The organism is Bradyrhizobium sp. PMVTL-01 (genome assembly GCF_051861855.1).
Lineage (GTDB): Bacteria > Pseudomonadota > Alphaproteobacteria > Rhizobiales > Xanthobacteraceae > Bradyrhizobium.
Genome location: NZ_CP193982.1, coordinates 564,757 through 786,514 on the forward strand (window position 1 = coordinate 564,757; position 221,758 = coordinate 786,514).

Below are 221,758 nucleotides of genomic sequence, written 5' to 3' on the forward strand. Positions count from 1 at the left end.
ATCCGTCCGATGTACTGGGCGCAGAGCGGGCTCGGCGGCGGCGTGCTGTTCGATCCTGAGTCCACCAACTGGTGTCTGTGCATCTACGAGGCGCCGATACCGAAACCCGTCGGCAACGCGATCACGCTCTCGCCGTTCCGCAGGCCCACCACCGAATGCGCGCCGGTCGAAGCGAAGGCAGCCTGCCTCTATCCCAACAATTCGCGCGCACTCGCCGAAGCGACCTCACGCGGCTTCCAGAATGCGTTGATGCTCGACATGCTCGGCAATGTCGCCGAGTTCGGCAATTCCAACGTGTTCATGGCCAAGGACGGCGTGGTGTTCACGCCGGTGCCGAACGGCACCTTCCTCAACGGTATCACCCGCCAGCGCGTCATCAGCCTGCTTCGCGGCGATGGCATCACCGTGGTCGAGAAGACGCTGCGCTATGCCGATTTCCTCGCCGCCGACGAGATCTTTTCAACGGGCAATTTCGCCAAGGTCGCGCCGGTGATCCGCATCGACGAGCGCGAGCTGAAGCCGGGCCCGCTCTACACCAAGGCGCGCAAGCTCTATTGGGACTTTGCGCATGCGGTGAAGCTGGCTGCGTAGGTCTCGCTGCTTCCGCGTACAGCGTCATTGCGAGCTTGTGGGAGCATCGACAATCCACAACTCGAGCCGCGCCGCTTTATGAGCCCCGCCTCCGAAACCGGCTGAACTGAAACGCCTGCGTGGAATCCCACGGTGTGCGGTGCGTCTCGCGCCGCGTCTCGACCAGCTCGAACGCCGGCCCGAGCTCAGCCGCGAGGCTCGCGCCGTCATGGCGCTGCACCGGCAGGCCGCTGCATTTCTCCGGCCCGTCGGGTGCGAACGTGGCGATGATGACTTGGCCGCCGGGGCCAACCGCCGACCGCAGGCGCTCGACGTAAGCCGCCCTGTCGTCGGGAGCGGTCAGGAAGTGAAACGCCGCGCGATCGTGCCAGACATCGTAGGTCCTGGTTGGCTGCCATGTCGTGGCATCGGCGACGATCCAGTCGACCGTTGAGGCGGCTTGGCCGATTCGCTTCTTGGCAACGTCGAGCGCGTTGGCGGAGAGGTCCAGCACGGACAGGCGGCGATATCCGTCCTGAAGCAGCGCGTCGACCAGTCGCGACGCACCGCCGCCAATATCGATGATGGCGGCGTCACGATCCGGGTTGGCCGCGCGAATCATCGCGAGCGAGATCGCCGGGCTGTCCTGATACCAGCTGACCTCGGCCTCGCCCTTGGTGGCGTAGACGTTGTCCCAGTGCGTGGTGCGCTCAGACATGGCGTGCTCCGGCCGTGGCCGGGAATCAACTGGCAATTCGCGCGCCCGCCGTATGCGGACGCGCCGGCGCGAACGAACGACCTATTCGTCCTTCTTCGACATCCGCTCGAGGCGCTCCTGCATTTCCTTCATCTGCTGGCGCAAATCGTCGATGTTGCTGTCCTTCGGCGCCTCGGCGTTCGCATCGGGCTCCGGCTCCGGGCTGGCCGCCGGGCGAGGCGCGGCGAACGGCTTGAACATCGAGAAGGTCTGCTGGAACAGCTCCATGTTGCGACGAACCTGCTCCTCCAGCGGCGCAAACGGAGTGCCGGACAGCGTATTGGCAATCTGCTTGCGGAACTTCTCCTGCTCCTGGGTCAGCGTCGCGATGGACTGCTCCAGATATTTCGGCACCACCATCTGCATGCTGTCGCCGTAGAAGCGGATCAGCTGGCGCAGGAAGGTGGTCGGGAGCAGGTTCTGGCCGGCCTTGTTCTCCTGCTCGAAGATGATCTGGGCGAGCACGGAGCGGGTGATGTCGTCGCCGGTCTTGGCGTCGTAGACCAGGAAATCTTCGCCGTCCTTGACCATGGCGGCGAGGTCTTCCAGCGTCACGTAAGTACTCGTTCCGGTGTTATAGAGCCGGCGGTTCGCGTATTTCTTGATCGTGGTGGGTTGGTCTGATTTCGCCATGGGCTCTCACTTGCAAAAACGCTGAGAACGGGAACCCGGCGGCTATGCCGCAGGGCGGGACGAGTACGCAACGCAACAAAATAAGCATTTTCAAAGGGGTCACGCTACCGTTTTGTGCGCCACGGTTAATCCGGCAGCAAAAACGTGCTTGCGAAAGCGTCAAGAACGCTATTTTGAATGCGCTGCGGCAAGGATTCGGCCCCCCCGCCGATTGACATGCCTCAACGACGTTAACAGGATGGCTGACGAGACTGGCGAGCGTTTTTCCAGCCCCGCCTGCCCCTTCACAAGAACCTCAGGAGATGCCCATGTCAGACGATGTCGTCATCGTCAGCGCCGCCCGCACCCCGGTCGGAAGCTTCAACGGAGCCTTCGCGACCCTTCCTGCCCATGACCTCGGCGCCGTCGCCATCAAGGCCGCGCTGGAGCGCGCCGGCATCGAGCCCGGCCGAGTCTCCGAAGTCATCATGGGCCAGATCCTCACCGCCGCCCAGGGCCAGAACCCGGCCCGCCAGGCCTCGATCATGGCTGGCATTCCGGTGGAAAGCCCGGCCTGGGGCGTCAACCAGCTTTGCGGCTCGGGCCTGCGTACGGTCGCGCTCGGCTATCAGGCGCTGCTCAACGGCGATTCCGAGATCGTGGTCGCCGGCGGCCAGGAATCCATGAGCATGGCCCCTCACGCCCAGCACCTGCGCGGCGGCGTCAAGATGGGCGGCCTCGAGCTGGTCGACACCATGATCAAGGACGGCCTCTGGGATGCCTTCAACGGCTACCACATGGGCAACACCGCCGAGAACGTTGCGCGCCAGTGGCAGATCACTCGCGCCCAGCAGGACGAGTTCGCGGTCGCCTCGCAGCAGAAGGCCGAGGCCGCCCAGAAGGCCGGCAAGTTCAACGACGAGATCGTCCCCGTCACCATCAAGACCCGCAAGGGCGACGTGGTCGTCAGCGCCGACGAATATCCGCGCCATGGCGCCACGCTCGACGCGATGGCGAAGCTCAAGCCGGCCTTTGAGAAGGACGGCACGGTCACCGCGGGCTCGGCCTCGGGCATCAATGACGGCGCTGCCGCCGTGGTGCTGATGACCGCCAAGCAGGCCGCCAAGGAAGGCAAGAAGCCGCTCGCGCGCATCGTGTCCTGGGCGCAGGCCGGCGTCGATCCGAAGATCATGGGCTCGGGCCCGATCCCGGCCTCACGCGCTGCACTGAAGAAGGCCGGCTGGAATGTCGGTGATCTCGATCTGATCGAGGCCAACGAGGCCTTTGCGGCGCAGGCCTGCGCCGTCAACAAGGACCTCGGCTGGGATACCTCGAAGGTCAACGTCAATGGCGGCGCGATCGCGATCGGCCACCCCGTCGGTGCCTCCGGCGCGCGCGTGCTCGTGACGCTGCTGCACGAGATGCAGAAGCGCGATTCGAAGAAGGGCCTTGCCACGCTGTGCATCGGCGGCGGCATGGGTATCGCGATGTGTCTGGCGCGCGACTGAAGGTCGCTGACGTGAAACTGACGCGTGCGCCGCACACCTGATTGAGTGCGTTGCACGCGACTAAAAAAGCGGCGGTTGCAAATCAAATATTCTTCGCAACCGCGCAGGCCTCGACTAAAGAGAAACGCCCGGCTCACGCCGGGCGTTTTGTTCTTGATGTCCGTCAAACGTCCCGCATAATCCTTGGCTAATAACGATCACTCAGAAACGTCCGAAGAGTCCAAGGAAGAGTCCAAGGGAAGGAATACGATATGGCACGTGTTGCACTGGTGACGGGTGGTACGCGGGGCATCGGAGCTGCGATCAGCAAGGCGCTGAAGGCGGCCGGCTACAAGGTCGCGGCAAGCTATGCCGGCAACGATGCGGCGGCGGAGAAGTTCAAGGCCGAGACCGGCATTGCCGTCTACAAATGGGACGTCAGCAATTTCGACGCCTGCGCCGAAGGCGTGAAAAAAGTCGAGGCCGAGGTCGGCCCGGTCGACGTGCTCGTCAACAATGCCGGCATCACCAAGGACGGCGCCTTCCACAAGATGAGCCTCGAGCAATGGAACGCCGTGATCGGCACCAATCTCGGGTCGCTGTTCAACATGTCGCGCCAGGTGATCGAAGGCATGCGCGGGCGCAAGTTCGGCCGCATCATCAACATCTCCTCGATCAACGGCCAGAAGGGCCAGTTCGGCCAGGTGAACTATTCCGCGGCCAAGGCCGGCGAGATCGGCTTCACCAAGGCCCTGGCGCTGGAGAACGCCAAGGGCGGCGTCACCGTGAACGCGATATGCCCGGGCTACATCAACACCGAGATGGTGCAGGCGGTGCCGAAGGACGTGCTGGAAAAGTCCATCCTGCCGCTGATCCCGATCGGCCGTCTCGGCGAGCCCGAGGAGATCGCGCGCGCCGTCGTGTTCCTCGCCGCCGATGAGGCCGGCGCAATCACCGGGTCGACGCTGTCGGTCAACGGCGGCCAGTACATGGTGTGATGCGATCGCATCACGTTCGATCATATAGGTGACTTCGTCATGCCCGGGCTTGTCCCGGGCATCATGCCCTGTCATTCCGGGGCTGGCGCTACGCGCCATCCCGGAATGAAGAGGCCTCCATTTCGATGACTCCCCGCACTGCGACGCTGATCGGACTGACGGCGATCCTGATGTGGTCGCTGCTGTCGGTGATGACGGTTGCGACCGGAAAGATTCCGGCGTTCCAGCTCGCCGCGATGACCTTCGCGATCGGCGGTCTCGTCGGCCTGCTGACCTGGATGGGTCGCGGCGATGCCGCCAAAAGCCTGCGCCAGCCGCTGGTGGTGTGGGCCGTCGGCGTCGGCGGCTTGTTCGGCTACCACGCCCTCTATTTCCTCGCGCTGCGCTTTGCGCCGCCGGCCGAAGCCGGCCTGTTGAACTATCTCTGGCCGCTGCTCATCGTGCTGTTCTCGTCGTTCCTGCCGGGCGAGCGCCTCGCCGTGCACCACATCGTCGGCGCCGTGCTTGGCCTCGTCGGCACCGTGCTGCTGTTCGCCGGCAACACCATCGGCTTCGCGCCGGGGGCAGTGCCCGGATTGATCGCGGCCTTCATCGCCGCCTTCGTCTGGGCAACCTATTCGGTGCTGTCGCGCCGGTTGAAAGCGGTGCCGACCGACGCGGTCGCGGGCTTCTGTCTCGCTACATCAGTGCTTGCCGCGCTGATGCATGGCGCGCTGGAGACCACCGTGTGGCCGGAAACCACGCTGCAATGGCTCTCCGTGATCGCGCTCGGCATCGGGCCGGTGGGCGCCGCCTTCTACGCCTGGGACATCGGCATGAAGCGCGGCGATATCCGCGTGCTCGGCGCCGCCTCCTACGCGACGCCGCTGCTCTCGACCGGCTTCCTCATCGCCGCCGGCTTTGCCAAAGCCAGCGCCAACATCGCCATCGCCGCGGTCCTGATTGCCGGCGGCGGCCTGATCGCGGCCAAGGACATGGTGTTGAGGAAGCGATGATTGTCATTCCGGCGCGCGCGACGTGCGAGCCCGGAATTCATCGATCCGCGTCAATGGTGGCGAGATGGATTCTCCGATGCGCAATGGCGCATCATCGTTCGCCGCTTGCGTGGCGCCCCGGAGTGACGCTGTTGGCCTACGGCTCCCAGCCGTTCGGTGCCAGCTCGAACTTCGCGAACTCGAATGCCGGCGCCACGCTGCAGCCGACCAGCGTCCACTCGCCCGTGGTCTCCGCCATCTGCCAGGCATTGGCCGGCACGATTCCCTGCGGCCGCTCGCCGCCGAAGAGATCCGTGCCGAGCCGCACCTCGTGCTGCGAGCAGCCGTCGTGGGCGATGCGCAGCGTCAAGGGGCTGCCGGCATAGTAGTGCCAGGTCTCGACCGCGTCGATGCGATGCCAGTGCGAGCGTTCGCCGCGCGCGAGCAGGAAGTAGATCAGGGTCGAGCGCGAACGCCCGTTGGCGTCGGTGGTCTGATCGCGAAAGGTCTCGCGATAGTGCCCGCCCTCGGGATGCGGGCGAAGTTCGAGGCGCGCGATGATCTCGGCTGCGGTCGGCATCGATCCTCGTCAGGACTTGTTCTTCAGGACTTGTTCTTGCGCTCGCGGAGCTCGCCGAACACCGCGGCGGCATCCGCGCCTTTCATGTGGAGCCTGGCTGCAACCGACGGCTCATCGGCGCGCAGGAACACATTCGCCCGCTTCTCGTCGCCAAGCAGCACGGGAATGGTCGGCTTGTTCTCGGCCCGCAGCTTGGCCACCTCGGCCGCGCGCGCCTGCAGCGCCGCATTGTCGGGGTCGACGGTGAGGGCGAACTTGACGTTGGACGCCGTGTATTCGTGGCCGCAATAGAGCTTGAAGTCGTCGGGCAGCGCGCGCAGCTTCAACAGCGAATCCCACATCATCGGATAGGTGCCCTCGAACACGCGGCCGCAGCCGATCGAGAACAGCGTGTCGGCGGCGAACACCGTCTTCTCATTGTCGAACACGTAGGAGATGTGGTCGAGCGTGTGGCCGGGCGTCTCCACTACGCGCGCCAGCAGATTGCCGATCTTGACCACGTCGGCATTGGCGACACGCAGATCGACGTTGGCGATCTTCGTCGTCTTGTCATGCGGCGCGACGACGCGGCAATTGTATTTCTGCTTGAGTTCGGCGACCCCGCCGACATGATCGCCATGGTGATGGGTGATCAGGATGTCGGTGAGCTGCCAGCCCTCGCGCTCCAGCGCCTGCAGGATCGGGCCGGCCTCCGGCGCGTCGATCGACGCCGTCGCCTTGGTTTCCGGATCGTGGATCAGATAACCGAAATTGTCGTTTAAACAGGTGAAAGTACGAATTTCGGCGGCCATGACCTCTCCATCGCGCTCAGCCCCGACCGACAAATATGGCGTTAACGTTGCCCAGGCAATGCAATATTCCGCGCGCAGGCGTGCCCTCGCGCATGTTACATTGCCGTCATGACAATCGATGTCGTCGACCTCCGCGAGTTCTATTCCCGTCGCCTCGGGATTGTGGCGCGGCAGATGATCAATCGCGGCATCCGGCAGCGCTGGCCGGGCGCCGAGGGCCAGCGCGTGCTCGGCATCGGTTATCCCACCCCCTATCTGGGATTGTTCCGCGAAGACGCCGAGCGCTGCATCGCCTTCATGCCGGCCGCCCAGGGTGTCCTGAAATGGCCGACGGGACGGCCGGCGCTGGCCTCGCTGGTCGACGAGTTCTCGCTGCCGCTTCCCGACGCCGCGGTCGACCGCATCCTGCTGGTCCATGCGCTGGAGATGTCGGACGATCCGGCCGCGCTGCTGCGCGAGGTGTGGCGGGTGCTGTCGGGCTCGGGCCGCGTCATCGCGGTGATCCCGAACCGGCGCGGCGTATGGACCCGCACCGACAGCACGCCGTTCGGTCACGGCCGGCCCTATTCGCGCTCGCAGATCACCGACCTGTTGCGCCAGACCTGGTTCACGCCGACGGCCTGGGGCGAAGCGCTGTTCATGCCGCCCTATGCCGGCGGCTGGGTGCTGAGATCGGCGCAGATGTGGGAGCGTGCCGGGGCGGCGCTGTCGCTGCCCTTTGCCGGCGTGCATATCGTCGAGGCGACCAAGCAGGTCTATCGCGCGATTCCCGCCAAGCGCGAGCGCGCGCGCCTGATTCCCTCGCTGGCCAAGCCCGTGCTGGTGCCATCCTCGACGACGGTGACGCGCAGCTCGTTTTCACCTCTCCCCCGGGAGAGGTGATCCGTGCCTGCGGCTCTCACCGATTCAGCTACCGCATATCTCCAAAAAAAATCGTCCCGGCGTGGCCGGGACGATTCAGGTCAGAAATCAGAAGAGGCTTACTCGCCGGAAGCGACCTCGTCGCTGGGCGCGGCGGGAGCCGCTTCGCGATCGGGACGCGGCCCATGCGGCCGGCGCCGACGGCGCGGATAGCGCTCGCCGCCGCCACCGCCGCCCTCGAAGCCGCCCTGGCCGCCATTCACCTGCGGCTGTGCGCCGGTGATGAAGGATGGCAGGCGGTCGACGCTGCCGGTATCGGCAATGACGGGCTGCGGCTGGTTCGCGGGTTGCGGCTGCGGCTGATATTGCGGCTGCGGACGATGGTCGCGTTCGCGGTGCTCGCGCGGCTGCTGGTTGTCGCGCTGATAGGGCTGCTGATTGTCGCGCTGCTGGTGATCACGCTGGTGATGATCGCGCTGGCCGTCGCGGTCGCGCATGAAGGGCTGCTGCTGCGGCGGCTGCGGCACGAAGCCCGGCTCCTGGCCGAACGCCGAGAAGTTCTCGCCGTCGTCGTCGCTGTCGTCGCCGCTGCTGTTGCTGATCGGCTCGTCGCCACGCGGCTGCTGGTTCTGGCGGAACTGCTCCTGGGCGGCCGCGATCAGGCGGAAATAATGCTCGGCATGCTGGTAGTAGTTCTCGGCCGCAACGGGGTCGCCGGAGGAGCGCGCATCGCGCGCGAGCTGGAGATACTTCTCGGCGATATGCGAGGCCGTGCCGCGGATCTTGATGTCGGGCCCGTTGGACTCGTAGACCCGGGTCATCGGGTTCTGGCCGCGCCGGTTGTTGTTGTTGTTATTGTTGTTGCGGTTGCGCATCCGCTGCTTGTTCTGACCGTTTCTCATGTCCTGCCTTTAATTCCAGCCCTAAAGGTTGCACGCACTACTGATTGCCGAGACTGACCTGGTGACAGCGGTTCACCTCGCTCGTACGCACCGCGCACGAGAGCGGATCGAGCCCTGCCGATGTTCGTCGACCGTCGCGTTCAACAAAGACGCGTTCCCCCCGCCAGCATCCATTGCCAGCGAACCCATTCATATCGCCTGCCGAAACAAGCCCAGCTTTCTTGCGTAAGTCTTCAAGCGCAATAACAGGCTTTCGTTCACGTTGCGGTCGGAGAGCAGCGCAGCTCACTGGCCATCGCGCTCAACCCTGCGGCTTGGAACCTTAATCAGTAAAGCTCTCGCCTGAGAGCCCGGCTTTCGCCCGTAGGTCTACGGGGCCGGCACCGATGTGTTGACCGGAACGTAGTCGTTCCCAAGGGATATTCCAAGAGCTTTTTACAGACCAATCCGGCTTTTATGGGGGCATTTTTCGGGCCGAAACGGCCCGTGGGATACCCGCCAAATCGGCCATGGGCGGCCTGTCCACCACTAACGCGGCAGCGGCCATCAAGGTTTCAATATTCCGGGCCTGGCCCTGCCCGGCCTCGACGATCAAAGCCCCGCCGGGGACGAGGCGCTCGGCCGCCTGCGGGATCAGGGCGCGGTAGGCGTCATATCCGTCATTGCCGCCGTCGAGCGCCAGATGCGGATCGTGCTCTCGCACATCGACGCTCAATTTCGGAATTTCGGCGGAAGGAATATAGGGCGGGTTCGACACGATGAGATCGAACGGACCCGAGAGCGCGGCCAGATAGGAGCAGCCAACGAAGGCAGAACGGTTGCCAAGGCCGAGGGCGGCGGCATTGCCCCGCGCGGTGCCGAGCGCGGTGAGGCTGAGATCGGTGCCGACACCGAAGGCATCGGGAATCTCGTGCAGCAGCGCGAGCAGGATCGCGCCCGAACCGGTGCCGATGTCGACGATGCGGGGGCGGTGAATCTTCTGCTCGCGAAAGAGCTCGAGCGCACGCTCGACCACCGTTTCGGTGTCGGGGCGCGGAACCAGGGTCGCCTCCGACAGGCGAAAGGACAGGCCCCAGAATTCGCGCATCCCGAGGATGCGCGCCACCGGTTCGCCCGCGATCCGTCGCCCCGCATATTGCGCGAGCTGCAACGCTTCGGCGCTCGTCAGGGGCCGGGCGGCCTGTGCAATGAGGCCGGTGAGATCGAGGCCAACCACGGCACCGATCAGGATGCGGGCGTCGAGCTCGGCTTCGTCGAGCTGTGCAGATCGCAGCTGCGCCGCCACCGCGCGCCGTGCGCTCTCGATCGATTGTCCTGTGAAGCCGTTGCTCACGCGCGCGTCACGCCGCCGCGCCTTGCGCGGCGAGCTGTGCGGCCTGGTGTTCGGTCGTGAGTGCGTCGATCAATTCGCCCAGCGCTTCGCCTGCTATCACCTGCGGCAGCTTGTAGAGCGTCAGGTTGATGCGATGGTCGGTGACACGTCCTTGCGGGAAATTATAGGTGCGGATGCGCTCCGAGCGATCGCCTGAGCCGACCTTCTCCTTGCGCTCGGCCGAGCGCGCGGCGTCGACGCGCTGGCGCTCGGCGTCGTAGATGCGCGAGCGCAGGATGTTCATGGCCGAGGCGCGGTTCTTGTGCTGCGAGCGGCTGTCCTGCATCATCACCACGATGCCGGTCGGGATGTGGGTGATGCGGATCGCCGATTCGGTCTTGTTGACGTGCTGGCCGCCGGCGCCTTGCGCGCGCATGGTCTCGATGCGCAGGTCTTCGTTCTTGATGTCGACGTCGACATCCTCGACCTCCGGCAGCACCGCGACGGTGGCGGCGGACGTATGGATGCGCCCTTGCGTCTCGGTATCGGGCACGCGCTGCACGCGGTGCACGCCGGATTCGAATTTCAGCTTCGAGAACGCGCCGCGGCCCTGCACCTGCGCGATGATTTCCTTGTAGCCGCCGACGGTGCCTTCGCTCGCCGAGATCACCTCGACCTTCCAGCCCTGCAGGGCAGCGAAGCGCTCGTACATCCGGAACAGGTCGCCCGCGAACAGCGAGGCCTCGTCGCCGCCGGTGCCGGCGCGGATTTCCAACACCACGTTGCGATCGTCCATGGCGTCCCTGGGCAGCAGCGCGACGCGGATCTTCTGGACCAGCTGCTCAATTTTCGGCGTCAGTTCGTCGCGCTCGGCTTCCGCCATGCCGCGCATCTCGGCATCGGTCGCGGGATCGGCGATGAGGGCCTCGGTATCGGCGAGCTCCTTGACTGCGGACCGATAAGTCTTGACCGCCTCGACCAGCGGGGTGATCTCGGCGAGCTCACGCGTGATCTGCACGTAGCGTTCGGAGGCGAGCTGCCCGAGCGACTCGGCCTCGAGCGAAGCGTGATGCGCGAGCAGGACGTCCAGTTTGGCTTCGGGGAGTGACGACATCGGTTCAGTCTCAAGGGGCGGAAGGAGGCGAGGGCGGCGGGAGCGGGCGACAGGCCCGCTACAACGCAAGGCCCTCGGCCTCGGCAAATTCCGTCAGCTTCTGCCGGATCGAGACGCTGCCCGCGGGCGCATCCAGCAGAGGGTTGAGCATCGCTTCGGCCTTCTTGGCGTCGAGATCGAGCACCATCGCCTTGACCGGGCCGAGCGCGGTCGCCGAGAGCGACAGCGAGCGATAGCCGAGCGCGATCAGCGCCAGTGCGCCGATGGGCTTGGAGGCCATCTCGCCGCAGAGCGAGAGCGACTTCTGCGCGGCTTGCGCCTTGCGCGCGATATCGCGGAGCGCGCGCAGGATCGGCGCCGACATCGTGTCGAAGCGCTCGGAGACCTTGGCATTGCCGCGGTCCACCGCGAACAGGAACTGGAACAGATCGTTGGAGCCGACCGAGATGAAATCGACCTTCTTCAGGAGCTCGTCGAGCTGGTAGAGCAGGGCGGGCACCTCGACCATGGTGCCGATGTCGATTCTTTCAGGCAGCGTGTGGCCGTGCTGGCGTAAGTATGTCAGCTCGCGCTCGACGAGCGCCTTCGCCGAATCAAATTCGGCGACCTCCGAGATCATCGGGAACATGATGCGCAGCGCACGGCCGCCGCCGGCGCGCAAGAGCGCGCGGATCTGACCGCGCAACAGGCCGGGGCGATCGAGCCCGAGCCGGATCGCCCGCCAGCCGAGCGCAGGATTTTCCTCGATCACCGCTTCCATGTAGGGCAGCGCCTTGTCGCCGCCGATATCGAGGGTGCGGAAGGTGACGGGCTTGTCGCCCGCGGCATCCAGCACGGTGCGATAGAGCGCGAGCTGGTCGCTGGTGCGCGGCAGGCTCTGGCCGACCATGAACTGCAGCTCGGTGCGGAACAGGCCGATGCCGGCGCTGCCGGTATCCTCGATATGGGGCAGGTCGATCGCGAGACCTGCGTTGATCATCAGCTCGACCTTCTGGCCATCTTTGGTGACGCAGGGCCGGTCGCGCAGTGCCAGATATTGCGCCTGGCGGCGGGCGCGGAAGCGCACGCGCTCGGCGAAAGCGGCTTCGATCTCCTGCGACGGACGCACATAGATCGAGCCGGACGTGCCGTCGACGATGATGGCATCGCCGGGATCGGCGATGCCGGGCGCGTTCGGCACCTCGCCGACCGCGGGGATGCCGAGCGCCCGCGCCACGATCGAGACGTGGGAGTTGGCGGTGCCCTCCTCCAGCACGATGCCGCGCAGGCGCTTGCGGTCGTAGTCGAGCAGCGCCGCCGGGCCCATCGCGCGCGCGATGACGATGGCATTGTCGGGCAATTGCTCGCGCGACGGCGCATGATCCTGGCCGACCAGCTGCCGCATCAGGCGGTAGCCGAGATCCTCGAGATCGTGCAGGCGGTCGCGCAAATAAGGATCCGTCGAGCGCAGCATGCGCGCGCGGGTGTCGGACTGCACGCGCTCGACGGCGGCTTCCGCGGTGAGGCCGGTGGCGACCGCCTCGTGCAGCTTGTGCGACCAGCCCTGGTCGTTGGCGAACATGCGGTAGGCTTCCAGCACCTCGCGGTGCTCGCCGCCCTCGGCAACGTCGCCGCGCTCCAGCATGCGGTCGAGGTCGGCGCGCAGCTTGGCGAGGGCGGTGTCCAGCCGCTTGATTTCCTTCGGCAGGTCCTCGGCGATGTAATCCTTGATGACGACGCGCGGCTCGTGCAGCACGACGTGGCCGAGCGCGATGCCTTCCGACAGGATGGCGCCGACCTTCTGCGCCGAATGGCGCGCGGCAGGCTCCAGGCCCGGCTGGGCCAGCGCCGACAGCTCGCCGGAGGCGATGAGTTCCGCCAACACCATGGCGGTGGTCTGCAGTGCCTCGAGCTCTTCCTCGACGTAATTGCGCTTGGCGCGGTTCTGCACCACCAGCACGCCGAGCGTGTTGCCGGCGCGCAGGATCGGCACGCCGAGGAAGGAGTGATAGATTTCTTCGCCGGTCTCGGGACGGAACGAGAAGGCCGGATGGCTCTGCGCGTCGCTCAAGTTGAGCGGGGTCGCCTCGCTCGCGACGAGACCAACGAGGCCCTCGTGGGCGCTGAGCACGGTGTGGTGCACAGCCTCGCGGTTGAGACCCTCGGTGGCGTAGAGCTCGAGCGTGTTGTCGACGCGCAGCACGTAGACCGAGCACACCTCGGCCACCATGTTGGCGGCGATCAGCACCACGATCTTGTCCAGCCGCTCCTGGGCCGAGACCTGCTCCGCCATGGTTTCGCGGAGCCGTCTCAACAAGACGCGGGGACCTCCCGACGCGCTCCGCATGTAGCCTCAATCTCCTCCGTCTGCCCGGCCCGGCGGTATCGGCCGGCGGCTGGCCCAAAACTCTAGAAAAACAACCAATTTGTTTGTCCGGTGCAGGCGCAAACTCTCGCCTGCACCGAATCAGCGCCGCCTGAACCGGAACACAGTTTGCGGCAGCCCACCCTCTTCGCCGTATAGCGAACTGGGGCTTGTTTTGCCAAGCAAAACGCCTGCCAAACGCGAAGGTGTGTACACCTTCGCGTTTGCTGCGACCGCTAAGAGAAAATTAGCCCAGTCATGGTCCGGAAAGTGCAAAGTGCTTTTCCGGAGAGACCGTGCTCAAAGACGATATGAAGCGCGACGACGATCGCGCTTCAGGCCTGATCGAGGCCGTAGAGCGTATGCAGGGTGCGCACCGCCAGCTCGGTATAGGCGGCGTCGATCAAAACCGAGAATTTGATCTCTGAGGTTGTAATGGCCCGGATGTTGATATTCCGCCCTGCGAGGGCCGAGAACGCCTGGGCGGCGACGCCGGCGTGGCTGCGCATGCCGCTCCCGATCACCGAGATTTTTGCGACGTCGGTAGCGGTATCAAGCCGGGCATAGCCGATCTTGGCCTTGGCAGCGGTAATCGTGTCCTTGGCGCGGGTGTAGTCGGCGGCCGGGACCGTGAAGGTGAGGTCGGTGGTCTTGCCGTCCTCGGAGACGTTCTGCACGATCATGTCGACGTTGATGTTGGCTTCCGCCAGCGGCCCGAAGATCGAGGCCGCAACGCCCGGCTTGTCTTCGATCTGGCGCACCGAGATCTGGGCCTCGTCCTTCGAAAAGGCGATGCCGGTGACGACGTGGTTTTCCATGATCTCCTCCTCGCCGCAGATCAGCGTGCCGGGCGGCTGGTTGGCATGCGGGTCGATGTCCTCGGGCTTGTCGAAGCTCGAGCGGACGAAGATCGGCATGTTGTGAACCATGCCGAGTTCCACAGAGCGAACCTGGAGCACTTTTGCGCCCTGCGAGGCCAGTTCCAGCATGTCCTCGAACGCGATCTTATCCAGCCTCTTGGCCTTCGCCACGATTCGCGGGTCGGTGGTGTAGACGCCATCGACGTCGGTGTAGATGTCGCAGCGGTCGGCCTTGACGGCTGCGGCGACCGCCACGGCCGAGGTGTCGGAGCCGCCGCGGCCGAGCGTGGTGATCCGGCCGGTTTCGGCGTTGATGCCCTGGAAGCCGGCGATGACGGCGACCTCCTTGCGCTCCTTAAAGCGCTTGATGATCTCGCTGCCGTCGATGTCCTCGATCCGCGCCGAGGCATGGGCGCCGCTGGTTTTGATCGGGATCTGCCAGCCCTGCCACGAGCGGGCCTGGATGCCCATGCTCTGCAGCACGATGGCAAGCAGGCCGGACGTGACCTGCTCGCCTGAGGCGACGACGGCGTCGTATTCGCGCGCGTCGTGCATCGGTGAGGCCTCGGTGCACCAGGCCACCAGCTCGTTGGTCTTGCCCGACATCGCCGAGACCACCACCGCCACTTCATGGCCGGCGTCGACCTCACGCTTCACGTGGCGTGCGACGTTGCGGATGCGTTCGATGTTGGCGACGGATGTGCCGCCGAATTTCATCACGAGGCGGCTCATGACGACGCGTGCATTCCCTCATAAGGATCAGTATGGTGACCCGCACCGGACGGCTGCCTGCGGACACCGACCGCGCGTATACAGAGCGGCGGGGCCGGGGGCAAGCGGGTTCCTGCGGGGGCAGGGTGCGGGGTAGTGGGTTAACCGAGATCATGGCGCGTTATATCGACGAGATCCTGCAGCCCGGCGAGCGAGTGCTGTATTCGACCAATGCGCACTGGATCTTCTATTTCCCGGCGATCGTGGCCTGGATCGTGGCCTTGGTCCTGTTCGTCCTGTCCCGCCAGGCCACCGCCGACGGGCTCGTTTTGCTTTGCCTCGTCGCTTCGGGGCTGGTGGCTCTGGCGGCCCTGTATTGGACCCTTAAGGGCTGGTTCCATCGCTTCACCACCGAGACCGACGTCACCAATTTGCGGGTCGTGCACAAGACCGGGTTCATCAAGCGCCGCACTTTCGAGATGGCGCTGGACAAGGTCGAGAGCGTCGATGTCGACCAGACCATTCTTGGACGTATTCTCAACTACGGCGACGTGACGATTCGCGGCGTCGGTGAGGGGATCGAGACGATCAGGACCATCGCCTCGCCGCTCGCCTTCCGTAGTTCGATCACCACGCGGTAGGACCGCGCGTAACATGAGCATGCAGCAAAATACCTCCCTATCCGCCCAGCCGGGCTCGACCGTCGACGCCGCCGAGATCGCCAAATTCTCGAAACTCTCGGCGGAGTGGTGGGATCCCAAGGGCAAGATGGCGCCGCTGCACCGGATCAACCCGCTGCGGCTCGGCTATATCCGCGACGCCGCCTGCCGCAAGTTCGCGCGCAACGTGCGCAGCCTCAACTGCCTCGGCGGATTGCGCGTGCTGGACATCGGCTGCGGCGCCGGCCTGCTCTGCGAGCCGCTGTCGCGCCTCGGCGCACAGGTCATCGGCATCGATCCCTCGCAGAGCAACATCGCCGCCGCGAAGCTCCACGCCGACAAGAGCCATCTTGCGATCGACTATCGCTGCACCACGGTGGAGGAGATCGATCCGCGCGAGCGCTTCGACATCGTGCTGGCGATGGAGGTGGTCGAGCACGTCACCGACGTCGGCATGTTCCTGAAACGCTGTGCCTCGATGCTGAAGCCGAACGGGCTGATGGTGGTCTCGACGCTGAACCGGAACTGGAAGAGCTTTGCGCTCGCCATCGTCGGCGCCGAATACGTCCTGCGCTGGCTGCCGCGCGGCACGCACGAATGGAACAAATTCGTCACCCCCGACGAGCTGACCAAGTACCTGCTCGACAACCGACTCGTCATCACCGAGCAGACCGGCGTCGTCTACTCACCCTTCGCCGACAAATGGAGCCTCTCGTCGGACATGGACGTGAACTACATGGTGGTCGCGGAAGCGATGGTGTGAGGGGGCAACCCTGCGGACATACAAATAGTGTCGTCCCGGCGAAGTTTGTTGCGTGAGCATCGCACCCATGACATCCGCGTAATTGACCTGCTTCGCCGCCAGCGGCAGGTTGGCTCCAGATCCCTTCCTATCCACCCAACCTATGCTCACCGTCGCCAGCCTCTGGATTCCCTTCACGGTCATCGCTGCGCTCGGCCAGGTCGCGCGCAATGCGATGCAGCGGTCGTTGACCAAGCCGCTGGGGACCTGGGGCGCGACCAATATCCGCTTCCTGTTCGGCTTCCCGTTCTCGCTGCTGTTCCTCGGCGTGGTGCTGGTCGCGACCGGCGATCATATCGGCATGCCGCCGGCCGTGTTCTGGCCGTGGTTGCTGCTCGGGGCGCTCAGCCAGATCGTCGCGACCGGCCTGATGCTGCTTGCGATGAATGACCGATCCTTCGTGGTGACCACGGCCTACCTCAAGACCGAGGCGATCCAGACCGCGATCTTCGGCTTCGTCTTTCTCGGCGATCATCTGACCTGGCTCAAGGTGCTGGCGATCGTGATCGCGACCGTCGGTGTCGTCATCACCGCGCTGCGCCCCGGCGGCGAGAAGAGTTTTGCGGAATTGAAGCCGACCATCACCGGCCTTGTCGCAGCTGCGGCATTCGCGCTGTCGGCGGTCGGTTTTCGCGGCGCGATCATCACGGTGCCGAACGTGTCGTTCGTGACGGCCGCCTCGTTTACGCTGGTGCTCGGCCTGTTCGTGCAGACGCTGGTGCTGACGATCTACCTGCTCTGGCGCGCGCCGGACGTGCTGCGGGGCATCCTCGGACTGTGGCGGCCGTCGATGCTTGCCGGCTTCACGGGCGCCTTCGCCTCGCAGTTCTGGTTTCTGGCCTTCGCGCTGACGGCCGCCGCCAATGTCCGCACGCTCGCCTTGATCGAGGTGCTGTTCGCGCAAGCCGTGGCCTACTACTCGTTCAAGCAGCCGATCGCGCCGCGCGAGATTTTCGGCATCGCACTGATCGTGATCGGCGTGGCGGTGCTGGTGGGAGCCTAATTCCGGTCTTCCGGCAGCGTCGGCAGCGGCGAGACCTCGATGCCTTCGTCGATCAGCGACTTCGCCTCTTCCGGCGACGCCTCGCCGTAGATCGGGCGGTGCTCCTTGTCGCCGTAATGCATCGCGCGCGCTTCGTTCGCAAAGCGCTCGCCGACATTGTCGGCGTTCTTGACGATGTGGTCGCGCAGCTCTTTCAGCTTGGCGCGCAGCTCGCGCTCCTGCGCCATCAGCAGCGAGGTCGGCCCTGACGGCGCAGCCTCGGGCGTGGTTGCAGCCACCGGCTCCGGCGGCGGTGTCGCCCGCCCGCGGCCCTTCTTGCCGACGATGCGCGGCGCCATGATCGCCTTGTCGACCTTGGCCGAGCCGCAGATCGGGCAGGTTACGAGTTTTCGCTTCACCTGCGACTCATAGGCGGACGAACTCTGGAACCAGCTTTCGAAGGCGTGGTTCCGGTCGCAATGGAGCGCGTAGCGGATCATGCCGATCCCCGTACGAGATGCAGATGGTCCGGCCCGGCCTTGGGGTCGGCGACGCCGAAGCGGCGGCCGTGCTGGAGCGACGGGATCGCGCGGCGCGCGGTCTCGACCTTGGCCGGATCGATCTTGGCCATGATGATGCCGGGCTCGACATCGCCCTCGGCGAGGATCTCGCCCCAGGGATCGATGATCAGCGAGTGACCATAGGTCTCGCGCTTGTTCTCGTGGTTGCCGGCCTGCGCCGCGGCGAAGATGAAGCAGCCGGTCTCGATTGCGCGGGCGCGCAGCAGCACGTGCCAATGCGCTTCGCCGGTCTTGCGGGTGAAGGCGGAGGGCACGGTGATGAAGTGGGCGCCGCTCTCGGCCAGCGCGCGGTAGAGCGCGGGGAAGCGCACGTCGTAGCAGATCGTCAAGCCCACCCGGCCCCAGGGCAGGTCGGAGATCACGGCGGTCTCGCCCGGCTGGTAATTGGCGGATTCGCGATAGCTCTCGCCGTCCGGCAGCTCGATGTCGAACATGTGGATCTTGTCGTAGCTCGCGAGCACATTGCCCTCGGGCCCGATCAGGAAGGAGCGGTTGACCGCCTTCTCCGGCGAGAAGCGCAGCGCCAGCGAGCCGACATGGATGTGGATCTTCAGTTCCGCGGCGAGCGCGCGGTAGGCCTTCAGCGAGGTGTCGTCCTCCTCACTCTGCAGATGCTCGAACAGCGCCTTGCGGTTCAGCTGCATCATGTTGCTGACTTCGGGCGTCTGCACGTAGTCGGCGCCGCCCGCCGCAGCCTGCCGGATCAGCCTGGTGGCCTGCGCGAGGCTGGGCTCCGGCAACAGGCCGGTGCGCATCTGCACCATCGCGGCGGTGAAGGTCCTGTTGTCGCTCATGATACCGCCTTCACGCTTTCGAGCAGGCCGTCGAGCTTGCCCTCGCGATCGAGCGCGTAGAGATCGTCGCAGCCGCCGACATGGGTGCCGCCGATCCAGATCTGCGGGAAGGTCGAGCCGTCGCCGGCACGGTCGTACATCTCCTGGCGCCAGGACGGGTTCTTGGCGACATCGAACTCGGTGAAGGTCGCCTTCTTGCGGGTCAGCAGGGACCTCGCGGCGGAACAATAGCCGCAGCCCGGCCTGGTATAGATCTCGACAGCAGCAGTCATCTCGTCCGGCGCTCTCATGTCATGAATTCATTGAATTATATGGGACTTCACCTGACCTCCACAACCCGGGCGAACACGAGCACGTCCACCTGGGCTACCTTGGCGCGGAGCAGGGCGCGCGCGCAGGCATCCAATGTCGCACCTGAGGTCAGGACGTCGTCGACCAGCACGACGCGGCGGCCCTGGACCTCGGCCTGACGGTCCGGAGATACCTGGAATGCGCCCTGCACATTGGTGGCGCGCTGGGCCCGCGACAGGCCGATCTGCTGCTCGGTGGCACGGACTCGCTGCAGCACGTCGCCCCGCACCTTGACGCCGCTCTGCCGCTCGATCACGCGCGCCAGCGCTCCGGACTGGTTGTAACGCCGGCGCCAGGCCCGCCGCCAATGCAAGGGCACCGGCACCAGCATGTCGGCGCCCGTCAGCAGCTCGCCGCCCGCGCGCGCCATCCAGCGGCCCATGGCCGGCGCCAGATCGGTGCGATCCTGATATTTCAACGCATGCACCAGCGTGCGCGCGACGTCGTCATAGCGCACCGCCGCGCGCGCCCGCTGGTAGGCCGGCGGGCTCGCGATCGCCTCCATCGACAGCATGTCGGGGCCGGGGTCGTAAACGAAGGGGATGCCGAGCCGCGGGCAATACGGCCGTTCGATGAACGACAGCCGCGCCCAGCACGAAGCGCAAACGCCCTCGCCGTCGACCGGCTCGCGGCAGGATACGCACAGCGTCGGCAGCGCAATGTCCAGCGCTAGCCGCGCCGCGCGCGACAGCACATGGCGGCCGGCCGTCCATGCGGCACGCAGTGGTGCGGAGATGGAACGGGAAGGGGCGGCGTTGGCTTCCATGAGGGGAGGCTAGCGCTGCACGCAGCGGATTGCCAGAACAGTGGAGATCGGCGTAACCAGCGGCATGGCCCAGAACCCCCAGACTCCGCCCGCTTTGTTCGATCGCGCCTTGCTGCATGCGAGGCAACGGCGCGCGAAAGGGCAGGGCGCCGTGAGCTTCCTGCTCGACCGGGTCGCCGAGGACTTGTCGGACCGATTGGCGGCCGTGATGCGGGAGTTTCACGCCCCGGCCGATCTCTGGACGCCCGGTGACGGTCTCGCCGCGCTGCGCGCGCGCCTGCCTTCCATCGAACGGGTCGCGCTCGATGCGGCCGGCGTGGAAAAACTGCCCTTCGCGCCGGAAAGCCGCGACCTCGTCGTCTCGGCGCTGGCGCTGCAATTCGTCAACGACCTGCCGGGCGTGCTCGCGCAAATCCGTCGGGCGCTGAAGCCGGACGGGCTCTTGCTCGCCGCGATGATCGGCGGCGACAGCTTGACCGAGCTGCGGCAGGCCTTTGCCGCGGCGGAGGCCGAATGCGAGGGCGGCGTGTCGCCGCGTGTCGCGCCGTTCGCTGATTTGCGCGACATCGGTGCGCTGTTGCAGCGGGCGGGCTTTGCGTTGCCGGTAACCGATGTCGATCGCGTCGTGGTGCGTTATGGCAATGCGTTCGCGCTGATGCAGGATCTCCGCCGCATGGGCGCGGCCAATGTTCTGCTCGAGCGCCGGCGTACACCGACGCGCCGCGCGACGCTGCTGCGGATGGCCGAGATCTACGCCGGGCGCTTTGCCGATGCCGATGGCCGCATCCGCGCGACGTTCGACATCATCTGGCTCTCCGGATGGGCGCCGCATGCGAGCCAGCAGCAACCGCTCAAGCCGGGGTCGGCGAAAGCAAGCCTGGCGGAGGCGGTGAAGAAGGCGGGGAAAGAGTGAGTCGTTTGTCGTGAGCCTGCCGGGCTCACATCAGCAAATCGATCAAATGCGGGATCAGCGGGATGTCCGCGGGCGGCATCGGGTAGTCGCGCAGCTTGTTGGCGCGGACCCAGGCGAGGTTCTGGCCCTCGCGTGGGGTGACCATCCCTTCCCAGCGCCGGCAGATGTAGAGCGGCATCAACAGATGAAACGTCTCGTAGCCGTAGCTGGCGAAGGTGAGCGGCGCCAGGCACGGCTCGGCGACGGTAATGCCGAGCTCCTCATGCAGCTCGCGGATCAGGCTCTGCTCCGGCCGTTCGCCCGGCTCGAGCTTGCCGCCGGGGAATTCCCACAGGCCAGCCAGTGCCTTGCCTTCGGGGCGCTGCGCGATCAGGACGCGCTTGTCGGCGTCGACCAGCGCGCAGGCCACTACCAGAGTCAGTTTGAGATCGGCCATGCTTTGGCGCGCCCCGCGATGACGATTGCAACTACGATCGATAGTCTCCGTTGATCGCCACATATTCCTTCGTGAGGTCGCAAGTCAGCACGCGGTCGCGGCCTTTGCCGAGGCCGAGCGAGACCTTGATCGCGATCTCCGGCGCCTTCATCGCCTCCGACACCTGCGCCTCGTCATAGGACGGATCGCGCGCGCCGCTCTTGGCGACGCGGATGCCGTTGAAGGAGATCGAGAGCTTGTCGCGATCGGCCGGCTCGCCGGCCTTGCCGACGGCCATCACCACGCGGCCCCAATTGGCGTCCTCGCCGGCGATCGCGGTCTTGACCAGCGGCGAGTTGGCGATCGACATCGCGATCTTGCGCGCCGAGGCCTTGGTCTTGGCGCCCTCGACGGTGATCTCGACCAGCTTGCGCGCGCCCTCGCCGTCGCGGGCGACCTGCTCGGCGAGGTTGGCGAGCACCTGGTTGAACGCCTTGACGAAGCCCTTCAGCCTGGGATCGCTGGGGCGGCTGATCTTGGGTGCGCCGTGCTCGGCGGCGGCGCCGGTGGCGAACGCCAGCAGGGTGTCCGAGGTCGAGGTGTCGCCGTCGATCGTCACCGCATTGAAGGTGTCCTCGACGCCGGCCTTGAGCAGCGCCTGCAGCGCTGCGGGCGCGATCGGCGCGTCGGTGAAGATGAAGGACAGCATCGTCGCCATGTCTGGTGCGATCATGCCGGCGCCCTTGGCCATGCCGTTGATGGTGACCTTGGCCTTGCCGAGCTTGACGGTCGCGGTCGCGACCTTCGGGAAGGTGTCGGTCGTCATGATGGCCTTGGCCGCGGCGAGATAGTCGCCGGGTTCGGCGGTCTCGGCGAGGCGGCCCAGCACGCCGTCGAACTTGGTCGCATCCAGCGGCTCGCCGATGACGCCGGTCGAGGCCAGGAAGATTTCACCCTCGCTGCAGCCGACCGCCTTGGCCGCAATCTTCGCGGTCAGCGCGGTGGAGGCGCGACCGGTCTTGCCGGTGAAGGCATTGGCATTGCCGGAATTGACGACGAGCGCGCGCGCCTTGCCGCCCTTCAGTCTGGCGCGGCACCACTCCACGGGCGCCGAAGCGCATTTCGACTTGGTGAACACGCCGGCGACCGCCGTGCCCTTGTCCATCACCGCCAGCAGCACGTCGGTACGGTTCTTGTAACGGATACCGGCCTCGGCCGTCGCAAGGCGGATGCCCGCGATCACGGGCATGTCGGGAACGTGTTGCGGGGCGAGCGGGGAGACGGCTGAGGACATCGTGGGGCGCCTTGGTGGGTCTGGACATGCAGATGGCCGGGCCATCAAGTGCAAAGACGTGCTTCGCACTTTAGGCCCGGCCATTGCGACGTTAGATACTATTGGCGTCCGCGAAGTGACAGCGAATTCTTACTTCTTCGCCGGCGGCGCCATCTTGCTGTCGGAGGGCTTGGCCGCGTCGGCGGGCTTGGCGTCCGCCGCCGGCTGATCCAGCCGCTCGACCTTCGCCTCGGCGCGCAGCTTGGCGACGTAGTCGGCCTGAGCCTTGCGGGTGACGTAGTTCTCGATCTGCGCCTTGACCTGCTCGAAGTCCGGCGCCTTGCGGGCGCGCTTTTCCTCGACCTTGATGATGTGCCAGCCGAACTGGGACTTCACGGGGTCGGAGATCTTGCCCGGCTCGAGCGCGAAGGCGACGGCCGAGAATTCCGGCACCATCTGCTCCTTGGTGAAGAAGCCGAGGTCGCCGCCGTCGGCGGAGCCCGGATCCTTGGACTTCTTCTTGGCGAGCTCGGCGAAATCGGCGCCCTTTTCGAGCTCGGCCTTCACCGCCTTGGCCTCGTCCTCGGTCTCGACCAGGATGTGGCGGGCGCGCACCTCCTGCTCGCCGGTGATCTGCTTGGAGGCTTCCTCGTAGACCTTCTTCATGGCGTCCGGCGTGGTGGCGGCCTTGCCCTCGTTGGCGAGGATGCTGTCCATCAGCAGGCGGTTGCGGGCGAACGCCAGACGCTTCTTGAACTCCTCGCTGTCGGCGACTTTCTTGTCCTCGGCCGCCTTGGACACGATTTTCATGTCGATCAGGAACGACAGGACGTTCTCGTCCTTGGTAGCCGGGTCCATCTGGGCGAGGCTCGGCCCGAGTTCCTCCTCTGCCATGGCAACGTCGCTCTTCTTGATTTCAGCTCCATTGACCTTCGCCAGGACCGGATCGTCGGCAGCCCGGCCGGGACCCGCGATCAGCGCCAGCGCAAGGCAGCCCACGAGGGCGGTGGCGAGGCCGAAGCGCAGGCCGGTTTTGGTTACCGGGAACGAGGTGGTCATGGAAAATCCTTTTGTTGAAGCAGGGGGCTGCTCGAGCGGGGCGGACACTCGCCCAATCAGGGGGGCTTGGCAACGCGAAAAGTCTGGCAAAATGATGAATTAGCCGCAACGCGCCCGCCGTTGACAAGGCCATGACCGGGCCATATCTCTGCCCGGTCGCGTCCATGGGGATGGCGTTTATTTTGCTGCGTTTTTGGCCGTTGAACCCAGACTTGCCCAATTCCCACCCATATGGCGGATGACCCCCGCAGTCCGGGCTCTGACGTCATCGGGCGTCACGGTGAGTTGATAGGCCGGCGGGTGACAACTTCTTAGGCCCAACGCGGTTGAATCGCGAACACAGGAACCAGGCATGATCGGCGCGCTCGCCCGCAAGTTTTTCGGCTCCGCCAACGACCGGCGGGTGAAGGGATACCAGTCCCGCGTCAACGCGATCAACGCGCTGGAGCCCGAGGTCTCGAAACTCTCCGACGAGGCGCTCAAGGCCCGCACTACCGAGTTCAGGAAGCAGCTCGCCGAGGGCAAGACCCTGGACGACCTGCTGGTGCCCGCCTTCGCCACGGTGCGCGAGGCCGCCAAGCGCACGCTCGGCCAGCGCCATTTCGACGTCCAGCTGATCGGCGGCATGGTGCTGCACGAGGGCGACATCGCCGAGATGAAGACCGGCGAAGGCAAGACGCTGGTCGCGACCCTCGCGGTCTATCTCAACGCGCTCGCCGGCAAGGGCGTCCACGTCGTCACCGTCAACGATTACCTCGCCCGCCGCGACTCCGGCTGGATGGGCCAGATCTACGCCTTCCTCGGCATGACCACCGGCGTGATCGTGCACGGCCTCGACGATGCCGAGCGCAAGGCCGCCTATGCCTGCGACATCACCTACGGCACCAACAACGAATACGGCTTCGATTACCTGCGCGACAACATGAAGTACCGGCTCGAGGACATGGTCCAGCGGCCGCACTTCTTCGCCATCGTCGACGAGGTCGACTCCATCCTGATCGATGAAGCGCGCACGCCGCTGATCATCTCCGGGCCGCTCGACGACCGCTCCGACTTCTACAACACCATCGACGGCTTCCTGCCCAGGCTCGACAAGTCCGACTACGACGTCGACGAGAAGCAGCGCACGGTGACGCTGACCGAAGCCGGCATGGAGAAGATCGAGACGCTGCTGCGCGATGCCGGTCAGCTCAAGGGCGAGTCGCTGTACGACGTCGAGAACGTCTCCGTCGTGCACCACATCAACCAGGCGCTGCGCGCCCACACGCTGTTCACCCGGGACAAGGACTACATCGTCCGCGACGGCGAGGTCGTCATCATCGACGAGTTCACCGGACGCATGATGCCGGGCCGGCGCTATTCGGAGGGCCTGCACCAGGCGCTGGAGGCCAAGGAGCACGTCCAGGTCCAGCCCGAGAACCAGACGCTGGCCTCGATCACGTTCCAGAACTACTTCCGCATGTATGAGAAGCTCGCGGGCATGACCGGTACCGCCGCGACCGAAGCGGACGAACTGTTCGACATCTACAAGCTCGAGGTCGTGGAGATCCCGACCAATCTGGCGATTGCGCGCCTCGACGAGGACGACGAGGTCTACCGTACCCAGAAGGAAAAATACGCCGCCATCCTGGCCGAGATCGAGCGCGCCAACGCGCGGCTGCAGCCCGTGCTGGTCGGCACGGCCTCGATCGAGAAGTCGGAAGTGCTTGCCGAGTTCCTGAAGCAGAACGGTTACAAGCAGATCGATTTCGGCAAGGAGAACGCGCTCGACAAGCTCTATGCCGCCGCCCGCGCGGGCAAGCCGTCGAAGCTGTTCGCGGTGCTGAACGCGCGCTTCCACGAGCAGGAAGCTTATATCGTCGCCGAAGCCGGGGTTCCCGGTGCGATCACGATCGCAACCAACATGGCCGGCCGCGGTACCGACATCAAGCTCGGCGGCTCGCTGGAGATGCGTATCCAGCAGGAGACTGCCGGGATCACCGACGAGGCCGAGAGGGCCAAGAAGATCGAGCAGATCAAGGCCGACATCGCGCATTTCCGCGACATCGTGCTGAAGGCGGAAGAAACTGTCGAGATCGAGCCGGCGAAGGGCAGCAAGCCCGCCAAGACCGTGAAGAAGCCCGGCGGTCTCTACATCATCGGCTCCGAGCGCCACGAATCCCGCCGCATCGACAACCAGCTGCGCGGCCGTTCCGGCCGTCAGGGCGACCCCGGCCGCTCGAAGTTCTTCCTGTCGCTGGAAGACGATCTGATGCGCATCTTCGGCTCGGATCGCCTCGACAGCATGCTCCAGCGTCTCGGCCTGCAGGAGGGCGAGGCGATCATCCATCCCTGGATCAACAAGGCGCTCGAAAAGGCGCAGCAGAAGGTCGAAGCCCGCAACTTCGACATCCGCAAGAACCTCCTCAAGTTCGACAACGTCCAGAACGACCAGCGCAAGGTGATCTTCGACCAGCGCGTCGAGCTGATGAAGGACGACAGCGTCGCCGAGACCGTCACCGACATGCGTCACGCCTTCATCGACGACCTCGTCGCCAAGCACGTGCCCGAGCACGCCTATGCCGAGCAGTGGGACGTCGCCGGCCTGAAGGAAGAGCTGAGGCGCGTGCTCGATCTCGACCTGCCCGTCGACGAATGGGCCAAGGAAGAGGGCATCGCCGACGAGGAGCTGCTTAACCGCATCGAGACCAAGGCCGACGAGCACATGGCGGCCAAGGTCGCGCAATGGGGTCCCGACGTGATGCGTTACGTCGAGAAGACCATCCTGCTGCAGACGCTCGACCATCTCTGGCGCGAGCACCTGATCATGCTCGACCATCTGCGCCAGGTCATCGGCCTCCGCGGTTACGGCCAGCGCGATCCCTTGCAGGAGTACAAGACCGAGGCCTTCAACCTCTTCCAGGAGATGAGCGCTCACCTACGCGAGGCCGTCACGGCGCAGCTGATGCGGGTCGAGATCGTCCCGCCGGAGCAGGAAGCTCCGGTGCTGCCGGCGATGGAAGCGCACAAGTTCGATCCGAACACCGGCGAGGACGAGATGGCACTCGCCAGCGTCACGCTCGGCGCGCAGGCCACTGACGCGGCGCTGCGCGATCCCAAGAACCCCGCGAGCTGGGGCAAGGTCGGCCGCAACGAGGACTGCCCGTGCGGCTCGGGCAAGAAGTACAAGCACTGCCACGGGCGGTATGCTTGAGGCGAATTACGCCTGAGGCGCGAAGCTCGCGCTTCACGCTTCGCCGTCGTCGCCCGGCTCGACCGGGCGACCCAGTACGCCGCGGCGGGATCGCCCGATTACATCGGGCGATGACGGTCCACTCTGTGGAGCGCAGTTAACTCCGGCGACAATCTCGCCGTCGGCTCGTTCGCGAGCAAGGATATCTCTGCGGTCGACCGCGTGCTGACCATCTTCCCAAAACTCGGCCAGCGCGGGGCCGCGCTCTCCGAAAAACTTTCTCTCTTCAAAGGCTTCGCCGCCCATCAGCCGATTTTGTTTCGAACCGGAACGAATCTGCTGCGCGGCGTTGAATCCGGGATGTGTGCCGTTGCGTTGCGTCCGTCGGGAGTGTCGCGCCTAGCCGGCGTGCGCAAGACTCCGATTCCGTCTTACATCGCGCCGTGCGATCCCACGCTGCGCGAAACGCCGCCGCAAGGCCGCGGCTGGGTCTTCGAGATCAAGGCCGACGGATATCGGGCGCAAACTCACCTGCAAGCCGGCGCGGCCACGGTCTATTCGCGCGCCGGCTACGATTGGACCGAGCAGTTCTCGTCGATTGCGTCCGCCGCGCGCAAGCTCAAAGCCAGGAGTGCGATCATCGATGGAGAGGCCGTGGTCTATGGCAGTGGCGGCTTGCCGGATTTCCAGCAACTGAGGCGCGAACTCGGCGCCAAGCAGAGCCGCCGCGTTCGCTATCATGCCTTCGATCTGTTGTATCTCGACGGCCATGATTTGCGCGGCGTCGCCTTCGTCGAGCGCAAGCAGCTGCTGCAGCGCCTCCTGAAAGATGCGCCCGAGACTTTCATCTATGTCGAGCATGTCGAGGCCGACGGCGAGGAAATCTTTCGCCATGCTTGCAGGCTCGGCCTCGAAGGGCTGCTCGCCAAGCGCGCCGACGCACCCTATCGCTCCGGACGGCAGGAAACCTGGCTCAAGCTGAAATGCAAGAAGAGCGAGACCTTTCCGATTGTCGCCTTCGTCGAGAAGCTGGGCGCGCACCCGCGGAAGGTGGCTTCGCTCTATGTCGGGCGTCACGCGGATGGACGCCTGCTTTATGCCGGCAAGGTGCGCACCGGATACACCGAGGCGACCGCGCGTGAATTGCGTGAACGGCTGGACCCACTGATCCGGCGCAACTCTCCGCTCGACATGCCCGTGAAGAAGCCCAAGGCCACCTGGGTCGAACCGGCGGTGAACGCCGAGGTGGAATATGGCGCTCTGACCGACGATGGCCTGCTGCGCGAAGCCGTGTTCAAGGGCCTGCGCGACGATCTGGCGCCGCGCAAGGTCAGGGCGCCACGGTTGGTGCCTTCATCCGTCGGACGGCCGAAGCTCGGCGTTCCCGGGGAGAATATCCTGCAGCTGCTGCCCGATGCGGTGGTGCCGTCGAAGGATGAGCTCGCGCGTTACTGGACGCGCGTCTGGAAGAAGGCGCTGCCGCATCTGGGGCATCGCCCGCTCAAGCTGGTGCGCCACGTGCACGGCACGACGTTCTATCACAAGGGGCCGCTGCCGAAGGACATCCCGCAAGCGGTCCACCAGCTGCGCATCCAAAAGCGCGAAGGCGGCGAGGGCACGCGGCTGTGGGTGGACAGCCTTGACGGCTTCCTCGGCCTCGTCGAGCTCGGCGCCGTCGAGCTGCACCCCTGGAATTCGAGGGTTGAGGATGTCGAGCACGCCGATCGCATCGTGATCGACCTTGATCCCGGCGACGGTGTCGAATGGGATGTCGTGGCTGAGACCGCCCTGGAGCTTCGCACGCTGATGAGACGTGAGGGGTTTGCGACCTGGCCCAAGCTGACCGGGGGCAAGGGCATTCATTTGATGGCCCCGCTCGACGAGCCAATGCTGCACGATCGGGCGCATCGCGTGGCCCGCGATGTCGTGGCGGATTTCGCATTGCGTCGGCCTGAGCGGTACGTACTCTCGGCCCAGGCCCGGCGGAGCGGCCGCATCTTTCTCGACTATTTGCGTAACGGCCGCGGCACCACCGCGATCGGCACCTTCTCGCCACGGGCGCGCGAAAATTTTCCCATTGCTGCGCAAGTGACGTGGAAGCGGATCGAAAGCGGCATCGTGCCGGATGCGCTCACGATCCAAGGTCCCTACCGTGCGGTGCAGAGAAAACAGCAGTGACGGCGCGCTCGGGCGCCAGCCGTCGCCCGCTTACTTAATCGCCCCAAAGCGGCTGTCGAACGAGTTCGACTGCACCACCGGCGCGGCCCCGGCCATCTGGGTGCCGTCGCTCGCACCATCCGAGGCGGACGGCTTCAGCGCAGGACGCGTCTGGGCAAGCCGCGTGTCAGGCTGCGGCCTCGGCGGCTCTGCTGCCGGCTTGGCGGCGGCCACCGCCGGCTTTGGCGCATCCTTTGTGGCATCCTTGGACTTGTCATGCCCCGGCACGAGCCGGGTCACGGCAGCCGTCAACCTCGACGCTGCGGTCGGCGGCGTCGTGGAGGTCGTAGCCGGCGTCACTGACGCGGTCGCTTGCGGCGGTGGAGGCGTGGTGGTCGCCGTGGTGTCGGCGGTGCCAAGGCCCATCTTGCGGCCGAGGTTGGAGAAGAAGCCGCCGCCTTGCGATTTCTCGGCGGGCTGAGCTGCGGCGACGCGGGTGTTGGTCGCGGGCGCGCTGACGGCGACGACCGGCTCTTCCTGCTGCGCAGGCGCAGGCGCGGTCGCGACTGCGTCGAGATTCGGCTTGGGCGGATTGACGTGTCCGGGGATCGTGCCGGGCGCCTTCGCCATCGCCAGCATCTGCAGCGTGGTGCCCTCGGCGCCTTCCGACAGGCCCGTCGAGCCTTCCGGAATCTTGGCGGCAAAGATCTTGTTCATGCCGCCGTCGATGCCGGTGTTCATGCGCGCCACCGGCGTACCCTTGGCGACGAGCTTGGCGTATTCGGCCTCGTCCTTCGCCTGCTTCTCGCGCACGGCGCTGGCGATGTCCTCGGGGATCACATAGGCCGGGCATTTCGCGGAGGCGTCGAACACCGGATCGCGCTTGGCGTCGGCCGGCTTCGCGGCGTCGAAGACGTACTTCTTCTCGCAGAAATCGACCTTCGGCTCCTGCCGCGTCACCTCGAAATGATCATAGCCTTCCTTGATCATCTTCCAGAAGGCCATGTTCGGATTGTTCCGGTGCTTGGCCATGTTCACCGGCGTCATCTTGAACGGATAGGCCTGCAGCTGGAACGCCTTCTGGCCGCCGAAGAAGGATTCGCGCCCCAACGAATAGATCTCGGCGATCTGCTCGTCGGTCATCGCGTAGCAGCCGCGCGACGAGCAGTCGCCATGCACCATCAGCTGCGAGCCGGTGCGCCCCAGCGCCTTGTCGAACGCGTTCGGATAGCCGGTGTTGAAGGAGAGGTAATAGGCCGACTGCGGATTCATCTGGCTCGGATTGATCGAGTAGAATCCTTCCGGTGCCTGGCGGTCGCCTTCGCGCACCTTGGGGCCGAGATCGCCGGACCAGCGGCAGATCGGATAGGTCTTGAGCAGCGCGAACTGGCCGCTCCGGGTCTGCTTCCAGACCTCGAGCTCGGCCTCTTGCTTGAACAGGCGCACCAGGATCGGCGATTGCAGGTCCATGTCCTTCTCGACCATCGCGGCGAGAAGTTTTGGCGGCACCGGCTGGTTCGCCTTGGCGTTGGTCGCGAGCGAGACCTGGTCGGTGTCGCAGCCGGACAGCAGGACGCCGGCCGTCATCAGCGCAACCGAAGCCAAGAGCGCGCGAGCAAGCGAACGAGAAATCAAGATGGACCCCACACCATGCCGGGCAGAGAGCGCGAACCCCAATTCTTTTGGCGCATGATCAGACCGGACAACCACCCGACGTGACGGGCTCGTTCAGACCACACTCCAGCGCTTATGCCCTGAAGCCATTGATTAAAATTCTAACCTCTGGGTCATGTGGTCGCAACCCGAGCGGGGATCACGAGACCGTTGGCCCAAAGGCGTGGTCAACAGAGAGTTAAATCAGGCCGTAACCTGGAACTGGGCCGGAACTTGGGCCTTGCGGCCAAACTGCCACTGAGATCGCCGATTTGGGCAAAAAAAGGGTTAATGCGGGGTTACCGGGGGGCCACTTCACCTCCCCCGCGGGGGAGGCCGGGAGCGGGCTCGTGCCGCGCTGGGAATGTCGCGAGGGGAGACACCCTCCCCCCAACCCTCTTCGCAGGCGGGGGAGGGAGCAGACCGCCGTCGCGGGCGCTGGAACGGCCCGAATCAGCCCAGTTTCCGGCCGATATCGAGGAATTTTTGCCGCCGCTGCTTGCGGATGGCGTCGCCGTCGAGGCCTTTGAGCTCGTCGAAGGCCTTGGCGATGGCATCGCCGGTGGTGGCGATCATGGCGGCGGGGTCGCGATGGGCGCCGCCGACCGGCTCCTTCAGGATGGCGTCGATCACCCCGAAGCGGAGCATGTCCTGGGCGGTGATCTTCATGTTGTTGGCGGCTTCCTGTGCCTTGGTGCCGTCGCGCCAGAGGATCGAGGAGGCGGCTTCGGGCGAGATCACGCTGTAGATCGCGTGCTCCAGCATCAGCACCTTGTTGGCGGTGGTGATGGCGATGGCACCGCCCGACATGCCCTCTCCGGTGATGATGGCGACGTTCGGCACGGTCAGCGCCAGGCACGCGTCGGTGGAGCGCGCGATGGCTTCCGCCTGGCCGCGCTCCTCGGCGCCGATGCCGGGATAGGCGCCGGCGGAATCGGCGAGCGACAGCACGGGCAGGCCGAACCGCTCGGCCATCTCCATCAGCCGCACGCATTTGCGATAGCCCTCGGGCCGCGCCATGCCGAAATTGTGCCGGATGCGGCTCTCGGTGGAATCGCCCTTTTCCTGGCCCATCACGCAGATCGGCTCGCCGCGGAAGCGGCCGAACCCGGCGACCAGCGCCTCGTCCTCGCCGAACTTGCGGTCGCCAGCGAGCGGGGTGAACTCGGTGATCAGCCCCTTGATGAAGTCGTTGAAATGCGGCCGCTGCGGATGCCGCGCGACCAGCGTCTTCTGCCACGGCGTCAGGTTCGTATAGAGGTCCGCCAGCGCCTGCGCCGCCTTGTCCTCGATCCGGCCGATCTCGTCGCTGATGTCGGTGCCGGAGGCGGCGAGCGCGCGCAATTCGTCGACCTTGGAGTCGAGCTCGGCGACGGGCTTTTCGAAGTCGAGATAGCTGCGCATCTGGTCTTGCATCAACTCAGTATAGGGGGACCGGGCGAAAGAAGCGAAGCGAGGTTGGGGCGCGGAAAGAAGTGTAGTTTCTTCAACGAGTTGGCTTGTGCGCTCGCGGCACTCGGCCAAATCGGTCGTGAGGCCACGGCTCTTTCTGCGGAGATGTGGCCGAAGTCAAGGCGGTTTCCTTCACCTCTCCGCTTGCGGGGGAGGTCGCGCCGAAGGCGCGGGTGAGGGCTTTCTCCCCTCGGGGGCTCTCCGTCCGTGGAAATACCCTCTCTTCCAAGCGCGAGACGGACGCACCTCGCGAGACCTATGTCTCCGCCAGCGGGTGCAGGTCGCGCACCAGGCTCTTCAGCCGTTCCTCGACCACGTGGGTGTAGATCTGGGTGGTCGAGATGTCGGTGTGCCCCAGCAGGGTCTGCACGATGCGCAAGTCCGCGCCGTTGTGCAGCAGATGGCTCGCGAAGGCATGGCGCAGCACGTGCGGGGAGACCAGCCGGGCCTGCAGGCCGGAGGCAACTGCGAGCTCCTTGAGGTCGCGGGCAAAGTGCTGGCGCGTCAGATGTCCGCTCTCGCCGAAGGAGGGGAACAGCCATTTCGAGGCGGCCAGGCTGCCTTTCTTGTTTTCCGTCTTCGCAGCTTCCATTGCCGCGAGATAATCCGCCATTGCCTGCCGCGAGGCCTCGTTGAGCGGCACCAGGCGTTCCTTGTTGCCCTTGCCGCGCACCACGATCATGCGCGCATCGCGCTTGGCCGCTGAGCGCGGCAGCGCCACCAGCTCGGAGACGCGCAGCCCCGTGGCGTAGAGCACCTCCAGCAGGCAGTAGACCCGCAACGCCCGCAGCCGTTTCGACGGCGATACCTCTTCCGCCTCGCTCATTTCCTTGGCGCGGCGGAGCATGCGGTCGACATCCGCGATCGACAGCACCTTTGGCAGGCCGCGGCCGCGCTTGGGGCCCGACAGAATCGCGGCGGGATCGTCGGTGCGGATGCGCTCGTTCAGCAGGAAGCGGTAGAGATGCCGCATCGCCGACAGCCGCCGCGCGACACTGGTGGATTTGAAGCCGCGGCTGTCGAGATCGGCGAGGTAGTCGCGCAGGACCTGCGTCTCCGCATCCGCGAAGCTACGGCCGACGCGGCCGAGAAATTCCGAGAAATCGGTGAGGTCGCGACGATAGGCGTCGAGCGTATTGGGCCCGGCGCCCTGTTCCGCCGCGAGCATGTCGAGGAACAGGCCGGTGAGCTTGCTGTCTGAGGGCTTTGTGCGCATGCCCACGAGCCTAGCTGCTATTTCTTGAGAAACTTATCCGGCGGGATCGTCACCGTCATGTCCCGCGGCTTCGGGTTGACGAAATTCGCCAGCGCGAAGATCACGCCATAGACGATGCCGGCGATCACGGCGACGACCGTCAGGAAGCGGAACAGGCTGGGCATCGGTCTGGGGTCTCTGTCGGGGACGTTGGCAGACAAATTAACTAATGAAATCATCCAACATGTTCGCCGTTTCGTGGCAAGAGTCCTCTGGCGAGGGCCCCTGCGGGGTCGTATAGGTGGCCAAACCATGCCGCCTTTGGCGGCAGATCGAGCGAGATCCATGTCCGACGCCGCGTTGCCGATTCCCGCTTCGCCCGAGGCCGACATCCTGTCGGCCCTGGGCGCGCGCTCGATCGTGCTCGTCGGCATGATGGGGGTGGGCAAATCCACCATCGGCCGCCGCATGGCTGTCAGGCTCAAGCTGCCCTTCGTCGATGCCGACACCGAGATCGAGGCGGCGGCCGGCATGACCATACCGGAGATCTTCGAGCGCCATGGCGAACAGCACTTTCGCGACGGCGAGGCCCGCGTGATCGCGCGCCTGCTCGAGGGCGGCCCGGTGGTGCTGGCGACCGGCGGCGGCGCCTTCATGCGCGAGGAGACGCGGACCCGCATCGCCGCCAAGGCGGTCTCGATCTGGCTTCGGGCAGATCACGACGTCATAATGCGCCGCGTGCGCCGGCGCGCCGATCGCCCGCTGCTCCGGACCGCCGATCCGGAAGGGACGGTGACGCGCCTGCTCACCGAGCGCGAGCCGATCTACCGCAAGGCGGACCTCACCATTGCCTCGCGTGACGTGCCGCACGACAAGATCGTCGAGGAGTGCATCGAGACGCTGCACGCCCATCTCTGCGGCGAACAGTCCGCCCCACCGCCTGCCGACGTTGCGAGTGCCGCACGATGACTGCGCCGTTGAAACATTCCGATCCCATCAACGTCGATGTTGCGCTCGGCGACCGCGCCTATGACATCGTCATCGGCCGCGGCGTGCTGTCTTCGCTCGGCGAACGGATCGCGGCTTTGCGCCCCGGCGTGCGCACGGCCATCGTGACTGACCGCACCGTTGCAAGACACTGGCTTGAGCCGACCGAAGCCTCGCTCGCGGCCGCCGCCATTCCGACCTCGCCCATCGTCGTCGAGGAAGGCGAGAACTCCAAGACCTATGCGGGCCTCGAAAAGGTCAGCGAGGCCCTGATCGCCGCGAAGATCGAGCGCAACGATCTCGTCATCGCGCTCGGCGGCGGCGTGGTCGGCGATCTCGCCGGCTTTGCCGCGGCGATCCTGCGCCGCGGCGTCGATTTCGTGCAGGTGCCGACCTCGCTCTTGGCGCAGGTCGATTCATCCGTCGGCGGCAAGACCGGCATCAACTCGCCGCAGGGCAAGAACCTGCTCGGCGCCTTCCACCAGCCGGTGCTGGTGATTGCCGACACCGCCGTGCTCGACACGCTGTCGCCGCGCCAGTTCCGCGCCGGCTATGCCGAGGTCGCCAAATACGGCGTGCTCGGCGACGAGGCCTTCTTCGCCTGGCTGGAAAAGAACCATTCCGAGATCTTCAGGGGCGGCTCGGCGCGCGAGCATGCGATCGCGACCTCCTGCCGCGCCAAGGCGGGCGTCGTCTCCCGCGACGAGCGCGAGACCGGCGAGCGCGCCCTGCTCAATCTCGGCCACACCTTTGGTCACGCGCTCGAAGCAGCGACCGGTTTCTCCGACCGTCTTTTCCACGGCGAGGGCGTTTCGATCGGCATGACGCTGGCGGCGCAGTTTTCGGCGAAGCTCGGCATGATTGGCGAGGCGGATGCCACGCGCGTCGAGCGGCACCTGATTGAAGTCGGCCTGCCGACGCGCCTGCACGATATCGCGGGCTTCGCGCAGGAAGGGCTCGCCGACGCCGACGCGCTGATGGCGCTGATGGCGCAGGACAAGAAGGTCAGGCGCGGCAAGCTCACCTTCATCCTGCTGGAGGCCGTGGGCCGCGCGGTGATCGCGAAGGATGTCGAGCCGGCGCCGGTGCGCGAGTTCCTGAGAGAGAAGCTCGCGCAGAAGGCCTGATGCGCGGGCTGAGCTTTATTTCGTAAAAGCGTTTTCCGACGAAGTGGATACGGTTCGCGCCCGGAAAACGCGCAAAAGTAACTCGAGTGATGCATGGACTGGCTCGGATTCACCATCGTCGTCCTTTGCCTGCTGGTGTCGGCGTTCTTCGCCGCGAGCGAGACCGCGCTGACCGGCGCCTCGCGCGCCAGCATGCTGCGGCTGTCCAAACAAGGTCACCACGAGGCCGATGTCGTCTCCCAGCTGCTCGACATGCGCGAGCGGCTGATCGGCGCGCTGCTGCTCGGTAACAACATCGCCAACATCGGGGCGTCCGCGCTTGCCACCGGCATCTTCACGTCCTGGTTCGGCGATGTCGGCGTGCTCTATGCGACCGGCGTGATGACCGCGCTGGTCGTGATCTTCGCGGAAGTCCTGCCAAAAACCATCGCCATCAACGCGCCCGACCGCGTCGCACTCGCCGTGGCGCGGCCGATGCGGCTGACGATGTATGTGCTCGGGCCGTTGTTGACGGTGGTCGAAGTCACCGTGCGCCTGCTGATGCGCCTGTTCGGCCTTGCCGGCGAGCACCAGGCGATCCTGTCGCCGACCGAGCGCCTGCGCGGCGCGGTGGACCTCCTGCACCACGAGGGCAAGGTCGAGAAGCAGGACCGCGACATGCTCGGCGGCCTGCTCGATTTGCGCGAGCTCCAGGTCTCCGACGTCATGATCCATCGCACCGAGATGATGATGATCAATGCCGACATGCCGCCGGACGATCTGGTGCGCGAGGTGCTGGCGACCGAATACACCCGCATTCCGCTCTGGCGCGAGAAGCCGGAAAACATCATCGGCGTGCTGCACGCCAAGGATCTGTTGCGCGCGATCCGCGCTTCCGACGGCGACACCTCGCGCATCGACGTCTCCACCATCGCGCTGCCGCCCTGGTTCGTGCCGGAGATGCGGCCGCTCGCCGAGCAGCTCAAGGCGTTCCGCCGCCGCAAGACCCATTTCGCGCTCGTCGTCGACGAGTACGGCGAAGTTGAAGGCCTCGTGACGCTGGAAGACATTCTGGAAGAGATCGTCGGCGACATCTCCGACGAGCACGACGTCGTGGTCGCCGGCGTGCGCGCCCAGCCGGACGGCTCGGTCGTGGTCGACGGCTCGGTGCCGATCCGCGACCTCAACCGCGCCATGGACTGGCATCTGCCCGACGAGGAGGCGACCACGGTCGCCGGCCTCGTCATCCACGAGGCACGCTCGATCCCCGATCGCGGCCAGAGTTTTACGTTCCACGGCTTCCGCTTCCGCGTCCTCCGCCGCGAACGCAACCGCATCACGGCACTCCGTATTTCACCGGTGCCGCGCGAGGCCGAGGTGGAAGAACCCCGGCCGAGAAGGGCCGGGACGTCGTTTTGACTTTCTCTCCCCTCCAGTGGAGGGTGAAAGCTTCACCGTTCCCCAGGCGCCTGTGCGTGGATCGCCAGCGCGTGCACGCTGCCGGAAAGTTCCGCGGCCAGTGCCGAATTTATCATGCGATGGCGCTCGACCCGGGTCTTCCCTTTGAAGGCATCAGACACGATATAAACACGGAAGTGCGACTCGCCGCCCGGCCGATGGCCGGCGTGACCCTCATGCAAATGTGACTCGTCGACGACTTGCAGGCTTTCCGGCGTGAAAGCTTCCTGCAACTTGTTGCTGATAGTATCTTTCATAACCATGAGTGCCATTAAGGGACGCGATCGCACCCCCGTCAACTCCCGGGGTCTTACGCTAATTGCAATGTCAAGACTTGAAGGTTTTTGCGTTGCGTAGTCAAAGTCAGCCATGCCGATCGATTCATCAAAGTTCTTCGACTCCATCCGCGTGAAGCCGCGAGGCAAGCAGCCGGAAGTGAAGCCGCGCGACACCGTCGTCAACTGCGAGTGGGCGGGCTGTGCGAACAAAGGCGCGCACCGTGCGCCGAAGGGCCGCGAGAACCAGCGTGAGTACTGGCACTTCTGCCTCGACCATGTGCGCGAGTACAACCAGAACTACAATTTCTTCTCCGGCATGAATGCCGAAGCGGTCGCACGCTACCAGAAGGACGCGCTGACCGGCCACCGCCCGACCTGGAAGATGGGCGCCAATGGCGGCAAGAAGGGTGCGGAAGAGATCGACATGGCGTCCGATCCTTTCAGCATGTTCTCCGAGATCAACGGCCGCGCCAACTGGCGCAAGGGCCCGGACGCCCAGCCCAAGGCCGAGACGCGCAAGGTGATGAACGCCGAGCGCAAGGCGCTCCAGGTCATGGGCCTCGGTCCCGACGCCACGCTCGCCGACGTCAAGAGCAAGTACAAGGCGCTGGTCAAGCAGCACCACCCCGACGCCAACGGCGGCGACCGCTCCACCGAGGACCGCCTGATCGAGATCATCAAGGCGTATAATTATCTGAAGACGGTGGTGCGGGAGGCGTAGGGCCTCCCTCCTTCTTCCTTCTCCCCTTGTGGGAGAAGGTGACGCGAGCGCCGGATGAGGGGTTGCTTCCGCAAGCGCTGATGCAGATGGGTGTGCGCGGAGAGAACCCCTTACCCGTCTCGCCGCTACGCCATAGCCGATGCAAAGCATCGGCGTTCTTGAGAACGGCGGCCGAAAGGCCGCCTATGCCACCCTCTCCCGCAAGGGGAGAGGGAAAGAACCCAGCGTTCCAACCGATCGTCAGCAAAAGACATCACCCCTCCGGCACCACACCGACATACGACGAACTCGGCCGGATCAACCGCCCCGTCCGCTGCTGCTCTCGGGCGTGCGCGGTCCAGCCTGCGCTGCGTGCCACCGCGAAGATCGGCGTGAACGCCTGCCGTGGGATCGCCAGCGCGTCGAGCAGGATCGCGGTGAAGAACTCGACGTTGGTCTCCAGCGGCCGGTCCGGATTCTTCTTGCGCAGCGCGCTGCGGATGTAGGCCTCGACCTCGCCGGCGAACGGCAGATTGGTGCCGTTGGACGCCAGCGCCTCGACCGCGGTCTTGAGCACGTCGGCGCGCGGATCGCGCACGCGATAGACGCGGTGGCCAAAGCCCATCATCCGCTCGCCCCGCGCCAGCGCCGCATCCACCCACGGCTGGATGCGCTCGCGCGAGCCGATAGCATCCAGCATTTCCAGCACCGGCTCCGGTGCGCCGCCATGCAGCGGGCCCGTGAGCGCGCAGTAACCGGCGGTCACGGCGGCGAACAGGTCAGCCTGCGTCGAAGCCACCACGCGCGCGGTGAAGGTCGAGGCGTTCATGCCGTGGTCGCTGGCGGTGACGAGATAGGCATCGAGCGCGGTGACCTCGCGCGCCGCAGGCGAGCGCCCGTGCAGCATGCGCAGCGTATCGGCGGCATGGCTCACATTCGGATCGGGCGCGACCGGATCCAGCCCTTTTGCACGCCGGACCAGCGCGCCCGCGATCACCGGAAACGCGCCGACGATGGTTGCTTCATGTTCGAGGCCGTGCTCGGCGCGAAGTCCCGCGACCGCCGCGCGAAACCCGTCGACGATCCCCATGCCCCCCGTGGCCGGCAGCAACTCGTCCAGCCGCGCGAAGGCGCGCTCGCGTGCGGCGCCCAGGCTCGCGCGCACATTGGCTTCGCTCAAGGTCGTCCTGCTGGCGCCGTTCCAGAGCCGGGCCGTGACGCCCTCGAAGCTCGATTTGGCGGCAAGCCGGCCGACATGTTCGCCGGCGATGATCAGTTCGCCGCGCTCGCCGTCGACATGGCTCAGCACGGTCTCGGCCGCGGGGACGCCGTCCAGCCCAATCTGGCTTTTGGTGAGGTGGATGTTCATGGCCCAATCTCCCTTCTGCATTTGCACGCTGGGAAAGGTCGGGCCTCTCGACAGATTGATCAATCTTGATTACATAAATCAATATGAAAAATTCCGAGGGCCTCTACCTGTCCGCCCGGGAAGCCGCCGCCGAGCTCGCCATCTCGCCGGCCACCCTCTATGCCTATGTCAGCCGCGGCCTGATCCGCTCCGAGCCGACGCCGGACTCGCGCAAGAACCGCTACCGCGCCGAGGACGTCCGCGCCCTCAAAGAGCGTCGTGTCCCATCCCCGGAGCCGCGCGGCCTGCGCAGCTTCGATGCCGACCTGCCGGTGATGGACACGGAGATCTCGACCATCACCGAGGACGGCGCGATCTATCGCGGCGTCAACTGCGTCGATCTCGCCGAGAACGACACGCTGGAGCACGCCGCGACGCTGCTTTGGGACGTCGCGGGCGTCGATCCCTTCGCGCCGGACAATCAGCCCGTGATGTCCGATGAGATGCGCGCGATCGCGGAAGCCGCCCGCAGGGCGGCGCCGATCGACCGCGCCATCGCCGTGCTGGCGCTAGCTGCGTGCGCCGATCCCCGCGCCTTCACCCGCGCGCCGGACGGCCGCGCCATGGTCGGCGCACGCATCGTCCGCCTGCTGGTCGCGACCATGCTCAACGCCGAGCCGTCGGCCGAGCCGCTGCATCAGCAGGTCGCGCGCGCGTGGGCGCCCGATAACAAGCATGCGCCCGACCTGATCCGCCGCGCGCTGGTTCTGCTCGCCGATCATGAACTGAACGCCTCGACCTTCACCGCGCGCTGTGCGGCCTCGACCGGCCTCAACCTCTATGATTCCGTGATCGCCGGCCTCGCCGCGCTGAAGGGACCGAAGCACGGCGGCGCCGGCGTGCTGGCCTCGCAGCTCGTCAAGACGCTGGTCGATCGCGATGTCGCGCCCGTGGTGCGCGAGCGCGTCGCGCTCGGCGAGCGCTTTGCCGGCTTCGGCCACGGTGTCTACAAGCGCGGCGATCCCCGCGCGCAATCGCTGCTGAACGCACTGTCGCGCGCCGGCGCGCCGCGCAAATTCACCCGGGAGGTCCCCGAGCGGATCGTCGAGGCGACCGGCGAACTGGTCAACATCGACTACGCGCTCGCCGTGCTCGTCCATGCGCTGCGCCTGCCCGCCGGCAGCGAGCTCGCTCTGTTCGCGATGGCCCGCAGCGTCGGCTGGATCGCCCACGCCAGTGAGCAATTGCAGTTCGGCAAGCTGATAAGGCCAAGGGCAAGATACGTAGGGCCGACGCCGGGAAGAAGGGTGGCAGGGTCTTAACGTCTCCCGCTTGCGGGGGAGGGAGCGCACCTCCGTCGCCGCAGCAGCCAAAGCCAATTAGGCCCGCGGCTTGACGGCCGCGACACCACCGCCATTCCGCCGGCGATAGATCCACATCGCCACGCCCACCACGATCGCAACCCCGACCACCGTCAGCATCCAGATGTGCTTGCCGACGTGCCCATGATGATGCAGCCCGGCATATTCGTGCAGCGCCGACACCGCCAGCACACCCGGCAGCACATGCGCGGGCGCCCAGACCAGGATGGCCGGGATATTCACCGTATAGAATCTCGGGGGCGTCATCCCCAGCGCGCCGGCGGTCACCGGTACGAAGGCGCGGATCGGCGGCACGAAGCGGGCGAAGAAGACGGCCCAGGTGCCGAAGCGGTGGAAGAAGGTCTCACTCTCCTCGACCACGCGCGGATAGTTGGTCAGCGGCCAGGTGCTGAGGATCTCGCGCTGCCGCCGGTGCCCGATCCAGTAGGCCGAGCCGTCGCCCAGCATGGCGCCGAGCGCGGCCGCCAGCAGTACCCATGGCAATTTCAGCTCGCCGCCCGGCACCAGGGCGCTCAGTGCCAGGATGATGGTCGAGCCGGGGATCACCGATCCCACCACGGGAACGGCCTCCAGAAGAGCCGCCAGGAACAGGGTCAGGTAGGCCAGCCACGCATGGGCCGAGACGAAGGCGATGAGGGGATCGAGGAAGGACGTCACGTCGACTCTGTAGCAGGCTGGGACTTTTCGGTTCGGACCCTACATATGTAGGGAGAAGCGGCGAAAGTGCCATTTGCGTGGGCAGCCCCATTACCCCGCCCGAAATTCGAGCGTGATTCGCAAGGCAGCCCTCCAAAATCTGCGTTCCTCACCTATCTAAATGAAAAGACAACGGAACTTTGATTGAGGGGCAGGCTTCTGCCGGCACGTTGTCTCTGATAGGTTCGAAAATGCACCCAGCCGCAGCCAACGTGCAATAACTGGTCTCGGGATCGCCCGGGGCCTCGGAGGATTGATGACGACCGCCGCCCTGTCCAAAGTTGAGGAAGTTTCCGGTTTGCCCGACATGAAGGTGTCGGTGCGCCAGGTGTTCGGGATCGACAGCGATCTCGAAGTGCCGGCCTATTCCGAAGTCGATCCTCACGTGCCCGAAGTCGATTCCGATTACCGCTTCGACCGCGCCACCACGCTCGCCATTCTCGCGGGCTTTGCCCGCAACCGCCGCGTGATGGTGACCGGCTATCACGGCACCGGAAAATCCACCCATATCGAGCAGGTTGCCGCCCGCCTGAACTGGCCCTGCGTGCGCGTCAACCTCGACAGCCACATCAGCCGTATCGATCTCGTCGGCAAGGACTCGATTGTGGTCCGCGACGGCAAGCAGGTCACCGAATTCCGTGACGGCATCCTGCCCTGGGCGCTGCAGAACAACGTCGCGCTGGTGTTCGACGAATACGACGCCGGCCGCCCGGACGTGATGTTCGTGATCCAGCGCGTGCTGGAAGTCTCCGGACGCCTGACGCTGCTCGACCAGAACAAGGTGATCAAGCCGCATCCGGCCTTCCGCCTGTTCGCGACCGCCAACACCGTCGGCCTCGGCGACACCTCTGGCCTCTATCACGGCACCCAGCAGATCAACCAGGGCCAGATGGACCGCTGGTCGATCGTCACGACGCTGAACTATCTCAGCCACGACGAGGAAGTCGAGATCGTGCTGGCCAAGGCCAAGCACTATCGCACCCAGGAAGGCCGCGACATCGTCAACAAGATGGTCCGCCTTGCCGATCTCACCCGCAACGCCTTCGCCAATGGCGATCTGTCGACGGTGATGAGCCCGCGCACGGTGATCACCTGGGCGGAAAACTCCGACATCTTCGGCGATATCGGGTTCGCGTTCCGCGTCACCTTCCTCAACAAGTGCGACGAGCTCGAGCGTCCCCTGGTCGCCGAGTTCTACCAGCGCTGCTTCAACGCGGAGCTGCCGGAATCGGCGGTCAACGTGGCGCTCAGCTGAGGTTGGAGATGTCGTCCAGGACAAGCGGACTCCTGACGGTGCGAAGCGCCGTCTGGAGGGAGCGCAGATCCGGGACCCATAACCACAGGCTGTGGTTTTGCGAAGTTCGGAGCCGTCAGTGCTCAATGACTGCTCCCTGTGGTTATGGGTCCTGGCCCCCGTGCGCAATTGCGCACTAGGCTAGGACAACGGTGAGATCGAGATGACGACGTCGAACTCCAAATTCCGTAACAGCAAGGAAGCGCCGACCGAGCCGTTCAAGCGCTCGGTGGCCTCCTGCCTCAAGGCGATCGCGAAATCGCCCGAGCTCGACGTCTCCTTCGCCGCCGAGCGCCCGGGGCTTGCGCCGGGCAAGGCGCGGCTGCCGGAGCCGGCGCGCAAGATGACCAAGCGCGACGCCGCGATCGTGCGCGGCCACGCCGATTCCATCGCGCTCAAGATCGCCTGTCACGATCCCAAGGTTCACCGCAAGCTGATGCCCGGCAATCCGCAGGCGCGCGGCGTGTTCGAGGCGGTGGAGCAGGCGAGGGTCGAGGCGATCGGCGCGCGCCGCATGGCGGGCGTTGCGAAAAACCTCACCGCGATGCTCGACGACCATTTCCATCGCGGCAAGTTCGACGAGATCACCGACCGCGCCGATGCGCCGCTGGCCGATGCGCTGGCGATGCTGGTGCGCGAGCGCCTCACCGGCATGGCGCCGCCGACGGCCGCCAAGAAGATGGTCGATCTCTGGCGTCCCATCCTCGAAGACAAGATCGGCAAGCGGCTCGACCGGCTCGACGGCGTGGTCGAGGACCAGGCCAGGTTCGGCGACGCCGTGCATGACCTGCTCTCGGCGCTCGAGCTCGGCGACGAGCGCAACGCCGACAGCGAGGACGACGAGGACAACGACGAGAACCAGGACGGCGACAACGATCAGTCCGGTGCCGAGGGCTCGCCCGATTCCGATGCCGCCCAGGAGATGAGCGCCGACCAGGCGCAGGCGACCTCGGAGGAGATGAGCGAGAGCGCGATGGAAAGCGCGCAGGCCTCGACCTCCGACACCTTCGACGACGGCGAACTCGGCGACGACGAGACGCCGGGCGAGGCGACGCGCCCGAACGCGCATGGCAGGAACGAGCCGCGCGGTCCGGAATATCACGCCTTCGCGCCCAAGTTCGACGAGGTCATCGCCGCCGAGGATCTCTGCGACCATGACGAGCTGGAGCGGCTGCGCGCCTATCTCGACAAGCAGCTCGCGCACCTGCAGGGCATCGTCGCCCGCCTCGCCAACCGGCTGCAGCGCCGCCTGATGGCGCAGCAGAACCGCGCCTGGGAGTTCGATCTCGAAGAGGGCATCCTCGATCCCGCGCGCCTGTCGCGCGTCGTCACCGATCCCTATCACCCGCTGTCCTTCATGCACGAGAAGGAGGCGACGTTCCGCGACACCGTGGTGACGCTGCTGCTCGACAATTCCGGCTCGATGCGCGGACGCCCGATCACGGTCGCCGCGACCTGCGCCGACATCCTCGCCCGCACGCTGGAGCGTTGCGGCGTCAAGGTCGAGATTTTGGGCTTCACCACGCGCGCCTGGAAGGGCGGGCAATCGCGCGAGGCGTGGCTTGCCGCCGGCAAGCCGGCCAATCCCGGCCGCCTGAATGATCTCCGTCACATCATCTACAAGTCCGCCGACGCCCCGTGGCGCCGTGCGCGGAAAAACCTCGGCCTGATGATGCGCGAGGGTCTGCTGAAGGAGAACATCGACGGCGAGGCGCTGGACTGGGCGCACAAGCGCCTGCTGGCGAGGGCCGAGCAGCGCAAGATCCTGATGATGATCTCGGACGGTGCGCCGGTCGACGATTCCACGCTGTCGGTCAATCCCGGCAATTATCTCGAGCGGCACCTGCGCCACATCATCGAGGAGATCGAGACCCGCTCGCCGGTCGAGCTGATCGCGATCGGCATCGGCCATGACGTGACGCGCTACTACCGCCGCGCGGTTACGATCGTGGACGCCGAAGAACTCGGCGGCGCCATCACCGAAAAGCTCGCTGAACTCTTCAGCGAGACCAACGCCGCGCCCACCCAGCCGGCCGGTCGCCCGCGACGCAAACTGCATTCGTGAGCACGCATCCATCCCGCCGCAGCTTTCTTGGCCACGCGGCGGCGGGATTTTCCTCTCTCGCGTTCTCGCGCCTCGCACAGGCGCAAGCCACGACGGAGCCGCCACCGCGCCCGCTCCAGGTCGAGCACGCCGTTGCTGAGCCCGTCAGCCTCGAGGTCAACGCGCGCCCGATTCCGAACTTCGAGCCGCGCGATCGCTCGCGCACGCGCTTCGGCTCGCTGGACTATCGCAGCGGCCTGGTGCTGACCTCCCCCTTTCGCGGCTTCGGCGGCCTCTCCGGCATCCGGCTCGACGCCAAAGGCGAACGCTTCCTCGCGATCTCCGACCAGGGCGGCTGGTTCACCGGGCGCATCCGTTATTCCGGAACGGCCATGGCCGGGCTCGACGAGGTCGAAGCCGCGCCGCTGCTGGGCGCGGAGGGGCGGCCGATCACCGAAAAGCGCATGTGGTGGGATTCGGAATCGCTGACGCGCGACGGCAACCTGGTCTATGTCGGGCTCGAGCGCGTCAACCAGATCCTGCGCTACGACTTTTCGAAAGGCGGCATCCACGCCCGCGGCGAGCCGATCCCGGTGCCGCCGGCCTTGCGCAAGCTGCCGCACAACAAGGGGCTGGAAGCGCTGGTCCTGGTCCCGAAGGGCCAGCCGCTCGCCGGCAGCCTGATCGCCTTCTCCGAGCGCGGGCTCGACGCCGACGGCAACCTGGTCGCATTTCTGATCGGCGGTCCGACGCCCGGCCAGTTCAGCGTGCGCCGCACCGAGAAGTTCGACATCAGCGACGCGGTGCTGCTGCCCTCCGGCGAGCTGCTGATCCTCGAACGCAAATTCTCCTGGTTCACCGGCATCGACATCCGCATCCGCTCGATCCCTTTCAAATCCATCGCGCCGGGCGCGGTGGTCGACGGCCCCGCGCTGTTCAGGGCCGATCTCGGCCAGGAGGTCGACAACATGGAAGGCATCGACGCCCACGTCACGGCGGAAGGAGAGACCGTGCTGACGCTGGTGTCGGACGACAATTTCTCCATGCTCCAGCGCACCCTGCTGCTGCAGTTCACGCTGGTGGAGTAATTCTCCGCAATCTACTGCTTCCTGGGGTCCTCGCCCCCGTCCGCAATTGCGCAACCAGGCCAGGACGACAGCAGAGAGCGAGGCACGATCCCGTGATGATATGACGCGCGCAATGCATGACCCCACGGGCCGCCATTCCTGCCACGCGGGTGGCAATCCGCGTTTCCGCCACTAAACTTCATGCAATCGCTTTCACCCCCACCCTTCGGAACTCCCCGCATGAGCGCCCTGTTTTCCCCGATCAAGCTGCGCGGCCTGACGTTGAAGAACCGCATCGTGGTGTCGCCGATGTGCCAGTATTCGGCCGACGACGGCGTCGCCACCGACTGGCACTTCACCCACATCAACAATCTCAGCCTGTCGGGCGCGTCGATGTTCTGCATCGAGGCGACCCACGTGGAGGCGATCGGCCGCATCACGCCGGGCTGCCTCGGGCTGTACAGCGATGCCTGCGAGGCCGCGCTGAAGCAGATCCTCGCTTCCGTGCGCAAGCATTCCTCCACCGCGGTCGCGATGCAGCTCGCCCATGCGGGCCGGAAAGCGTCGAGCGCGCGGCCCTGGGACGGCGGCCAGCTGATTCCGGTCGAGCAAGGCGGCTGGCAGACGGTCGCGCCATCGCCGCTGCCGCACAAGGAGGGCGAGGCCGCTCCGCTCGCGCTGGACAGCGCCGGCTTGAAACGCATCCGCGATGCCTTCGTCGACTGCGCCAGGCGCGCCGACCGGCTCGGCATCGACGCCATCGAGCTGCACGGCGCGCACGGCTATCTCATGCACCAGTTCCTGTCGCCGATCTCGAACCGGCGCACCGACGAATATGGCGGCTCGCTCGAGAACCGCATGCGCTTCCCGCTCGAAATCTACGATGCCGTGCGCGCGGTGTTCCCGCACCATAAGCCGATCGGCATGCGGGTGTCGTCGACCGATTGGGTCGAGGGCGGCTGGGATCTGGCGCAGACCATCGAGTTTGCGAAAGCGCTCAAGGCGCGCGGCATCGACTGGATCGACGCCTCCTCCGGCGGCGTCTCGCCGCTGCAGAAGATTCCGCTCGGCCCCGGCTACCAGGTGCAGTTTGCCGAAGCCATCAAGCGCGAGACGGGAGTGACCACCATCGCTGTCGGCCTGATCTCCGAGGCAAAGCACGCCGAGGATATCGTCGCATCGGGCAAGGCCGACATGGTCGCGCTCGCCCGCGGCATGCTCTACGACCCGCGCTGGGGCTGGCACGCCGCAGCCGAGCTCGGCGGCGAAGTCGAAGCCCCGCCGCAATACTGGCGCTCGCAGCCCTCGACGCAGAAGGCGCTGTTCGGCAAGACCACGTTCGGGGCGCGGTGAGGGGGACGCACTGCGCGTGAGGCGCGATCGTCATTGCGAGGAGCCCTTGCGACGAAGCAATCCAGAATTCCTCCGCGGAAAGACTGTGGATTGCTTCCGCCTTCGCCGAGGCTTCGGCGAACAAGTCGCTGCAATGACGACAGGAGACAGCGTGCGCTACACGCTCAAGTCGGATCCCCCTAAGAGTTACCCCTCACGCATCCGTAACTCCCCCAACCTTTCACCTTCGCCGAAACTGGCCTAACCTCTCCGCAGTCACTGCCTCGCGGAGGCCGGCCATGCGGTTTCGTGTTCGTAAAGCTGCCCACGTGTTCGAGCGCGTGGGGCTCGCGATGGCGGGCGCCGCGTGCGGGCTGTTCGTCGGCGCCTATGTCGGATCGGCGATCGCGCCGCTGACGACGCAAGGGTTTCTGCTGCTGATGATGCTGCTCGGCGCAGTCGGCTTCTATCTCGGCATCGACACGCCGCAGATGCCGTTCGACGAGGCGCACAGCAGCATCGACGCCGCGGAATTCCTGAGCTCGGCCGGCACGCTCTGCGCCACGCTGACCGCGCTCGCCTCCGTCGCCGTCATCGTGCTCCGCCTCGACCCGCACATGGCCTGGAGCTGGCTCGTCCTGTTCGGCTGGACCGCCGGCGTCGCCATGCAGATCGTCGCGGGCGCGAAGGCGCGGATGCGGAAGTAGCTCTTTTACCCTCCCCCTCCAGGGCAGGGTCAGCAGGCAGCGCGCGGCTCGCTAAAATACCACGCCCACGCGCGACCCCCGCTTCCACGCAATCCGGCAGCGCTTCTTGGTGTTGACGTGCAAGAGCTCGAAGCGGTCGGGGATCTGCACCTGGCCACCGAGATCGACACAGGCGCCGCCCGGCGAATAATCGATCAGCGTGCAGTTGATCACAGGCGCGCGCGGGTCGGTGATGATCTTGGCCTGGCGCGACACCAGGCCTGAGGGTTTGACGCGGGCATATTTACGCGGATGCATTGGCACATCTCCTCCAACTCCGCGCAGCGGCGGACTCTTTGCAGGATGATGCACAGGAGTTGATGCGATCCAGCTAAGGTTGGCGTGAGAATTTTAATGAAAAGTGGCGGCGACTACGGAAAGTGGCGGTAGTCGGGTGCGGAAAGCCCCGCGACCACACCGGTGATGTTGCACGAGTCTGTCCCCACCACCGTCATTTGAGCGCAGCGAAGCAAATCCAGGCTGCCTCCGCGGAAAGACTCTGGATGCTTCGCTGCGCTCGCCATGACGAGAATGTGGCGCGAGCCCCACCTCACCCCGTCACCTCCTCAGCCTCAACCCCCGCCGCCACATCCACCCCCGGCGGCACCGGCATCGGCACGGTGACGTAATCCTTCGGCATGTTCACCGGCCGGTAGTCCGGCTCCACCGCCATCCGCTTCAGCACGCTCTCATGCACATGCGCGCCCTCGGGGATGAGGCGCGGCTCGCCATCGGGGATATAGAGGCCGAAATAGACCTTCCGCTCCGGCCACTCCCTGTACCTTGCGCGCTTCGGCAGATACTCCAGCACGCGCCAGGCCGCATTCATCGAATCGTGTAATTCGCCCGACTTCCCCGTGTAGGCCGGCGGCACATATTTGAACGGCGAGTTCTTGCGCTGGACGCCCCAGGCGAGCTGGTTCACGGTGCGCGGATTCAACTTCAGCCCCGCCTTCTCGGCCTCCTCGATCATCCACACAAGCGGATATTTCGATTCCCCGCTTTCCGCCTCCGGATAGCCGCCGCCGACGTCGCAATGCACGCCGGCGAACCACACCTGCAGGATGTCCTGCGGCACCTTCTTCTCGTCCGGCACGTAGCGATTGCTCCAATAGTCCTGCGGCTCCCAGTACTTGTTGAGGCGGAACATGCGTCGCCGCTCGTCGATCGCGATCGCCTGCCGGAAGATGTTGACGCTCGGATTGCGCCGCGTGAAGGCGAGCTCCTCGAGGCTGAACACGAAGAAGAAATTGTCGCGCCGCGGCACGATCACGCTCGCCACCGTGTCCCAGACGCCGATGAAGTGGATGGTCGGCCAGCGCGTCGAGGTGATGCGCGCGAACTGCGCGGCCAGGTCGAATTGGTCCTTCGGCAGCGGCCCCTGGTCGTCGACGGCGACGTCCTTGAGGTCCTCGATATCGTTGCCGCGCCCGGTGCCGGAATATTGCTTGTAGGCGACCATGCCGCTTCCTGCGAGGTTCACCTGCTCCGGCGAGATCAGCCCGATCTTGTGAATCAGCCCCGCCAGCACCCGCACCGTGTAAGCCCCGCGCGAAAAACCGAACAAGTAGATCCTGTCGCCGGGCGCATAGTGCTCGACCAGGAAGCAATAGGCGCTGAGCACGTTGGCGTCTAACCCGTAGCCCGTGGCGAGCCCCAGCACCAGGCTGACGTCGGCCTTGATCCGGTGCCACGTCGTCGGCTCCGTCACAGTGCCGACCCCGGGATCGTAGAATACCATCTGCCGCGGCTGCGTCTTGTCGGTCTTGCGCAGGCAGCGATAGAGCTTCAGGACATTGGAGATGTTCTCCGAGATCTCGTTGCCGGTCCCGTCACAGCAGATGACGAGGTTTTTCGGTTCGGTGTTGTGTACGTGCTCCACAGGTCCGCCTCTCCGGGAAATGCTACCCGGGCGAGTATAGCGGAAAAGCGCGACGGAGTGGAGACAGCGGTGGTTGTCCGTCTCCCCTTGCGGGAGAGGGTGGCTCGCCGCTCCAGCGGCGAGACGGGTGAGGGGTCTCTCTCCGCGTGTTCATCTCTCGCGTCAGAATTCCGGGAGAGAGACCTCTCATCCGCCTTGCCTTCGGAAAGGCACCTTCTCCCACAAGGGGAGAAGGGAAGGCCATGCGCGCCTTCTCCGCCCCTACTTCTTCTTCGCCGGCCCGAAATCCGGCTGCCAGGCCGCCTCCTTGCGGCTCGGCGCCGCGGCGATCACCTTGGCCTTGTCCTTTTTCGGTTTCTTGGCTTCGCGGTTGCCGCGTTGCTGTCCCTTGGCCATGTCGCTCTCCTGTGGTTCGAGTTCGCCGAGTTCGTCCGCCTGCAGCACGCGCCCGCGCGGTGTGCAGATGCGCACGTCCATGTAGCCGTCGCGCAGCAGCTTGCGGGCCAGCCGCAGCGCGACGGTGGCGCTGCCGCGGCCGAGATTGGCGCTGCCATATTCGTTCGTTCCGCCGACGAGCCAGGGCACGCGCGTGGTTCTACCCATTGAGCAGAGCCGCCGCGCAGACGAGAAGCAGCAGGAACAGCAGCACGATGTCAGGCGGAACCATCCACTCAGAGGCGCGTAGACGCGGCATCGCATGCTCCAACGGCTGATTTCCCGGCGGGAGCGCACATGACCCTCAGTCACCGGTGATGCCGTAGCGGAAGAGCGGTGATGCAGGCAAGCCTACGCCTGCCGCGCGCCAATAGCGAGGACTAAAAGGCCGCGCGTGCAGCCAAAGCGTTTTCGAGCGAAGTGGCTACCGGTTCGCGTGAAGAAAACGCGTCGAAACAGAAAACCAAAGCGTTTTCGAGCGAAGTGGCTACCGGTTCGCGTGAAGAAAACGCGTCGAAACAAGAACCGGAGCCCGTTCCGATTTGATCGGAACGGAAATGGCTCCTGTGACGATTGTGCTGGCTATTGCTGCGCGACAAGCGCATGGTCGCAATCGCCGGCGTCGGTTTGGGGCCCGCTCTCGCAGCAAGGCAGGCGTGCATGACCATCCGTTCGCGGCGGGAAACCGTCACGTTCAAGCATCCGTTCCGCATCCACGGCATCGAGCGCGTGCTGCCGGCGGGGGCCTATCAGGTGATCGCCGACGAGGAGACGATCGAAGCTGAAACCTTCTCGGCTTGGCGCCGCGTCGGCACGTCGATCATCGTGCCCGTGGAGGGCGTGCTCGGTTCGGTCGAGATGCTGTCGATCCGCGCGATCGACCTTGCGGATGCGATAGCAATCGACGCGAGGGTCGCCAATGACTGACCACCCCGTCGATCTCGACAAGCATCGCGGCATGGCCGCGCAGAAGGCAACCGATTTGCGCCGCGCGCTGGCCGAGGTCGAGAGCAATGTCAGGCAGCTGCGCGAGCGCGAGGCCGATCTCGAAAACCGCCTGATGACGGTGCCCGCGGCCTCCTGGCCCGAGGCCGCGGTGAAGGCGCGCTACCTGCTCAACCTCTATGCCGCGAGTCTCCCCGTCGAGGACACCCGCCACCGCGCGCTGGTTGCCGCGCTGTTCGACGACTTCGCGCGGCTCAACGGGGAGAGCTGAAGGCGGCTGCGGGGACGCCTCTCCCGCTTGCCCGCAAGCGGGAAACGGAGCGCATCGCCGCGGCGGTTCTCGAGAAGCAACCCGCGTGAAGGAGTAACCCCATGACCCTCAGCAGCGGCCGCTACATCGGCCTCGAATACGACCGGATGATCGTGCTGTTCTCCATGCAGGACGGCTCGCGGGAGATCGGTTGCGCGATCTCGACTTCCGCGTTGGACGATCTCGAACGCGGCCCGAAGGTCGCTCCCGAGCACCGCGAAGCCCAGTTCACCCGCCTGCGCGACCGCATCGAGGCCTGCGCCGCCAGCAAGTACCGCGCCTGCGAGTTCGAAGGCACCCCGCCGGGCATCGTGCTGCGGAGCATTGATTTTCGCGGGTAGGGGAGGGCTACCGCGGCCGCGTGATGCTACCGGGGCGAGCGGGCGGAAACGCAAGCCCCATGGCCGCATCCTCTGTTGACGTTAACCGCCTGTTAACCATGCGGTTGCCTAATGTCGAAGATGGGGGGATCACCATGTCGGCCCATGTGACGAGACTGAGGTTGATGCCTGCTTCGGCCGATCCGGCCATCCGGTCGGTGGCGAGGCTGGCGGTTCGCGCCAGGGCCGTCCTACAGGGCAAAGCGCCTGTCCTACGGAGCAAAGCCATGTTCGGAAAGGACGACTTAGTGGACAATCTCAGCCGGGATCTCGATCGCGCGCGCGGAAGACGGGATGCGCTCGCATCCGAAGCCACGACCCTGGCGGCCCAGATCGCCGAAATCGAAGCCCGTCTCTCGGAGGAAAAGAAAAGGCGGGAGCGCGAGCGCGTCCTGAGCGAGGTCGAAGCGATCAAGACGCGAATCAAGCAGGCCGCCGGCGCGTTTGCGCCTGTCGTCGATGGTCTCTCGAGGGCGATCGAGCAGGCTGCGGCGATCGTGCCTGAGGCGCGCGAGCTCAATAGTTTCCTGGTGTCGGTGGCGACCGAGATCGACAGCGTGCTCGGTCCCCTGCTCCGCGAACTGGATCAGCGCGCGGATGCGGTGCGAACCGGACAGGCAGCGCTGGACCTGCCGAGTTCGGCCATTGAAGCGCCGCCCATCGAGCTGCCAAAGGACACCAACGAGCGCCTGCTTCGTTTTCCGGCGTGGCTGTCTCGCGACAAGGAGACGGACAGGAAGGACGCCGCCGAAAGCCCGCGCAGCACGGCGGCGTGAAGCATCGGCGGCTGGTCGTTGCGGCGCATCCTTCGAGACGCCCGCTTGAGGCGGGCCGTCGGGATCAGGACGGGGTGCGCGGCGAGATATCACCTTGATGGTGAGGCGCCCGCCATAGCGGGAGAATGACTGCTTTACACCGCCATTCCCGGGCGCGCCTCTCGGCGCGAGCCCGGAATCTATACTCACGATGATGGTTATGGATCCCGGGCTCGCGACTTCGTCGCGCCCCGGGATGACGAGCTGTTATTGGGCGCGCTGGTTGCCGAGCAGGTAACTCCCCCGCTCGCCGCCGCTCAGTTGGCGGCGCGGCGCAGGAAGGCCGGGATATCGAGAACGGCCTCGTCGGGCGCATTGCGCGCAGGCGCGCGCCCGTAAGGATCGAGCGGCTGAAGCGCCGCCTGCCGCGCATAATCCAGCCCCGGCCTTGCCGGCGGCCCCACGGGGTGGTGCGGCTGCGGGCGCAGCGGCGGGCTTCCCGCTTGCGGCAGCGGGGCACTGCGCTCGATGCGATCAGCGATGCGACGGCCGTCGTTGCGCAGCTTGCCGGCAAGCTGGGTGAGGGCGGTTTCCACCGGCAGCGCCTGCGCCGGATCGAGATTGTCGATTCCGGTCGCAACCACCGAGACGCGGACGATGCCTTCGAGGCTTTCATCGAACGACGCACCGACGATGATGTTGGCGTCCGGGTCGGCTTCGTCGCGAATGCGGGTCGCGGCTTCGTCGACCTCGTACAGCATCAGGTCCTTGCCGCCGGTGATGGAGATGATGAGGCCACTGGCACGCTTGATCGAGGGATTCTCGATCAGCGGATTGGAGATCGCGGCCACGGCGGCGGCGAGCACGCGCTTCTCGCCGGAAGCCTCGCCCCGTCCCATCATGGCCTTGCCCTTCTCCTTCATGACGGAGAGGACGTCGGCAAAATCGAGATTGATCAGGCCTTCCTTGACGATGAGGTCGCTGATGCAGGCCACGCCCGAATAGAGCACCTGGTCGGCAAGGGCGAAGGCATCGGCGAACGTGGTCTTCTCGCTGGCCACCCGGAACAGGTTCTGGTTCGGGATGATCAGGAGGGTGTCGACCGTCTTCAGCAGCTCCTCGATGCCGGCTTCCGCAAAGCGCATGCGGCGCTGGCCCTCGAAGTAGAACGGCTTGGTGACCACGCCGATGGTGAGAATGCCGAGCTCGCGCGCGATTCTGGCGACGATGGGTGCAGCCCCGGTGCCGGTGCCGCCGCCCATGCCGGCCGTCACGAACACCATGTGCGCGCCGGTCAATTGCTCGCGGATCGTGTCGATCGCCTCTTCGGCCGCGGCGCGTCCCAGTTCCGGCTGCGAGCCGGCGCCCAGGCCTGCGGTCACCTTCGTGCCGAGCTGGATGAGGTGCTTCGCCTTCGACATCGCGAGCGCCTGTGCGTCGGTGTTGGCGACCACGAACTCGACCCCTTGAAGCCCGGCCGTGATCATGTTGTTGACGGCATTGCCGCCGGCGCCGCCGACGCCGAACACGACGATGCGAGCCTTCATTTCATGGATATCGGTATTGCCAGTCATTCTTCCCTCGCGATTGCTCCGGCAAGCCGGCAATTAAAGAAAGTCTCGAGTGCTACCTGTGACGATTTACCGATGATCTCATCGCGCATTGGCCGCCCGGTCGGCTTGCACGATGGAAGCGGCCAGATGTCCCAATCGGCGCGCGGCGTATCCCGCGATCGTCCCGACAGGGCGGCGATCGCTCCGCAGCGCCGTCACTTCGTCCTCCAGTCGTGCCGCCCACGCATTGGCGGCCGTCGTTTCGGCGGCCGCCTGCGTCAGCTCGACGGCGAGGCGATCGGCACGCTCGCGCTCGCGCTCGAACACGGCCCTGTAGGCGGCCGCGACGTCTTCGAGCCGCGCGATCTCCGCCTTGAAGGCCCCGATCTTGATGGCCTCGATCCTTGCCATGGAGGCATCGACGGGGTCTGCCCGGCGGCCCTTTCGCGGGCGGGGCGTGTACCGGAGCGCGGCGAGATCGACGCTGACCAGGGCTTTGCCGTCCCCCGAGCGCGAGCGCGGCAGGCGGCGACGTCGCGCCAGCGACCGCGCGGCCTCGCGCGAGATATCGAGGCGGGCACCGAGATCGGCATACGTCAACAACTCAACGCACATCGGCGCTTCTCCTGGAGCGAACCGGGAAGGCATTTCGAGCTAATGATGGCTGGACGATTACCGCAGGCTAGGCTGCGTTGGTTAATGGCCGGTTAACGGGCGAGGGGGATGTTTACGGGGGGCGTCGCCCAGCCGACTCCGGGGTCGTAGAGCACCATCTGCCGCGGCTGCGTCTTGTCCGTCTTGCGCAGGCGGCGATAGAGCTTCAGGACGTTGGAGATGTTCTCCGAGATCTCGTTGCCGGTGCCGTCACGGCAGATGACGAGGTTTTTCGGTGAGGGGTTGCCGCATAGGAGTCTACATGGTCGCAACCAAGTCCCTCGAGCGCAAGAAGCTCAATGCTGCTTAAGATCACATTAGACAAAAACGGCCGGATCTTTCGATCCGGCCGCCACGCAAAACTCTACTGGCTAAGCTTACGCGACGCGACTTAGCCCCCGCCCTAACGGTAAATTGTCTTAGCTGGCCTTCTTCGCCGGCGCGTCGCCGACCTTCTTCTGGATGGCGCGCTTCAGCTCGACTGCGCGCGGCGAGAGGGCGTCGGCGTTGGCCTTGAGCAGGAAGGCGTCGAGGCCGCCATTGTGGTCGACGCTCTTGAGCGCGTTGGTGGAGACGCGCAGGCGCACGTTGCGGCCCAGGGCTTCCGAGATGAACGTCACGTTGACGAGGTTCGGCAGGAAGCGGCGCTTGGTCTTGATGTTGGAGTGGCTGACCTTGTGGCCGACGAGGGGGCCCTTGGCCGTCAGTTCGCAGCGGCGAGACATGTCACAAATCCTTCAGTTCGAGCCCCAAACGAGTTGCGGCCGCCATTCGGGGCGCCACAGGGCAAATTCTCTGTCCTTGCAGGGAGCGGGCGGACGTATAGGGGGGAAGGGGCGGGTAGTCAAGGATTTGGGCGGTCTTTTCGCCTCTCCCCGCGTGCGGGGAGAGGCCGGAATGCGCGCGAATAGCGCGAATTCCGGGCGAGGGGGAGGCTCCGCGGCGGTGGGGGCGGTTGGGTGCTCGACTCTCACCTTCCTCCGGGGAGAGCCCCCTCATCCCGACCTTCTCCCCGCACGCGGGGAGAAGGGGAAGAGGCAGCGGAGGTAGCGGGGAGAGGTGCGCCCCCGCGTCACACCCCGATCACCAAAACGGCAATGATTGAAACGCCTTACCATCACATAAAGGGCGTATTCGCCCCCGAAGAGTCCGGTGGAGTTCCCGGTGTTTTGCACTTGGGGCGGATTGCTTGCCGCGATTTTTGGCTTAACTAGCAAGGCCGGACGGCCCCATTGGATGGCTTCGTGGATATCCTGACCCCTTACCTGCCCCGGCTGCGTGCGGCCGGCCGGCTGGCGTTCGCGGCCTTGTGCGGGCTGGTCCTGTCGTGGGGGGCGAGGCCTGCGGCCGCGCAGGGCAAGCTCGAGGCGCAGTATGAGGCGACGCTGGCGGGCATTCCCGTAGGCAAGGGCGCCTGGAACATCGACATCCAGGACGACGTGTTCGCGGCCGCGGCCTCGGGCGGCACCACGGGGCTGCTGAAATCGTTCGCGGGCGGGTCCGGCACCGGCGCCTCGCAGGGGCGCGTCGTCAACGGCGCGCTGGTTGCGACCGGCTACCAGGCCTCCACCATCACCTCGAAGAAGACGGAAAGCATCCGCATCACCCTCGACAAGGGCAATGTGAAGGAGTTCGGCATCGAGCCGGAGCCGCCGGTCGACCCTGACCGCATCGTCGTCACCGACGCGCATCGCCGCGGCGTCTGGGATCCGATGACGGCCTCGCTCTTGCGCGTGCCCGGCACCGGCGATCCTGTTACGCCCGAGGCCTGCCACAACGCAGCGCCCGTGTTCGACGGCCGCATGCGCTACGATCTCAAGCTCGATTTCAAGCGCATGGAGACGGTGAAGGCGGAGAAGGGATATCGTGGCCCGGTCGTGGTCTGCGCGCTCTATTTCGTGCCGGTCGCCGGCTACATCCCCGACCGCCCCGTGATCAAATACCTCGCCGCCCAGCGCAACATCGAGATCGCCTTCGCCCCGGTCGCGGGCACGCGCATCCTGGTTCCATTCTGGCTGAAAGTGCCGACCCCGCTGGGACCCGCGATGCTGGAAGCGACCAGCTTCATCAGCTCCCCCCAGCCGCCAAGGGTGGCAAAGACGCAGTAGGGTGCGCTTATCCTCCCCTCGGAGGGAGGGGGTAAGAAAGCAAGCCGCTTCAATGCCTTGGGCGTTGTCAGGCCGGATGCGGCCACTCGTCCCTTTCTACTGTGCATGGGGTCGTTTTCGCAGTTTTGTTTTGGCGGCCCCGATCCGGGAATCCATTTGACTCCGACCCGATTCTGATTCGACTCCGCGCCGTCCCCAATTTTAAGAAACGCGCCAGCGAAACGTCGCTTGTACGGCGGGGCAAAACTCCATCTAGTGCGCGCCCAAGACGAGTCCCGCGACATGTTGCGTGAACGGAACAGGATTCAACGGGGAGTCAGCGATTCGGCCGCGATTCGTTCTAGAGTCGTTCCGAAGCTTAAAGAGAACGGAAAAAGCGTCGCAAAGTGAGACAGTTGCGCGGGGTTTGGGGAGGGGCTCCTGCACACTGCGCTGTCATGCCCCGGCTTGACCGGGGCATCCAGTACGCCGCGGCTTCTCGGTCCAGTCACGATCGCCTGGCGGACTGGATCGCCCGGTCGGGCCGGGCGATGACAGCAGTTGGGGTGGCCGCTCCGCGTTCGGAGACATGGCCGACACTCCGCAAGTCGCCTCACCGCCCCAAACAGCACTGACATTCGCCCAAATCGGCACTACCTAATCCCCTAGACATGGCCTTCTCTCCCTCTCCCTTCGCTTCCGAGCGCGCCCTTCACGATCGAGTGCCCGGCGCGGGCGTCACTGCCGTGCTCGGGCCGACCAACACCGGCAAGACCCATCTCGCCATCGAGCGGATGCTGGCGCATCCCTCGGGCATGATCGGGCTGCCGCTGCGCCTGCTCGCGCGCGAGGTCTACAACAAGATCGCCGATCGCGCGGGTGTGGAGAGCGTCGCGCTGGTCACCGGCGAGGAGAAGATCAAGCCGAAGAACCCGCGCTACTGGGTCTCCACCGTCGAGGCGATGCCGCGAGACCTCGACGTCTCCTTCCTCGCCGTCGACGAGGTCCAGATCGCCTCCGATCTCGAGCGCGGCCACGTCTTCACCGACCGCATCCTCAACCGCCGCGGCCGCGACGAGACGCTGCTGCTGGGCGCCGCGACGATGCGCCCCATCATCGAGCGCCTGTTGCCCGGCGTGTCCATGATCACGCGGCCGCGCCTGTCGAGCCTCGAATTCGCGGGCGATCGCAAGATCACGCGCCAGCCGCGCCGCACCGCCATCGTCGCGTTCTCGGCGGATGAAGTCTACGCCATCGCCGAGCTGATCCGCCGCCAGCATGGCGGCGCCGCCGTCGTGCTCGGCTCGCTCTCGCCGCGCACGCGCAATGCGCAAGTGGCGATGTTCCAGAACGGCGATGTCGATTATCTCGTTGCCACCGACGCGGTCGGCATGGGCCTCAATCTCGACGTCGACCACGTCGCGTTTGCCTCCGACCGCAAGTTCGACGGCTACCAGTTCCGCCGCCTGACCCCGTCGGAATTCGCGCAGATCGCAGGCCGCGCCGGCCGCGCCACGCGCAACGGCACCTTCGGCACCACGGGCCGCTGCGCGCCTTTCGAGCCCGAGCTCGTCAACGCGCTGCAGAACCACACCTTCGACGCCGTGAAGATGCTGCAATGGCGCAACGCGAAGCTGGACTTCTCCTCGCTCGGCGCGCTCCAGGTGTCGCTGAACCTGCCGCCCGGGCACGAGGCGCTGACGCGCGCGCCGATCGCCGAGGACATGCGCGTGCTGGATCATGCCGCCCGCGACGTCGAGGTGCGCGATATCGCGCATGGCAAGGCCGCGGTGGAGCGGCTCTGGGAGGCCTGCCAGGTCCCCGATTACCGAAAACTGTCGCCGGCCGCTCACGCCGAGCTGGTGACCACGCTGTACGGCTTCCTGATGCGGAAGGGATGCATTCCCGACGCCTGGTTCGCCGCGCAGGTCGAGCAGGCCGACCGCATCGACGGCGACATCGACACACTGTCGGCCCGGATCGCACAGATCCGCACCTGGACCTTCGTCGCCAACCGCCCGGACTGGCTGAAAGACCCCGAACGCTGGCAGGGGATCACGCGGGAGGTCGAAAATAAATTATCGGATGCGCTCCATGAACGCTTGACTGAGCGTTTCGTTGATCGTCGGACCAGTGTATTGATGCGCCGCCTGCGGGAGAACACGAGCTTGAATACTGAAATCGGCAAGACCGGCGAAGTCATCGTCGAAGGCCATGCCATCGGCCGCCTCGACGGCTTCACCTTTGCACCGGATGCGGCGGAGGCCGGCTCCGATGCGAAAGCCTTGCAGGCTGCAGCGCAAGCGGTGCTCGCCGGCGAGATCAACACGCGCGCCGAAAAACTGGGCAACGCGCCGGACGAGCAGTTCGTGCTGACCTCCGAAGGGATCATCCGCTGGACCGGCGATGCCGTGGCGCGGCTGTCGGCCGCAGAGGACGCGCTGCATCCGCGCATCCGCATCATCTCCGACGAGCGCCTGACCGGCGGCCCGCGTGAGAAGGTGCAGGCGCGGCTCGACCTCTGGGTCAAGACGCATATCGAGAAGCTGCTCGGGCCGATGTTCGAGCTCTCGAAGGCCGAGGACGTCACCGGCATTGCCCGCGGCATCGCCTATCAGCTCGTCGAGGCGCTCGGCGTGCTCGAGCGTCCCAGAATCGCGAACGAGCTGAAGGATCTCGACCAGCCCTCGCGCGCGACGCTGCGCAAGTACGGCGTCCGCTTCGGCGCCTATCACATCTATTTCCCCGGCCTGCTCAAGCCCGCCGCGCGTGCGCTCGCCGCGCTGCTCTGGGCGCTGAAGCAGGACAATGTCGATCTGTCCTCGCTCTCGGGCGCGCAGCATCTCGCATCATCCGGCCGCACCTCGTTCCCGGTCGACAAGGCTCTGCCGCGCGATGCCTATCGCGTGCTCGGCTACAAGCAGGCCGGCGAGCGCGCCGTGCGCGTCGACATCCTGGAGCGTCTTGCCGATCTGATCCGCCCCGCTCTGGCCTGGCGCGAGAACTCGCCCGGCGAAAAGCCCGCCGGCGCGTTCGACGGCCGCAGCTTCGTGGTGACGCAGGCGATGACCTCGCTCACCGGCTCCGCGGGCGAGGATTTCGCCTCCGTGCTGCGCGCCCTCGGCTATCGGATGGAGAAGCGTCCGCCGCTGCCGGTGAAGCCCGCAGCGACCGCTGCCGAGACGGTGGTCGCCGAGACGCCGCCCGCTGAAGGCAGCGCGGAGACGTCAACCGAGACCGCCGCGGAGGCCGTAGCAGGCTTGCCGGAAGAGGCGGCTGTGTCCGCCGAAGCCGTCACCGTCGAAGACGCGCCCGGCATGGAGCAGCACGATGAGCCCGCTCATGAGGAGCCGGCGCTCGAAGCGCCTCCCGAAGCGCCCGTCACGGCAGAAGACGCTCCCGGCATCGCGCCACCGGCTGAAGAGCCCGCAGCACCCGTTGACGCGGCTCCGGCCGAGATTGCGGCCACGGAAGCCGCCGCATCGCCCGATGCCTGCGCGCCTGTCGAAGCCGCAGCCGCGCCCGCGGAGCCCGAGCTGGTCGAGGTCTGGCGTCCCGGTGGCCGTCACGAAGATCGCAAGCCGCGCCACGAGCGCCATCGCCACCAGCGTCACCATCATCAGCCGCGTCCGCAGGCCGGTGCCGAAGCTGGCGCTGCACCCGGTACAGCGAGCGCCCTGCCTGGCGAAGCCGCCGAAGGCGCGAAGCCGGGCCATCGTCATGGCGGACATCGCAAGGACTTCCGCAAGGGCCGCGAAGAGGGCGGCGGCGATCGCCGCGAGCAGCGCAGCGACAATAATCGCCGCTTCGAGGGCAAGGATCGTGATCGCGGCAAGGGCAAGCCCGGCGATCGCGACAGCGGCCGCGAGCACCGCGGTGGCCGCGACCGCGACAAGGGCCGCGATCGTCGCGATCGCGAGTCGGGCCCCTCGCTGCGTCCCTACGCCTCGAGCGCGAACCCGCGCGAGCGCGATCGCCCCATCGATCCGAACTCACCCTTCGCAAAACTCGCCGCCCTGAAGGAGCAGCTCTCGGGGCGCAAGGAGTAGTGCCACGACGACCGAGCGGCAGCGTCTCGACAAATGGCTGTGGCACGCGCGGGTGGTGAAGGCACGCACCTCCGCGGCCGAGCTGGTGGTATCGGGACACGTCCGCATCAACGGCGCGCGCGAGACCTCGCCGGGACACGCGGTCAAGCTAGGCGACGTCCTCACCATCGCCCTCGACCGCACCGTGCGCGTGTTGAAGGTCACCGGCTTCAACGCGCGCCGCGGCGATGCCGCCTCGGCGCGCGTGCTCTACGAGGAGCTGAATGAAGCAAAGCGCAATTAATTGCGCTTCGTATTCATTTCTTGGTCGATCAAACACACAAAGCCGTCATGATCGGGCCTTGCCGACCTTGCGGCGCCGGGCCATCCGCGCTACGCAAGCCGCGACTTTTGAAAGAGCTTTTCGGAGCGTTGGATGACTTACGTCGTCACTGAAAACTGCATCAAGTGCAAGTACACCGACTGCGTCGAGGTCTGCCCTGTCGATTGCTTCTACGAGGGCGACAACATGCTCGTCATCCACCCGGATGAGTGCATCGATTGCGGCGTGTGCGAGCCGGAATGCCCCGCCGACGCCATCAAGCCGGACACGGAACCGGGGCTGGAAAAGTGGCTGCAGGTCAACGCCGATTACGCCAAAAGCTGGCCGAACATCACCCAGAAGAAGGAATCACCTGCCGACGCGAAGGAATTCGACGGTATGGAAGGCAAGTTCGAGAAGTATTTTTCTCCGAACCCGGGCTCGGGGGACTAATTCCCGCCCAAACTTAACCCTAATACCTACGTTAGCGCCGAAAACCAGCTCTCAAGACCCCTAAATCATTGATTTTTGCGGGAAATGTGCTATATTGGGCACATTAAGCCGAACCCCGTCAGCCGCGTTGGCCCCTCTGGGTTCCCGTGAAACCAAATGTCGAACAGGGGCGTGGCAGTTTCCGCGCGCAGGCTGTGTCACAGAAAACGCGTAAAAAGAGTACTTCAGCGAGGGCTTCCCGCAAGGAGGCCAAAAAAGTCGCCGCGGCCAGCCGTAGCGCATCCAAGGGTCGGACCGCGACGAAGGCGCCGGCTGCAAAGTCCTCGAAGAACAAAAGAAGCGCAATGCCTAACAAGACTGCAAAGCCGGCCGCGAAAGCGACCGTTTCCAAGCCTGCTGCTGCCAAGGCTCCCGCTGCCAAGCCCGCGCCGAAGGCCCCTGTTGCTGCTGCTCCTGCCAAAGCTCCCGTTGCTGCCAAGCCGGCCGCAAAGCCCGCTGCTGCTCCGAAGGTTGAGGAAAAGAAGGTCGTGACCCAGCGTCAGGGCTTCAAGGCCAACGAATTCGTCGTCTATCCCGCCCACGGCGTCGGCCAGATCCTGGCCATCGAGGAGCAGGAGATCGCCGGTGCGAAGCTCGAGCTGTTCGTCATCAATTTCATCAAGGACAAGATGACGCTGCGCGTTCCGACCGCCAAGGTCGCCAACGTCGGCATGCGCAAGCTGTCCGAGCCGGCGCTGGTCAAGAAGGCGCTGGAGACCCTCAAGGGCCGCGCCCGCGTCAAGCGCACCATGTGGTCGCGCCGCGCTCAGGAGTACGAAGCGAAGATCAATTCGGGCGACATCGTCGCGATCGCCGAGGTCGTGCGCGACCTCTATCGCTCGGACTCTCAGCCGGAGCAGTCCTACTCTGAACGCCAGCTCTATGAAGCGGCGCTCGATCGTCTGTCCCGGGAGATCGCGGTGGTGCAGCACTCGACCGAGACCGAAGCGGTCAAGGAGATCGAGGCCCAGCTCGCCAAGAGCCCGCGCCGCGCCAACGCCAAGGCGGAAGCCGCCGAGGGCGAGGCTGATAGCGATGTCGAGGGCGGTGATACCGACGATACCGATGGCGACGACACCACCGTCGCCGACGAGGCTGCGTAAGCGTCCCGCGCCGATCGCAAGAGATCAAAAGCCCGGCCGTTCGGCCGGGCTTTTTGTTTGGGGTTCGTAGGGTGATGAGGCGCCGTCCGCGATGACGGCTCGACAAACTCAGTGTCGTCCCGGCCTAGTGCGCAATTGCGCACTAGGCCGGGAAGGCGAGAGACGCGCCTTGCCTCACTTCACCGGCCGCTTCTCCAGCTTCCTTGCCAGCGTCCTGCGATGCATCCCCAATCGTCGCGCCGCTTCAGAAATGTTGAAGTCCGTCTCGATCAGGGTCTGATGGATGCGCTCCCATTCCAGCGTCTTGATCGAGGTCGGCCGCGCGTCGAGCGCGACCTCGGCGTTGCCTTCGGCCTTGTGGAAGGCGGCCTCGATGTCGTCGGTGTTGGAGGGTTTTGCGAGGTAGTGGCAGGCGCCCAGCTTGATCGCTTCGACGGCGGTGGAGATGCTGGCAAAGCCGGTCAGCACCACGATCAGCATGTCCTCGGCGTGCGTGTGCAGCAGCTCGACGCAGGCGAGCCCCGAGGCGCCGCCGAGCTTGAGGTCGACCACGGCATGGCCGAAGGAGCGTTCCTCCAGCACCTTGCGCACCTCCTCGATCGAGGCGGCGATCACGACCTCGTAGCCGCGGCGCTCGAACGAGCGCTTCAGCGTGCGCGCAAAGCCTTCGTCGTCCTCGACGACGATGAGCGAACGGTCAGGCGTCAAAGCTGCCTCCGATCGCAAGCGTTGCGAGTGGCAGCGTCAGCCGCACGGTGGCGCCGCGCTTCCTGTGGTTCTCGGCGGTCACGCTGCCGCCCAGCTTGCGCACCACATTCACCACCAGGAACAGGCCGAGTCCGCCGCCGGCGCGGCCCTTGCTCGATTGATAGGGTTTGCCGAGCTGCGCCAGCATCTCCGGCGCGAAGCCCGGGCCGCGGTCGGAGATCGACAGCACGAGATTGTCGCCCTCGCGCTCGGACAGTAACTCGACCCACTCCCGCGAGACTTCGTAGGCGTTGTCGAGCACGTTGAAGATGACCTGCTTCAGCGCGACGTCCGAGACGATCGCGACGTCCTCGCCAAACGTGTTGACGAAATAGAGCGTGCGCGCCGAACGGGCGTTGCGCCATTCGTCGACCAGCGCGGTGACGAACGCCGTCACCGTCGTCGGCGAGGAGCCTTCGCCGCGGGCTTCGCCGGCCGATACCAGGATGCCCGTCACGATCGACTTGCAGCGCTGCAGCGAGGTTTCCATTTCCGCGAGATCCTCGGCGAGCTCCTGCTTGGCGGCAAGGTCGGGCATGCGGCGCCAGTCGCTGAGGATGACCGAGAGCGAGGCCAGCGGCGTGCCGAGCTCGTGGGCCGCGCCGGAGGCCAGGAGGCCCATGCGGACGATGTGATCCTGCTCGGCCGCATGCTGGCGCAGTGCCGCCAGATGCGCGTCACGGTCGCGCAAATTCCTGTTGATGCGGGTCACGAACACCACTAGCAGCACGGCGTTGAGCGCGAAGCCAAGCAGCATGCCGGCGACGGTGAGCGTATAGGTTTCGCTGAGCGGATTCGGCGGCAGGTCGAGGGGCCGGTAGGCCAAGGTAAGCCAGACGAAGCATGCGCAGGTCAGCGCCACCAGCGACCAGGTCGATCGGGCGTCGAGCAGCACGGCAGCCAGCGTCACCTGCAGCAGGAACAGCGAGGTGAAGGGATTGGTGGCGCCGCCGCTGAGGTAAAGCTGCGCGGTCAGCGCGGCGACATCGAGCATCAAGGCGACCAGCAGCTCGTTGCTGGAGATCGCGGCCCTATGGCGCACCCAGACCAGGCTCGAGACATTGAGCAGCACCAGCGCGCCGATCACCGCGCCCATCCGCTCCAGCGGCAGCGGGATGCCGAGCCAGAAATGCACGCTGCCGATGGTCACGATCTGGCCGACCACTGCGGTCCAGCGCAGCTGGATCAGCAGCGCCATGTTCTTGCGGTTGGTCTCGTCGTCCGTCGGCGCATTGCCGATCAGCTCGCTGCGCGTATCCGCGTGCGCTTGCAGTGTGACGGCCAGTCCGCCAGTTTGGGCGAGCGACTGCCTTACTCCGTCGTCAGGCCTGTTCGACGATCGTTCCAGCATCTGATCCCGTCCTGCGGGCGGCGGCATCGGGGCCGCCGGCCGGTTCGTGGACGAAGCGCCTGCGGCGGAACAGCCCGCCGCCGAATGTGACGAAAAGTTTACCCGCCAGCATGAAGGCCAGGGCAAACCACGTCAGCGCATAGATCAGGTGGTTATTGGGAAAGCGGATCACGGTCAATCCGCCGATGGGGCCGCCGGCGGTTTGTGATCCGGCGTCGGCATCGACGAAAAAGGGTGCGACCTCGTGGAGGTCGCGCGCCGCCGCGATCGCAGCGACATCCCGCGAGTACCAGCGATTGTGCTGGGGGACGTTGTCGCGGAGGAAACCGCCCTTCGGCTCCGTGATGCGCAGGAGGCCGGTGATCGCGACCTGGCCCTCGGGATTGCCGGCCTGGCGCGTCGATGCGTCGCGCCGCTCGGTCGGCACGAAGCCGCGGTTGACCAGGACCAGGGTGCCGTCGCCGCGCCGAAGCGGCGTCAGCACCCAATAGCCGGGGCCTTCCTCGGTGACGGCCTGAACCAGCGTCTCGCGGTCATGGAGGAAGCGGCCGGTGACGCTGACATGCCTGTATTCGTCGCTCGCGGCGGTGATTGAGGGCCACGCCGCGGGCGCGGGGATCGGCTGGGCCGGGGCATGGACGCGCTGCTCGACGCGATCGATCAGCGCCAGCTTCCAGGCGCGACGCTCGATCTGCCAGACGCCGAGCGCGACCAGAACTGCAAAGGCCGTGAGCGAGAGGACCGTGAGCCACAGGCGCGGACGCGCAGTTTTGCCGCGCGTCCGGTCTGCCTTGCTCGTCACGGTCCCAGTCTTGCTCACGTCAGGCTGTCGCTCACTTCATCCCGCTCATCTGGTGGATGGGCATCATGTTGCTATTGAGGTGGCTCATCACCCACAGCGAACCGGACAGCGCAATCACCACCATGACGATGGTGAAGATCAGCGCCATCATGCTCCAGCCGTTCTCCGACGTCGTGTTCATGTGCAGGAAGTAGATCATGTGCACGACGATCTGCACGACCGCGAAGGCCATGATGACGAGCGCGGTGATCTGCTTGCTCGGAAGCACGCCGCTGATCACCAGCCAGAACGGGACCGCGGTCAGCACGACCGAAAGCACGAAGCCGAGCATGTAGCCCGAGAACGTGCTGTGGGCGTGGCTGTCGCCGTGGTGATGGTCGTGCGCGCCGGCAGCGTGAGTATCGGTGTTCATCGCAGAACTCCCAGGAGATAGACGAAGGTGAAGACGCCGATCCAGACCACGTCGAGGAAGTGCCAGAACATCGACAGGCACATCAGGCGGCGGCGGTTGGCCTCGATCAGGCCGAATTTCCCGACCTGCACCATCAGGGTCACCAGCCAGATCAGGCCGCAGCTGACGTGCAGGCCGTGGGTGCCGACCAGGGTGAAGAAGGCGGACAGGAAGGCGCTGCGCTGAGGGGTAGCGCCTTCGTGGATCATGTGGGCGAACTCGGTGAGCTCGATGCCGATGAACGCGGCGCCGAACAGGCCGGTGATCGCCAGCCAGATCTGCGTCTGCGCGATCTTGTTCTGCTGCATCGTCAGCATGGCAAAACCGTACGTGATCGACGACAGCAGCAGCATCGAGGTGTTCACCGCGACCAGGTTCAGGTCGAACAGGTCCTTCGGCGCGGGTCCGGCGGCGTAATTGCCGCCGAGCACGCCGAAGGTGGCGAACAGGATCGCGAAGATGAGGCAGTCGCTCATCAGGTAGATCCAGAAGCCGAGCGAGGTGCTGTAGCCTTCCGGATGCGGATGTTCGTCGGCGAGATAGAACAGCGGCTCGCCGGCTTGCGCGGGATTGACAGCGATGGTCATTTACTTGGCTCCGGCGAGCAGTTTGGTGCGCGCGTCCTCGGTCCGGATGACGTCTTCAGCCGGAATGTCGAAGTCGCGGTGATAGTTGAAGGTGTGACCGATACCGACGGCGAGCATCGCGACAAAGCTCGCGGCCGCCAGCCACCACATGTACCAGATCAGGCCGAAACCCATCGCGGTGGCGAGGCCGGCGAGGATGACGCCGGTGCCGGTGCTGCTCGGCATGTGGATCGGCTTGAACCCGGTGAGCGGGCGCTGGTAGCCGCGCTTCTTCATGTCCCACCACGCGTCATTGTCGTGAACGACGGGGGTGAAGGCGAAGTTGTAGTCCGGCGGTGGCGAGGAGGTCGCCCATTCCAGCGTGCGCGCGTCCCAGGGATCGCCGGTGACGTCCTTGAGTTGCTCGCGCTTGAGCAGGCTCACCGCGAACTGCATCAGCATCGAGAGGATGCCGATGAAGACGAACAGGGCACCGATCGCGGCGACGACGAACCAGATCTGCAGGGACGGATCGTCGAACACGCGCAGGCGGCGGGTCACGCCCATCAGGCCGAGCACATAGAGCGGCATGAAGGCCAGGTAGAACCCGGTGACCCAGAACCAGAACGACATCTTGCCCCAGAACGGATCGAGCTTGAAGCCGAACGCCTTCGGGAACCAGTAGTTGATGCCGGCGAAGGCGCCGAACACCACGCCGCCGATGATCACGTTGTGGAAGTGCGCGATCAGGAACAGGCTGTTGTGCAGCACGAAGTCGGCCGGCGGCACCGCGAGCAGCACGCCGGTCATGCCGCCGATCACGAAGGTCAGCATGAAGGCGATCGTCCACATCATCGGCAGCTCGTAGCGGATGCGGCCGCGATACATCGTGAACAGCCAGTTGAACATCTTCGCGCCCGTCGGGATCGAGATGATCATCGTGGTGATGCCGAAGAACGAGTTGACGCTGGCGCCCGAGCCCATCGTGAAGAAGTGGTGCAGCCAGACCAGGTACGACAGGATGGTGATGACGACGGTGGCGTAGACCATCGAGGTGTAGCCGAACAAGCGCTTGCCGGAGAAGGTCGAGGTGACTTCCGAGAAGATGCCGAAGGCCGGGAGAACCAGGATGTAGACTTCGGGGTGGCCCCAGATCCAGATCAGGTTCACGTACATCATCGGGCTGCCGCCGAAATCGTTGGTGAAGAAGTTGGTGCCGACGTAGCGGTCGAGCGAGAGCAGCGCGAGCACGACGGTCAGGACCGGGAAAGAGGCGACGATCAGGATGTTGGTGCAGAGCGAGGTCCAGGTGAACACCGGCATCTTCATCATGGTCATGCCCGGGCAGCGCAGCTTGACGATGGTGCAGATCAAGTTGATGCCGGATAAGGTCGTTCCGACGCCGGCGACCTGCAGCGCCCAGATGTAATAATCGACGCCGACGTCAGGACTGTAGCCGATGTTGGACAGCGGCGGATAAGCCAGCCAGCCGGTGCGGGCGAACTCGCCGATGAACAGCGAGGCCATCACCAGCACCGCGCCGCCGACCGTCATCCAGAAGCTGAAATTGTTCAGGAACGGGAACGACACGTCGCGGGCGCCGATCTGCAGCGGCACCACGTAGTTCATCAGGCCCGTGACGAGCGGCATCGCCACGAAGAAGATCATGATCACGCCGTGGGCGGTGAAGACCTGGTCGTAGTGATGGGCGTTGAGATAGCCTTCGGAGCCGCCAAAGGCCAGCATCTGCTGGCCGCGCATCATCAACGCGTCGGCGAAGCCGCGCAGCAGCATCACGATGCCGAGGATCATGTACATGATGCCGATGCGCTTGTGGTCCACCGTGGTGAACCATTCGCGCCAGAGGTAGCCCCAGAGGCGGAAATAGGTGAGGCCGCCGAGCAGCGCGGCGCCGCCGAGCGCGACCACCACGAAGGTGCCGACGACGATCGGCTCGTGCAGCGGCAGCGATTCGAGGCCGAGCCGGCCGAAGATGAGCTTGAGAAGATCAGGAGACATGCGCGTTCTCTTTAGGAGTCTGACTTCGGACGCTGTCCGAGGAAGAAGGACGAGGACTTCAGCGGCGTGAAGGTGGGCCGCTTCAGGCCGGCGCCGGTGAGCGGCGCGATGTCGGTCGGAGCCTTGATCGATGCCGTGGTCTGGCCCTGGGGCGCATCCGGCGTGCAGGTGCCGGCGACGAAGGTCGGCTCGGGCCCGAGCGGGGTGCCGCGGCGGGCGTACTTGTCGTAAGTGAGCGGCAGGGTGTTGTTCAGACCCTCATGGCCGCGACCGCCCGTGGCGTCGATCGCCATCATCTCGCTCTGGCACATCTTGCCGGTCTCGACGCACATGTTGAGGATCAGGCGGTAGAGATCGGAATCGACCGTGCCCCAGCGCCGCACCGGCTCGTTCTGGGTGGGCTTTTCGAGCTGGAGATATTCCGCCCGGCCAAGCGAGCCGCCGGCGGACTTGGCCTGCGCTATCCAGGCGTCAAAGCCCTTGTCATCGAGGCCCTGGAAGTTGAAGTGCATGCCGGAGAAGCCGGCGCCGCTGTAGTTGGCGGAGAAGCCCTTGTAGGTGCCGGCGTGGTTCACGACCGCGTGGAGCTTGGTCTCCATGCCCGGCATCGCGTAGATCTGGCCGGCGAGCGCGGGGATGTAGAACGAGTTCATCACCGAGGACGCCGTGATGCGGAAGTTGATCGGACGATCGACGGGAGCGGCGAGGTCGTTGACGGTGGCGATGCCGTAGTCCGGATAGATGAAGAGCCACTTCCAGTCGAGCGCGACGACATCGACCTCGAGCGGGGCCCTGGACCGGTCCACGGCCTGCTCCGCCTTGATGCGGCCGAGGGTGCGATAGGGGTCGAGCAGATGCGTGCCCATCCAGGTCAGCGCGCCCAAGCAGACGATGATCAGCAGCGGCGCCGACCAGATCACCAGCTCGAGCTTGGTCGAGTGATCCCATTCCGGCTCGTAGCGTGCCGAGGTGTTGGACTGGCGGTAGCGCCAGGCGAACAGCACCGTCAGCGCCATCACGGGGATGACGATCAGGAGCATTAGGACGGTGGAGATGATGACGAGGTCGCGCTGCTGCGCAGCGATGTCGCCGGCGGGTGCCAGCACGATGTAGTTGCAGCCACTGAGCGCAACCGCCAAGGGTAGTAGCGCCAGGATCTTGAGACGAGACACGGGCCGAGCCTTTGAGAATGAGTTTCCTTTGCGGGGCCAACGGGTAGCTGCGACGCAGCAATCAGGACATTGGACAATTTGTCCAATGTTGCAGTGCGGAAGGTTGGGCCAGACAGGGTCGGATTGCCCGGCTCCCCGCCGGGCCGTCGGTTTTGGTTTTCAGGACGTTAAGGGCGCACGAATGGCGACGGCACAAACCCCCGCAATGGCAGACCTCCACTCGGGCGAGCACGGCCACGACCAAGCCAGTCCCGGCGAGATCGCCATCGGCGTCATCATCGGGCGCACCTCGGAATTCTTCGACTTCTTCGTGTTCGCGATCGCCTCGGTGATCGTGTTCCCGCGCCTGGTGTTCCCGTTCACGAGCGAGCTGACCGGCACCCTCTATTCCTTCATGATCTTCGCGCTGGCGTTCCTGGCCCGTCCGATCGGCACCGTCATCTTCATGACGATCGACCGGGAGTACGGCAAGACGGCCAAGCTGGTCTCGGCGCTGTTCCTGCTCGGCACCGCCACCGTCGCGCTCGCCTTCCTGCCCGGCTATCACGACATCGGCGTTGCCGCGATCTGGCTGCTGGCGCTGGCGCGCATCGCGCAGGGTCTGGCCTGGGGCGGCGCCTGGGACGGCATGGCTTCGCTGCTGGCGCTGAACGCGCCGGCGTCCCAGCGCGGCTGGTACGCGATGGTGCCGCAGCTCGGCGCTCCGCTCGGGCTGATCGTGGCGAGCGCGCTGTTCGCCTATTTCGCCGGCAACCTCTCGGCCGACGATTTCTTCGACTGGGGCTGGCGCTATCCCTTCTTCGTTGCGTTTGCCATCAACGTCGTGGCGCTGTTCGCGCGCCTGCGCATGGTGACGACGGAAGAATATGCCTCGCTGTTCGAGACCCGCGAATTGCAGCCCTCGCGCATCTCCGACACTGTCGCGCGCGAAGGCCACAACATCATGCTGGGCGCATTCGCGCCGCTGGCGAGCTTCGCGCTGTTCCACATGGTCACCGTGTTTCCGCTGTCCTGGGTGTTCCTCTTCACCCGCGAGAGCCCGGTGCGCTTCCTGATCATCGAGATCGTCGCCGCCGTGTTCGGCGTCGCCGCGATCGTGGCCTCCGGCATCATCGCCGACCGCGTCGGCCGCAAGTCGCTGCTGATGGGATCGGCGATCGCGATCGCGATCTACAGCGGCTTCGCCCCGCAGTTGCTCGATGCCGGCGCTTTCGGCGAGACCATCTACATGGTGATCGGCTTCATCCTGCTGGGCCTCTCCTTCGGCCAGTCCTCGGGTGCGATCGCCTCGAACTTCAAGCAGGCGTATCGCTACACGGCATCGGCGCTGACCTCTGACATGGCCTGGCTGTTCGGCGCCGGCTTCGCTCCGCTCGTCGCGCTGCTGCTCGCCACCAATCTCGGCGTGATCGCTTCGGGTGCGTATCTGCTCTCCGGCGCGTTCTGGACCCTGCTCGCGCTCTGGCTCAGCGGCCAGCGCGAGGCGGGCGATATGGACGCGGGCGGTTAAAGCTCAGACAATCTCGGTGTCGTCCTGGCGAAAGCCGGGAGGGCCCGCTACCCCGACTGTTCATTGTCGACGCGCGCTGGGGCTACCAGCGTGCCCGCCAGGGTCCTGCGGCTATGGGGCCCGGATCGGCGCGCGATTTCCGCGCGCTTGTCCCCCGGGATGACGGCGGAATTTGCGAAGCTAGCGCAGCCTCAATCCGCCACGATCTTCACGCGATCCCGCACCTTCACCTGGGCGGTGCGATCGAGGCCGTTGAGCACGCGGAAGCGTTCGGCGGGGTGATCGACGCCGGCCATGCGGTGGGAAAGCGATTCCACGGTGTCGCCGGGCTGCACGGTGATGACCTTGATGCGCAGCGGACGCGCGGCCTGGATCTCCTCGAGCGTCAGGCGGCGGAATGAGTTGACGGTCTCGCGGGCGTTGCGTTCGCTCTCGGTCGACTTCTGTCGCGTCGCGAAGATGAAGCGGTAGACGTCGCTGCCGAAGCGCAGCGCATAGACCTTGAACTGCCACTGGTCGCCCTTGGCGGTGGCGGACGCGGCCGGGAAGCCGTTGATGGTGATATCCTCGGTCGAGGCCTTCTCGACGCCTTCCATCCAGCCGGAATTGAGGTAATCACCGAGCGACTGCTCGCCCGGCACGCGCACGACGTCGAACCGCATCGCCTGCGAGCCGCCGTCGCGCACGCCGATCACGGCCTGCGCGGTGTTGTCGAGCGTGAAATTTTCAGGCGCCTGGAAGGTGAAGCCGAGTTTCGGATGCAGGAATCTCCGGCCCCGGACAAAGCCTTCGCTGGGGTCTTCGCCATAGACGAGGTTGTCGATCGCGGCGAGATAGCTCTCGCGGTCGCGCTCGGCGCCCTCGGGCGCGGCGTATTGCCGTGCGATGTTCTGCGCATTCTGCACGCGCTCCGGCGTTGCCGGATGCGATGAGGTGAAATCCTGCGCGCGCGGATCGAGCGAGCTCTTGCCGGCCTTGAGCTCGGCATTGCGCTCCATCGCCGAGAGGAAGCGCGCTGCACCATAGGGATCGAAATGCGCTTTGGCGGAGATGCCGACGCCGACGCCGTCTGCCTCGAACTCCTGGTTGCGCGAAAAACTCGCCATGGTGAGCTTGGTCTTGGCGAGCGCGAGCGCGGTGAGGTCGGGATCGTTGCTCATGTCGGTGACGACACGGGTGACGATGGCGGCCTGGCGCGCCTGGTCCTCGCGCATCGCGGCGTGCTTCGACAGTACATGCGCCATCTCGTGGCTGAGCACGGAGGACAATTCCGAGGTGTCGCTCGCCAGCGCAAGAAGACCGCGCGTGACGTAGAGCTGGCCGTTGGGGAGCGCGAAGGCGTTGACCGCGCCGGAATTGAGAATGGTGACCTTGTAGCCCTGGTCGGGGCGGTCGGATGCTGCGACGAGCCGGTCGACGGTCTTGCTGACGAGGGATTCGAGCCTGGGGTCGTCATAGGCGCCGCCATAGCTCGCCAGGATGCGCTCGTGCTCCTTCTCGGTGGCGGGGGTCTGCGCGACCGCAGGCTTCGGCTTGGGTATCGCCACGGTGGGCGGGGCGGCGGCGGTCTGGAACCGGCTCATGTCACCGCAGCCGGCGAGAAGCCCGCCCAGCGCAAGGCAAAGCGCGGCCGGCGCGGCCCGCAGGCGGCGGCAATCACCAAGTCCGTGCCGTTCTAGCACCCCATTCACGTCGCTTAACCCGTGCCCAGCCGTTAAGGCCTTACCCCAGTAGGCTCATTTGCGCCCAGCAATTCAACCTGTCCCAAGAGACGCACATCGATCCGCGGCCCTGTCGTCCCCTCAACCCAGCCCCTGACCCGAATACGTCGATACTCCAGGGACTTAAGGGCAATCCCGGCGCTTTCGAACACCGGTAGCGCGCGCTTTGAAATAGTCACGGCAAAGCCGCGTGTCCAGTTTCGTCCGAAGTTGAGGTAGGTCATTGCCCCAGCCTGCCGGACCGACAGGACTTTGCCCTCGACCACCATGAAGCGCCCGATCCCTGCCAAAATATCCGCGTTTTTTATGGCCAATGGGTCAGCCCAATTGCCCATTTTTTGGCGCCTGGCCTGCGCCTCCGACGTCATCAGCGCGGCCGCGCAGTCCTTGTCGCCGATCTCGGCGGAGACGATGGCCTCGCCCTGGGCCAGCAGCGTGGCCTGGACCGAGCTGTCGCTTTCGCCGATGAAGATCAGCGCGCCCTGGCGGCCGTAGCGGTCGGGTGAGTCGTCGCCGCTTCGCAGCGTCACGTCACGGCGGGCGAGCAGTGACGTCAGCGTCTGCTTCATCGTCGCGGTCGGCTCGATTCCGGCGAGGCGGATCTCGCGACCGTCGTCGAGGCGCACGCTGCGTCCATCGACGATGGCGGCGACGCGGCCCTCTCCCATGGATTCGAATTGGCACGGCGTGGCGAGCGCGGTGTGATCCGCGAGGAGAAGAAATGCTGCGATGAGGTGGAGGCGTCGCGTCACGTGACCCGTAAAGGTTGCATTGCGTGCTACTCATAGCTCATACGTAGTGAGGCGAAAAGAGGCTTCGTCATGCTCCGTCATTGCGAGCGCGGCGAGGCAATCCAGACTGCCTCTGCGGAAAGACTCTGGATTGCTCCGCGCGGAGCCTGTCATCGGACCGCGCTTTCGCGCGGACCCGTTGGCTCGCAATAACGGAGCGGAAACGTCTTGCCCTACGCCACCATTCCGTTTTGCGGAAAACATGCGCGCCAATCCTACGCTGCAGCAGCGCCATGCTTGCTGCCCTCCCGCGCATGCGGCATGATCGTGGCAACAGCAATAACCAAGCCGCCATCAGAGCACGGCGCGATAAGGGAGGTCTCTTTCGATGAAGCATGTTTTGTCCGGCATTTTTGCCGCCGCTTTTGCCCTGAGTGCGAGCGCCGCGCAGGCCCAGGACAAGCCGCCACTCAAGATCGGCGGCATCCTCGACATGTCGAGCCTGTATGCCGACATCACCGGTCCCGGCAGCGAGACCGCGGCGAAGATGGCCGTTGAGGATTTCGGCGGCGAGGTGCTGGGACGCAAGATCCAGGTGCTGGCGGCCGACCATCTCAACAAGGCCGATCTCTCCGGCAACATCGCCCGCGACATGCTCGACAATCAGGGCGTCGAGATGATCTACGACGTCGCGGCGTCCGCGACCGCGCTCGCGGCCGGCGAGATCGCGAAAGCTCGCAACAAGATCATCATGTTCAACGGACCGGGCTCGATCCGTCTCTCCAACGAGGCCTGCGGCCCCTATACCGTGCACTACGTGTTCGACACGTTCGGTCAGGCCAACGTCACCGGCCTTGCCGCCGTGAAATCCGGGCTCGACACCTGGTTCTTCCTCACCGCCGATTACGCCTTCGGCCAGGATCTGGAGAAGGACACCAGCAACGTCGTGAGCAAGACGGGAGGCAAGGTGCTCGGCAGCGTGCGCCATCCGCTCAACACGTCGGATTTTTCGTCATTCCTGCTCCAGGCTCAGTCCTCCAAAGCCAAGGTGATCGGGCTGGCGAACGCCGGTGGTGACACCGTCAACGCCATCAAGCAGGCGGCCGAGTTCGGCATCACCAAGGGTGGCCAGAAGGTCTCGCCGCTGCTCGCCTTCGTCACCGACATCGACTCGATCGGGCTGGAGACCGCGCAGGGCCTGCTGCTGGCGGAAGCGTTCTACTGGGACATGAACGACGAGACGCGTGCGTTCTCGAAGCGCTTCATGGAGCGGGTCAAGCGGCCGCCGACCTCGGCGCAGGCCGGTGTGTATTCTTCCGTGACCCATTACCTCAAGGCCGTGAAGGCGGCCGGCACGACCGATGCCGCCGCGGTCATGAAGGTGATGAAGGAGACGCCGATCAACGACTTCTTCGCCAAGAACGGCAAGATCCGCGAGGACGGCCGCATGATCCACGACATGTACCTGTTCGAGGTGAAGAAGCCGTCGGAATCCAAGGGCCGCTGGGACGACTACAAGCTGCTCGCCACCGTGCCCGGCGGCGAGGCGTTCCAGTCGCTGGAGCAGTCGCGCTGCCCGCTGGTGAAGAAGTGACGGCATGACGTAAGTCACGACGTCATTGCGAGGAGCTCTTGCGACGAAGCAATCCAGACTGCATCCGCGGAAAGACTCTGGATTGCTTCACTCCGCTCGCAATGACGGTGCGCTGAGAGCTTGGTCAAATAACGAGAGGAAGGCGTCCCATGAACGAGATGGTTCTACAGAGGCTCGAAGGCGGGCTGCTCACCATCACCATGAACCGGCCCGAGCGGAAGAACGCGCTCAACCCCGACATGGTGCGCGGGCTGGTGGACGCGGCGCGCCGCGCCGCCGACGATCCTGATGTGCGCGCGGTGCTGTTCAAGGGCGCCGGCGGCTCGTTCTGCGTCGGCGGTGACGTCAAGTCGATGGCGGAGGGCCGCGCGCCGCTGCCGTTCGAGCAGAAGCTTGCGAATCTGCGCCGCGGCATGGAGGTCTCGCGCATCCTGCACCAGATGCCGAAACCTGTGGTGGCGCAGCTCGACGGCGCGGCGGCCGGCGCGGGCCTGTCGATGGCGCTGTCCTGCGACCTCCGCATCGCCTCTGAATCCTGCAAGATCACGACCGCCTTTGCAAAAGTCGGTTTCTCCGGCGACTATGGCGGTACCTATTTCCTCACCCAGCTGCTCGGTAGCGCGCGGGCGCGCGAGCTGTATCTGATGTCGCCTGTGCTGACCGCGAAGGAGGCGCAGGCCATCGGCATGGTGACGAAGGTCGTCCCCGACGCCGAGATCGATGCGGCCGCGCGCGAGGTCGCGCTGTCGCTGGCGCAAGGACCGTCGATAGCGCTCGGCTACATCAAGCGCAACATCAACAATGCCGAGCATCTGGCGCTGGAGGACTGCTTCGACGGCGAGGCGATCCACCACACCCGCTGCGGCGATACCGCCGATCACAAGGAGGCCGCAAAAGCCTTCGTTGAGAAGCGCAATCCCGCCTTCAGGGGCGAGTGACGATGGCGTCCTATATGCGCTTGCGGCAGATCTGCCTGGTCGCACCGCAGCTCGAGCCCGTGATCTCCGACATCGCCCGGATCATGGGCCTCGCCGTCTGCTATCGCGACGGCAATGTCGCCAAATACGGCCTGGAGAACGCGCTGCTCCCGGTTGACACGATTCTGCTGGAGGTGGTGGCGCCGTTCAAGGACGGCACCACGGCCGGCCGCTTCATCGAGAAGACCGGCGGCCGCGGCGGCTACATGGCGATCTTCTGCTGCGATGATCCCGACGCGTGCGGGCGCAATGCCAATGCGCTCGGCGTGCGCACCGCCAACGTCATCGACCACGCGCCCTATCACGGCGTGCAGCTCCACCCGCGGGACTGCCGTGCCGCCTTCATCGAGTTCAATCACACCGACGGCAGCGATGATGTCCTCGGGCCGTATCCGCCGGCGGGGCCGGACTGGCAGAAGTTCATCCGCACGGACGTGACGCGGGCGTTGACGGCGGTGGAGATGCAGAGCCCGGATCCGCAGGGGCTGGCGGAGCACTGGGGCAAGATCATCGGGATTGCGCCGAACCCCCAAGCCGAACTGGAGCTGCCCAATGCAACCTTCCGCTTCGTGAAGGGCGGCAGCGAAATCATGAGCGCGCTGGAGTTTCGCGTGGCTGACGTAGCGCAGGTGCTGCATACCGCCAAAGCCAAGGGGCTCGCGGTGGCGGGCAATGAGTTTCTGCTCGGCGGGGTGACGTTTCGCGTGAGTTGATCTGCTTCTTTGTTATCCGTCACCCTGAGGTGCTCGCCTCTTCGGCGAGCCTCGAAGGGCGACGGCCACCGGCGGGGGCCGTTCATCCTTCGAGGCTCTCCGCACGCTGCGGCGCACCGTGCAGATCGCACCTCAGGATGACGGGTGGACGTGCGGCGGTTCAAGGAAGAAGGGAGTCACCTCCCCTTGAAATTCGCCGCGCGCCGCTCTTCCGTGGCCTTGACGCCCTCCTTGAAATCTTCCGTCGCGCGCAGGCGGGTCTGCTCGGCGAGTTCGTGATTGGTCGCGGCCATGACGCGGTCGGCGAGGCCGTTGCGCAACGTGGCGCGGGTCGAGAGCAGGCCGAGCGGGGAGCATTCGGCGATCTCGCCGGCGAGCTTCATCGCGGCCGACTTCACCTGGTCCTGCGGCACCAGCTCGTTGGCGAGGCCCCACTTGTAGGCCTCTTCGCCGGTGACGCGGCGGCTGGTGTAGAACATCAGCTCGGCGTTGTTCTTGCCGATCAGCTCGGGCAGCGTCACGGTCAGGCCGAAGCCGGGATGGAATCCGAGCTTGGTGAAATTCGCGGAGAAGCGCGCTTCCGGGCAGGTGACTCGGAAGTCGGCCGACACTGCGAGCCCCAGGCCGCCGCCAATGGCGGCGCCCTGCACGGCCGCAACGATCGGCTTCTTGGCCCGGAAGATGCGCACGGCCTGGATGTAGAGATGGCTGATCGGCCCGAGATTGTCGGCCGGATCGCCTTTCCTGGCCTGCTCGGCCTCGCGTGCTTCCTGCGCCTGCCGCGCCGGGTCGCCGAAATTGGCGCCGGCGCAGAACGCCTTGCCCTGCGCCGACAGGACGGAGGCGCGGATCTCTATGTCGCGGTCGAATTCGTCGAGCGCGTCCGCGATCTGGTTGATCAGCGCGATGTCGAAGAAGTTCAGCGGCGGCCTTCGGATCTCGATGGTGCCGACATGCCCGACCTTCTCGACGCCGATGTCTTTATACGTGCTCATTTGGCCTCCTGTATCTCGATCTGTCAGTAAGCGAAGAACCACCTCTCCCTACGGGAGAGGTGGACGGAGTACGCGGCCGGCGTCTCGGTCGCATCTAGCGCAGACCAAGTCCACGCGCGATGATGCCGCGCAGCACCTCGGTGGTGCCGCCCTGGATGGTGAGCTTCGGTGCGGTCTTGATCGCGAAGTCGAGCTGCCGCTCCAAGGTCTCGCGATTGGTCGCGGTCTCCTCGACGAAGGCGGCGAGGTCGCGCACACGGTGCGGCAGCTGCTGCTCCCAGACCGTGCCGATGTCCTTGACGATGGACGCTTCGACCACCGGCTCCTTGCCGGCCTGCAGCATGCCGGCCACCGACACCGACATGCGCCGCATGGTGTGGAGCTGCGCAACGAGCCGGCCGATGCCTTCGGCGCTGCGCGTGTCCGGATTGGGACCGACTGCGCGCACCAGCTCGGTCAGCACGTAGTAGGTCTCGAGGAAGCGCTCGGGGCCCGAGCGCTCATAGGCCAGCTCGCTCGTCGCCTGCTTCCAGGCGCCGTCGACTTCGCCGAGCACGTGATCGTCCGGGATGAAGTGATCGGTGAAGACGACCTCGTTGAACTCGTATTGCCCTGTGATCTGGCTGATCGGATTCACCTTGATGCCGGGCTGCTTCATCTTGACCAGGAACTGGGTGAGGCCGTGACGGCGGTTCTCCCTGGTCGGCGGCGAGGTCCGGAAGATCGCGATCATGTAGTCGGCGATGTGTGCCGACGAGGTCCAGATCTTGGTGCCGTTGATGAGATAGCCGCCGTCGGTCTTGGTCGCGCGCGTCTTTGCGGCGAACAGGTCGGACCCGGAGTTCGGCTCGCTCATGCCGATGGCAAAGCAGATCTCGCCGCGGCAGATCCGCGGCAAGATCTCCATCTTGATGTGCTCGGGTGCGTATTTCAGCAGCACCGGCCCGCTCTGGCGATCGGCGACGAAGAAGCGCCGCGTCGGCGCATTGGCGACGCGCATCTCCTCGGTCACCACGTAGCGTTCAAGGAATGAGCGCTCCTGGCCGCCATATTTTTTGGGCCAGGTCATGCCGAGCCAGCCTTTGGCGCCGACCCGGCGGGAAAATTCCGGCGCGTCGGTGTCTTCGCGGTTGGGCTTGTTCGGATCGAAGGTGCCGGCGGCGATCTCTTCGGCGAGAAAGGCGCGCACTTCCTTGCGCAGCTGCTCGCACTTTTCGGGCAGGCGGATCGGATCGAAACGGAGGGCAGCGGTCATTGTTGTCTCGTCTCCTGATCAGCGCGACGCCACGAGCGGCCACAATTCATCGGCGCCTCTCGTGGCAACGAGCTTGCCGAGCTCGACGGCCCAATGGCTTTCCGAGCCGAAATCGTCACGCCAGGCCAGCGCGCGCAGTGAGTAGCGATGCAGGATGTGCTCCATGGTGAAGCCGATCGCGCCATGCACCTGATGCGCGATGCCGCCGCCTTTTTCGGCGGCTTCCGCGCAGCGGATCTTGGCGGAGGCAGCTTCGAGATAGATCTCGTCGTCGAAAGATTTTGCATTCGCGATGGCATCGGCGGCCGAGGTCGCGGCCGCGAGCGCCGCCGCAGACTCGCCGGCAAGACGCGCGAGGTTGTGCTGCACCGCCTGGAATTTCGAGATCTTTTTCTCGAAGGCGACGCGCTCGTTGGAGTAGCGCACCGAGATGTCGAGCATCGATTCCAGCGCGCCGGCGATCTGAAGGCTGCGCGCGACGCCGCCCATCAGCATCAGATTGGTCTGGTCGAAGCTCTTGGGCGCCGGCCCCGTCGAGAGGGGCTGCACCTTGTCGAGCGTCACGGTGTCGCTGTGGTCGTAGCCGACATTGAGCCCGGCTTCGATCCGCGTCTTGGTCGCGTCGACCAGCGCGATGACCGCGCCATCCTTGCCGTGCGCCAGCACAGCAAAATGCTTCGCCGCTTTGGCAAAGGGCACGCCGCGGGCGCGGCCGGAGAGCGCGCCATCGGCATCGAGGATGATGCGATCCTTCGGGCTCGCCGGCACGACGGTCATCTCGCCCTCGGGCGAAGCGATCTTCGCCTGTGCGAGCAGCCAGCCGGCGAGCATGGTCTCGGCGAGGGGAACCGCGACCGCGAAGCGGCCGGCAGCGTTCAGCAGCGCAAAGCCGTCGGCGAGGCTCGCGCCGGAGCCGCCGAGATCGTCGGGCACCCACGCCAGCGGCAGGCCGGCCTCGCTCAGCGCCTGCCACAGCGGCGCCTGCCAGGAATTATTCTTGTCGTTGTTGATGGTTTGCGGATCGGCGAGATCGGCGAAGATTTTCTCCGCGGTCTCGACGACGATATTGTCACTCTCCGCCACAGCGTTCCCCGTGTTTTGCCGTTGGCGCGTCGGGCCTGATGAGCCGGCGCGCAGGTTCTTCTTGCGCCCGATGATCGGAAAAAGCCATGGCCCTGACAAGCGTTGATCGCAGGCCCATCTGCGGCGCCGGCATGGGGCAAGAGCCGGCTGGACTAATTCCGCTTAGCGGAGTTTGCTCGATTTGCAGGGCGCCGCAAACTCGCTAAACAGGGCGCCACACCAGATACAGGGAAGGAAATCCGGGATGGCAAAAGACGGCTTGTGCGCAATCGTGACGGGGTCCGCATCCGGACTTGGCGCGGCGACCGCGGAAATTCTCGCCCGGAGCGGAGCGCGGCTCGTCATCAACTATTCGTCGAGCCAGAAGGAGGCCGAAGCCACCGCGGAAGTCTGCCGCAAGGCGGGCGCTGCGGAGGTGCTGGTTGCGCAGGGCGACGTCTCGAAGGATGAGGATTGCCGCAAGATCGTCGCTGCAGCCAGCGGCTGGGGCCGGCTGGACATCCTCGTCAACAATGCCGGCACCACCAAGCATGTGGCGCATGCCGATCTCGACGGCTTGTCGGCTGAAGATTTTCAGCGGCTCTACGGCGTCAACACCATCGGCCCGTTCCAGATGGTGCGCGCCGCGCGTAGCCTGCTCGAAGCCGGCGCGAACGCTTCGGGGCGGCCGTCGGCGGTCGTGAACGTGTCGTCGGTTGCCGGCATCAGCGGCGTCGGCTCGTCGATCGCCTATGCCGCGAGCAAGGGCGCGCTCAACACCATGACCTTGTCGCTGTCGCGCGCGCTGGCGCCGCTGATCCGCGTCAACACGGTCTGCCCCGGCTATATCGACACGCCCTGGTTCACCAAGGGCCGCGGCGAGGCCGGCGCCAAGCAGGTGCGCGACAGCGTCGTGGCGAAGGTGCCGCTCAAGGTCGCATCATCCGCAGATGACATCGCGCAGCTCGTCTGTTTCCTGGCGATGCCGGCCTCCAGCAACATGACCGGCGAGGTCGTGCGCATGGATGCGGGCATGCATCTGGTTACCTAATTCGTCGTTGCGAGCGAAACGAAGCAATCCAGAGCGGTGACAGTCTGGATTGCCTCGTCGCAAGAGCTCCTCGCAATGACGATGTGGAGGCAGTGTGCCTTCCACCGACCCTTGGCGGGCTACCCTTTTATTACGCCGCTGGCCACCAGCCGGTGCCAGATGAACAGCACCACCACTGCGCCGACCGTGGCCATGATGAAGCCGGCGCCCTGGTCGGGGCTGTAGTGGCCGATGGCCTGGCCGACGAAGGTCGCCAGAAACGCGCCGGCGATGCCGAGGATGGTGGTGAGGATGAAGCCGCTCGGATTGTGCGGCCCCGGCGCAAGCCAGCGCGCGATGAGGCCGGCGATGAAGCCGACGATGATGATCCACAACAGGCCGCCGAAACTCATGACAGTCCTCCCCTTGCCTGGGATTCGCAGAGCGTGATCCGGAAAAGTGTGCAGCGGTTTTCCGAGCGGATCACGCTCAAACGGAACTGAAGATCTCTCCTAAATCCTGCCGGATAGCTCGTTCTCTGTCGGCAGCCTTCCGTCCGGCGTCAGGTGATCGACCACCTGCGGCAGATACTGGCTGAGACCGGAGAGCAGCTCCTCGCGCGACAGGCCGCTCTGGGCCGACAGGCTCTCGATCTGGTCCGCGCCGAGCGCATTGGCGAGATCGCCAGGTGCGATCGGCTTGTTCTCGCCCTTGCCGACCCAGGAATTCGCGGCCTCGCCGTGGCCGCTCTGCTGGAGCTGGTTGAGGAGGTCGCCGAGCCCGCCGCTCAGCACGGTCCCGGCCGCGCCACCGGCGAGCAGGCCGCCGAGGCCGCCCTTGAGCAGATCGCTGAGGCCGCCGCTGCCGCCGGGCTGCGTGGCGTTGCCCGTGTTGACCGGTGTCGGCGGCGGCAGCGGCGAGCGCTGCTGCGGGGCAGGCGCCGCGCTGGGCTGGCCGGCCGTCAGATGCTTGAATGCCTTCCACCCAAGCAGGGCAATGATCGCCATGGTCATCGGCGACATTCCGCCGGAGGATTGCTCGGAGCTTGCCGTGCTCGGGCCGCGGGGGCCGTTCTGCATGCCGTTGAGGACATCGAGTAGACCCATGTTGCTCTCCTTTGGCGTCTCGTTCGGCGAGCGCTCGCCGCTGACTGCCCCCGGGGCGAAAACATATGGGGCTCTCATGACGGTTACAAGTCGGATGCATCGCAACCAATGGGCAGGCGGCGTCGCCTCTGCTATCGAAGGCGGGACGTTAGGGAGAACGAGGTGCTTACGGATCGACCGATCGTGGTGGCCGGCGCAGGCGCCATCGGCTGTTTTGTCGGAGGCCAGCTGGCAGCGGCCGGCCGCCGCGTCGCGTTCCTGGTGCGGCCGCGGGTGAAGACCGAGATCGAGCAGTTCGGCCTGCGGCTCACCGATTTCGACGGCTCCGACAAGAAGCTCGGCGCCGGCCAGCTCGCGCTCTCGGAAGACCCTTCGATCTTCCACAGCGCCGGCATCGTGCTTGTCACGGTGAAGAGCGCCGATACCGCTGACGTCGCCGACCAGCTCGCGCAGCATGCGCCACAGGACGCCGTCATCGTCTCGCTCCAGAACGGCATCGGCAATGTCGCGGTGCTGCGCGAGCGCCTCGGCGACCGGCGCGTGCTGGCCGGCATGGTGCCGTTCAACGTGGTCGCGATGGGCGAGGGGCGCTTCCACCGCTCGAGCTCCGGCGACATCCATGTCGAAGCAGACGCGGCGAACACCGCCGGGGCGCTTTCAGTGCCCGGCCTTAACGTGCGCGCGAGCGGTGACATCACCGGGGTGCAATGGGGCAAGCTGATCATCAACCTGAACAACGCGCTCAGCGCGCTGTCCGACATGCCGCTCGCCGCGCAATTGGCAAGCCGCGACTGGCGAAGATTGTTCGCCGACCAGATGGCGGAGGGCCTGGCTGCGCTGCAGGCCGCCGGCATCACGCCGGTGTCGTCGACGCCGATCCCGATGAACTGGTCTCCGACCTTGCTGCGGCTGCCCGACCTGATCTTCAATGCGATCCTCGGACGGACCATGAAGATCGATCCCGAGGCGCGCTCCTCGATGTGGCAGGATCTGAAGCAGGGGCGCTGGACCGAGATCGACTATCTCCAGGGCGCCGTGATCGCGCTTGCGGAGCAGAACAACGTGGCCGTGCCGCTGATGCGCCGCATTGTTGCGCTGGTGAAGGAGGCCGAACGCGCCGGCAAGGGCCCGCCCGGGCTGTCGCCGCAGCAGATTCGCGGGACGGCCTGAGTGCAGGGAGGAAAGCGATGAGGCATTGTTTGATGATCGGGCTCGCGCTTGCCGCGCTCTGCGGCGCGTCGACGCTCGCCTATGCGAGGCCGCCGACCGTCATGACCTCGCCCGGCTATGACAGGCGATTGCAGGAGAGCAGGTCGCAATTGGGCGGTTCGGCGGTGGTAACGGCGCCTGCGATCGCGCCAGTGACAAAGCCCAAGCGTACGAAGAAGAAGCACCCCAATTGAGGATGGGGCGGGAAGCTCTATCCATTCGTCATTGCGAGCGCAGCGATGCGATCCAGAATCCCTCCACGGAAAGCCTCTGGATTTGCTTCGCTGCGCTCGCAATGACGGCTGTGGCTCAGCCCTTCTTCGCCGGCTTGCTCGGCGTCGGGCTGAACAGTTTCTTCAAATCGTTCAAGCTTTCCGACAGCCGTGGCCACTCGCAGGAGAACGAGCCCTTGGTGCAGGGCGCGGCCTTCGGCCGCGGGCCCGCCGCCTGGAGCACCTTCGGCCGTTCGACCGGCACCGGCACGCGCTCGGTCTCCGTTCGCAGCGCGATCTGCTGCAACTCCTGAGCCTGTTGCTCCTGCTGCTCGCGCTGCTGGCGCGCGGTGGCCTGGGCCGCTTCATTGCTGCGGCGCTGATGGGCGAGGTAGGCAGTGTAGGTTTCGTCGATCTTTCTCTGCTCCTCCGGCGTCGGGTTGGGGCCGGCGATGTCGAAGGTGCGGTCCTGGAGGAAGTCGTAATAGGTATAGCCGCCGCCCGGCTTGCGGCGGCCGGCGAACTTGGCGTTGCAATCGGCAAGCGCGGATGTCTTCTCGGCCTTGGTTGCGGCCTTCTCGGCGATATCGGCGCATTCCTCGAAGTCGATGGGCGCGCGTTTCCACCATTGCGCCTGGGCATGCGACTGCGTCAGCAGAAAAAATCCTGCTGCAGCAATGACAAGCGCCGCACGACGCGATGCAACGGCAACCGACATTTACGAGAGCATTCCTACACGACTCAACCCGAACCGAGCCGAAACCGGATTTTTGCCTCTTTATCGCCGGCTTGTCACCCATGGAACCCGGGAATTTAATGGCTGTGATGCTGACATTTTTTCTTGACGTGGCGCGGGAGTCACAGCCCCGCGGCACCTGATGCGCTTAGACTTTTATCGATCGGAAACCGAGGGGAATCTCCTGATGAGAGCGCTGGCCCGACTTGCCGCACTCGCCCTGATGCTGACGTGCGGCCATGCCTTCGCACTGGACGAAGAGGCTCCCAACCGCAAGCCGGTGAAGGCCATCGGCGACGCACGGCTCTCGGTCGGCGGGCGGGGCCTGCTGCCACTTTACCTCTCGCGCGACTGGTCGATGCCGCTGCCGGCGGTCCTGCGCGCGGTCATCGTGCTGCATGGACGCCTGCGCAACGCCGACGAATATTACATCTCGGCCAACAACGCGCAGGCCGCCGCGGGCGACGATGGCAAGAGCGCGCTGATGATCGTCCCGCAATTCCTGGCGGAGATCGATGTCGAGGCGCACAAGCTGCCTGCGGACACGCTGCGCTGGTCGCTCGAGGGCTGGGAGGGCGGCGATGCCGCGCTCGTGCCGAATCCGGTGTCGTCGTTCGAGGCGCTCGATGCGATCCTGGCAAAACTCTCGGACCGGCGCGTCTTTCCGAACCTGAAGCAGGTCGTGGTCGCCGGCCATTCCGGCGGCGGCCAGGTCGTGCAGCGCTATGCGATCGCGGGCAAGGGCGAGGCGCCGCTGCTGCGCCAGCACATCGACATCCGCTACGTCGTCGCCAATCCCTCGTCCTATGCCTACTTCAGCGCCGAGCGGCCCCTGCCGGCGGTTGCCGCGTCCTGCCCCGGCTACAACAATTGGAAATACGGCATGGGCGACCGTCCGCCCTATCTTGCGGATGCGACAGCCGCGGCACTCGAGCAGCGCTATGTCGAGCGCGAGGTGATCTACCTGCTCGGCACGCTCGACACCAATCCGAAGCATTCCGCATTGGACAAGAGCTGCATGGCCGAGGCGCAGGGGCCCACGCGCTATGCCCGCGGCCACGCCTATGCCGATGCGATGGCCAAGCGCGACCACGGCACGCCCAATCACCGGGTCTGGGATGTTGCCGGCGTCGGCCATGACGGCGACAGGATGCTGACCTCGAAATGCGGCCTCGCGGCGCTGTTCGATAGTCCCGGCTGTGGCGCCGAGCGCTGACCTTGAAGGCGCAGCTGTCGCTTTTACACTTCGCGTCGTGAGCGCCTCACCCCGAGGCGCCGCCAAGAAGACCCTTGCGCCACGAGCGCGCGGCGTGGATGAAGGAAAGGTGCGCCTTCCGGATCATGCCGACCAGGGCACGGGCGCACGCCGAATAAGAAGGGTTTAAGAATATGACGATCACGATCGCCGCGAACAGCGTGCCCAAGCCGCCGGCCGACATCATCGCGGGCTTCCGGGACGCGCCGACCTCGGTCATCTCGGACAATCTCGCCCGGCTGCCCGGGGCGGTGGGGCTCAAACCCTATCATCGCGGCGGCAAGCTGGTGGGAACGGCCTTCACCGTGCGCACCCGGCCTGGAGACAATCTCGCCATTCACCGCGCGCTCGATCTGGTCGGGCCCGGCGACGTCATCGTGGTCGACGGGGGCGGCGACGAGACGCGGGCGCTGGTCGGCGAGATCATGAAGAACATCGCACAATGGCGCAAAGCCGAAGGCTATGTGATCGACGGCGCGATCCGCGATGTCGCGGCCTTCGCGGCTGATGATTTCCCCTGCTATGCCCGCGCCGTGATCCATCGCGGCCCCTACAAGAACGGCCCCGGCGAGATCAACGTTCCTGTCACGATCGGCGGCAGCGTGATCGCGCCCGGCGATATCGTTGTCGGCGACGAGGACGGCGTGGTGTCGTTTCCAGCCTCTGGTGCCGCGGCTCTGCTGGAAGCGGTGCGTGCCCAGGTCGCACGCGAGGAGGAAACCATGAAGGCGATCCGCGAGGGCCGCTACCAGGGCTCCTACGGCAAAGCCTGATCAGGCGGGGCTTGAGCCATGGCAATGGCTGGACCGTTCGCAAGTCGGACGCGCCGACCGCGATCGAGACCCAGCACATGACGCCGCTGCTCCAGGACGGCCCCGCCTTCAAGACCTTCTTCGACAAGCAGGTCGCCTATTGGGGTAAGGTGGTGAAGGACAACAATATCAGGACGCAAGGCCCCGTCATGCCCGATGCAGGGGGCGCGCAAAACTGAGCTCATGGCCATCGGGGTCGGTGAGATGGAAATAACGTTCGCCCCATTCCGCGTCCCGCGGTGTGGTCGACGGCTGCCATCCGGCGGCGCGCGCCTGCTCAAAGGTCGCGTCGACATCGGCGACATAGAAGATGACGCGGCCCCACCAGGACCAGCACTTGTCGTCCGGCTGCGCCGTCAGGTTGAGATAGCCGGCGCCGGCACGAAAGCTGGTAAATGCCGCGGCTTCGCCACCATACAGGAGTTCGAATCCCAGTGAACGGTAGAAATGCACGGCACGCGCCATGTCATGCGTGCCGAGCGTGATGGCGCTGATGCTTTCGATCATCGGGGCTGCTCCGCCGACAGGGAATCCGGCAGTGATTGTACTGCCGCCTTGTTGAGCTTGCCCATGGATCTCGCCCGCCTTGCGGCTGGCGAACCGTATTCTGCTCTGCTATGAGGGGCCGAACCTGCAAGTTGCGGGTTCCGCGGTCCCGTAGCTCAGCCGGATAGAGCGACGGTTTCCTAAACCGTAGGTCGGAAGTTCGAGTCTTCCCGGGATCGCCATTTCGGTATGGGCCGTCGGCCCTGCTCGACAAGCTCTTCGGCGCAAAAATTGCTAGAAGCAGCGGGCTTCCTTTCGGCTGACTGATGGTCAGCCGCCTCACAGCGATATCCGGAGACCATGATGCCTTTCGACTTGATCCTGCGCGGTGGGCGGGTAATCGACCCGTCCCAGAAGCTCGATGCCGTGACCGACGTCGCCTTTGCCGGCGGCAAGGTCGCCGCGATCGGCGCGGGGCTCAAGGCGGATCCAGGCACCGCTGTGCGCGACGTTTCGAAATACATCGTCACGCCGGGGCTGATCGATCTTCACACCCATGTCTATTGGGGCGGCACCTCGCTCGGTATCGATGCCGAGGAATTCTGCCGCCTCTCCGGTGTCACCACGGCGGTGGACACCGGCAGTGCCGGTCCCGGCAATTTCGCCGGCTTCCGCAAGCATGTGATCGAGCCGAGCCAGGTCCGCATTCTCGCTTATTTGCACGTTTCGCATGCCGGCATCTTCGGCTTCTCGCACCGGATCATGGTCGGCGAGAGCGAGGAACTGCGGCTGATGAATCCGATCGAAGCGGCCGAGGTGGCCGATGCCAACCGCGATCTCATCGTCGGCATCAAGGTGCGCGTGGGCTTGCATTCGTCGGGGTCCTCCGGGCTGGTGCCGCTCGAGATCGCGCTCGAGGTCGCCAACGAGGTCGGCATGCCCCTGATGGCGCATATCGACCATCCGCCGCCGAGCTATGAGGAGGTGCTGGCGCGCCTGCGTCCCGGCGACGTTCTCACCCATGCGTTCCGTCCCTTCCCCAACACGCCGGCGACCGCGCAGGGCACGGTGAAGAAGGTGGTGCTGGAGGCGCGCGAGCGCGGCGTGCTGTTCGACATCGGTCACGGCAAGGGCTCCTTCGCGTTCAAGACCGCACGCGCGATGCTCGCGAACGGCTTCTATCCGGATACCATCTCCTCCGACGTCCATCAGCTCTGCATCGATGGCCCGGCCTTCGACCAGGTCACGACCATGTCGAAGTTTTTGTGCATGGGCATGGAGCTGTCCGACGTTGTCGCGGCCTCGACGGTGAACGCGGCGATGGCGCTGCGCCGTCCGGAACTCGGCAGCCTCAAGCCCGGCAGCATCGGCGACGCCACGCTTGTTTCGGTCAAGCAGGGCCAGTTCGACTATGAGGACGTCGTCGGCGAGCACCTGATCGGCGATCGCAAGATCGTCTCGGAGGGCGTCGTCATCGGCGGCCGCTGGTGGCATCCGAACTTAGACGCCACCAAAGCATGATCCGGAAAGGTGCGCAGCGGTTTTCCGACAAGATCATGCGCAAACAATAAGCTATTAAAGCGCGATGACGACTGATCCTCATCTCATCGTGCTTTAACCCTGCTCGCGATAGAACTGCAGCAGCCGTGCGCCTGCTGGCGAGAGCCAGTCGGGCGCGCCGGCGATGTAGCCCTCGACACGCCCGCCCGTCCCGACGAGATAGGTGATGGGCATTCCGACGATTGAAAACATCTCGGTGGATGCCTCGGCTGCTGCGCCATAGGTATCGACATAGCAGGCGAGGTTCTGCACGGCGAGACCGCCGAGGAACGTGCGGATCCTGCGCAGGTCTTTGGCGTCCGTGCAGATCGCGATGACATCGAGCCGGTCGGGCCGCGAGGCGGCAAGGCTTGCGAGCATCGGCAGATCGAGCTTGCAGGCGGCGCACCAGGTCGCCCAGAAGTTCACCAATGTGATGCGGCCCGCCTTTGCCGCCACGATCGCATCGCGGCCGTGCAAATCCTGAAGCCTGAGCTGTGGCATGAATGCGCGCGGCCGCACCAGTGTGAACTGGTTGCGGCCCGCTTCGAACGCCGGCGGCCAGCTGTCCTGCGTGCCGCTTGCGCGTGGGACTGCGAGCGAGGCCGCCGCGGCCATCAGGATCGATCGCCGCGTCAGCGCCGTGCCGGCCGCAACGGGCTTCTCACGCATGGATATAGGCAAAACCCTTTAGTTGCAGATCCACGACACGCCCGATCCCGAACGGGACGAGGCTCGCGCCTGGGATCGGCGGGATGGAGATCTGCTCCTTGGCTTCAGCGATCGCCTTGGACGAGGCGCACATGCTGAAGGTGAGGTTGGGCACCGACTGCCGCAGCGTCGCGAGCGGCTCGACCAGCGGGCTCTTGTCAGCGCGGAAGACGTCGATACCCTTGCCATTGGCGACGACCTCGATCAGCAGCCGCGCTCCCCTCTCTGCAAAATGCTTGGAGAGGTTGGCCGAGTAGCTGATCGCATGACCCATGACATAGGGCTCGTTGCTGTCGATCAGGATGACGACGCCCTCAGTGAGACGATCCTCCTTGGCCGCGGCAGCGCCGCCGGCGGTGAGGATTGCGGTGCCTGCGAGCAGGCCCCTGCGGGACCATCCGTTGGCTGAGATCATGGCGACGGCGCTCCTGCCGGTCAGAACTGGCGCGGCGCGATCGGAGCCTTGCTGTTGCGTCCCCACAGCACGAACAGGCTGAGCGCCAGCAGGACGACATTGAGCGGCGTTACCGCCGCCTCGCCACGCGAGAGGTGGAAGAAGAGCGCAATCACCTGCAGCACCGCGCAGCCGAGCGCGGCGAGCACCGTCAGCCGCGGCACGATCCGCGTCAGGGCCGGCAGCAGGATGCCGATCCCGCCGGCGAGATCGACCAGCGCGATGGAGCGGACGAACGTTTCGGAATACTGGCCGGCCCACGGCATCATCGCGGCCAGTTGGGGAATTGGCGTGGTCAGCTTGACGAACCCCGCCGAGATGAAGACGACGGCGAGGAGGACCTGGGCAGCCCAGAGGCCGATGCGAATGGCCCGGCCGGGAGCGGGCGTCTCGAAGGTGGTGGTGGACATGATGGTTCTCCAGAATGTGAGGGTTGCCATCATGTGATGATTTCTCCGTTTTTGATCATTATAGGTTCCGGGATAGGTTTCTTTCCTGGATGTTGATGATCTCATGGATTCCTTGGTCAGCATGAGGGTGTTTTGCCTCGTCGCCGAGCTGAAGAGCTTTGCAACCGCGGCGCAGCGCCTGCGCATCTCGCCCGCCATGGCGAGCAAGCACGTGATGCAGCTCGAGAAGCGGCTGGGCACGCGGCTGCTCAACCGGACCAGCCGGCGCGTCAGCCTGAGCGAGAGCGGCGCGATCTATTTCGAGCAGGCGCGGCAGATGTTGGATTCGCTCGACGAGGTCGAGGCCGCCGTCAGCCATGCGACCGTCGTCCCGCGCGGCACGCTGCGGCTGACCGCGCCGGTGTGGATGGCGAACACGATCTTCGTGAGCGTGCTCGCGGACTATCAGGCCCGATATCCGGAGGTGCGCCTCGACATCGATCTCAGCGGGCGCCTCGTCAATCTCGTCGAGGAGGGTTTTGATCTGGCTCTGCGCGCGACGGGCGCACCTGACGAGGCGCTGATCGCACGGCCCATCACCGGCGTTCCGTTCTACATGGTCGCCGCCCCCGCCTTCCTCAAACGCGCGGGCCGCCCGAAGACGCTCGCCGATCTTTCCGGCCAGGCCCTGTTGCACTACGCGCTTTATCCGGGGGAGAGCTTCTCCTTCGAGGGCGAGCAGGGTCCCGAGACCGTCAAGCTCAATCCCGTGCTGCGCAGCGGCAATGAGACGCTGTTGCACATGGCGGCGCTGGAAGGCATGGGCCTCGCCTTCCTGCCGAAATGGCTGGTCACTGCGGACATCGCCGCGGGACGTCTGGAACACGTCATGCCCGGGCACATCGTTTTCGTTGGAAAGCTGTTCGCGGTCTATCCGAGCCGCAAATATCTCTCCGCGAAGGTGCGGACCTTCATCGACTTCGTCGCCGCCGACAAGCGGATGAGGTAGCCGCCGCTACAACGACCGCGCGATCAGCAGCTTCATGATCTCGTTGGTGCCGCCATAGATCTTCTGGATGCGGGAATCGATGAAGATGCGGGAAATCGGGTATTCCTGCATGTAGCCGTAGCCGCCGAACAGCTGGAGGCACTCGTCGGCGGTCTGGACCTGCTTGTCCGAGCACCAGTATTTCGCCATCGATGCCGTCACGGTGTCGAGATCTTTCGCGACCAGGCGCTCGATGCACCAGTCGACGAACACGCGGGCGATCATCGCCTCGGTCTTGCGTTCGGCGAGCGTGAAGGCGGTGTTCTGGAAATCCAGCAGCGGCTTGCCGAACGCCTTCCGCTCCTTGGTGTACTCGGTGGTCAGCTTGACCGCGCGTTCCATCGAGGCGACGGCGCCGACCGCGAGCGCGAGGCGCTCCTGCGGCAATTGCTGCATCAGCTGGACAAAGCCCTGGCCCTCCTCCTTGCCGAGCAGGTTTTCCGGCGGCACGGTCACGTTGTCGAAGAACAGCTCCGACGTGTCGGAGGCGTGCAGGCCGATCTTGTCGAGGTTGCGCCCGCGCTTGTAGCCGTCCGCGCCCGTGGTCTCGACCACGATCAGCGAAATGCCCTTCGCGCCGGCTTCGCCCGTGCGCGCGACCACGATGACGAGATCGGCGGCCTGGCCGTTGGTGATGAACGTCTTCTGGCCGTTGATGACGTAGGAGTTGCCCTGCTTCTTCGCGGTGGTCTTGACGCTTTGCAGGTCCGAGCCGGTGCCGGGCTCGGTCATGGCGATGGCGCCGACCATCTCTCCGCTCGCCATCTTCGGCAGCCAGCGCTTCTTCTGCTCCTCCGAGCCGTAATTGAGGATGTAGTGCGCGACGATGGCGCTGTGCACCGAGACGCCCGTGGTCAGCTCCGGCACCGTGCTCTCGAGATCGTCCAGCACCGCGGCGTCATAGGCGAAGGTCGCGCCGAGGCCGCCATATTCCTCCGGCACGCTCGCCAGCAGCGCGCCCATCTCGCCGAGCCCACGCCAGGCGAACCGGTCGACCATCTTCTGCTCGCGCCATTTCTCGGCATGCGGCGCCAGGTCCCTGGCAAGATATTTCCGGAACTGGTCGCGGAAGACGTCGAGCTCTTCGGTCATCCAGGAGAAGCGGTAGGACATGGCGGCCTCGATCGTTGATGGCGATGTGCCCGCTCAGCCGTGCCACAAGGCCAGATGCGGGCGCAAGCCCGCCGCCTTGCTACGCCTGCCGAGGCTGCCGTGGATTGTGTCTTGAGGCTGCGCCTGGCCGATGCCCTATCCTGCCTGCGCGGTTTTGCCGCCGTCGCCGACGAACTGGCCGCCCGTCGTATAGGAATGATCGTCCGAGGCAAGCACGAGCGCGACCGCCGCGATCTCCTCCGCAGTCGCCCCCCGCAAGCAGGATGCGCGCGAAAAATTCCATGCTCAGGGCCTGGCCTATGTTGAATTCGCGCTGAAGCATCCCGGCCGCCCGTCAGATGATGTTTGCCAGCAAGCGCCTCGTCGCGGACGATCCGCGTCGCAAGCAGGCGAGCAGGGCGGCAGGCCGCGAGTTCGAGGTCATCATCGCCGAGCTTGTCGGAGGGACGCCCAGGCAGGCGAAGACCGCCGCCGCGGCCGCTTGGTGGTTCACGGCTTTGCCAAGCTTGCCCTCGAAGATAAATTCGGTTCAGTGAAGAGCGAAGCCGGCTCCTCAATCACGTGCTGACCTATCTTTGGCCGGCGAGCAGCGTACGCCGCTAGAGCGTTTTCCAGCGAAGTGGATACCTCGCGTGAAGACAACGCACAAAACAAAAGTCTGGATCGAGGATTGAACGCGTCATGATTGCCACGGCGACAGAGCTCAAGCTCGATATCGAACGCGTCGGCACGGTCTCCGCGATCCTGACGCAGCCGGCCCATTCGCGCGCCTGCTACGTCCTCGCGCACGGGGCCGGTGCGGACATGCGGCATGCCTTCATGGAGAAGGCCGCGGCGGGCTTGGCGGATCGCGGCATTGCGACGTTCCGTTTCAATTTCCCCTATATGGAGGCGAAGAAGGGACGTCCCGACCAGCCGGCTGTTGCGCACGCGACGATCCGCGCGGCGGTCGCGGAGGCAGCGCGGCTCTGCCCCGGCGTGAAGCTGATTGCCGGCGGTAAATCATTTGGCGGACGCATGACCTCGCAGGCGCAGTCCAAGGCGCCACTGCCTGGCGTCAAAGGGCTCGCCTTCCTCGGCTTTCCCCTGCATGCGGCCAAGAAGCCGTCGTCCGAGCGCGCCGAGCACCTCGCCGGCATTGCGATCCCCATGCTGTTCCTGCAAGGCACTCGCGATGAGCTTGCCGATCTGAGCTGCCTCAGGCCTGTCGTCGAGAAGCTCGGTGCGAAGGCAACGCTGCATGAGGTCGAGGGAGGGGATCACTCGTTTGCGGTGCTGAAGAAGTCCGGTCGGACGAATGAAGAGGCGCTCAGGGAGGTGCTGGACGCGCTGGTAGCCTGGACCGACGCGATCACCTGAGGCTCAGGCGGAATAAAGCCCCTTGTCGCGCGCCTTCTGGATCGCCAGCGCTGCGATGAGGTCGAGTGTCGGCGTCCACAGGCCGGCGGTGCGCGCGAAGGCCGCCGGTGCCTTCACCAGCACGTCGATCTCAATGGCGCGGCCGAGCTCGTAATCCTGCAGCAGCGACGGCTTGTGGTTGGGGGCGGGGCCGCTGCGGGTGACGCGCTTGACCTCGGGGATGAAATGCTGGGCGATGTCGTTCGCCTCATTCAGCATACGCGGAATCACTTCCGCGAAAGCGGGGTCGTCGCGCACCCCGCGCGCGGTCTGGCCGGTGAGCAGGCAGAGCACCGACAGCGACATGTTGGTCAGCAGCTTTGACCAGATCGCCTCGCGGATCTCGGCCACCGGCGGCGATTCCAGCCGGGCGTCGTTGAGGACGTTGCGGAGCTTGGTGATCCGCTCGCAATTGCGGTCGTCGCATTCGCCGATCAAAAGGCGGTTGCGGTCGGGCGTGAGGTTCTGCACGACGCCGGGCGCGGTCACCTCGTTGGATGAGAAGATGACGCCGCCGATGATCCGCTCCTTCGGAATGCAGGCGCGCAGGCGACCGCCTGGATCGAGGAACGAAATGTCCGGCGGCGTCGGGTGCCGCGGCGGCAGGCCGATCGCGTACCACCAGGGAATGCCGTTCTGCGCGAACACGATGGCGGTGTCGTCTTGCAGCAGCGGCTTGATGCTGGAGACCAGACCGGTCAGCGCGGTCGCTTTCAGCGTGGAGATCACGACGTCCTGCGGGCCGAGCTGGGCCGGATCCCCCGATGCGTTCACCTTGGCGGAAACCTCGGACTCGCCGACCCGCAGCTTGAGGCCGTTCGCGCGTACCGCCTCGAGATGCGCGCCGCGCATCACGCATGAGACCTCATGGCCGGCGCGCGCCAGCCGTACCGCAATGTGGCTGCCGACGGCGCCCGCGCCGAAAATGCAGATGCGCATGTTGATCCCGTCCCTGATCCCGTGAGTGCCGCTCGCGCCAGCATGACACAAGCCGCCATGCGGTGGACGCGGCCGCCCTACGCCGGAAAGATATGGATCAAGGCGCGCGGCCTCGGCCATAGTGCGCGGCAAACAACCGGAGGGATCGCCGATGACTGCCAACCCTGTGCTGTGGAGCCTCGATGAACGCGGGGTTGCGACCGTCACGTTGAACCGGCCGGAGGTGAACAACGCCTATGACGGCGCGCTGATATCAGGCGTGCTGGCGGCCATGGACGACCTTTCCAAGAAGCCGGCCCTGCGGCTCGTCGTTCTCAGGGGCAACGGCAAGCATTTCCAGGCCGGCGCCGACCTCAAATGGATCAACGGCGTGCGGCCGCAATCGGCCGAGGCCAACGAGGCGGCCTCGCGCGCGACCTTTGAGGCCGTGCAGCGCCTCAACACCTTGCCGATCCCGACGGTCGCCCTGGTGCAGGGCGGCTGCTTCGGTGGCGGCACCGGCGTGATCGCGGCCTGCGACGTCGTGATCGCCGCGGATAATGCCCTGTTCTCCATTACCGAGGTGCGCTGGGGCCTGACCGCCGCGATCATCATCCCGCAGCTCTGCGACGCCATTGGCGTCCGGCAAGTCCGGCGCTACGCGCTCACCGGCGAACGCTTCGGTGCCGAGGATGCCCGCCGCATCGGCCTCGTCCACGACGTGGTGCCGCTCGCCGATCTCGAAGCCGCAGGAGCCAAGGTGGTCGAGCAGCTGCTCGCCAACGGGCCGGAGGCGATGGCCGAGACCAAGAAGCTCGCGCTGGAGAGCTCGTTCGGCGGCATGGCGGTGGACGACGCCGCCTACAAGCGGCTCGTGCAGCTGCACTCGCTCAAGCGCCAGAGCACGGAAGCCGCGGAAGGGCTGGCCTCGTTCGCGGAGAAACGGGCGGCGAATTGGGGCGCGGCAAGAGCTGAGGGTTAGCGCTCAGCAGCCGCGGCAGATGTTGTTGATGCTGCGATGGACGGCATCGTCGTCCTGTCGCATCTGGCGCATCGATTCGAGCGTCTTGCTCTCGTCGGTAACGGGTGCCGGCTTGCGCTTTGCTCGCAAGCAAGGAATTTTGGGAAGGGACGCGCCATGCGGGCCACGACGATCGAAGAACCGGCACGGAAGGTGCCGCTCTATGGCGAATATGAAGTCGTCGTGCTCGGCGGCGGTCCGGCTGGCATTGTCGCGGCAGCCTCAGCCGCGCGCGCCGGGAGGAAGACGCTGCTGATCGAGCGCTACGGCTTCCTCGGCGGCATGGGCACCGCCGCCGGCGTCACCAATTTCTGCGGCCTGCACGGCAATGTCTACGGCAAGGCGCACCGGCTGGTGCAGGGCATGGCGTCCGATCTGCTGGCACGGATCGATCGTCTGAACGGCCTCAACACGCCGCACCTGATCCTCGGCAAGGTCTTCGCTCAGGCCTACGACACCGCGGCCTACAAGATCGCGGCCGATCAACTGCTCGCGAGCCACAAGGTGCACATCCTCTTCCATGCGCTCGGCGCCGGCGTGGTGATGGGTGATAACAGCCGCATCGACGCGCTGCTGGTCGAGACCAAGGCCGGTCGGCAGGCGGTGCGCGCGGAGATCTTCATTGATTGCTCCGGCGACGGCGATCTCGCCGTGTGGGCCGGTGCGCCGTTCGAAATCGGCGACGAGAACGGCCATCCGCTCTATCCCTCGATGATGCTGCGTCTCAACGGCATCGATCCGGAGAAAGCGGGCGAGGCCTGGCGCACCATCCCGCAATTGATGGAAAAGGCGCTCGCGGCCGGCACGCACACATTTCCGCGCAAGAGCGCGATCGTGCGGCCGCAAAAGTCCGGCATCGAGTGGCGGGTGAACTTTACGCAAGTGGCGCGCGAGGATGGCCACGCCATCAATGGCGTCGAGCCCGACGATCTCACCCGCGGCGAGATCGAGGGCCGCAAGCAGGCGCTCGCGGCGTTCGAATTCCTGCGCACGGTGCCCGGGTTCGAGAAGTCCTACATCGTCGACCTGCCGCCGCAGCTCGGCATCCGCGAAACCCGCCGCATCAAAGGCGGCTACCAGCTCAGCGGCGAGGACGTGCTCGGCTGCGCCTCGTTCGAGGACTCGGTCGGCGTCAACGGCTGGCCGATCGAGGCCCATGTTCCCGGCGATGTCGTCTTCACTTTCCCGCCGATCCCGGAATCCCGGGGCTACAACGAGCTGCCCTACCGGATGCTGGTGCCCGAGGGCGTCGACAACCTCCTGGTCGCTGGCCGCTGCGCCTCGATGACCCATGAGGGCCAGTCGGCGGCACGGGTCTCCGGTGCCTGTTTTGTGATGGGCGAGGCAGCCGGTTCCGCTGCCGCATTGGCGCTCTCCGGAAACCGGCTTCCACGCGAAATCCCCATTGAAAAATTGCAGGAAACGTTGAAACAACAGGGCGCCTTCATCGGGCGGGATCAGCCCGTGCCGGAAGGTCTGTGACGGTCTGCTGAAGAAGACGACGGAGAAAACGGGATGATCGGAATTGCAAGGCTCGCAGCTGCTGGCCTGTTGGCGATCATGGCGATGGGCTCGGCGCGGGCCGAGGACGCGCTGAAGGTCAAGGTGGGCGTGCTTCGCCTGTCGTCCTCCGCGCCCGTTTTCATCGCGCAGGACAAGGGCTATTTTCACGAGGCCGGTCTCGACGTCGAGCTGAAGTTCTTCGATGCGGCGCAGCCGATCGCGGTCGCGACCACCTCGGGCGACGTCGATTTCGGCGTCACCGCCTTCACCGCCGGTCTCTACAATCTCGCCGGCAAGGGCACGCTGAAGGTGATCGGCGGCATGAGCCGCGAGAAAGCAGGCTATCCCCTGATCGGCTATTTCGCCAGCAACAACGCCTATGCGGCCGGCCTGAAGACGCCAAAGGATCTCGCGGGAAAGCGCGTGGCGATGACGCAGGTCGGATCGAGCTTTCACTATTCGCTCGGCCTGCTCGCCGACAAATACGGCTTCAAGCTTGCTGACGTGAAGATCGTGCCGCTGCAATCGCTGTCGAATGCAGCCGCCGCGCTGAAGGGCGAGACCGTCGATGCGGCGTTACTGCCCATCTCCACCGCGCGAAAACTGATGGACGAGGGCGGCGCGAAGTTTCTGGGCTGGGTCGGCGACGAAACGCCCTGGCAACTGGGCGCGGTGTTCGCCTCGCCGAAGACGCTGACCAACAAGGTGTTGGTGACGAAATTCCTCGGCGTGCTCGCAAAGGCCGACCGCGAGTATCACGACGTGATCCTGGCTTCGATGAAGGACGGCATCGCGCCGATCAACGAGCAGACAAAGCCGCTACTGGAAATCATCGCAAAATACACCAATCTGCCGGTCGAGCAGGTGGTCGGCAATTGCGCCTATATCGATCCCGACGGCAAGCTCGACGTCAAGAACGTCGACAACCAGATCAAATGGCTGCAGGAGCAGGGTTTTGCCGACAAGGGCTTTGACGCCGATGCGATCATCGCCAGCGATTATGTCAAGGCGGATTGATGCTGAGGATGCTGTCTCTCGCGACGGGCGATCTGCCACCCTCCCCTGGAGGGCACGGCAATCGCATATGGCGCGCACGACGTGGCGGCATCGGCGGTAGGCTCCCTCTCCCGCTTGCGGGGGAGGGCTGGGGTGGGGGTGTCTCCGCGGCGGGATTGCCCAGGGTTGCGGACGATATCCCAGCGGGGAGAGAGCCCTCACCCGCCGCGTTCTGCGAGCGCGTCGGCCTCTCCCGCAAGCGGGAGAGGCGGAGCAAGCCCGCGGACGATCCCGGTGAAATCCATATGCGATCGTCCTGCCCTCCGGGGAAGGGTGAAGGACGCGGGCACCGCGCATGGACCTGATCGCCAGCCACATCACCCATCGCTTTGGCGATCTCGCCGTGCTCGACGACGTCTCCTTCACCGTCGGCGCGGGCGAGGTGGTGGCGATCGTGGGGCCCTCGGGTTGCGGCAAGAGCACGCTGCTGTCCATACTGGGTGGCTTGTTGCAGCCGACGTCGGGCGCGCCCGAGCTGCGCGGGGCGCCGCCGGCGGACAGTCTCAACCCGCTCACCTTCGTGTTCCAGGATTTTGCGCTGCTGCCCTGGGCGACGGTGGAGGAGAACGTCGAATTCCCGCTGCTGCACACCCAGCTTTCGGCCGCGCAGCGCCGCGCGCTGGTCGAGGACGCCTTGCGTCGTACCGGGCTGACCGATTTTCGCCAGACCTACCCAAAACAGCTCTCCGGCGGCATGCGCCAGCGCGTCGGCATTTCGCGCGCGCTGGCTGCGAAGCCTGCGATCCTGCTGATGGACGAGCCGCTCTCGGCGCTGGATTCGCAGACACGCGAGCTCCTGATGGAGGATTTCGTTCGCCTGCTCGCCGATGGCGGCATGGGCGCGGTCTACGTCACCCACAACCTCGAAGAGGCTGCGCGGCTTGCCGACCGCATCGTGGTGCTGTCGCGGCGGCCGGGGCGTATCCGCGAGGTCGTCACCGTGCCGACGACGCGCGCGGCGCGCGGTGAAGCCGCCGCGCGCGAAAAGCTGCTCGCGCTGCAGAACCAGATCTGGTCGCTGATCCGCAACGAGGCGATCGATGCCGAGCGCGAGGTCCAGCATGCTTGATCGCGCCGCGAGCGATGTGGCTCCGAAGGACGAGGTAACCCGGCGCGTCCGCTTCCGCGGCGCCGGGTTCGTGCCCGCCTCGAGCCGTTTCGGCGGCTGGATCGCGCTCGCCCTCGTCATCGCGATCTGGCAGGCCGCCGGAAGCACCGGCCTCGTCAATCCGCTGTTCCTGCCGGCGCCGTCGGCGATCGCGCGCGCGATCTACCGGCTCGCGGTGTCGGGCGCGCTGTGGCAGCATCTGTCCGCTTCGGTCTTGCGCATCGGCGTCGGCTGGCTGCTCGGCACCGTGGCCGGGGTCGCCGTCGGCTTCGCCATCGGCCTGTCGCGGCTGGCGCGCAGCGTCGGCATCACCTTCATCTCGGCGCTGTTCCCGATCCCGAAAATCGCGCTGCTGCCGCTGCTCATCCTCTGGCTCGGCATCGGCGAAGAGCCGAAGATCGCGACCATTGCCTTGGGCGTGTTCTTCTCGACTGCGATCTCGGTCTATAGCGGTGTCGATGCGGTGCCGCGCAACCTGATCCGCATGGCGCAGAGCTTCAACGTTCCCTTCGCCACCATCGTGCGCAAGGTGATCTGGCCGGGCGCGCTGCCCGCGATCCTCGCCGGCTTCCGCATCACCGCTTCCGTCGCGCTTTTGCTCGTCGTCAGCGCCGAGATGATCGGCGCGCAATACGGCATCGGCGCCTTCGTGCTCCAGGCCGGCAATCTGATGCAGACCGATCAGCTGCTCGCGGGCGTGGTGATCCTGTCGGTGTTCGGCCTCGCGGTGGGGAGGGTGATCGGCTGGCTGGAGACGCGGTTGCTGCACTGGCGGTGAAGCATACTCCCGTCATTGCGAGCGCGGCGAAGCAATCCAGAATCCCTCCGCGGTGACAGTCTGGATTGCTTCGCTGCGCTGGCAACGACGATGTGGCCGGCACGTCGGCTTCACGCGTTCCCGCGATCCTCCCGGAACAGATCCAGCTTCTGCTGCACCGGCCGATCCGAGAAGCTGAAAAGCACGGCGTCCTCGTCCGCCTCGTGCGTCACCCAGTGCCAGCTCGGCACCACGAACAGATCGCGCGGGGCCCATTCGAACACCGCGTCGCCGATGCGGCTGCGGCCGCGGCCCTCGATCGGGCAGAACACGGTGGCATCGGTCGAACGATAGCACGCGGTCTTGAAACCCTTCGGCAGCAGCTGGATGAAGGTGCCGATGGTCGGCATGGCGAAATCGCCGGTCTCGGGGTTGCTGAATTTCAGCTTCAGCCCGTGACAGGCGTCCCACTCCTGGCGCGTCCTGGCCTTCTCCAGCGCCTCGCGGGTGTAGGCATAGGGATAGCTGAAGATCGGCGAGGTCTTCGAGCTTCGCTTCACGTCCACCGGCAGCAGATTATGGCCGTAGCGGGCGAAGCTGTCGCCGGCAGGCTTGGTGATCTTCTGCTGGTCTTCCTTCGAGCCTTCCGCGAAGGAGCAGTCGAAGAACCGCACCAGCGGGATATCGAGCCCGTCGAGCCAGAACATCGGCTCATCGGTCTCGTTGGAATGATCGTGCCAGGTCATCGACGGTGTGATGATGAAATCGCCGGGCTCCATCGCGGTGCGCTCGCCGTCCACCGCGGTGTGGGCGCCCTTGCCTTCGAGCACGAAGCGCAGCGCCGACTGGCTGTGGCGATGGGCGGGCGCGACGTCGCCAGGCACCACCATCTGCACGCCGGCATAGAGCGAGGTCGTGATCCTGGACTGGCCGCGCAGGCCCGGGTTCTCAAGCACAAGCACGCGCCGCTCGGCTTCCTTGGCGGTGATGAGCTTGCCGGCCTCGGTCATGTAATCGCGGATGACGTCGAACTTCCAGAGATGCGGCCGGCAGGGGCTCCTCGGCTCCGGCGTGATCAAATCGCTCATCACCGTCCATAGCGCGGTGAGATTTTCGCCGTCGATCTTCCTGTAAAACGCCTCGCGTTCCGGCGTCTTGGTCACGGCTTCCATGGCGCGGCTCCCGTCGTCTCTCGCTGAGATTGACAGCATACTGACAATCTTTGTAGCGTCAATGGCGGCTTCGGCTGCTGCAACGAGAAAACCGGGAGGGTTCCGATGAAGCTGCACGGCTATTTCCGCTCCAGCGCCGCCTATCGCGTGCGGATCGCGCTGAACCTCAAGGGCCTCGGCGCCGAGCACTTGCCGCATCATTTGCGCAAGGGCGAGCAATGCGCGCCCGCTTATCTTGCCATCAATCCGCAGGGCCTGGTGCCGGCGCTGGAGGACGATGCGGGTGCGGTGCTGACCCAATCGGTCGCCATCATCGAATGGCTCGATGAGACCCATCCGAATCCGCCGCTGTTGCCCAAGGAGCCGCTGCGCCGCGCCAAGGTACGCGCGTTCGCGCTGGCGATCGCCTGCGACACCCATCCGGTGCAGAATTTGAAGGTGCTGGCGCGGCTGCGTGAGCTCGGCCTGCCCGAGGACAAGGTGCAGGACTGGGCCGCCTGGGTCAATCGCGAGGGCCTGTCGGCCTGCGAGACGCTGATCAAGGGCGAGAAGGGCCCGTTCTGCTTCGGCGATGCGCCGACGCTCGCCGATCTCTGCCTGGTGCCGCAGCTTGCCAATGCGCGCCGCTTCGGCGTCGATGTCTCGGCCTATCCGCGCCTGCTGAAGGCCGAGGCCGCCGCCACGGCGCTGCCCGTCTTCGCCAATGCCGCGCCGGAGAAGCAGCCCGATGCCGAGTAAGCCTTCTGCTCCGATCACGATCGACGCGGTCTATGCCGCGCCGGGCTATCTGTTCCGACGCATGCAGCAGATCGCGGTGTCGATCTTCATGGAGGAGTGCAAGGCGTTCGATCTCACGCCGGTGCAATATGCCGCGCTGATCGCGATCCACACCCATCCCGGTATCGACGCGACGCGACTGTCGGCGGTGATCGCTTTCGACCGCTCCACGCTCGGCAGCGTGATCGAGCGGCTGCAGGCCAAGGACTATATCGAGCGCAAGCCCGCGCCCGAGGACAAGCGGATCAAGCTGCTCTATCTGACGAAATCAGGCGCCGCGATCCTGCGCGAGATCATCCCCGCCGTCGAGCGCGCCCAGGCGCGCATGCTGGAGCCGCTGAAGCCGGCGGACCGCAAGACGCTGATGGCGCTGATGACGCAGCTCGTCGACCTCAACAACGAGGCCTCGCGCGTGCCGCTGCGGGCGGAGGACGCGCTGGAGCATCTGGGCAAGGGCGGGTGAGGGATGTGAGGCTGCGCCGGGACGACACTGCGTGTGTGGCGGCACTACCGCTTCACATCCGCAACAACGCCTGCCGGTCGATCTTCCCCGTCCCCGTCTTCGGCAACTCGTCGATGAAGATCACCTCGCGCGGATATTTGTAGGGCAGCAGCTTGCCCTTCACGTAATCCTGCAGCTTCCGCGCAGCCTCGCTCTGGTCCACCGCGCGGTTGTTCATCACCACCACCGCCTTCAGCGTCATCCGGCGATCCGGCAGCTCGGCTGCGAACACCGCGCATTCGCGGATGTCGGGGTGGTCGGCGAGGCAGAGCTCGACCTCGAGCGGGTAGACCCACTGGCCGGAGATCTTGATGAGATCATCGGCGCGACCGCGGAAGAAGTGGAAGCCGTCGGCATCGCGGATGAAGCGGTCGCCGGTATAGATCCAGCCGCCCTCGCGGATCGTCTCCGCGGATTTGTCCGGCCGGTTCCAGTACAGCGGCGTGTTGGAATCGCCGCGCACCCACAAAATGCCCTCCTCGTTGTCGCCGACGTCGCGCCCGTCCTTGTCGCGCAGCGCGACCTCGTAGCCGGGTACGCGCAAGCCCGCGGCCCCGAGCTTCTTCTGCTCGGGGCGGTTGGAGAGATAGATGTGCAGCACCTCGGTCGAGCCGAGACCTTCGACGATCTCGAGCCCCGTGAGCGTCTTCCAGCCGTTGAAGACCTCTGCCGAGAGCACTTCCGCGGCGGAGAGCGCCATGCGCAGCGACGAGAAATTCGTCTTCTCTGCCCCCTCGGCCTTGGTCAGTGAGGTATAGAGCGTCGGCAGGCCGAAGAAGACCGTCGGCCTGTACTGCTCGATCGCCGCGAAGATCGCCGCCGGTTTCGGCTGGCCCGGCAGCAGCAGCGTCGCCGCGCCCGCCGAGAACGGGAAGGTGACGGAATTGCCAAAACCGTAGGCGAAGAAGATCTTTGGCACCGAGAAGCAGATGTCGTCGGACGTCAGCTTCAGCACATTCTGCGCGAAGGCGAGCTCGCTATAGGCCATGTCGTGCTGGAGATGCACGATGCCCTTGGGCCGGCCGGTGGAGCCGGAGGAATACATCCAGAACGCCATCTCGTTGCGATCGGTGGCAGCTTCGGCGAGCTCGGTCGGGAATTGCGCGAGCCAGCTCGCCGCCGCGATCGCGGCAGGCGAGGCATGCTCGCCGACCGCGCCATTGACGACGATCAGCGTCTGCAGCTTCGTGTCCTTGCACGCCTCGGCATTGAAGCGCGCGCAGAACTCGGCATCGGCGACCGCAACGGCAGCACCGGAATCGACGAGATAGAATTGCAGCAGGTCCGGTGGCGTCAGCGTGTTGATCAGCAGCGGCACGAAGCCGGCGCGCACCGCGCCGAAGAAGGCGGCGGGATAGGCCGTCGTGTCGTCGAGGAACAGCAGCACGCGGTCGCCGCGCGTCAGGCCGAGCGAGGCGAAGCCGTTGCCCCAGCGGCAGGCCTCCGCGCACAGCTCGGCATAGGTCCGCGTGCCCGCCGGCCCGATCAACGCGAGCTTGTCGCTGCGGCCCTGTGCCAGATTGTCGAACAGCACGCGGCTGGCGTTATAGACTTGCGGAACGGCAAAGCCGATCTCGCGCGCGCCCGGGCTGTCGGCGGGCACCTGGTCCCGAATCTCGTTGCTCATGCCGTAACCTCGCCGGCCGCATCCCCGCCGTCGCCTGTGCCATTCTTGGCGGCCTCGTAGCGCGCCATGAAGACCGGCGACATGTGGCGCAGGCGTGCATCGTCGATGCGCCCGGAGCGCGTGATGTAGCTGTAGGCGAAATCCATCAGGTCGAGCTGCATGTGCTGGGCGAAGTGCTCGTACCAGAAAGCGCTGGTGCGGGCCGCGTTGACCAGCTTCTGCACCACCGGCTTGCGCTCTGCCTGGTAGCGCTGCAGCGCGGTGGCCAGATGCGCATCGGATTCAAGCGCCTTGACCAGCGCGATCGCGTCCTCGATCGCAAGGCGCGTACCGGAGCCGATCGAGAAATGCGCCGAGTGCAGGGCGTCGCCGAGCAGCACCATGTTCTTGAACGACCAGTGCTCGTTCCAGACCCAGGGGAAATTGCGCCAGACCGATTTGTTGGAGACGAGGCAATGGCCGCCCAGCGTGTCGGCAAACACCTCCTCGCAGACGCCCTTGGATTGCTCGACGTCCTTGTAGGCGAAGCCATAGGCCTGCCAGGTCGCGTGGTCGCATTCGACCAGGAAGGTGCTCATCGTCGGCGAATAACGGTAGTGATGGGCGTTGAAGACGCCGCGATCGGTCTTCACGAAGGTCTGCGACAGCGTGTCGAATCGCTTCGACGTGCCGTACCAGACGAATTTGTTGGAGGAGTAGGACAGCGAGGTGCCGAAATCGCCCTCATAAGCGCGGCGCACCAGCGAGTTCAGCCCGTCGGCGGCAACGATCAGATCGTGGCCATTGAGCTGGTCGATCGCGTGAATCGGCGTGTCGAAACGCGGGGTGACGCCGGCACCGAGCGCGCGCTGCTGCAGGAACTTCAGGAGCTCGAGCCGCCCGATCGAGGAGAAGCCCACTCCGTCGATGGCGACGCTGTCGCCATGCAGGTTCAGCGTGATGTTCTCCCAGCTCTCCATATGAGGCGCGATCGCGTCGACCGTCTCGGGGTCGTCGGCGCGCAGGAACTCCAGGGCCTGATCGGAGAACACGACGCCAAAGCCCCAAGTCGCGTCGGCCGGGTTCTGTTCGAACAGGTCGACTTGATCCTCGGCGTGACGCTTCTTCCAGAGATAGGCGAAGTAGAGCCCGCCGGGCCCCCCGCCAATCACGGCGATCCGCAACGTCTGCCTCCCTAATTGACAGTATACTTACTATCTAGGGGTAGACTAATGTGCTCCGACGTCCGGCGCCAGAGGAATTATCGACAAGGCCGGCACGCCGAAACTCGCTTTCGGACCCGCGCTTTGCGCGTGTCCAAAATCCTCGGGCACGAACCATAGCCAAACCGCGCCGCATTGGCCACCCGGGGTCAGACGCAGCGCTTCACGTAGACGCCGTTCACCCAGCACCCTGGTAGGACCACCGGAACCGGCTTGCGGACGACGACGTCCGCGTTCGGCCCGGCGCAACCGGCGCGATAGACGCCGCGCGTGCACACCACCGCGTCGGCGTCGGTGGCCTCGAAGGTCCGCACGAAAATTCATTCGCGCGATGACTTCGTTATGGCCGCGCGCTTTGGCACGGCATCGTGCCTCGCCTCACCGGGCAGCGAACGGGGCGAGCACGTCCTTGCACGCCGGCGACAGCGAGGCGGCGTTGTTGGAGATGCACTGGATGATGCGGCCGCCGCCGGGCGCGAGGCCGGCGCACAGCGTACGGATGTCGGCGCCGCAGGCCGACCGGACGATGAACAATTCTTCGCGAGGCCGCAATGGGCGCAGCACGATGACGGCCGATGCCGCGGCGGGCGCTGCCGCTGCGGCCGGTGCGGCACCAGAAGTAGGCGCGGCCGCCGGGGCACCGCCGCCGAATGCCGCATTCACGGCCTTGGCGCAGCCCGCCGACACCTTCTCTTTGTTCTTCTCCAGACATTCGAGCGCGGGTGCGCCGCCCGGCGGCACGCCGGCGCAAACCTTGGGATAGTCGCCGCGGCAGGCGCTCTTGATCGCGGAGACCTGCGCGCTGCTCGGCTGCTTTGGTGCTGCCGCTTTCGGGGCGGCTGCCGCTGCCGGTTTGGCCGCGGGCTCGGCGGCGGGCGCAGCTTCCGCCTTTGCAGGCTCGGATTTGGCAGGCTCGGATTTGGCAGGCTCGGATTTGGCGGGCGCCGCTTCGGTCTTCGGCGCGGCCGCCGGCTCGACCGCGCGAACCGCGGACTGGCATCCCGATGACAGGCTGGACATGTTCTTGGCGAGGCATTGATACGCCTCGACGCCGCCGGGCGTCACGCTCGCGCAATGCGCGATGAAGTCCGAGCGGCATGCGGAGCGGATCGCACTCTTCTGGGCCTCGGTCGGCGCCTGCGCGACCGCGTCTGTTGCAGTTGCGAAGAGAGTTGCGGCAAGCAACGCGGTGCGCGTCGATGCAAGTTTCAACATGTTGAACATTTGAATGAATCCCTGCGGGTCGGTCCGCCGACAATCTTCAAAAGGTATGCAAACGCAATCGTCGCGAGTAATGCTTCGCGAGCCGCATCTTTGGCGCCTTTGGCCTCTACCGCAAGTAGATAGTGTCCGGGCGACCGTGGGTAACTATGTCGTAAGCTTCACCATGCGCTTGCCGCGGTTCTCGCCTGCGAGCAGTCCGATCAGCGCTTTCGGTGTGTTCTCGAGGCCATCGATGATGTCCTCCTGCACCTTCAGTTTGCCGGATTTCACCCAGGCCTGGAGATCGGCGAGCGCGCGCTGGCTGTCCTTCATGTAGTCCATCACGATGAAGCCCTGCATCACCAACCGCTTCACCACGATCAGCCCGGGCACGCCGCGCGGGCCGTGTGCGGCGGGCGCGCCATCATATTGCGAGATCGCGCCGCAGCAGGCGATGCGACCGTAATTGTTCATTTGCGGCAGGCAGGCTTCCAGAATGTCGCCGCCGACATTGTCGAAATAGACGTCGATGCCCTTGGGCGCTGCCGCGCGAAGCGCCCTGAACACGGCGCCGTCCTTGTAGTCGACGGCGGCATCGAAGCCGAGCTCGGAGGTCAGCCAGTGGCACTTATCAGTGCCGCCGGCGATGCCGATGACACGGCACCCCTTGATCTTGGCGATCTGTCCGACGATCGAGCCGACCGATCCCGCGGCCGCCGAGACCACGACCGTCTCGCCCTCCTTGGGCTTGCCGACCTCCAGCAGGCCGAAATAGGCGGTGAGGCCGGCGATGCCGAACACGCTGAGCAGATGCGTCATCGGCTCGAGCTTCGGCATCCTGGTCAGATGCTTCGCCGGCACCGCGGCAAACTCCTGCCAGCCGGTGTCGCCGAACACGATGTCACCGGGTGCAAGCCCCTCGGCCTTTGAGCTGACGACCTCGGCGATGGCGCCGCCGGCCATCACGCTGTTGGCCTCGACGGCCGAACGATACGTCGCGCCGTGCATCCAGGCGCGGTTGGCCGCGTCGAGCGAGATGTATCGCACGCGCAGCAAAGCCTCGCCGTCCTTCGGCTCCGGCATCGCGCCGTCGATCATCTCGAAATGTTCGGGACCGAGCTTGCCGCTGGGCTTTTCCACCAGCAGGATCTGGCGATTGGTGTTGCCGCTCATGGCGTTTCCCTCTTCATTCGCTTGACGATTATTGGTGCAGCCGTCGCAAAGAAAGCGTGCAGGCCGCATTCGTTGTGCGCTGCATGAAGGCTAGATCGTGAAGGGTCATTTCACAACGGGAACATCCGGCCAACGCGATCGCCCGCCAAGCGTGTTGCGTCATCCTCATATCTGCGACATCATGAAGCGGCCGGTGTAGTGGGGGTCTTTCGATGTCGAACAGGTTTACGCAATACATCTTGGCCGCGATGGTGCTGGGCATCGTCATGGGGGCGGCGATCTTCAACTTCCTGCCCGACACCCGAGCCGAGTGGGCCTCCTCCATCAACCTGATCGCCATGATGTTCCTGCGCCTGATCAAGATGATCATCGCGCCGTTGGTGTTCGCGACCCTGGTCGGCGGCATCGCCCATATGGGAAGTGGTGCGCGGCTCGGGCGCATCTTCGCCAAGACCATGGGCTGGTTCGTCAGCGCCTCCTTCGTCTCGCTGCTGCTCGGCCTCGTCATGGTCAACCTGCTCCAGCCGGGCGCGAACTTCCCCGGCACGCTGCCGCAGGCGGGACAATCGACCGGCTTGCCCGTCTCGGCCTTCTCGATCGAGAAATTCCTGACCCATCTGATCCCGACCTCGATCGCGGATGCGATGGCACAGAACGAGATCCTCCAGATCGTGATCTTCGCCGTGTTCTTCTCGGTGGCAATGGGCTCGATGCCCGAGCGGTCGAAGCCGATCCTGGCGATGATCGACGACGTCGCCCACATCATGCTCAAGGTGACGAGCTATGTGATGCTGTTCGCGCCGCTCGCGGTGTGGGCCGCCATCACCGCCACCGTCGCCAAGAACGGCCTCGGCGTGCTGTGGAAGCTCGTCGTCTTCATGGGCGGTTTCTATCTCGCGCTCGGGATCCTGTGGGTCATCCTGATGATCGTCGGCTTCATGGTGATCGGGCCGCGCTACAGCCACCTCTTGAAGCTGATCCGCGAGCCGCTGATGATCGCGTTCTCGACCGCGAGCTCGGAGGCGGCCTATCCGAAGACGCTGGAAGGCTTGACCAAGTTCGGCGCCTCGTCGCGGATCTCGAGCTTCGTGCTGCCGCTCGGCTACTCCTTCAACCTCGACGGCACGATGATGTACTGCACCTTCGCCAGCATCTTCATCGCACAGACCTACCACATCGAGATGTCGCTCGCGACGCAGCTGGCGATGCTCGCGACCCTGATGATCACCTCGAAGGGCGTCGCCGGCGTGCCGCGCGCCTCCCTCGTCGTGATCGCCTCGACGCTGTCGCAGTTCGGTATTCCCGAGGCGGGCCTGTTGATGATCATGGGCATCGACACCTTCCTCGACATGGGACGCAGCGCCACCAACGTGATCGGCAACTCGCTGGCGACCGCGGTGGTCGCGAAATGGGAAGGCGAGCTCGGGCCGGAGCACGAGCTCGGACCGGGCGAGGTGGCGACCCCGGACATGGTGCCTGGCGAATTGCCTGCGATGGCCGGCCATTGACGGAGGGTGCATCATGCGCCGCTCATTGGCGATATCGGGCAGCCTGTTGCTGGCAGCGTGTCTGCTGGCGACCGGGGCCTTGGCGCAAACCGGCGGCAGCGAAGGGCTTAGCCCGACGCTGTCGGCGATCAAGAAGGCGCATACCGTGCGGCTGGGCTATCGCGAGAGCTCGCCGCCGTTCTCCTTCCTCGACCAGTCGGGTCGTCCGATCGGCTACAGCCTCGAATTGTGCGAGGCCATCGTCGAGGAAATCGGCGTCGAGGTCGACGATCCCAATCTCAGAATCGACTACGTCAAGGTCACCTCGGACGACCGCATCGACGCCGTGCTCCAGAGCAAGATCGACCTGGAATGCGGCTCGACCACGGCAAATGCCGAGCGTGGCAAGCGCGTCGCCTTCTCGCCGCTGATGTTCGTCGCCGGCACCAAGCTGATGGTGCCGAAGGCGTCGAACGTCCAGTCGCTGACCGATCTTAAGGGCAAGACCATCGTGGTGACGAAAGGCACCACCAACGAGCAGGCGATCCAGGCGGCCGACAAGAAGTTCTCGCTCGGCCTCAACATCGTCACCTCGCCGGACCACGAGCAGTCCTACCAGACGCTCGTCGACGGCAAGGCCGATGCGTTCGCGACCGACGACATCCTGCTGTTCGGCCTGATTGCGCGCCACAAGGCGCAGGACAAGTTCCGCGTCACCGGCGACTATCTGTCGTACGATCCCTACGGCATCATGTTCAAGAAAGGGGAGCCGCAGCTCTCCGCGGTGGTCGAGCGCGCCTTCCGCAAGCTGGGCTCCAACCGCGACCTCGTCCCGCTCTACAACAAATGGTTCGTGTCGCGGCTACCGACCGGCGAGCGGCTCAACGTGCCGATCTCGCTGCAGCTGGAGGAAGCCTTCAAGGCCATGGACGATTCCGCCAGCGCGAATAATTAGCGCTTACCTCCCTTCTCCCCGTGTGGGAGAAGGTGGCGCGAAGCGCCGGATGAGGGGTCTCTATCCACGCGTTAAACCTAAGGAGAGAGACCCTTCACCCGTCTCACCGCTACGTGGTGAGCCACCCTCTCCCACGAGGGGAGAGGGTGCAGCGCGTTTGCGGCTAATTTTTATCAAACACGCGATCCAACGCCGCGTCATACGCCGCCTGCACCAGCCCCGGATGCAGCTTCGCCAGCGCTTCCATCATTACGCCGGAGTTGATCTCCAGCACGCGCCAGGAGCCGTCGACACGGACCACGTCGATCGAAGCGAACACGATGCCGATGGCGCGCGCAGCATCGATCGCGAGCTTCACGCAAGCCGCGCGGACCTCGCCGTCCTCCATCAGCACCGGCTTTGCGCCGGCATCGAGATTGTGCCGCCAGTCCGAGCCGCGCTGCTTGCTGTAGACGACCAGGGGCACGTCATCGAGCAGCACCACGCGGACCTCTTCCTCGATCGCGACATAGGGCGAGATCACGAGCCCTGCGCTCATCGCGAAGACCTCGCCGACCGCGTGGTCGAGTTCCGCCTCCGTCATCACCTTGAACACCGCGCGGCCCGACGTGCCCTCGTTCGGCTTGACCACCACGCCTTGCGGATTCTGCGCATGCAGCGCCAGCATCGCTTCACGCCAGCCAGGGCCGGCGACTTGCACGCCCAGCCTCGGGTTGAGGAAGAGGTGATGAGGAATGCAGGGCAGGCCTTGTAGCGTCAGCGCCTCGGCGGTTGCCGATTTGTCGTTGGCGAGACGGTGCGCGATCGCGCTGTTGAGGCCGATGTCGTAGCCGAAGGCGAAGCGGCGCGTCTGATCCCGGTGCATCGCTATCAGCCAGCCACCGGGGCGGACATCGACCGCGATGCCATGACGGGCGCAATAGCGCCTGATCGCCTGGACGAAGATCCGCTCGCTGCCAGCCATCTGTCGGTCGCTTGTGTCAATCGTTCTTGTCAGTCGTTCTGGCGCCAAAAGCCGCAAAAATGCGGGAATCGGCGCCATGCCGGGTGAAAATCAGAGCTATTCTTAATGAAATTCTCGCGAGCGCGGCTGAAATTAACTGCTGCAGTCGAGGCCTGGAGGGAAAAGAAATTGCCCTTCGCGCGCCCCCGGCAGCAGGTTCATTAACGATGTGCCCAGCTCTGCCGCAAATGCCGGTTTGATCGGCATCGATTGCATCCGAAACGAGGTTGATTATTGGTCTGAATGGCGTAGATCACGCACGCGAAATCCTCCGCCATGGCAGTGGTGACCGCCCCGATTTCAGGGCCGGGCAACGCTTTTGCCCTAAAACCGCAAATATTCGGAATATCGAAAATCATGAGCGCGTTTTACCGAGAGAAGGTTCTTTCCGTCCACCACTGGACCGACACGCTGTTCAGCTTCCGCGCCACGCGCGATACCGGCTTTCGTTTCCAGAACGGCCAGTTCGCCATGATCGGCCTCGAGGTCGACGGCCGTCCGCTGCTGCGCGCCTACAGCATGGCGAGCGCCAACCACGAGGAAGAGCTCGAGTTCTTCTCGATCAAGGTGCAGGACGGCCCGCTCACCTCGCGTCTGCAGAAGATCAAGGAAGGCGACACCATCCTGGTCGGCCGCAAGGCGACCGGCACGCTGATTACCGACAACCTGCTTCCCGGCAAGCGGCTGATGCTGCTCTCGACCGGCACCGGCCTTGCGCCCTTCGCCAGCCTGATCAAGGACCCCGACGTCTACGACCAGTTCGAGTTCATCGTGCTGGTGCATGGCTGCCGCCAGGTCTCCGAGCTCGCCTATGGCGAGAAGCTGGTCGCGACCCTGCGCGAGGACGAGCTGTTCGGCGAGCTGCTCGCCGACAAGCTCATCTACTACCCGACCGTGACCCGCGAGCCCTTCAAGAACCGCGGCCGCATCACCGACCTCATCAACTCCGAGCAGATCTTCGACGACATCGGGCAGTCGCCCCTCGACATCGCGACCGACCGCATCATGATGTGCGGCAGCCCGGCGATGCTGGAAGAGCTCAAGGCGATGTTCGAGAGCCGTGACTTCATCGAAGGCAGCGGCAACAAGCCCGGTCATTTCGTGATCGAGAAGGCCTTCGTCGAGCGGTAAGTGCGGCGGCTTGTTATTTCGGTGTCGTCCTGGAAATCCAGGACCCATACCCACCGAGTCAGGTTTGGCGAAGGCTGTCAGTCTTCGCACAACCCCGTTTAGGGGCGGTGGGCAAAGCGTGCTGGCCTCCGAATCCCCTTTCTGCTGCAGCGCAACAATCCGACCTCCCGGCGGATTGATCTGCGCCAGCTCATTTCGCTAGCCTGAAACAAGGGCCGCGTCATATCCGTATGACAGGGGCGGGCGTATCGTACCGCCTCATGCCGGCGAGAGGATGGGATCGTGGCCGACGACAACAAGCAGGAATCGCCCAAACGTCTGGCACTGGCGGAGGAGGGGGTCATGGAGACCCTGCTGCTGCCGTTCTCGCCGCGCTTTATCGTGCTGACGATCTGCGCGGTCGTCACTGCGCTCCTGATCGGCATCGGCATCGCCGACCGCAAGATCTCGGACATCCTGCTGATCCCGATCCTGATCTTCGGCGCCCTCACGCTGCTCGGCGTCCGCGACCTCCTGCAAAAGAGCCACGCGGTGCTGCGCAATTATCCGATCTCGGCGCATATCCGCTTTGTCCTCGAAGAGATACGCCCCGAGATGCGGCAGTATTTCTTCGAGAGCGAGAAGGACGGCATGCCGTTCTCGCGCGACACCCGGTCGTTGGTCTATCAGCGCGCCAAGATGGAGCTCGACAAGCGTCCGTTCGGCACCCAGGAGGACGTCTACCGCGAAGGCTATGAGTGGATGCATCACTCGGTCTCGCCGAAGGCGCATGCCGAGGAGAAATTCCGCATCACCATCGGCGGCCCCGACTGCAAGAAGCCCTACTCGGCCTCGGTGTTCAACGTCTCCGCGATGAGCTTTGGCGCGCTCAGCCCGAACGCGGTGCGGGCACTGAACGCCGGCGCGAAAAAGGGCGGCTTCGCGCACGACACCGGCGAGGGCGGCTTCAGCCCCTATCACGCAGAGATGGGCGGCGACATCATCTGGGAGATCGGCTCCGGCTATTTCGGCTGCCGCCATCTCGACGGCTCCTTCGACCCCGAAGCGTTCGCGCGCGTCGCCGGCCAGGACCAGATCAAGATGGTCGAGCTCAAGATCAGCCAGGGCGCCAAGCCCGGCCATGGCGGTGTGCTGCCGGCGGCGAAGGTCTCGGAGGAGATCTCAAAAATCCGTGGCGTCGCCATGGGCGAGGACTGCATCTCGCCCGCCTCGCACCGGGCGTTCTCGACGCCTGTGGGAATGATGCAGTTCATCGCGGAGATGCGCCGTCTGTCCGGCGGCAAGCCGGCCGGCTTCAAGCTGTGCATCGGCCATTCCTGGGAATTTCTGGCGATCTGCAAGGCGATGCTGGAGACCGGCATCTATCCCGACTTCATCGTCGTCGACGGCAATGAGGGCGGCACCGGCGCGGCGCCGCTGGAGTTCATGGACCATCTCGGCATGCCGATGCGCGAGGGTGTCAATTTCGTTCACAACGCGCTGGTCGGCATCAATGCGCGCGACCGCATCAAGATCGGCGCCTCCGGCAAGATCGCCACCGCCTTCGACATGGCGCGCGCGATGGCGATCGGCGCCGACTGGTGCAATTCAGCGCGCGGCTTCATGTTCTCGCTCGGCTGCATCCAGTCGCTGAGCTGCCACACCGACCGCTGCCCGACCGGCGTCGCGACGCAGGACCCGACCCGTGCGCGCGCGCTCTACGTGCCGCTCAAGATCGACCGCGTGGCCAACTATCACCATGCCACGCTGCACTCGCTGACCGAGCTGATCGCCGCGGCCGGCCTCGAGCATCCGCAGCAGCTCCGTCCGATCCATTTCAACCAGCGGACGTCGACGACCCAGGTCAAGTCCTTCGCACAGCTCTATCCGGCGCTGCGCCCCGGCGAGCTGCTCGAAGGCACCGAAGACCCGCGGTTCGCCGGCGCCTGGCGGATGGCACGGGCGGACACGTTCCAGCCGGCGCTATGAGCCCGCCGAGACGACGAGTGGAGATTGGCGCAGCAGCATGCGCTACTTCAACGAGCGCTCACCTCACGCCGCCGCCTGCTCATCTCGCCGACTCGCCAGGATCTTGTCGATCCGCCTGCCGTCGAGATCGACCACCTCGATATGCCAGCCGCCGAGGTCGAAGGCGTCGCCGACATTGGGCAGCACGTTGAATTGCTGCAGCACGAGGCCTGCCACCGTGTTGAAGCGATGCGGCGGCAGCTCGATGCCGAGCAGCTCGCCGAATTCGTCGACCGGCATCCAGCCGGCCACCAGCAGCGATTCATCCGCACGCTTGACGTAAGCCGGCTCCGGCGGGCCTTCCTCGGAATGGAACGCGCCGACGATGGACTCCAGAATGTCGGCCGCGGTGACCACGCCTTCGAAGGCGCCGTACTCGTCGTAGACGAAGCCGACATGAACCGGAGCGGCCTTCAGGATCGTGAGCACATCGCGGGCATCCGCTGACGCCGGAATGCTCGGCGCTTCGCGGACCAGCGCTCGCAGGTCGGGGGTGCGTTCGTTCATGTAGGCGACCAGCAGGTCCTTGGCCTGGAGCACGCCGACGGGCTTGTCGCGATCACCGTCGGACGCCGGAAAGCGCGAATGCGGGCTCTTTTTGATGATCTCCTGAATGGCCTCCGGTGGGTCGTTCAAATCGATCTCGTCGACCTCGGTGCGCGGCGTCATGACGGCGCCGACCGGCCGGTCGCCGAGCCGCATCACGCCGGCGATCATCTCCTTCTCGCCCGGCTCGAGCACGCCCGCGCTCTCGGCTTCGCTGACGAGGTGATGGATCTCGTCCTCCGAGACCTTCTCCTCGGCCTTGCCGCCGCGGCCGAGCAGCGTGAGGATCAGCTTGCCAGAGACGTCGAGCAGGAACACGAGCGGCAGCGATATCTTCGCGAGCAGGTGCATCGCGGGTGCGACCCTGACCGCAATGCTTTCGGGATCGCGCAGCGCCACCTGCTTCGGCACCAGCTCGCCGACGATCAGGGTGGCGTAGGTGATGAGCGTGACGACGAGGCCGACGCCGACGATGTCGGCGATGCCGGAGGACAGGCCGAGCTCGATCAGCCATTGCGTCAGCCGCTGCCCGAGCGTCGCGCCGGAAAAGGCGCCCGAGAGCACGCCGACCAGCGTGATGCCGATCTGCACCGTGGAGAGGAATTTTCCGGGATCGGACGCCAGCGTCAGCGCCCGCTCGGCGCCGCGCACGCCCTTGGCGGCGAGCAGCGACAAGCGGGCCGGACGGGACGAGACCACGGCCAGCTCCGACATGGACAAGAGGCCGTTGATGACGATCAGGACGACGACGATGACGAGTTCGACGGAGAGCATTGATGTTCCGAGGTAAGTAAGTATGGCAGGCGGCTGCCGGCACACGCATTGATATAGGTACTCGGTGCGGAATTGCTGGCGCTTCTGTCGCATCCGTTGCCGCGAGGGAACCGCGAGGTGGGCGGTGTTCCCTGCGGTTTGCGACGACGTGACACCCGCGGAACTACGGGCACGTGCTTAACGGGCTCTTAGTGGCCGCCAACTAGATTCTCCGCATTTGTAAATGCACTTGGGGGGACTGAGGATGCGGATCGGGAAGCTTTTCGCGCTGTCGATGCTGACGGTGACGGTGTTTGCAGTCATCCTCGGCGCCGAGGTGCTCATACCCCAGACGCGCATCTTCGCGAACCGTTCCGACGCGATCAGGACGGTCGACGCCTTTGGCGCGACCTTGATGATCAGCCAGCAGGTCGCCAGCCTTCGTGCCCCCTACATCGGACCGATCTTCCAGGAAGGTGCTGCGACGCAGGCCCAGATCGACGCTGCCGCCAAGGCTGCAAAGGCGGCCGATGCGGCATTCGAGCGGGCAAGGCCCAGTTTCCTGGCGCTGGATGACGCCGGACCAATGATCGAAAAGCTCGACCGAAACGCGCGGCGGCTCAAGGAGGTCACCACGGCCGCAGATCGCGCGATGAGCGTTCCCCTGGCGCAGCGCGACAATGCCGTGATCAAGGGCTTCCTGCCCGGGATTGCCGAGGTCATCGGCAACATCGAGCCGATCATGAATCGGCTCGAAGGACAGGTCGTCAACGCCGATTCCTCGCTTGCGGCGCTACTGAGCCTGGCACGGACGGCGCAGGATCTGCGCGTCTCGGCCGGCAGCCGCGCCGCCACGCTGTCGCCGGCGCTGAGCGCGCGCCGGCCGCTTACGGCGGCCGAGATCTCGCTGATGGATCGCATGCAGGGACGTGTCGAAGCCGATCGCGAACGCATCGAGGCCGGCATCGACCAGCTTGGAAGCCCGCCCCGCATCGCCGCGGCGCAGAAGGTGGCGACCGAATCCTATTTTGGAAAAGCCGCGCTAGTCGTGGACAAGGAGATGCCGGCGGCGAGGGGCGACGGCAAGTACGGCGTCAACGCCGACGAGCTGGCGAGCGTGATCGTGCCGGCCATCCAGATGTTCTACGGCGTGCGGGACGCCGCGCTGGCGGAAGCCGCCGAGCGCGCCACGGCTGCGCGCGACGGTGCATTGGCGATGCTCGCGCTTGCGGGCGTCGCGGTGCTGGCGCTGCTCGGCACGCTCGTCGGCGTGACGATGATGCTGCGCAGCCGCGTGGTGACGCCGCTCAGCCGGCTCGCCGAGGTGATCGGGACGCTCGCCGCCGGTCGGCATGAGGTCGAGATCCCCGCGACGGGTCGCAATGACGAGATCGGCGAGGTCGTCGGCTCGCTCCAGCACTTCAAGGCTTCGCTGCTCGCCCAGAAGGCCGCCGACGAGGCGGCCGCGGTCGAGGCCGAGGCGAAGCTCGAGCGCAGCCAGCGCATGGACCAGATCGCGCGCGACTTCGAGGCCATGATCGGCGACGTCATCAACACCGTCGCGTCGGCCTCCGCGGAGCTCGAAGTGTCGGCGGGGACGCTGACCAGCACGGCCGAGCAGTCCGAGCAGGTCACTGCGACCGTCGCGGCCGCCTCCGAACAGGCCTCCGCCAACGTGCAGACCGTTGCGGCGGCGGCGGAGGAAATGGCCTCGTCGGTCAACGAGATCGGCCGGCAGGTCCAGGATTCCGCGCGCGTCGCCGGCGAAGCCGTGCAACAGGCCGAGCGGACCAACGATCATGTCGGCGAGCTCGCCAAGGCCGCGGGGCGGATCGGCGACGTCGTCGAGCTCATCAGCCAGATTGCGGGCCAGACCAATCTTCTGGCGCTGAACGCCACCATCGAGGCGGCGCGGGCCGGCGAGGCCGGACGCGGCTTCGCCGTCGTCGCCTCCGAGGTCAAGGCGCTGGCCGAGCAGACCGCCAAGGCCACGGGCGAAATCAGCCAGCAGATCTCGGAGATCCAGGCGGCGACGGAAGATTCCGTCGGCGCCATCAAGGCGATCGGCGACACCATCACCCGCATGTCCGAGATCGCATCCGCGATCGCCTCGGCCGTCGAGGAGCAGGGCGCGGCGACGCGCGAGATTTCCCGCAACGTGCAGCAGGCGGCGCGCGGTACCCAGCAGGTCTCCGTCAGCATCGTCGACGTGCAGCACGGCGCGAGCCAGACCGGATCGGCCTCCGCCAACGTGCTCGCGGCGGCCAGATCGCTGTCCGGCGAGAGCACCCGTCTCAAGACCGAGGTCGGAAAATTCCTGGACGCGATCCGCGCCGCGTAGGACCCGAACGCCTGTTTCCGCTGGGCCGCGATAGCATGTGAAGAGAAGCGTCCCCGGGGCGCATCCTTCGAGACGCCCGCCTATGGCGGGCCCTCAGGATGAGGGCGGAGTGCGCAGCAACAATCGCAACGGAGACCGATGCTGCTTAGCCTCATCCTTTAGGAGCCCGCGAAGCGGGCGTCTCGAAGGACGAGGCGTGCGCATTCATCGCGCCTGAGCCGTGGGCTCAGAACTCGCCGTGCAGCCGCCCGGAGAATACCGACACCGGGCCGCGATCCGCGTTGTAGGCGGGGTTGACGATGAGCTGGTAGTCGGCGGTGAGGGTGACATTCTTGTTCAGCGCGTAGGCGTAATAGGTTTCGAGGATGCGCTCCTTGCGGTAATTGAGCGCGCCGTCGCCGACGAGAACGCCAAGGCCGCCGGCGGCGAGGAAGTCTCGATAGTCATTCGAGATGGCGTTGACGGCGCCGCCGATGCCGACGACGTCGTCGGGCCGGCTCCATTTCGTGCCCTTGATCGACAGGCCGGCGGACAGGCTGCGGTTGATGTCGGTGAACGCCAGCGTTTCGCTCTTGCCGTCGTTCCAGCTCCAGCGGCCGAACAGTCCGAGATCCTCGGTGATCGCCTGCTCGAGGTTGACGACATAGCCGACCTTGAGACGGCCGCGCCGCGTCTGCGCGATGTCGAGATTGAGCGCGGGATTGTCCAGCGTCTCGCGGAAGCTGCCCATGTTGGCGCTGTCGACCCAGCCCATGGTGCGGAGCTTGCCGGGCTGGCCGAGCAGCGAGTAGCGCGTCTCGAGCTCCAGCACGTACTGGCCGCGTTCGCCGACCCTGGTGTCGAAATGATTTGAATTGGACTCCGCGACCATCAGGAAATAGCCGCCGCGCAGCGCCCATTGCTTCTGGTTGAGCTCGGCCGTGACGCCGTAGGTGAGCCCGACCTTGTCGGCGGAATAGTCGAAGGCGCCGGGCGCCCAGATCGACCAGTTCATGAAATCCTTGCGGGTGTCCTTGGCATAGGCGTTGCCGTCGAACACGTCGACCACCGCGAACTTGCCGGCCTGCACGGTGAGACGGGACACGTCGACCTTCTGTCCCAGCTGCAACTGGCCGCTCGCGAGCTCTTCCTGCTCGCCGCCGAAGCCGAAGGTCTGGCGCACGAACAGGCGCGAGGTGTTGTAGTGCGGGTAGGGGAAGTTCGACTTCTGCGCCTCGCCGTTGGGGAAGCCGGCCGCACCGACCGTGTCGTTCAATCCAAAACCCTGGAGCAGCTCGGGATTGTAATAGACCTCGCCGCCGTCCCACAGCCGCGCGTTCAGGAACAGGCTGTTGCTCCAGGTCGCCTTGGCCTGCCGCGACGGCGAGAGCGAGTTCGGTCCGCTGTAGAGCGCGGGGAACGATGGATAGCCCTGCGGTAGATAGGTGCCCTGGCCGTGGATCTCCCAGCGATCGGATTCCGTGTCGATCAGCGAGCTGTTCGGGTTGTAGCCCGGCACGCCCGGCCAATCGACCTTACGGTTGAGGCCGAGCCTGATGGTCTGGAACTCGATCGCCGAGGAGGTGTATTGGGCGCCCGTCGAGAACGCGACGTTGGCAGTATCGAAGCGGCTGTAGAGATATTCGAGTCGCGCGCTCCAATGCGGTGCGAAGCCGTATTCGATGCCGGCGCCCGCAATCCAGCCCGGCCGCGTGGTCAGGATCTTCGGGACGGCTTCGCCGGAGGCTGGCCCGTCGAAATAGCGTTCGCCCATCCAGGCAAAGCCGCCGGTGGCATAGACGAGCCACGGACCGCTGGTGTAGCCGACGCGGCCGCGCAGGCTGGCGGTGTAGTCCCATTGCTGCGTGACCGTGTTGGCCGGTGTCGCCAGGAAGGAGACGATCGAATTCGAGGTGATGTAGTTGGGAAACGAGAAATCGCCTTCGAGGCCGACCAGCCAGCCGGAGTTGAGCCGGTAATTGTAGCCCGCCTGCACGCCGCCGATCGTGCCGCTGAAGACGCCGCTATCGCCGATCGCAGTGCCGTCGTTCAGCGCAAAGCGCGACGAACCGCGGCTGTAGCCGGCATGCGCGCCGATATAGAGGCCGGTCCAGTCATAGACCGCTCTCAGCGCCGGCGCCTTCAGCGGCAGATCGGCGGCGCGGCTGGCGGCAGGAAAAACCATCACGCCCGAGGCGATTGCCGCGGCCGTCCGCAAATACCGGTAACGGTGACCTCTCAACGTCAAAACGAAACGCCCCCAAACGCGAATGTGTCCCACTCGCCGCGATATCCCTGCCGATTCGCAGCGCCCCTGTCATCAGGCCCGGTTGTCCGCGCCATCGACCGAAATGATTCCGGTTCGACGCGTTTTCTCCCAAGTCCCTGCATGTGCAGCGAACCTTATTGCGATTAATTCGCAATAGCAATTAGTGCGGATTGCCGCAGGTGATCGTTCGTGCCCTTGTGTGATGGAGCTGCAACAAATTCCGAGGCCCAAACAAAGCTCCCCAAGCAGGTGACCCGCCCGGTGGGGACAGCCGGGCGGGTCGGGGGCACGACACGGGGTGGATGAGGCGCCCGTGTCGGACGCAGGATCCACGTGGGAGATCGGCCTCAGGTACTCAGATCAGTAGCAGGTACGAACGCGGCCGACGTACTGGCCGAAGGCGTTGTACTGGGCGACCCAGCCGCAGCGGTGATAGCCGTAGGAATAGGGATCGTTGCTGGCGGCGATCACGGAGCCGACGACGACGGCGGTGGCGATGCCGGCACCGACACCCCAGACCCAGCCGGGCTGCTTGGCTTCGGCCGAAGTGGTGGTCGACGCGATGCTGCCGGTGACGGCGAGGGCAGCGAGCGCTGCGGCGGCAATCCTGATCTTGATCGACATGTTAAAACTCCATCCGGTGTTGAGGCGGTCCGTTGTGGTCCGCGTGCCCGATTGGACGGAGGCACGGCGAAACCGGTTCGAAAGCGCCTCGGGCACCTCCGGAATCCGGATGTTTTCCGAGCGAATTCATAAGGATGCGGGCTAGCCGAGGGGCCCTTTGGCGAGCCTGTTCACGTCGAAGTTATCGACCTCGGCCAGCAGCTCGCAAAAGGCGCGCGCGCCCTGGTCGATCAGCTGCTCGCCCTTCTCGGCGACGGCCAGCGTTGCATCGCCGACTGCACCGCTGAGGTTGAGATCCTGCGCCTGCCAGGCGAAGGGCGCGGGGCGCTGCGTCGACAGCCAGCGATACTGCTTCTCCATCGCGATGCTGCTCGCGGGAAAATCCGCGATCGCATCCTTGCGCACCTGACCCGGATAGCGCGCCAGCATGATCGAGGTCTCGACCGCCCCGCCGTGAATGCCGTGGCGCACCTCCTCGGCGGGAAACAGCCCGTCAGCGCCCGACAGCCGCGACCACGACGTCGTCACCACAAAGAGCTTGTGATGCGCGCGCAGATCCTGCGCGACCAGCATCATGGCCGCGCTGTTGCCGCCGTGGCTGGTGACGATGACGAGCTTTCGCAAGCCGCGCCGCGCGATGTCCTCGCCGATTCCCGTCCATCTCTTCAGCGCCGCGTCAGTCGCCAGCGTCTGCGTGCCCGGATAATCGATATGCTCGGTGGAAATGCCGATCGGCTCAACAGGAAGAAAGCTGGCCGGAACGGACGTGGGTAGCAACTCGCGCACGCGCGCCAGATAAGCGTCCGCGATCAGCACGTCGGTTGTGAGCGGCAGATGCGGGCCATGCTGCTCGGTCGCCGCCAGCGGCAGCACCGCGATCCAGCGCGACACATCTGCACGGGTCGCATCGGCCCAGCGGATCTCGGTCCAGGCGCGGGATGGCGTCATCAAGGTTTCTTTGCCCGAATTTGTCACGTAATTTGGGGTATGAGGGGACGCGGGCCCGACCGGCTCGTGTCCCCAATGTCATGCGGTTCTATCGCGTTGGCTTGGCATGGGCCAGAAGCGATTGGGCTGGAAGCGATTGACGGAGTGCACTCATGACCCCCTCTCATCTGCGGCAAGCGTTAATGGCGGGCTTGGTGGCCGCTTTGGTCTCGGTCCTGCCGGCACGTGCCGAGACGCTCGACAAGGTCACCTTTGGCACCAACTGGGTCGCCGAGGCCGAGCATGGCGGCTTTTTCCAGGCGGTGGCCGACGGCACCTACAAGAAGTACGGGCTGGACGTCACCATCATCCCCGGCGGCCCCAACGAGAACAACCGCATGCTGCTGATCGCCGGCAAGATCGATTTCTTCATGGCCGCGAACACGCTGATGTCGTTCGACGCGGTCGCGAACAACGTTCCCGTCGTCACCATCGCGGCGGTGTTCCAGAAGGATCCGCAGGTGATGCTGACGCAGCCCGATGCCAAGGTTGCCAAGATCGAGGACCTCAAGCCGCTGACGTTGTTCGTCTCCAAGGAGGGCATGACCAGCTACTTCCAGTGGTTGAAGTCCGAATATGGTTTCAACGAGAAGAACGTCCGACCCTATAATTTCAATCCGCAGCCCTTCATCGCCAACCCCAGGAGCGCGATGCAGGGCTACGTCACCTCCGAGCCCTTCGCCGTCGAGAAGGCCGCCGGCTTCAAGCCCAACGTGCTGCTGCTTGCCGATTACGGCTTCAACACCTATTCGACCCTGATCGAGACCCGTATCGACATCGTCGAGAAGAAACCGGATCTCGTGCAGCGCTTCGTCGATGCCTCCATGATCGGCTGGTACAATTACATCTACCGCGACAATTCCGCCGGAAACGCCCTGATCAAGCAGCTCAACCCGGAGATGACGGACGACCTGCTCGCCTATTCCGTCGCCAAGATGAAGGAATACGGCATCGTCGATTCCGGGGACAGCCTGAAGAACGGCATCGGCGCGATGAGCGACGAGCGCTACACCTCCTTCTTCAACAAGATGGTGAAGGCGGGTGTCGTGAAGGCGGATCTCGATTTCCGCAAATCCTACACGCTGCGGTTCGTCAACAAGGGCGTCGGCGTCGAGCTGCGTCCGAACAGGCCGTAACGGATGTCGCGATTGGACCGAGACGCAGCCGCATCGTTCACCTCTCCCGAAGGGAGAGGTCGCATCGCATCGCAAGATGCGGTGCGGGTGAGGGGTTACGCTCTCTCGTGGGAACGCCGCCCTCTCACCCGGCGCCGCGCGCCGACCTCTCCCCGTTGGGGAGAGGTGAGAGACGCGGCCCGACCGAGCCCCACAACAGCCTGCGATCAATGGTAGAGCGCAAAACCTCGTCCTCCGTCGAGGCCAGCCTGACGGCGCTTGCCGTCAGCCTGCGCGGGGTGACGAAGACGTATGACAACGGCGTCACGGCGCTGGGGCCGCTCGACCTAACGGTGCGCAAGGGCGAGTTCATCTCGCTGCTTGGTCCGTCCGGTTGCGGCAAGTCGACCGCGCTGCGGCTGATCGCGGGGCTCGGTGCGCCCTCGTCCGGCACCGTGCGGGTGGCGCATCACGAGGGCCCCGCACAGCCCGGCCATGGTATCGGCTTCGTGTTCCAGGAGCCGACCCTGATGCCCTGGACCAGCGTGCGCGAGAATGTGCGGCTGCCGCTGCAGCTCGGCGGCGTCGCGAAGGCGGAAGGGCGTGCGCGCGCCGACGAAGCGCTGGCCAGCGTCGGGCTTGCCGATTTCGCCGACGCATTCCCACGCGAACTCTCCGGCGGCATGAAGATGCGGGTGTCGCTGGCGCGCGCGCTCGTCACCGATCCCGACATCCTCCTGATGGACGAGCCGTTCGCCGCGCTCGACGAGATCACGCGCTTCCGTCTCAACAACGACCTGCTCGCGCTGTGGCGTGCCCTGGGCAAGACCGTCATCTTCGTCACCCATTCGGTGTTCGAATCCGTTTACCTGTCACAGCGCGTCGTGGTGATGACGGCGCGGCCGGGCCGCATCCAGGCCGACATCCGCATCGAGACGGTCGAGCCGCGGGGCGAGGAGTTTCGCACCTCCACGGCCTATTCCGATTATTGCCGGCGCGTGTCGGCCGCGTTGGCGCCGTCCTATTCGGGGCAGTCGACGCTATGAACGCGCGAGCGACCGTCACCGCAAAACCATCCGGCGCGCAACGCGCGATGCGCTTCGCTGCGCCCCTCGTCGTGTTCGCGGCCGGGCTCCTCGCCTGGGAACTCGTGGTCCGCATCAAGGACGTCCCGCCTTACGTGCTGCCTGCCCCGTCGGTCATCGTCCTGACACTGATCAAGGACTGGGCGGTGCTGTCACAATCGCTCGCGACCACGCTGCTGACCACGCTCGAAGGTTTCGTCGCCGCCAGCATCGGCGGCATTGCGCTGGCGCTGCTGTTCAACCAGTCGAAATGGGTTGAGTATTCGCTGTTCCCCTATGCAATCGTGCTCCAGGTGACGCCGGTGATCGCGATTGCGCCGTTGCTCCTGATCTATCTGGAGCAGCAGACCGCGGTCGTCGTCTGCGCCTTCATCGTCGCCTTTTTCCCGGTGCTGTCGAACACCACGCTGGGATTGAATTCGGTCGATCGCAATCTGGCCGGACTGTTCCAGCTCTATGGCGCCTCAAAGCCTCAGACCCTGCGCTTCCTGAAGCTGCCTGCGGCGCTGCCCTATATCCTCGGCGGCTTGCGCATTGCCGGCGGCCTGTCGCTGATCGGCGCGGTTGTGGCCGAGATCGCGGCCGGAACGGCCGGTGCCGGCTCCGGGCTCGCCTACCGGATCGCCGAGTCCGGTTACCGGTTGAACATACCCCGCATGTTCGCCGCGCTGCTTTTGTTGTCGCTGGCCGGGATTGTCATCTATGGGGTGCTGGCGCTAGTTTCCCACCTCGTTTTACGGCGCTGGCACGAAAGCGCGCTTGGAAAGGAAAGCTGATGTCTACCGGTTCGATTTCGTCCGAAAAGATCGATCTTTTGATTTATGGACCGGTGCGGCCGATCCTCGAGAGCGGGTTTTCCGATCATTTCGTCGTGCACAAGGCCGAGACGCGTGGTGACCTCGAACGGCTGACGCCGGCGATCCGCGAGAAGATCCGGGGCGTGGCGGTGACCTATCACACGGTCCGCGCCGACAAGGAATCGCTGTCGCAATTGCCCAAGATCGAGATGGTGGCGAGCTTCGGCGTCGGCTACGACCACATCGACGCCAAATACGCGGCCGAGAACAACATCATCGTCACCAACACGCCCGACGTGCTGACCGAGGAGGTCGCCGACGTCGCAATGGGCCTTCTGATCTCGACCCTGCGCGAGTTCATCAAGGCCGACCGCTATGTCCGTTCCGGACTCTGGCAGACGCAGAACTATCCGCTCAGCGTCGGCTCGCTGCGCGACCGCAAGGTCGGCATCGTCGGCATGGGCCGGATCGGCCAGGCCATCGCGCGCCGGCTCGACGCCTCGCTGGTGCCGGTGGTCTATCACTCGCGCAACCCGTCCAAGGACGTCTCCTACAAGCACTATCCTGATCTGATCGAGATGGCGAAGGCGGTGGACACCTTGATGGTGATCGTGCCCGGCGGCGCTTCGACCAACAAGATGATCAATGCCGAGGTGCTGAAGGCGCTCGGCCCGCGCGGCGTGCTGATCAACGTCGCGCGCGGCTCCGTGGTCGACGAGCAGGCTTTGATCGAGGCGCTGAAGTCAGGCACCATCCTCGCCGCCGGCCTCGACGTGTTCGCGGCCGAGCCGAACGTGCCGGACGAGCTCAAGGCCATGCAGAACGTCGTGCTGCTGCCGCATATCGGCTCGGCCTCGGTGGTGACGCGCAATGCGATGGACCAGCTCGTCGTCGACAATCTCAGGTCGTGGTTCTCGGGCAAGGCGCCGCTGACGCCGGTTGCGGAAACGCCGTTCAGGGGGCGCTGATGAGAATTCTTCGGGTTCTCGCATTCGCCATCGCGGCATGTCTTACCGCGACGAGCCCTGCATTGGCGCAGGATGCGACGAGCCTGAAGAAATCGATGCCCGGTCAGTGGGAGCTTTCCACCACCGAGCGCAGCAAGACCTGCGTCGTCACGCTCAAGGCTGATGCCGCAGGTCAGGGTTACAAGCTGGAGCTGGAGCCGGCCTGCAAGACCGCGCTGCCTTTCACCAAGGCCATCGTCGCCTGGAGCGTGAAGGGCCTCGACATCGTCCGCTTGCAGGATGCGGCGGGTGAAGCCGTGATCGACTTCACCGAGGTCGAGGCGGGCATCTTCGAGGGCCTGCGGCAGGGCGAGGGCGTCTACATCCTGCAGGACCTCGCCGCCGCCCGCTCGATGGCCAAGTCGATGGACCAGATGATCGGCGACTGGTCGATGGTGCGCGGCAACGGCCAGCCGGTCTGCGGGCTGACGCTGACCAACACGGAAGCAAGCCAGGACAATTTCCAGGTCTTCCTCAAGCCGAAATGCGATCCGGCGATCGCACAGTTCAACCCGACGCAATGGCGCCTCGAGCGCGGCCAGATCATCCTGATGTCGAAATCGGGCGATGCCTGGCAGTTCGAGGCCGACGACAACGCGCAGTGGCGGCGCGTCCCCGATACCGTCGATCCCCTGATCATGCTGCGTCAGTAGGCGCCGCCAGCCGCGAGGTCGATAACCTCTCCGCTTGCGGGAGAGGTCGCGCCGAAGGCGCGGATGAGGGCTTTCTCGTCTTGGGGGTTCTCCATTGTGGAGACACCCTCTGCCCAACCCTCTCCCGCGAGCGGGAGAGGGAGTGCGCCTGTTCTGTGGCGAAACGCTCCGCCTTCATCCAACGCAACTACGCCGTCACCTTCGGTGGCGGCGCGGTGCCTTGCGCCCATTTCTCCAGCTTGCCGAGCACGCCCCACGCGGTGAGCGCAAGCGAGATCGGCATCGCGAACTGGCCGAGGCCGGGCACCGCCGAGACGATCGTGCCCAGCAATCCGGCGATGCCGCCTGCATCCGGGTGCGCCGTCACCGAGGAGAGCAGCGCGGTGATGAGCGAGCCGCCGATGCCGAGCGCGGTCTTCTTTCCGTCGAGCAGCTTGCCGATGGTCTCGCCGAGCGCGCCGTTGACCTGGCCCAGCACCGGCTTGCCGTTCTGGTTGAGCAGCGTGCTGAGCAGGTCGACGACCTGCTTCAGCTGATCGACAGGGGCGGGGTTGTTCGGGGTCACTGGTCCTGGCATGGGGGTCGTCTTGTTGTTGATGAGGGAGAAGAGCCGCTCGAACAGGCTGATCGGATCGCTGGTGGCTGGCAGCGTGTTGCCTGGGGTCGTCGTTGTCGGAAGCGTTCCGCCTGCCTGTGGCCGCAGCACCTGCGCGAGGTCTTCCAGCCGCTTCAGCACCTGGGACAGGTCACCGCTCTGCATGACCCCTCCCGGCTGCGTCGCGCGCGTGATGGCGGCGACCGTGGCGGCATCGAGCAGGCCGGTATCCCTCAGCCCCTTCTGCTGCTGAAACTGCGAGACCGCGGTCCGGGTCTTCGGACCGCTGATGCCGTCCTCGGCGAGCGGCGGATCGGCGCCGAGGCGGTTGAGCGCCTGCTGCATCAGCACGACCGTCGAGGCCGCGTCGTCCTCGGGCTCGACGCGGCCTGCGAATTGCGGGCCGACGTCGAGTGTGATCGAGGAATCCAGCGCCAGCATGGCATGCAGGATCACGGCCGTGCCGAGCTGGGAATCGACGTGGTTCGGGTCGAACACGTGATCGCGGACGAATTTGCCGGCCCTTGCCTCGGGCGGGCCGTACAGGTTCGAGCCGCCGTAGAGATAGGGCGAATTGACGCCCTTGGCGTGGTAGCCGAAGCCGTTGAACGCCTCGAGCCGGAACAGCATCCGCGCGATGCTCCAGTCCTGCGCGCCGATGAAATTCTCGATCCTGAACGCATCCACGGCGCCGTCCACGAAGGTGGTAAACGGGCCGCGCCCCTTCGGCACGATGGTTGTCGTGCGATGCAGCGACTCGCCGTTGCCGAGATAGGTGTCGAAATCGAAATTGGATTCACGGTAATGGCAGAGCGCCGTGAAATACCAGGGAACGCCGGTCAACCGCTCGATCTGCTGATAGGTCGCCTTGCCGTTGAGCGCCTTGCGTGCGACCCCGTTCGCGTCGGCGAGGCGTCCGGGCCGGATCTCCAAACTGGACCAATTCCGCTCGTATTCACTCTTCAAACTCTCGAAGGACACCATTTTCCACTCCCGCAAAATTAATGAATTAACGAATCTCCATGCACGTCAAAATGAGCCGCCCGTCGTGATCGTCGCGTGAGACCAGCGTGATTGCTGCGAATCTGGCAGGTTGTCGGCGCTGCGCATGTGAAATGGGTTACAGCCCTTGCGGGAAAATTGGCGGCACAATGCGGATCGTCCGATGGGGGAACCCGCCGGGCCGTCGGCCCGTTAGCAGCGACACGGTCCGGCAAGGAGGCCTATATGGCCAAGCGCGTCCTCGCGATCGGCGTCGAACCCGGCGTTGCGGATTACAGTGCATTCCCGCAGCTCACGCCGGAGCTCGTGCGCGACTATATCGAGGCGCAGCTGTTGCGCCTGCGCGATCGCGGCTTCGAGGTCACGAGCTGCCTGATCGATCTGGACGCGGCGGCCGAAGCCGCCGTGACCGCGGCGCTGCGCGAGCAGCGCTTCGACTGCATCGTGATCGGCGCCGGCCTGCGCGAGCCGAAGGAGCGCCTGCTGCTGTTCGAGAAGGTGCTCAATCTCGTCCATCGCCTCGCCCCGGAGGCCGCGATCTGCTTCAACACCACGCCGGCCGACACGGCCGAAGCCGTGCGACGCTGGATCGATCCAGGATGACCGGCTCGCGGCCGCTTTTTAAGCCGGCGGGCCTCGCTTGGGCGGGCTATCGCATATGAACAAGCGTGGTGAATAGCTCGCCCGCAGCCGATCCTTCGAGACGCCCGCCGAGGGCGGGCCCTCAGGATGAGGGCGGAGCGCGCGGCGGCAATTTCAACTGGCCAATGCTGCTTAGCCTCATCCTGAGGAGACCGCTGGAAGCGGTCGTCTCGAAGGACGAGGCGCTTGCTCTGGCCGTTACCAGCCTGCTCCGAAATCTTCGCCAAGTTTTGGAATCGCGGCCTGTCTGACCTTGCGATGGCAATGCCGGTCCAGGCCCGAGCGCTCGTGCTCTAGCTTTTTGCGACCTCCGGCACGATCTGCAGCAGCGGCTCCGGCTGGATCGAGATCTGGCCGGCGAACGGCCTGTCATGCGCGGCGATGAGCAGGACGGAGGTGGCGACCCCGGTCGCGAACAGGCCCATCGCGACCGCCGATCCGAGGCGGTTGTCGCAATGGACGAGGCCGATCACCAGCAGTGCGCAGGCGGCCTGGAGGTACAGGCACCACCATTTGACCGGGTTCACCGCGGCGAGGCTGACGATGATCCGCTGCCGCCGTGCGTCCAGCGCCTGCTCCAGCGCGGCGATCAGCTCGCGCTGCACATTGACCTTGCCATTGCCTTGCGGCGTCATCGTGATGACGAGCTGCAGCGCATCGGCGAGCGCAGGCGGCGTCACCTTCAGCGAAGCTTCCTGATGCGCCATCATCGGCCATTCCACCGCGACGGCCTGACCGACATAGTCGCGGACGAGGCCACGCAGCTTCGCATCCTGCTCCGCCGGCAGGCCGGCGGCCAGCAGCACGACGCTGCGCAATGCGCTCGCCTCGCGGCTCACCGCAGCGCTGGCGCGATCGCTGTCGCCCCAGACCTGCGCCCCGGTGAAGGCGACGAACAGGCCGAAGATGATGCCGAGCACCGGCAGCATGCCCGGCGAGATCGCCTTGAGCGATTTCGCGCGCTCCTCCGTTGCGACCAGCGCAATACCTGCGAAGATGGCCGCCGCCAGCAGATAGGTGAAGCCGAAGATCACCAGCGCCATCAGGGGCACCGGCAGATTGTGCAGCCAGTCGCTCATGCCGTTGTTGTCGCCTGATTTGGGCCCTAGATCAACCGCATCCCGCGCAAACTCGCATGCCCACTCCTGCCGACGATGATGTGGTCGTGCACGGCAATTCCGAGCGGCTTTGCGATGTCGATGATCGCCTTCGTCATCTGGATGTCGGCCTGCGAGGGCGAGGGATCGCCGCTAGGATGGTTGTGCACCAGGATCAGCGCGGTCGCCGACAGCTCCAGCGCGCGCTTGATCACCTCGCGCGGATAGACCGGAGTATGATCGACGGTGCCGGTCTGCTGCACCTCGTCGGCGATGAGCTGGTTGCGCTTGTCGAGGAAGAGCAGGCGAAACTGCTCCTTGTCTGAAAACGCCATGCTGGTGCGGCAATAGTCGATCACCTCGTTCCAGGACGACAGCGCGTTGCGGCTGTTGACCTCGCCCTTGGCAACGCGGTGCGCCGCGGCGGCGATCAGCTTGAGCTGGTTGATGGCGGATTCGCCGATGCCGTCGATCTCGCGCAGGCGCGCCACCGGCGCGTGCACGACCTCGGCGAACGAGCCGAACGACTTGATCAGCGCCTTCGCCAACGGCTTGGTATCGCGCCGCGGCAACGCCGGAAACAGCGCCATCTCCAAGAGCTCGTAGTCAGTGAGCGCGTCCGCGCCCGCGCTGTAGAAGCGCTCGCGCAGCCGCTCGCGATGGCCGAGATAGTGCGGCGCATCCTCCGGCTTGCTCTCGTCGTGGTCTGGCTTCGCGGGCATCGGCCGCCAGCATTGCCGGGGACTCGCGTTTTTGCAACCGCCAATTGTGGCGGCGAGTCCGCTTTATGTCGGGCTCGCGGCCCCGACGGTCACCCGATCTGCTTCTCGCCGTGCCGCTCCGACAGCGTGAAGATCTCGACACCCGTCGCTGTCACGCCGACGGAGTGCTCGAACTGGGCCGAGAGCGAGCGGTCACGGGTCACCGCGGTCCAGCCATCGGAGAGGATCTTCACGTGCGGCTTGCCGAGATTGATCATCGGCTCGATGGTGAAGAACATGCCGGGCTTGAGCTGCACGCCTTCGCCGGGCCGGCCGATATGGATGATGTTCGGCTCGTCGTGGAACATGCGCCCGAGGCCATGGCCGCAGAAATCGCGGACCACGCTCATGCCCTGCGGCTCGACGAAGCTCTGGATGGCGTGGCCGATGTCGCCGGTGGTGGCGCCGGGCTTCACGGCGGCGATGCCGCGCATCATTGCTTCATACGTCACCTCGATCAGCCGCTCGGCCTTGCGCGCGATCGGACCGACCGCATACATCCGGCTGGAATCGCCATACCAGCCGTCGACGATGAAGGTGACGTCGATATTGACGATGTCGCCTTCCTTCAGCGGACGGTCGCCGGGCATGCCGTGGCAGACCACGTGGTTGAGCGAGGTGCAGGTCGAGTAGCGATAGCCGCGATACATCAGCGTCGCCGGATAGGCGCCATGGCTGAAAGCGAAGTCGCGGACGAATTCGTCGATCTTCGAGGTCGGCACGCCCGGCCCGACGATGTCGGTGAGTTCGTCGAGGCACTTGGCCACCAGAGCGCCGGCCTTGCGCATGCCGGCAAAGGCGGCGGGCCCATGCAGCTTGATCTGTCCGGTCTTGCGCAGGGAGGTCTCGGTGGCTTCGACGTAGCTCATGCTTGGGCGGTCTTCCGGGCTGATCTCGATGTCGGTGGAAAGGCTTGATTTCAGGCCCCAATTTAATGATTGCCGGCCTTCGTGCAAGCCAAGGCAGAGCGCTTTCGAGCGAAGTGGCTACCGGTTCGCGTGAAGAAAACGCGCCAGAACAAGAATCTTACCGGTCCTTGCGCCCGAAAGCGGGCCTAATTCGGGACTTCTACGGTGGTTTCCACCGGCAGGGCGCCGCCGCGGATGCGGATTTCGCGGACGGGGTAGGGAACCCGGATGCCCTCGCGCTTGAAGGCGTCCCACAGCGCCAGCATCACGTCGCTCTTGACGTTGTCCATGCCGTCGGGGTCCGCGATCCAGAAGGTCAGCGAGAACTTCATGCCGGCTTCCGCGAACTCGGTCAAAATGCTGTTCGGCGCCTTGCCCTTGGTGGCGCGCGGATGGGCGGCGGCGGTCTCGGCGGCGAGCTTGGTGACGACTCGGGGGTCGGCGTCGTAATTGGTGCCGAAGGCGATCTTCACCAGCGTGTTCTTGTCGGTATAGGTCCAGTTGACGACCTTTTGCGTCACCAGATCCTCGTTCGGCACCAGGAATTCGCGCCCGTCGCCGGCCGCGACGGAGATATAGCGGGTCTTCATCGCGCTGATCCGCCCGGTATTGTCGCCGATGGTGACCAGGTCGCCGGGCTTCACCGATTTGTCGGCGAGCAGGATGATGCCCGAGATGAAATTGGCCACGATCTTCTGCAGGCCGATACCGATGCCGACGCCGACCGCGCCGGAGAACACCGCGAGCGCGGAGAGATCGATCCCGACGGCGCCGAGCGCGATCACGATCGCAACCGCAAGCAGGCCGATGCGGATGATCTTGACCAGCAGCACCTGTACCGATGGCGTCAGGTCGGTGGTCGAGTTGATCCGGCTCTCGGCGAAATTGCTGGCGATGTTGGTGGCCCACAGCGCGATCAGCAGCAGCGCCCCGGCCTTGATCACCAGCAGCGGCGTCAGCCTGAGGCCGCCGAGCACGATGGCGAAGGAGTCGAGCAGATCGACCGTCGTGTCGAGCTGGCCGATGATGGAGAGCGCCGCGACGAACCAGGCCGTGATCGACACCAGCTTGACGATGAAGGCGTTGCGCAGCACCGAGGTCACCAGGCGGATCACGAGCCAGGCCAGCCCCATCTTGGCGGCGACCATCAGGAGATAGGAGCGACTCGGCCAGGTCGCGTGGTACATCACGAGGCGCGAGATGATCACGAGCATGGTGAATACCGCCGTCGAGGCGCTCGACATCATCACCCGCGAGAAGTGCCGGAGCGGCAACGGCCAGCCCATCGCGAGCGATGTCATGTCGACGCGATTGCGAATGCCGGCCTCCGCGGCATAGGCGACGCCCGCTGCCGCGAGAATGAGACCAAATTGCAGGTAGAACCAGGGTGAGGAAATCTCCGCCCCGACGCTGCGTGCGGTCGTCTGCACGAACTCCATGAAGTCTTTGAGGTCCATGTCCATCGGTCTCGTCGGAATGCGCGGAGGAATTGATTCGAAGGCGCCGCAGAATCCCACAAAGGGTGCGGCCCGGCCATCGATACACCGTGAAGTGAAGCGCGTTAAGGCCGCAAAATACGGGCAGATTGCCGCGAGCAGCGAAAATGGGTTGGCGCGGGGGAGTGCCGACGATAAGGATGAAAATCCAGCGATTTTTACCCGGAAGGTGGATGGCCTCCCTCGACTCCTTCAGCCTCACCATACTGCTCGGCGCCGTCCTCGTCATGGCCGGTATCCTGTCGAGCCTGCTTGCGCTGCGCTTCGGCGCGCCTTTGCTGCTCGTGTTCCTTGCCATCGGCATGCTCGCGGGAGATTCCGGTCCCGGGCAGATCCAGTTCAACGACGTCGGCACGACCTATCTGGTCGGCTCGGTGGCGCTGGCCCTGATCCTGTTCGACGGCGGCTTGCGGACGCGCTTTGCCAGCATCCGCACGGTGCTTGCGCCGTCCTTGGTGCTCGCCACCGTCGGCGTGCTCCTGACCGCGGTGGTCACCGCGCCGTTCGCCAAATACGCGCTGGACCTCAACTGGGCGGAGTCGCTGCTGGTCGGCGCGGTGGTGGCCTCGACCGATGCCGCGGCCGTGTTCCTGCTGGTCCACACCCAGGGCCTGCGCCTGCGTCCGCGCGTGGGTGCGACGCTGGAGGCGGAGTCCGGCACCAACGATCCCTTTGCCATCTTCCTCACCTTGATGCTGGTCGAATACATCTCGCTCGGCTCGAGCTCGCCCGGCCATGTGCTGATGGAGTTCGTGCTGGAGGCGGCGCTGGGCGCCGTTGTCGGCGTGTTCGGCGGCCGCCTCGTCGTCATCGCCCTGAACAAGGTGGCGCTGCCGCAGGGCCTGCATGCGCCGTTCGTCACGACCGCGGCGCTCGTGATCTTCGGCGGCTCGCAGATCATGCACGCCTCGGGCTTCCTCGCGGTCTATCTCGCCGGCATCATCATCGGCAACCGGCCGACGCGGGCGCATAATTCGGTGGTGACCTTCCTGGATGCGGCGACCTGGCTGGCGCAAATCGTGATGTTCGTGCTGCTCGGCCTTTTGGTCTCGCCGAGCCGGCTCGGGGCCAGCGCGCTGCCGGCGGTCGGCGTTGCGCTCGTGCTGATGCTGGTGGCGCGGCCGCTTGCGGTATTGGTGTGCCTGGCGCCGTTCCGCTTCAACTGGCGCGAAAAGATCTTCATCGCCTGGACCGGCCTGCGCGGTGCGGTCGCGATCTTCCTGGCGTCGATCCCGATGCTGGTCGGCCTGTCCAAGGCCTATCTCTATTTCGACGTCGCCTTCGTCGTCGTCATCATCTCGCTGTTGCTGCAAGGTTGGACGCTGGCGCCCGCCGCGCGCAAGCTGCACGTCGCGCTGCCGCGCGCCGAGCGCGGCCCCCGCCGCGTCGAGCTCGATCTGCCCGGCCAGCTCGAGCAGCAGCTGGTCGGCTATCCGGTACGCCCCAAGAGCCTGTATTTCCGCCGCGGCCTGATCCCGTCCTGGTCGAAGCCGACGCTGGTGATCCGCAATCAGAACATCCTGACGCCCACGGAAGCCGATCCGGTCGCGCCCGGCGACTACATCTACCTGCTGGCGCCGCCGGAAAAGGCCGAGTCGCTCGACCGCTTCTTCGTCGACATGCAGCCGAGCTCGGCGCCCGACCCGCATCTGCTCGGCGACTTCATGGTGTCAGGCGAGCACACGCTCGCTGAGCTTGCCGGGATCTACGGCGTCAAGGTGAGCGAGGACGAGGGCAAGCTGACGCTCGCCGACTATTTCGACGTCCACCTCGATCGCGCCCCGAAGGAGGGCGCCGAACTCGCGCTGGACGAGATCGTCCTCGTCGCACGCAGCATCTCCGGCGGCCGCGTCAATGTCGTCGGCCTGCGCCTGCCGGAAGAGGACGAGAAACCGCCGCCGCTGACGCGCCGGCAGGCGCTGCGGAAGAAGCTTGCCGATTTGTGGACCTCGGTGGCGGGGGTCTGATGCAGCCTACGAAGTCTGGTGCTTTGGCAGGACAAAGCTAGCCAGGAACTCGTCATTGCGGGGAGCCTTGCGACGAAGCCAGCCAAAGGCTCGTCATTGCGAGCGCAGCGAAGCAATCCAGAATCTTTCTGTAGGGACGGCCTGGATTGCCTCGCTGCTCGCAACGGCGGTGAGGCGGGATCGTCGCTGTCCATCCGGCGACAAGCGCCTTCACGTCAGCACCTTCACCCCGCCGAACGACGTCACGCGGCCCTGCTTCAGCATCACGATCTGGGTCGCGAGCTGACGCAGCTCGGCGATGTCGTGGCTGACATAAACCATTGGCACGTTGGCCTCGTCGCGCAGTCGCACCAGATAGGGCAGGATCTCGAGCTTGCGGCCTTCGTCGAGCGCGCCGAGCGGCTCGTCGAGCAGCAACAGGCGCGGCTTCGACAGCAGCGCGCGGCCGAGCGCGACGCGCTGCCGCTCGCCGCCGGAGAGCTTTCCGGGACGGCGGTCCAGCAAGGCGCCAATGTCGAGCAGGTCGATGATGCGCTTGTGCTCCGCCGGATCGGGCGCGAGCCCGTTCATCCTCCGTCCGTAGTCGAGGTTCTGCGCGACGCTCAGATGCGGAAACAGCCGCGCGTCCTGGAACACATAGCCGATGCGGCGGCGCCAAGTGGGCACGTGAATGCCGGCCGCGGTGTCGTCGACAATTTCGCCATCGATCACGATGGTGCCGCGGTCGGGCCGCAACAGCCCGGCGATCATGTTGACCAGCGAGGTCTTGCCGGCGCCGGAGGCGCCGAACAGGCCGATCACGCGGCCCTCGCCGGTGAAGGATGCGGACAGCGCGAACTCGCCGAGCTGTTTTTCGATGTCGACCCGCAGCATGGTCAATTCCCGTGCAGGCGCTGGGTGGCGCGGCGGGCGAACCATTCGGCCGCGATCAGCGCGCCGATCGCGAGCACGATCGAGACGATCACGAGCCGGCCCGCCGCGGCGTCGCCGTCGGGCGTCTGGATCAGCGAATAGATCGCGGAGGAGATCGTCTGGGTCTCGCCGGGGATGTTGGAGACGAAGGTGATGGTGGCGCCGAACTCGCCGATCGCCTTGGCAAAGCCCAGCACCATGCCGGCGAGCACGCCCGGCAGCGCCAGCGGCAGCGTCACCGTGAAGAATACTTTCCACGGGGCGGCGCCGAGGGTTTCGGCGGCCTGCTCGAGCCGACGGTCGATGGCCTCGATCGACAGCCGCATCGGGCGGACCAGCAGCGGAAACGCCATCACGCCACAGGCGAGCGCAGCGCCGGTCCAGCGGAACGCGAAGACGATGCCGAGATGGTCGGCGAGAAAGCCTCCGACGAGGCCGCGGCGGCCCAAGGTGAGCAGCAGCAGATAGCCGGTGACGACAGGCGGCAGCACCAGGGGCAGGTGCACGATGGCGTCGAGCACCGACTTGCCCCAGAAGTCACGACGCGCGAGCAGCCATGCCAGTGCGATGCCGAACGGGGTCGCGACCAGCGTGGCGATCACTGCGACCCTGAGCGAGAGCAGGATCGCCGTCCATTCGGCGGGGGAGATCTCGAACATCAAGTCGTAATATCAGGTCGCAAAAATCAGGTTGCAAAGATCAGGTTGCAAAGATCAGGTTGTGGGACTGATCAGGAATTTGAAGCCGTATCTTTCCAGAATGGTCTTGGCGGCCGTCGAGCGCAGGAAGGCGAGATAGTCGTTCGTTTCCGGCTTTTCGGTCCTGGTGGCCGCGACCGGATAGATGATCGCGGGGTGTGAATCCGCCGGGAAGACGCCGACGATCTTGACGCCGGGCTCGACCTTGGCGTCGGTCGAATAGACAATGCCGAGATTGGCCTCGCCGCGGGCGACCAGCGTCAGCGCGGCGCGCACACTGTCGGCCATCGCGAATTTCGGCTCCGCGGCCTGCCAGGCCCCGAGCTTCTCCAGCGCGGCCTTGGCATATTTGCCTGCTGGCACCGACTTGACGTCGCCGGTCGCGATCTTGCCGTCGCCGGCGAGCCTGGCGAGGTCGAAGCCTTTCGAGATCGCGACGTTGTCGATCTTGGAATCCTTCGGCGCGATCAGCACGATGCTGTTGCCGAGCAGGTTGACTCTGGAAGGCTCGTTGATGGTCTTCTTGGAAACCGCGTAGTCCATCCAGTCGGTATCGGCGGAGACGAACACGTCGGCGGGGGCGCCCTGCTCGATCTGCTTGGCCAGCACCGAGCTCGCGGCGTAGCTGACGCTGAGCTTGACGCCGGTCTTGGCGGTGTAGGCGGCGTCGATCTCGTCCAGCGCGTTCTTCATCGAGGCCGCGGCGAACACGGTGATGGTCTTGTCGTCCGCCACGGCCGGCGAGAGGCTCGCGCCCGCAAGAAGGAGGAAAGCGGCGAAAAGTCCGGCGATACGAATCATGGATGCGCTCCGTGCGAGCTCGCGCGCCAATGCACGCGCAATCTGGCGTTGCTGGGTCCGGCTTGCGATGGGCGGACGCGCTGTTCCACGGGGCCTTGCGACGGCTTACGGCCGGCAGGGATATCGCGGTGCAAACATAGCAGGCCGGCGCCTCAGGTCAAAGGCGGCCGTTTGACCAACCGCAAGACCTGCGCGTCCCGGGACGACAGCGGTGGGCGAAGCGACAGCGTACCCTACGGCTTCGCATCGCCCGCATGCAGCACCGCCTTGCAGGCCGCCGGCATCTGCGCCAGCGTCATCGGCGGTTTCGGCTTCGGCGGCTCCGGCGGCGGCTTGGGATGCAGCACGGCGTCCGAGAACCAATAGGCGAGATCGGAATCCTTGCAGCCTTCGTCCTCCGACTGCGATGGCTGCCCCTCGCACTCGCCGGCGCCCGCCGGGCAGCGCATGCGGATGTGGAAGTGATAGTCGTGGCCCCACCACGGCCGGATTTTCGACAGCCAGGAGCGGTCGCCCTTGGCCTCGCGGCACAGCGCCTTCTTGATCGCGGCATTGACGAAGATGCGTTGCACCGCCGGCTCCTGCGCCGCGTCGCGCAGCACCAGCACATGGCCTGGCGTGAATACCTTCGGATCGATGTCGAGCCGGTCCTGCCGCACCATCATCACCGCCGACATCTCTTCGCGCTCTTCGCGCGAGAGGCGGCGGTCCGGCATCGGCGTCAGCCAGATGTCGGCATCGAGGCCGATCTGGTGGCTGGCATGGCCCGACAGCGCCGGCCCGCCGCGCGGCTGGGCGATGTCGCCGACCAGGATGCCCGGCCAGCCGGCGTCCTTGTTTGCCCTGGCCGCAAGCCGCTTGATCAGCGCGATCATGTCGGGATGACCAAAGTTGCGGTTACGCGACAGCCGCATGACCTGCCAATTGTCGCCGTTGAGCGGCATCTGCGCGGCGCCGCCGATGCAGCCCTTGGTGTAGGAGCCGACCACATGCGCCGGCCCCTTCGAGGGCAGCAGTTTTCGCGCGAAGAGTTCCTTGGCAGCGAGATGCGGATCGTTGGGGTTGGCGAGCGGCGGCAGCGGCTTCGGATTGACGCTGCCCTTGTCCTGGGCCCGCGCGCCGCCGGCTGCCAGGAGCGTCACGACAAGCAGGAGAGGGGCGATGCGGCGGGGACTCATGCCCGGTCATTATAACCCAACGCGGCGCCGGGGTTAAGAATTAGGCTTGTCGCGAGGGCGCCACCTCACGGCGTCTTTACAGCCACGGGCCGCTGGCGACATCATGGCCTCGGGGCAAATGGCCCTTTATCATGACATTGGTTTTTGGCGCGGCTCGCGAGGGAGTGCGCCGGCTGGCCGCATTTTTAACGGCGCGATAACCGTATCCTGGATTGACCAAAATTCGTGCGAGGAATGAGGGAACGCCTCGCTCCGCATGCAATCGCGCGCGATTTCGGAAATGATTCAAGCGCGCGCGTAATTTTGCGGCAGCACACGTTCCGATCGCGACATGTCAAGGGGGTTTGATGCGTCGGCCGGCCGCATTTTGCGCCTCGCAAACAGGCACAAGCGCCGTTGGTCCCGGAGCGAGGCCGGCGAAGATTACTTTTTTTTCAGACACTTGCCCCAAACCTTGCGGCCGCAGGGCGCGACTGGGACATGTGACGTTGAGTTTGGGGTCTCGAAGACAAAAAAGGCGAAAGCGTAACGTGCTTGGTACGGCGGGCAGCCGGCTGCGCAAGCCGCGATTCGCGCGCGCGCCGCATTCGCCCGTCGTGCAGGCCGAGCTCGTGCAGAGCCGCGCGGAGGCGGAGGCCGCGATCGCGGAGGCGCGCAAGGCCCATGAGCGGCTGCGCCAGGCCATCGACATCCTGCCGCAGGGCATCGTGTTCCTCGATGCCGAGGGCCGCTATGTCCTCTGGAACAAGAAATATTCCGAGATCTACAGCAAGACCGCCGACCTCTTCGCCGAAGGCGCGCGCCTCGAGGACACGCTGCGCGTCGGCGTCGCGCGCGGCGACTATCCCGAGGCTGCAGGCCACGAGGACGAGTGGATCGCCGAGCGGCTGCAAAAGCTCTACCAGCCCGGCGCACGCCATGAGCAGAAGCTGGCGGACGGCCGCGTCATCCTGATCGACGAGCGGCTGACCGACGACGGCGGTGTGGTCGGCCTGCGCGTCGACATCACCGAGCTGAAGCAGCGCGAGGCCTCGTTCCGCCTGCTGTTCGAGGGCAATCCGGTTCCGATGATCATCTGCGCGCTCGACGACGAGCGCATCCTCGGCGTCAACGACGCCGCGATCGCCCATTATGGCTATGGTCGCACCGAATTCGAGAAGCTGACGATCCGCTCCTTGCAGGCCTTCGACAGCGAGCCGCCCTGGAGAACCGACGTAACCGGCGAGGACCAGGCCGGCCGCACCTGGAAGCACGTCAAGGCCGACGGCGCGCTGATCGACCTTGCGATCTATTCGCGCGAACTGACTTATGCGGAGCGGCCTGCGGTGCTGCTCGCGCTGATGGACATCACCGAGCGCAAGCGGGCCGAGGCGCGGCTCGCCTTCATGGCCCAGCATGACGGGCTCACCGGCCTGCCGAACCGCAACCTCCTGCGCCAGCAGGTCGATGAGATGTTGCTGCACACGCGCCGCAGCACCGAGAAGGTCGCGGTGCTGATGCTCGGGCTGGACAATTTCAAGGCGATCAACGACACGCTCGGACACGCGATCGGCGACAAGCTGCTACGCGGCGTCGCCAAGCGGCTGCGCTCCACCTTGCGCGATGAGGACGCGCTGGCGCGCCTCAACTCCGACGAGTTCGCGATCGTGCAGAGCGGTTTGATCCGGCCGGAGGATGCGGTGGGACTGGCAAAACGCCTGCTCGAGGCCATTTCCGATCCCTATCTGCTCGATGGCCATTCCGTGGTGATCGGTGCCTCCATCGGCATCGCGATGGCGCCGGGCGACGGCGATGATGCCGAGAAGCTGCTGAAGAGCGCCGACATGGCGCTGACGCGGGCCAAGGCTGACGCGCGCGGCAGCTTCGCGTTCTTCGAGGCCGCGCTCGATGCCAGGGCGCAGAGCCGCCGCAAGATCGAGGTCGAGCTGCGCGATGCGATCCAGAACGACGTGCTGCGGCCGTACTATCAGCCGCTGATCGACCTGCAGAGCGGTCGCATCACCGGCTTCGAGGCGCTGGTGCGCTGGCCCCATGCCGAGCGCGGCATGGTCTCGCCCGCCGAGTTCATCCCGGTCGCCGAGGACACCGGCCTGATCAATCCGCTCGGCGGCCTGATGCTGCGCCGCGCGTGCCTGGATGCCGCGACCTGGCCGGACGACGTCCGCGTCGCCGTCAATCTGTCGCCACTGCAGTTCCGCAGCGGCAACCTGCTCTCGATGGTGACGGACGCGCTGAAGCATTCCGGCCTGCCGCCGCGCCGGCTCGAGCTCGAAATCACCGAGACGCTGCTGCTCGAGAAGAGCGCCCAGGTGCTGGCGACGCTGCATGCGCTGCGCGCGCTCGGGGTGCGCATCTCGATGGACGATTTCGGCACCGGCTATTCCAGCCTCAGCTATTTGCGCAGCTTCCCGTTCGACAAGATCAAGATCGACCAGTCCTTCGTCCGCGATCTCGGGGCCAATCGCGAGGCGCAGGCGATCATCCGCTCCATCGTCAGCCTCGGCAAAGGTCTTGGCGTCACCATCACCGCCGAAGGCGTCGAGACGGAAGCCGAGCTGAGCTGCCTGCGCGCCGAAGGCTGCGACGAGGGCCAGGGTTTTCTGTTCAGCAAGGCCCGGCCCAATCTCGATATCATCAGCCTGCTGCAGGCGCAGCGCGGCATCGACGGCGGCGATGACGACACTGCGCTGGTGGCGTGAGCTGCCGCGCTTTACCTCTCCCCGCTTGCGGCAGGGCAATCGCATTTGAAAACTTTTCCCGCGGCCATCCTTCGAGACGCCCGCTTCAGGCGGCCTCCTCAGGATGAGGACGGAGTGCGCGGCAGCAGTTTCAACGGGCACCGACGCTGATTAGCCTCATCCTGAGGGGCGCATAAGCGCCGTCTCGAAGGACGAGGCGTGCGCGCAGGCCGCCGCAGCGAGTCAAATGCGATAGCCCTGCCGCTTGCGGGGAGAGGTCGGAATGCGCGCGTAGCGCGGACTCCGGGTGAGGGGGTACAGGTCTCTCGACCATCCCGTGTGTGGAGAAGAGGCGCCTCACCCGAACCCTCTCGGCGCGAGCGAAGCTCGTCGCGGCCCCTGTAAGAACGGGGCGAGGGAGCGCACCGTCATCGCGGTCGCCCTTCGACCTCCCACCAAAATCGCCGTCCCCACATCCTCGTAATGCGTATCCCGCACAGGCTGACACCGCCTACCCCCGGTGATAGCATGCCTCTCGTCAATGCACGCACACGCAAGCTCGTGTGAGGAGGCAAGTCCAATGGATCGGGGAGCGCTCTGCAGGTCACGCGGCTGCCGCACGCATTTCTTGCCTGTCATTCTTGCCGCCGCGCTGTGGGCGCCCGCCTGCGCACAGGACGTCCGCAGCACTCCGGGCGAGCCGGGACCGGTCTTTTCCGATCGCGGCCCCGATGCCGAGCTCTACGGCGCGGCGTCCGGCTATCCTGTCGGCACGCGGGGGGTCACCCCCCAGCTCGACAAGCTCGTCGGAGTCTACAGCCATTTCGGCGAGATCTATCCGTCCCGCCCGATCGCTCGCGCGACGGCCCCGTGGCACTTCAAACGCGCGCCGGAGCCATCGATCGCCTACAGCTTCGGCACGGAGCGGCTGAGCATAGGCGACTACCTCAAGCGCAACCCGGTGACGGGACTCCTGATCGCCAGGGACGACACCATCCTCTACGAGCACTATCAATATGCGCGGACCGACCAGGACCGTTTTCTCTCGCAGTCCATGGCCAAGACGCTGGTGGGCATGCTGGTCGGGATCGCGGTCTCCGAGGGACGGATCAAGTCGATCGACGATCTCGTCTCGACCTACGTCCCTGGCCTTGCAGGAACGGAATACGGAAACACATCGATCCGCGCCTTGCTGAACATGTCTTCGGGCGTTGAATTCTCGGAAGTCTATGACGGGAACGATGACATCGCCCGGCTTGGGCGAGCCCTGTTCGTCGGAGAGGCAAAAGATCCCGTCGCCGTCGTCGCGCAATTCAATACAAGAGCCGCGCCGCCGGGCACCCGATGGCACTATGCGAGCGTGGAAACCGAGATCCTGGGCCTCGTGCTGCGCGCCGCCACGGGCACGCCGGTCGCCGACTATCTCCACGACCGGATCTGGGACGCCATCGGCGCCGAAGCGGATGCCTCATGGGCGATCGACGGCAGCGGGCAGGAGATTGCGTTCTGCTGCTTCAACGCAACCTTGCGTGATTATGCGCGCCTGGGCCGGTTGCTCGCACATGACGGCGCCTGGGAGGGGCGTCAGTTGATCCCCCGGCAGTGGCTGCTGGATGCCACGACCGTCAGACCAGAGGATGGCCATCTCGCTCCGCGCGTGGCCACACCTTATTTCGGCTAATTTCGGCTACGGCTACCAGGTGTGGCTCCTCCCCGGTGAGCAGCGCAGATTTGCCCTGAGCGGCATCCGCGGTCAGCTCATCCTGGTCGATCCGGCCTCGAAGCTCGTCATGGTGCATACGGCCGTTCGCCAGAAGCCGTCCGAGCCGGGCGCCCTCAGGGAGCCGCTGGCATTGTGGTCCGCCGTGCTTCAGCAGCTCGGACAATGATGATGTTACGGTGCCGCGGCCGCATTGAACCTGTCCGGCTTCCGGGCGCACCAACGGCGCGTAAGTCCCGATGCGTCGCGTGACGCCGAGCGGCTGTTCAAGCGGTCCGCGGCCATGTTCGAGAAAACCGTCGGTCCGGGGGAAGGGCGCTGCGCCCCGATATGCTCGACGCTCCGCGTCCAACGCGCAAAACGTCGTCGCGGAAGCCGGTCCGCCAGGGGCTGACAGTCGCCGGTACACATGCTGACGACATCTTTCTAACTTTTTGGCGCATTGACGGCCCGACCATGTCGGCATGGACCGGTCTCGATCGTCCTTGGGTGGACACGTCCCGGACGTGCTGGTGATGGACCGGCACACGTGACGTGACTTCGTCAATTCGAGCCGTCAAAGTCGCAACTGGAGCAATGCCCATGAGGATCACCGTCGAAACCAGCGTCGCCGCCCCCATCGATCAGGTCTGGCGTGCCTATACGACGCCTGCCGACATCGTGAAGTGGAACGCCGCGTCCGCGGACTGGCACACGACCAAGGCGACGGTCGACCTGCGCGAGGGCGGCGAATTCTCCTCGCGCATGGAGGCCAAGGACGGCAGCATGGGCTTTGACTTCGCCGGCACCTACACGACGATCGTCGAGCACAAGCTGATCGAATATGCCTTCGGCGATCGCAAGGCCGAAGTCGAGTTCGTCCCTGGTCCGAAGGGCGTCATCGTTCGCGTCGTCTTCGACAGCGAACCGACCCACTCGGTCGAGCAGCAGCAAGGCGGCTGGCAGGCGATCCTCGACAATTTCGCACGATACGTCGCGGCGAAGCAGAAGACGTCGTGAGGCGTGCAGGGCGCGGAGCCTTGGCGGGCTTCCGCGTCTTCGTCTACGATCCGATCGCGCAATTCGTCCGGAGACGCAGGGATGCGAACCATTGACCTGATTTGCGCCAGCACGGCTGTCATAGAGTGGGCAAAGGTGCGCAGCACCGCGCCCACCATTCTTCCCGACTGCACACAAATTTGTGACACGCTTCGCTTTGCCAACCTACGACTGATCGCAAGATGCGCCTTTCGGCAATAGCGTTGGAACAAGGAAAACGTTGGGAAGTTCGCGTGTTCAGGGAGCAGGTCGTGGAGAAGAAGCATGCGAACAGCAATTCTTGCGTTGATTGTGGTTGCCGGAAGCGCAATTGCCTTCCAGGCAACGGCCCAGCAGCAAAAGGCCGCGCCCAGTGAGCAAACCAGGGAGGAGATGCGCCGTGATGTAGACCAAGGGCTCAAGCCTGACGAGCCCAGCGAGCAGATGCAGCGTGATGCGGACAAAGGGATCAAGACTCGCAACTCCGGAGAGTCCGGATACGTGGCCGATCAAGACAAGCCAGGTGCTTCTGCGCATCCTCCGGGTCGACCTGGAAGTGAGCAGACCACGGGTTCGGGTGGCCAGACCAGCGCTCCGAAATAGAACCCTTGGCTCGAAGCTCGACGGGTCGCGCGCCTTGTCAACCGTAGCTCCAAGAGCGAAGGCGGAAGCGAAACCCATGACCTTGATGGTCGCAGATCGGATCCCAACGAGGACTCCGGGATACAGCGTCGGCTGGTCGGATCGCGATACACGATGGCAAGCTTGTGCTGGTCGCGCATGGCCTGGCGCACGATGCGGAGATCGACGGCCTCAACACGTATCGTGCCAATGATTGGCGGTCGTTTCCGCCGAGGGCGGGCGGCACGGCTTCGGGAAGCCGCGCCGCTTGATGACCTGGACGGTCTTGTTAAAGCATGATCCGGACAAGTGCGAAGCGGTTTTCCGGAACGATCATGCGCAAACAACGAACCTCAAGCGCGATGACGATTCATCCCAATCTCGTCGCGCTTTGGCGCGGTTGGACCGTCGCCGCGCAGGCTGCGAACGGGGCCGCATCATAGATCACTTGGGTCGAGGCGATCCTGCCATTCCTCACCGTGAGGAGCTCCGCGCAGATGGCGTTGGCAACCGGATGGGTATCGGCATTGTAAACGACGACAGCCTGCTCATCGTCGCCATGGATGGCGAGAATCGTGACCTTTCGGAGCATGCGGGCGAATCCGCCGTGGAACTCGCGAAACGTCTGGGTCCCGACGATCCGCCCGCGCGGTGTCGTGCAAACGACGTCGTCCGCCGCGACAGAGATGATCGTATCGACGTCTTTGCGGGCGATGGCCTTGACATAGGTCTTGGCGATCTGCACTGCGTTGCCGCTGCTTTGGGTATTCATGATCTTCCTTTCAGTGATTGGTGCAAAGGAAGATCTAGCGCAGCGCAGTGACAGATTCTGGCAGTAGGAGATCGGCGCGACCGGGACCGCTCACCCCGACCTGCTGTCGACCTCATCTGCCCGGCAGTTGTATCGCGCATCGTTCTCTGGTGGGACCAGGCCAGGTCGGCAACGCGTCTAAATCCAATCGCTTCCCAAAACTGCGCCGCGGCCTGATTGCCTGCATGTACAGTCATGGTCGAAACCTTCCCTGCCGCGTCCTGCAACAGCGCCATGGCAATGGAAAAGGCAACTTGGCGCCGCCTGAATTCGCGATGCACGTAGAACCGTCGCATTCTCCACGTCGGCTGCGCTGTCGGTGCAGGTTCGTCGGTCATCGCGCCGATGCCCGCGAGTCTGCCGCCAAGACAGCAGGCGTATGCTGCATGAAAGAAGGCGGGGGTCTCCGTCAATTCAGCGGCCAGGCAAGTCATCTGCCGATGGCCATCCGCCGTTGCATCCGCCTCGAGGTCAGCGAAGCCAGCCGGTAGTTCGTCGACTATTGGTTCGAGTTTGAGGTCCATCACTTCCGCGGGCCCAACCCATCCTGGGAGTTCGGGCTACCAATCACATCGGCTGAGATGATGCCAATATACCGCTGTTTTGCCCGAGGAGTCAAAACCTGTTTCGGTAAATCAAAAAAACTATGCCTGCCAAGGGGCGGCTACTGTGCATGGGGTTGTTTTCGCGCTTTTTGTTTGCCGCCGCGGAAACCGGGCCGGCCCATCCCGAGCGTCGCCTCAGCTGTCCACCTTCAGCGCGGCGATGAAGGCTTCCTGCGGGATGTCGACCTTGCCGAACTGCCGCATCTTCTTCTTGCCTTCCTTCTGCTTCTCCAGAAGCTTGCGCTTGCGCGTGATGTCGCCGCCATAGCACTTGGCGGTGACGTCCTTGCGCAGCGCGCGCACCGTCTCGCGGGCGATCACCTTGCCGCCGATCGCCGCCTGGATCGGGATCTGGAACATGTGCGGCGGGATCAGCTCCTTCATCTTCTCGACCATGGCGCGGCCGCGCCCTTCCGCGCGGGTGCGGTGGACCAGCATCGAGAGCGCGTCGACCGGCTCGGCGTTGACCAGGATCTGCATCTTGACGAGATCGGCCGGCTTGTAGTCGGTGAGATGATAGTCGAACGAGGCGTAGCCCTTGGAGACCGACTTCAGGCGGTCGTAGAAATCGAACACCACCTCGTTGAGCGGCAGGTCGTATTTCACCATGGCGCGGGAGCCGACATAGGTGAGCTCCTTCTGCGCGCCGCGGCGGTCCTGGCACAGCTTCAAGACGCTGCCGAGATATTCGTCGGGCGTGAGGATCGTGGCCTCGATCCAGGGCTCGTCGATCTCGGCGATCTTGACCACGTCGGGCATGTCGACGGGATTGTGGATCTCGATCTCCTGGCCGTCGGTGAGCTTCATCTTGTAGATGACGCTCGGCGCCGTCGCGATCAGGTTGAGATCGAATTCGCGCGACAGCCGCTCCTGGATGATCTCGAGATGCAGGAGGCCGAGGAAGCCGCAGCGGAAGCCGAAGCCGAGCGCGGCGGAGGTTTCCATCTCGAAGGAGAAGCTGGCGTCGTTGAGGCGCAGCTTGCCCATCGCGGCGCGCAGCGTCTCGAAGTCGTCGGCGTCGACCGGGAACAGGCCGCAGAACACCACGGGGATCGCCGGCTTGAAGCCCGGCAGCATCTCGGCGACCGGCTTCCTGTCGTCGGTGATGGTGTCGCCGACGCGGGTGTCTGCGACTTCCTTGATCGCGGCGGTGATGAAGCCGATCTCGCCGGGGCCGAGCTCGTCGACCTGCTGCATCTTCGGCGTGAAGAAGCCGACGCGCTCGACGTCGTAGGCCGCGCCCGTGCCCATCATGCGCACGCGCTGGCCCTTCTTCATCGTGCCGTCGACGATGCGCACCAGCACGACGACGCCGAGATAGACGTCGTACCAGCTGTCGACCAGCAGCGCCTTCAAGGTCGCGTCGCGGTCGCCCTTGGGCGGCGGCAGGCGGGTGACGATGGCTTCGAGCACATCGGGAATGCCAAGGCCGGTCTTGGCCGAGATCATCACCGCGTCGGACGCGTCGATGCCGATGACGTCCTCGATCTGCTGCTTGACCTTCTCGGGCTCGGCCGCGGGAAGGTCGACCTTGTTCAGGACCGGAACGATCTCGTGATTGTTGTCGAGCGCCTGGTAGACGTTGGCGAGCGTTTGCGCTTCGACACCCTGGCTGGCGTCGACCACGAGCAGGGAACCCTCGCAGGCCGCGAGCGACCGCGAGACCTCGTAGGCGAAGTCGACGTGGCCGGGCGTGTCCATCAGGTTGAAGATGTAGTCCTTGCCGTCCTTGGCGCGGTAAGCGAGGCGCACCGTCTGCGCCTTGATGGTGATGCCGCGCTCGCGCTCGATGTCCATGGAATCGAGCACCTGCTCCTTGCCCGCCATCTCGCGGTCGGAGAGGCCGCCGGTCATCTGGATCAGGCGGTCGGCCAGCGTCGATTTGCCATGGTCGATATGGGCGACGATGGAGAAATTGCGGATGTTGGAGATGGGGACGGTCGTCATGGGCGCGGGATACCACTCACATCCCCGTGCGGCAACCATTCACTTGGTCTTCCCGCGACCGCACGGGGGTGCGTCCGGGACGGGGGTAGCCAGCCCGCTCAGCCGGTCCGGGAGGGGCGACGTCGAACCGTCTTGCCGCCGCAATCTCGGCCTCCCCCGCCATCGATTTCAGGGGCCGGCTCTGCTAGCTTTCGGGCTTTCTGTCACGGAAATAGGCAATGTGTTGGAAGCGTCTTTTCGCCTTGTTTTTTGCAGCGTGTTTCGCCTTCCCGGCCGCGGCTGAAAAGCGCGTCGCCCTCGTCATCGGCAATTCCGCGTACCAGAGCGTGCCGCGGCTGGAAAATCCCCGGAACGACGCGCTGCTGGTGGCCGACACGTTGCAGAAGCTTGGCTTCACGCTGGTCGGCGGCGGCGCCCAGGTCGAGCTGGACAAGGCGAGCTTCGACGCGGCGGTCCAGCGCTTCGGCAACCAGCTGATCGGTGCCGACGTGGCCCTGTTCTATTATGCCGGTCACGGCATCCAGGTCCGCGGGACCAACTATCTCGTGCCGATCACCGCGAATCCGACGCGCGAGAGCGATGTGGATTTCCAGATGGTCGACGCCGCTTTGGTACTTCGGCAGATGGACGGCGCAGGAACCAAGCTGAACATCGTCATTCTCGATGCGTGCAGGAACAACCCGTTTGGCGGACGGGGCTTGCGCGCCTCCGACGGCGGCCTGGCGCAGATCCGGGCGCCGGAGGGAACGCTGCTCTCCTATGCCACGCAGCCCGGCAACGTCGCGCTCGACGGGTCCGACGGACATAGCCCTTACACGCGGGCGCTGGTCGAGACGATGCAGCGACCCGGTCTCGACGTGCTCCAGACGTTCAATCAGGTGGGGCTCGCCGTCAAGCGCGCAACCGGCAGCAACCAGCAGCCCTGGGTCTCCAGCTCGCCGATCGATGGATCGTTCTACTTTTCAGGCGGGCCAGCAGGGCAGGTCGCGGCGCTCAACGTGCCGGCGCCGGTCACGGCGCCTCCTGCGAACCTGCCGCCGTCCACGGCCCCGGTTACGAGAACCCAATCGGATTTCCTGTTTCCGGATTCCGATAGCCGGCTGCTTGCCGATGGTGATCTGAGGACGCTGAGCAAGGACGATCTGCGCCTTGCGCGCAACGAGATCTTTGCGCGGCGAGGGCGCTACTTCAACTCGCCGGATCTGACCGCGAGGTTCAGCAAGTTCGCCTGGTACGCGCCCCACACCTGGGACCCCCAGTTGAACGCCGTCGAGAAGGCGAATGTCGCCTTGATCGATCGCTATGAAGCCGGCGGGCCGGCGCAAAGCGGCTTCATCTTTCCCGATTCGGATCGGCGGCTGCTGACGGTCGCAGACCTGCGCGGGCTGTCGAACGACGAGCTCCGTATCGCGCGCAACGAGATCTTTGCGCGGCGGGGACGGTATTTCGAAGCGGCCGATCTCAAGGCTCGCTTTGAACGCTTCCCGTGGTATTCGCCGAGCACATGGAATCCAAAACTCAATTCGATCGAGGAGGCAAACGTCGCGCTGCTCGATCAGGCCGGCAGGCGTCGATGACGATTGCGTTGCGGGCGGCGCAAATCCTCGTCGTTCTCGTGGCCGCGTCCGTCCCGGCGGGCGCCCAGACCAGGACGGAGCTTCTTGACCGGCTGGTGCATGCCTATCCCGATTTCCTCTCAGGCCACGACGGCAAGCAAATCTTGTGGCGCGACGGCACCGCGATGCCGGTCGACGATGGCATCGACGACAAATCGTTTGATCAGCGCTTGCGCGATGCCTCGATCCTCGACCAGCTCCGCCTGCCCTATCCCGTCGGCGCCTCCGCGCCGCCCGCGGTGAACGCCGATCCCGGACGATTCCGGAACGAAGCTTTTTTCAAGAAGATGTATGGCGACTGCCGCAATGGAGCGGTACAGCGCAATCTCGTGACCATCACGTGGCTGCCGCGATCATGGGGGAAGGCGGTCCAGGTGACGCGGATCAATGGCGTGGCTGGCCGGCTCGAGGAGGTGTCTGCGGAGATCGACAAGCTCGATCCGGCGCTGAGGGCCGCGGCCTTTCCGATCGCCGGCGTGCTGTCATGCCGGCCTGTCGCGGATACCGGCAAGATGAGCATGCATGGCTATGCCGTCGCGATCGACCTGAACCTGAAATATTCCGACTATTGGCTATGGGCGGGCAGCGGAAAATCCATCCCCTACAAGAACAGGATGCCACAGGAAATCGTCGACATCTTCGAGCGCCACGGCTTCATCTGGGGTGGCAAATGGTATCACTACGACACGATGCATTTTGAATATCGCCCGGAACTGCTGGCCCGGTGATCCCGCATCGTTTCCGTGCGCCAGGCGGTCCTTCATTCACGCCAAGCTGATTTCACTCAGGCGCAAAACGCGCTACGCAAGCGCCCATGTCGACCACCTCGATCCCCTCCGCCAGAGCGCGGCCGAAGACCCGCTTGAGCTACAACCGTTTCCGGGCCTGGTTGGTTGCCTGCGCGACCCGCCCCGAGGCGCGGCTCTGGCTGGTGGTCCAGCTCGCGGCCTTGCATGGCGTGCTCTGGACCTTCATCCTGATCAATCTGAAGGCGGCGCAGGACGTTCACATGGACGTCGCAGAAGCCTGGGGCTGGGGCCAGAAATTCATCTGGGGCTATGGCAAGCATCCGCCGCTGTCGGGCTGGGTCGCCGGCCTCTGGTTCAAGCTGTTCCCCGCGACCGACTGGGCGACCTATGCGCTCGCGATGGCGACGGTCGGCGTCGGCATGGTGATCTGCTGGCTGGTTGCCTTGCGCGTCGTGGATGCCCGGCGCGCGTTCCTGGTCGTGGTGATGGTCGCGCTCTATCCGATCTTCAATTTCAAGGGTTTCAAGTACAACCCCGACCTGCTCCAGCTCGTCACGCTGCCGCTGCTGGTGCTCGCCTATCTCAATGCCTTCGAGAAGCGGACATGGCTATCCGGCATCTGGCTCGGCCTTGCCGGCGCGCTGGCGCTGATGACCAAATACTGGGTGCTGACCATGATCGGCGCGATCGGCCTTGCCGCGCTGATCCATCCGGAGCGGCTGAAATTCCTCTCGTCGCCCGCGCCATGGGTGGCGATCGCGACGATGGTCGTGGCGATGATCCCGCACATCGTCTGGCTGGCGGAGGCGCATTTCGCGCCGCTGACCTATGCCGGCGACACCTACAGCCTCGATGATTCGCGTCTCGTGCACCAGCTCGTGGCCGGCTATGCCCTGCACAATGTCGCGCTGCTGACGCTGCCGGTGGCGCTGGCTGCGCTGGCGATGGCCTGCGTGCCGCCGTTCAAGCTGCTCTTGCGCGCACCATCACGCATCGTCACGCGCGCCTGGGCGCGCGGTGCCAATCCGGGCGTCAATGTTGCGCAGGCGCTGAATATCTGGATCGTCCAGATCATCGTCGCGGTCGGCCCGCCGCTCGGCGCACTCGGCTTCAGCATCTACATGAAGACCGACTGGGGCATCTCGCTGTTCTTCCTGGTGCCCTTGGCGCTGGTCGCGATTCCCGTGCTCCGGGTGCAGAGCGCTGTGCTGTTCAACATCGCCTCAATCTGGCTCGTGCTGAGCGTCGCGACGCTCGCCGCCTCGCCCTGGATCGCCGCGCGCGAGATGGCGGCCAATGGCGGCAACGCACAGATCTATGGCGCGCGCTCGGAGCTCGCGCACGAATTGACCCAGGCCTGGCACACCCGGTTCGGCTCGCGCTGGGCCGTCGTTGCCGGAACGATGGAACAGATCCAGCCGCTGGTGTTCTACAGCCCGGATCATCCGTCCGCGCTGCTGCCGCTCGAGGCCTGGGATTCCGGGCTGACCTCGCGCGGCGATGTGAAGACGTACGGCTTCATCGGCGTGTTCGATCCAACCGACGGCCGCCTGCCGGCGTTCGAGAAATGGGTGTCGGAGACGGCGCCCAACGCCGAGCGCATCGTGATGACGACGCGCCGCTTCATCCACGGCAGGGCCGGCCCGGCGATGAGCTGGAATATCTACATCGCTCCGCCGGGGAAGTGATCTCTTCACCTCTCCCCGTAAGAACGGGGCGAGGCAGCGCAGCGGCGAGAGGGCCCTAAACCCCTTCCTCGTTGAACTTGCTCTCAACGAGCTCCGCGATCGCCGCGAGCGCAGCTTCCGCATCATCACCTGCCGCTGCGACGGTGATCGTCGTGCCGGGCCCCGCGGCGAGCATCATCAGGCCCATGATCGAGGTGCCGCCGACGGTCTCGCCGCCGCGCGTCACCCACACTTGCGCGTTGAAGCGCTCGACCGCCTGGACGAATTTCGCCGAGGCGCGCGCATGCAGGCCGCGCTTGTTGATGATCAGGAGCTCCTTGGAGATCGCGCCCGCGGGCACGCCCGTTCCGGCTTGGGGCGCGTCGTCGCTCATTTGCCGGCGAGCACGCGGCTGGCGATGGTGACGTATTTGCGGCCAGCTTCCTGAGCCATCGCGATCGCGTCCGGCAGCGGACGCTCCTCGCGTACCTTGGCGAGCTTCACCAGCATGGGCAGGTTGATGCCCGCGAGCACCTCGACCTTGGGCCGGCTCATGCAGGAGATTGCTAGGTTCGACGGGGTGCCGCCGAACATGTCGGTGAGGATCGCAACGCCGTCGCCGGAATCGACGCGGTTAACCGCCTCGATGATGTCGCTTCGGCAGAGATCGGAATCATCTTCGGCGCCGATCGTGATCGCTTCGATTTGCTTTTGTGGGCCCATGACATGTTCAAGCGCTGCCTTGAATTCGTCGGCAAGGCGCCCGTGGGTCACGAGTACTAGACCAATCATCGGAAAACTCCTCGCGGGCGCTCTTGGTGCACCGCACGAACGCGCCACTTTGACCATCCAGAGCCCCCGCGCAAGAGGGGATGTTGCGTATCTCCCTGAATCTAGACGGATGGATGAGGGGAGCTGCGCCGGTCTACTCGGTCGCGATAGTGGGCTCCATATGGTTACCATTTCCCTTCAAACAATCGCCTGAGGACTTAGCAGAAGGTTAACTTTTGGTAGTGGTCAAGGCCGCGACAACCAAAGAGAGCGGCCAATAGTCGCGGCTGGCCGGGATTCGCGGTATTTCCACACCGAAAATGCTCGTTTTCAGAGCTTCTGCCGCAGGCAGCCGTTCCGCGTCTTCCGCATCCAGATCGACCACGAGGCCGACGGTCGCATGCTCCACGAAGTCGCAGCGGCGGATTCCGAGGCCTCGGATCTCGATCAGGCCGGCCAGCGAAGCAGCGGGGCGGACCTCAATTTCGTTGCCGACTGTCGCCAGATGGACACGGTCATCACCGACCAGAACGGCCGCTTCGAGCACGCCTGACCGCCCCGCGATGATCAAATCAAAGGCAAGGCGCGATTTGCCGGAGCCCGAGGGACCGCGGATCAGCACTGCGGTCTGTCCGACCTTGACGGCGGAGGCGTGCACGCTGGGGCCGCCCTCGTTCAAGCTGCCTTGGCTCATAGCGCCGGCAGCCTCACCACGAAGCGCGCACCGGCAATCGTCGGCACGCCGTCCTCGTCCGCAGGGCCTGCGCGATTCTCCGCCCAGATACGTCCGCCATGGGCGTCGACGATCTGCTTGGAGATCGCGAGCCCGAGGCCGGAGTTCTGGCCAAAGCCCTGGTGCGGACGATCGGTGTAGAAGCGCTCGAAGATGCGCTCGAGCGCTTCGTCGCGGATGCCGGGGCCGTCATCGTCGACCACGATCTCGATCTCTGTGCGAATGCGGCGGCAGGTGAGGCGCACCTTGCTGCCGGCTTCAGAGAAGGACTGCGCGTTGGAGAGCAGGTTGGAGACCACCTGTCCCAGTCGCGAGTCGTGGCCGGTCACCGCGAACGTGTCGGTCGGCCCGCGGCCTTCGAAGCGTGCCTCGACCGCGACGTCGTGGCCGAGCTTGGTTTCGTTGGCGACGGAGATCAGCGTGCCGAGCAGGCGCCTGAGGTCGACGGCGATCGCATCCTGCCGCTGCAACTCGGCATCGAGGCGGCTGGCGTCGGAGATGTCGGAGATCAGTCGGTCGAGCCGCTTGACGTCGTGCTCGATCACCTCGAGCAGGCGCGCGCGGCTGTTCTCGTTGCGCGCCAGCGGCAGCGTCTCGACCGCGGAGCGCAGCGAGGTCAGCGGGTTCTTCAGTTCATGCGCGACGTCGGCGGCGAACATCTCGATCGCCTCGATGCGGCTGTATAGCGCGTTGGTCATGTCGCGCAACGCGCCCGAGAGATGGCCGATCTCGTCGCGGCGGCGGGTGAAGTCGGGAATCTCGACGCGGGTCTTGATGCGGCGGCGGACGCGCTCGGCGCTGTCGGCCAGCCGGCGCACGGGACCGGCGATCGTGCTGGCGAGCAGCAGCGACAGCATGATCATGACCGCGGCCGCGACGCCGCCGACCTTCAGGATGGCGAGGCGCTCGGCGGTGACCATCTGGTCGATGTCGTCGCCCTGGGTGGACAGCATCAGCGCGCCGTGGATGGCGCGCGAGCGCAGCACCGGCACGGCCACCGAGACGATCACCTCGCCACGCGCATTGACCCGCACCATCGAGCGCTTCTGGCCCCGCAGTGCATCGCCCACTTCCGCATAGCCATTGCCGTTCTCGGGTCCGAGCTCGCGATAGAGCGGCAGGTCGCCGCGGTTCAGCCAGGTGCGCACCGCGACCATGCCGCGCTCGACCACACCGGGCTTCTCGGCGGAAAGCGGCGGCAGCGGGAAGCGCAGCACGTTTTCGAGGTTGCGGCTGTCGAGCAGCAGGCTGCCGTTCGGATCGTAGATGCGGGCGCGCGTCTTGGTCGGCGAGATCAGCGTGCGCAGCACCGGCGCGACGCGCTCCGGATTGATCGGGAAATCCAGCGGCGAATAGTCGTCCGAGGCGCCATAGGTCTCCCCTGGCTTGAGGTCGAGCAGCCGGTCGGGATCGATGGTGATGGCGTTGGTCTGCACGGTCGCGGAGGCCGCAATGGCGCCGGCGATGATCTCGGCCTGCACCAGGAGGCTCTGCGCGCGCGCGTCGATCAGGCCGGCGCGGAATTGCGACAGATAGAGGATGCTGGCCACCAGCGCGACGAGGCCGGCGAGGTTGAGCGAGACGATGCGGCGGGTCAGGCTCGAGAAGGACAGCGCGAAGAAGAACTGGCCGGCGCGCTTGAGCCAGTTCAGCGGCCGCCAACCCTGCGGCTTGTCTTCGACGGCGTGCTCCGGAGCGCCGTCGGATGCGATATCCCCGGCGCTCTGGTTCGTGTCAGGCTGCGTTCGGTCCAGCAATGCTTATGCCCGCGTTAGGACAGCTCGTGGCAATGGCCCCCCCTAGAGCCATCCCCGTCGCGATGGAACGAGGACCGGCGATGCTCTCAGCCCTTCGTGAAGGCGCCTGCCGCCCTCAGGCTTCCTTGAAACGGTAGCCGACGCCGTAAAGCGTCTCTATCATCTCGAACTCGTTGTCGACCACCTTGAACTTCTTGCGCAGCCGCTTGATGTGGCTGTCGATGGTGCGGTCGTCGACATAGACCTGATCGTCATAGGCGGCGTCCATCAGCGCATTGCGGCTCTTCACCACGCCGGGCCGGGTCGCGAGTGCCTGCAGGATCAGGAATTCGGTGACGGTCAGCGTCACCGGCTCGTTCTTCCAGGTGCAGGTATGCCGCTCCGGATCCATGCGCAGCAGGCCACGGTCGAGCGCCTTGGCGTCGTTCTCCTTCGGCGCGACGGTCGGGTCCTTCGGCGCCGAGCGGCGCAGCACGGCCTTGACGCGCTCGACCAGCAGGCGCTGCGAGAACGGTTTGCGGATGAAGTCGTCGGCGCCCATCTTGAGGCCGAACAGCTCGTCGATCTCTTCGTCCTTGGAGGTGAGGAAGATCACCGGCAGGTCGGACTTCTGGCGCAGGCGGCGCAGCGTCTCCATGCCGTCCATCCGCGGCATCTTGATGTCGAGGATGGCGAGATCGGGCTGGGTGGTGCGGAAACCGTCAAGCGCGGAAGCGCCGTCGGTGTAGGTCATGATGCGGTAGCCTTCGGCTTCCAGCGCGATCGAGACGGATGTGAGAATGTTGCGGTCGTCGTCGACCAAAGCGATTGTGGGCATGAGCCTCTGCTTTCTGCTTTCCGTTTGGGTCGTGGCTTGAAAACGGCGAGCAATCAGTGATGCGCCGCATACATGGGTGCCGAAGATGGCGTTCGAAACCTTGTCACCGAGCAATGCAAGCTGGGCTGAAGTGTGACCAAGTTCCACGAAACACGGCAGATTCGCCGCATCTCGACCCATAACCGGATCCCCGTTTAGCCGAAAAAAGACCCTCCTTGCAACCACCTGAGCCGAGAAAGCCCATGCAACCGACCCCGGATTTCGACCCCGCAAAACTCGCCAAATCGCTGCTGAGGCGGTCGCGGCAGGGTGCTCTTGCAACGTTGATGGTGGGCTCCGGCGATCCCTATTGTTCCCTGGTCAATCTGGCGAGCCATCCGGATGGCTCGCCCATCCTGCTGATCTCGGGGCTCGCCGTGCACACCAGGAACATCTTCGCCGATCCCAGGGTGTCCCTGATGCTGGACGAGCGTGTGGCCGGCGATCCCCTGGAGGGGGCCCGAATCATGCTGTCCGGGCGGGCGGAACCGGCCGGGGACGAGAAGCAATTGCTCCAACGGCGGTATTTGGCTGCCCATCCGTCGGCGGAAGCCTTTGTTTCGTTTAAGGACTTTTCGTTCTACCGGATTCGTCCCACAGGCACCCATCTGGTCGCCGGATTCGGCCGGATCGTCGACCTCAAGCCCGAGCAATTCCTCACCGACCTCAGCGGCGCCGAGGACCTGCTGGCGGCCGAGGAGGGCGCCGTGGAACACATGAATGCCGACCACCGCGAGGCCATGAACCTCTATGCGACCAGGCTGCTCGGCGCGCCCGCCGGCGACTGGCGCTGCACCGGCTGCGACCCCGAGGGTCTCGACATGCAGGACGGCCAGACCGCGCTGCGGCTAGACTTCCCGGAGCGGGTCACCGACGGCACGGCACTGCGCAAGATGCTGGTCCGCCTTGCTGGCGACGCGCGCAAGAGGATGGACCAGAGCGAAAGCCTTTGAACGCTGCCGCTCGTCGCCGCGACCCAAGACCGTCATGGTTTTCGGGCTCGCAGCGAGAGGGCCGCGCTCAACAATCTCGGTCAGGTGTATGCCGGCCAGGGCCGCGACGATCTGGCCGAGCCCGTCTACAAGCGCGCCATTGTGTTGATGGAGAAGGCGCTCGGCCTCCACACCGCCTCGAGCTGAGTAATCTCGCCGCGCTGTATCAGCGGCAGGGCCGCTTCACCGAAGCCGAACCGCTGTTCAAGCGCGCGGTGGCCGTCAGTGAAAAGAGCCTGTCGCGCGAGCATCCCGATGTCGGCCGCGCCCTCAGCAATCTCGCCACGCTCTACGTGAAGCAGGAGCACTTTGCCGAGGCCGAGCCGCTGTTCCAGCGTGCGCTCGCGATCTATTAGAGGACCGCGGGTCCCGAGCATCCCGCGGTCGCCACCGTCCTCAACAACATCGGCCAGGTCGACCGTGACCTCAATCGCGATGCGGAAGCCGAGGCGCCGATCAAGCGCTCGCTCGCGATCCGCGAGCGTGCGCTCGGGCCGAACCATCCGGACACTCTGAGTTCGACCGGCAATCTCGCTTATTTCCTCCACGTCTCCGGCCGCACTGCCGATGCCCTGCCGTTGCCGGAACGAACGCTTGCCGGCGATCGCGCGCAATTGCGTACCGTGCTGCCGATCCTGTTCTCCGCGCGGCAGCAGCATCTCGCGCGACCCACGGCCTCGTTGCCGGCGACGTCAAGGGACTGGGCGAGCCATCGCTTGCGCTCTCCATTCCCGATCAGCCCACCGACATCGACGACGGTCTGTTGACCGCAAGCGAAGTCGCGCAGCTCAAGCTCAATGCGGATTGGGTTGTGCTGGCGCCCTGCAACACCATCGCCGGCGACAAGCCCGGCGCAGCGGCGTTGTCCGGATTGGCGCGCTCGTTCTTCTATGCCGGCGCGCGCGCTGCTGGTCTCGCATTGGGCAGTGGATTCGGAAGCTGCCACCCGCTTGACCACGTCGACTTTCGCCTTGCTGAAAAACGAACCTAAAATCGTCGTGCCGAAGCCTTGCGCCGCGCCATGTTGACGTATGTTGACGACACCTCGTCACCGCGTATCGCCTATCCTGCGATGTGGGGCCGTTCGCGCTGATCGGCGAGGGTGAGGTAAGATAGAACGCCCCAACGGATTGTGCGTCGCAATAACCTGCGCCGAAACACAAATTTGGTTGCGCGATCATTTGCGATTTTTTGGTGCGCCTGCTCAGAGCAGACATGCGCGACGTTTGGCGCGGTCCTTGAATAAACCAATTCCTGCTGGATCAGCTTGGCAACGCCAGCGTTCATCAGTATTAGGTCGTCCAGCCGAGGCTGGATGGCCTGCTATTCACGGTGACCGCGATGGTGCCAAACTTGGTCGCGCTGGGTGTCGCGGGTTCTAGGAGGATTTTTTCGTGCAAGAGACGGGCGTGCGCAACGGTGCCTTCGGCGCCGACAAATTCGGTTTAAAGAAGCTCGAGCAGGTTCACTGGAATTTGGGTGCGCCGCAACTCTATCAATACTCGCTCTCCGCGGGCGAGGCGGTGCTGTCCGCTGACGGCGCACTCTGCGCCGACACGGGCGAGTTCACGGGCCGCAGCCCCAAGGACAAGTTCACGGTGCGCGACGCCACCACCGACAAGAAGATGTGGTGGGCCGGTAACCAGTCGATCACCGCGGAGCAGTTCGAGGCGCTGTACCAGGACTTCCTCAAGCACGCCGAAGGCAAGACCCTGTTCGCGCAGGACCTCTACGGGGGCGCCGATCCGGCCTACCGGATCAAGACGCGCGTTTTCACCGAGCTCGCCTGGCACTCGCTGTTCATCCGCACGCTCCTGATCCGTCCCGAGGCGGTCGAGCTGCCGAGCTTCACGCCGGAGCTCACCATCATCGACATGCCGAGCTTCCGCGCCGATCCGAAGCGCCACGGCTGCAAGTCCGAGAACGTCGTCGCGATCGACTTCGCCCGCAAGATCGTGCTGATCGGCGGCTCCTACTATGCCGGCGAGATGAAGAAGTCGGTCTTCACCACGCTGAACTACTATCTGCCCGAGCGCGGCGTGATGCCGATGCACTGCTCGGCCAATGTCGGCGCAGCCGGCGACACCGCGATCTTCTTCGGCCTCTCCGGCACCGGCAAGACCACGCTGTCTGCCGATCCGAACCGCACGCTGATCGGCGACGACGAGCACGGTTGGGGTCCGAACGGCGTCTTCAACTTCGAAGGCGGCTGCTATGCCAAGTGCATCAAGCTGTCGAAGGAAGCCGAGCCCGAGATCTACGCGGCCTCGACCCGCTTCGGCGCGGTGCTCGAGAACTGCGTGCTCGACGAGCATACCCGGGTCGTCGACTTCGATGACGGCTCCAAGACCGAGAACACGCGTTCGGCGTATCCGCTCGAGTTCATCCCCAACGCCTCGCGCACCGGCCGCGCGCCGCAGCCGAAGAACGTGGTGATGCTGGCCGCCGACGCCTTCGGCGTGCTGCCGCCGATCGCCAAGCTCTCGCCGGCGCAGGCGATGTACCACTTCCTGTCCGGCTACACCGCCAAGGTCGCCGGCACCGAGCGCGGGCTCGGCAACGAGCCGCAGCCGGAATTCTCGACCTGCTTCGGCTCGCCCTTCCTGCCGCTCGACCCATCCGTCTACGGCAACATGCTGCGCGACCTCATCGCCCAGCACAATGTCGATTGCTGGCTGGTCAACACCGGCTGGACCGGCGGCAAGTACGGCACAGGTTCCCGTATGCCGATCAAGGTGACCCGCGCGCTGCTCACGGCCGCACTCGACGGCTCGCTTCGCAACGTCGAATTCCGCACCGACAAGTATTTCGGCTTTGCGGTCCCGACCGCGCTGCCGGGCGTGCCGACCGAGATCCTCAACCCGGTCAACACCTGGAAGGACAAGGACGAGTTCGACAAGACCGCCCGCGCACTGGTCGGCATGTTCCAGAAGAACTTCGCCAAGTTCGAAGCCCAGGTCGACGCCGAGGTCCGTGCGGCGGCTCCTGACGTGAAGATGGCGGCGGAGTAAGTTCGCAGCGTTTGAAATACGAAAGGGCGGCCGCAAGGCCGCCCTTTTTGTTTGTTGCACGATCTCTCCACTCGTCATTGCGAGCGCAGCGAAGCAATCCAGACGACCTCTGCGGGGGGATTCTGGATTGCTTGTGCGCCAGGCAAGCTGGCGTGGTCCAACCGGTGGAAGTCCGGTCCGGGTAAGCGGTAGCGAGCGCCCGGTAGTGAGTGTTGCGTGGCCGTCGGCAACGGCGGCTGCGAAGCGTACACAACGATGCTGTGGGGTGGGCTATTGAGCCGCGAAAGACAGAAACTCGCAGAGGCCGAGCCGGTAAGCAACGTCGAAGGCAACATGTGCGGCGCCGTTATGCGAGGCGCTGACGCTCTGCCGTGGTCGAAGACCCCATCACGCAGCAAAGGACCGCGTCGGAACCTGGGAGGTCCCGCATCTGACCGATGGCAACATGCCCCCAAGGTCCGCATCGGGAAGGCGAGGAGCCAAAGCCGATGACGAACGGATGCGGGAAGTCGGACGCGGCCGTAGTAGCGTCGAAGCCTGCGAACGAAGCGGAGCGATCCGCGGAGGAGTTGGTGGAGCGAAGGGCCGCGACCAAGGGGAATGCGGACCAGCAAAGCACGCCCCGGACGCCGAGCCGGACAAGCGTGACACAGGCGTTGGAACGCATACGGCGAACTGCAAGGGAAAGGAAGAAGGAGAGGTTCACTGCGCTGCTTCACCACATCACGCCTGAACTGCTCGAGGCGGAGTTCTTCGCGCTGAAGAAGCATGCCGCGCCGGGTGTGGACGGAATGATGTGGCGGGACTACGAGCAAGACCTCAAGGCCAATCTTGAGGACCTGCATGCTCGTGTTCACCGGGGAGCGTACCGGCCGCAGCCGTCGCGGCGGGTCCATATCCCGAAGCAGGATGGGCGGCAGCGACCGCTGGCGATTGCGTCCCTCGAGGACAAGATCGTTCAGCGGGCAACCGCTACGGTGCTCAACGCGATCTACGAGGAGGACTTCCTCGGGTTCTCGTATGGGTTCCGGCCCGGGCGCAGCGCGCACGATGCGATGGATGCGCTGCTGGTCGGAATCGAGAGCCGGCGGGTGAACTTCATTGTTGACGCCGATATCCGCTCGTTCTTCGACATGGTGGACCAGGAATGGCTCATCCGCTTCGTCGAACATCGGACCGGCGACCAGCGTATCATCCGTCTGATCCGCAAATGGCTCAAGGCGGGTGTTCTCGAAGAAGGAACGGTCAGGGTCAGCGAACAGGGGACGGCACAAGGGGCGGTGATCTCGCCGCTGCTTGCCAACATCTACCTGCACTATGCCCTCGATCTGTGGGCCGAACGCTTCAGACGGCGCGAGGCCGCGGGTGACATGATCATCGTGCGCTACGCTGACGACTTCATCGTCGGCTTCGAGCATGAGAATGAGGCCCGGCACTTCCTCGAAGAATTGCGCAAACGGCTGCAGGAGTTCGCGCTGTCACTGCACCCTGAGAAAACCCGGCTGATCGAGTTCGGACGTCATGCGGAGGACAACCGCAGGCGGCGCGGGCTCGGCAAGCCGGAGACCTTCAACTTCCTCGGCTTCACCTTCATCTGCAGCCGATCCAAGCAAGGCAAGTTCCAGATCAGGCGCAAGTCTCGCAAAGACCGCATGCGGGCGAAACTGCAAGCCGTGAAGCAGGGAATGCGACGGCGTATGCACCAGTCGGTGCTCGAACAGGGCAAATGGCTGCGGCAGGTCGTTACCGGGTACTTCAACTACCACGCGGTACCGACCAACAGCCGAGCGCTCAGCGCCTTCCGCTACTTCGTCACCGAACAATGGAGGCGGATGCTTCGGCGCCGCAGCCAGATTGACGGGACCACGTGGCAGCGGGTCGCGCGGCTTGCCTCCGACTTGCTCCCCAAGCCACAAATCCTCCATCCTTGGCCCCGAACACGCTTCACCGCTACTCACCCGAGGTGGGAGCCGTATGCGGGAAAGCCGCACGTACGGATCTGTGCGGGGGGCGCCCAGCAATGAGCGTCCCTACCGCGACCGTCGCTACGCTCCTCGCAATGACGTGGAAGCAGCTCAGGCCTTGAAATACGCGATCTGCGTGGTCGTGGCGAGCAGCCGGCCGTTCGGCGACCACAGCTCGGCGTTCTGGTCGGCGTAGCTCTTGTGCATGACCTTCGAATCCACGGTCGCGAGCACGCGCGTGATGTCCTCGGCTGCGAGCTCTTCGCTGTCGGTGTGGAAGTAGGTGGTCAGCGACACCGTGCCGAACGGCACCAGCTCGCGCCGCGCGTGGAAGATACGGCCAAAGAAGGCATCCGACATAGACATCAGCGACAGCATGTCGAGCTGGCGCGGTGTGCGGTCGCTGATCCAGATCTTCGAGTAGGTGCTGGCGGGCTCGGCCTGCGGCGGGCCGATGCGCATCTCGCCCTCGACGAAACGGAATTCATACTGGTTGGCCCAGGGCGCCGAGATCTTCGGGAACGGCAGCGTCTGTTCGAACGGTTTTGCGTCCGGGGCCTTCGCTACCCTGTGCTCCCAGGACGGCCGGCGCTCGGCGAACACCGCGGTGGCGAGCGTTGCGACCTCGCCGCCGCCTTGCGACAGTTCGACGCTCCAGTGTTGGCTGGAGCGGTTGGCCTTCACCAGGCGCACGTCGAGATCGAACGGGCCTTTCGCGATCGGCGCGCAGTAATTGACGGTGAGCGCCAGCGGATCGCCGGCGCGTTCGGGATGGTCGATCAGCGCGCGCAGGATGGTTGCGGCCGTGGCGCCGCCGAACGGGCCGACAAAGGCCCAGTAATCGTCGCTGGTATGCCCCTGCCAGCTGCTGTCACCCGGGGTGATGCGGGTCGCGTCGTCGAACGGGTGCGGGAGCTTGGCGTGCATTGTTGGTCCTCGATGCCTCCCCAGCCGTCATTGTGAGCGCAGTGAAGCATCCAGACTGTCTCTGCGAAGGGACTCCGGATTGCGTCGCTGCGCTCGCAATGACGGTGTCTGAGGTCGTGGCGTCTGTCTCACAGGCGCCGGCTGGGAATGATGGTAATCATATCATCATCCCCACCCAGCAAATCAATAACCTCGCAGGTAACGCCGATTTCACGCCGCGGAAAATCAGCCCGCGACGTCGCGCAAATTCGGCAGCAACGGGGTGGTCGGATTGACCGGCACGTTCCAGATCTCCTCGGCATATTCGCGGATGGTGCGGTCGGAGGAGAACCACGCCATGCGCGCGACATTGAGGATGGAAGCGCGCGTCCAGGCCGGCGCGACCTGCCAGCGCGCGTCCACCGCGCGCTGCGCCTCGTAGTAGGAATCGAAATCGGCGCTGACCATGTAATGGTCGAGATAGCGCAGCGCATGGGCGATGGATTCGAAGCGGCCCGGATCGCCGGGCGAGAACTCGCCGGCGGCGATCGCATTGATGGCGCGCTGCAGTTTCGGCGACTTGCGGACCACGTCGGAAGCATCCAGACCCTGCTTGCGGCGGATCATCACGTCGCCGGCTTCCATGCCGAAGATCGCGATGTTTTCGGCCCCGACATGGTCGCGAATCTCGATGTTGGCGCCATCGAGCGTGCCGATGGTGATGGCGCCGTTGAGCGCCAGCTTCATGTTGCCCGTGCCGGAGGCCTCCATGCCGGCGGTCGAGATCTGCTCGGAGAGATCCGCCGCAGGAATGATCACTTCCGCAAGGCTGACATTGTAGTCGGGCAGGAAGGCGACCTTCAGCTTGCCGCCGATCGCGGGATCGTTGTTGACGACTTCCGCGACGTCGTTGATCAGCTTGATGATCAATTTCGCGTAGCGATAGCTCGCCGCCGCCTTGCCGGCGAAGATCTTCACTCGCGGCACCCAATTGCCGTTGGGCTCGTCCTTGATCGACTGGTAGAGCGCGACCGTCTCGATGACGTTGAGGAGCTGGCGCTTGTATTCGTGGATGCGCTTGATCTGCACGTCGAACAGCGCGCTCGGGTCGACCTTGATGCCGAGCCGCTCGCCGATCAGGCGCGCCAGTGCCGCCTTGTTGTGAAGCTTGACGCTGCGGAATTTCTTCTGGAATTCGACGTCGCTGGCGCGGGTCTCGATCAGGCTGAGCTGAGTGGGGTCGTCGAGCACGGCCTCGCCGCAGGTGTCGCGCAAAAGGTCGGTCAGCTTCGGGTTCGCCAGCATCAGCCAGCGGCGGAAGGTGATGCCGTTGGTCTTGTTGGTGATGCGGCCGGGATAGAGATGGTTGAGGTCGTGGAACACGGTCTCGCGCATCAGGTCCGAATGCATCGCCGAGACGCCGTTGATGCGATGCGAGCCGACGAAGGCGAGCTGGCCCATGCGGACGCGGCGGCCGCTCTTCTCGTCGATCAGCGAGACCGAGGCGCGGAAGTCGATGTCGCCGGGCGCGCGCGCTTCGGCCAGCGCCAGATGCTGCACGTTGATGCGGTAGATGATCTCGAGATGGCGCGGCAGCAGGCGCTCGAACAGCTCGACCGGCCAGGTCTCGAGCGCCTCCGGCAGCAGCGTATGGTTGGTGTAGGAGAGCGTCGCGACCGTGATCTTCCAGGCCTCGTCCCAGCGGAAATTGTGGAGGTCGACGAGGATCCGCATCAGCTCGGTGACGGCAAGCGACGGATGCGTGTCGTTGAGCTGCACCGCGACCTTCATCGCGAGGCTGCGCAGCTGGCCGTCGGAGGTGAGGTGACGCTTGACGAGGTCCTGGAGCGACGCCGAAACGAAGAAATATTCCTGACGCAGGCGCAGCTCGCGGCCCGCCGGGCTCTCGTCGTTCGGATAGAGGAATTTGCAGATTGCTTCGGCGCGCGCCTGCTCGGACGAGGCGCTGACATAGTCGCCGGAGTTGAAGACGTCGAGCTTCAAGGGATCGGGCGAGCGCGCCGACCACAGCCGCAGCGCATTGACGTGCTGGCCGCGCCAACCGACGATCGGCGTGTCATAGGCAATCGCCTGCACCGTCTCGCCGGGATGCCAGATCGCGCGGTCGCGGCCCTTGTCGTCGACATGCTCGACGCCGCCGCCGAAATGGACGTGATAGATTACTTCGGGCCGCTGCAATTCCCAGGGATTGCCGAAGCTCAGCCATTCATCGGGATATTCCTGCTGCCAGCCCTGATTGATGATCTGGCGGAACAGACCGTAATCATAGCGGATGCCGTAGCCGATCGCGGGGATCGACAGCGTCGCCATGCTTTCCATGAAGCAGGCGGCAAGCCGCCCCAAGCCGCCATTGCCGAGCGCGGCGTCCGGCTCGCATTTGCGCAGCTCCGGCAGCGACACGCCGAGATCGCCGAGCGCGACCTCGAAGATCTTCAACAGGCCCATGTTGTTCAGCGCATCGGTGAACAGGCGGCCGATCAGGAATTCGAGCGAGAGATAATAGACGCGCTTGCGCCCGGCGTCGTAGCTGCGCTTCTCGGCGCTGAGCCAGCGATGCACGATGCGATCGCGCAGCGCGAGCGCGGCGGCCTGGTACCAGTCGTGCTTCGTTGCCATGCCGGCGTCCTTGCCGATGGCAAGGCGCAGCTTCGCCAGGATCGCGCCCTTGATCTCGGACAGCGCGAGCTCGTCGATGGGCTGGCCGGGGGCCGGAAAATTTGGCTGGAACGATTGATCTTGCAAGGCCGTCACTTCCTGGTCGAAACAACACCACTGAACCTACGCGTTCTGCCCCTGCACCGGAACCATCGCTGGCGCGGCCGTGCACTGCGCTGGCGTAAATTTATGCAAGGAATGGGCCGTTTGGGAACCCGGAGGAGCACGGAAAGACGCGGATTTCCTGCTAGAATGCCCGGCAATTCAGCCATCGGTGTGGAGGAGACGCCATGCGACTGTTGATCGAAATCGCCGCCGCCACCTTCCTCGTCGTCTGCATCACCGCCTCCAGCGCGGCATTCGCCGCCGGCAAGATCGGCCGCAGCGCCGACGGCCTCAGCTGCGGCTTTGCCATCCCGCCAGATGCCTCACCCGCCTCCCGCTGCGCCGCCATCAAGCGCCAATGCGGCGGCAAGTTTTATGCGAATGCGTGCGGGGACAGGCTCGTGTCGGCGGCGAATTGAAGCTGTTAACGCGAAGCGCAGCTGCTTGCGCATCGTCGTTCGGGTGAAACTTATGGTAGGCCACTTTCGACGAGATTTATTCCGGCGTCACTCAACGCCTGCATGACCGCTTCGATGTCTTCAGGGTTGATGGTCGCCGATGGCAACAAATCGTTCACCCGATCGAACGTAATGACGCCCGTTGGGCGACATGGTTCGCGTGCCATTCGGATCCCATCGTGCCGGTTCACGTGAAAAGTCTCTACCCAATGCGAAGAGGCGCGATCGTTACGGTCAGTGATCTGGAACAAATTAAGAACACTTTAGCAAGTCTCTGATATATCATTGTGATTCGGCGCGTTGCCGACACAATATCTAGCGTTTGCCCGACTTCGCGAGGACTACATGTCCACCATTGCCTTCGACCAGTTTGCCCTCACCCGAATCGCCGATTTCGCGCGCTCGCTGTCGCGGCTGCATCAGGCGGCGCGGCGGCAGAGGATCGATGATGACCAGTTCGATCGCGAGTTCAATGCGGTGTGCCAGTCGATCTGGGGCTACACCATCGACGACATCAGCGACGATCTGTTCTCGACGGAGGATCATCTGTTTCTCGACACGCTGGACGAAGCGCATGCACGCATCTTCGCAGCCGAGCAGGGTTATGACCTCATAGGCGAGACGGGCATGCTCACCGACTGGTGGGGCTTCTGCTGGATGATCCTGGCCGAGAAGCGCGGTTTGCTCACGGCAGAAAACCGAGCTGCCGCGCGCGCGGCGATCGAGGAGAAATATCTGGCGGCGCCAAACGTGATCGGGGTGATCATCGGGAGGTGACGCGACAATCTCCGTCATTGCGAGCGAAGCGAAGCAATCCGGAATCTTGCTTCTTGCGCTCGCAATGACCGTTTGGGGAGAGTTGGGACTACTCCAGCCCCGCCCGCTTCGCCGGGTTCTGCGCCGTCGTCTTCGGCACCGTCACCTCGGGCAGCGTCTCGCGCACGATGTCGGCCGGGGCCGGCGCATCGGCCGACACCGTCTCCCCGCGCACCGGCGCCACCTTCATCTCGCCGAGGCGGGCGCGAACCTGCGCGGTGAGGCCGGGATAGGAGGCAACCGGGGTGAAGTCCGCAGCCTGGTCGTTGCCGACGCGGATGCCGGTATAGGCGACGAGGCCGTCGCTGGTCGCAATGACGTCGCCCGCCTTCAGCGAGGAGTCGAGCGCAAGATCGACCGGAGCAAGGCCGGCCGGCTCGCGGCCGTTGCAAGTGCAATCCGAACGCAGCGCCTTGCGATAGGCGAACGCGTTTTCGCTATCGGCGTAGCGCTCGCCGGTCTGGGAATAGGCGCCGTCGATGGAGGAGCCGAAATAGACCTTGGTCGCGCTGGCGGGACAGAATGCCTGACACATCTGCGCGGGCGAGGCGAGGCCGCGCATCAGCGGAAAATATTTGCCGTCACAGCTGCGCACGCAGAAGGCAGGTCCCGAACCGCCGGCCGCGGCCGAGCGTGTCGGCGGCACATATTGCGGGCTCGCATTTTGCTGGCCGGTGAAGGGGTCGTACGAGCTCGACTGCTGCGGCACTTCGCGCTGCGGCCGCTGCATGCCGCCGAACAGGAAGTCGAACAGGCCCTCGGCCGAAACCGGGGCAGGAGCCGCGAGCATCGGAGCTGCAAGCACGGCGGCCACAAGCATCGCGCGACGCCGCCGGCGCGCATGGGACATGATTGTACGCAATGCTTACTCCACCCGACGCTACTGAACCGGCTGGGACCATCAGGTCTCAGCACATGATTCACCATAAAGCGGGATGGTAAATGAGCAGTTGCGCGGAGGCGGTTTCAAGACGAGGCGGTGGCCTCTTTAAGGCCGGGCGCAGCTTCCGACGGATCGTTGCTTCCGGGGTACACCGAGGCATGGCGGCGAAGCAGGTCTCGACGCGTCAAGCTTTCAGGAACTCCGACGCCTTGTACAGCGCGCGGAACGGCAGGCCGGCCGCACCGAAGGTGTCGGTGGCGCCTTCCTCGCGGTCGACCATGGTCAGCACCAGCACCACATCGGCACCGCTCTCGCGCACGGATTCCACCGCCTTCATGGCCGACCCGCCGGTCGTCGTAACGTCCTCGACGATCACGACACGCTTGCCGGCCAGCGTCTCGCCCTTGGGCAGCCCCTCGATCGCGAGCTTGGCGCCGTGCTCTTTTGGCTTCTTGCGCACGAAGAAGGCGGCGATCGGATGGCCCTTGATCCAGGAGATCTGCGCCAGCGCGCCGGCGAGCGGCACGGCGCCCATCTCGAGCCCGCCGATGAAATCGAGCTGGTCGTCCTTCAGCGCCTCGTAGGTCAGCTCGGCGAGCAGGGTCGCCCCTTCGGGGTCGAGCATGGTCGGCTTCAGGTTGAAGTAGAAATCGCTCTTGCGGCCCGACGCGAGCGTCACCTCGCCACGGCCGAATGAGCGCCGGCGGATGATCTCGAACAGGCGGGCGCGGGAAGCGGATTTCGACACGGCGGTCCCTCGAACGGCGTTTTTGGAGGAGGCGGAATTTATCCGCGACGGCCGCGACATTCCAGTGGGAGCAGGCCCCGCAAAACCACCGTCAACAGGGCATCGCCCGCGGCGACGGGACAGCGACCATGTCCGACCGCTGGTTGAAAGGCTGCAATGTCCTGGGCTAGTGGGATGCCAGCAATGCGGGAAGGACCAGCCACATGACCATCGAGCTCCACACCTGGAATACCCCGAACGGCCGGAAAATCTCGGTCGCGCTGGAGGAAATGGGGCTGCCCTACAAGGTGATCCCGGTGAACATCAGCAAGGGCGAGCAGATGGCGCCGGAGTTCCTCAAGCTCTCGCCGAACAACAAGATTCCCGCGATCGTCGACCCCAAGGGTCCCGACGGCAAGCCTGTCGGCATCTTCGAGTCCGGCGCGATCCTGCTCTATCTCGGTGAAAAGACCGGCAAATTCCTGCCGAAATCGCTTGGCGGACGCATCCCGGTCTATGAATGGCTGATGTGGCAGATGGGCGGCTTCGGCCCGATGCCGGGCCAGGTGCATCATTTCATTGCACTCGAGAACGAGCAGGACCGCGCCTATGGCCTGAAGCGCTACATGGCCGAGACCCGCCGGCTCTACGGCGTACTCGACCGCCGGCTTGAGGGGCGCGACTTCGTTGCCGGCGACCTCTCGGTTGCCGATTTCGCCATTTTGGGCTGGGCCTGGCGCCACCCTCGCCACAAGGTTGAGCTGGCCGACTTCCCCAACGTCAAGCGTTGGTACGAGGCCCTGATGGCCCGGCCGGGAGTGAAGCGCGGCATGGAGGCGAAGCTGGATTGAGGTTTTTTTTCTCCCTCTCCCCGCTCTTACGGAACCTTACGAGGAGAGGGGTGGGGTGACGGGGCCTCTCTCCGCGGCTGAGATGGCCGCGAGACCTGTACCTCTCACCCGAATTCGATCTGCGATCGAATTCGACCTCTCCCCGCAAGCGGGGAGAGGTGAGGAGACCTTCACACCCTCTTCGCTTCCACCGCCATCCGCACTGCGAGTCCGGCCAGCACGGTGCCCATCAGCCAGCGCTGCACCAGCATCCAGCTCGGCCGGCTCGAAAGGAACAGCGCGATCGATCCCGCCGCAAGCGCGATCATCGCATTGACGCTGACGCTGATCGCGATCTGGATCGCGCCCAGCACCACCGACTGCGTCAGCACGCTGCCGGCGGCGGGGTCGATGAACTGCGGCAGCAGTGCCAGGTACAGCATCGCGATCTTCGGGTTGAGCAGATTGGTGACGAAGCCCATCGCGAACAATTTACGCGGGCTGTCGATCGCGAGCTTCCTGACCTGGAACGGCGAGCGTCCGCCCGGCTTCACCGCCTGCCAGGCGAGCCACAACAGATATCCGGCGCCGGCAAAGCGCAGCGCGTCATAGGCAAAGGGAATGGCGAGCAGCAGCGCCGTGATGCCGAATGCCGCGCACAGCATGTAGAACACGAAGCCCAGTCCCACGCCGCCGAGCGACACGATGCCCGCGGCCGGCCCCTGCGTGATCGAGCGCGAGATCAAATAGATCATGTTCGGCCCGGGCGTGAGCACCAGACCGAGGCAGACGAGGGCGAAGCCGAGCAGGGCGGAGGTGTGAGGCATGAGCGAACCCGTGCGGGAGATGCAGAGGTTCTAATATGCGATCGGCAGCGGGGCCATCGCGCAATTGCTCGGAGGACAATTGAGTTCTGCTCTCGCCCCGTTCTTACGGGAGAGGGTTGGGGTGAGGGGCCTCTCTCCCTACGGGCGGTCGTCGATAGACCTGTACCCCCTCACCCGGATCGCAAGGGCGATCCGACCTCTCCGCGCAAGCGGGGAGAGGTGAAGGACAGCGTCAATGCGCCTCGTCCCAATTATTCGCCGCACGCGCGTCGACGTGCAGCGGCACCGAGAGCAGCACGGCCGGGAACGGCGCGTCCTGCATCACCTTCTGCACGACGGGAAGCGTCGCCTCGACCTCGGCGTCCGGCACCTCGAAGATCAGTTCGTCATGCACCTGGAGCAGCATCTGCGCCGAGAGTTTCCGCTCGGCGAGCGCGTCCTCCACCCGCGTCATGGCGCGGCGGATGATGTCGGCGGCAGTGCCTTGCAGCCGCGCGTTGATTGCCGCGCGCTCGTTGAAGGCGCGCACCGAGGCATTCGAGGCCTTGATATCCGGGTAGTGGCACTTGCGGCCGAACAGCGTGGTGACGTAGCCGTGGTTCCGGCAGAAATCGCGCGTCTCGTCCATGTAGGCGCGGATGCCGGGGAAGCGCTCGAAATATTTCTTGATATAGGCGGAGGCTTCTTCGCGCGCGATGCCGAGCTGGTTGGCGAGGCCGAACGCGGAGATGCCGTAGATGATGCCGAAATTGATCGCCTTCGCGCGGCGGCGGATCTCGCTCGGCATGCCCTTGATCGGCACGCCGAACATCTCGGAGGCGGTCATCGCGTGAATGTCGAGCCCGTCGCGAAAGGCCTGCTTCAGCACGGGAATGTCGGCGATCTCGGCGAGCAGCCTGAGCTCGATCTGCGAATAGTCGGCGGACACCAGCTTGTGTCCGGGCGTCGCGATGAAGGCGCGGCGGATCTTGCGGCCGTCCTCGGTGCGCACCGGAATGTTCTGCAGGTTCGGCTCGTTCGACGAGAGCCGACCCGTCGTCGTCGCCGCCAGCGCGTAGGTCGTATGCACGCGATGGGTCAGCGGATTGACGTAGGTCGGCAGCGCGTCGGTGTAGGTCGATTTCAGTTTTGAAACCTGCCGCCACTCCAAAATCTTCCGCGGAAAATCGTGGCCCTGCTCGGCGAGATCATCCAGCACCTGCGCGGTGGTCGACCACGCGCCGGTCTTGGTCTTGGTGCCGCCGGGCAATCCCATCTTGCCGAACAGGATGTCGCCGATCTGTTTTGGGCTGCCGACATTGACGGGCTCGCCCGCGATCTCCTGGATCTCGGCTTCGACACGAGCCGCAGTCTGCGCGAAGTCGCCGGAAAGCCGCGACAGCACCTGGCGGTCGATCGAGATGCCGCGCCGCTCCATGCGTGCGAGCACCGACACCAGCGGGCGCTCCAGCGTCTCGTAGACCGTAGCCATGTGCTCGGCGACGAGCCGCGGCTTCAGCACGCGCCAGACCCGCATGGCCAGGTCGGCGCCTTCGGCCGACAGCGGTGCGGCCTTCTCGATCGGCACCTGGTCGAAGGTGATCTTGCCCTTGCCGCTGCCGAGCAGCTCGCTCTCCTTCAGCATGGCGTGGCCGAACCAGCGCTCGGACAGCTGCTCCAGCGCATGCGAGCCGCGGCCGGCGTCGAGCACGTAGGAGATCAGCAGCGCATCGTCGATGTTCCGCAGGGTGATGCCGTGCTGTGCCAGCATGACGGCGGTGAACTTGACGTCGAAGCCGATCTTGAGAATGCCTGCCGATTCCAGCACCGGCCGCAGCGCTTCGATCGCTTCGGTATGCTTGACCTGGTCGGGCGCAAGACCGGCGTCGAACAGGCCGGCGCCGCCGCCGGACTGCTTGTGCGCGAGCGGAACATAGCAGGCCTCGTTCGGCGCCAGCGCGAGCGCGATGCCGCAGAGATCGGCCTGCATCGGATCGATCGAGTTTCCTCGAAGTTCGATCGCGACATGGCCGGTGCCATGGATGCGCGCAATGAAGGCGTTCAGCTCCTTCAGCGACTTGATCGTCTGGTACTTGGCTCGGTCAACCGGCAGCTTGCGCAGCGCCTCTTCGCGCGCAGCAGCGAGCGAGATCGGCCCGCCCTTCGGGCTCGCGGCCTTGTCCTCCTTGCTCGCGGATTTGTTGGGCTCGTTCGACCGTGCCTGTGGCGCCGTGCCGCTGCCCGGCGCGGGCACGACGTCTGAGGGCGGCAGCGGCGAGAAGACGCTGGCGCCGCTGGCATAGCCGGGGTCGGCGTCCACGCTGGAGGGGTCGATCTGCGAATACTCGGCGACGCGGCGCGTCAGCGTGGTGAATTCCATCGCCTTCAGGAAGGCGATCAGCTTGCGCGCGTCCGGCTCGTGGACCGCGAGGTCGTCGAGCGGCACCTCCAGATTGACCTTGTCGTCGAGCAGCACTAGCTGCCGCGAGATGCGCGCCTTCTCGGCGTTCTCGAGCAAAGCCTCGCGCCGCTTCGGCTGCTTGATCTCGGTGGCGCGGAACAGGAGCTGTTCGAGGTCGCCATATTCGGTGATCAGCTGCGCCGCGGTCTTGATGCCGATCCCGGGCACGCCGGGCACGTTGTCGGTGGAATCGCCGGCGAGCGCCTGCACCTCGACCACCTTCTCCGGCGGCACGCCGAACTTCTCGATCACTTCGGGGATGCCGATGCGGCGGTCCTTCATGGTGTCGTACATGGTGACGCAATCGGTGACGAGCTGCATCAGGTCCTTGTCGGACGACACGATGGTCGCGGTCGCGCCGCGCTCGCAGGCCTGCCGCACATAGGTCGCGATCAGATCGTCGGCTTCGAAGCCCACCTGTTCCAGGCAGGGCAGGTCGAAGGCGCGCACCGCTTCGCGGATCAGCGCGAATTGCGGGATCAGGTCATCCGGCGCCGGCGGACGGTGTGCCTTGTAGTCGGGATAGATCTTGTTGCGGAAGGTGATTTCCGACTTGTCGAAGATGATCGCCAGATGCGTCGGCCGGTCGGCCTCGGGCATGTCGCGCAGCAGCTTCCACAGCATGTTGCAGAAGCCGAGCACCGCATTGACTTGCAAGCCGTCGGACTTGCGGTTCAGCGGCGGCAGCGCGTGATAGGCGCGGAAGATGTAGGAGGAACCGTCGACCAGGAACACGTGATCGCCCTTGCCGGCCGCCTTCGCCGCGACCGGTTTGGCAGCAGCTGTCGCAGCAGCGGGCTTGGTGGCAGCGGCCTTTGGCGCGGCCTTGGTGTCAGCTCTGGCGGAGGTCTTCGGCGATGTTTTGGGCATGGCCGCAATGTATGAATTTTTGCGGGATTTGACAGCCTTGGGAGGGGTATTTTTGGCTCACGGGCGTCGCTATCCCCACTGTCGTTTCCCGCATCCCCGCTGTCATTCCCCGCGCAAGCGGGGAATCCAGTACGCCGCGGCTTGTCGGCTCGATCACTGACGTCTCGGCGTACTGGGTCGCCAGGTCCCGGCTCAGCCAAGGCCACGCCGAGGCCCACACGATCGCTCGGCACGCCGAAGCATCGGCGAAGGCGGCAAGCCGGGCGATGACACTGTGGCTACTCCGCGGCCTGCAGCACCGGCCCTGCCTTCTTCGGCGCAATCCAGAACGCATCGGGTCGTTCGAATAGGAAATTGAAGCCGAGCCGCAGTGCGGCCTGCCAGATCACAAGCGAGCCGATCACGCCGGCGATGGTGACGATCAGCGACACGGTGCCGATATCGGGGATGATGCCGGTGCGGAGCAGCAGGGTCCGCGTCGCCGCCATCGGCAGGAAGAAGGCGAGATAGATCACGATCGAATGCTCGCCGCAGAACCGGAACAAGTTCAGCCAACGCGCGCGCGCGAGCAGCGTGCCGGCCGTGATGATGGCACAGGCGCCGGCGAAGCCGAGCACGAGCGACACGAACTTCCATTCGCTGGCGCCGATTGCAACGAGGCCGGCATTGACCAGCGCCCAGGCCGCGAGCGCGGCGAGCGCCAGCGCGGGATGGCTGCGCGCGCGGTCCGACAGTGCGAACACGTAAGGGGCGAACAGATAGCCCGAACAGAAATAGACGAAGCGCGCGCAGAACTCGTCAATCGCGGTCCAGCCCGTCGTGACGCGCGCCGTCTCCAGCGCGGCGGCGATGAGCCAGATCGCGAGCGGCGGAATCTTGCGTGTCAATTTTGTGACGACGAAGAAGACCGGTAGCAGATAGATGAACCAGAGCGTGCCGAACGGCTCGATGAAGGATTCGAGATAGAGGAAGCCGACCTCGCGCCAGCTCGTCTCCGCGGCAAACGCGGGCGCCTTGAAGCCGAACTGGATTGTCACCCAGACGACATAGAAATAGGCGAAATGCATCACCTTGCGGTCGAGATAGGTACGCCAGTCGCGGTCGATCACGAGCGGCAGGAACAGGCCCGAAATCAGGAAGAAATCCGGCATCCGGAACGGCTTTGCGAAGGCCACGGCGACATGCATGAACCCGGGCTCGCCGGCGGCGAGCTCGACCCCCAGCACCGAATGCATCATCACGACCATGACGATGCAGATGCCCTTGGCATAGTCGACCCAGTCGACACGCGCGGCAGCCGGGGCCTTGGAAAGCCCATCTGCTGCGATTGTGCCTGATGAAGCCATGGTGTTCCTTTTCGGGGCGTCTTCCGCCCGGCCCTGTACGGCCGCGGGGCAGTTTGGGCCGTTGCGATTTCGGACTTCTTTACCGGTTCAATTCGCGTGCCGGTTTTTGTTCGCAGACGGTTCCCTTCGATCGGGAAAGTGCTAAACCGCCCCGCATGGGGTTTCGTTAACCAAGCCAAAACAGGGTTTTTCATGCGAATCGCGATGATCGGGACGGGCTATGTGGGACTGGTGTCCGGAGCCTGCTTTGCGGATTTCGGTCACGACGTCACCTGCGTCGACAAGGACGAGCGGAAGATCGCGGCCCTGCACCGCGGCGAGATCCCGATCTACGAGCCCGGCCTCGACGAGCTGGTTGCAACCAACGTCAAGGCCAAGCGGCTCGACTTCACCACTGACCTGTCGAAGCCGGTTGCGGATGCCGATGCGGTGTTCATCGCGGTCGGCACGCCCTCGCGCCGCGGCGACGGCCACGCCGATCTGTCCTACGTCTACGCCGCCGCGAAGGAGATCGCGCAGTCGCTTCAAGGCTTCACCGTGGTCGTGACCAAATCGACCGTGCCGGTCGGCACCGGCGACGAGGTCGAGCGCATCATCCGCGAGACCAATCCGAAGGCGGACGTCGTGGTCGCCTCCAACCCCGAATTCCTGCGCGAGGGCGCGGCGATCCGCGACTTCAAGTTCCCCGACCGCGTCGTGGTCGGCACCTCCGACGAGCGCGGCCGCAAGGTGATGGGCGACATCTACCGCCCGCTGTCGCTGAACCAGGCGCCGCTGATGTTCACCGCGCGTCGCACCGCGGAGATGATCAAATACGCCGCCAACGCGTTCCTCGCGACCAAGATCACCTTCATCAACGAGATCGCCGATCTCTCGGAAAAGGTCGGCGCCAACGTCCAGGAGGTCGCGCGCGGCATTGGCCTCGACAACCGCATCGGCACCAAGTTCCTGCATGCCGGTCCCGGCTTCGGCGGCTCGTGCTTCCCGAAGGATACCAAGGCGCTGATCAAGATCGCGCAGGACTACGACGTGAATCTGCGCATCGTCGAATCCGTGCTGGCGGTCAACGAGAACCGCAAGCGCGCGATGGCGCGCAAAGTGAGCCAGGCGCTCGGCGGGAGCTTGCGCGGCAAGACCATCGCCGTGCTCGGCCTCACCTTCAAGCCCGATACCGACGACATGCGCGATGCGCCCTCGATCCCGCTGGTGACGGGCCTGCTCGACATGGGCGCGAAGGTCAAGGCCTTCGATCCCGTCGGCATGGAGCAGGCGAAGGGTGAGCTGCCCAACATCACCTATTGCGAAGACCCCTATTCCTGCGCGCAAGGCGCCGACGCCCTGGTCATCGTCACCGAATGGGTGCAGTTCCGCGCGCTCGATCTCGACCGGCTGAAGGCAACCATGGCGCAGCCCGTCGTCGTCGACCTCCGCAATATCTACCGCCCCGAAGACATGGCGGCCGCCGGCTTCACCTACGAGAGCGTCGGGCGCTCGTCGGCGCAGGGTTAATCGCGACACACGATTGTCATACCCCGCGAAGGCGGGGTATCCAGTACCCACGGATCTTCGGAATCGCCGGGGTCTGAATAGACTGGATCGTCCACCCCTCCGCGCAGTTGCGCGAGGTGGACGATGACGGACAGAGACTATTGCCCCGCAGTTTCGACACGCCTCTCCCGATCGATGCCGTGCTCGACGACCTCTCGCGCACGCTGGATCGGCATAACGCGGCCGTGCTGGTGGCGCCCCCGGGCGCCGGCAAGACCACGCGCGTGCCGCTGGCGCTGCTCGATGCGCCCTGGGCCAAAGGCAAAAAGATCATCGTGCTGGAGCCGCGGCGCATCGCGGCGCGCGCCAGCGCCGACCGCATGGCGAGGTCGCTTGGCGAGCGCGCCGGCGAGACCGTCGGCTACCGTGTCCGCTTCGGCTCGAAGATCTCGCGCGCGACGCGCATTGAGGTCGTGACCGAAGGCATTTTCACCCGCCAGATCCTCGACGACCCCGAACTGTCAGGCGTTGCCGCCATCCTGTTCGACGAATTCCACGAGCGCTCGCTCGATGCCGACATGGGCCTGGCGCTGGCGCGCGATGCGCAAACCGGCCTGCGTGAGGACCTGCGCATCCTCGTGATGTCGGCCACGCTCGACGGCGCCCGTGTGGCAAAGCTGCTCGGCGATGCCCCCGTCGTCGAGAGCGAGGGCCGCGCCTTTCCGGTCGAGACGCGCTATCTCGGCCGCAAGGCGGATGCGCCGATCGAACGGCAGATGGCCGATGCGATTGCCTCTGCGCTCCGCGCCGACAGCGGCTCGGTGCTGGCATTCCTGCCGGGCGCCCCCGAGATTCGCCGCACCCAGAATTTCCTCAGCGAACGCGTGCAGGATGCCTCGATCGAGATCGTGCCGCTGTTCGGCGCACTCGACGCCGCCGTGCAGGACCGCGCCATTGCGCCCGCGCCGAAGGGCACGCGAAAGGTGGTGCTGGCGACGTCGATCGCAGAGACGTCGCTGACCATCGAGGGCGTGCGCATCGTGGTCGATTCCGGTCTCGCCCGCGTGCCGCGCTACGAGCCCGACATCGGGCTGACGCGGCTCGAAACCGTGCGCGCCGCGCGCGCAGCGGTGGACCAGCGCCGTGGCCGCGCCGGCCGCACCGAGCCCGGCGTCTGCTATCGGCTCTGGGACGAGCCGCAGACGGCCGCGCTCGCGCCCTATACCCAGCCGGAAATTCTGAGCGCCGATCTGTCCTCGCTCGTGCTCGATCTCGCGCAATGGGGCGTCACTGACCCGGCTGCGCTGTCGTTCCTCGATCTGCCGCCGCAGCCGGCGTGGAAGGAAGCCAAGAGCCTGCTCTCCGAGCTGAACGCGCTCGATGCCGACGGCCGTATCACCGCCGAGGGCAAGAGCCTGCGCGCACTGGCGCTGCCGCCGCGTCTGGCACGCATGATCGTGGATTCGCATCGCGCAGGTGAGGGCGAAGACGCGGCCGAGATCGCGGCGATCATCACCGAGCGCGGGCTCGGCGGAGACAGCGTCGATCTGGAGCACCGGCGCGACCAGTTCCGCCGCGATCGATCGCCGCGCGCCGCGAGCGCACGCGATCTGGCGCGGCGCTGGGCCTCGCAGGTGGCAGCATCCGAGAAGGCGGGGCAGCAGGACGATCTCTCCACCGGCCTGATGCTGGCTTACGCCTTCCCGGACCGTATCGCGCGCAATCGCGGCAATGGCAGCTTCGTGCTCGCCAATGGTCGGGGTGCGGCTGTGGAGCAGACCTCATCGCTCGCACGCGCGCCCTATATCGCGGTCGGCGAGATGACGGGAACGGCCGCCAGCGGCCGCATCCTGCTCGCGGCGCAAATCACCCAGGACGAGATCGAGCGTCATTTCGCCGAGCATATCGAGAACGTCGACGAGATCTCCTTCGACCGCGGCGCGATGGCGCTGCGCGCGCGGCGCAAGCGTGTGCTGCATGCGATCACGCTCTCTGAGGCGACGCTCGCCGTGTCGCCCTCGGGGGACACCGCGCGCATTTTCGCAGATGGGTTGATCGCCGCTGGCCTCGACCGGCTGCCCTGGTCGAAGGCCGCAAAACAGTGGCGCGACCGCGTGATGTTCCTGCGCAAGGCCGAGGGCGACAGCTGGCCGGATCTGTCCGATGACGGTCTGATCGCGCGGTGCGATGATTGGCTGGTGCCGGCGCTCTATGACAAGATCGCGCTCAAGGACATTTCTCCCGGCGATCTCTCCGATGCTTTGATGGCACTGCTGCCCTGGGAGATGCGCGCGCGGCTCGACCGCGAGGCGCCGACGCATTTCGAGGCGCCGACGGGAAGCGTGCTCGCGATCGACTACGAGGCCGAGCAGGGGCCGACCATCGCGGTGCGTCTGCAGGAATTGTTCGGCCTCAACACCCATCCTTCGATCGCGGCCGGCAAGGTGCCCCTGGTGCTGGAATTGCTGTCGCCGGCCCAGCGCCCGGTGCAGGTGACACGCGATCTTCCCGGTTTTTGGCGCGGCAGCTACGCCGCCGTCCGCTCCGATCTGCGCGGGCGCTATCCGCGCCATCCATGGCCGGACGATCCCGCGAGCGCACTGCCGACCCGGCGGGCAAAGCCGCGCGGGACGTGAGTTTTTTAGGCCGCATTAACCGTCCGCTCATCCTTTTCACCAAAATGGCGAGGTTCTGGCCGCGTCTCCGCTCGCGGGAGAACGGGTTGCGTGGTGAAATCGAGCGTTCCGGCTCGGAAGTGGTGTGATGCGTAACATTATGATTTTCGCGGCCCTCATGATCGGCCTCGGCACCTTCATGGCGCAGATGGCCGACAGGATGAGCTCGGCGTCCGCCACGTCAGTGCCGCGCACGACGGTCGCTGTCGCAACCCCGGCGCCGTCCGGGAGTCGCAGCCTCGCCATTTCCCGCGACGGCCGCGGGCACTTCCAGACCGATGGCCGGATCGACGGGCAGCGCATCGGGTTCATGGTCGATACGGGCGCCTCCGTGGTCGCGCTGAACGAGACCTCGGCTGCCCGCTTCGGCCTGCGTCCTTCGCGCAGCGAGTACAACGCCATCGTCTCCACCGCCAACGGCACCATCAAGGCCGCCCGCACCCGCATCGCGATGCTTGATGTCGGCGGCCTCATCGTGCGCGATGTCGATGCCATGGTGCTGCCGGACGAGGCCTTGTCGGAGAATCTCCTCGGCCTGTCCTTCCTGTCCCGCCTCAAGCGCTTCGAATACGCCAACGGGCAGATGGTGCTGGAGCAGTAAGCCGCATCGCACGGCTCCGTAGCGCGCCGACGAACGGCCATTCGCGCGAATTTTGCACGGAACGAGCGGAAGTCGCACGCGAGAGCGCGCTTCCCGTTACCAAACTGCCGTAATTATCGGCCATGAGCCCTCATTCCCGCCTTCCGCTGCAGCCCGGCATTCGCTAAGGCTGCATCAATTCCTGCTTTTTTCACGAGACTGTCTCAATGTTTCCCAAGCCGAAACCCGTCCTGCTGCCCAACACCTACGCCTTCGAATCCGAGCCGATGGTGAAGCCCACCGGATTTCGTGAATACGACGCGCGCTGGTTGTTCCAGAAGGAAATCAACCTGATGGGCGTGCAGGCGCTCGGCATGGGCCTTGGCGCGCTGATCGCCGAGCTCGGCGTCAGCCAGGAGATCGTCACCGGTCATGATTTCCGCGGCTATTCGGCCTCGATCAAATATGCGCTGATCTCCGGCCTGATGGCGGCAGGCTGCAAGGTGCACGACATCGGGCTCGCGGTGACGCCTATGGCCTATTTCGCGCAGTTCGATCTCGACGTGCCCTGCGTCGCCATGGTCACGGCCTCGCACAACGACAATGGCTGGACCGGCGTGAAGATGGGCGCCAACCGTCCGCTCACCTTCGGTCCCGACGAGATGACGCGGCTGAAGGAGATCGTGCTCAATGCCGAGTTCAAGAACAAGGCGGGCGGGGCCTACCAGTTCCACGAGAACTATGCGGCGCGCTACACCGCCGATCTCACCAATCGTCCGAAGCTCAAGCGCAAGCTCAAGGTCGTCGCCGCCTGCGGCAACGGCACCGCCGGCGCGTTCGCGCCGCAAGTGCTTGAAGCGATCGGTTGCGAGGTGATCCCGCTTGACACCGAGCTCGATCACACCTTCCCGAAATACAATCCGAATCCGGAAGACATGGAGATGCTGCACGCGATCCGCGACGCGGTGCTGCATCACAAGGCCGATGTCGGCCTCGGCTTCGACGGTGACGGCGACCGTTGCGGCGTCGTCGACAACACCGGCGAGGAGATCTTCGCCGACAAGGTCGGCGTGATGCTGGCGCGCGACATGTCGGCGATCCACAAGGACGCGCAGTTCATCGTCGACGTGAAGTCCACCGGCCTCTTCATCACCGATCCCGTCTTGCAGAAGCAGGGTGCGAAGACCGCCTATTGGAAGACCGGCCATTCCTACATGAAGCGCCGCACCAACGAGACCGGAGCGCTTGCCGGCTTCGAGAAGTCCGGCCACTTCTTCTTCAACCAGCCCTATGGTCGCGGCTATGACGATGGCCTCGTCTCGGCGATCGCGATCTGCGACATGCTCGATCGCGCCCCCGGCAAGTCGATGGCAGACCTGAAGAACGCGCTGCCGAAGACGTGGTCGTCGCCGACCATGTCGCCGCATTGCGCCGACGAGGTGAAGTACGGTGTCATCGACAAGGTGGTGAAGCATTTTGAGGGCTTGCAGGCCAAGGGCGCCAAGATCGGCGGCCAGTCCATCCGCGATCTCGTCACCGTCAACGGCGTCCGCGTCACCGTCGAGGACGGTAGCTGGGGCCTGGTGCGCGCCTCCTCCAACAAGCCTGAGCTCGTCGTCGTGGTCGAGAGCCCGGTATCCGAGCAGCGGATGCACGATATGTTCGAGATGGTGAACAGCGTGCTGCGCACGCATCCCGAAGTCGGCGAGTACAATCAGACGATTTGAGGCGAGCCCTCGCCGCGGCAGTGCGCCCCCTCGCCCCGTTCTTACGGGGCCGCGACGAGCTTCGCTCGCGCCGAGAGGGTTGGGGGTGAGGGGGTCACACGCGAGATCGCCCTGGGACCTGTACCCCCTCACCCGGATTGCATCTGCCGATGCAATCCGATCTCTCCCCGCAGGCGGGGAGAGGTGAAGGAAGGTCTCGTGAAGATTAAGCCGCCACCACCGCCGGGATCGGGAGCGCGGTCACCGACTTGATCTTCTCCATCGCAAAGCGCGAGGTGACGTTCTTCAGCGGCACGGCGCTGATCAGCTTCTTGTAGAAGATGTCATAGGCCTGCATGTCCGCGACCACCACGCGCAGCATGTAATCGACGTCGCCGGCCATGCGATAAAACTCCATCACCTCCGGCATGGCGCTGACGGCCTCGGCGAACCGCTTCAACCAGGCGTCGGAGTGATCGGAGCTCTCGACCGACACGAACACGGAGATGCCGAGCCCGATCTTGTTCTGGTCGACCAGGGCGACGCGCTTCAGGATCACGCCATCGGCCTCCAGGCGCTGGATGCGTTTCCAGCAGGGGGTCGAGGACAGTCCGACACGGTCGCCGATCTCGGCAACGGAGAGGGAGGCATCTTCCTGCAGTACCATCAGGATCTTGCGGTCGATGGCGTCGAGGCGGCGGCTGGTCTCGGGGATCTGGACAGCGGCATCAGTCATTTGAAGAACTTTGTTCCATTTCAAGGGCTGATTTCCCTGATATAGAGAAAATCCTTCCACAGCAAGCCTATAATCTCGGCGCATCCATGGAATCGCTTTAGGCCTCCCCGCGCAAAAGCTCCTCAACTTCAATACGTTGCGGGGCGGCCAGGCCGCCGCCGTGGCGGGTGCATTTCAGCGCTGCGGCGGCCGCGGCGAAACGCAGCGCCTCCCGCACGCCCTTACCCTCGGCGATGCAAAGCGCGAATGCGCCGTGGAAGACGTCGCCGGCGCCAAGCGTATCGACCGCCTCGACCGCGAAGGCCGGGGTCTCCTCAAGCGCGCCTCCCTCGTCCAGCCAGATCGTGCCATCCGGACCGCGGGTGGCGGCAAGGAAGGCCGGCGTCAGCCTTGCAAGCCGCTTCAAGGCCTCGCCATCATCGGCGACGCCGGCCGTCTTCTGAACCTGCTCGCTGGCGAACAGCAGGTGCGAGGCAGCGGTGAGCAGCCCGTCCTGCAACGACATCGCGCGATCGACGCCGACGACGACGGAAATGCCGCGCCGGCGGGCCTCAGTGCAGAGATCAATGCAGAACGGGCCGCAGCGGCTCTCGATCAGGACGGCCCGACAATCGGCGAGCAGATCGTCAGCGTCGGGCAGCTTCACACGCCACAGCCCGGGATCGCGGTAGATGGTGAGCGTCCGTTCGCCGGAGGCCTCGATCATGATGGCGGACACCGGCGTGGTCAGGCCCGGCATGCGCACGATATGCGCAGTGTCGATGCCTTCCTGCGCCATCTGCGCGAGAATGAAATCGCTCGACGTTTCCCGCGCATCGCCCATGGGACCTGCGAACACGATACGGCCGCCAAGTCGCGCCGTAGCGATCGCGGCGTTGAGCGCATTGCCGCCGCAGATCTCGGCGAGATGGCTCGCGTTCGCCTTGCTGCCCCGCGCGGGCACGGCCTCGACACGAAAGGTGAGATCGCGCACGGGAATGCCGATGCAGAGGATGCGTGGCGCGATCACGGCTGGCGCCATCGGCGATCAGCTCTTGTCGTACACCCAGCGGCCGAGCAGGTGATGCGCGATCGCGAACGGATGCGGGCCCGCGAGCCCGTCCGGATGCGTCCGCGTCAGCATCTTGGCCGCCTCCTCGCGCGAGAACCAGCGTGCGTCTTCCAGCTCGGAACGATCGACGACGATGTCCTCGCTCACGGCCCGCGCGCTGCAGCCGATCATCAGCGACGACGGATAGGGCCAGGGCTGGGTCATGTAATACTGCACGTCGGTGCAACGGATGCCGGATTCTTCGAGAATTTCTCGGCGCACCGCGTCCTCGATGGTTTCGGCCGCCTCGACGAAGCCGGCGAGGCAGGAATACATGCCGGGCGGGAAGTGCTTCTGACGGCCGAGCAGGCATTTGTCGCCGGAGGCGACGTGCATGATCACGACCGGATCGGTGCGCGGAAAATGCTCGGCTTTGCAGGCAGGACAATCCCGCTTCCAGCCGCCTTCCTTCATCGCGCTGCGTGCGCCGCAATTGGCGCAATAGCCATGGCGCTGATGCCAGCCCACCATCGACTTCGCCATCGCGATCGCCGAGAGCTCTTCGGGGGGGATCGCGCCCTGCATCGCCATGCCGCGCAGCTCGGTCACGGTGTAATCCTCACGGCCGATCAGCTTCTCGGCGGCAGCCTGCGACATGCCCATACCGAACATCGCCGCGCCATCGCGCAGGCCCAAAAAGATCGTGCCGGGATTGGCGCCGCATTTCAGCGCCTCGTCGATCGAGAGCAGCGCGCGCACCTTGTCGCCCTCGCGCTTCACCAGCAACGAGTCGCGATAGACGACATAGGCGCGCGAGGACGGTTTCTGCTCGAGCGCGAACAGCTTTTCATCGTCGCGGCGCAGATGCGCGGCTCGGTCGAGCACGTTGGTGACGAAGGCCGGCTGCCCCAGCGGAAATGCGTCGAATGCTGACATTCTTGTTCTTTCAACCCAACCAGATCTTGCGGCGAAGCGCGCTGATGAAATTCTGAACCTCCGCGGCATCGTGTGCCAGAGGCGGCATCACGCCCCACACCGGCCGCGGCCAGGCCGCGTCACTGGTGCGACGCGCGATGATGTGGACGTGAAGCTGCGGCACGAGATTGCCGAGCGCCGCGACATTGAGCTTGTCGCATTTGGTGATCTCCTTCAGCGCGCGCGAGACGCGAGAGATCTCGGTCATCAGCTGCGCCTGCTGCACCTCGTCGAGATCGATGATCTCGACCGCATCGACCCGTCGCGGCACCAGCAGCAGCCAGGGATAATGCGCATCCTTGATGACCAGCACCTTGGACAGCGGCAGATCGCCGATGTCGATGGTGTCCTCTTTCAGGCGGGAGTGCAGCGACCAGGCGGGATCAGACATATGCGTTTCCGGATGGCCCGATCGGGAACGGGCTTGTTGGGCCGGACCATACGACAGCGATTCCGATTGGGGAAGGACAGCGACTGCATACACGGTCGTCGCTTTCTTCTCCCTCTCCGCGTTCTTACGGGGAGAGGCCCGGGGTGAGGGGCTCTCTTCACGCGTGGGATCGCCGGGAGACCTGTACCCCCTCACCCGGAATTCAAACTTCGTTTGAATTCCGACCTCTCCCCGCACGCGGCCCGCAAGCGGGGAGAGGTGAAGTTCAGCTCGCAATCCTTACGCCTCCGCCAGCACCCGCGCATTGGCGCGGACCGAGGCCTCGCTGACGCGGATGCCGAGGCCGGGACCGTCGGGCACCACGACATGGCCGGCGCGGTTGGCGACGCGCTCTTCCAGCACGTCCTCGGTCAGCACGTGGTGCGGCATATAGAACTCGCAGCCGAGCGAGATGCCTGGCGTCGCCGCGATCAGCTGCGTGCCTGCGGCAAGGCCAATGCCGCCCTCCCACAGCGTGCCGCCATAGCCGGGCAGGCCGGCGATGTCGGCGATCGCCATGATGGCCTGCGCCTCGAACAGGCCGCCGGCCTTCATCAGCTTGATCGAGACGGCGTCCGCCGCCTCGCGGCGCACCACCTCCATCATGTCGCGGCGGTCGAAACAGCTCTCGTCCGCGAGCAAGGGCGTTTCCAGTGCTGCCGTGAGCTGCGCCATCACATCGAGATATTTGCGCGGCACCGGCTGCTCGATGAAGGTCGGCGCGAACTCTTCGACGTCGCGCAGGACCTTGATGGCGCCGAACGGCGCCAGCGCCTGGTTGTAGTCGACGCGCAGATCGACCTTGTCGCCGAACTCTTTGCGGATTGCCTCGAGATGCTCGAGATCCTCGCGATGCGGCTTCACGCCTGTCTTGACCTTGTAGATGACATTGCCGTCCGGAACCATCTTTCGCATGCGCTCGAGATCGGCGGCGAAATCGGGATCGGCGATCGAGAAGGAAAGGGGGATGGTGTCGCGCACGCGGCCGCCGAGCAGGTCGGCGACCGAGAGTCCCGACGACTTGCCGACGATGTCGAGCAGCGCCATCTCGATTCCAACCTTGGCCTCGGCATGTCCGACCAGCGCGCGATCGAGCTCGGCCATCAGCGCGCGGATGCGGCGCACGGGTTTGCCGAGCACGATCGGGCGCAGATAAAGGTCGAGCGCGGAGAAGGCTGCCTCCGGTGTTCCCGTGAACACCTCCCACGGCGCCGCCTCGCCCCAGCCGACGACGCCGGCGCTCGAGGTGAGCTCGATCAGCACGCGCTTGATCGTGCCCTTGACGTTGCCGACGCCCTGCAGGCGCGCCATCTTGATCGGGCTTTCGATCAGGAACAGCCTGATGCGTTCGACCATTGCTTCGGTCATGTCAGGCCTCCATTGACGTGCCAGACCTGGCCGGTGACGTAGGACGCCTTCGGTGATGCCAGGAAGGCGATGATTTCGGCGACCTCCTCCGGCCGCCCGCGGCGTCGCATCGGGATCAGTGCTTCGGTTGCGGCGATCTGCTCGGGCGACAACCGGCTTTCGCTGGGCTTGTCCTTGACGATGAGGCCGGGGGAGACCGCGTTGACGGTGATGCCGTCTTTCGCAAGCTCCATTGCGGTGAGCCGCACCAGTGCTTCGAGCGCGGAGCGGCTCGCGGCGGTCGCCGCGAAGGGCGCGAATTCCGGGCGGATCGCATGCGCGACGAACGACGACACCGCGACGATGCGCGCCTCGCGCCCGGCACGCAGCAGCGGCAGCGCGGCGTCAACGAGCCGCGTGAAAGCCAGCGCGGATTCGTCCATCGCTTGTCGGAATTGATCGGCGGGCGTGCCGATGGCGCTGCCGCGGCGGGCATGGCCGCCGACGAGAACCAGTCCGTCGAGACGGCCGAAGGCGGCTTGCGTGGCGGCGATCGCGTCGATGGCAGCAGCCTCTTCGGCGAGATCGCCGAGGCACTTTGCCACAACACCGCCCATCGCTTCGGCCTCCGCCGCAGTGGCTTCGAGACCTTGCGCGTTCGAGCGCGTGTGCAGCAGCAGCGCGGTGCCGGGCGCCGCGAGCAGCTTTGCGGTGGCGCGGCCGATGCCGCTGGCGGCACCGGTGACGAGATAGGCGCGATTGATCCCGGACATCACGATGCCGGTGTGGCCGGCGGCAGGGCGCCGGTGCGGTGGAAATGGCCGAGGAAGGCGCGCGTGGCGGCTTCGTTGGGATTATCGATCACCTGCCGCGCCGGGCCTTCCTCGACCACGACGCCGTCGCGCATGAAGATCAGACGGTCGGCGACCTCGCGGGCAAACGCGATCTCGTGAGTCACGATCACCATGGTCATGCCTTCGGAGGCGAGCCGCTGCATCACGTTGAGCACCTCGCCGACGAGCTCGGGATCGAGCGCCGAGGTGGCCTCGTCGAACAGCATCACGTCCGGCTCCATTGCGAGCGCGCGCGCGATGGCGACGCGCTGCTTCTGGCCGCCGGAGAGCGTCGCCGGATACTGGTCGGCCTTCTCGGCAAGCCCGACCTTGGCGAGCTGGGCCCGCGCGAGCTTCTCGGCGACGGCCTTGGCCATGCGTCGTACCGTGACCGGTCCCTCCATGACGTTCTGGAGCGTCGTCATGTGCGGGAACAGGTTGAAGTGCTGGAACACCATGCCGGTGGTGGCGCGAAATTTTGCCAGCGCCTTCACGTCGGGGAGCCTCGTGCCTTCACCAAATGCAAAACGCGTATCGCCGACGCGGACGCTGCCGCCGTCGGGCACGACCAGCAGGTTGATGCAGCGGAGCAGCGTCGATTTGCCGGAGCCTGATGGCCCGATCAGCGCGACCACGCCGCCCTTGGCGACGTCGAGACTGATGTTCTTCAGGACCTCGTTGCTGCCGAAGCTCTTGCGCAGGCCACGGATCTCGATTTTTGACGTGTCGCTCATTCGCTCACCGCCAGTCGCTTCTCGCCACGCCGGACGATGATGGTGAGCGGGATCAGGATCGCTGCATAGGCGAGGGCAACCGTAGTGTAGGTCTCCAGCGGCCGATAGCTGTCATGGGCCGCGACCTGGCTTTGATAGACGAGGTCAGGCACGGCCAGCACCGAGACCAGCGAGGTGTTCTTGAACTGGATGATCGACTGGTTCATCAGCGCCGGGATCATGCGCTTGATCGCCTGCGGCAGCACGATGCGGCGCATGCTCTGGCTCGGTGTCATGCCGAGCGCGGCACCGGCTTCCGACTGGCCGCTGTCGATCGAGACGATGCCGCCGCGGATGATCTCCGAGTAGAACGAGCCGCCATAGAGCGAGAGCGCCAGCGCCGATGCGGTGATCGGCGTCATCTCGACGCCGGCGAGGATCGGCAGCGCGTAATAGAACCAGATCAGCTGTACCAGGATCGGCGTGCAACGAAACGCCTCGATGAAGGCGAGCGCGGTCAGCCGCAGCGCTTTGAAGCGCGACAGGCTGCCGAATGCGCCGAGCAGGCCGAACAGCAGCCCGCAGACGACGATGACCACGGTGAAGCCGACGGTGACGCCGAGCCCGTTGAGAAAGAGCCAGCGATAGCTCCAGAGGATGCCGAAGTCCCACTGATACATGCGTGCTTTCTTGCTTCACCTCTCCCGCAAGCGGGAGAGGGAGAGGAGCGGTGCGCGCGGCTCTCACTTGCCTCAAACGGATAGCTTACAGCGACACGCCCGGCGGAATGTCCGCCTCGGTCACACCCACGAGCTCCATGTTCGTGATGATCGCGTTGCGGATGAAGCCGAGGCCCTTGTTGAAGTCGATCCAGGTGTTGACGTAGTCGCGGAAGGTCTTGTCGTTCTCGCGGCGGAAGCCGGCATTCGATGTCGTCGCGAAGATCGGCGTCGGCAGCACGAACTGGCCGAGCGAGGGATTCTTCTTCAGCACGGTGAGCGACAGCATGGTGATCAGGCACTGCGCGTCGACGCGGCCGGTCTGCAGCGCGGCGGTGGCGTCGTCCGCGGTCTTCAGGCGCGAGATCTGCGCCTTCGGCGTCAGGCGGCTGACGACCTGGTCGTGCGAGGAGCCCTGGTCGACCGCGATCTTGATGTCGGGGGAGTTCAGCTCGGCCCAGCTCTTCGGCTTGAAGTCCTTCTTGCAGAGGATGCCGAAGGCGTTGTTGAAGACCGGCACCGAGAAGTCGACGACGAGCGCCCGCTTCGGCGTCGGGTTGAGGCCGAAGAAGATGTCGATCTTGTTGGACTGCAGATCGAGCACCGAATTGCCCCAGGTGGTCTCGGTGATCTCGAGTTCGGCCTCCATGTCGTCGGCAAGCCCCTTGGCAATGTCGATGTAGAAGCCCTTCCACTGGCCGGTGGCGAGGTCCTTCATGTAGTAGGGCGCGCCGCCGCCAACGGCGCCGATCCGCATCTTCTTGGTCCGGCGGATGCGGGCGAAGGTCGATTCGTTCGGATCGGCGGTCTGGGCCACGGCTGGCGCGGCCAGCGCTGCCGCGGTCACCGCGCCAAGCCCGACAATCGATGCAACATCACGACGTGTAACCATTGGGATCAATCGCTTTTCTGGTTGGATGGAGTTCCGGCAGCGTTCTAGCAAGGTGGCCCCCGCAGCGAAAGCACAGCCTGTCGGCCGACCAGGACCGCGATTGCCCGGATGCTGGGCAAACCCGATCCGTTCGCGCCGATACCCGCTTGCTTTCCGCTCCCTTTGGCCCCAAATAGGGGTCGGGAGATTGGCGGTGGACGAGCCACTCGCCAACCGGGTCAGGTCCGGAAGGAAGCAGCCCTAACGAGGTCCGGATCGGGTCGCTCGTCAGTCTCCTACCTGTTTTTCCGAGCGAATTGCGCCGGCGGGCTCCCCGCCGGCGCGCTCCTTTCCGCAAAAGCCGGCCGAGAGAGATTTCATTGCGGATCGACCGATGACCGACGCTGGCGCCCCTCCCAATCCTGACAGCGCCGGCCCGGCCGGCAACGCGCCTTACCGGGTGCTGGCGCGCAAATACCGTCCTTCCAGCTTCGACGACCTGATCGGCCAGGAGGCCGTGGTCCGGACCGTTTCCAATGCGTTCGAGACCGGCCGCATCCCGCAGGCCTGGATCCTCACCGGCGTCCGCGGCGTCGGCAAGACGACCACTGCGCGCATCCTGGCCCGTGCGCTCAACTACGAGATGCCGGACGGCTCGGTGCATGGGCCGACCATCCACATGCCGACCTTGGGCGTGCATTGCCAGGCGATCATGGAAAGCCGGCACATGGACGTGCTGGAGATGGACGCGGCCTCCCATACCGGCGTCGACGACGTGCGCCAGATCAATGACAGCGTGCGCTATGCGCCGGCCAGCGCCCGCTACAAGGTCTACATCATCGACGAAGTCCACATGCTGTCGACGGCGGCGTTCAACGCCTTCCTGAAGACGCTGGAGGAGCCGCCGGAGCACGCCAAGTTCGTGTTCGCGACGACCGAGATCCGCAAGGTTCCGGTCACGGTGCTGTCGCGCTGCCAGCGCTTTGACCTGCGCCGCGTCGAGGCCGATGTGCTGATGAAGCATCTCGCCAACATCGCTGCCAAGGAAAGCGTCGAGATCGAGCCCGAGGCCCTCGGCATCATAGCGCGTGCCGCGGAAGGCTCGGTGCGCGACTCTCTGTCGCTGCTCGACCAGGCCATCGCGCATGCGGCGGGGCAGGTGAAGGCCGACGCCGTCCGGCAGATGCTGGGCCTCGCCGACCGCACCCGCGTCATAGATCTGTTTGATTCGCTGGCGCGCGGCGACATCGCCGCCGCCTTCAAGGAGTTCCGCGACCAGTACGACATCGGCGCCGATCCGATCGTCGTGCTCTCCGACCTCGCCGAATTCGTCAACTTCGTCACCCGCGTGAAGATCGTGCCGGCGACCGCCGACAACGTCGCCTATGGCGAGACCGAGCGCGTGCGCGCGAGGGATTTCGCCTCGAAGATCTCGATGCGCGTGCTGTCGCGGATGTGGCAGATGCTGCTGAAGGGCATCACCGAGGTGCAGGCGGCGACACGCCCGGCCGCGGCTGCCGAGATGGTGTTGGTGCGGATCGCCTACGTCGCCGACCTGCCGACGCCGGATGAAGCGATCAGGATGCTCGAGCAGAACGGCGGCGGCTCGCCGGTCGTGAACGGCGGCGGGACTGCGCGCAGCAGCGCGCCGGCTGCGTCTATGGCCTCTGCAGCGCCTGTTGCGTCCGTGGCGCCGGTTCGCATGCCGACATCGTCGCCATCGGCGTTCGGCGGCGCGGTCCGTCCGCAGATGGCGGCGCCCGCGCCCGATCCGCAAGGTGCCGCGCCGCAGCTGCGCATCACCAGCTTCACCCAGCTCGTGGCGCTCGCCGGCCAGAAGCGCGACCTCATGACCAAGGGCGCGCTCGAAGGTGACCTGCGCCTCGTCCGTTTCGAGGAGGGCCGGCTCGAGGTCGCTCTCGAGCCGAACGCCTCCAAGACCATGATCTCGGAGCTCGCGAAAAAATTCGAGCTGTGGACCGGCCGGCGCTGGACCGTGATCGTCTCCAACGAGCAGGGCCAGCCGACCCTGCGCTCGGTGAACCAGGCCGCCAAGCAGGAGCATGCGCGTACCGCCGAGGCCGATCCGCGCGTGCAGGAGGTGCTGTCTCGCTTCCCCGGTGCGAAGGTCATCGAGGTCCGCAGGCTTGCCCCCGAGGCGCCGGAATCCAATATTAATGCGGACTATGGCAGTGACGATCCCGTCGACGGTTCCGACGGCGATGACGATCTCTGAGCCGACCTTTTCAAGGATACGCGACCTATGGCTGATTTTCTCGGCATGATGAAGCAGGCGGCGCAGCTGCAATCCAAGATGCAGGAAATGCAGGAGCAGCTCGCCAACGTGGAGGTTGAAGGCATCTCCGGCGGCGGCCTCGTCGCGGTGCGCATGACCGCCAAGATGGACGTCAAGGGCATCAAGATCGATCCCTCGCTGATGAAGCCGGAGGAGCGCGAAGTCCTGGAGGATCTGCTCGTCACCGCGCTCGGCGATGCCCGCCGCAAGGCGGAAACGGCGGTGCAGGACAAGATGCAGTCGCTCACCGGCGGGCTCGGCCTGCCGCCGGGGCTGTTCGGCCAGTAAGATGGGTGCGGTCGCAGGCCCCGAGATCGAGCGGCTGGTCCAGCTTCTCGCACGGCTGCCGGGCCTCGGTCCGCGCTCGGCGCGGCGCGCCGCGCTGCATCTGATCAAGAAGCGCGAAGCGCTGATGATGCCGCTGTCGTCGGCCCTTCAGGTCGCGCTGGACAAGGTCCAGGTCTGCAAGACCTGCGGCAATATCGATACGCAAAATCCCTGCACGGTCTGCACCGATCCGAAACGTGATCCCGCGATCATCGTCGTCGTCGCCGACGTTGCCGATCTCTGGGCGCTGGAACGGGCCAATGCGACCCAGGGGCGCTATCATGTGCTGGGTGCGACATTGTCGCCGCTCGACGGTGTCGGCCCGCAGGACCTCACGATCGACGCGCTGGTCGCGCGCGCGCATGCTGCCGAGGTGCACGAAATCATCCTGGCGCTGAATGCGACGGTGGACGGCCAGACCACGGCGCACTACATCACCGACCTGCTTCAGGACGCCAACGTCAAAGTAACCCGACTCGCGCATGGTGTGCCGGTCGGTGGCGAGCTTGATTATCTCGATGAAGGTACGCTATCGGCCGCCATGCGGCAGCGGACCCTGTTCTAGCTATCCTGCAGATCTGACGGAACGGACGACATGACGAAACTCTTCGCCACACGGTTGGCTTTGGCCGCGACGATGCTCCTGCTGGTGACCCCGGCGATCTCCGCGCAGCAGGACGATGCGGCGCCGCCGGCCCCCAAGCCCGGCAAGCCGATCAACACCGGTGACGTGCTCTCGGGAGAACTGACCGCATTGAAAGTGCGCGACGTGAAGAACGCGGGCAAGCGGATCGCGACCTACCAGATCACCTCCGAACCGCGCCGGTTGCCGGCGCCGGGCGGGCTGTGCAATCTCGAAACCGGCCCCGAAACCTTCCAGCTCGTCACCGCCAGCGACGCGCAGGCCGCGCAGTTGAAGTCGTTCGTCGGCAAGGAGATCTCGGTCAAGGTCGACGAGGTCGCCTGCGCCAGCGATCCCGGCCAGATGAGCGAGGCCGTGATCACGAAGTGGAGCCTGATCAAGAAGCAGTAGGGGGCGCGCCACTCCCTCGGCCGTCATTGCGAGGAGCCCTTGCGACGAAGCAATCCAGGCCGTTTCCGCCCAGGGCAGTCTGAATTGCTTCGCTTCGCTCGCAATGTCGGTGGTCGGAGCGTCAGCTCACACCCGCACCGGCCCCAGCGCCTCGAAATGCCCGCGCTTCTGCAAGTAGGCCAGCAGCATCAGGCTCGGGATCGCCACCAGCACGCAGATGACGAAGAACAGCGGCCACCCCGTCGTCTCCGCGACATAGCCTGCGCTCGATGACAGATACGTCCGCCCCACCGCCGCGAGCGCGGTGAGCAGCGCATATTGCGTCGCCGTGTGCAGCGGATTCTGGCACAGCGCCGAGAGATAGGCGACGAAGATCACGGTACCGATCGCGCTGGTGAAATTCTCGGCGCAGATGGCGAGCGCCAGCGCCCATTGGTTGGTGCCGACCACGGCGAGCCAGGAGAAGGACAGATTGGCGAGCGCCTGCACCACACCGCCGATCCAGAGCGATGTCGCCAGCGAATAGCGCCGCGCCACGAACCCGCCGGCGAACCCGCCGATCAGGGTTGCGGCGAGGCCCACGCCCTTGACGATCGCCGCATAGTCGTTGCGGGTGAAGCCGAGGTCGATCACGAACGGCGCCGTCATCGTGCCCGAGAAGGCGTCGGTGAACTTGAACAGCACCACGAAAGCGAGTGCCGCGAGCGCGTCCTTGCGCGTCAGGAACTCCGAGAAGGCGCCGATCGCCGCATGCAGCACGCGCGTGAACGCAGTCTCTTCTTGCGTCGCGGCCTCGGCCCGCACTGATTGTTCGGGCTCGGTCGCGACCAGCGCCGTGATCGTCCCGATCAGCACCATCGCCGCCATCACCACATAGCCCCACATCCACGCCGATGGTCGCGGGATGCCGTTGCCCTCGAAACCCGAGACGATGAACAGCGCACCCGCGGTCGAGACCAGCATGCCGATGCGATAGGCTGCGACGTAAGCCGCCATGCCGGCGGCTTGCTCGCTCTCCGGCAGGCTCTCGACGCGGAAGGCATCGACAACGATGTCCTGCGTCGAGGACGTCGTCGCTACCAGCAGCGCGCCCAGTGCAACATAGAATGGCGAGCGAGCGGGGTCGGTCATCGCCAGCAGCACGATCGCGACGATCAGCAGCAGCTGCGAGAACACCAGCCAGCCGCGCCGCCGCCCGAACGCGCGGGTGAACAGCGGCACATGCAGCGCATCCACCAGCGGCGCCCACAGGAACTTCAGCGTGTAGGGCGTGCCGACCAGCGCGAACAGCCCGATGGTCTTGAGGTCGACCCCGGCTTCGCGCATCCACACCAGCAGCGTCGATCCCGACAGCGCCAGCGGCAGGCCGGAGGAGAAGCCGAGGAACAGCACGATCAGCACCCGCGGTTGCAGGTACACGGCCAGGCTCTCCCGCCAGGAGGGCGCAGGGGCGGCAGTCGCGGCGGAGGAGGTCGCGTCGGGAGCGGTCATGGGGGGGTGTTAGCAGATTCTGGCCCTACAGGTGAGCTGTCGTCACCCGGTCGAGCCGGGCGACGACAGTGTGCCTTAAATTCACTCCCCCGCCTGGAGCTTCCTTGGAAACAGTTCCGGCGCGGCCGTCGCCACCAGCCTCGGCCCTTCCGCCGCGTCGGTCTTGCTGAAATCGAGCTCCTCGATTCTCCCTGCGCGCTTTTCGATCTTGTCGGCGGAGATCAGGATCTGGCGGACGTCCTCGTTCGCGTCGGAAAAATGCTTCTGCAGTTTGACCACGCGATCGCGCAGGCGGCCGAGATCGTCGCCGAGCTTGATCACCTCGGTCTGGATCTGGTCGGCGGCATCGCGCATGCGCGCGTCCTTCATGATCTGCTGCATCACCTGGATCGCGAGCATCAGCAGCGAGGGCGACACCAGCACCACGCGGGCGCGATAGGCCTTCTGGATCACGTCGTCGAAGCCGTCGTGAATCTCCGCGTAGACGGATTCCGACGGCACGAACATCAGCGCCATCTCCTGGGTCTCGCCGGTGACGAGGTATTTTTCGGCGATGTCGCTGACATGCTTCATCACGTCGCCGCGCAGCCGCTGCGTGGCCACGCGCCGCTCCTCGTCGGTGCGGGCATCGTGCAGCGCCGTCATGGCCTCCAGCGGGAATTTGGCGTCGATGCAGAGCGGGCGCTGGTCGGGGAGGAACACGACGCAGTCGGGCCTTTTTCCGGTCGAGAGCGTGAACTGGAACTCGTAGGAGCCCTTGGGAAGGCCGTCCTGGACGATCGCCTCCATCCGGGCCTGGCCGAAGGCGCCGCGCGACTGCTTGTTGGCGAGCACGTCGCGCAGGGTCGTCACCTGCGTGGTGAGGTCGGTGAGGTTCTTGTGCGCGTTGTCGATGATGCCGAGCCGCTCATGCAGGGCGCGCAGGCTCTCCATGGTGTTGCGGGTCGAATGTTCCATGGACTGGCCGACGCGGTGGGTCACCGAATCCAGCCGCTCGTTGACGGCCCGAGCCATCTCGGCCTGCCGGCCAGCCAGCGCCTGGGTCATGGCGTCGACCCGGCCCGAGGCCTCGCTCTGGGCGCGCAGCACCTGGGCGAGGCGTTCCTCGAGCTCGTCGGCCCGGATCGCGTGCGCCATGGCGAGTTCCGCGCCGCGCCGTCCCGAGCGTGCGATCACGACCGCGATCACAACCAGCAGGATGAGGACGAGCGCGCCGAAACCGATCAGCACATCGATGGTGCGCACCGGCAAGTCGCCGAGCATGACAATGATCTCATTCATGCCTGCTGTTCTAACCGATTCGCGGTGAGGTGCGAACGAAGGGGGAACGTCGTCGGTTAATGGTCCCTGAATTCTTATGGTTAACGAAACCTGAAGTTTTATGGTTAGCGGAGGGTTAACGGGGTTCCTCGCCGCATTGACCGCATCCGGCGCGCGGCTTAAATCGCGGCCATGGCCCTACGAGAAATCATCATCCTGCCCGACAAGCAGCTGCGCCTGGTCTCCAAGCCGATCGAGAAGGTCACCTCGGAGATCCGCAAGCTCGCCGACGACATGTTCGAGACCATGTATGACGCGCCCGGCATTGGCCTTGCGGCGATCCAGGTCGCGCAGCCGCTGCGGCTGATCACCATGGATCTCGCCAAGCGCGATGAGAACGGCGAGACCAAGCACGAGCCGCGCGTCTTCATCAATCCGGAGATCCTGGCTTCCTCGGAGGAGCTGTCGGTCTACGAGGAGGGCTGCCTGTCGATTCCCGAATATTACGAGGAGGTCGAGCGTCCCGCGAAGGTGCGCGTGCGCTTCACCGATCTCGACGGCAAGGTGCACGAGGAGGACGCCGAGGGCCTCTACGCCACCTGCATCCAGCACGAGATCGACCACCTCAACGGCGTCTTGTTCGTCGACTATCTGTCGAAGCTCAAGCGCGACCGTGTGATGAAGAAGTTCGAGAAAGCCGCCAAGCGCGCGGGCGAGTGAATTGCAGCCGATCGGTTCTGCCACATGCCCTACTCTGCTCCCTCCCCCTTGTGGGGGAGGGCAGGGGAGGGGGGCAGCCCAGCAAATGGTTTAACTGGGGCGAAGAACCGATCCGCGCTCAAATCGTGAGAGCGCGTCGTGTGGCACCCCCCTCCCTAACCCTCCCCCACAAGGGGGGAGGGAATGCACCTGGGTCCTTGTCATGCCCCTCCGCCTCATCTTCATGGGCACGCCCGATTTTTCCGTGCCGACGCTGCTCGAGCTGGTCGCGCATGGCCACGAGATCGTGGCGGTCTACACCCGTGCGCCGAAGCCCGGCGGGCGGCGCGGCCTGCAATTGCAGCCTACCCCGGTTGAAGAAGCCGCGCGAAAACTCGGTATTGCCGTGTTGACGCCGAAGACGCTGAAGACTCCGGAAGCGCTAGAGGAGTTTCGCGCTTTCGACGCCGACGCGGGCGTGGTCGTCGCCTATGGCATGATCCTGCCGCAGGCGATCCTCGATGCGCCGAAGCTCGGCTGCTACAATCTGCACGCGTCGCTGTTGCCGCGCTGGCGCGGCGCCGCCCCCGTCAATCGCGCGATCATGGCAGGCGATGCCGAGAGCGGCGTCATGGTGATGAAGATGGATGTCGGCCTCGACACCGGCGATGTCGCCATGGCCGAGCGCCTTCCGATCACCGACACCATGACCGCGCGCGACCTGCATGACCGTCTCTCGCGCCTCGGCGCCGACCTGATGGTCCGCGCCATGGCCGCGCTCGAACGCGGCGGGCTCCAGCTGAAACAGCAGAGCGAGGACGGCGTCACCTACGCCGCCAAGATCGACAAGGCCGAGGCGCGGATCGACTGGAGCAAGCCCGCGCATGCGGTGCTGCGCCACATCCACGGTCTGTCGCCGTTCCCCGGGGCCTGGGCCGAGCTCGAAAATGCACGCGTCAAGATCCTGCGCTGCGAGCTGGCGGAGGGATCGGGCGAGCCGGGAGAAGTGCTGGACGATCAGCTCACGATCGCCTGCGGTGAGGGCGCGATCCGCATTCTCGAGCTTCAGCGCGAGGGCAAGGGCCGGATGCAGGCCGCGGACTTCCTGCGCGGCGTACCTGTGAAGCCGCCGATGCGGCTGGCCTGATGCCGCGCTACAAGCTCACCATCGAATATGACGGCGCGCCGTTCTTCGGCTGGCAGGTGCAGGACACGCTGCCGTCGGTGCAGGGTGCGCTGGAAGCGGCGGTGAAGGCGATGACCGGCGCGGATCTGCGGGTGCATGGCGCTGGCCGCACCGATGCCGGCGTGCATGCGCGCGGCCAGGTCGCGCATGTCGACGTCGAGAAGCAGTTTCCGCCCGGCCGCTTTCGCGACGGGCTCAATGCGCATCTGCGTCCGCATCCGATTGGGGTGATCGAGGCCGAGATCGTGCCCGATACGTTCGAGGCGCGCTTTTCGGCAGTCAAGCGCCACTACCGCTACCGCATCGTCAACACCCGCGCCAATCTCGCGCTCGACGCCGGCCATGCCTGGCGCGTGCCGCGCAAGCTCGATGCCGAGGCCATGCACGCGGCGGCGCAGCGGCTGCTCGGCAAGCACGATTTCACCACCTTCCGCGACACCGAGTGCCAGGCCAAATCGCCGGAGAAGACGCTCGACCAGCTCGATGTGATTCGCGACGGCCGCGAGATCATCGTCATCACCTCGGCGCGCTCGTTCCTGCACAGCCAGGTGCGCTCGATGGTGGGATCGCTGGTCTGGGTGGGCGAGGGCCGCTGGACCGCGGACGATCTCTCTGCAGCCCTCGCCGCCCGCAACCGCACCGCCTGCGGCATCGTCGCGCCGCCGGACGGGCTGTATCTGATGAAGGTGGACTACGAGTGAGGCGGGTTGCGGGAGGACTATCGGACAAAAAAAAGCCGGCGCTCGCGCGCCGGCTTTTTTGATTGATGAAGGCAAGGGCCTCAGTTCAGCTTCTGCCTGACTTCGTTGATGCCCTTGGCGAGCAGGTCGTCGGCGGCCTGGCCCTTGACCGATTGCGACAGGATCGTGGAAGCGGCCTGGACGGCGGCCTCCGCGGCTGCGGCGCGGACATCGGCCAGCGCCTGGGCCTCGGCGAGCGCGATCTTGCTCTCCGCGGTCTTGGTGCGGCGGGCGACGAAATCTTCCATCTTCGCCTTGGCGTCGGCCGCGATGCGATCGGCTTCGGCCTTGGCGTTGGCGATGATGTCGGCAGCCTCGCGCTCGGCCGTGGCGCTGCGCGCCTTGTAGTCGGCGAGCACCTTGGCCGCTTCCTGCTTGAGACGCGCCGCGTCGTCGAGCTCGGCCTTGATGCGCTCAGCGCGATGATCGAGCGCGGTCATCGCCGACTTGAACACCCCGAGATAGCCGAACACGACCATCAGGATCACGAAGGCGATGGCGACCCAGGTTTCAGGATCGAAGAACATCTGTGGCTAACCCTTCAAGGACGCATCAACGGCGGCATTGACCGACGCCGCATCCGGAACGACTCCGGTGAGCTGCTGCACGATCTGGCCTGCCGCATCGGCCGCGATGCCGCGGACGTTGCTCATGGCGGTCGTGCGGGTCGAGGCGATGGTCTTCTCCGCCTCGGCGAGCTTGGCCGCCAGCTGCTCTTCCAGCACCTTGCGCTCGGCATCCGCCTGCGCATTCGCCTTGTCGCGGGATTCGCTGGCGATCGCCTGCGCGCGCGAACGCGCCGCAGCGAGCTCGCCCTCATAGGCCTTCAGCGCCGCCTCGGACTGGTCCTTCAGCTTCTGCGCTTCGGCGAGGTCACCCTCGATCTTGTTCTGGCGCGCCTCGATCGCACCGCCGACCTTCGGCAGAGCGAGCTTGGACACGATCACGTAGAGCAATACGAAGAAGATCGCGAGCGACACCAGCTGCGAAGCAAAAGTGCTGCTCTCGAACGGCGGAAAACCGCCGCCGTGATGACCGCCATCGGCTTCGGTGTGAGCGCCCGCCGCCGGACTTTTTGCCCCGCCATGACTCTCGGCCATGGAGTACTCCTGTTGCTGTCACGCGCCGCTTCGGATGAAGCGGCGCGAAAGAAGTCGTCCTTAGAAAACGAACAGCAAAAGCAGCGCGATCAGCAGCGAGAAGATGCCGAGCGCTTCGGTCACGGCGAAGCCGAAGATCAGGTTGCCGAACTGGCCCTGAGCGGCCGACGGATTGCGGACCGCTGCGGCGAGGTAGTTGCCGAAGATCACGCCCACGCCGACGCCCGCACCGCCCATGCCGATGCACGCGATGCCCGCGCCGATAAGTTTTGCTGCTGCCGGATCCATTTTAGACTCCTTGGAAGAAAGATTGAGTTGTGGGTGGAAATTCCCCGGACCGCTCAGTGTCCCGGATGAATGGCGTCGTTGAGGTAGATGCAGGTCAGGATCGCAAACACATAGGCTTGCAGGAACGCGACCAGAATCTCGAGCGCGTACAGCGCGATCGTGAGCGCCAGCGGCAGCACGCCGCCGACCCAGCCGATGGCGCCGAGCGAGAAGCCCAGCATGGCGACGAAGCCCGCGAACACCTTCAGCGCGATGTGGCCGGCCAGCATGTTGGCGAATAGGCGAATGCTGTGCGAGACCGGCCGCAGGAAGAACGACAGGATCTCGATGAACATGACCAGCGGCAGGATGTAGCCGGGGACGCCGTGAGGAACGAAAATCGAGAAGAATTTCAGGCCGTTCTTGGCGACGCCGTAGATCAGCACGGTGAAGAACACCAGCAGCGCCAGTCCGACGGTGACGATCAGGTGGCTCGACACCGTGAAGGTGTACGGGATGATGCCGACCAGGTTCGAGACGCAGATGAACATGAACAGCGAGAAGATCAGCGGGAAGAACTTCATGCCTTCCGCGCCGGCCGTCGAACGGATGGTCGAGGCGACGAACTCGTAGGAGATTTCGGCGACCGACTGCAGGCGCCCGGGAATGAGCTGCGAGCCGCTGGCGAGCATCAGGAGCGAGATGATCGCAACTGCCACCAGCATGTAGAGCGATGAATTGGTGAAGGCGATCGTCTGATTGCCGATATGGCCGATCGTGAAGAGAGGCTCGATGTTGAACTGGTGGATCGGATCGATTTTCATCGGCGCGGCATCTCTTGGTCTGCCGGGCAATGCCGGCGGGTCTCGGTCTGCCGGCCGGGCCGGCCCGTACCGGCAAGGCCGGCACGATCATTCCTCTCCTGTGCGGATCGCCTTACGAGCCACCGCGCCTGTTTTGACCCGCGCCTGCCGATCTCACCACATTCACCACGCCGGCCACGAAGCCCAGCAGCAGGAACACGATGAATCCGAAAGGCGACGTCGACAGCAAGCGGTCGAACCCCCAGCCAATCCCCGCCCCGACAGCGACACCGGCGACCAACTCCGAGGATAACCGGAAACCAAGCGCCATCGCCGAGGCTCTGGCCGCTCTGTCCTCACCGTCACCTGCGGGTTGCTCGGTCTTGGGGCGGCGGTCGCGAAGTTCGGACAACCGCTGATCAAGATTTCCGAGCCGTTCGGAAAGCGCAGCTTCCTCGGGCGATCTATCGCGATCTCCATTCCCGCCGTGTCCCGTGCCCTGTGTCATGCAACGAAGACCCGAAACGCACCGGCTGAATGGAAATTACGCCCGCCACCCTCAAAAGCCGCGCGGACCATACTGATGGCCCATAATCAAGTCAAGCCAAGTCACGATTGCGTCGCTTTCTGTTATGTATCTGATTTACTTGACGATATCGCCGCGCGCGGCAGCGCTGCGCACAGCGTGACGCCGCACCGCAGCAGGTCTCCTCTTGATCGGTGGACGTCGTCGCCATTTCGCCGCGCTGCCGGGATCAAACGGGCTGGCGCGATTGTTGATTTCGGGCGGGTGTTTTTGGCGGCAGATCGCCGCGCCGCGGTGTAGAATTGCGGAGGTGCCACCCGCGCGTGGTAGCGGAGAGCGCGATGAGACCAGTGAGGTCATCCACAGCATCATGGCTCGCGGCGTCGTTCGCCGCCGTGATGGTCAGCGGCAGCCTTGTGGCCGCGCAATCGGCGCCCGACGGTGAAAACGGCCGCTACACAATGACGCCGATCCCCGAGGGGGTGCTGCGGCTCGACACCCGCACGGGAACGATGTCGACCTGCACCAGGAATGGGACCGGCTGGGCCTGCTACGCGGTGCCCGACGAGCGCGCCGCGTTCGATGCCGAGATCGGCCGGCTCCAGGCTGAGGTCGAGAAGTTGAAGGGCCAGCTCGCGGCCGGGCCGACCGTGTCGGGCAAGATCGAGGAGCCACTGCCGAAATCCGATCCGCTGAAAAAGGCAGAGCCCAAGGCCGCCGAAGGCGAGCGCAAGATCGAGATCCCGCTGCCCAGCGATCAGGACCTTGATCGCGTGATGTCGTTCCTGGAAAAGGCGTGGCGCCGGCTGATCGACATGGCCAACCGGGTGCAAAAGGACGTGTCGGGGAAGATTTGAATTGTCGTCCCGGCGACAAGCCAGGAGCCATACGCCGCGGCCCGTCGGTTCCTTCTCGATGCGCGTTGCCACCTTTCGCCGTCACGCGCATTCGGGGTAATGGGCCCGGGCTCCCGTACGCAATTGGGCACTAGGCCGGGACGACGTTATGAGGCCCTCTATGACATCAGCCAAATCCGTAACCCGCTCGGCGCCATCGACGGTGCAAGCCACCACTATCTCGTCGTCGCTGCTCACCGTACAGACCCCGGGCCGCGGCTTCACCGACCTCACCAGCGAAGCCGCAAAATTCGTCGCCGAGGTGCGCGCAGGCGAGGGCTCGTTGACACTGTTCATCCGTCACACCTCGGCGTCGCTGACCATCCAGGAGAATGCCGATCCCTCGGTGCTGGTCGATCTCACCACCGCGCTGTCCCGGCTGGCGCCGGAGGATGCGGGTTGGACGCACGATACCGAGGGACCGGACGACATGCCCGCGCACATCAAGACCATGCTGACGCAGACCTCGCTGCAGGTCCCGGTCCTGAACGGCAGGCTTGCGCTCGGTACCTGGCAGGCGATCTATCTGGTCGAGCACCGCGCCCGCCCGCACCGGCGCGAGGTGGTGCTGCAATTCATCGGCAGCAACCGGTAGGGCGTATTCGAGCGAAGCGGATACCGCTCGCGTGAAGAAGACGCGCCGCGACATCCAAAACAAAACCGGCCGCGGAGAGCGCGGCCGGTTGGTCTCGTTGGGGTTCGCTGGCTTCGATCAGGTCGCCTTGATGTCGACGTCCTTGGTCTCCGGCACGAAGAGGAAGCCGATGACCACGGTGATCGCAGCGAAAATGATCGGGTACCAGAGGCCGGCATAGATGTCGCCGGTCGAGGCCACGATGGCGAAGGCGGTGGCGGGCAGGAGGCCGCCGAACCAGCCATTGCCGATGTGGTAGGGCAGCGACATCGAGGTGTAGCGGATGCGGGTCGGAAACAATTCGACCAGCATCGCCGCGATCGGTCCGTAGACCATGGTGACGAAGATCACCAGGATGAACAGCAGGCCGATGATGGCTGCGACCTGCGGGCGGAAGATGTCGAACGGATGCGCCATCTTCACGATGCCCGCATCGCCGGCCTTGGGATAACCAGCCCCCTGCACCGCGGCGAGAACGGCGGGGTTGCTGTCCTTGGCGTTCGTGTACGGAACTTCCTTGCCGTTGACCACCACCTTCACGGCGGAGCCGGCCGGGGCCGGAGTGGTCGTGTACTTGACCGACGACTGCGACAGGAAGGCGCGTGCGGTGTCGCAAGGCGCGGTGAAGACGCGGGTGCCGACCGGGTTGAACAGGTCGCCGCAGCCTGCGGGATCCGCCACCACCTCGACCTTGACCGACTCGATCGCCTTTTCCAGCGCCGGGTTGGCGTTGGTGGTGATCATCTTGAAGATCGGGAAGAAGGTCAGCGCCGCGATCAGGCAGCCGCCGAGGATGATCGGCTTGCGGCCGATCTTGTCGGACAGGACACCGAACACGATGAAGAAGCCGGTGCCGAACAACAGCGACCAGGCGATCAGCAGGTTGGCGGTATAGCCGTCGACCTTCAGGATCGATTGCAGGAAGAACAGCGCGTAGAACTGCCCTGTGTACCAGACCACGCCCTGGCCCATGGTGCCGCCGAGCAGGGCGAGCAGCACGAGCTTGCCGTTCTGCCAGTTGCCGAAGGCTTCCGTCAGCGGCGCCTTCGAGCTCTTTCCCTCTTCCTTCATCTTCTGGAAGATCGGCGATTCATTGAGGCGCAGCCGGATCCAGACCGAGATGCCGAGCAGCAGGACCGACACAAGGAACGGGATTCGCCAGCCCCACTTGGCGAACTCGGCTTCGCCGGTCGCGGTGCGGGTGAACAGGATCACCAGCAGCGACAGGAACAGACCCAGCGTTGCGGTGGTCTGGATGAAGGAGGTGTAGTAGCCGCGCTTGCCGTTCGGCGCGTGCTCCGCGACATAGGTCGCCGCACCGCCATACTCGCCGCCGAGCGCCAGGCCCTGGGCGAGGCGCAGCGCGATCAGGATGATCGGGGCCGCGATGCCGATGGTCGCCGCGTTGGGCAGCAGGCCGACGATGAAGGTCGAAAGACCCATGATCAGGATGGTGACGAGGAAGGTGTATTTGCGGCCGACGATGTCGCCGATACGGCCGAACACGATCGCGCCGAACGGACGCACCAGGAAGCCCGCCGCGAATGCCAGCAGCGCGAAGATGTCGCGGGTGGCCGGCGGATAATCCGAGAAGAACTGCACGCCGATGATCGAGGCGAGCGAACCGTAGAGGTAAAAGTCGTACCACTCGAACACGGTACCGAGCGAGGAGGCGAGAATGACGAACCGTTCGTCCTTCGTCATCCCTCCTGCGCCGGCCTGAGACACAGCCATTGTCGACATATTGGGTCGCTCCCCGAAATGCGTTTCCTCGCGCCCCGGGCGTCCGGACATGCCGGATCGACCCAGGTCTTGCCCGCAAGGTAACATCGGCGTGAAACCCGCCCCAATACGACTTTCGGCCTTGCGCACTGACGCGCCCCTCGACTGCACGGGATCGGGCGCGGGCACGGCAACGAAGGCTTGCGGATTAACCCTTTGCAGCAAAGGGATAATGGGCACTTGCATGCCACGGCCGGGCAGGGAAGAATTGACCTGCCGCGGCAGCGACTCGCCGGCCGGTCGCGAACGACAGCAAGAGAACGATGAACGCTCCCTCGACCCATCTCGTCATTGCCGATGACCATCCCCTGTTCCGTGATGCGCTCCGGCAGGCAGTGGCGAGCGTCCTGACCTCGGCCAGGATCGACGAGGCCGGATCGTTCGAGGACCTGACCAAGCTCCTGGAACAGACCTCCGATGTCGACCTGATTCTGCTCGACCTCTCGATGCCCGGAATCTCGGGCTTCTCCGGCCTGATCTATCTGCGTGCGCAATATCCGGCGGTCCCGGTGGTGATCGTATCGGCCTCCGACGACAGCGCCACGATCCGACGCTCGCTCGATTTCGGCGCCTCCGGCTTCATTCCCAAGCGGTTCGGCGTCGAGACGCTGCGCGACGCCATTCTCAAGGTGATGGAAGGCGACGTCTGGGTTCCCGCCGACACCGACCTGTCGGCCGCCGCCGATCCGGACATGACGCGCCTGCGCGACCGCCTGGTGACGCTGACCCCGCAGCAGGTGCGGGTCCTGATGATGCTGTCCGAGGGACTGCTCAACAAGCAGATCGCCTACGAGCTCGGCGTCTCCGAAGCCACCATCAAGGCGCATGTCTCGGCGATCCTGCAAAAGCTCGGCGTCGAGAGCCGGACGCAAGCCGTGATCGCCGCCGCGAAGATCGCCGGCGGCCAGTGGAAGCAGGGCACGCCGACGGGGTAGAGCGTCTACTCATCGGCTCGCCCATATCCAAGCTCCGCGCCGACCGCCGAGCTTGTCGCGTCAACCGGCGCGGTGCCGGCGAATTTCGTTGGGGCGAAGGGAGGCCAGAAGGAACTCGGCTCCCGGGAGAGCACGGCATAAGCCGTCCAACCCCTGCGCAGGGGAAGGCCGTGTGTTCGGCTTCACCTGTATGCCGCTGTGCAGTTCTTTTGCGCTACATGCGCACAGCGGACCGTGGGTGCCAGCCGGCACCCGGCCTTCCCTGCGCCCTTTTCAAGAGCGCGTGAAGCGACAGCAAGCCTCCGGCGGAAAACGTCGCGAGAAGTCGAAGGTGCGTCCGCTGTTCGAGATGTGCACTGGAGGGCGATCCTTCGTACCTTGCTCAACGAGTTCCATGCAGGCCTCACAACTTCTCACAAGTCCAAACGAGCCTTGCGTGGCAGGCGTTGATAGTCAGTTGCGCGACGGCAAGGAGGACTTTCGTGACCCGGACGGCAACCATCAACGAGGTAGCAACATGAAGCAGCTCATCGACCAGCACCGCCGCAAGTTCCTTGGCGTCGCCGCCGGAACGGTCGCCGTCGGTCTCGGCGTCCTTGAACTTGCCCGCGCCGAAACGGAAGCGCCAAGCGCCTCCGCATCGAATGCGTCCTTTGGCGCGATCAAGCAGATCGAGGCCGGCGTCCTCAATGTCGGCTATGCGGAGGCTGGCCCGTCGAACGGGCCGGTCGCGATCCTGCTGCACGGCTGGCCCTACGACATTCACGCCTTCGCCGACGTTGCGCCGATCCTGGCGAAGGCCGGCTATCGCGTGATCATCCCTTATCTCCGCGGCTACGGCTCGACGCAGTTCCTCTCCAGCGAGACGCTTCGCAACGGCGAGCCTGCTGCATTGGCGGTCGATGTCATCGCGCTGATGGACAAGCTCGACATCAAGAAGGCCGTCATCGCCGGCTTCGACTGGGGCGCTCGCACCGCCGACATCATCGCCGCGCTGTGGCCGGATCGCTGCCGCGCGCTGGTGTCGGCCAGCGGCTACCTGATCTCCAGCCAGGCCGCCGGCAGCGCGCCGCTGCCGCCGTCGGCCGAGCTGCAATGGTGGTACCAGTTCTATTTCGCGACCGAGCGCGGTCGCGCCGGCTACGAGAAATACACGCACGATTTTGCCAAGCTGATCTGGAAGCTGGCCTCGCCGCAATGGAAGTTCGAGGACGCCACCTTCAACCGCAGCGCGGTTGCGCTCGACAACAAGGATCACGTCGCGATCACGATCCACAATTACCGCTGGCGGCTTGGGCTTGCCCAGGGCGAGACGAAGTATGAGGAGCTCGAAAAGAAGCTGGCGGCAGCTCCCGTCATCGACGTGCCGACGATCACGATGGAAGGCGACGCCAACGGCGCGCCGCATCCCGACCCCAGCACCTATGCCAAGAAGTTCTCCGGCCGCTACGAGTTTCGGCTGATCACGGGCGGCATCGGCCACAATTTGCCGCAGGAAGCACCGCAGGCCTTTGCCAAGGCAGTCATCGAGGCCGACGGTGCCTGAGCACTCATTCGATGCCCCCCGAGCTGGTTTGCCGTTGCGTCCGGTCGAGCCTGCAACAATAGCGCCGCGAGACCGGCGATGTGGGGTGTCGCCATCGAGGTCCCATCCATCGTCTCGTAGCGGTTGCCGGGAACGCAAGAGGTGACAGCCACCCCGGGCGCGGCGAGGGCGGGGCACAACGGATTGATCGGGCGATTGAAGCGCTGACTGCTGGAGAAGTCCGGCACCTTGTTGTGGACGTCCATCGCACCGATGGACAGGACATTGGCGTAGTTGCCGGGTGATCGGCTGGTCTGCGGACCTTCATTGCCGCACGCTATCACCGGCAAGACGTTGGCGGCCCGCAACGAGTCGATCACGGCCTGGAACGCCGGTGTGAAGCCGCGCAGCCGAACTCCGCGTGCGACGCATTTGCACGCGGATCAGCTGTTCGCAGTGAGGCGCAACACCGCGACAAGGGTAGATTTGGTCGCAGAACCTGACATATGCGCGGCTCTCTCGCCGCTATTCCGCCGCGACCATCTGCTGCGTGCGCCACTGGCCGAGCAGGGCGCGGAGCGAGGCCGGCTTCACGGGCTTGTTGAGCACGGCGATCTTTTCCTCGCGCGCGGCCTGTTGCACGGCGGGGCTGCGGTCGGCGGTGATCAGGATCGCTGGAATGGCGTCGCCGAAACGGCGGCGGATATCGCGGATCGCGGCGATGCCGTTGCCGCGGTCGAGGTGATAGTCGACGAGCAGGCCGGTGACGCGCTTGCGGGCAGCCTCGATCGCGACGATCGCGGCTTCGGGATCGGCGACCGCGATCACCTCGGCGTCCCAGGCCTTCAGGAGCGTACGCATGCCGTCGAGGATCGCGGCATCGTTCTCGATGCAGACGATCAGCGCACCCGCGATCGGCGTGCGCGCCAGCGGCGTGGCGCTGGTCACGGCGGCGGTGAGCGTGATCGCTTTTGCGGTCGGCACTGTCACCGAGAAGACCGAGCCGCCGCCGATGGCGGAGTCGATGGCGATGCCGTGGTTGAGCACGCGCGCCAGCCGTTCGACGATCGACAGGCCGAGGCCGAGGCCGCGCGCGATCCGCGCGCCTTGCTCCAGGCGGTGGAATTCCTTGAAGATCTCGCCGCGCTTGACCGGCGGGATGCCGACGCCGGTGTCGTAGACGCAGATCTTGAGCGAGGCGCCCTGGCGTCGGCAGCCGACCAGCACGCGGCCGCGCGGGGTGTACTTGATCGCGTTGGAAATCAGGTTCTGGAGCAGGCGCCGCAGCAGCAGCCGATCCGACTGCACCGGCAGCGAGCAGGGCACGAAGGCGAGATCGAGGCCCTTGGCCCGCGCGATCGGCGCGAACTCGATCTCCAGCGAGCGCATCAGATCGGCCATCTTGAAGCTGGAGATCGAGGTCGCCATCGCGCCAGCATCCAGCCGGGAGATGTCCAGCAGCGCGCCGAGGATCTCCTCGATGGCCTGGAGCGATTCGTCGATGTTCTCGACCAGCCGCGTCTCCTCGCCATTGTGCTGGCGCTCGACCAGGCTCGTGACATAGAGCCGGGCGGCGTTCAGCGGCTGCAGAATGTCGTGGCTGGCGGCGGCGAGGAAGCGCGTCTTGGAGATGCTGGCATCTTCCGCCGTGCTCTTGGCAAGCGCGAGTTCCGAGTTCAGCCGGGTCAGCTCCTCGGTGCGGTCGCGCACGCGCTTCTCCAGCGTCGCGTTGGCGCGCTCCAGCGCTTCCGCCGCCTCGAAGGTCGGTGTGACGTCGGTGAAGGTGATGACGAAGCCGCCGCCGGGCATGCGGTTGGTGAGCACCTCGATCACCATGTGGCGTTCCGGCAGGCGCTCGAGATAGGGCTCGCCGTCGGTGGTGTAGGCCACGAGCCGCTGCTCGATCATCGCCTCCCGCTCCGCCTCATTGTCGGGATCGCTTACGCCCATGAATTCCAGGATTTCACGCAAGGGCGTGCCGAACTGGATGAAATGCGGGGGGACGTTGAGGAGATCGCCGAACTGCCGGTTGGAGCAGATCAGTTGCAGATCGGCGTCGAACACCGCAATGCCCTGGCGCACATGATTGAGCGCGGTCTGGAGGATCTCGCGGTTGAAATGCAGCGCCGCATGGGAATCGTCGAGCAGTTTCAGCGCGGCCTTGGCCGAGACGGTGCGTTTGCGCAGCAGCAGCGACATCACGAGGCGCGAGGACGCAGCGCCAATCGACGAAGCGATCAGGTGCTCGGCGTGCTGCAACAGCTCGAAATCGGCGGGTGCTCCGGGCTCGAGCCGCACATTGCGCCGCGCCGAGAAGGCTTCGAAAGAATGCCGGGCGCGGTCGGGCCCGAGATATTGCGCCACCGTGGTCTGGATGTCCTGCACCGTGACGGTGGTGCGCCAGCGGCGGAAATTCGGGGCGATCGGGGCGAGCGTGTTAGGCACGAACAGATCGGCCTGCACCAGCTCGATCGACGACGGCCGCCGGGCCAGCGAGAGCAGCACGTAGGTGAGGATGTTGAGGGACAGCGACCAGATCACGCCGTGCATCAGCGGCGGCAGGTCGGCGCCGAACAGCGCCTGCGGCCGCAGCGCCTCGATTCCGAACGGGCCGTGCTGGAGCCACAGGATGCCCGTCGTGGAGGAATCCATGAAGCTCGGCATGAACAGCGTGTAGAGCCACACCGCAAAGCCGACCAGCATGCCGCCGATCGCGCCGCGCGCGGTCGCGCGCCGCCACAACAGCCCACCGAAGAAGCTCGGCGCGAGCTGGGCGATGGCGGCAAAGGAGAGCAGGCCGATCGCCGCGAGCTGGGTGTTGCCGAGCGCGCGATAGTAGAAATAGGCCATCACCATGATGGTGAAGATCGCCAGGCGCCGCGAGCGCAGCAGGAAGTCGCTGAAATCGGCGCCGCCGGTGCGTCCCTCCGGCCGCCGCTGCAGCACCAGGGGCACCACGAGGTCGTTCGAGACCATGATGGAGAGCGCGACGCACTCGACGATCACCATCGCGGTCGCCGCCGACAGGCCGCCGACGAAGACGGCAACGCTGAGCAGATCCGCGCCGCCCTCCATCGGCAGCGCCAGCACGTACATGTCAGGGTCGGCCGCGCCGAATGGGAAGGTGACGAGGCCGGCGAGCGCGATCGGGATCACGAACAGATTGATGGCGACGAGGTAGAGCGGGAACAGCCAGCGTGCGCGACCGACCTCGGCATCACTGGAATTCTCCACCACGCTGACGTGGAACTGGCGCGGCAGCAGCATGACCGCGCACAGCGACAGCAGCGTCATGGTCAGGAAGTTGCCGATCGACGGCGAATAGTTGATCGTGCGCACCGCCTCCGGCGTCCTCATCGCGCGCTCGATCAGTTCATGCGGCGAGAACATCCAGAAGGTGACGAAGATGCCGGCGGCAAGGAAGGCGACCAGCTTGACGATCGATTCGGTCGCCACCGCCAGCATCAATCCGTGCTGGTGCTCGGTCGCATCGGTCTGCCGCGTGCCGAACAGCACCGCGAAGGCCGCCATCGCCAGCGTTACCATCAACGCCATGTCACCGAGGATCGGGATGTGGGAAAAGGCCTGGTCCTCGCTCAGGATCGTCTCCAGCGAGGAGGCCACCGCCTTGAGCTGGAGCGCGATGTAGGGCACCGAGCCTATGATCGCGATCAGGGCCACGGTCGCCGCCACCGCCTGGCTCTTGCCGTAGCGCGCGCCGATGAAGTCGGCGATCGACGTGATGTTGTGGGTTTTCGCGAGCTGGATCACGCGGCGCAGCACGCCTGTGCCGAGCCCGATCATCAGGATCGGCCCGACATAGATCGCGAGGAAGTCGGTCGAGGTGCGCGTGGCGAAGCCGACCGAGCCGAAGAAGGTCCAGGAGGTGCAGTAGATCGCCAGCGACAGCGGATAGATCAGCCCGGACGCACGACCGCGCCCGGCCGGCGAGCGGCGGTCGCCATGGCTCGCCACCAGGAACAGGAAGCCGATATAGCCGAAGGCGGCGGCGATCACGCCCCAGTCGTGCAGCATGGCGAGCGCGCTTCTCCCTGGACGCCAACGCGCCCGGTATCATTTTCCCTTGCAAATCTAGCGCGTTGCAGGGACGCAAGCGACAGCGAAATGACCTGCGAGGCCGGGAACCGGGGTTGTCGTTAAGGCGTGGGATGGGCTGCCTGCTCTCCTCGCCCCGCTTGCGGGGAGGAGGGTCGGGTGAGGGGGGCTCTCCGCGGGGACGGTGACAGTTGAAATCGCCGAGACTCCCCCTCACCCGGATCGCATCTGGCGATGCAATCCGGCCTCTCCCCGCAAGCGGGGAGAGGCAAGAGAGAACCCTACTCCGCAGCCAGCGACTTCTGCTTGAGCGGCAGGCCGAGGCGGTCCCACACCTGCAACAGCGCTTCGGCGAGCTGATCGATCAGGCCGTCATCGTGATAGGGCGAGGGCGTGATGCGCAGGCGTTCGCTGCCCTTGGGCACGGTCGGGTAGTTGATCGGCTGGATGTAGATGCCGTGCTCTTCGAGCAGCAGGTCGGAGGCCTGCTTGCACTTCTCGGGATCGCCGACGAACAGCGGCACGATGTGGGTGTCGGTCGACATGACAGGCAGGCCGGCGGCGCTGAGGATCGCCTTGACGCGCGCAGCGCGGTCCTGATGGCGTTCGCGCTCCCAGTTCGAGGTCTTCAGATGCTTGATCGCGGCGGTCGCGGCCGAGCAGATTGCCGGCGGCAGCGCGGTGGTGAAGATGAACCCCGGCGCATAGGAACGCACGGCATCGATGATCTGGCCGTTGGCGGCGATGTAGCCGCCGAGGCAGCCGAATGCCTTGGCCAGCGTGCCTTCGAGGATGTCGATGCGATGCATGACGCCGTCACGCTCGGCGATGCCGCCGCCGCGCGGGCCGTACATGCCGACCGCGTGAACCTCGTCGACATACGTCATCGCGCCGTATTTCTCGGCGAAATCGCAGATCTTCGCGAGCGGCGCGACGTCGCCGTCCATGGAATAGAGGCTCTCGCAGGCGATCAGCTTCGGCCGGCTCGGGCCCGCAGCCTTCAACTGCGCTTCGAGATCGGCGAGGTCGTTATGGCGGAACACGACGCGTTCGCAGCCGGACTGGCGGATGCCTTCGATCATCGAATTGTGGTTGAGCTCGTCCGACAGGATCAGGCAGTTCGGAATGAGCTTTGCGATGGTCGCGATGCCGGTCTGGTTCGAGACATAGCCCGAGGTGAACAGCAGCGCGGCTTCCTTGCCGTGGAGGTCGGCGAGCTCGGCCTCGAGCTGCACCAGCGGATGATGCGTGCCGGCGATGTTACGGGTGCCGCCGGCGCCGGTGCCGACCCGGGTAGCGGTCTCGACCATGGCCCCCACGACCTTCGGGTGCTGGCCCATGCCGAGGTAGTCGTTGGAGCACCAGATCACGACGTCGCGCTTGCCCTTGGGAGAATGCCAGACCGCATGTGGGAACCGGCCGGCCGTGCGCTCGAGATCGGCGAACACGCGATAGCGCCGCTCGAAGTGGAGACGGTCCAGGGCGGAATTGAAGAACTGGTTGTAATCCATCGGCAAAACCTAAGACGGAACCTGACCAAGGGGGAGCATCTTCTTAGAGCCTTTCCAACTCCAATGTCTATGCGCTATCCCACATCTGGGCCCGCAGGGCGTTTGGGCAAAATGCCCTATCGTGCGATTTGAAAGTTGATCCCGATCAAGTTCGCGCGAGAGGTAATGTTGCTTTGCAGCATCAGCCGGGATGCGGCCTCGCCTGCCCGGGCCTTCCCTCTCGGCCTGGCACACGCTTTGCTAGATCGCGGCCGCCGGCTCTACCCAATCCGATTCTCGCAGCGCATGCGCCATTGGCCCGGAGAGCATGCTCGACCTGGCCTTCGAAAGGACGTTTTCCATGAAGCGCGTTATGATCCTCAACGGTCCCAACCTCAACATGCTCGGCATCCGCGAGCCGCACATCTACGGCACGACGACGCTCGCAGAGGTCAATGCGAGCTGCGAGGATGCCGCCGCCAAGCTCGGCCTCAAACTCGCCTTCCACCAGTCCAACCACGAAGGCGTGCTGGTCGATCTGATCCAGTCGGCGCGGCAGGATGCCGATGCCATCATCATCAATCCGGCGGGCCTGTCCTTCACCTCGGTCTCGATCATGGACGCGATCAAGACGTTCGAGGGGCCGGTGCTGGAGGTGCACATCTCCAACATCCACGCCCGCGACGAATATCATCGCCACTCCAAGATCTCGTTCGTGGCAACGGGCGTGATCTGCGGGCTCGGGCCGTTCGGCTACATCGCGGCGCTGCACGCGATCGTGAATATGAAGTGAGCTGTTAGCTGCGCCCGAGATCTGCTCCCTCGCCCCGCCAGCGGGGCGAGGTGAAGCACCACTCACGTCGTCCGGAACTGCAGCACGCCGTCCTTCGTCTCGGCGGTCAGACGGCCCTCGACGATCATGTAGTTGACGTGGGCGACCAGCTCGCCGGCGGCAAAGCCCATCTGGTGTTCGTCCAGCACATGCTTGTTGAACACCACGGGCACCAGCTCCCGGGATGTCTTCGGCTGCTCGCGGCAGGCGTCCGCGATCAGGCGGCAGCGCTCCTCGTGGTGGTCGGCGAGCTGCTTGATGCGGGTCTTGAGGCCGTAGAACGGCACGCCGTGCCCGGGCAGCACCAAGAGGTCATAGGGCAGGGTGGTGGTGAGGCTGGCGAGCGAGGCCAGATATTCGCCGAGCGAGTTCTGGTCGGGCTCGACCGCCCACACGCTGACATTCGGCGAGATCTTGCTCAGCACCTGGTCGGCGGAGAGGAACAGCTTGTCGTCGGCGCAATACAGCATCACCTGGTCGAGCGCGTGCCCGCCGCCGGTGATCACCTTGAAGCGGCGCGCGCCGATCACGACCTCGTCGCCATGCGAGATGCGGCGGTAGGATGGCGGCAGCACCGAGACACGCTTGAGATAGTCCTGGCCGCGGCCGAGCAGCTTTTCGGTCAGCGACTCGTCCATGCCGTGGCGGCGGAAGAACAGCCGTTGTGCCTCCTTCCGCTCCTCGGTGCCGCGGTTCTGGTGATAGACCGATTGCAGATATTCGACCTGCGACATCAGCAGCGGGCAGTTGAACCGCTCCACGATCCAGCCCGCGAGCCCGACATGATCGGGATGCGAATGGGTGACGATCAGGCGCGTGATGTTGACGCCGTTCAGCGGACCGTCGAACAGCTTCGTCCAGGCTTCGATCGTCTCCTCGTTGCCGAAGCCCGCGTCGACCATGGCATAGCCGTCGCCGTCGGCCAGCAGATAGATGTTCACGTGGTTGAGGCGGAACGGCAGTTTCAGCCGCGCCCACAACACGCCCGGCCGGATCTCCACGACCTCTTCGGGGCCGGGATGCTGGTCCCAGGGATAGCGCAGGGCCTCAGCCGAGGACTGCACGGTGTCGTTTTTCGAATGCATGCCCTATCGGTACCCGCACATGGGGCGGGACGCCAGCCGAAAAAGGACGTGGGGCGGCTGTCGCATGGCCGTCATACCGGGCGGTGTTTTTTCGTCATGTGGGACGCTCGTGCTCCGAACCCGGTCACCTCTCCCGCTTGCAGGGGGTCGGCGCGGAGCGCCGGGTGCGGGCTCTGGCCCTGCAGGGACAATCTCGACGTGCTTGAAACACTGCCAATGCGGAGACACCCCCAGCCCTCCCCCGCAGGCGGGAGAGGGAGTGAAGACCCCGTGTTGTTGCGGCTTATGCCGCCCGCATGTTGTTGAGGAACGCGTCGATCTCCCCGCGCAGCATGTCGGCCTCGCGGCGGAGCGCATCGGAGGCGCCCAGCACTTCGTTCGCCGCCGCGCCGGCCTCGGCCGAGGCGGTGGAGACGCCGACGATGTTGCTGGAGACCTCGCTGGTGCCGCCGGCCGCGTGCTGGATGTTGCGGGCGATCTCGCGGGTGGCCGCGCCCTGTTCCTCGACCGCGGCCGCGATCGTGGTGGTGACATCGTTGATCTCGCCGATGATCCGGCCGATGCCCTGGATCGCGCCGACCGCAGAGGTCGTGACCTGTTGCATGCTGGCGATCTGGGTGCGGATCTCTTCCGTTGCCTTGGCAGTCTGGCTCGCGAGGCTCTTCACCTCGGAGGCGACCACCGCGAAGCCGCGGCCGGCTTCGCCCGCGCGTGCCGCCTCGATGGTGGCGTTCAGCGCGAGCAAATTGGTCTGCGAGGCAATGGTCTGGATCAGGTCGACGACGACGCTGATGCGGCTTGCGCCGTCGGCGAGGCTCTGCACCGTGGTGTCGGTGGCGCCGGCCTCATCGACCGCCTTCTTGGCGATCGCGGCCGAGGTGACCACCTGCTTGCTGATCTCCTCGATCGAGGACGAGAGCTGCTCGGTACCCGACGATACCGTCTGCACGTTGACCGAAGTCTCCTCCGCGGCGGAGGCGACCGCGTTCACCAGCGCGTTGGACTGGTCGGCGGTCGTCGACATGCTCTGCGCGGTCGATTGCATCGAATTGGCCGATTGCGCCAGATTGTCGAGCGCGGTGCGCACCGTGCCCTCGAACTCGGCGATCCTGGCTTCCATGCGGGCGGCCCGCTCGGCCTTGGCCGCGCGGTCCTTCTCCTGCTCGCCGGCGAGCGCGCGGGCTTCGATCATGCTGTCGCGAAAGACGGTCAGCGTTTCCTTCATCACGCCGATCTCGTCATGCTGGCGGGAGCGGACGATCTCGGTGTCGAGGTCGCCGGCCGAAAGCAGCTGCATGGCGCGCTGAAGCTCGCGGATGCGGCGCAGGACGTTGCGGCCGACATAGAGCCAGACGAACAGGGCCGAGCCGACCAGCATCAGCGCGCCCAGCGCGAGCATGACCGAGGTTGCGAGCGAAATTTCCTGCCGTGCCTGGAAGGTCGACGCGTTGGTCTCCTTCTGCACGCCGTCGACGAGCTGCTGCACGCTGATGCCGAGGCCGACATTGAGCTTGCGCGTCTCGTCCAGGATGGTCTGGCCGTAGTCGATGGAGTCGAGCTCCTTCTCACGCAGATTGAACACGCCGGTCTTGCCGGTGCCGAGCGCGAGCAGCTTTTCCGCCGTCGCGCGCAGCATCTTGTTGCCCTCGTTGTCGGGCAACAGATCGAGGTTCGACCGCAGGCGTCCCTGCGCCGTCTTGAATTCCTTCTGAATGTCGTCGAGCTTGTCGCTCGTGCTCGCCGACAGCGCCGCGCTCATGTCGGCGGCCGCGAGATTGCCGCTGGCAACGACGTTGCCGAGCTGGCCGACGGTCTGCGCGGCTTCGGTGGCATCTTCGGCCGACAGGTTGGCCGACCCGAGAATGGCGTTGACCCGGGTCTGCGCGTCCAGCATCGCCGGACTGGCCGCGCCCACGAACGCGCCCTGCGCGGTGCGCAGCGCGTCATATTGCTTGTCGTGGAGGGCGGCGATGTCCAGTCGTTCGCGGGCGGCCTTGGCCAGGCTCTGGGCCGCCTCGTTGATGCTCTTCATGGTCTCGCTGAGTCCGGAGACCACGGCCTTGTCCCCGCCGAGCTCGATGATCTCGTTGAGCTTCTGCTGCGTCTGCTCCTGCAATTCCTTGAGCTTCTTGGTGCGCTCGTTCAGGGCTTCCTCGCTTTGAGCCGCAAGCAGGGCCGGTCCCTGTGCCGCAAGGCTGGCGCTCAGGGCCGACAATTGCAGGCTGGCGGCAAGGCGCGGAATGTCCCGCCCGCTCAGTTCGATCATGCGTCCGCCGAGATTCTGCAGCGCGAGGCCAGCGCCGGCTGCGATCACGAGGCCCATGCCCGCGATCACCGCGAAGGCCGTGAACAGGCTCCCGCGCACGCCCCATTGTGGCTTCTTGAAACGAGGCTTGAATCGACCGAGCCAACGGCCAGCGCCCAGACGGATCGCCATCTAAATTCCCCCACGCTCTTGCTTCTGTTTTGTGGCGGGCAGTATGGGCCGGGCCGGTTAAAAAATCGCAATCGGTGCAATTGCTTGCATTGGGCCCGCGATTCCGCACAGCGAAAAAAGAAGGGCCGGCGAGATCACCGGCCCTTCCACAAGACAGGATCTTGCTAACCGATCAGTAGCTCGCGACGGCCGGGCTCGCCCAGTTGAAGCGGTAGTTGAGGCCGGCCTTGACCGTATGGTCGTCGGTGGTGAAGCTGCCGGTGCCCGCCAGGGGACCGCCGGTGAAGCTCGCGTCGCCGAAATTATAGTACTGGTACTCGGCCTTGGCCGACCAGTTCGGGGCGAACATGTATTCGATACCGGCGCCGACGGTGTAGCCGTTGCGGTGATCGCCGGTGATGACGAAAGCGGTCGGCACGCCGGCGACGGTGACTTTCTCGTTGTTGTCGGAATAGGCGTAGCCGCCCTTCACGTAGACGAGGCCCGGACCCCAGGTGTAGCCCACGCGGCCGGTGATCGAGCCGAGGCCGCGCTGGTCATTGGTGTAGGCGACGCCGCCCGGGAACACCGCGCCGACGCTGCCGGACAGCCATGAATACTGGCCTTCGACGCCGACGACGAAGTTCGGGTTGAACTGCCAGTCCGCACCGACCTGCACGCCGCCGAGGAAACGGCCATTGCCGTTGTTGCCGGTGGAGAGGCCGTTGAAATTGTTGTCGCTGGAGAAGGCGCCGCCGAGATGGCCGCCGATGTAGAAACCGGTCCAGTTGTAGATCGGCGCGACGTAGGCCGGCGCCGGCGTCCTGTAGTAGGTGCGGTTACCGAGGTCGGCGCCGACGGCCGGCGCGGCAGCGCCCGCCACCAGCAGCGTCACGGTCGCAAACAGAATCTTCTTCATCGTCTTGAACTCCAACACTTATGTCCCCGGCTGGCGCGCTTCTTCGCGCCGTCGCTGGTTTTGCAGATAGCTCGCTTTTGATGAAAATGCTGTCACAACCGTGGCACCGCGGCAGCCAACCTAACTTGTTGGGCTGCAGTTGATTTTCGTGCTTAATGCCAGCTTAAGAAATGCTGAACGAAGGCTTAATTGGGTGCAAGCCGGTGAGCCTGCGCGCGGCTTTCGTTAGCCAAGACGCCGCAGCACCTCGTCGCGCATCTGCGCGCGGAACGCTGCGCGCTTGGCCGGCCGATCCTCCTCGCGCACGTCGTGGCGATCGAAGATGTCGAACTTCTCCAGGATCGGATAGCGCTCGCTCGCCATCGCGAGCACGCGCAGCACCTTGGTCGCCGACGGCGTCGGGCCGCTCACCTCCCAGCGCCGGATGGTGTCGGCCCCGCCCTTCTCCGGCAACCCGCAGAGTCTCGCCATATCGGCTGCCGTCAGCTGGCGCCCGATGACGTCGGAAAGGTCGCTGCGAAGCTGCTTCAGTTCGGGGCCGGTCATGTCCACTCGCGTCCAGGAAGTCCTTCAGGCCATCCAGTAGCGCTGATTCGGGTCCATCCGAAGGCGGCGCGCTCGATTGCGGCACCTTCGCTTACGCACGGAGTTATGAACGAGAGGCCTATGGAAATTGTCCGACGGATGATGAGATGATCGAAGGGGCGCCCCAACAAGGAGGATCAGCCATGGCAAGCATGAAGCTGGCCGTTGCCGCACTCATTACTGCCGGACTGCTGGCTGCGCCCTTCGCGGCCGAAGCCAAGAAGGCCCGCTCGAGCAGGCAATATTCCAACACAACTGTGGTGGGCCCAACCTATGGCGGTGCCGGCGCGCCAATTGCGCAGCCCAGGGCGGCTTACGGCTCGTCGGGACAGACGGTCGGCACGGTGACGGCGCCGTCGATCGGAACGTATAATTGGCCGTCGGTCGGCGTGACCAACTCGGTTCCGACCTGGAGCAACACCACGAGATAAGCGCGCCCGTGCGGGTCAGCGCGTCCCGGTCGCGAGACCGGAGAGCAGGTACAGCGCGACCAGCAATGTCGCGACCGACAGCACCGTCGTGACCGAGACCGTGGCCGCGACCAGCTTCTCCTCGACCTTGTGCTCGTGCGCCAGCACGTACACTGTCTTCGCCGTCGGCACGGCGGCGCATATCACGGCGGCGACGGTGTCGAGCGCGTTGAGGCCGATGATCACACAAAGTCCGTAGACGATCAGCGGCATGATCACGAGCTTCACGGCCGCGAGCGCGAACGACGCCTTCAGGCTGGACCGCAGGCCTGCGACCGACAGGCCGAGCCCGATGGCAAACAACGCGCAGGGCGTCAGCGCGGCGGCGATCATGTTGAGATAGGCTGCGACCGGGGCCGCAATCGGCAGGCCCGTGATCGCCCAGACGAGACCGACAAGGGTCGACAGCACCATCGGATTGAGCAGGATCTGCCTGGCGAGGCCCGCCGACTGCCCAGCCGACCCGCGCGCGTCCCTCTCCAGAAGGATGACCGTGATCGGAAACATCACGGCGGCCACGAATACCGTCGCCACCGCAGCAGGCAGCACGGCGGGCTGGCCGTAGATCGCGTGCAGGATCGGCAGCGCCACGAAGCCGGTATTGGTCATCGCCGCGGCCATGCCATGGATCGTGCTGCTGGCGAGATCATGCTTTCCGCCGGCGCGGACCGCTACGAAGACCAGCGCGAAGCAGACGAGCGAGCCGCCGCCGAAGGCGAGCAGAAAACGCCATTCCAGCAGATTGCGCGCCGGCTCCTGCGCGATCGTGACGATCAGCAGCGCCGGCATCGCCACGTTGTAGGCGAAGTGCACCAGCGCGTCGGCCAGTGTGCGGGAGAGATAGCCAAGCTCGCCGGCGAGCCACCCGGTGACGATGATCGCGAAAACGGGAAGAACGAGGCTCGCGACTTCCATCCGGCTCCCCCTTGCTGCCAATGGCCGCCACGAGAGGTTACTCCGGCGATGAACTGTCGTCACTGCCTTGCGTGATGGAGGTCGCGGGCCGCCGGCCCTAGATGCCCCGTCCGGTCTGCTGGCCGATCACGCAGCGCCAGGCCGCCAGGCGCTCGGCCGGATGCTGGTTCATCCATTCGGCGAGCTGCGGCGCGCCCATCAGGCAGGACTGCACCGAGACCTGGGCAAAGTCCGAGGTGGTGACGATCTGCTCGTGGCAGCTGGTGGGAGAGGCGAGGCTGCAGAGCACGGCAATGATCTTGATCACGACAAATTACCCCCGTCGCGGCCGATGAACGCGCGCCCTGTCGCGGCCTTGTCCTGAGCCTCGTTGGCCGGATCGTCCGGCGGGAAGATGCTGTCGTAGATGGCGCGCGCCTCCGCGATGAGGCGTGCTCGCTCGCGCTCGGACTTTGAGACAAATCGAATAACTTCGCCCATGTTGGCTCCGAATAGTGTGTGTCAGTCCGTCATGATATGACGTAGATCATTCAATTCCCATCTAAGGTGCTGTCTTCGGCGTTGAAGCGGCGCAGCCGGTCACGACGGATAAAAAGCGCGTGACCGCGTCTGACAATGCCCAACGTCCCGTTGTGTCTCATGCGCTGGGTCGTTGATCTGTTCACCACATCACGTTCATCGTGCGGCTTCAGTCCGCGGGCGAACGAATGCTGGTGTCAGTTTACCCCTTGCCGCATCGGCAAGGGCGGTCTCACGAGAGCAAATGCTGCTCGACCGAATATGTTTCTTCTCCTGCAGCGTGCAAGTTTTTGGAACCATCACGAAGGTGATGAACACGACCGGCCGCCTTACGCCGTCGGCGCGCGCTCCTTCCGTCCCGGCACGGCCGCCAGCAGCTCACGCGTATAGGCATGCTCGGGCGCGGCGAAAAGCTGCGCGGTCGGCTTCAGCTCGACGATGGCACCACGCTGCATCACCGCGATGCGATCGCAGATCTGCGCCGCGACGCGTAAGTCGTGGGTGATGAACAGCATCGACAGGCCGAGGCGGGCCTTGAGATCTTCGAGCAGCTTCAAGACCTGGGCCTGCACGGAGACGTCGAGCGCGGAGACGGCTTCATCGGCGACGATGATCTCGGGCTCGAGCGCGAGCGCGCGGGCAATGCCGATGCGCTGGCGCTGGCCGCCGGAGAATTCGTGCGGATAGCGTTCGAGTGCGCCGGCATCCAGGCCCACCATCTTCAGGAGATCGCGGGCGCGCTCGAACGCCACCTTCGGATCGGTACCGGCCGCGATCGGACCGTCGGCGATGATCTGGCCGATCTTGCGCCGCGGATTGAGCGAGGCGAACGGATCCTGGAAGATCATCTGGATGCGATGGCGCTCGGCGCGCAGCGCTTTGCCCGAGAGTGAGGTGAGATCGGTGTCGCCGATCCGCACCGTGCCGCGGTCGGCCTCGATCAGCCGCATCACGAGGCGCGCCACCGACGACTTGCCTGAGCCGGACTCGCCGACAAGGCCGAGCGTCTCGCCCTTGAGGATGTTGAAATTGACCGCGCACGCGGCATCGACGCGGCGGTCCTCGCGGAACCAGCCGCCCGACGTGACGTAGGTCTTGTCCAGCCCGATCACTTCGACGGCCCGGGCCCGGTCGTCGAGCGGCGTGCGCGCCGGCGGGTCCATCGACGGCACGGCGGCGAGCAGCACCTTGGTGTAGTCGTGCTGCGGGTCGCTGAAGACGGTGGCGGCGGAGCCTTCCTCGACGACCTTGCCCTGGCGGAGCACCACGACCTGGTCGGCGATATCGGCGACCACGCCGAAATCGTGGGTGATGAACATCACCGCCATGTTACGGTTGCGCTGCAGGTTGCGGATCAGTTTCAGGATCTGCGCCTGCGTCGTGACGTCGAGCGCGGTGGTCGGCTCGTCCGCGACCAGCACCGCCGGCTCGAGCGCGAGCGCCATCGCGATCATGGCGCGCTGGCGCTGGCCGCCGGAGAGCTGGTGCGGATAGGCGCGCACGATGCGCTCGGGGTCGGGCAGGCCAACCTCGCGCGCCAGCGACAACGCCTTCGCGCGGCGTTCCTTCGGCGTCAGCAGACCGTGCGCCTCGAACATCTCCGCCATCTGGTCGCCGATCCGCATCAACGGATTGAGCGCGGTCATCGGCTCCTGGAAGATCATCGCAAGCCTGCGGCCGCGCAAATCGCGCCAGCCGTCGTCGTCGAGCTTGAGCAGGTCACTTCCCTCGAACTGGATCTCGCCGGAGGCGACCGACACTGTGTCCGGCAACAGGCCCATCAGCGCATGCGCGCACATCGACTTGCCGGAGCCGGATTCGCCGACGACGCAGACGATCTTGCCGGGCCGCAGGTCCAGCGAGACGCCGTCGACGGCGAAGGGACGTTCGGCGCCCTTGGGCAGCGCGATCCGCAAGTTTCTGATCGAGACGGCGGGCGGCGCGGTCATCGTCAGCGGCCCTCGCGCGACAGACGCGGATTGAGCGCATCGTTAAGGCCTTCGCCGATC

At 65.3% G+C, this 221,758-nt stretch carries 214 protein-coding genes, 1 tRNA gene, 1 other RNA gene and 1 pseudogene (2 of these 217 running past the window's edge); 100 read left to right on the top strand and 117 right to left on the bottom strand.

What is annotated here, in order from left to right:
• Positions 1–591 carry the 3' portion of a branched-chain amino acid aminotransferase gene (locus ACRQ5Q_RS02615; RefSeq protein WP_439372547.1) on the top strand. 297 nt of this gene lie to the left of the window's left edge, so 591 of the gene's 888 nt are visible here — the last part of the coding sequence; its start codon lies beyond the left edge, outside the window; it ends in the stop codon at positions 589–591.
• A 76-nt stretch (positions 592–667) separates the two neighbouring features.
• Here ACRQ5Q_RS02615 and ACRQ5Q_RS02620 read toward each other — a convergent pair whose 3' ends face one another.
• A complete protein-coding gene (locus tag ACRQ5Q_RS02620) occupies positions 668–1,288 on the bottom strand; it encodes a class I SAM-dependent methyltransferase (protein ID WP_439372548.1) in 621 nt (206 codons plus the stop codon).
• Between the two features lie 81 nt (positions 1,289–1,369).
• Complete coding sequence (gene phaR, locus ACRQ5Q_RS02625) at positions 1,370–1,960, bottom strand: polyhydroxyalkanoate synthesis repressor PhaR (RefSeq protein ID WP_080140538.1); 591 nt, start codon at positions 1,958–1,960, stop codon at positions 1,370–1,372.
• A 308-nt stretch (positions 1,961–2,268) separates the two neighbouring features.
• Between phaR and ACRQ5Q_RS02630 the strand changes: the two genes are divergently transcribed.
• From ACRQ5Q_RS02630 to yddG, 3 genes are all read left to right on the top strand, one after another.
• Positions 2,269–3,447 carry an acetyl-CoA C-acetyltransferase gene (locus ACRQ5Q_RS02630; protein ID WP_439372549.1) on the top strand — a complete coding sequence of 393 codons (1,179 nt, stop codon included), beginning with the start codon at positions 2,269–2,271 and terminating at the stop codon, positions 3,445–3,447.
• Between the two features lie 251 nt (positions 3,448–3,698).
• On the top strand, positions 3,699–4,424 hold the full coding sequence (gene phbB, locus ACRQ5Q_RS02635) for an acetoacetyl-CoA reductase (RefSeq protein WP_439372550.1): 726 nt from the start codon (positions 3,699–3,701) through the stop codon (positions 4,422–4,424).
• A 125-nt stretch (positions 4,425–4,549) separates the two neighbouring features.
• Positions 4,550–5,419 carry an aromatic amino acid exporter YddG gene (gene yddG / locus ACRQ5Q_RS02640; RefSeq protein WP_439372551.1) on the top strand — a complete coding sequence of 290 codons (870 nt, stop codon included), beginning with the start codon at positions 4,550–4,552 and terminating at the stop codon, positions 5,417–5,419.
• Between the two features lie 136 nt (positions 5,420–5,555).
• On the opposite strand, the gene ACRQ5Q_RS02645 is transcribed toward yddG, so the two are convergent.
• Both ACRQ5Q_RS02645 and gloB read right to left on the bottom strand, forming a co-directional pair.
• A complete protein-coding gene (locus tag ACRQ5Q_RS02645; RefSeq protein ID WP_439372552.1) occupies positions 5,556–5,978 on the bottom strand; it encodes a cupin domain-containing protein in 423 nt (140 codons plus the stop codon).
• A 23-nt stretch (positions 5,979–6,001) separates the two neighbouring features.
• Entirely contained in the window at positions 6,002–6,769 is a 768-nt protein-coding gene (gene gloB / locus ACRQ5Q_RS02650) for a hydroxyacylglutathione hydrolase (RefSeq protein ID WP_439372553.1), read from the bottom strand.
• Positions 6,770–6,877: 108 nt separating this feature from the next.
• Here gloB and ACRQ5Q_RS02655 point away from each other — a divergent pair, with 108 nt between their 5' ends.
• Positions 6,878–7,651: a methyltransferase domain-containing protein gene (locus tag ACRQ5Q_RS02655; RefSeq protein ID WP_439372554.1), complete on the top strand. Its 774-nt coding sequence runs from the start codon at positions 6,878–6,880 to the stop codon at positions 7,649–7,651.
• Between the two features lie 98 nt (positions 7,652–7,749).
• Here ACRQ5Q_RS02655 and ACRQ5Q_RS02660 read toward each other — a convergent pair whose 3' ends face one another.
• The 5 genes from ACRQ5Q_RS02660 to ACRQ5Q_RS02680 all read right to left on the bottom strand — a co-directional run bounded on the left by ACRQ5Q_RS02660 (position 7,750) and on the right by ACRQ5Q_RS02680 (position 14,894).
• On the bottom strand, positions 7,750–8,532 hold the full coding sequence (locus ACRQ5Q_RS02660) for a DUF4167 domain-containing protein (protein WP_439372555.1): 783 nt from the start codon (positions 8,530–8,532) through the stop codon (positions 7,750–7,752).
• A 454-nt stretch (positions 8,533–8,986) separates the two neighbouring features.
• A complete protein-coding gene (gene prmC / locus ACRQ5Q_RS02665; RefSeq protein ID WP_439395893.1) occupies positions 8,987–9,865 on the bottom strand; it encodes a peptide chain release factor N(5)-glutamine methyltransferase in 879 nt (292 codons plus the stop codon).
• Positions 9,866–9,872: 7 nt separating this feature from the next.
• Positions 9,873–10,958 carry a peptide chain release factor 1 gene (gene prfA / locus ACRQ5Q_RS02670; RefSeq protein WP_439372556.1) on the bottom strand — a complete coding sequence of 362 codons (1,086 nt, stop codon included), beginning with the start codon at positions 10,956–10,958 and terminating at the stop codon, positions 9,873–9,875.
• A gap of 58 nt (positions 10,959–11,016) precedes the next feature.
• Positions 11,017–13,284, bottom strand: coding sequence for a phosphoenolpyruvate--protein phosphotransferase (ptsP, locus tag ACRQ5Q_RS02675; RefSeq protein ID WP_439372557.1), 2,268 nt, complete (start codon positions 13,282–13,284; stop codon positions 11,017–11,019).
• 353 nt (positions 13,285–13,637) lie between these two features.
• On the bottom strand, positions 13,638–14,894 hold the full coding sequence (locus tag ACRQ5Q_RS02680; RefSeq protein ID WP_439395895.1) for an aspartate kinase: 1,257 nt from the start codon (positions 14,892–14,894) through the stop codon (positions 13,638–13,640).
• Between the two features lie 152 nt (positions 14,895–15,046).
• On the opposite strand from ACRQ5Q_RS02680, the gene ACRQ5Q_RS02685 reads away from it, so the two are divergent.
• The 3 genes from ACRQ5Q_RS02685 to ACRQ5Q_RS02695 all read left to right on the top strand — a co-directional run bounded on the left by ACRQ5Q_RS02685 (position 15,047) and on the right by ACRQ5Q_RS02695 (position 17,337).
• Positions 15,047–15,514, top strand: coding sequence for a PH domain-containing protein (locus ACRQ5Q_RS02685; RefSeq protein ID WP_439372559.1), 468 nt, complete (start codon positions 15,047–15,049; stop codon positions 15,512–15,514).
• Positions 15,515–15,527: 13 nt separating this feature from the next.
• Positions 15,528–16,295 (top strand): bifunctional 2-polyprenyl-6-hydroxyphenol methylase/3-demethylubiquinol 3-O-methyltransferase UbiG, encoded by a 768-nt coding sequence (ubiG, locus tag ACRQ5Q_RS02690; RefSeq protein ID WP_439372560.1) that lies wholly within the window; start codon positions 15,528–15,530, stop codon positions 16,293–16,295.
• Positions 16,296–16,437: 142 nt separating this feature from the next.
• Positions 16,438–17,337 carry an EamA family transporter gene (locus ACRQ5Q_RS02695; RefSeq protein ID WP_439372561.1) on the top strand — a complete coding sequence of 300 codons (900 nt, stop codon included), beginning with the start codon at positions 16,438–16,440 and terminating at the stop codon, positions 17,335–17,337.
• Here the strand turns inward: ACRQ5Q_RS02695 and ACRQ5Q_RS02700 are convergent.
• The 4 genes from ACRQ5Q_RS02700 to ACRQ5Q_RS02715 are packed head-to-tail and all read right to left on the bottom strand — an operon-like array spanning position 17,334 to position 19,808.
• The gene (locus ACRQ5Q_RS02700) at positions 17,334–17,816 is read right to left on the bottom strand and encodes a DUF1178 family protein (protein ID WP_439372562.1); all 483 of its coding nucleotides are present in this window, start codon (positions 17,814–17,816) and stop codon (positions 17,334–17,336) included. The genes ACRQ5Q_RS02695 and ACRQ5Q_RS02700 overlap by 4 nt on opposite strands.
• Positions 17,813–18,691, bottom strand: coding sequence for a carbon-nitrogen hydrolase family protein (locus ACRQ5Q_RS02705; protein WP_439372563.1), 879 nt, complete (start codon positions 18,689–18,691; stop codon positions 17,813–17,815). The genes ACRQ5Q_RS02700 and ACRQ5Q_RS02705 overlap by 4 nt, the downstream gene beginning before the upstream one ends.
• Positions 18,688–18,963 carry a glutaredoxin 3 gene (gene grxC / locus ACRQ5Q_RS02710; RefSeq protein WP_439372564.1) on the bottom strand — a complete coding sequence of 92 codons (276 nt, stop codon included), beginning with the start codon at positions 18,961–18,963 and terminating at the stop codon, positions 18,688–18,690. Before grxC ends, ACRQ5Q_RS02705 begins: the two co-directional genes overlap by 4 nt.
• A gap of 47 nt (positions 18,964–19,010) precedes the next feature.
• Entirely contained in the window at positions 19,011–19,808 is a 798-nt protein-coding gene (locus ACRQ5Q_RS02715) for a ComF family protein (protein ID WP_439395897.1), read from the bottom strand.
• Positions 19,809–19,872: 64 nt separating this feature from the next.
• On the opposite strand from ACRQ5Q_RS02715, the gene ACRQ5Q_RS02720 reads away from it, so the two are divergent.
• A complete protein-coding gene (locus ACRQ5Q_RS02720; protein ID WP_439375781.1) occupies positions 19,873–20,721 on the top strand; it encodes a methyltransferase domain-containing protein in 849 nt (282 codons plus the stop codon).
• A 25-nt stretch (positions 20,722–20,746) separates the two neighbouring features.
• On the opposite strand, the gene ACRQ5Q_RS02725 is transcribed toward ACRQ5Q_RS02720, so the two are convergent.
• The 3 genes from ACRQ5Q_RS02725 to ACRQ5Q_RS02735 all read right to left on the bottom strand — a co-directional run bounded on the left by ACRQ5Q_RS02725 (position 20,747) and on the right by ACRQ5Q_RS02735 (position 23,468).
• Entirely contained in the window at positions 20,747–21,157 is a 411-nt protein-coding gene (locus ACRQ5Q_RS02725; protein WP_439372566.1) for a (deoxy)nucleoside triphosphate pyrophosphohydrolase, read from the bottom strand.
• A gap of 31 nt (positions 21,158–21,188) precedes the next feature.
• Positions 21,189–22,430, bottom strand: coding sequence for a bifunctional glutamate N-acetyltransferase/amino-acid acetyltransferase ArgJ (argJ, locus tag ACRQ5Q_RS02730; RefSeq protein ID WP_439372567.1), 1,242 nt, complete (start codon positions 22,428–22,430; stop codon positions 21,189–21,191).
• A gap of 129 nt (positions 22,431–22,559) precedes the next feature.
• Positions 22,560–23,468 (bottom strand): peptidylprolyl isomerase, encoded by a 909-nt coding sequence (locus ACRQ5Q_RS02735; RefSeq protein ID WP_439372568.1) that lies wholly within the window; start codon positions 23,466–23,468, stop codon positions 22,560–22,562.
• Between the two features lie 352 nt (positions 23,469–23,820).
• Here ACRQ5Q_RS02735 and secA point away from each other — a divergent pair, with 352 nt between their 5' ends.
• Positions 23,821–26,661: a preprotein translocase subunit SecA gene (gene secA / locus ACRQ5Q_RS02740; protein ID WP_439395899.1), complete on the top strand. Its 2,841-nt coding sequence runs from the start codon at positions 23,821–23,823 to the stop codon at positions 26,659–26,661.
• A gap of 339 nt (positions 26,662–27,000) precedes the next feature.
• Positions 27,001–28,818, top strand: a complete 1,818-nt coding sequence (ligD, locus tag ACRQ5Q_RS02745; RefSeq protein WP_439399965.1) for a DNA ligase D — start codon at positions 27,001–27,003, stop codon at positions 28,816–28,818.
• Positions 28,819–28,848: 30 nt separating this feature from the next.
• On the opposite strand, the gene ACRQ5Q_RS02750 is transcribed toward ligD, so the two are convergent.
• The 4 genes from ACRQ5Q_RS02750 to ACRQ5Q_RS02765 all read right to left on the bottom strand — a co-directional run bounded on the left by ACRQ5Q_RS02750 (position 28,849) and on the right by ACRQ5Q_RS02765 (position 33,282).
• Positions 28,849–30,384, bottom strand: coding sequence for a L,D-transpeptidase family protein (locus ACRQ5Q_RS02750; RefSeq protein ID WP_439372572.1), 1,536 nt, complete (start codon positions 30,382–30,384; stop codon positions 28,849–28,851).
• A gap of 519 nt (positions 30,385–30,903) precedes the next feature.
• Entirely contained in the window at positions 30,904–31,866 is a 963-nt protein-coding gene (locus ACRQ5Q_RS02755; RefSeq protein ID WP_439372573.1) for an acetyl-CoA carboxylase carboxyltransferase subunit alpha, read from the bottom strand.
• 292 nt (positions 31,867–32,158) lie between these two features.
• Positions 32,159–33,118 (bottom strand): site-specific tyrosine recombinase XerD, encoded by a 960-nt coding sequence (xerD, locus tag ACRQ5Q_RS02760; protein WP_439395901.1) that lies wholly within the window; start codon positions 33,116–33,118, stop codon positions 32,159–32,161.
• Between the two features lie 17 nt (positions 33,119–33,135).
• A complete protein-coding gene (locus tag ACRQ5Q_RS02765; protein ID WP_283022976.1) occupies positions 33,136–33,282 on the bottom strand; it encodes a histidine kinase in 147 nt (48 codons plus the stop codon).
• Between the two features lie 160 nt (positions 33,283–33,442).
• On the opposite strand from ACRQ5Q_RS02765, the gene ACRQ5Q_RS02770 reads away from it, so the two are divergent.
• From ACRQ5Q_RS02770 to ACRQ5Q_RS02780, 3 genes are all read left to right on the top strand, one after another.
• Complete coding sequence (locus ACRQ5Q_RS02770; protein ID WP_439372575.1) at positions 33,443–34,066, top strand: shikimate kinase; 624 nt, start codon at positions 33,443–33,445, stop codon at positions 34,064–34,066.
• Entirely contained in the window at positions 34,063–35,211 is a 1,149-nt protein-coding gene (gene aroB / locus ACRQ5Q_RS02775) for a 3-dehydroquinate synthase (protein ID WP_439395902.1), read from the top strand. Before ACRQ5Q_RS02770 ends, aroB begins: the two co-directional genes overlap by 4 nt.
• A gap of 93 nt (positions 35,212–35,304) precedes the next feature.
• Positions 35,305–36,609, top strand: coding sequence for an HlyC/CorC family transporter (locus ACRQ5Q_RS02780; RefSeq protein WP_439372577.1), 1,305 nt, complete (start codon positions 35,305–35,307; stop codon positions 36,607–36,609).
• A 32-nt stretch (positions 36,610–36,641) separates the two neighbouring features.
• Here the strand turns inward: ACRQ5Q_RS02780 and ACRQ5Q_RS02785 are convergent, their stop codons facing one another.
• Positions 36,642–36,911 (bottom strand): BolA family protein, encoded by a 270-nt coding sequence (locus ACRQ5Q_RS02785; protein WP_439399966.1) that lies wholly within the window; start codon positions 36,909–36,911, stop codon positions 36,642–36,644.
• Between the two features lie 106 nt (positions 36,912–37,017).
• On the opposite strand from ACRQ5Q_RS02785, the gene ACRQ5Q_RS02790 reads away from it, so the two are divergent.
• Positions 37,018–37,647, top strand: a complete 630-nt coding sequence (locus ACRQ5Q_RS02790; protein ID WP_439372578.1) for a J domain-containing protein — start codon at positions 37,018–37,020, stop codon at positions 37,645–37,647.
• 253 nt (positions 37,648–37,900) lie between these two features.
• On the opposite strand, the gene ACRQ5Q_RS02795 is transcribed toward ACRQ5Q_RS02790, so the two are convergent.
• On the bottom strand, positions 37,901–38,995 hold the full coding sequence (locus ACRQ5Q_RS02795) for a citrate synthase/methylcitrate synthase (protein WP_439395904.1): 1,095 nt from the start codon (positions 38,993–38,995) through the stop codon (positions 37,901–37,903).
• Between the two features lie 83 nt (positions 38,996–39,078).
• On the opposite strand from ACRQ5Q_RS02795, the gene ACRQ5Q_RS02800 reads away from it, so the two are divergent.
• Complete coding sequence (locus ACRQ5Q_RS02800; protein WP_439395906.1) at positions 39,079–40,296, top strand: citrate/2-methylcitrate synthase; 1,218 nt, start codon at positions 39,079–39,081, stop codon at positions 40,294–40,296.
• Positions 40,297–40,353: 57 nt separating this feature from the next.
• Here the strand turns inward: ACRQ5Q_RS02800 and ACRQ5Q_RS02805 are convergent, their stop codons facing one another.
• Positions 40,354–41,013, bottom strand: a complete 660-nt coding sequence (locus tag ACRQ5Q_RS02805) for a DedA family protein (RefSeq protein WP_439372581.1) — start codon at positions 41,011–41,013, stop codon at positions 40,354–40,356.
• A 295-nt stretch (positions 41,014–41,308) separates the two neighbouring features.
• On the opposite strand from ACRQ5Q_RS02805, the gene cobS reads away from it, so the two are divergent.
• From cobS to ACRQ5Q_RS02830, 5 genes are all read left to right on the top strand, one after another.
• The gene (cobS, locus tag ACRQ5Q_RS02810) at positions 41,309–42,307 is read left to right on the top strand and encodes a cobaltochelatase subunit CobS (RefSeq protein ID WP_025032652.1); all 999 of its coding nucleotides are present in this window, start codon (positions 41,309–41,311) and stop codon (positions 42,305–42,307) included.
• A 202-nt stretch (positions 42,308–42,509) separates the two neighbouring features.
• Positions 42,510–44,411, top strand: coding sequence for a cobaltochelatase subunit CobT (gene cobT / locus ACRQ5Q_RS02815; RefSeq protein ID WP_439372582.1), 1,902 nt, complete (start codon positions 42,510–42,512; stop codon positions 44,409–44,411).
• Positions 44,408–45,478, top strand: a complete 1,071-nt coding sequence (locus ACRQ5Q_RS02820) for an esterase-like activity of phytase family protein (protein ID WP_439395908.1) — start codon at positions 44,408–44,410, stop codon at positions 45,476–45,478. The genes cobT and ACRQ5Q_RS02820 overlap by 4 nt, the downstream gene beginning before the upstream one ends.
• A gap of 219 nt (positions 45,479–45,697) precedes the next feature.
• Positions 45,698–46,810, top strand: a complete 1,113-nt coding sequence (locus ACRQ5Q_RS02825; RefSeq protein WP_439372584.1) for an NADH:flavin oxidoreductase/NADH oxidase — start codon at positions 45,698–45,700, stop codon at positions 46,808–46,810.
• 278 nt (positions 46,811–47,088) lie between these two features.
• Entirely contained in the window at positions 47,089–47,496 is a 408-nt protein-coding gene (locus tag ACRQ5Q_RS02830) for a hypothetical protein (protein ID WP_439372585.1), read from the top strand.
• A 51-nt stretch (positions 47,497–47,547) separates the two neighbouring features.
• Here ACRQ5Q_RS02830 and ACRQ5Q_RS02835 read toward each other — a convergent pair whose 3' ends face one another.
• The 3 genes from ACRQ5Q_RS02835 to ACRQ5Q_RS02845 all read right to left on the bottom strand — a co-directional run bounded on the left by ACRQ5Q_RS02835 (position 47,548) and on the right by ACRQ5Q_RS02845 (position 50,020).
• Positions 47,548–47,793: a PilZ domain-containing protein gene (locus tag ACRQ5Q_RS02835; RefSeq protein WP_439372586.1), complete on the bottom strand. Its 246-nt coding sequence runs from the start codon at positions 47,791–47,793 to the stop codon at positions 47,548–47,550.
• 292 nt (positions 47,794–48,085) lie between these two features.
• The gene (locus ACRQ5Q_RS02840) at positions 48,086–49,417 is read right to left on the bottom strand and encodes a DUF2235 domain-containing protein (protein WP_439395910.1); all 1,332 of its coding nucleotides are present in this window, start codon (positions 49,415–49,417) and stop codon (positions 48,086–48,088) included.
• 261 nt (positions 49,418–49,678) lie between these two features.
• Entirely contained in the window at positions 49,679–50,020 is a 342-nt protein-coding gene (locus ACRQ5Q_RS02845; protein ID WP_439372588.1) for a hypothetical protein, read from the bottom strand.
• A gap of 492 nt (positions 50,021–50,512) precedes the next feature.
• On the opposite strand from ACRQ5Q_RS02845, the gene ACRQ5Q_RS02850 reads away from it, so the two are divergent.
• The 4 genes from ACRQ5Q_RS02850 (at position 50,513) to ACRQ5Q_RS02865 (ending at position 52,263) form a co-directional block, all read left to right on the top strand.
• Positions 50,513–50,779: a hypothetical protein gene (locus ACRQ5Q_RS02850; protein ID WP_439372589.1), complete on the top strand. Its 267-nt coding sequence runs from the start codon at positions 50,513–50,515 to the stop codon at positions 50,777–50,779.
• Complete coding sequence (locus ACRQ5Q_RS02855) at positions 50,772–51,068, top strand: hypothetical protein (protein ID WP_439372590.1); 297 nt, start codon at positions 50,772–50,774, stop codon at positions 51,066–51,068. The genes ACRQ5Q_RS02850 and ACRQ5Q_RS02855 overlap by 8 nt, the downstream gene beginning before the upstream one ends.
• A 101-nt stretch (positions 51,069–51,169) precedes the next feature.
• Positions 51,170–51,448: a DUF1488 domain-containing protein gene (locus tag ACRQ5Q_RS02860; protein WP_439372591.1), complete on the top strand. Its 279-nt coding sequence runs from the start codon at positions 51,170–51,172 to the stop codon at positions 51,446–51,448.
• Positions 51,449–51,714: 266 nt separating this feature from the next.
• On the top strand, positions 51,715–52,263 hold the full coding sequence (locus ACRQ5Q_RS02865; RefSeq protein ID WP_439395911.1) for a hypothetical protein: 549 nt from the start codon (positions 51,715–51,717) through the stop codon (positions 52,261–52,263).
• A gap of 296 nt (positions 52,264–52,559) precedes the next feature.
• Here ACRQ5Q_RS02865 and ftsZ read toward each other — a convergent pair whose 3' ends face one another.
• From ftsZ to rpmB, 4 genes and pseudogenes are all read right to left on the bottom strand, one after another.
• Positions 52,560–53,816: a cell division protein FtsZ gene (gene ftsZ / locus ACRQ5Q_RS02870; RefSeq protein ID WP_439395913.1), complete on the bottom strand. Its 1,257-nt coding sequence runs from the start codon at positions 53,814–53,816 to the stop codon at positions 52,560–52,562.
• Positions 53,817–53,894: 78 nt separating this feature from the next.
• The gene (locus tag ACRQ5Q_RS02875) at positions 53,895–54,410 is read right to left on the bottom strand and encodes a hypothetical protein (RefSeq protein ID WP_439395915.1); all 516 of its coding nucleotides are present in this window, start codon (positions 54,408–54,410) and stop codon (positions 53,895–53,897) included.
• A gap of 116 nt (positions 54,411–54,526) precedes the next feature.
• A pseudogene (locus tag ACRQ5Q_RS02880) lies at positions 54,527–54,721 on the bottom strand (T6SS phospholipase effector Tle1-like catalytic domain-containing protein); the annotation flags it as partial.
• A gap of 147 nt (positions 54,722–54,868) precedes the next feature.
• Positions 54,869–55,174, bottom strand: coding sequence for a 50S ribosomal protein L28 (gene rpmB, locus ACRQ5Q_RS02885; protein ID WP_439372599.1), 306 nt, complete (start codon positions 55,172–55,174; stop codon positions 54,869–54,871).
• A 519-nt stretch (positions 55,175–55,693) separates the two neighbouring features.
• Here rpmB and ACRQ5Q_RS02890 point away from each other — a divergent pair.
• From ACRQ5Q_RS02890 to ACRQ5Q_RS02910, 5 genes are all read left to right on the top strand, one after another.
• A complete protein-coding gene (locus ACRQ5Q_RS02890; RefSeq protein ID WP_439395917.1) occupies positions 55,694–56,557 on the top strand; it encodes a DUF3108 domain-containing protein in 864 nt (287 codons plus the stop codon).
• 650 nt (positions 56,558–57,207) lie between these two features.
• Positions 57,208–60,585 (top strand): helicase-related protein, encoded by a 3,378-nt coding sequence (locus ACRQ5Q_RS02895; RefSeq protein ID WP_439395919.1) that lies wholly within the window; start codon positions 57,208–57,210, stop codon positions 60,583–60,585.
• 52 nt (positions 60,586–60,637) lie between these two features.
• Complete coding sequence (locus ACRQ5Q_RS02900; protein ID WP_439372602.1) at positions 60,638–60,868, top strand: S4 domain-containing protein; 231 nt, start codon at positions 60,638–60,640, stop codon at positions 60,866–60,868.
• A gap of 132 nt (positions 60,869–61,000) precedes the next feature.
• Positions 61,001–61,339: a ferredoxin FdxA gene (gene fdxA, locus ACRQ5Q_RS02905; protein WP_018643465.1), complete on the top strand. Its 339-nt coding sequence runs from the start codon at positions 61,001–61,003 to the stop codon at positions 61,337–61,339.
• A 344-nt stretch (positions 61,340–61,683) separates the two neighbouring features.
• Positions 61,684–62,481 (top strand): CarD family transcriptional regulator, encoded by a 798-nt coding sequence (locus ACRQ5Q_RS02910; protein ID WP_439395921.1) that lies wholly within the window; start codon positions 61,684–61,686, stop codon positions 62,479–62,481.
• A gap of 174 nt (positions 62,482–62,655) precedes the next feature.
• Here the strand turns inward: ACRQ5Q_RS02910 and ACRQ5Q_RS02915 are convergent, their stop codons facing one another.
• The 7 genes from ACRQ5Q_RS02915 to cyoA are packed head-to-tail and all read right to left on the bottom strand — an operon-like array spanning position 62,656 to position 69,589.
• Positions 62,656–63,189 (bottom strand): response regulator transcription factor, encoded by a 534-nt coding sequence (locus tag ACRQ5Q_RS02915; protein ID WP_439372604.1) that lies wholly within the window; start codon positions 63,187–63,189, stop codon positions 62,656–62,658.
• Complete coding sequence (locus ACRQ5Q_RS02920; protein WP_439395923.1) at positions 63,179–64,579, bottom strand: ATP-binding protein; 1,401 nt, start codon at positions 64,577–64,579, stop codon at positions 63,179–63,181. Before ACRQ5Q_RS02920 ends, ACRQ5Q_RS02915 begins: the two co-directional genes overlap by 11 nt.
• On the bottom strand, positions 64,551–65,399 hold the full coding sequence (locus tag ACRQ5Q_RS02925; RefSeq protein ID WP_439395925.1) for an SURF1 family protein: 849 nt from the start codon (positions 65,397–65,399) through the stop codon (positions 64,551–64,553). Before ACRQ5Q_RS02925 ends, ACRQ5Q_RS02920 begins: the two co-directional genes overlap by 29 nt.
• Positions 65,400–65,412: 13 nt before the next feature.
• Positions 65,413–65,793 carry a cytochrome o ubiquinol oxidase subunit IV gene (gene cyoD / locus ACRQ5Q_RS02930; RefSeq protein WP_439372607.1) on the bottom strand — a complete coding sequence of 127 codons (381 nt, stop codon included), beginning with the start codon at positions 65,791–65,793 and terminating at the stop codon, positions 65,413–65,415.
• Positions 65,790–66,419: a cytochrome o ubiquinol oxidase subunit III gene (gene cyoC, locus ACRQ5Q_RS02935; protein ID WP_439395926.1), complete on the bottom strand. Its 630-nt coding sequence runs from the start codon at positions 66,417–66,419 to the stop codon at positions 65,790–65,792. Before cyoC ends, cyoD begins: the two co-directional genes overlap by 4 nt.
• A complete protein-coding gene (gene cyoB, locus ACRQ5Q_RS02940) occupies positions 66,420–68,417 on the bottom strand; it encodes a cytochrome o ubiquinol oxidase subunit I (RefSeq protein WP_439372609.1) in 1,998 nt (665 codons plus the stop codon).
• 11 nt (positions 68,418–68,428) lie between these two features.
• Positions 68,429–69,589, bottom strand: coding sequence for a ubiquinol oxidase subunit II (cyoA, locus tag ACRQ5Q_RS02945; protein WP_439372610.1), 1,161 nt, complete (start codon positions 69,587–69,589; stop codon positions 68,429–68,431).
• Between the two features lie 181 nt (positions 69,590–69,770).
• Here cyoA and ACRQ5Q_RS02950 point away from each other — a divergent pair, with 181 nt between their 5' ends.
• On the top strand, positions 69,771–71,099 hold the full coding sequence (locus ACRQ5Q_RS02950; protein ID WP_439372611.1) for an MFS transporter: 1,329 nt from the start codon (positions 69,771–69,773) through the stop codon (positions 71,097–71,099).
• Between the two features lie 191 nt (positions 71,100–71,290).
• Here the strand turns inward: ACRQ5Q_RS02950 and ACRQ5Q_RS02955 are convergent, their stop codons facing one another.
• Positions 71,291–72,682, bottom strand: coding sequence for a M48 family metalloprotease (locus tag ACRQ5Q_RS02955; RefSeq protein WP_439395928.1), 1,392 nt, complete (start codon positions 72,680–72,682; stop codon positions 71,291–71,293).
• Positions 72,683–72,813: 131 nt separating this feature from the next.
• On the bottom strand, positions 72,814–73,572 hold the full coding sequence (locus ACRQ5Q_RS02960) for a thermonuclease family protein (protein ID WP_439395930.1): 759 nt from the start codon (positions 73,570–73,572) through the stop codon (positions 72,814–72,816).
• Positions 73,573–73,939: 367 nt separating this feature from the next.
• Here ACRQ5Q_RS02960 and ACRQ5Q_RS02965 point away from each other — a divergent pair, with 367 nt between their 5' ends.
• The 3 genes from ACRQ5Q_RS02965 (at position 73,940) to ACRQ5Q_RS02975 (ending at position 76,835) form a co-directional block, all read left to right on the top strand.
• Positions 73,940–75,145 (top strand): ABC transporter substrate-binding protein, encoded by a 1,206-nt coding sequence (locus ACRQ5Q_RS02965; RefSeq protein ID WP_439372614.1) that lies wholly within the window; start codon positions 73,940–73,942, stop codon positions 75,143–75,145.
• Positions 75,146–75,294: 149 nt separating this feature from the next.
• Positions 75,295–76,083 carry an enoyl-CoA hydratase gene (locus tag ACRQ5Q_RS02970; protein WP_439395932.1) on the top strand — a complete coding sequence of 263 codons (789 nt, stop codon included), beginning with the start codon at positions 75,295–75,297 and terminating at the stop codon, positions 76,081–76,083.
• A 2-nt stretch (positions 76,084–76,085) separates the two neighbouring features.
• Complete coding sequence (locus tag ACRQ5Q_RS02975) at positions 76,086–76,835, top strand: hypothetical protein (protein ID WP_439395934.1); 750 nt, start codon at positions 76,086–76,088, stop codon at positions 76,833–76,835.
• Positions 76,836–77,011: 176 nt separating this feature from the next.
• Here ACRQ5Q_RS02975 and ACRQ5Q_RS02980 read toward each other — a convergent pair whose 3' ends face one another.
• The 3 genes from ACRQ5Q_RS02980 to ACRQ5Q_RS02990 all read right to left on the bottom strand — a co-directional run bounded on the left by ACRQ5Q_RS02980 (position 77,012) and on the right by ACRQ5Q_RS02990 (position 80,168).
• Entirely contained in the window at positions 77,012–77,830 is an 819-nt protein-coding gene (locus ACRQ5Q_RS02980) for an enoyl-CoA hydratase/isomerase family protein (protein ID WP_439372617.1), read from the bottom strand.
• A 94-nt stretch (positions 77,831–77,924) separates the two neighbouring features.
• Positions 77,925–79,085 carry an acyl-CoA dehydrogenase family protein gene (locus ACRQ5Q_RS02985; RefSeq protein WP_439395936.1) on the bottom strand — a complete coding sequence of 387 codons (1,161 nt, stop codon included), beginning with the start codon at positions 79,083–79,085 and terminating at the stop codon, positions 77,925–77,927.
• A gap of 18 nt (positions 79,086–79,103) precedes the next feature.
• Positions 79,104–80,168, bottom strand: coding sequence for an acyl-CoA dehydrogenase family protein (locus ACRQ5Q_RS02990; RefSeq protein WP_439395938.1), 1,065 nt, complete (start codon positions 80,166–80,168; stop codon positions 79,104–79,106).
• 244 nt (positions 80,169–80,412) lie between these two features.
• On the opposite strand from ACRQ5Q_RS02990, the gene ACRQ5Q_RS02995 reads away from it, so the two are divergent.
• Entirely contained in the window at positions 80,413–81,198 is a 786-nt protein-coding gene (locus tag ACRQ5Q_RS02995; RefSeq protein ID WP_439395939.1) for an SDR family NAD(P)-dependent oxidoreductase, read from the top strand.
• A gap of 119 nt (positions 81,199–81,317) precedes the next feature.
• On the opposite strand, the gene ACRQ5Q_RS03000 is transcribed toward ACRQ5Q_RS02995, so the two are convergent.
• Together ACRQ5Q_RS03000 and ACRQ5Q_RS03005 are read right to left on the bottom strand one after the other, a co-directional pair.
• The gene (locus ACRQ5Q_RS03000; RefSeq protein WP_439372621.1) at positions 81,318–81,590 is read right to left on the bottom strand and encodes a GlsB/YeaQ/YmgE family stress response membrane protein; all 273 of its coding nucleotides are present in this window, start codon (positions 81,588–81,590) and stop codon (positions 81,318–81,320) included.
• A 99-nt stretch (positions 81,591–81,689) separates the two neighbouring features.
• Complete coding sequence (locus ACRQ5Q_RS03005; protein ID WP_439395941.1) at positions 81,690–82,283, bottom strand: YidB family protein; 594 nt, start codon at positions 82,281–82,283, stop codon at positions 81,690–81,692.
• A gap of 162 nt (positions 82,284–82,445) precedes the next feature.
• Between ACRQ5Q_RS03005 and ACRQ5Q_RS03010 the strand changes: the two genes are divergently transcribed.
• Both ACRQ5Q_RS03010 and ACRQ5Q_RS03015 read left to right on the top strand, forming a co-directional pair.
• Positions 82,446–83,453, top strand: a complete 1,008-nt coding sequence (locus tag ACRQ5Q_RS03010) for a 2-dehydropantoate 2-reductase (protein WP_439395943.1) — start codon at positions 82,446–82,448, stop codon at positions 83,451–83,453.
• Positions 83,454–83,470: 17 nt separating this feature from the next.
• Positions 83,471–83,686, top strand: a complete 216-nt coding sequence (locus tag ACRQ5Q_RS03015; RefSeq protein ID WP_439395945.1) for a hypothetical protein — start codon at positions 83,471–83,473, stop codon at positions 83,684–83,686.
• A gap of 115 nt (positions 83,687–83,801) precedes the next feature.
• On the opposite strand, the gene ACRQ5Q_RS03020 is transcribed toward ACRQ5Q_RS03015, so the two are convergent.
• Entirely contained in the window at positions 83,802–84,422 is a 621-nt protein-coding gene (locus tag ACRQ5Q_RS03020) for a hypothetical protein (protein WP_439395947.1), read from the bottom strand.
• Between the two features lie 205 nt (positions 84,423–84,627).
• Between ACRQ5Q_RS03020 and ACRQ5Q_RS03025 the strand changes: the two genes are divergently transcribed.
• The 3 genes from ACRQ5Q_RS03025 (at position 84,628) to ACRQ5Q_RS03035 (ending at position 86,686) form a co-directional block, all read left to right on the top strand.
• Entirely contained in the window at positions 84,628–85,656 is a 1,029-nt protein-coding gene (locus ACRQ5Q_RS03025) for an alpha/beta hydrolase (RefSeq protein ID WP_439395949.1), read from the top strand.
• Between the two features lie 173 nt (positions 85,657–85,829).
• The gene (locus ACRQ5Q_RS03030) at positions 85,830–86,468 is read left to right on the top strand and encodes an RraA family protein (protein ID WP_439372627.1); all 639 of its coding nucleotides are present in this window, start codon (positions 85,830–85,832) and stop codon (positions 86,466–86,468) included.
• A gap of 11 nt (positions 86,469–86,479) precedes the next feature.
• Positions 86,480–86,686 carry a hypothetical protein gene (locus ACRQ5Q_RS03035; protein ID WP_439395950.1) on the top strand — a complete coding sequence of 69 codons (207 nt, stop codon included), beginning with the start codon at positions 86,480–86,482 and terminating at the stop codon, positions 86,684–86,686.
• On the opposite strand, the gene ACRQ5Q_RS03040 is transcribed toward ACRQ5Q_RS03035, so the two are convergent.
• Positions 86,655–87,014, bottom strand: coding sequence for a VOC family protein (locus ACRQ5Q_RS03040; protein WP_439395952.1), 360 nt, complete (start codon positions 87,012–87,014; stop codon positions 86,655–86,657). The genes ACRQ5Q_RS03035 and ACRQ5Q_RS03040 overlap by 32 nt on opposite strands.
• A 144-nt stretch (positions 87,015–87,158) precedes the next feature.
• Here ACRQ5Q_RS03040 and ACRQ5Q_RS03045 point away from each other — a divergent pair.
• Together ACRQ5Q_RS03045 and ACRQ5Q_RS03050 are read left to right on the top strand one after the other, a co-directional pair.
• A tRNA-Arg gene (locus ACRQ5Q_RS03045) sits at positions 87,159–87,235 on the top strand.
• Between the two features lie 121 nt (positions 87,236–87,356).
• Positions 87,357–88,514, top strand: a complete 1,158-nt coding sequence (locus ACRQ5Q_RS03050) for an amidohydrolase/deacetylase family metallohydrolase (protein WP_439399967.1) — start codon at positions 87,357–87,359, stop codon at positions 88,512–88,514.
• A gap of 93 nt (positions 88,515–88,607) precedes the next feature.
• On the opposite strand, the gene ACRQ5Q_RS03055 is transcribed toward ACRQ5Q_RS03050, so the two are convergent.
• From ACRQ5Q_RS03055 to ACRQ5Q_RS03065, 3 genes are read right to left on the bottom strand one after another with little or no spacing between them, the layout of a single operon-like run.
• Positions 88,608–89,204, bottom strand: coding sequence for a thioredoxin domain-containing protein (locus tag ACRQ5Q_RS03055; protein ID WP_439395954.1), 597 nt, complete (start codon positions 89,202–89,204; stop codon positions 88,608–88,610).
• Positions 89,197–89,658 carry a DsrE family protein gene (locus tag ACRQ5Q_RS03060; protein WP_439372697.1) on the bottom strand — a complete coding sequence of 154 codons (462 nt, stop codon included), beginning with the start codon at positions 89,656–89,658 and terminating at the stop codon, positions 89,197–89,199. Before ACRQ5Q_RS03060 ends, ACRQ5Q_RS03055 begins: the two co-directional genes overlap by 8 nt.
• 20 nt (positions 89,659–89,678) lie before the next feature.
• The gene (locus ACRQ5Q_RS03065) at positions 89,679–90,107 is read right to left on the bottom strand and encodes a DoxX family protein (RefSeq protein ID WP_439372698.1); all 429 of its coding nucleotides are present in this window, start codon (positions 90,105–90,107) and stop codon (positions 89,679–89,681) included.
• A 103-nt stretch (positions 90,108–90,210) separates the two neighbouring features.
• Here ACRQ5Q_RS03065 and ACRQ5Q_RS03070 point away from each other — a divergent pair, with 103 nt between their 5' ends.
• On the top strand, positions 90,211–91,095 hold the full coding sequence (locus tag ACRQ5Q_RS03070; protein WP_439395956.1) for a LysR family transcriptional regulator: 885 nt from the start codon (positions 90,211–90,213) through the stop codon (positions 91,093–91,095).
• Positions 91,096–91,101: 6 nt separating this feature from the next.
• Here the strand turns inward: ACRQ5Q_RS03070 and ACRQ5Q_RS03075 are convergent, their stop codons facing one another.
• Together ACRQ5Q_RS03075 and ACRQ5Q_RS03080 are read right to left on the bottom strand one after the other, a co-directional pair.
• Positions 91,102–92,247: an acyl-CoA dehydrogenase family protein gene (locus ACRQ5Q_RS03075; protein ID WP_439395958.1), complete on the bottom strand. Its 1,146-nt coding sequence runs from the start codon at positions 92,245–92,247 to the stop codon at positions 91,102–91,104.
• 135 nt (positions 92,248–92,382) lie between these two features.
• Positions 92,383–92,505 (bottom strand): SDR family oxidoreductase, encoded by a 123-nt coding sequence (locus tag ACRQ5Q_RS03080; protein WP_439395959.1) that lies wholly within the window; start codon positions 92,503–92,505, stop codon positions 92,383–92,385.
• A gap of 423 nt (positions 92,506–92,928) precedes the next feature.
• Here ACRQ5Q_RS03080 and ACRQ5Q_RS03085 point away from each other — a divergent pair, with 423 nt between their 5' ends.
• Entirely contained in the window at positions 92,929–93,606 is a 678-nt protein-coding gene (locus ACRQ5Q_RS03085; protein WP_439395961.1) for an alpha/beta hydrolase family protein, read from the top strand.
• Positions 93,607–93,609: 3 nt separating this feature from the next.
• Here ACRQ5Q_RS03085 and ACRQ5Q_RS03090 read toward each other — a convergent pair whose 3' ends face one another.
• Complete coding sequence (locus ACRQ5Q_RS03090) at positions 93,610–94,584, bottom strand: ketopantoate reductase family protein (protein WP_439395963.1); 975 nt, start codon at positions 94,582–94,584, stop codon at positions 93,610–93,612.
• Positions 94,585–94,735: 151 nt separating this feature from the next.
• On the opposite strand from ACRQ5Q_RS03090, the gene ACRQ5Q_RS03095 reads away from it, so the two are divergent.
• From ACRQ5Q_RS03095 to ACRQ5Q_RS03115, 5 genes are all read left to right on the top strand, one after another.
• Positions 94,736–95,545, top strand: coding sequence for an enoyl-CoA hydratase-related protein (locus ACRQ5Q_RS03095; protein ID WP_439395964.1), 810 nt, complete (start codon positions 94,736–94,738; stop codon positions 95,543–95,545).
• Between the two features lie 156 nt (positions 95,546–95,701).
• Complete coding sequence (locus tag ACRQ5Q_RS03100) at positions 95,702–97,066, top strand: FAD-dependent oxidoreductase (RefSeq protein ID WP_439395965.1); 1,365 nt, start codon at positions 95,702–95,704, stop codon at positions 97,064–97,066.
• Between the two features lie 33 nt (positions 97,067–97,099).
• Positions 97,100–98,104, top strand: coding sequence for an ABC transporter substrate-binding protein (locus tag ACRQ5Q_RS03105; protein ID WP_439372706.1), 1,005 nt, complete (start codon positions 97,100–97,102; stop codon positions 98,102–98,104).
• A gap of 334 nt (positions 98,105–98,438) precedes the next feature.
• Entirely contained in the window at positions 98,439–99,212 is a 774-nt protein-coding gene (locus ACRQ5Q_RS03110; protein ID WP_439395967.1) for an ABC transporter ATP-binding protein, read from the top strand.
• The gene (locus ACRQ5Q_RS03115; protein ID WP_439395969.1) at positions 99,205–100,029 is read left to right on the top strand and encodes an ABC transporter permease; all 825 of its coding nucleotides are present in this window, start codon (positions 99,205–99,207) and stop codon (positions 100,027–100,029) included. The genes ACRQ5Q_RS03110 and ACRQ5Q_RS03115 overlap by 8 nt, the downstream gene beginning before the upstream one ends.
• Before the next feature lie 110 nt (positions 100,030–100,139).
• Here the strand turns inward: ACRQ5Q_RS03115 and gtdA are convergent, their stop codons facing one another.
• On the bottom strand, positions 100,140–101,180 hold the full coding sequence (gene gtdA, locus ACRQ5Q_RS03120) for a gentisate 1,2-dioxygenase (RefSeq protein WP_439395971.1): 1,041 nt from the start codon (positions 101,178–101,180) through the stop codon (positions 100,140–100,142).
• Positions 101,181–101,285: 105 nt separating this feature from the next.
• Here gtdA and maiA point away from each other — a divergent pair, with 105 nt between their 5' ends.
• Both maiA and ACRQ5Q_RS03130 read left to right on the top strand, forming a co-directional pair.
• Positions 101,286–101,918: a maleylacetoacetate isomerase gene (maiA, locus tag ACRQ5Q_RS03125; protein ID WP_439395973.1), complete on the top strand. Its 633-nt coding sequence runs from the start codon at positions 101,286–101,288 to the stop codon at positions 101,916–101,918.
• Complete coding sequence (locus ACRQ5Q_RS03130; RefSeq protein ID WP_439372711.1) at positions 101,908–102,420, top strand: MarR family winged helix-turn-helix transcriptional regulator; 513 nt, start codon at positions 101,908–101,910, stop codon at positions 102,418–102,420. The genes maiA and ACRQ5Q_RS03130 overlap by 11 nt, the downstream gene beginning before the upstream one ends.
• Positions 102,421–102,472: 52 nt before the next feature.
• Here the strand turns inward: ACRQ5Q_RS03130 and ACRQ5Q_RS03135 are convergent, their stop codons facing one another.
• From ACRQ5Q_RS03135 to ACRQ5Q_RS03155, 5 genes are all read right to left on the bottom strand, one after another.
• Complete coding sequence (locus tag ACRQ5Q_RS03135; RefSeq protein ID WP_439395975.1) at positions 102,473–104,086, bottom strand: benzoate-CoA ligase family protein; 1,614 nt, start codon at positions 104,084–104,086, stop codon at positions 102,473–102,475.
• The gene (locus ACRQ5Q_RS03140) at positions 104,083–105,249 is read right to left on the bottom strand and encodes an FAD-dependent monooxygenase (protein WP_439395977.1); all 1,167 of its coding nucleotides are present in this window, start codon (positions 105,247–105,249) and stop codon (positions 104,083–104,085) included. Before ACRQ5Q_RS03140 ends, ACRQ5Q_RS03135 begins: the two co-directional genes overlap by 4 nt.
• 188 nt (positions 105,250–105,437) lie before the next feature.
• Positions 105,438–105,602 carry a hypothetical protein gene (locus ACRQ5Q_RS03145; protein WP_439395979.1) on the bottom strand — a complete coding sequence of 55 codons (165 nt, stop codon included), beginning with the start codon at positions 105,600–105,602 and terminating at the stop codon, positions 105,438–105,440.
• A 64-nt stretch (positions 105,603–105,666) separates the two neighbouring features.
• Entirely contained in the window at positions 105,667–106,512 is an 846-nt protein-coding gene (locus ACRQ5Q_RS03150) for a cysteine rich repeat-containing protein (RefSeq protein ID WP_439395980.1), read from the bottom strand.
• A 144-nt stretch (positions 106,513–106,656) separates the two neighbouring features.
• The gene (locus ACRQ5Q_RS03155; RefSeq protein ID WP_439395982.1) at positions 106,657–107,664 is read right to left on the bottom strand and encodes an NADP-dependent oxidoreductase; all 1,008 of its coding nucleotides are present in this window, start codon (positions 107,662–107,664) and stop codon (positions 106,657–106,659) included.
• 212 nt (positions 107,665–107,876) lie between these two features.
• Between ACRQ5Q_RS03155 and ACRQ5Q_RS03160 the strand changes: the two genes are divergently transcribed.
• Together ACRQ5Q_RS03160 and ACRQ5Q_RS03165 are read left to right on the top strand one after the other, a co-directional pair.
• A complete protein-coding gene (locus ACRQ5Q_RS03160) occupies positions 107,877–109,172 on the top strand; it encodes a dicarboxylate/amino acid:cation symporter (protein WP_439372716.1) in 1,296 nt (431 codons plus the stop codon).
• Positions 109,173–109,185: 13 nt separating this feature from the next.
• Positions 109,186–110,106, top strand: coding sequence for an amino acid ABC transporter substrate-binding protein (locus tag ACRQ5Q_RS03165; RefSeq protein ID WP_439372717.1), 921 nt, complete (start codon positions 109,186–109,188; stop codon positions 110,104–110,106).
• Between the two features lie 163 nt (positions 110,107–110,269).
• Here ACRQ5Q_RS03165 and ACRQ5Q_RS03170 read toward each other — a convergent pair whose 3' ends face one another.
• Positions 110,270–111,070, bottom strand: coding sequence for an ATP-grasp domain-containing protein (locus tag ACRQ5Q_RS03170; protein ID WP_439395984.1), 801 nt, complete (start codon positions 111,068–111,070; stop codon positions 110,270–110,272).
• 396 nt (positions 111,071–111,466) lie between these two features.
• On the opposite strand from ACRQ5Q_RS03170, the gene ACRQ5Q_RS03175 reads away from it, so the two are divergent.
• Both ACRQ5Q_RS03175 and ACRQ5Q_RS03180 read left to right on the top strand, forming a co-directional pair.
• Entirely contained in the window at positions 111,467–112,240 is a 774-nt protein-coding gene (locus ACRQ5Q_RS03175) for a ferredoxin--NADP reductase (protein WP_439395986.1), read from the top strand.
• 342 nt (positions 112,241–112,582) lie between these two features.
• On the top strand, positions 112,583–114,208 hold the full coding sequence (locus ACRQ5Q_RS03180; protein ID WP_439399968.1) for an FMN-binding glutamate synthase family protein: 1,626 nt from the start codon (positions 112,583–112,585) through the stop codon (positions 114,206–114,208).
• A 63-nt stretch (positions 114,209–114,271) separates the two neighbouring features.
• Here the strand turns inward: ACRQ5Q_RS03180 and ACRQ5Q_RS03185 are convergent, their stop codons facing one another.
• Positions 114,272–115,567 carry a hemolysin family protein gene (locus tag ACRQ5Q_RS03185; protein ID WP_439372720.1) on the bottom strand — a complete coding sequence of 432 codons (1,296 nt, stop codon included), beginning with the start codon at positions 115,565–115,567 and terminating at the stop codon, positions 114,272–114,274.
• Positions 115,568–115,811: 244 nt separating this feature from the next.
• Between ACRQ5Q_RS03185 and ACRQ5Q_RS03190 the strand changes: the two genes are divergently transcribed.
• Positions 115,812–117,887 carry a methyl-accepting chemotaxis protein gene (locus ACRQ5Q_RS03190; RefSeq protein ID WP_439395988.1) on the top strand — a complete coding sequence of 692 codons (2,076 nt, stop codon included), beginning with the start codon at positions 115,812–115,814 and terminating at the stop codon, positions 117,885–117,887.
• Positions 117,888–118,113: 226 nt separating this feature from the next.
• Here the strand turns inward: ACRQ5Q_RS03190 and ACRQ5Q_RS03195 are convergent, their stop codons facing one another.
• From ACRQ5Q_RS03195 to ACRQ5Q_RS03205, 3 genes are all read right to left on the bottom strand, one after another.
• Positions 118,114–120,084, bottom strand: a complete 1,971-nt coding sequence (locus ACRQ5Q_RS03195; RefSeq protein WP_439375791.1) for a carbohydrate porin — start codon at positions 120,082–120,084, stop codon at positions 118,114–118,116.
• Between the two features lie 411 nt (positions 120,085–120,495).
• Complete coding sequence (locus tag ACRQ5Q_RS03200) at positions 120,496–120,759, bottom strand: hypothetical protein (protein WP_439372722.1); 264 nt, start codon at positions 120,757–120,759, stop codon at positions 120,496–120,498.
• Between the two features lie 141 nt (positions 120,760–120,900).
• Positions 120,901–121,707, bottom strand: coding sequence for a creatininase family protein (locus ACRQ5Q_RS03205; protein WP_439372723.1), 807 nt, complete (start codon positions 121,705–121,707; stop codon positions 120,901–120,903).
• A gap of 152 nt (positions 121,708–121,859) precedes the next feature.
• Between ACRQ5Q_RS03205 and ACRQ5Q_RS03210 the strand changes: the two genes are divergently transcribed.
• The 5 genes from ACRQ5Q_RS03210 to ACRQ5Q_RS03230 all read left to right on the top strand — a co-directional run bounded on the left by ACRQ5Q_RS03210 (position 121,860) and on the right by ACRQ5Q_RS03230 (position 126,403).
• On the top strand, positions 121,860–122,882 hold the full coding sequence (locus ACRQ5Q_RS03210; RefSeq protein ID WP_439395990.1) for an ABC transporter substrate-binding protein: 1,023 nt from the start codon (positions 121,860–121,862) through the stop codon (positions 122,880–122,882).
• 209 nt (positions 122,883–123,091) lie between these two features.
• The gene (locus ACRQ5Q_RS03215) at positions 123,092–123,907 is read left to right on the top strand and encodes an ABC transporter ATP-binding protein (RefSeq protein ID WP_439395992.1); all 816 of its coding nucleotides are present in this window, start codon (positions 123,092–123,094) and stop codon (positions 123,905–123,907) included.
• Entirely contained in the window at positions 123,904–124,722 is an 819-nt protein-coding gene (locus tag ACRQ5Q_RS03220; RefSeq protein ID WP_439395994.1) for an ABC transporter permease, read from the top strand. The genes ACRQ5Q_RS03215 and ACRQ5Q_RS03220 overlap by 4 nt, the downstream gene beginning before the upstream one ends.
• Complete coding sequence (locus ACRQ5Q_RS03225; RefSeq protein ID WP_439395996.1) at positions 124,722–125,711, top strand: 2-hydroxyacid dehydrogenase; 990 nt, start codon at positions 124,722–124,724, stop codon at positions 125,709–125,711. The genes ACRQ5Q_RS03220 and ACRQ5Q_RS03225 overlap by 1 nt, the downstream gene beginning before the upstream one ends.
• On the top strand, positions 125,711–126,403 hold the full coding sequence (locus ACRQ5Q_RS03230; RefSeq protein ID WP_439372728.1) for an AprI/Inh family metalloprotease inhibitor: 693 nt from the start codon (positions 125,711–125,713) through the stop codon (positions 126,401–126,403). The genes ACRQ5Q_RS03225 and ACRQ5Q_RS03230 overlap by 1 nt, the downstream gene beginning before the upstream one ends.
• A 187-nt stretch (positions 126,404–126,590) precedes the next feature.
• On the opposite strand, the gene ACRQ5Q_RS03235 is transcribed toward ACRQ5Q_RS03230, so the two are convergent.
• Positions 126,591–127,982: a peptidoglycan-binding protein gene (locus tag ACRQ5Q_RS03235; RefSeq protein WP_439395997.1), complete on the bottom strand. Its 1,392-nt coding sequence runs from the start codon at positions 127,980–127,982 to the stop codon at positions 126,591–126,593.
• A gap of 243 nt (positions 127,983–128,225) precedes the next feature.
• Here ACRQ5Q_RS03235 and ACRQ5Q_RS03240 point away from each other — a divergent pair, with 243 nt between their 5' ends.
• Complete coding sequence (locus tag ACRQ5Q_RS03240) at positions 128,226–128,603, top strand: hypothetical protein (protein ID WP_439396000.1); 378 nt, start codon at positions 128,226–128,228, stop codon at positions 128,601–128,603.
• Between the two features lie 332 nt (positions 128,604–128,935).
• Here the strand turns inward: ACRQ5Q_RS03240 and ACRQ5Q_RS03245 are convergent, their stop codons facing one another.
• The 4 genes from ACRQ5Q_RS03245 to ACRQ5Q_RS03260 all read right to left on the bottom strand — a co-directional run bounded on the left by ACRQ5Q_RS03245 (position 128,936) and on the right by ACRQ5Q_RS03260 (position 132,871).
• A complete protein-coding gene (locus ACRQ5Q_RS03245; protein ID WP_439372730.1) occupies positions 128,936–129,721 on the bottom strand; it encodes a DUF4239 domain-containing protein in 786 nt (261 codons plus the stop codon).
• A 26-nt stretch (positions 129,722–129,747) separates the two neighbouring features.
• Positions 129,748–130,461: a RadC family protein gene (gene radC / locus ACRQ5Q_RS03250; RefSeq protein WP_439372731.1), complete on the bottom strand. Its 714-nt coding sequence runs from the start codon at positions 130,459–130,461 to the stop codon at positions 129,748–129,750.
• 89 nt (positions 130,462–130,550) lie between these two features.
• On the bottom strand, positions 130,551–131,369 hold the full coding sequence (map, locus tag ACRQ5Q_RS03255; RefSeq protein ID WP_439372732.1) for a type I methionyl aminopeptidase: 819 nt from the start codon (positions 131,367–131,369) through the stop codon (positions 130,551–130,553).
• Positions 131,370–131,554: 185 nt separating this feature from the next.
• Positions 131,555–132,871 (bottom strand): mechanosensitive ion channel family protein, encoded by a 1,317-nt coding sequence (locus ACRQ5Q_RS03260; RefSeq protein ID WP_439372733.1) that lies wholly within the window; start codon positions 132,869–132,871, stop codon positions 131,555–131,557.
• 206 nt (positions 132,872–133,077) lie between these two features.
• Here ACRQ5Q_RS03260 and ACRQ5Q_RS03265 point away from each other — a divergent pair, with 206 nt between their 5' ends.
• Positions 133,078–134,871: a potassium/proton antiporter gene (locus ACRQ5Q_RS03265; RefSeq protein ID WP_439372734.1), complete on the top strand. Its 1,794-nt coding sequence runs from the start codon at positions 133,078–133,080 to the stop codon at positions 134,869–134,871.
• A 210-nt stretch (positions 134,872–135,081) separates the two neighbouring features.
• Here the strand turns inward: ACRQ5Q_RS03265 and modC are convergent, their stop codons facing one another.
• The 4 genes from modC to mepA all read right to left on the bottom strand — a co-directional run bounded on the left by modC (position 135,082) and on the right by mepA (position 138,460).
• Positions 135,082–135,744, bottom strand: a complete 663-nt coding sequence (gene modC, locus ACRQ5Q_RS03270) for a molybdenum ABC transporter ATP-binding protein (RefSeq protein ID WP_439372735.1) — start codon at positions 135,742–135,744, stop codon at positions 135,082–135,084.
• Positions 135,745–135,746: 2 nt separating this feature from the next.
• On the bottom strand, positions 135,747–136,442 hold the full coding sequence (gene modB, locus ACRQ5Q_RS03275; RefSeq protein ID WP_439396002.1) for a molybdate ABC transporter permease subunit: 696 nt from the start codon (positions 136,440–136,442) through the stop codon (positions 135,747–135,749).
• A 54-nt stretch (positions 136,443–136,496) separates the two neighbouring features.
• A complete protein-coding gene (gene modA, locus ACRQ5Q_RS03280; RefSeq protein ID WP_439396003.1) occupies positions 136,497–137,282 on the bottom strand; it encodes a molybdate ABC transporter substrate-binding protein in 786 nt (261 codons plus the stop codon).
• Positions 137,283–137,515: 233 nt separating this feature from the next.
• The gene (mepA, locus tag ACRQ5Q_RS03285) at positions 137,516–138,460 is read right to left on the bottom strand and encodes a penicillin-insensitive murein endopeptidase (protein WP_439396005.1); all 945 of its coding nucleotides are present in this window, start codon (positions 138,458–138,460) and stop codon (positions 137,516–137,518) included.
• A 530-nt stretch (positions 138,461–138,990) separates the two neighbouring features.
• On the opposite strand from mepA, the gene ACRQ5Q_RS03290 reads away from it, so the two are divergent.
• From ACRQ5Q_RS03290 to ACRQ5Q_RS03310, 5 genes are all read left to right on the top strand, one after another.
• Entirely contained in the window at positions 138,991–141,159 is a 2,169-nt protein-coding gene (locus ACRQ5Q_RS03290) for a putative bifunctional diguanylate cyclase/phosphodiesterase (RefSeq protein ID WP_439396007.1), read from the top strand.
• Between the two features lie 559 nt (positions 141,160–141,718).
• A complete protein-coding gene (locus tag ACRQ5Q_RS03295) occupies positions 141,719–142,819 on the top strand; it encodes a serine hydrolase domain-containing protein (protein WP_439396009.1) in 1,101 nt (366 codons plus the stop codon).
• Positions 142,776–143,027: a hypothetical protein gene (locus tag ACRQ5Q_RS03300; RefSeq protein ID WP_439396011.1), complete on the top strand. Its 252-nt coding sequence runs from the start codon at positions 142,776–142,778 to the stop codon at positions 143,025–143,027. Before ACRQ5Q_RS03295 ends, ACRQ5Q_RS03300 begins: the two co-directional genes overlap by 44 nt.
• Before the next feature lie 413 nt (positions 143,028–143,440).
• On the top strand, positions 143,441–143,857 hold the full coding sequence (locus tag ACRQ5Q_RS03305; protein ID WP_439372741.1) for an SRPBCC family protein: 417 nt from the start codon (positions 143,441–143,443) through the stop codon (positions 143,855–143,857).
• A gap of 303 nt (positions 143,858–144,160) precedes the next feature.
• On the top strand, positions 144,161–144,478 hold the full coding sequence (locus tag ACRQ5Q_RS03310) for a hypothetical protein (protein WP_439396013.1): 318 nt from the start codon (positions 144,161–144,163) through the stop codon (positions 144,476–144,478).
• A 388-nt stretch (positions 144,479–144,866) separates the two neighbouring features.
• On the opposite strand, the gene ACRQ5Q_RS03315 is transcribed toward ACRQ5Q_RS03310, so the two are convergent.
• From ACRQ5Q_RS03315 to lepA, 3 genes are all read right to left on the bottom strand, one after another.
• Positions 144,867–145,241, bottom strand: a complete 375-nt coding sequence (locus tag ACRQ5Q_RS03315) for a nuclear transport factor 2 family protein (RefSeq protein ID WP_439372743.1) — start codon at positions 145,239–145,241, stop codon at positions 144,867–144,869.
• Positions 145,242–145,264: 23 nt separating this feature from the next.
• On the bottom strand, positions 145,265–145,831 hold the full coding sequence (locus tag ACRQ5Q_RS03320; RefSeq protein ID WP_439396015.1) for a GNAT family N-acetyltransferase: 567 nt from the start codon (positions 145,829–145,831) through the stop codon (positions 145,265–145,267).
• A 216-nt stretch (positions 145,832–146,047) separates the two neighbouring features.
• The gene (gene lepA / locus ACRQ5Q_RS03325; protein WP_439372745.1) at positions 146,048–147,859 is read right to left on the bottom strand and encodes a translation elongation factor 4; all 1,812 of its coding nucleotides are present in this window, start codon (positions 147,857–147,859) and stop codon (positions 146,048–146,050) included.
• A 218-nt stretch (positions 147,860–148,077) separates the two neighbouring features.
• Between lepA and ACRQ5Q_RS03330 the strand changes: the two genes are divergently transcribed.
• From ACRQ5Q_RS03330 to ACRQ5Q_RS03340, 3 genes are all read left to right on the top strand, one after another.
• Positions 148,078–149,436, top strand: a complete 1,359-nt coding sequence (locus tag ACRQ5Q_RS03330; RefSeq protein ID WP_439396016.1) for a YARHG domain-containing protein — start codon at positions 148,078–148,080, stop codon at positions 149,434–149,436.
• Positions 149,433–150,203, top strand: a complete 771-nt coding sequence (locus ACRQ5Q_RS03335) for a M15 family metallopeptidase (RefSeq protein WP_439396018.1) — start codon at positions 149,433–149,435, stop codon at positions 150,201–150,203. Before ACRQ5Q_RS03330 ends, ACRQ5Q_RS03335 begins: the two co-directional genes overlap by 4 nt.
• 86 nt (positions 150,204–150,289) lie before the next feature.
• Positions 150,290–151,912 carry a glycosyltransferase family 39 protein gene (locus tag ACRQ5Q_RS03340; RefSeq protein WP_439396020.1) on the top strand — a complete coding sequence of 541 codons (1,623 nt, stop codon included), beginning with the start codon at positions 150,290–150,292 and terminating at the stop codon, positions 151,910–151,912.
• A gap of 55 nt (positions 151,913–151,967) precedes the next feature.
• On the opposite strand, the gene ACRQ5Q_RS03345 is transcribed toward ACRQ5Q_RS03340, so the two are convergent.
• From ACRQ5Q_RS03345 to ACRQ5Q_RS03365, 5 genes are all read right to left on the bottom strand, one after another.
• Positions 151,968–152,285, bottom strand: coding sequence for an HPr family phosphocarrier protein (locus tag ACRQ5Q_RS03345; protein ID WP_439372749.1), 318 nt, complete (start codon positions 152,283–152,285; stop codon positions 151,968–151,970).
• Positions 152,282–152,683, bottom strand: coding sequence for a PTS sugar transporter subunit IIA (locus ACRQ5Q_RS03350; protein WP_007597752.1), 402 nt, complete (start codon positions 152,681–152,683; stop codon positions 152,282–152,284). The genes ACRQ5Q_RS03345 and ACRQ5Q_RS03350 overlap by 4 nt, the downstream gene beginning before the upstream one ends.
• A 208-nt stretch (positions 152,684–152,891) precedes the next feature.
• A complete protein-coding gene (locus ACRQ5Q_RS03355) occupies positions 152,892–153,356 on the bottom strand; it encodes an HPr kinase/phosphorylase (protein WP_439396022.1) in 465 nt (154 codons plus the stop codon).
• Positions 153,353–155,152, bottom strand: coding sequence for a stimulus-sensing domain-containing protein (locus ACRQ5Q_RS03360; protein ID WP_439396024.1), 1,800 nt, complete (start codon positions 155,150–155,152; stop codon positions 153,353–153,355). The genes ACRQ5Q_RS03355 and ACRQ5Q_RS03360 overlap by 4 nt, the downstream gene beginning before the upstream one ends.
• A gap of 115 nt (positions 155,153–155,267) precedes the next feature.
• Positions 155,268–155,969: a response regulator transcription factor gene (locus ACRQ5Q_RS03365; protein ID WP_008542552.1), complete on the bottom strand. Its 702-nt coding sequence runs from the start codon at positions 155,967–155,969 to the stop codon at positions 155,268–155,270.
• 242 nt (positions 155,970–156,211) lie between these two features.
• Between ACRQ5Q_RS03365 and ACRQ5Q_RS03370 the strand changes: the two genes are divergently transcribed.
• The 7 genes from ACRQ5Q_RS03370 (at position 156,212) to ltrA (ending at position 162,035) form a co-directional block, all read left to right on the top strand.
• Entirely contained in the window at positions 156,212–156,961 is a 750-nt protein-coding gene (locus ACRQ5Q_RS03370; protein WP_439396026.1) for a HugZ family protein, read from the top strand.
• A gap of 84 nt (positions 156,962–157,045) precedes the next feature.
• A complete protein-coding gene (locus tag ACRQ5Q_RS03375; RefSeq protein WP_439396028.1) occupies positions 157,046–157,147 on the top strand; it encodes a hypothetical protein in 102 nt (33 codons plus the stop codon).
• Positions 157,148–157,161: 14 nt separating this feature from the next.
• Positions 157,162–157,356: a tetratricopeptide repeat protein gene (locus ACRQ5Q_RS03380; RefSeq protein WP_439399969.1), complete on the top strand. Its 195-nt coding sequence runs from the start codon at positions 157,162–157,164 to the stop codon at positions 157,354–157,356.
• A 48-nt stretch (positions 157,357–157,404) separates the two neighbouring features.
• The gene (locus ACRQ5Q_RS03385) at positions 157,405–157,767 is read left to right on the top strand and encodes a tetratricopeptide repeat protein (RefSeq protein WP_439399970.1); all 363 of its coding nucleotides are present in this window, start codon (positions 157,405–157,407) and stop codon (positions 157,765–157,767) included.
• Complete coding sequence (locus ACRQ5Q_RS03390) at positions 157,701–157,991, top strand: CHAT domain-containing protein (RefSeq protein WP_439399971.1); 291 nt, start codon at positions 157,701–157,703, stop codon at positions 157,989–157,991. Before ACRQ5Q_RS03385 ends, ACRQ5Q_RS03390 begins: the two co-directional genes overlap by 67 nt.
• 403 nt (positions 157,992–158,394) lie before the next feature.
• Positions 158,395–160,011 (top strand): phosphoenolpyruvate carboxykinase, encoded by a 1,617-nt coding sequence (locus ACRQ5Q_RS03395; protein WP_439396030.1) that lies wholly within the window; start codon positions 158,395–158,397, stop codon positions 160,009–160,011.
• 644 nt (positions 160,012–160,655) lie between these two features.
• The gene (gene ltrA / locus ACRQ5Q_RS03400; protein ID WP_439368145.1) at positions 160,656–162,035 is read left to right on the top strand and encodes a group II intron reverse transcriptase/maturase; all 1,380 of its coding nucleotides are present in this window, start codon (positions 160,656–160,658) and stop codon (positions 162,033–162,035) included.
• Between the two features lie 51 nt (positions 162,036–162,086).
• On the opposite strand, the gene ACRQ5Q_RS03405 is transcribed toward ltrA, so the two are convergent.
• Positions 162,087–162,902, bottom strand: coding sequence for an acyl-CoA thioesterase (locus ACRQ5Q_RS03405; protein WP_439396032.1), 816 nt, complete (start codon positions 162,900–162,902; stop codon positions 162,087–162,089).
• 225 nt (positions 162,903–163,127) lie between these two features.
• Positions 163,128–165,644, bottom strand: coding sequence for a glycogen/starch/alpha-glucan phosphorylase (locus tag ACRQ5Q_RS03410; RefSeq protein ID WP_439396033.1), 2,517 nt, complete (start codon positions 165,642–165,644; stop codon positions 163,128–163,130).
• Between the two features lie 203 nt (positions 165,645–165,847).
• On the opposite strand from ACRQ5Q_RS03410, the gene ACRQ5Q_RS03415 reads away from it, so the two are divergent.
• Positions 165,848–166,081: a hypothetical protein gene (locus ACRQ5Q_RS03415; RefSeq protein ID WP_439372756.1), complete on the top strand. Its 234-nt coding sequence runs from the start codon at positions 165,848–165,850 to the stop codon at positions 166,079–166,081.
• Positions 166,082–166,131: 50 nt separating this feature from the next.
• Here ACRQ5Q_RS03415 and ACRQ5Q_RS03420 read toward each other — a convergent pair whose 3' ends face one another.
• Positions 166,132–166,287, bottom strand: coding sequence for an RNA polymerase sigma factor region1.1 domain-containing protein (locus tag ACRQ5Q_RS03420; RefSeq protein ID WP_439372757.1), 156 nt, complete (start codon positions 166,285–166,287; stop codon positions 166,132–166,134).
• 178 nt (positions 166,288–166,465) lie between these two features.
• On the opposite strand from ACRQ5Q_RS03420, the gene ACRQ5Q_RS03425 reads away from it, so the two are divergent.
• Positions 166,466–166,897, top strand: a complete 432-nt coding sequence (locus tag ACRQ5Q_RS03425) for a hypothetical protein (RefSeq protein WP_439372758.1) — start codon at positions 166,466–166,468, stop codon at positions 166,895–166,897.
• An 88-nt stretch (positions 166,898–166,985) separates the two neighbouring features.
• Here ACRQ5Q_RS03425 and ACRQ5Q_RS03430 read toward each other — a convergent pair whose 3' ends face one another.
• Both ACRQ5Q_RS03430 and pyrE read right to left on the bottom strand, forming a co-directional pair.
• Positions 166,986–167,756 (bottom strand): DUF2865 domain-containing protein, encoded by a 771-nt coding sequence (locus ACRQ5Q_RS03430; RefSeq protein WP_439399972.1) that lies wholly within the window; start codon positions 167,754–167,756, stop codon positions 166,986–166,988.
• A gap of 247 nt (positions 167,757–168,003) precedes the next feature.
• On the bottom strand, positions 168,004–168,567 hold the full coding sequence (gene pyrE / locus ACRQ5Q_RS03435) for an orotate phosphoribosyltransferase (protein WP_439372760.1): 564 nt from the start codon (positions 168,565–168,567) through the stop codon (positions 168,004–168,006).
• Positions 168,568–168,770: 203 nt separating this feature from the next.
• Between pyrE and ACRQ5Q_RS03440 the strand changes: the two genes are divergently transcribed.
• Positions 168,771–169,397 carry a glutathione S-transferase family protein gene (locus tag ACRQ5Q_RS03440; protein WP_439372761.1) on the top strand — a complete coding sequence of 209 codons (627 nt, stop codon included), beginning with the start codon at positions 168,771–168,773 and terminating at the stop codon, positions 169,395–169,397.
• A gap of 170 nt (positions 169,398–169,567) precedes the next feature.
• On the opposite strand, the gene ACRQ5Q_RS03445 is transcribed toward ACRQ5Q_RS03440, so the two are convergent.
• The 3 genes from ACRQ5Q_RS03445 to ACRQ5Q_RS03455 all read right to left on the bottom strand — a co-directional run bounded on the left by ACRQ5Q_RS03445 (position 169,568) and on the right by ACRQ5Q_RS03455 (position 174,859).
• Positions 169,568–170,203 (bottom strand): LysE family translocator, encoded by a 636-nt coding sequence (locus ACRQ5Q_RS03445; RefSeq protein ID WP_439396035.1) that lies wholly within the window; start codon positions 170,201–170,203, stop codon positions 169,568–169,570.
• Between the two features lie 232 nt (positions 170,204–170,435).
• The gene (polA, locus tag ACRQ5Q_RS03450; RefSeq protein ID WP_439396037.1) at positions 170,436–173,513 is read right to left on the bottom strand and encodes a DNA polymerase I; all 3,078 of its coding nucleotides are present in this window, start codon (positions 173,511–173,513) and stop codon (positions 170,436–170,438) included.
• A 278-nt stretch (positions 173,514–173,791) separates the two neighbouring features.
• Positions 173,792–174,859 (bottom strand): acyltransferase family protein, encoded by a 1,068-nt coding sequence (locus tag ACRQ5Q_RS03455; RefSeq protein WP_439396039.1) that lies wholly within the window; start codon positions 174,857–174,859, stop codon positions 173,792–173,794.
• 192 nt (positions 174,860–175,051) lie between these two features.
• On the opposite strand from ACRQ5Q_RS03455, the gene ACRQ5Q_RS03460 reads away from it, so the two are divergent.
• From ACRQ5Q_RS03460 to ACRQ5Q_RS03475, 4 genes are all read left to right on the top strand, one after another.
• Positions 175,052–176,368 carry a UDP-glucose dehydrogenase family protein gene (locus ACRQ5Q_RS03460; protein WP_439396041.1) on the top strand — a complete coding sequence of 439 codons (1,317 nt, stop codon included), beginning with the start codon at positions 175,052–175,054 and terminating at the stop codon, positions 176,366–176,368.
• Between the two features lie 140 nt (positions 176,369–176,508).
• Positions 176,509–178,983 (top strand): ATP-dependent helicase HrpB, encoded by a 2,475-nt coding sequence (gene hrpB, locus ACRQ5Q_RS03465; protein WP_439396043.1) that lies wholly within the window; start codon positions 176,509–176,511, stop codon positions 178,981–178,983.
• Positions 178,984–179,110: 127 nt separating this feature from the next.
• Positions 179,111–179,623, top strand: a complete 513-nt coding sequence (locus ACRQ5Q_RS03470; protein ID WP_439372767.1) for a TIGR02281 family clan AA aspartic protease — start codon at positions 179,111–179,113, stop codon at positions 179,621–179,623.
• 206 nt (positions 179,624–179,829) lie between these two features.
• Positions 179,830–181,329 (top strand): phosphomannomutase/phosphoglucomutase, encoded by a 1,500-nt coding sequence (locus ACRQ5Q_RS03475; RefSeq protein WP_439396045.1) that lies wholly within the window; start codon positions 179,830–179,832, stop codon positions 181,327–181,329.
• A gap of 205 nt (positions 181,330–181,534) precedes the next feature.
• Here ACRQ5Q_RS03475 and ACRQ5Q_RS03480 read toward each other — a convergent pair whose 3' ends face one another.
• The 9 genes from ACRQ5Q_RS03480 to ACRQ5Q_RS03520 form a co-directional block, all read right to left on the bottom strand.
• Complete coding sequence (locus ACRQ5Q_RS03480) at positions 181,535–182,044, bottom strand: Lrp/AsnC family transcriptional regulator (protein WP_439372769.1); 510 nt, start codon at positions 182,042–182,044, stop codon at positions 181,535–181,537.
• A 97-nt stretch (positions 182,045–182,141) separates the two neighbouring features.
• On the bottom strand, positions 182,142–183,065 hold the full coding sequence (locus tag ACRQ5Q_RS03485; protein WP_439396047.1) for a sugar kinase: 924 nt from the start codon (positions 183,063–183,065) through the stop codon (positions 182,142–182,144).
• A gap of 6 nt (positions 183,066–183,071) precedes the next feature.
• Positions 183,072–184,010: an NAD(+) diphosphatase gene (gene nudC, locus ACRQ5Q_RS03490; RefSeq protein WP_439396049.1), complete on the bottom strand. Its 939-nt coding sequence runs from the start codon at positions 184,008–184,010 to the stop codon at positions 183,072–183,074.
• 10 nt (positions 184,011–184,020) lie between these two features.
• On the bottom strand, positions 184,021–184,440 hold the full coding sequence (locus ACRQ5Q_RS03495; protein WP_027561570.1) for an HIT domain-containing protein: 420 nt from the start codon (positions 184,438–184,440) through the stop codon (positions 184,021–184,023).
• 279 nt (positions 184,441–184,719) lie between these two features.
• Positions 184,720–185,847: a muconate cycloisomerase family protein gene (locus ACRQ5Q_RS03500; RefSeq protein ID WP_439396051.1), complete on the bottom strand. Its 1,128-nt coding sequence runs from the start codon at positions 185,845–185,847 to the stop codon at positions 184,720–184,722.
• On the bottom strand, positions 185,844–186,599 hold the full coding sequence (locus ACRQ5Q_RS03505; protein ID WP_439396053.1) for an SDR family NAD(P)-dependent oxidoreductase: 756 nt from the start codon (positions 186,597–186,599) through the stop codon (positions 185,844–185,846). The genes ACRQ5Q_RS03500 and ACRQ5Q_RS03505 overlap by 4 nt, the downstream gene beginning before the upstream one ends.
• Positions 186,599–187,393 (bottom strand): amino acid ABC transporter ATP-binding protein, encoded by a 795-nt coding sequence (locus ACRQ5Q_RS03510; protein ID WP_439396055.1) that lies wholly within the window; start codon positions 187,391–187,393, stop codon positions 186,599–186,601. Before ACRQ5Q_RS03510 ends, ACRQ5Q_RS03505 begins: the two co-directional genes overlap by 1 nt.
• Positions 187,390–188,052 (bottom strand): amino acid ABC transporter permease, encoded by a 663-nt coding sequence (locus tag ACRQ5Q_RS03515; RefSeq protein ID WP_439396057.1) that lies wholly within the window; start codon positions 188,050–188,052, stop codon positions 187,390–187,392. Before ACRQ5Q_RS03515 ends, ACRQ5Q_RS03510 begins: the two co-directional genes overlap by 4 nt.
• Before the next feature lie 85 nt (positions 188,053–188,137).
• Positions 188,138–188,983, bottom strand: coding sequence for a transporter substrate-binding domain-containing protein (locus ACRQ5Q_RS03520; protein ID WP_439396059.1), 846 nt, complete (start codon positions 188,981–188,983; stop codon positions 188,138–188,140).
• Between the two features lie 182 nt (positions 188,984–189,165).
• On the opposite strand from ACRQ5Q_RS03520, the gene ffs reads away from it, so the two are divergent.
• From ffs to ACRQ5Q_RS03545, 5 genes are all read left to right on the top strand, one after another.
• Positions 189,166–189,262: signal recognition particle sRNA small type (ffs, locus tag ACRQ5Q_RS03525), an RNA gene on the top strand.
• A gap of 94 nt (positions 189,263–189,356) precedes the next feature.
• Positions 189,357–191,198 carry a DNA polymerase III subunit gamma/tau gene (locus ACRQ5Q_RS03530; protein WP_439396061.1) on the top strand — a complete coding sequence of 614 codons (1,842 nt, stop codon included), beginning with the start codon at positions 189,357–189,359 and terminating at the stop codon, positions 191,196–191,198.
• A gap of 27 nt (positions 191,199–191,225) precedes the next feature.
• Entirely contained in the window at positions 191,226–191,546 is a 321-nt protein-coding gene (locus ACRQ5Q_RS03535; protein WP_211412300.1) for a YbaB/EbfC family nucleoid-associated protein, read from the top strand.
• Position 191,547: 1 nt separating this feature from the next.
• Positions 191,548–192,150: a recombination mediator RecR gene (gene recR, locus ACRQ5Q_RS03540; protein ID WP_027561562.1), complete on the top strand. Its 603-nt coding sequence runs from the start codon at positions 191,548–191,550 to the stop codon at positions 192,148–192,150.
• A 30-nt stretch (positions 192,151–192,180) separates the two neighbouring features.
• Positions 192,181–192,618: a hypothetical protein gene (locus tag ACRQ5Q_RS03545; protein ID WP_439372778.1), complete on the top strand. Its 438-nt coding sequence runs from the start codon at positions 192,181–192,183 to the stop codon at positions 192,616–192,618.
• 126 nt (positions 192,619–192,744) lie between these two features.
• On the opposite strand, the gene ACRQ5Q_RS03550 is transcribed toward ACRQ5Q_RS03545, so the two are convergent.
• Both ACRQ5Q_RS03550 and ACRQ5Q_RS03555 read right to left on the bottom strand, forming a co-directional pair.
• Entirely contained in the window at positions 192,745–194,109 is a 1,365-nt protein-coding gene (locus ACRQ5Q_RS03550) for an AmpG family muropeptide MFS transporter (RefSeq protein ID WP_439396063.1), read from the bottom strand.
• Positions 194,110–194,190: 81 nt separating this feature from the next.
• Positions 194,191–195,390 (bottom strand): DNA recombination protein RmuC, encoded by a 1,200-nt coding sequence (locus tag ACRQ5Q_RS03555; RefSeq protein ID WP_439372780.1) that lies wholly within the window; start codon positions 195,388–195,390, stop codon positions 194,191–194,193.
• A 171-nt stretch (positions 195,391–195,561) separates the two neighbouring features.
• Here ACRQ5Q_RS03555 and def point away from each other — a divergent pair, with 171 nt between their 5' ends.
• From def to truA, 3 genes are all read left to right on the top strand, one after another.
• Positions 195,562–196,089, top strand: coding sequence for a peptide deformylase (def, locus tag ACRQ5Q_RS03560; RefSeq protein WP_439372781.1), 528 nt, complete (start codon positions 195,562–195,564; stop codon positions 196,087–196,089).
• A 202-nt stretch (positions 196,090–196,291) separates the two neighbouring features.
• Complete coding sequence (gene fmt / locus ACRQ5Q_RS03565) at positions 196,292–197,215, top strand: methionyl-tRNA formyltransferase (RefSeq protein ID WP_439396064.1); 924 nt, start codon at positions 196,292–196,294, stop codon at positions 197,213–197,215.
• Positions 197,215–197,955: a tRNA pseudouridine(38-40) synthase TruA gene (gene truA, locus ACRQ5Q_RS03570; protein WP_439396066.1), complete on the top strand. Its 741-nt coding sequence runs from the start codon at positions 197,215–197,217 to the stop codon at positions 197,953–197,955. The genes fmt and truA overlap by 1 nt, the downstream gene beginning before the upstream one ends.
• A gap of 80 nt (positions 197,956–198,035) precedes the next feature.
• Here truA and ACRQ5Q_RS03575 read toward each other — a convergent pair whose 3' ends face one another.
• From ACRQ5Q_RS03575 to ACRQ5Q_RS03595, 5 genes are all read right to left on the bottom strand, one after another.
• Positions 198,036–198,521: a F0F1 ATP synthase subunit B family protein gene (locus tag ACRQ5Q_RS03575; protein ID WP_439372784.1), complete on the bottom strand. Its 486-nt coding sequence runs from the start codon at positions 198,519–198,521 to the stop codon at positions 198,036–198,038.
• A gap of 6 nt (positions 198,522–198,527) precedes the next feature.
• The gene (locus ACRQ5Q_RS03580) at positions 198,528–199,094 is read right to left on the bottom strand and encodes a F0F1 ATP synthase subunit B family protein (protein ID WP_439396068.1); all 567 of its coding nucleotides are present in this window, start codon (positions 199,092–199,094) and stop codon (positions 198,528–198,530) included.
• Between the two features lie 60 nt (positions 199,095–199,154).
• Positions 199,155–199,382, bottom strand: a complete 228-nt coding sequence (locus ACRQ5Q_RS03585) for a F0F1 ATP synthase subunit C (RefSeq protein WP_018643436.1) — start codon at positions 199,380–199,382, stop codon at positions 199,155–199,157.
• A gap of 53 nt (positions 199,383–199,435) precedes the next feature.
• A complete protein-coding gene (locus tag ACRQ5Q_RS03590) occupies positions 199,436–200,185 on the bottom strand; it encodes a F0F1 ATP synthase subunit A (RefSeq protein ID WP_439372786.1) in 750 nt (249 codons plus the stop codon).
• 112 nt (positions 200,186–200,297) lie between these two features.
• The gene (locus ACRQ5Q_RS03595) at positions 200,298–200,672 is read right to left on the bottom strand and encodes an AtpZ/AtpI family protein (RefSeq protein WP_439372787.1); all 375 of its coding nucleotides are present in this window, start codon (positions 200,670–200,672) and stop codon (positions 200,298–200,300) included.
• 75 nt (positions 200,673–200,747) lie between these two features.
• Here ACRQ5Q_RS03595 and ACRQ5Q_RS03600 point away from each other — a divergent pair, with 75 nt between their 5' ends.
• From ACRQ5Q_RS03600 to ACRQ5Q_RS03610, 3 genes are all read left to right on the top strand, one after another.
• Positions 200,748–200,990, top strand: a complete 243-nt coding sequence (locus ACRQ5Q_RS03600; protein WP_439372788.1) for a hypothetical protein — start codon at positions 200,748–200,750, stop codon at positions 200,988–200,990.
• A gap of 41 nt (positions 200,991–201,031) precedes the next feature.
• Complete coding sequence (locus ACRQ5Q_RS03605; RefSeq protein ID WP_439396070.1) at positions 201,032–201,547, top strand: hypothetical protein; 516 nt, start codon at positions 201,032–201,034, stop codon at positions 201,545–201,547.
• Positions 201,548–201,707: 160 nt separating this feature from the next.
• Positions 201,708–202,181: a secondary thiamine-phosphate synthase enzyme YjbQ gene (locus tag ACRQ5Q_RS03610; protein WP_439396072.1), complete on the top strand. Its 474-nt coding sequence runs from the start codon at positions 201,708–201,710 to the stop codon at positions 202,179–202,181.
• Positions 202,182–202,298: 117 nt separating this feature from the next.
• Here ACRQ5Q_RS03610 and ACRQ5Q_RS03615 read toward each other — a convergent pair whose 3' ends face one another.
• Positions 202,299–203,924 (bottom strand): MFS transporter, encoded by a 1,626-nt coding sequence (locus tag ACRQ5Q_RS03615; protein WP_439372791.1) that lies wholly within the window; start codon positions 203,922–203,924, stop codon positions 202,299–202,301.
• 341 nt (positions 203,925–204,265) lie between these two features.
• Here ACRQ5Q_RS03615 and ACRQ5Q_RS03620 point away from each other — a divergent pair, with 341 nt between their 5' ends.
• Complete coding sequence (locus tag ACRQ5Q_RS03620; protein WP_018643430.1) at positions 204,266–204,937, top strand: response regulator; 672 nt, start codon at positions 204,266–204,268, stop codon at positions 204,935–204,937.
• A 517-nt stretch (positions 204,938–205,454) separates the two neighbouring features.
• The gene (locus tag ACRQ5Q_RS03625) at positions 205,455–206,483 is read left to right on the top strand and encodes an alpha/beta fold hydrolase (protein ID WP_439396074.1); all 1,029 of its coding nucleotides are present in this window, start codon (positions 205,455–205,457) and stop codon (positions 206,481–206,483) included.
• Here ACRQ5Q_RS03625 and ACRQ5Q_RS03630 read toward each other — a convergent pair.
• From ACRQ5Q_RS03630 to hemA, 3 genes are all read right to left on the bottom strand, one after another.
• Positions 206,384–206,842, bottom strand: a complete 459-nt coding sequence (locus ACRQ5Q_RS03630) for a S8 family peptidase (protein ID WP_439396076.1) — start codon at positions 206,840–206,842, stop codon at positions 206,384–206,386. The two genes, ACRQ5Q_RS03625 and ACRQ5Q_RS03630, sit on opposite strands and share 100 nt — an antisense overlap.
• 145 nt (positions 206,843–206,987) lie before the next feature.
• Positions 206,988–210,497: a PAS domain-containing hybrid sensor histidine kinase/response regulator gene (locus ACRQ5Q_RS03635; protein WP_439396078.1), complete on the bottom strand. Its 3,510-nt coding sequence runs from the start codon at positions 210,495–210,497 to the stop codon at positions 206,988–206,990.
• A gap of 302 nt (positions 210,498–210,799) precedes the next feature.
• Positions 210,800–212,029 (bottom strand): 5-aminolevulinate synthase, encoded by a 1,230-nt coding sequence (gene hemA, locus ACRQ5Q_RS03640; RefSeq protein WP_439396080.1) that lies wholly within the window; start codon positions 212,027–212,029, stop codon positions 210,800–210,802.
• A 340-nt stretch (positions 212,030–212,369) separates the two neighbouring features.
• On the opposite strand from hemA, the gene aroQ reads away from it, so the two are divergent.
• Positions 212,370–212,801, top strand: a complete 432-nt coding sequence (gene aroQ / locus ACRQ5Q_RS03645; protein ID WP_439372796.1) for a type II 3-dehydroquinate dehydratase — start codon at positions 212,370–212,372, stop codon at positions 212,799–212,801.
• Positions 212,802–212,863: 62 nt separating this feature from the next.
• On the opposite strand, the gene ACRQ5Q_RS03650 is transcribed toward aroQ, so the two are convergent.
• The 4 genes from ACRQ5Q_RS03650 to ACRQ5Q_RS03665 all read right to left on the bottom strand — a co-directional run bounded on the left by ACRQ5Q_RS03650 (position 212,864) and on the right by ACRQ5Q_RS03665 (position 217,806).
• A complete protein-coding gene (locus tag ACRQ5Q_RS03650; RefSeq protein ID WP_439396082.1) occupies positions 212,864–213,925 on the bottom strand; it encodes an MBL fold metallo-hydrolase in 1,062 nt (353 codons plus the stop codon).
• A 283-nt stretch (positions 213,926–214,208) separates the two neighbouring features.
• A complete protein-coding gene (locus ACRQ5Q_RS03655; protein ID WP_439396083.1) occupies positions 214,209–216,362 on the bottom strand; it encodes a methyl-accepting chemotaxis protein in 2,154 nt (717 codons plus the stop codon).
• A 172-nt stretch (positions 216,363–216,534) separates the two neighbouring features.
• Positions 216,535–217,260 carry an outer membrane protein gene (locus ACRQ5Q_RS03660; RefSeq protein ID WP_439396084.1) on the bottom strand — a complete coding sequence of 242 codons (726 nt, stop codon included), beginning with the start codon at positions 217,258–217,260 and terminating at the stop codon, positions 216,535–216,537.
• A 225-nt stretch (positions 217,261–217,485) separates the two neighbouring features.
• A complete protein-coding gene (locus ACRQ5Q_RS03665) occupies positions 217,486–217,806 on the bottom strand; it encodes a hypothetical protein (protein ID WP_439372800.1) in 321 nt (106 codons plus the stop codon).
• A 182-nt stretch (positions 217,807–217,988) separates the two neighbouring features.
• Between ACRQ5Q_RS03665 and ACRQ5Q_RS03670 the strand changes: the two genes are divergently transcribed.
• Positions 217,989–218,276 carry a hypothetical protein gene (locus tag ACRQ5Q_RS03670; RefSeq protein ID WP_439396086.1) on the top strand — a complete coding sequence of 96 codons (288 nt, stop codon included), beginning with the start codon at positions 217,989–217,991 and terminating at the stop codon, positions 218,274–218,276.
• Positions 218,277–218,291: 15 nt separating this feature from the next.
• Here the strand turns inward: ACRQ5Q_RS03670 and ACRQ5Q_RS03675 are convergent, their stop codons facing one another.
• From ACRQ5Q_RS03675 to ACRQ5Q_RS03695, 5 genes are all read right to left on the bottom strand, one after another.
• Entirely contained in the window at positions 218,292–219,230 is a 939-nt protein-coding gene (locus ACRQ5Q_RS03675) for an AEC family transporter (protein WP_439372802.1), read from the bottom strand.
• A gap of 97 nt (positions 219,231–219,327) precedes the next feature.
• A complete protein-coding gene (locus tag ACRQ5Q_RS03680; RefSeq protein WP_439372803.1) occupies positions 219,328–219,537 on the bottom strand; it encodes a hypothetical protein in 210 nt (69 codons plus the stop codon).
• The gene (locus tag ACRQ5Q_RS03685; RefSeq protein ID WP_439372804.1) at positions 219,534–219,710 is read right to left on the bottom strand and encodes a hypothetical protein; all 177 of its coding nucleotides are present in this window, start codon (positions 219,708–219,710) and stop codon (positions 219,534–219,536) included. The genes ACRQ5Q_RS03680 and ACRQ5Q_RS03685 overlap by 4 nt, the downstream gene beginning before the upstream one ends.
• Positions 219,711–220,078: 368 nt before the next feature.
• On the bottom strand, positions 220,079–221,698 hold the full coding sequence (locus tag ACRQ5Q_RS03690; protein WP_439396088.1) for an ABC transporter ATP-binding protein: 1,620 nt from the start codon (positions 221,696–221,698) through the stop codon (positions 220,079–220,081).
• Between the two features lie 2 nt (positions 221,699–221,700).
• Positions 221,701–221,758: the 3' portion of an ABC transporter permease gene (locus ACRQ5Q_RS03695; protein ID WP_439372806.1), read on the bottom strand. Its footprint extends 782 nt past the window's final position; 58 of the gene's 840 nt are visible here — the last part of the coding sequence; its start codon lies beyond the right edge, outside the window; the stop codon is at positions 221,701–221,703.

Bases quoted from the DNA above. Each gene is read 5' to 3' on its own strand.
- ACRQ5Q_RS02620 (WP_439372548.1), bottom strand. From the start codon at position 1,288: ATGTCTGAGCGCACCACGCACTGGGACAACGTCTACGCCACCAAGGGC.
- phaR (WP_080140538.1), bottom strand. From the start codon at position 1,960: ATGGCGAAATCAGACCAACCCACCACGATCAAGAAATACGCGAACCGC.
- ACRQ5Q_RS02630 (WP_439372549.1), top strand. From the start codon at position 2,269: ATGTCAGACGATGTCGTCATCGTCAGCGCCGCCCGCACCCCGGTCGGA.
- phbB (WP_439372550.1), top strand. From the start codon at position 3,699: ATGGCACGTGTTGCACTGGTGACGGGTGGTACGCGGGGCATCGGAGCT.
- yddG (WP_439372551.1), top strand. From the start codon at position 4,550: ATGACTCCCCGCACTGCGACGCTGATCGGACTGACGGCGATCCTGATG.
- ACRQ5Q_RS02645 (WP_439372552.1), bottom strand. From the start codon at position 5,978: ATGCCGACCGCAGCCGAGATCATCGCGCGCCTCGAACTTCGCCCGCAT.
- gloB (WP_439372553.1), bottom strand. From the start codon at position 6,769: ATGGCCGCCGAAATTCGTACTTTCACCTGTTTAAACGACAATTTCGGT.
- ACRQ5Q_RS02655 (WP_439372554.1), top strand. From the start codon at position 6,878: ATGACAATCGATGTCGTCGACCTCCGCGAGTTCTATTCCCGTCGCCTC.
- ACRQ5Q_RS02660 (WP_439372555.1), bottom strand. From the start codon at position 8,532: ATGAGAAACGGTCAGAACAAGCAGCGGATGCGCAACCGCAACAACAAT.
- prfA (WP_439372556.1), bottom strand. From the start codon at position 10,958: ATGTCGTCACTCCCCGAAGCCAAACTGGACGTCCTGCTCGCGCATCAC.
- ptsP (WP_439372557.1), bottom strand. From the start codon at position 13,284: ATGCGGAGCGCGTCGGGAGGTCCCCGCGTCTTGTTGAGACGGCTCCGC.
- ACRQ5Q_RS02680 (WP_439395895.1), bottom strand. From the start codon at position 14,894: ATGAGCCGCCTCGTGATGAAATTCGGCGGCACATCCGTCGCCAACATC.
- ACRQ5Q_RS02685 (WP_439372559.1), top strand. From the start codon at position 15,047: ATGGCGCGTTATATCGACGAGATCCTGCAGCCCGGCGAGCGAGTGCTG.
- ubiG (WP_439372560.1), top strand. From the start codon at position 15,528: ATGAGCATGCAGCAAAATACCTCCCTATCCGCCCAGCCGGGCTCGACC.
- ACRQ5Q_RS02695 (WP_439372561.1), top strand. From the start codon at position 16,438: ATGCTCACCGTCGCCAGCCTCTGGATTCCCTTCACGGTCATCGCTGCG.
- ACRQ5Q_RS02700 (WP_439372562.1), bottom strand. From the start codon at position 17,816: ATGATCCGCTACGCGCTCCATTGCGACCGGAACCACGCCTTCGAAAGC.
- ACRQ5Q_RS02705 (WP_439372563.1), bottom strand. From the start codon at position 18,691: ATGAGCGACAACAGGACCTTCACCGCCGCGATGGTGCAGATGCGCACC.
- grxC (WP_439372564.1), bottom strand. From the start codon at position 18,963: ATGACTGCTGCTGTCGAGATCTATACCAGGCCGGGCTGCGGCTATTGT.
- ACRQ5Q_RS02715 (WP_439395897.1), bottom strand. From the start codon at position 19,808: ATGGAAGCCAACGCCGCCCCTTCCCGTTCCATCTCCGCACCACTGCGT.
- ACRQ5Q_RS02720 (WP_439375781.1), top strand. From the start codon at position 19,873: ATGGCCCAGAACCCCCAGACTCCGCCCGCTTTGTTCGATCGCGCCTTG.
- ACRQ5Q_RS02725 (WP_439372566.1), bottom strand. From the start codon at position 21,157: ATGGCCGATCTCAAACTGACTCTGGTAGTGGCCTGCGCGCTGGTCGAC.
- argJ (WP_439372567.1), bottom strand. From the start codon at position 22,430: ATGTCCTCAGCCGTCTCCCCGCTCGCCCCGCAACACGTTCCCGACATG.
- ACRQ5Q_RS02735 (WP_439372568.1), bottom strand. From the start codon at position 23,468: ATGACCACCTCGTTCCCGGTAACCAAAACCGGCCTGCGCTTCGGCCTC.
- secA (WP_439395899.1), top strand. From the start codon at position 23,821: ATGATCGGCGCGCTCGCCCGCAAGTTTTTCGGCTCCGCCAACGACCGG.
- ligD (WP_439399965.1), top strand. From the start codon at position 27,001: ATGTGTGCCGTTGCGTTGCGTCCGTCGGGAGTGTCGCGCCTAGCCGGC.
- ACRQ5Q_RS02750 (WP_439372572.1), bottom strand. From the start codon at position 30,384: ATGACGGCCGGCGTCCTGCTGTCCGGCTGCGACACCGACCAGGTCTCG.
- ACRQ5Q_RS02755 (WP_439372573.1), bottom strand. From the start codon at position 31,866: ATGCAAGACCAGATGCGCAGCTATCTCGACTTCGAAAAGCCCGTCGCC.
- xerD (WP_439395901.1), bottom strand. From the start codon at position 33,118: ATGCGCACAAAGCCCTCAGACAGCAAGCTCACCGGCCTGTTCCTCGAC.
- ACRQ5Q_RS02765 (WP_283022976.1), bottom strand. From the start codon at position 33,282: ATGCCCAGCCTGTTCCGCTTCCTGACGGTCGTCGCCGTGATCGCCGGC.
- ACRQ5Q_RS02770 (WP_439372575.1), top strand. From the start codon at position 33,443: ATGTCCGACGCCGCGTTGCCGATTCCCGCTTCGCCCGAGGCCGACATC.
- aroB (WP_439395902.1), top strand. From the start codon at position 34,063: ATGACTGCGCCGTTGAAACATTCCGATCCCATCAACGTCGATGTTGCG.
- ACRQ5Q_RS02780 (WP_439372577.1), top strand. From the start codon at position 35,305: ATGGACTGGCTCGGATTCACCATCGTCGTCCTTTGCCTGCTGGTGTCG.
- ACRQ5Q_RS02785 (WP_439399966.1), bottom strand. From the start codon at position 36,911: ATGGTTATGAAAGATACTATCAGCAACAAGTTGCAGGAAGCTTTCACG.
- ACRQ5Q_RS02790 (WP_439372578.1), top strand. From the start codon at position 37,018: ATGCCGATCGATTCATCAAAGTTCTTCGACTCCATCCGCGTGAAGCCG.
- ACRQ5Q_RS02795 (WP_439395904.1), bottom strand. From the start codon at position 38,995: ATGAACATCCACCTCACCAAAAGCCAGATTGGGCTGGACGGCGTCCCC.
- ACRQ5Q_RS02800 (WP_439395906.1), top strand. From the start codon at position 39,079: ATGAAAAATTCCGAGGGCCTCTACCTGTCCGCCCGGGAAGCCGCCGCC.
- cobS (WP_025032652.1), top strand. From the start codon at position 41,309: ATGACGACCGCCGCCCTGTCCAAAGTTGAGGAAGTTTCCGGTTTGCCC.
- cobT (WP_439372582.1), top strand. From the start codon at position 42,510: ATGACGACGTCGAACTCCAAATTCCGTAACAGCAAGGAAGCGCCGACC.
- ACRQ5Q_RS02825 (WP_439372584.1), top strand. From the start codon at position 45,698: ATGAGCGCCCTGTTTTCCCCGATCAAGCTGCGCGGCCTGACGTTGAAG.
- ACRQ5Q_RS02830 (WP_439372585.1), top strand. From the start codon at position 47,089: ATGCGGTTTCGTGTTCGTAAAGCTGCCCACGTGTTCGAGCGCGTGGGG.
- ACRQ5Q_RS02835 (WP_439372586.1), bottom strand. From the start codon at position 47,793: ATGCATCCGCGTAAATATGCCCGCGTCAAACCCTCAGGCCTGGTGTCG.
- ACRQ5Q_RS02845 (WP_439372588.1), bottom strand. From the start codon at position 50,020: ATGGGTAGAACCACGCGCGTGCCCTGGCTCGTCGGCGGAACGAACGAA.
- ACRQ5Q_RS02850 (WP_439372589.1), top strand. From the start codon at position 50,513: ATGACCATCCGTTCGCGGCGGGAAACCGTCACGTTCAAGCATCCGTTC.
- ACRQ5Q_RS02855 (WP_439372590.1), top strand. From the start codon at position 50,772: ATGACTGACCACCCCGTCGATCTCGACAAGCATCGCGGCATGGCCGCG.
- ACRQ5Q_RS02860 (WP_439372591.1), top strand. From the start codon at position 51,170: ATGACCCTCAGCAGCGGCCGCTACATCGGCCTCGAATACGACCGGATG.
- ACRQ5Q_RS02865 (WP_439395911.1), top strand. From the start codon at position 51,715: ATGTTCGGAAAGGACGACTTAGTGGACAATCTCAGCCGGGATCTCGAT.
- ftsZ (WP_439395913.1), bottom strand. From the start codon at position 53,816: ATGACTGGCAATACCGATATCCATGAAATGAAGGCTCGCATCGTCGTG.
- ACRQ5Q_RS02875 (WP_439395915.1), bottom strand. From the start codon at position 54,410: ATGTGCGTTGAGTTGTTGACGTATGCCGATCTCGGTGCCCGCCTCGAT.
- rpmB (WP_439372599.1), bottom strand. From the start codon at position 55,174: ATGTCTCGCCGCTGCGAACTGACGGCCAAGGGCCCCCTCGTCGGCCAC.
- ACRQ5Q_RS02895 (WP_439395919.1), top strand. From the start codon at position 57,208: ATGGCCTTCTCTCCCTCTCCCTTCGCTTCCGAGCGCGCCCTTCACGAT.
- fdxA (WP_018643465.1), top strand. From the start codon at position 61,001: ATGACTTACGTCGTCACTGAAAACTGCATCAAGTGCAAGTACACCGAC.
- ACRQ5Q_RS02910 (WP_439395921.1), top strand. From the start codon at position 61,684: ATGCCTAACAAGACTGCAAAGCCGGCCGCGAAAGCGACCGTTTCCAAG.
- ACRQ5Q_RS02920 (WP_439395923.1), bottom strand. From the start codon at position 64,579: ATGCTGGAACGATCGTCGAACAGGCCTGACGACGGAGTAAGGCAGTCG.
- cyoD (WP_439372607.1), bottom strand. From the start codon at position 65,793: ATGAACACCGATACTCACGCTGCCGGCGCGCACGACCATCACCACGGC.
- cyoC (WP_439395926.1), bottom strand. From the start codon at position 66,419: ATGACCATCGCTGTCAATCCCGCGCAAGCCGGCGAGCCGCTGTTCTAT.
- cyoB (WP_439372609.1), bottom strand. From the start codon at position 68,417: ATGTCTCCTGATCTTCTCAAGCTCATCTTCGGCCGGCTCGGCCTCGAA.
- ACRQ5Q_RS02950 (WP_439372611.1), top strand. From the start codon at position 69,771: ATGGCGACGGCACAAACCCCCGCAATGGCAGACCTCCACTCGGGCGAG.
- ACRQ5Q_RS02955 (WP_439395928.1), bottom strand. From the start codon at position 72,682: ATGAGCCGGTTCCAGACCGCCGCCGCCCCGCCCACCGTGGCGATACCC.
- ACRQ5Q_RS02965 (WP_439372614.1), top strand. From the start codon at position 73,940: ATGAAGCATGTTTTGTCCGGCATTTTTGCCGCCGCTTTTGCCCTGAGT.
- ACRQ5Q_RS02970 (WP_439395932.1), top strand. From the start codon at position 75,295: ATGAACGAGATGGTTCTACAGAGGCTCGAAGGCGGGCTGCTCACCATC.
- ACRQ5Q_RS02975 (WP_439395934.1), top strand. From the start codon at position 76,086: ATGGCGTCCTATATGCGCTTGCGGCAGATCTGCCTGGTCGCACCGCAG.
- ACRQ5Q_RS02980 (WP_439372617.1), bottom strand. From the start codon at position 77,830: ATGAGCACGTATAAAGACATCGGCGTCGAGAAGGTCGGGCATGTCGGC.
- ACRQ5Q_RS02985 (WP_439395936.1), bottom strand. From the start codon at position 79,085: ATGACCGCTGCCCTCCGTTTCGATCCGATCCGCCTGCCCGAAAAGTGC.
- ACRQ5Q_RS02995 (WP_439395939.1), top strand. From the start codon at position 80,413: ATGGCAAAAGACGGCTTGTGCGCAATCGTGACGGGGTCCGCATCCGGA.
- ACRQ5Q_RS03000 (WP_439372621.1), bottom strand. From the start codon at position 81,590: ATGAGTTTCGGCGGCCTGTTGTGGATCATCATCGTCGGCTTCATCGCC.
- ACRQ5Q_RS03005 (WP_439395941.1), bottom strand. From the start codon at position 82,283: ATGGGTCTACTCGATGTCCTCAACGGCATGCAGAACGGCCCCCGCGGC.
- ACRQ5Q_RS03015 (WP_439395945.1), top strand. From the start codon at position 83,471: ATGAGGCATTGTTTGATGATCGGGCTCGCGCTTGCCGCGCTCTGCGGC.
- ACRQ5Q_RS03020 (WP_439395947.1), bottom strand. From the start codon at position 84,422: ATGTCGGTTGCCGTTGCATCGCGTCGTGCGGCGCTTGTCATTGCTGCA.
- ACRQ5Q_RS03025 (WP_439395949.1), top strand. From the start codon at position 84,628: ATGAGAGCGCTGGCCCGACTTGCCGCACTCGCCCTGATGCTGACGTGC.
- ACRQ5Q_RS03030 (WP_439372627.1), top strand. From the start codon at position 85,830: ATGACGATCACGATCGCCGCGAACAGCGTGCCCAAGCCGCCGGCCGAC.
- ACRQ5Q_RS03040 (WP_439395952.1), bottom strand. From the start codon at position 87,014: ATGATCGAAAGCATCAGCGCCATCACGCTCGGCACGCATGACATGGCG.
- ACRQ5Q_RS03050 (WP_439399967.1), top strand. From the start codon at position 87,357: ATGCCTTTCGACTTGATCCTGCGCGGTGGGCGGGTAATCGACCCGTCC.
- ACRQ5Q_RS03055 (WP_439395954.1), bottom strand. From the start codon at position 89,204: ATGCGTGAGAAGCCCGTTGCGGCCGGCACGGCGCTGACGCGGCGATCG.
- ACRQ5Q_RS03060 (WP_439372697.1), bottom strand. From the start codon at position 89,658: ATGATCTCAGCCAACGGATGGTCCCGCAGGGGCCTGCTCGCAGGCACC.
- ACRQ5Q_RS03065 (WP_439372698.1), bottom strand. From the start codon at position 90,107: ATGTCCACCACCACCTTCGAGACGCCCGCTCCCGGCCGGGCCATTCGC.
- ACRQ5Q_RS03070 (WP_439395956.1), top strand. From the start codon at position 90,211: ATGGATTCCTTGGTCAGCATGAGGGTGTTTTGCCTCGTCGCCGAGCTG.
- ACRQ5Q_RS03075 (WP_439395958.1), bottom strand. From the start codon at position 92,247: ATGTCCTACCGCTTCTCCTGGATGACCGAAGAGCTCGACGTCTTCCGC.
- ACRQ5Q_RS03085 (WP_439395961.1), top strand. From the start codon at position 92,929: ATGATTGCCACGGCGACAGAGCTCAAGCTCGATATCGAACGCGTCGGC.
- ACRQ5Q_RS03090 (WP_439395963.1), bottom strand. From the start codon at position 94,584: ATGCGCATCTGCATTTTCGGCGCGGGCGCCGTCGGCAGCCACATTGCG.
- ACRQ5Q_RS03095 (WP_439395964.1), top strand. From the start codon at position 94,736: ATGACTGCCAACCCTGTGCTGTGGAGCCTCGATGAACGCGGGGTTGCG.
- ACRQ5Q_RS03100 (WP_439395965.1), top strand. From the start codon at position 95,702: ATGCGGGCCACGACGATCGAAGAACCGGCACGGAAGGTGCCGCTCTAT.
- ACRQ5Q_RS03105 (WP_439372706.1), top strand. From the start codon at position 97,100: ATGATCGGAATTGCAAGGCTCGCAGCTGCTGGCCTGTTGGCGATCATG.
- ACRQ5Q_RS03110 (WP_439395967.1), top strand. From the start codon at position 98,439: ATGGACCTGATCGCCAGCCACATCACCCATCGCTTTGGCGATCTCGCC.
- ACRQ5Q_RS03115 (WP_439395969.1), top strand. From the start codon at position 99,205: ATGCTTGATCGCGCCGCGAGCGATGTGGCTCCGAAGGACGAGGTAACC.
- gtdA (WP_439395971.1), bottom strand. From the start codon at position 101,180: ATGGAAGCCGTGACCAAGACGCCGGAACGCGAGGCGTTTTACAGGAAG.
- maiA (WP_439395973.1), top strand. From the start codon at position 101,286: ATGAAGCTGCACGGCTATTTCCGCTCCAGCGCCGCCTATCGCGTGCGG.
- ACRQ5Q_RS03130 (WP_439372711.1), top strand. From the start codon at position 101,908: ATGCCGAGTAAGCCTTCTGCTCCGATCACGATCGACGCGGTCTATGCC.
- ACRQ5Q_RS03135 (WP_439395975.1), bottom strand. From the start codon at position 104,086: ATGAGCAACGAGATTCGGGACCAGGTGCCCGCCGACAGCCCGGGCGCG.
- ACRQ5Q_RS03150 (WP_439395980.1), bottom strand. From the start codon at position 106,512: ATGTTCAACATGTTGAAACTTGCATCGACGCGCACCGCGTTGCTTGCC.
- ACRQ5Q_RS03155 (WP_439395982.1), bottom strand. From the start codon at position 107,664: ATGAGCGGCAACACCAATCGCCAGATCCTGCTGGTGGAAAAGCCCAGC.
- ACRQ5Q_RS03160 (WP_439372716.1), top strand. From the start codon at position 107,877: ATGTCGAACAGGTTTACGCAATACATCTTGGCCGCGATGGTGCTGGGC.
- ACRQ5Q_RS03165 (WP_439372717.1), top strand. From the start codon at position 109,186: ATGCGCCGCTCATTGGCGATATCGGGCAGCCTGTTGCTGGCAGCGTGT.
- ACRQ5Q_RS03170 (WP_439395984.1), bottom strand. From the start codon at position 111,070: ATGGCTGGCAGCGAGCGGATCTTCGTCCAGGCGATCAGGCGCTATTGC.
- ACRQ5Q_RS03175 (WP_439395986.1), top strand. From the start codon at position 111,467: ATGAGCGCGTTTTACCGAGAGAAGGTTCTTTCCGTCCACCACTGGACC.
- ACRQ5Q_RS03180 (WP_439399968.1), top strand. From the start codon at position 112,583: ATGGAGACCCTGCTGCTGCCGTTCTCGCCGCGCTTTATCGTGCTGACG.
- ACRQ5Q_RS03185 (WP_439372720.1), bottom strand. From the start codon at position 115,567: ATGCTCTCCGTCGAACTCGTCATCGTCGTCGTCCTGATCGTCATCAAC.
- ACRQ5Q_RS03190 (WP_439395988.1), top strand. From the start codon at position 115,812: ATGCGGATCGGGAAGCTTTTCGCGCTGTCGATGCTGACGGTGACGGTG.
- ACRQ5Q_RS03200 (WP_439372722.1), bottom strand. From the start codon at position 120,759: ATGTCGATCAAGATCAGGATTGCCGCCGCAGCGCTCGCTGCCCTCGCC.
- ACRQ5Q_RS03205 (WP_439372723.1), bottom strand. From the start codon at position 121,707: ATGACGCCATCCCGCGCCTGGACCGAGATCCGCTGGGCCGATGCGACC.
- ACRQ5Q_RS03210 (WP_439395990.1), top strand. From the start codon at position 121,860: ATGACCCCCTCTCATCTGCGGCAAGCGTTAATGGCGGGCTTGGTGGCC.
- ACRQ5Q_RS03215 (WP_439395992.1), top strand. From the start codon at position 123,092: ATGGTAGAGCGCAAAACCTCGTCCTCCGTCGAGGCCAGCCTGACGGCG.
- ACRQ5Q_RS03220 (WP_439395994.1), top strand. From the start codon at position 123,904: ATGAACGCGCGAGCGACCGTCACCGCAAAACCATCCGGCGCGCAACGC.
- ACRQ5Q_RS03225 (WP_439395996.1), top strand. From the start codon at position 124,722: ATGTCTACCGGTTCGATTTCGTCCGAAAAGATCGATCTTTTGATTTAT.
- ACRQ5Q_RS03230 (WP_439372728.1), top strand. From the start codon at position 125,711: ATGAGAATTCTTCGGGTTCTCGCATTCGCCATCGCGGCATGTCTTACC.
- ACRQ5Q_RS03235 (WP_439395997.1), bottom strand. From the start codon at position 127,982: ATGGTGTCCTTCGAGAGTTTGAAGAGTGAATACGAGCGGAATTGGTCC.
- ACRQ5Q_RS03240 (WP_439396000.1), top strand. From the start codon at position 128,226: ATGGCCAAGCGCGTCCTCGCGATCGGCGTCGAACCCGGCGTTGCGGAT.
- ACRQ5Q_RS03245 (WP_439372730.1), bottom strand. From the start codon at position 129,721: ATGAGCGACTGGCTGCACAATCTGCCGGTGCCCCTGATGGCGCTGGTG.
- radC (WP_439372731.1), bottom strand. From the start codon at position 130,461: ATGCCCGCGAAGCCAGACCACGACGAGAGCAAGCCGGAGGATGCGCCG.
- map (WP_439372732.1), bottom strand. From the start codon at position 131,369: ATGAGCTACGTCGAAGCCACCGAGACCTCCCTGCGCAAGACCGGACAG.
- ACRQ5Q_RS03260 (WP_439372733.1), bottom strand. From the start codon at position 132,871: ATGGACATGGACCTCAAAGACTTCATGGAGTTCGTGCAGACGACCGCA.
- ACRQ5Q_RS03265 (WP_439372734.1), top strand. From the start codon at position 133,078: ATGGCCTCCCTCGACTCCTTCAGCCTCACCATACTGCTCGGCGCCGTC.
- modC (WP_439372735.1), bottom strand. From the start codon at position 135,744: ATGCTGCGGGTCGACATCGAAAAACAGCTCGGCGAGTTCGCGCTGTCC.
- modB (WP_439396002.1), bottom strand. From the start codon at position 136,442: ATGTTCGAGATCTCCCCCGCCGAATGGACGGCGATCCTGCTCTCGCTC.
- modA (WP_439396003.1), bottom strand. From the start codon at position 137,282: ATGATTCGTATCGCCGGACTTTTCGCCGCTTTCCTCCTTCTTGCGGGC.
- mepA (WP_439396005.1), bottom strand. From the start codon at position 138,460: ATGAGTCCCCGCCGCATCGCCCCTCTCCTGCTTGTCGTGACGCTCCTG.
- ACRQ5Q_RS03295 (WP_439396009.1), top strand. From the start codon at position 141,719: ATGGATCGGGGAGCGCTCTGCAGGTCACGCGGCTGCCGCACGCATTTC.
- ACRQ5Q_RS03300 (WP_439396011.1), top strand. From the start codon at position 142,776: ATGGCCATCTCGCTCCGCGCGTGGCCACACCTTATTTCGGCTAATTTC.
- ACRQ5Q_RS03305 (WP_439372741.1), top strand. From the start codon at position 143,441: ATGAGGATCACCGTCGAAACCAGCGTCGCCGCCCCCATCGATCAGGTC.
- ACRQ5Q_RS03310 (WP_439396013.1), top strand. From the start codon at position 144,161: ATGCGAACAGCAATTCTTGCGTTGATTGTGGTTGCCGGAAGCGCAATT.
- ACRQ5Q_RS03320 (WP_439396015.1), bottom strand. From the start codon at position 145,831: ATGGACCTCAAACTCGAACCAATAGTCGACGAACTACCGGCTGGCTTC.
- lepA (WP_439372745.1), bottom strand. From the start codon at position 147,859: ATGACGACCGTCCCCATCTCCAACATCCGCAATTTCTCCATCGTCGCC.
- ACRQ5Q_RS03330 (WP_439396016.1), top strand. From the start codon at position 148,078: ATGTGTTGGAAGCGTCTTTTCGCCTTGTTTTTTGCAGCGTGTTTCGCC.
- ACRQ5Q_RS03335 (WP_439396018.1), top strand. From the start codon at position 149,433: ATGACGATTGCGTTGCGGGCGGCGCAAATCCTCGTCGTTCTCGTGGCC.
- ACRQ5Q_RS03340 (WP_439396020.1), top strand. From the start codon at position 150,290: ATGTCGACCACCTCGATCCCCTCCGCCAGAGCGCGGCCGAAGACCCGC.
- ACRQ5Q_RS03345 (WP_439372749.1), bottom strand. From the start codon at position 152,285: ATGAGCGACGACGCGCCCCAAGCCGGAACGGGCGTGCCCGCGGGCGCG.
- ACRQ5Q_RS03350 (WP_007597752.1), bottom strand. From the start codon at position 152,683: ATGATTGGTCTAGTACTCGTGACCCACGGGCGCCTTGCCGACGAATTC.
- ACRQ5Q_RS03355 (WP_439396022.1), bottom strand. From the start codon at position 153,356: ATGAGCCAAGGCAGCTTGAACGAGGGCGGCCCCAGCGTGCACGCCTCC.
- ACRQ5Q_RS03365 (WP_008542552.1), bottom strand. From the start codon at position 155,969: ATGCCCACAATCGCTTTGGTCGACGACGACCGCAACATTCTCACATCC.
- ACRQ5Q_RS03370 (WP_439396026.1), top strand. From the start codon at position 156,212: ATGCAACCGACCCCGGATTTCGACCCCGCAAAACTCGCCAAATCGCTG.
- ACRQ5Q_RS03405 (WP_439396032.1), bottom strand. From the start codon at position 162,902: ATGCACGCCAAGCTCCCGCACCCGTTCGACGACGCGACCCGCATCACC.
- ACRQ5Q_RS03415 (WP_439372756.1), top strand. From the start codon at position 165,848: ATGCGACTGTTGATCGAAATCGCCGCCGCCACCTTCCTCGTCGTCTGC.
- ACRQ5Q_RS03420 (WP_439372757.1), bottom strand. From the start codon at position 166,287: ATGGCACGCGAACCATGTCGCCCAACGGGCGTCATTACGTTCGATCGG.
- ACRQ5Q_RS03425 (WP_439372758.1), top strand. From the start codon at position 166,466: ATGTCCACCATTGCCTTCGACCAGTTTGCCCTCACCCGAATCGCCGAT.
- ACRQ5Q_RS03430 (WP_439399972.1), bottom strand. From the start codon at position 167,756: ATGCTTGTGGCCGCCGTGCTTGCAGCTCCGATGCTCGCGGCTCCTGCC.
- ACRQ5Q_RS03440 (WP_439372761.1), top strand. From the start codon at position 168,771: ATGACCATCGAGCTCCACACCTGGAATACCCCGAACGGCCGGAAAATC.
- ACRQ5Q_RS03445 (WP_439396035.1), bottom strand. From the start codon at position 170,203: ATGCCTCACACCTCCGCCCTGCTCGGCTTCGCCCTCGTCTGCCTCGGT.
- polA (WP_439396037.1), bottom strand. From the start codon at position 173,513: ATGCCCAAAACATCGCCGAAGACCTCCGCCAGAGCTGACACCAAGGCC.
- ACRQ5Q_RS03455 (WP_439396039.1), bottom strand. From the start codon at position 174,859: ATGGCTTCATCAGGCACAATCGCAGCAGATGGGCTTTCCAAGGCCCCG.
- ACRQ5Q_RS03460 (WP_439396041.1), top strand. From the start codon at position 175,052: ATGCGAATCGCGATGATCGGGACGGGCTATGTGGGACTGGTGTCCGGA.
- ACRQ5Q_RS03470 (WP_439372767.1), top strand. From the start codon at position 179,111: ATGCGTAACATTATGATTTTCGCGGCCCTCATGATCGGCCTCGGCACC.
- ACRQ5Q_RS03475 (WP_439396045.1), top strand. From the start codon at position 179,830: ATGTTTCCCAAGCCGAAACCCGTCCTGCTGCCCAACACCTACGCCTTC.
- ACRQ5Q_RS03480 (WP_439372769.1), bottom strand. From the start codon at position 182,044: ATGACTGATGCCGCTGTCCAGATCCCCGAGACCAGCCGCCGCCTCGAC.
- ACRQ5Q_RS03485 (WP_439396047.1), bottom strand. From the start codon at position 183,065: ATGGCGCCAGCCGTGATCGCGCCACGCATCCTCTGCATCGGCATTCCC.
- nudC (WP_439396049.1), bottom strand. From the start codon at position 184,010: ATGTCAGCATTCGACGCATTTCCGCTGGGGCAGCCGGCCTTCGTCACC.
- ACRQ5Q_RS03495 (WP_027561570.1), bottom strand. From the start codon at position 184,440: ATGTCTGATCCCGCCTGGTCGCTGCACTCCCGCCTGAAAGAGGACACC.
- ACRQ5Q_RS03500 (WP_439396051.1), bottom strand. From the start codon at position 185,847: ATGACCGAAGCAATGGTCGAACGCATCAGGCTGTTCCTGATCGAAAGC.
- ACRQ5Q_RS03505 (WP_439396053.1), bottom strand. From the start codon at position 186,599: ATGTCCGGGATCAATCGCGCCTATCTCGTCACCGGTGCCGCCAGCGGC.
- ACRQ5Q_RS03510 (WP_439396055.1), bottom strand. From the start codon at position 187,393: ATGAGCGACACGTCAAAAATCGAGATCCGTGGCCTGCGCAAGAGCTTC.
- ACRQ5Q_RS03515 (WP_439396057.1), bottom strand. From the start codon at position 188,052: ATGTATCAGTGGGACTTCGGCATCCTCTGGAGCTATCGCTGGCTCTTT.
- ACRQ5Q_RS03520 (WP_439396059.1), bottom strand. From the start codon at position 188,983: ATGGTTACACGTCGTGATGTTGCATCGATTGTCGGGCTTGGCGCGGTG.
- ACRQ5Q_RS03530 (WP_439396061.1), top strand. From the start codon at position 189,357: ATGACCGACGCTGGCGCCCCTCCCAATCCTGACAGCGCCGGCCCGGCC.
- ACRQ5Q_RS03535 (WP_211412300.1), top strand. From the start codon at position 191,226: ATGGCTGATTTTCTCGGCATGATGAAGCAGGCGGCGCAGCTGCAATCC.
- recR (WP_027561562.1), top strand. From the start codon at position 191,548: ATGGGTGCGGTCGCAGGCCCCGAGATCGAGCGGCTGGTCCAGCTTCTC.
- ACRQ5Q_RS03545 (WP_439372778.1), top strand. From the start codon at position 192,181: ATGACGAAACTCTTCGCCACACGGTTGGCTTTGGCCGCGACGATGCTC.
- ACRQ5Q_RS03550 (WP_439396063.1), bottom strand. From the start codon at position 194,109: ATGACCGCTCCCGACGCGACCTCCTCCGCCGCGACTGCCGCCCCTGCG.
- ACRQ5Q_RS03555 (WP_439372780.1), bottom strand. From the start codon at position 195,390: ATGAATGAGATCATTGTCATGCTCGGCGACTTGCCGGTGCGCACCATC.
- def (WP_439372781.1), top strand. From the start codon at position 195,562: ATGGCCCTACGAGAAATCATCATCCTGCCCGACAAGCAGCTGCGCCTG.
- fmt (WP_439396064.1), top strand. From the start codon at position 196,292: ATGCCCCTCCGCCTCATCTTCATGGGCACGCCCGATTTTTCCGTGCCG.
- truA (WP_439396066.1), top strand. From the start codon at position 197,215: ATGCCGCGCTACAAGCTCACCATCGAATATGACGGCGCGCCGTTCTTC.
- ACRQ5Q_RS03575 (WP_439372784.1), bottom strand. From the start codon at position 198,521: ATGTTCTTCGATCCTGAAACCTGGGTCGCCATCGCCTTCGTGATCCTG.
- ACRQ5Q_RS03580 (WP_439396068.1), bottom strand. From the start codon at position 199,094: ATGGCCGAGAGTCATGGCGGGGCAAAAAGTCCGGCGGCGGGCGCTCAC.
- ACRQ5Q_RS03585 (WP_018643436.1), bottom strand. From the start codon at position 199,382: ATGGATCCGGCAGCAGCAAAACTTATCGGCGCGGGCATCGCGTGCATC.
- ACRQ5Q_RS03590 (WP_439372786.1), bottom strand. From the start codon at position 200,185: ATGAAAATCGATCCGATCCACCAGTTCAACATCGAGCCTCTCTTCACG.
- ACRQ5Q_RS03595 (WP_439372787.1), bottom strand. From the start codon at position 200,672: ATGACACAGGGCACGGGACACGGCGGGAATGGAGATCGCGATAGATCG.
- ACRQ5Q_RS03600 (WP_439372788.1), top strand. From the start codon at position 200,748: ATGGCCCATAATCAAGTCAAGCCAAGTCACGATTGCGTCGCTTTCTGT.
- ACRQ5Q_RS03605 (WP_439396070.1), top strand. From the start codon at position 201,032: ATGAGACCAGTGAGGTCATCCACAGCATCATGGCTCGCGGCGTCGTTC.
- ACRQ5Q_RS03610 (WP_439396072.1), top strand. From the start codon at position 201,708: ATGACATCAGCCAAATCCGTAACCCGCTCGGCGCCATCGACGGTGCAA.
- ACRQ5Q_RS03615 (WP_439372791.1), bottom strand. From the start codon at position 203,924: ATGACGAAGGACGAACGGTTCGTCATTCTCGCCTCCTCGCTCGGTACC.
- ACRQ5Q_RS03620 (WP_018643430.1), top strand. From the start codon at position 204,266: ATGAACGCTCCCTCGACCCATCTCGTCATTGCCGATGACCATCCCCTG.
- ACRQ5Q_RS03625 (WP_439396074.1), top strand. From the start codon at position 205,455: ATGAAGCAGCTCATCGACCAGCACCGCCGCAAGTTCCTTGGCGTCGCC.
- ACRQ5Q_RS03635 (WP_439396078.1), bottom strand. From the start codon at position 210,497: ATGCTGCACGACTGGGGCGTGATCGCCGCCGCCTTCGGCTATATCGGC.
- hemA (WP_439396080.1), bottom strand. From the start codon at position 212,029: ATGGATTACAACCAGTTCTTCAATTCCGCCCTGGACCGTCTCCACTTC.
- aroQ (WP_439372796.1), top strand. From the start codon at position 212,370: ATGAAGCGCGTTATGATCCTCAACGGTCCCAACCTCAACATGCTCGGC.
- ACRQ5Q_RS03650 (WP_439396082.1), bottom strand. From the start codon at position 213,925: ATGCATTCGAAAAACGACACCGTGCAGTCCTCGGCTGAGGCCCTGCGC.
- ACRQ5Q_RS03655 (WP_439396083.1), bottom strand. From the start codon at position 216,362: ATGGCGATCCGTCTGGGCGCTGGCCGTTGGCTCGGTCGATTCAAGCCT.
- ACRQ5Q_RS03660 (WP_439396084.1), bottom strand. From the start codon at position 217,260: ATGAAGAAGATTCTGTTTGCGACCGTGACGCTGCTGGTGGCGGGCGCT.
- ACRQ5Q_RS03665 (WP_439372800.1), bottom strand. From the start codon at position 217,806: ATGACCGGCCCCGAACTGAAGCAGCTTCGCAGCGACCTTTCCGACGTC.
- ACRQ5Q_RS03670 (WP_439396086.1), top strand. From the start codon at position 217,989: ATGGCAAGCATGAAGCTGGCCGTTGCCGCACTCATTACTGCCGGACTG.
- ACRQ5Q_RS03675 (WP_439372802.1), bottom strand. From the start codon at position 219,230: ATGGAAGTCGCGAGCCTCGTTCTTCCCGTTTTCGCGATCATCGTCACC.
- ACRQ5Q_RS03685 (WP_439372804.1), bottom strand. From the start codon at position 219,710: ATGGGCGAAGTTATTCGATTTGTCTCAAAGTCCGAGCGCGAGCGAGCA.
- ACRQ5Q_RS03690 (WP_439396088.1), bottom strand. From the start codon at position 221,698: ATGACCGCGCCGCCCGCCGTCTCGATCAGAAACTTGCGGATCGCGCTG.